We start from the raw sequence: 228931 nt of genomic DNA on the forward strand, positions 1-228931 counted from the left end.
GTCCGGCGGCGTGGACTCGAGCCTGATCGTCGGCCTGCTCGCCGAGGCGGGTCAACACGGGCTGTCGACCTTCTCGATCGGCTTCGAGTCGGTGGGCGACGTCCAGGGCGACGAATTCCAGTACTCGGACATCGTGGCCCAACGCTTCGGCACCGATCACCACCAGATCCGCATCGGAACAGATCGGATGCTGCCGGCGCTCGACGGGGCCATCGGCGCGATGAGTGAGCCGATGGTCAGCCACGACTGTGTTGCCTTCTACCTGCTGAGCCAGGAAGTGGCCAAGCACGTCAAGGTGGTGCAGTCGGGTCAGGGTGCCGACGAGGTGTTCGCCGGCTACCACTGGTACCCGCCGATGGGTTCGCCGGCCGCCGCGACCCTCGAGGGTGCCGTCGCTGAATACCGCGGTGCTTTCTTCGATCGCGACGCGGCGGGGGTTGCGGCCATGTTGGGGTCGGGCTACGTCGCGCCGGGAGATCCCAGCGAGCGATTCGTCAGCGAGCATTTCGCTCGCGCTGGGGCCGAAACCGGTATTGATCGCGCGCTGCGGCTCGATACGACGGTGATGCTGGTGGACGACCCGGTGAAACGGGTAGACAACATGACTATGGCGTGGGGGCTGGAGGGGCGGGTTCCTTTCCTCGATCACGAGCTGGTCGAGCTGGCCGCAACCTGTCCGCCGGAGCTGAAGATCGCCCACGAGGGCAAGGGCGTCCTCAAACAGGCTGCGCGACGGGTGATCCCGTCGGAGGTTATCGATCGGCCCAAGGGCTACTTCCCGGTTCCCGCTCTGACCCACCTCGAAGGCCCGTATCTCGATCTGGTCCGGGATGCGCTATACGCGCCAATCGCCAAGGAGCGCGGGCTGTTTGACGCCGAGGCGGTCGACGCGCTGTTGACCGACCCCAACGGCAGGCTGACGCCTTTGCGCGGCAATGAACTCTGGCAGATCGGCCTGCTCGAGTTGTGGTTGCAGCGCCACGGAGTGACAGGGCCTGTCGCATGACGGACCTCGATCCTTCAGACGACCATCCCGAGGCGATTACGCTCGGCTTACACGGTGCGTCGCCGCCCCACCTGGTGGACGCGATGGCCAAGGATGTCGAGCTCGAATTGGGTTGGGGCAGGCTCATCTTCGGCCAGACGTTTGCCGATCCCGACACGCTGGCCGAGGCGCTGCGACGAGAAGCGCCCGGTCGCCGCGACATCTGCATCTACGCCCGCGAGTCTCACGTCGTGGTCGCCCGGGCGCCAACCGAGCTCTTCATCGATCCCAGTCACACCTATCGACTGCGCTTTACCCCCGCGCACGAGGAAGACTTGGCGCCGTCACCGCTGGGCGTGACGGTGCGCACGCTGAACGACCCCGCCGATGCCGATGCGATGAATCGCGTCTTCGTGCGCTGCGGAATGGTTCCCGCGCCGGTGGAGACGATTTGGGACAACCACCTGCACGCGGATGCGGTGACCTACCTGGTCGCCGTCCGCGACGAGGACGACGCGGTGGTGGGCACCGTGACCGGCGTCGACCACGAGGTGTTGTTCTCCGACCCCGAGCACGGGTCGAGCCTGTGGACACTGGCGGTCGACCCGGCTGCTGGATTGCCCGGCATGGGCGAGGCCCTGACCCGCACGCTGGCTGAGCACTTCCGCAGCGCCGGGCGCGCCTATATGGATCTGTCGGTCGGCCATGACAACGTTGCCGCCATCGCGCTCTACGAAAAGCTGGGTTTCCGCCGCGTTCCGGTGCTGGCGATCAAGCGGAAGAACGCGATCAACGAGCCGCTGTTCAGCCCGCCCCCGGAAACCGTCGATGACCTCAACCCGTACGCGCGAATCATCGCCGATGAGGCGCTGCGACGTGGAATCCAGGTCGAGGTTCTCGATGCCGAAACCGGCGAGATGCGACTGTCTCTCGGCGGCCGCACCCTGATTACCCGCGAGTCGCTGTCGGAATTCACCTCGGCGATCGCTATGTGCCGGTGCGACGACAAGCGCCTGACCCGGCGCCTGGTCTCCGAGGCAGGCATCACCGTGCCGCGTGCCCGCCTGGCCACGTTTAACGATGACGACTACGCCTTCTTGCACGAGGTCGGAGAGGTCGTCGTCAAACCGACTCGGGGAGAACAGGGCAAGGGCATCACCGTCGGCGTCGTCGCCGAAGATGAGCTCACGACGGCCCTGACGCGGGCGCGCGAACAACACCCGGAGGTGCTGATTGAGCAGCGGGTAAAAGGCGATGACCTTCGGTTAGTGGTGATCGACGGCCGGGTGGTTGCGGCAGCACTGCGGGTGCCCCCGGAGATCATCGGCACGGGGGAGCACACCGTGCGGGACCTGATTGCGGCCGAGAGCCGACGGCGTTCCGCGGCCACCGGGGGTGAGTCCCGTATCCCGCTCGATGACCTCACCGAGTCGACGGTTCGTGATGCCGGTTGGGGGCTGGATGATGTGCTGCCCGAGGGAATTCGGCTCCGCGTTCGCCGCACCGCCAATCTCCATCAGGGCGCGACGATCCACGACGTCACGGCCCGGGTGCATGAAGATCTTTGTCGGGTAGGGGTCGCGGCGGCCGAGGCGATCGGCATTCCGGTGACGGGCATCGATTTGATGGTTCCCGACATCACCGGTGTTGACTACGCATTCATCGAAGCCAACGAACGGCCAGGGCTGGCCAACCACGAACCACAGCCCACGGCCTCAGCTTTCGTCGATTTCCTATTTCCTGGGCAGCCAGGTCAGGCGCCGGCGTGGACTCCCGAGGAGCCACCACCGCACCGCGATTGATGTTGCTGAACACTAACTTTCGAGTTCCTTGAATCGAGCGAGCGCGGCGTCGAGGTCTGCCTCGTCGAAAATCTCGCCGCGGCTGATCGTGTCGCCTTCGACCGTAGTGACGATGATCATCCGCCACTCGGCGACAAAACCGTCTTGTGATGTCCCCTTTGCCACGTGGGTGAAGACCGTGCCCAGGCCGGTCAGCCGGTGGACGGTCTCGGCGTAGATGCCGTTGTATGTTGTATCGCCGAACGAGGCATGGAGGTATTCGATCAGATCACCGGGCGCCATCGTTGCCCCGCGGCGATGGTCAATGTCGGCCAAGTTGGCGATCTGTGGCACTTCACCTCGATTGAGCGCGGCATAATTACGCGCAATCACCGACCAGGTCTGCGAGTGAGACGCCCCTTCGCCGGCAAGGTAGCGGGCATCGAGTTCTGCGACGCCGGTGACGATGTCGTCGGGATCGAGCATGATCTGCGCCGCGATTCTATCGTCGGTGTGGATCTCGACCACGATGAGCATCTCGACCCCGAATTCGCCATACTGCAGTTCGGGATTCAACGAGCAGATACGCGTGAGGGCCAGGCGCTCGCCGCGCGTCGCAAGCACGGTAGAGGTTAAATGGGCCCCGCCCACGGCCAGGGCGCGCATGTTTGCGATCACAACATCGCGGCCGTCCCAGAGCCCGGCGTTCACGACGCTGCGGCGATCGTGAATAAAACTCGCGTCAGTTAAGCACCCGGCGAGTGCCGCCCAGTCGTGGGCCGCGAAGTAGGCATAGAAGCAGTCTTGCACTCGGGTTGCAACGTTTTCGAGTCGCCCCGTCGACGGCTGAAGCTCCTCGAAACGGGCGAGCGCGGCGTCCAGATCTGCCTCGTCGAAGATCTCGAACCGGCGGACCACGTCGCCTTCAAATGCGAAAAGGGCGACCTCGCGCCACTCGGCATCGAAGCCCTCCTGTGAGGTCCCAGTGAGTATCGCTGTGACGACCACCCCAAGGTTGTTCAGCCGGTGCACAGCTTCGATGTGACCCTTGACGTTTGGCGCGACATCATAGGTAGCACGCAAGTAGGGGACCGTGTCGCCGGCCGTGAACGCTCTACCCCGCCGATGATCGATGTTCACCCAGTCCGCCGTCGTCGGGAGGACTTCGTGTCGGTTGTACGCGGCTTGGACGTGCATCACCAACGACCAGGTGTGCGCGTGAGCCGCTCCTTCGCCGGCGAGGTATCGCGCGTCGAGTTCGGCAAGGGCCGCGTCGAAGTCGTCGGGGTCGAATACAACGAATGCTGCGATTCGGTCTTCGGTATCGATCCCAACCACGCCCAGCGCCTCGATCTGAAACGCATCCGGACCTTGGCCGCGGACCGAGAAGCCGAGGCGAACGAGGGCAAGGCGCGCGGCGCGGGTCGCGATGACGGTCGACGTGACGTCTGTGGACAGAAGTTCGGCGATTGCCCGCATGTTCGCGATCTGGGCGTCTCGACCGTGTAGGACTCCAAAGCTCACGAGCGGACGGCGATCGTCATTGAAAAAGTTATCGGCCAGGATCTCTGCCATCGCATCCCAGTCGCTCACAGCGAAGTGTCGCAGGAAGCGTTCGGCCACTTGGCTTGCCGTGTTTTCCAGCCGCGGAGTCGGCGGACACAGTTCGTCGAAGCGGGCGAGCGCGTTGTCCAAGTCCTCCTCGTCGAAGACTTCGCAGCGAATGATCGAATCGCCGTCGACCATCAAGATGTCGACCGCCCGCCACTCAGCGTCGAAGCCCTCTTGCGATGTCCCGTGGCCCTCATGGGTGATGACCGCTCCAAAGTTGTTGAGCCGATGCACCGCCTCGATATGGGTGGTGAGGTTTGGCGTGAGGTCCCAGATGGTGCGGATGGACGGGGTCATGTTGCTGGGCTCGAACGGTGTAATTTGCCGGTGGTCGATGGTGACCCAGTCCGCCGCAGGGACTTCGTGCCGATTGAACGCGGCATAGGAGGACGCGACGACCGACCAAGTGCGCGCGTGGAGTGCCGCCGCGCCGGCCATGAATCGGGCATCGAGTTCCTCGAAGGCAGCGTCCATGTCGTCAGCGTCGAAACCGACGATCGCCGCCAACCGGTCGTCGCTGTCGATCTCGATAGCTGCGATCACCTCCACGAGGAACGACTGCGGCTGGGAATCGAGACCCGAGAAGCGGGCGCGAGTGAGAGCGAGGCGTTCTCCGCGGGTCGCTATGACGTCAATCGTCGGGTTGACTCCGATATCGGCGATCGCTTGCATGTCTTGGATCTGGGCATCCCGACCATGCCGAACCCCGGCACCCACCATCCGACGGCGATCGTCATGGCACGTGTCGTCGGCCAAGATCGCGTTCATCGTGTGCCAGTCGCGTGCGTTGAAGCATGCCCAAATGCGCTCGTTCACTCGGGTTGCCGCGTTTTCCAATCGCCTTGCCTGCGAATTCAATTCCTCAAAGCGAGCGAGCGCCGCGTCGAAGTCTTCCTCGTCGAACATCTCGCAGCGGCTATTCCGATCGCCCGCGGCCTGCAATACGGCGATCTCACGCCACTCGGCCTCGAAGCCTTCTGCCGTAGTCCCGTGTACCACGTGGGTGACGACGGCGCCGACGTCGTTCAGCCGGTGCACATCAGCGATATAGAGCGAGTTCTGTGGCATGAGCTTCCAAGAGGCTTCAAGGTATGCGGGCAGATCGCCAGGCGCGAACCCTCGCCCTCGTCGGTGGTCGACATTGACCGCATCTGGCGTGATGAGGGGTAGCTCGTTCCGGTTGAGTGCGGCGTAACCCTCCATGACCACTGACCACACGGCTGAGTGCTGTGCTGCCTCGCCTGCGAGGTATCGCGCGTCGAGTTCGGCAAGGGCCGCGTCGAATTCGTCGGGGTCGAAGGTGATTAGCGCCGCGATCCGCTCGTCGGTATCGAGCTCGGCGATACTGAGGACATCGGTGCGGAAGGCATCGGCTCGCGGATCGCGGCCCGAGGCGTGCGCACGACTGAGGACCAGGCGGCTGCCCCGGATCGCGATGGTGTCGAAAGTCATGCGCTTGACGCCGATCTCAGCGAGTGCTGAGAATTCGGCGACCGTTGCGTCGCGGCCCTTTCGGAGTTCCGCGCCCACCAGCCGCCGGCGGTCGTCGCGGAAAACGTCGTGAGCCAACGCTTCGGTCATGGCGTCCCAGTCGCGGGCCGCGAAGTGCGCCTGGATGCGCTCGTAGGCTTGGGTCGCCGTGTTGGCGAGGCGCGGCGTCTGCCGGTGTAGTTCGTCGAAGCGGGCGAGCGCGGCGTCAAGGTCGGCCTCGTCGAAGACCTCGGCGCGGTTGATCTCATCGCTGTCAATCGTGAAGATGTCGATTGACCGCCACTCGGCTTCGAAGCCTTGTCGCGAGATCAGATCTGCGGCGTGGGTGACGACGGCTCCGAAGTTATTCAGGCGATGGACAACCTCGACGTAGGTTCTCGTGCTTTGGTTGACTTCCCAGCCGGCACGCAGGTATTGCATCAATTCGCCCGGTGCAAAAGCTGCCCCTTGGCGGTGGTCGATGTCGACCAAGTCCGTTGTGGTCGAAGGCAGCTCGTGCCGGCTCAGCGTGGCAAAGCAATTGGATATGACCGACCATGTACGCGCGTAGGCGGCTGCTTCGCCGGCGAGGTAGCGAGCGTCGAGTTCGGCGATGGCGCCGTCGAAGTCCTCGAGGTCGAACACGACAACTCCCGCGATTCGCTCCTCGGCGTCGATCTCCATGATTTGAAGGGCATCGTTTTGAATCGCCTCGGGGTCACGGCCCGACACGCGAATTCCGGTGAGCGCGAGGCGCTCACCGCGGGTTGCCAGGACGCCCAACATCGTCATCGTGAAGCCGACACCAACGGTTGCCTGAGCATCTTTGATGTTGGCATCTCGACCATGCAGGATCCCGGCGTTCACTACCCGCCGGCGATCGTCGACAGAGACGTTCTCGGCCGCTATTTGTGCCACGGCGTGCCACTGGTCGGCAGCAACGTGCGAGTAAAGGCGCTCAAATACACGCGTTGCGGTGTTTTCCAGCCGCGGTGCCGGCCGGCTGAGTTGGTCGAACCTCGCGAGCGCGGCATCGAGGTCAGCCTCGTCGAATACCTCGGTGCGGTTGATCCTGTCGCGTTCAACCGTGAAAACTGCGATCCCGCGCCACTCGGCGTCAAAACCCCCTTGCGAGGTCTCGTGGGCTGCGTAAGTGACGACTGCTGCGGGGTCGGTCAGCCGATGCACGGCCTCGACGTAGGCCCTGTTGTCCGGGTCCGGGTCCGGCCCGGCGCCGAGATATGCGATCAGGTCGCAGGGCCCCATCGCGGTCTCCCGTCGGTGGTCGACCGTGATCCAGTCCGTCGTGGTCGCTGGCTGCTCGTGTCGGTTGATCGCCGCGTAGCTACCAGAGATCAGCGACCATATGCGCGCGTGGGCGGCCGCTTCGCCGGCGAGGTAGCGGGCGTCGAGCTCCGCGATGGCGGCGTCGAAGTCGTCGAGATCGAAGAAGACGCCCGCCGCTATCCGCTCGTCGCCGTCGACCTCAATGAGGTAGAGCAGCTCGCTGCCGAATTCTCCGTGGCGCAAATCGTGGTTCGCGGAACGAATACGACTAAGGGCGAGGCGTTCTCCGCGGGTCGCAATGCCGGCAGACGTTATCTTTGCCTGAATCTCAGCGAGGGCTCGCATGTTTTCGATGTGGACATCCCGACCGTGCAGGACCCCGGCGTTCACGACCCGACGGCGATCGTTCGTGGAAATGCTGTCGGAGAACAGCTCTGCCATGGCAAGCCAGTCGCGCGCTGCGAAGTAAGTCCAGAAGCGTTGGTCCGCTCGGCTCGCCGCGTTTTCCAGCCGTTGCGCCGGTCGGCTGAGCTGTTCGAACCGCGCGATCGCGGTGTCGAGATCTGCCTCGTCGAATAGCTCGCAGCGGCTGAGCTTATCGTCCTCGAATGTGAGGATGTCTACGGTTCGCCACTCCGCGTCGAATCCCGTTTCCGAGGTTGATTTTCCGACGCCGGTGATAACCCCTCCGAGAGCGTTTAGCCGATGCACCGTCTCGATGTAGAAACTCATCGTGTGTTCGAGATTCCACCCGGCGAGAAGGTATGCGTCGAAATCACCGGGCGCGAAGGCGGATCCCCGGCGGTGGTCGATACTTTCGCAGCCGGGTGTCATCGCAGGGAGTTGATGTTTGTTGAACGCGCCGTAGCCGCCTGTGATAGCCGACCAGGTGTTCGCGTAGGAGCTCGCTTCTCCTGCAACGTAGCGGGATTCGAGCTCGGCAATGGCGGAATCGAAGTCGTCGACGTCGAACGTGACGAGTGCCACCACGCGTTCGCCGGCGTCGATTTCGAGGATGCTGAGCACCTCGGTCGTAAACGCTTCGGGCCCGTCCTCGCGGCCCGTGAAGGCGAGACGGGTGAGGACCAGGTTCCACCCGCGGGTCGCGATAACGGTCGCTGTCACACTTGTGGCGAACAGGTCGGCGGTCGCCCGCGCGCTTGCGATCTCGGCGTCTCGACCGTGCCGGGCTCCCGCGCCGACCACTCGTCGGCGATCGTCATTGGAGAAGTTTTCGGCCAGCTTCTCCGCCATGGCGTCCCAGTCGCGGATCGCGTACTGCGCCAAGATTCTTTCGCCCACGTGGAAGGCTGAGTTTTCCAGCAGCCGTGGCGCCGACCGGCTGAGCTCTTCGAACCGCGCTAGCGCAGAGTCGAGATCTGCCTCGTCGTACAACTCGAAGTGTTTGATCGTGTTGCCCGCCAGCATGGACACGATGACGTCTTGGAATTCGGCGTCGAAGCCGTCGCGCGAGGTGACATGCGCCGTATGAGTGATGACCGCGCCGAGTTCAGTCAGTCGATGCACGACCATGGGGTGGATGTTCGTTCTTTGACTTTGATCGAACGCGGTGCTGAGGTATTGGAGCAGTTCACCGGGCGCGAACGCGGCCGCTCGACGGTGATCAATCGTCACGGCGTCGGCTGCCATCGTGGGTAGTTCGTGTCGGCTCAGCGCGGCGTAGTTCTCAGTGGTTTTCGTCCATGTGTGTGCGTACGGCGCCGCTTCGCCGCAGAGGTAGCGTGCGTCGAGATCGTTGAACGCCGCGTCGACGTCGTACAGATCGAAAACGACGATAGACGTTATTCGCTCATGGGTGTCGATCTCGACGAGGTTGAGGGCGTCGTTTTGTACTGTTTCGGGGTCGCGGCCGGCGGCGCGTACCCGGGTGAGGGCGAGGCGTTCGCCCCGGATCGCCACGACATCCACCATCCCTATCGTGAAGCCGAGGTCGGCCGCCACCTGCAGATCCTCGATGACGGTTTCGCGACTGCCTCGGTCCCCGGCATTTACGACTCGTCGATGATCGGCGCCGGAAAGGCTTTCGGAAACAATCGCTCCGGCGGCGTCCCAATCTCGTGCGGCGGAGTGCGACCAGAAACGTGCGTATACACGCGTTGCCGTGTTTTCGAGCCTCCGGGCTGGTGGCTGTGCCTCCTCGAACCGGGCTTGCGCGGCGTCGAGTTCTGCAGTCGCTCCGTCGATGTCGTCGATATCGAACCACACATCCAGCGCGAATCGACCGTCCTCGTCGATGCCGACTAGCTGCAACACCTCGTCGCGCGGCGCCCCGGGACTGACATCCGCATTGCTTAATTCCGTTTTGTAGAGAGCCAACCGCTCGCCTCGTACAGCGACAAGCGTGCGACGGAGTTGAACCGTTCCCTCCATCTCGAGAGAACGTCGTGCGTCGTGTGGCCATCGGCCAGACCGAAGATCGGCCCTGTCGAAACCAAGTATCTTGCGGCGACTCTCGAAGAAGATGTCGTCCGCGAAATATCCCTCGAACTCGTCAAAGGCCCCACGATGGAAAGCCGCATCTCCGCGGGCGACCGCTCGCACGCATGCATTGTCGAACTCGACGTGCGGCGCCTCGGGCTCAGCCGGGGCAGGCGGCTCGACGCGCCCGTCGAGGAGGCCGCGCGCCATTTCCGCCAGTGCCGCCGCACCTTTGCGTTCGTAGAGGATGACCGCTTGCTCGGCGGCGGCTCGTGCTCCCGAGACATTCCCGGCGGCGGCCAAAACCGTCGCCAGCGTGAAGCATGCGTCGCCGTGATCAACCAGAGCGTCCGTCCGCTCGGCCAACGACACCGCAGCTTCCGCAAACCGCCGGGCCTCCTCGTGGTCACCACTGCGGGCCAGCAGGTGTGCCCGAAGCGTGCGCCACCCCATCGACGCCTTCAGTGCATGGCCGGCGAGACGCTCACTTTCCGTGCATAATTCGTCTGCCTCGGCCTCCCGGTCGAGCGCAAGGCAGGTGCGACCCAGCAACGCAGCGGTCTCGGCGGTGTCGGCGTCGAGGCCCATGCGCCGAAAACCGTTGTAGGCCTTGCGTAGGTGCGATTCGGCCGCAGCGGGATCGTCGACGATCAGCTCGACGATGCCGGCGAACTGCTCAACTTCGAGCCGCGCATGGCGCAAGCCGAGCTCGGTGACCGCGCGCCGGGCCGAGTCGATCATCCGTCGGGCCGCGGCGGCGCGTCCACGGAAGGCCTCCAACACGGCTTGACAACGCGTCGAGGTGGCTTCGACGGCGGGGGAGTCGGTCGTGATCCGCAGCAACCGCACCACGTCGAGACACCGTCCGCCTGCGCGCGGAACCGGGTTCGGTCCCCACAACGCCGCGAGCGGCGCGCCCGCCAACACCGCGTTCACCCGGCGGTGTTCACGCGCCCGTCGCGCCGCGGTCAAGGCGTCGTCCAAAGCGATTTCGCAGTCGGCGATTCGCCCAAGGCGGGCGAGACATCCCGCCCGGACGGTGTGTGCCTTGGCTTCTCCGGCGGCATCATCCAATTGGGCGAGTTTGGCCGCGGCCGCGCCTAACGCAACCTCCGCCTCATCCAACCGCTCGGGGTGGATCAACATCGAGAGTTGACCGTCGAAGCACGTCGCCCAGGCCGCCAGCCGGGCCGAAGCGACTGTCGTTGCCTGCAATTGGGAGACCGCACCCGCTGCCGACGTCACGTCACCCGCGGCCAGCAGGGCCTCGCAGCGCGCAATCAATAGCTCGGCCGTCTGGTCGTCGCGGTCGGGCAGCTCGTCGTCGAGCTCCTCGAGCGAGTGCAGGGCGTGGCGGTACAGGTCGGCGGCTCCTTCGTAGGCGAGTCGCGCCATCGCTTGGTCCGCGGCACGCCGGCAGTAGAGGACCGCCTTGGCCGCGTTTCCCGCCCAAGCGCATTCGTAGTAGTGATGAGCCAGCTCGGCCAACAGCTCGTCGTCGGCGCCGGGCAGCGTCTCCAGCGTTGCGGCGATTTTCTGGTGCAATCGCATGCGTCGCACCGACGCCAACTCGGCCAGCAGCGACTGGCGGACGATCGCGTGGTTGAACCGGTAGTTGCCGCCGGGCTCTTCGATGACGATACCGGCTTGGCAGGCCTCGTCGAACGCGTCGATCAGTTCGTTTCCGACCACGCTCTCGACCAGTTCCAAAGCGAACCGGCTACCGACGACCGCGGCTGCGGCAAGGGCTTTGTTGGTTTCAGCCGGGAGCCGAGAAAGCCGGCGGCTCACGGCTTCTCGTACGCCTTGCGGCAGCGTGCTCTGATCCCACACGCCGCCACTCTCGTCGACATGGCGCAGCGCCTCGATCAGGAAGAAGGGGTTACCGCCTGTGACCGACGCCAATGCATGGGCGAGTTCCTCGTCGTCATATCCGGCCTCGGCGACGTATGTGGTCACGTCCTCTTCGTCGAGACCGCTAAGGCTGAGCCGGTTTGCCGTGCCGTCGCGGTGAAGATCGGCGAGCATCGCGGCCAGGGGATGGGAGCGGTCGAGGTCGGTGCTGCGGTAGGTGCCGACGATCTGCACTCGGGCGTGGTCGCCGAAGCGCAGCAGATGCCGCAAGAGCAGCAGTGTTGGCTTGGCCGCCCAGTGCAGGTCGTCGAGTATGAGTAGGACCGGCGCACTCTTGGACGCGGTTTCCAGCAGCGCAACCACGGCGTCGAAGAGTGCATAGCGCTCGGTGTCGGGATCCGGGTGCGACCGGGGAGCGAGATCGGGCACGACGTCGGTCAGCCCGGGCGCCAACAGCAGCAACGCTTCGACGCCGCGCAGTCCCCGCAGCCGGTCAGCGCCCATACACGGTACGAGCGAGCGAAGCGCTTCGGCGAACGGTTGATAGGGCGCACCGAGGTCCTCGTCGCAACGGCCATAGAGCACCACCGCTCCCTGCGCATAGGCCTGCTGCGACCATTCACCGGCCAGCCGGGTCTTGCCGACGCCCGGTTCGCCGGCGATCAGCACCGTGGGTACGCCACCCGCGAGCGCGGTCTGCCATAGCGACAACAGCCGTTCGAGTTCGCGGCCACGTCCGACGAATGGCCCGGGTCCGACGAGGACCGCGGGAAGGCCGGGACGCTCCATCGGGGGTTCGGTTGTCTGTGGTTGGGGCTGGGCCGCGGCGGTTTCCAGCCGCAGCTCGAAAACATGCTCGGGGCGCGCGAGGTTTTTCAGCTGACGCATTCCCAGGTCGTTGAGCATGACGTCGTCGGCCAGCGAGTCGATCACGAGCTCGGCGGTCGCGCCGGAGCACAGGATCTGGCCGCCCTCGGCGAGCGACCGCAGGCGCGCCACCCGGTTGACCGCCCGGCCGAAGTAGTCGCCGTCGCGCAGCTCGACCTCGCCGGTGTGTAGCGCCATCCGGACCCGGATGGGCTCCCGCGATGGCCACGGCTCGTGAATGATCGTGTCTTGCAACTCAATTGCCGCGGCGGCGGCCGCGGACGGTCGTTCGAAGACCGAGAACGTCGCATCGCCCTCGCCGCGTGTCTTGATCAGCCGTCCGCCGCGCGAGGTGACGACCTGCTCGACCAGCTCGTCATGACGGGCGAGTGCAACCGCCATGGCACCGGAGTCGGCCTCCCAGGCGGCAGTCGATCCCTCGATGTCGGTCAGCAGGAAGGTCACCGCACGCGTCACCGACGGAAGATGCTGTGTCACAGCAACATCCAGTGACGCATCCTGAGCAACGATCGCGGTCTCGAGCCGCCGAAGCTCCGGCCCGGGATCGACCCCCAGCTCGTCGGCAAGCAGCGACCGCACCCGTTGGTAAGCCCCAAGGGCTTCACCTTGCCGCCCGGCCCGGTAGAGGGCGAGCATCAGCTGGCTCCAGCGCCTTTCGCGTAGCGGAGCTTCGGCCACTGCCGCCTCAAGGTCGCCGATGACTTCGGCGGCCCGGCCGGTGGCGAGCAGCGCGTCTGCCCGATCCTCGACGAGCGCGGCGTGGCCTTCGATCCAGCGCGTCTTCTCGGACACCCCCCGCTGTCCGTCGGGGAGTTCGGGGCTGCCGCGCCATAGGACGAGCGCCTCCTCCAAGTGCGCCACCGCTTGGCTGGTGTCGCCGACGGCCGCCGCATCGCGGCCCGCCTTGGCCGCCAATGTGTAGCGCGACGCATCCACCCCCGCGCCGTGCAGCCTCCAGCCCGCTCCCTCGGTGAGCACGAGGCCGTCGCCAAGGGCGCGGCGCAGCGAGGAGATATGGGTTTGCAGGGCCTTGGCTGCGGTGCGCGGCGGATCGTCACCCCACAGCAACTTGATCAACGCGTCGGCGGGTACGACCGATCCGTCGTGCAATCCGAGCATCGTGAGGATGGCGCGCGGCTTGGCGCCCGGAATCGCGACGGGCGTTCCGTCCTGCCGGACCTGGAGAGGTCCCAAAACCCCCAGTTCCACCGATGAAACGGTACTCATGTCAGCCATCGTCGGTGGCGGAATTCAATACCTGGTCAAGAACGAGTAAAGGCGCCGCTGCCGCAATTCACGGTTGCCCTTGATTCCGGCGGCTAGCTAATGCCTCACTCCGGCGGCGCCGGGGTCATGGATGCGATGTAGTAAACCTCGTTGCCCTTGGGATATCCGCCGCCGCCGGTGGCGATATGGACGTGGTCGTAATGGTTGGCGGTTTCGTTTCCGAGGTCGGCGGTCCAGGCTCCCGAATTGGGGCCCGGATAGATCTTCTGGCGCCAGATCACGTGGTTGATGCCCCATCGTTTCGCATTCGCCAGCGCATATCCGGCGATCTGGTTGCCGAGCTCGATGCCTTCCGGGCTGCCATGATTCGGGATCATCACGTCGATCGCCAACCCGTTGGGATGCCACGGCAGGGGGTCCTGCCGATATCCGTAGATGGTCTTGATCTGCGGAAACAGCACACCGATGACACGGGCCGCCCAGATGGTCTTGACCTGCAACCGGTCCTCCGACGCGACGCCGGCCGGTAGCGGAAATTGGAAGCTCTGCGCCCCGGTGGGCGCGGTCGCGGCCAGCGCCGCCAATGATTCGGCCTCCGCGGGAGTGGCGACGTGCGGGCCCAATCCGGTCACCGGGTCTTTCGGGGGCGGCGCCGCGGTCACCGTCGGGGTTGCGGTTGGGGGCTCAACGGGGAGCGACGACTTCGTTCCCTGGGCGTAGATCATGCCGGCAGAAACGACGAGCGAGGCCGCGATCGCCATCCAGCGGCTCCGGCCGATGGCTAACACGTTGCTGCTCACGCAGAGCACTTTAGTGTCGCGTGCGTCGCAAGTGGCGATGTTTGTGGTTTCTCGTCGGTTCGCTACCTGCGGATCGTGCTGATGCGGTGCAAGTTAAGGTGGCTGATATCGAATTTCTGCTCTCGCGGGCCGGTTTCAGGATGGGGGTAGCGGTGTCATCGGATGGCGCAGCGCGTACCGAAGGCGACAGCTGGGACCTTGCCTCCAGTGTGGGAGCGACGGCAACCATGGTCGCGGCATCTCGCGCGCTGGCATCACGCGATCCGGATCCGCTGCTCGACGATCGGTTCGCCGAGCCGTTGGTCCGCGCGGTGGGCCACCCATTCTTCACACGCATGCTCGACGGCGAAATTCCTCTTGACGACGCGGATGTACCCCTGACCGCGCGGCAGCGCTGCGAGCAGATGGCAGTCCGCACAAGGTTTTTCGACAACTTCTTCCTCACCGCGACCGCGAGTGGGATCCGTCAGGTCGTCATCTTGGCGGCCGGGCTCGACGCGCGTGCGTACCGGTTGCCGTGGCCGGCGGGCACGGTGGTCTTCGAGGTGGACCAGCCCGAGGTGATCGTGTTCAAGGGCACCACGTTGGCCCAAATCGGCGCCGAAACGACCGCCGAACGCCGGGCGGTCGGCGTCGACCTGCGTGATGACTGGCCTACCGCCTTGCGCGACAACTTCTTTGACACCGCGGCCCCGACGGCGTGGATCGCTGAAGGCCTACTGCCGTACCTGCCGCCAGATGCCCAGGACCGGCTTCTGGACAACATCACCGCACTCAGCGCGCCGGGCAGCCGGTTGGCCACCGAAAACATCACCGACATGCGCGTGTTCACCGACGAACGTGCGCGGGCCTTACGCAGCGGTTGGCAAAAGCACGGACTCGATTTCGACGTCGCCGATCTGGTGTGGGTCGGTGAGCGTCGTCAAGCCGGCGAGCACCTGGCGGGTACCGGGTGGACGGTCAAGAAGTACGCCACCGAAGACCTGTACGCCGAAAACGGGTTTGCGCTGCCGGATCATGAACTGCTGGCCGAGTTTCGGCGCACCATCAGCTACCTGAGCGCAGAACTGGGCTGACGGCCGACCGTTTCGGCCTGGCAAGACCTTCGAGCAGGTCGGCGGCGCTGGCAACGCTCGCGTCGGGTTTGCTCATTCGAGTGGCGAATTCGCGGGCTCGGGTCACGTATTCCGGAGTGAGGATCCGGCGCAGATCGGCGACCAATGACTCGCGGGTGGTGTTCGCAAACCGCCGGGCGGCACCGACCTTCAGCCGGGTGATCTGAGCTCCCCAGATCGTCTGGACGAGGTCCATCGAGAGGACCAGCGTGGGAACTCCAGCGCGCAGGCCCGCCGCCGTGGTGCCGGTGCCGCCGTGGTGCACGACCGCGCGGCAGGCGGGAAAGATTGCGGCGTAGTTGACCTCGCCGACCACCTTGACGTTGTCAAAAGGTGGCACCTCGCCGAAGTCGCTCCACCCGGAGCATACCAACGCCCGCTCACCGAGTTGCGCGCAGGCCGCGCTGATCATTTTGACCGTATCGGCGGGAGACTCGACGCGCATGCTGCCGAAGCCGAAGCAAATCGGCGGCGTTCCCGCCGCAATCCACGACGCGACTTCCTCGTCGGCGTCCGTCATCAGTTCCAATGTCAGCGCGCCGACGAAGGGCCGCTGTCCCTTCCATTTCGCCCATTCGGCTTCCAGGCCGGGGAAGCAAGCCTCGTCATAGGCCTGGATTTCCAGTGATCCATGGTCGGCGATGCGTCGCGAGGCCGGACGCGTTGCCGCGGGCAGCCCCAGGGCGCGGCGCTGCGCGTCCTCGAGATGTTTCGTCATCCGCCATGTCAGCCAGTTGGACACGCTCATGGCCGAGCGGACCAACGGCGCGGGCACGATCGGGACGAGCTGGCCGTTGGCCCGGATCGGGACGTAGTGCAGGGTGGCCAGCGGTATGTCGTAGTACTCCGCGACGTTAGCCGCGGTTTCCATGAAGCTCTCGCCGGTGAAGAGCACATCGGCCCCGTCCGCCAGCGGCGTCAGCGTTTCGCTCATCTGCACCCAGCTCTGGATGACAGATTCGCGAAGTTCGCGCCACATCCTGATCAGCGAGGGGACTTTCCACGCGTTGTGGAAGGCAGACGCCCAGAAGTCGCGGTAGGTATCCAGCCATTCCTGTGTGTCGAGCCCGTAGGCGACCGCGCTGAGTCCGGCCGCTTCGGCGAAGCCAACCAGGTCGGGCGAGACGGCCATCTGCACGTCGTGCCCCCGGCGCAGCAGTTCACGGCCGACAGCGACTGACGGCTCTATATCCCCCCGAGTTCCATAGCTTGCGAGCACAAATCTCATTGCGGATCCCGGATCTTCAGTTGTGGCGCGCCTAGTCCGACCTCAGGGGGCATCGGTGGAAGTGGTGCCGGCCCAGCGTAGCGTGCCGGGTAGCTGGATGCAACGTAATGTGCTGTCTAACAGCTTGTTTGTGAAAACATTGGGGTTGCTGTTGCTCGCGATGCCTCTACCTGCATTTTTGGCTTCGAGCAGGTTTGGATGCATGCGGCGAAGCGACAGCTTAGTGCTGGACACCGCGCGAAACGCGGTCGGCGCGCCAGCACCACGCGCGCATTGGGATATCGATCATGTCGGCACCAGGAAAGCGTGCCTCCATGGCCGCGCGGGCTGCGTCGAGCGTCTGGGCGCGGTCCTCCGGGGAGGCGATGATCGCCCGACTGTAGGTCGCCAACATCGCAACGGCGTCCTCGAGCGTCATCCTCCGCACGAACCGGAAGATTTCGCGCTCGATGTTGTGGAAGATCTGCGGTTCGGGAAGGTCGAAGTGCAGGCGCGCCCGGAAGCGGTCGACCGATTGGACCTCTTCGAGGTCTTGGCCGGGCAGCCGGCCGAGGTCACGCACCCAGTCCACCTCACGGTCGCGGCTCGTCCAGATCAGGCCGAAGCGACCGCCGTCGCGCAGCACCCGACCGATCTCGGGAAGGGCTCGTTCATGGTCCATCCAGTGCCACGCCGACGAAACGAAGACGGCGTCCGCGGCGGCGTCCGGAAGCGGGATCGACTCGCCGCGCCCTTCGAGCGCACGGACTCCCGGGGAGCGGTCGGTCAGCACCTTGCGCATTCGCGCGTCGGGCTCCACCGCGATGACCTGTGCTGCCTTGTCGACCAGGATGCGGCTGAACAGTCCGGTGCCCGCCCCGACGTCGACGGCCACCTCGCAACCGGGCGGCACCAGCCAGTCCACCGCCTCCTGCGGGGCCTGGGGCCGCAGGCCGTCATAGTCTTCTGCAATCGATCCGAAGGACATTGCGCGTTCTTGGCGATCAGTCACACCGCCACGCTAATGCGCTTACCTGTGTCTGAACTTAGTGATTGCCATGCGCTGCAAGCGTTTCGTGCAATCGGCTGACGGATCCCCATAGATAGAACTCGGGCAGGCCCCGTTGCAAGCCCGATCGGTAGATTCCTACTCCCGACGCCGGCGACTCAGCGCCCAGGTGTGGGGCCTGGGCCGCCTGGGCTTTGCGGAACAGTTCCTCGGGTGAAAAGAAGGCGCCGTTATCGGCGACGACTCGCTGGCCTGTCTTGGTGCCGCCGCCGGGTCCGAACGGCGCCAGATAAATGTGGGGAGCGCTTAGCTCCGATCGATGCCCGGCCAGCCGCCCGGGATCCGATGACCACGTGATCGCCGCGTCTTGAACCGCGGCGAACGGTAGGTCGGGGCGGTGAACTGCCCGCTCGTCGTCCGTCAGGGGATCGGAACGTAGATGCGTCGCCTTCTCCAGAAGTGTGGCGACGGTGGTGATGTAGTAGGCGATCCGCTTGCGCTTGACCGTTGCGAGGTCCGCCAGGCCCCAGCCGTCTTGGTGCGGCCACCAGACGTCATACATGACGACGTCGCCGTCGTACAGCAGGACACGGTTGGGCCGGTCATCGTGCGGGAACCGGAACACGGCCCCGAGCTCGATCTTCGACGCTTCCATGCGCCGCAGCGTAGCGGCGATCGTCCGCCCTCGCCTTCGGGCGATGCCCGCCACGATACAGCCAAACGAATACGGACCGCGAACGGCTTGGCTGGCGCACAATGATGTTGCCTGCCACGGGCTGGGTGTTTGCGGGGGAGGAGAACCGACATGACCAAGGCGATGACAGCGTTAGCCGGGCCGCCATTGCTGCGGCGTTGCGCGGTAGGCGTGTTCGCTCTCGTGTTGGCAGGTGTGCCGATGGCGTGGACCGCCACGCCCGCGGTCAGCCGCGCCGACCCGTATTGCGCTCCAGGCTGGGCCTGGAGCGTCGAGTTGAATCAGTGCGTGTTCGTGCTTCCGGCCGCAAATGGGCCGGGCGGACCCGGCGGACCGGGTGGCCCGGGAGGACCTGGTGGGCCCGGCGGACCGGGTGGGCCTGCGGGCCCCGGTGGACCCGGAGCGCCCGGCCGGCACTAGACATGTCATATGACCGCACCGCGACGCCGGGGGTTCAACAGCGCCATTACCGGGGTGTGGAGTTTCCTAGCCCCCGCCTACGACCAGCCGATGTTGCAGCAGTGGGTGTACCGCCCGCCGCACGACGAGATGATCGCGCGGCTGCGTGACCACCAGTCGCGCAAGATTGCTGACATTGCCTGTGGGACAGGGATTCTCAGCGACCGCATCGAGCGTGAACTACACCCCGAGGCGATTTACGGGGTAGACATGTCCGACGGGATGCTCGCCCAGGCGCGCGCCCGATCCGATCGGGTGCAGTGGAGGCGCGGCCCGGCCGAGCAGCTGCCCTTCGACGACGGCTCCCTCGACGCGGTCGTGACGACCTCGGCGTTCCATTTCTTCGACCAGCCGGCAGCGCTGCGGGAGTTCCATCGCGTCCTGGCACCGGGTGGACTGGCGGCCGTCTCCGCGCTGAGCACCCGACAAACTCTGCTGCACGTGTCATCGGCCAATAGGTGGAAACCGCAACACAACGCGTCGCCCGACGAGCTGCGGTCGATCTTCGAGGGCGCCGGGTTCACCGTGACCGATCAGCACCGGATCCCCCGCCCATTCTGGATCCGGTTCGTATCCGACGTGATTACCGTCGGCGTCAAGAGCTAGAGCCGGGTCAGGAATTCAGCACGGCGGGGGATCGGCATCCCATTCGGTCAATGTCCAGCCGTCGGAAGGATTTCCGGTGAGCACCACGTGGCCGACATTGGGCAACGACTTGGTTTTCAACAATGACGGGTCGGCATTGCGCGCGTTCATCAGCACCCAGAACATGATCGCGGCGCTGTGTGAGAACGCGACCGGGTTCTGCTCTCCGCTGTCGTAGATGCGTTGGACGGCTTCAGTGAACCGCGCATTGAACTCGTTGCCATCCACCGACCCGGGGATTCGAGCGCTACGGTCGCCCTGCAGCCAGCGTGCCGGAGCGGCGAAATAGGTCTGCGGGATGTCGGCTTCGGGAGTGCCCTCGAACTTGCCGGCCTCGATCTCCCGCAGTCCGGGCAGCACGGTGATGGCTTCGCCCAGCGCCTGCGACGTCGGCGTGGCCGTCTCCTGGGCACGGATCATGGTCGAGGCGTAGACGCCGTCGTAATGGTTCGGCGCCAATTGCGGGACCACGAGGGTCGCCTGGCAGAAGCCCCTCTGCGACAGTTCGGGACCGGGGACCGTGGTGTCGATCAATCCCGACGCATTGGCCGCCGACTGGGCATGTCGCACCAGCGTCAACGTGATGGTGCGATTACCCGCGGCGTGTGCGGGCGCCCAGCTCGTGGCCAGCGCCGCGACGAGGGCGACGGCAACGAAACGTCGTATGTTCACGGCGATTTCACCAACGCGCGAAGACGCCGTTGTCATCCGCAGATTCACGCGAGAAGTGTAAAACGTTGCGGGCAAATGCGCTGCACGAGCCCCGCCGCGATCGCTGGAGAGTACGACGCCCGCCTCGCCGGGCGGCGAAACGGGCGTCGTGGTGGGGCGAGGTCAGCGGTTTACAGCGGGACCCAAACTCCGAAGAACCAGAAGCCCCAGGCGTTGAAACCGGGATCCCACACGGGGGTTTCCTGGTAGCCCCAGTAGTTGATCGGGCCGTAGTTCCACGGTCCCCCTGGCGGCGGCAGCGGCCGATCCCACGCCGGCCGAGGCGGTTCACCCGGTCCCCAAGGGCCAGGTCCGTCGCCCCACGGCGCGTTGTTGAAGTAGCCGCGGTGCGGATCCCCGTGCCACGGACCGCCAGGTCCGCCGGGGCCACCCGGACCGCCGGGACCATTGAAACCAGGGCCACCGGGGTGTCCGGGCCCGCCAGGGCCACCAGGGCCGCCGGGTCCGGGTCCGCCGGGCCCGCCTGGGCCGCCCGGTCCACCAGGAGGCCCACCGGGTCCGCCCGGGCCGTGTTCCCCAGGACCGCCCGGCCCACCTGGGCCGCCGGGCCCGCCGGGACCACCCGGACCGGGGCCACCTGGGCCGCCCGGGCCGCCGGGATCATTTGGCCCGGTCGGAGCGTGGATTCCGCCGGGCCCGGGAGCGCCATGGCCTCCCGGTGAACCCGGCGCGGCATTCGCCAAACCGGCGCCCACGCCCAGCGCTGCTGCACTAAAGGCGCCGGCGAGCGTGGCCGCCGCAATCAATTGCTTGAGTTTCATATTCCCCCCCACTTGTTAGTGGATATGTCGAACGTTGACGCCCAACTCGCTCGACGTTAGATAGCCTAGCTATGAGTCGGCTGTGACTTACCCCTGCGAAGGCTTTGGCAGATCCCTGCGCATTCGGGGCTCGACCGGGGGCGAGCGGGGCCAACCGCCATTTGTCAGAAAGTCAATACTCCTGTGCGCGTGGAGGTTTGACACAAACAGCAACCGCATATCGCCCGACCCGGAAGACGAACTGTAATATCTACTGTTGCTTATCTCAGAGGAGAAATTTTGATGAAAGCCCTGTTCGCGCGGAGATTCATGTGGTGACCGAGCCGAATATCCTGCCGGATGACGTCGATTCAACGACGCCGAGGCCGTACTTCACTCGCGACGAAAGTCGTTACGTGCCAACGGCAATGGCGCGCGGTGGGTGGGGCCCGTCAATGAGCGGACACGTGGTCGGTGGCATCTTGGCCGCTGCCCTCGAAGCTGGGGTGGACGACCCAGGGTTGCAGCCGGCGCGGCTGACGGTCGACCTGCCCGCACCCGCCGCGCTGGAGCCGTTCGAGGTGCACACCAAGGTGCAGCACGAACGGCGGCGATTGCGGCTGGTCGAGGCGCTTCTCATCCAGCGCGGCGAACCCGTCGCGCGGGCGAGCGCGCTGTTTCTGCGGCGCGGCTCGCAGCCCGACGGCAAAGTGTGGTCGCAACCCTTGCAGATGCCGCGGCTGCCCACCGAGCATGACGGCGAAACGCCGACGCTGTTCCTGCGGACCTACGGCTGGGGTGGTGAGCTGCAGAATCCCGATCCGGAGTGGGACATGACCGGACCGAAATTCACGTGGCTGCATGAAACGCGTGCCCTGATCGACGACGAACCTCTCACACCGTTCACCCGCGCGGCGTTGTGTGCCGACGTCACCGCCGCGATCGCCAACTGGGGCACCAACGCGCTGGAGTTCATCAACGTCGACTACACGCTCACCCTGAGCCGACTGCCCGAAGGACCTCATATCGGGCTGGCCGCACTGACTCATTACAGCGACGACGGAGTGGCCAACGGTTCAGCCGTGGTCGTCGACCACCTCGGTCCGGTCGGCAGCGCGGTGGCCGTGTCGATAGCGCACTCCGGATTCCGACCGCCCTCGGACTTGCCATCGGGCTGATGACGACCGGAACGGACGTCACCTACTGGACGTTGATCGCCGAAGCGGCTCAGCGCCAGCCGAATCGGCGGCTTTTCGCCGACGACTATGGCCGGAGTCTGAGCGCACGTGAGCTCCACGATGCCGCATGCGCGACGGCGGCCGCGTTCGCCGAATGTGGGATCGGCGCGGGAACCGTGGTGTCCTGGCAGCTGCCAACCACGCTCGAGACCGTGGTGGTCATGGGGGCGCTGGCTCGACTCGGCGCGGTGCAAAACCCCATCATCCCGATATTGCGGGAGCGTGAGGTTGGCTTCATTACCGGGCAGCTGTCGACCGAATTCCTTGTGGTTCCCGAAGTTTGGCGGGGATTCGATCACGGCGCGCTTGCTCGGACATTGGCCTCGGATCAGGGCTTCGAGGTCATCACCGTCGACCTGGCGACACCTCCGCTGGCCGGTGAGCTAAGGCTGCCGCATGCCAGTGCCGATGCGCTGGCGACGACACCCGGTGGCGACAACCAGTGGATCTACTACTCGTCGGGAACCACCGCGGCGCCCAAAGGGATCCGTCACACCGACAGCACCGTGATCGCCGGCTCGCGAGGGATGGTGGGCGCGATGGGTATCACCGCCAGCGATGTGGACCCGATCGCCTTTCCGATCGCTCATATCGGCGGGGCCGCGATGGTGGCCGCCGCACTGATGACCGGTATGCGCTTGGCCCTTTTCGAGGTATTCGATCCGGCCGCCACACCGCGGGCCATCGCGGCGCACAATCCGACCTTCCTGGGCACGGCCACACCGTTTTTCGTGGCTTTCCTGGAGGCGCAGCGGGCCCACGGTGATCAGCCCCTCTTCGGTGCGCTGCGGGGTTGCATAGCTGGAGGCGCGCCGATCACCGCCGAACTGGGACGACAGGTCCGCGAAACCTTCGGAATGGGCGGCATCGCCAACGCGTGGGGGATGACCGAGTTTCCCGTGGCGACCTCACCGCCGCTTGACGCCGCGCCCGAGGTGCTCGATTACACCGTCGGTGCACCGGTAGCGGGGGTGAGCGTCCGCGTGGTCGACAACCAGGAGAACGAACTGCCCGTCGGCCACGAAGGAGAGCTGCGGCTCAAAGGGCCGCAATGCTTCCTCGGCTATGCAGACGCCACCCTCGACGCCGACGCGTTTGACGACGACGGCTGGTTGCGCACCGGCGATCTCGGGCTGATCGACACCGACGGCAACGTCCGGGTCACCGGCCGAATCAAGGATGCGATCATCCGCAACGCGGAGAACATCTCGGCCCTCGAGATCGAAAACGTGCTCGCCGCCCATCCCGCCGTCGCCGATGTCGCGGTCATCGGAGTGCCCGACCGCAGCGCAGGGGAGCGGGTCTGCGCCGTCGTCGTGCCCACGTCGGCTGACAGTGTGTCATTGGAATCCCTGGTGCAGCACTGCCATTCGCTGGGTCTGAGCCGCTACAAACATCCCGAGCGCCTCGTCATCGTCGACACCTTGCCGCGCAACCAGTTCGGCAAGGTCATCAAGAAGGATTTGCGCGAGGCCTTCGGTCGACGGCGGCCGTGAGGGCCCCGGAACCTCGATCACGCCGGACACACCTGTACCAAAAGGGTTGGGCTATAACCGATTTGAAAGCGATACCGCATGCGCGGCTTTTTCAAGCGATGTCGACCGAAGCTTCGCGATGCTGATGTGGCGCGTGTGACCGCCGCGCCTACAAGCCCTTGGGCGCATCGCGGACGGTCTGCACCGCGGCCGCATCGCCGTCGAACTCGACCCGGGCCGCGCGGCCGACCGAGAACAGCAGCAGCTCTTCGGGCGCACCGGTCACCGTAACCGCCGGGCCGCTGCCCGCAATCAGCACGGTCTTGCCCTCCGGGATGCGCAATGCGACCCGGCCGGGAACTTTCGCAAGCGTCATCCGGGCCATCAGCGGAAGAGTGCGCCGCAGGCTTTTGGCCAGGGCCGGCTCCAGGACGCGCGGCGTCCAGCTGGGCTGCGCGCGGCGCACGTCTTCGTGGTGGATGAACATCTCGCCAATGTTGGCCACCGGGTCGAGCAGCTTCAGCGGCGAGTAGACCGGCGGACCCGACGCGACCTTGTCCAGCAGCGCGTCCCAATCGGTCCGCTCGGCCACGTCGTTTTGCACCTTGGCGGTGTGGCCGGCGAAGCGCGAGATCAGGATGCCGGGCGTGGCATCCGGACGATATTCGCGAATCACAAGGTGGGCGGCTAAATCTCGCGTGGTCCAGCCGTCGCACAAGGTGGGCGCATCCGGCCCGACGCTGCGCATGGTGTCGACGAGGGCGGCACGTTCGCGTTGAGCAACAGACACCTGAGTTCCCTTCACCGGGCGGGCTGACCTGTTCAGGGTAAAGCCCGCCCAGGCCCTCACGACATCGGCGATCGTCAGATCGGTAGATTCGGATCCCATGAATGCGGGTGTTGAGCAATTGGAATTCCAGGCCGAGGCGCGCCAACTCCTCGATCTGATGGTCCACTCGGTCTACTCCAACAAGGACTCGTTTCTGCGGGAGTTGATCTCGAATGCGTCGGACGCATTGGACAAGCTTCGGCTGGAGGCGTTCCGTAACAAGGACCTCGACGTCGACACGTCTGACCTCCACATCGAGATCGACGTGGACAAGGGCGCGCGCACTCTCACCATCCGCGACAACGGCATCGGCATGACGCGCGACGAGGTCATCGGTTTGATCGGCACCCTCGCCAAATCGGGCACGGCCGAGCTGCGCCAGCAGCTGCGGGAGGCCAAGAACGAGGCCGCGTCGGAGGAGCTGATCGGTCAGTTCGGTATCGGCTTCTACTCGTCGTTCATGGTGGCCGACAAGGTCGAGCTGCTGACGCGCAAGGCCGGCGAGAGCGAAGCCACCAGGTGGGAATCGTCCGGCGAGGGCACCTACACCATCGAATCCGTCGAAGACGCCCCGCAGGGGACCGCCGTCACCCTGCACCTCAAACCCGAAGACACCGAAGACGAGCTCCACGATTACACCTCGGAGTGGAAAATCAGGAGCCTCGTCAAGCAGTACTCCGATTTCATCGCGTGGCCCATCCGCATGGAGGTCGAACGGCGCACCCCCGCGGAAGAGGAGGGTGGCGACGAGGTCGTCACCATCGAGACCGAGACGTTGAACTCGATGAAGGCGCTGTGGGCCAGGCCTAAGGACGAAGTGTCCGACGAGGAGTACAAGGAGTTCTACAAGCACGTCGCGCACGCCTGGGATGACCCGCTCGAGGTCATAGTCATGAAGGCCGAGGGCACTTTTGAATACCAGGCCCTGCTTTTCATTCCGTCGCACGCGCCGTTCGACCTGTTCAACCGGGACGCCCAGATCGGGGTCCAGCTGTATGTCAAGCGGGTATTCATCATGGGCGACTGCGACCAGCTGATGCCGGAGTACCTGCGGTTCGTCAAGGGTGTGGTCGACGCACAAGACTTGTCGCTCAACGTTTCTCGCGAAATCTTGCAACAGGATCGGCAGATCAACGCGATTCGTCGCCGGCTGACCAAGAAGGTCTTGTCCACGATCAAGGATCTGCAGTCCGAGCGGCCAGAGGACTATCGCACCTTCTGGACCCAGTTCGGCCGGGTTCTCAAAGAGGGCCTGCTGTCTGACGCCGACAACCAGGACACGTTGCTGCAAATCTCGTCGTTCGCCTCGACGCACAGTGACGAGGACGCCACCACCCTCGCCGAATATGTCGAGCGGATGAAGGAGGGGCAAGAGCAGATCTTCTACGCCACCGGCGAGACACGGCAGCAAATCCTGAAGTCGCCGCATCTCGAGGCCTTCAAGGCCAAGGGTTACGAGGTGCTAATCCTCACCGACCCCGTCGACGAGGTCTGGGTGGGCACCGTGACCGAGTTCGACGGCAAACCGCTGCAGTCGGTGGCCAAGGGCGAGGTGGACCTCGATTCCGACGACGACTCGAGCGACGCCGAACGCGAGGAGCGGGAGAAAGAATTCGCCGACCTGCTGGCCTGGTTGACGGAGACGTTGACCGACCACGTCAAGGAGGTCCGGCTGTCCACTCGCCTGACGGAATCGCCGGCCTGCCTGATCACCGACGCGTTCGGGATTAGTCCGGCGCTGGCCCGCATCTACCAGGCGTCCGGGCAGAACATCCCGATCGGGAAGCGGATTCTGGAACTCAATCCGGATCATCCGCTGATCACCGGGCTGCGCCAAGCCCACGAAGAGCGCGCCGACGATCCCACCGTCGCCGAGACCGCGGAATTGTTGTACGGAACGGCGTTGCTGGCTGAGGGCGGCGCTCTCGAGGACCCGGCCAGATTCGCTGAGCTCCTCGCCAATCAACTGACTCGCACGCTGTAAGCAGGCAAAACGCGCCCTTCGGTCGACAGCGCCCGCGATTGAACCTTGACCGGAGGGGATAATCACATCGCATGGCCACGTTCCGCGCTATCGACCCCCACGGCGAGATAGTCGCAGCGAAGAGTTTCGACAGCGCAGAGGCTGCACACGCATGGTTTATCGACACCATCGCGGGCAGTTCTGAGCTGGGTTGGCGCATGGAAGTCGACGACAACGGATCCTGGGCATTCTTCGACGACACCGGAGGCTTCACCGCCCCGGCGAGCCGTCGTCGGCGCAGCTAGTCGGCGGTGGATAGCCGCTTCGCGGCATCGTGCGTCAGGTGCACGGGGAACTCGTCGCCGGGCTCGGGCCACGGCTGACGCGCCAGCATGTCCGCGACGGTGACGTAGCCCTCCTCGATCACGCCGGCCTTGGCGTCCGCGATCCGATACCACTGCCGTTGGGTCTGAATGGGTTGGCCTTCCAGAATGACCACCCGGACGTCGCCCTCGTCGAACTGACAGCGCCGCTGCAAGGCCTCCAACAGTTGCTCGTTGTGCAGGTGGCCTTCGCCGAAGTTCCAGCCGACCAGCGGACCGGCGACGGCTTCGCCCTCGCGCATCCGGTAAGCGGCTTCGTCGTCGACGGCGCGAGGCAGCAGCCCATTGAGCGCGCGACCATGAGTGTGCATCGAGCGAAAGGCGCCGGCCTTGTCGATCGTGATCTCGGCGGTCGCCTCGTCGTACAGCCTGGTCAGTTGTTTTGCAGTCAGCGCAGAGCTTTTCACGACGTTGGCTTCGATCTTCTCTTCGGCACCGGCACGGAAGCACCACACGCTGGTCGCCCAGTTGCCGGCGTAGTAGCGCATCGCGGGCAGGAACGAAAACTGCTGGGGGAAAAGGTTTCCCAGAACCGGCACCACGGCGAGGGCGACGATGAGGATGGCCAGCAATAGCGGTGATTGAAGGTCCGTCACGTGAATTGCGTTGTAGTGCCCGAACAAATAGAACAGCGAGAAGATCAGGAACACATTCCACTCCAACGGAACTCCCATCGGGAGGTTGGAAATGATGTTGAGGTGGAAGATCACCATGAAGGCGATCAGGAACCACGCCCAGCGATGGCCGTCCGCAAAGAAGACCAGAACCAGCGGCACCAGGAATTCGGCCGTGGTGCCGCCCACGTGTGCCATCACTTTCGGCACCCACGAGGGCCGTAGGTCATTGACCGGGTCGCGGTAGAGCCGGTGTTTGACCCAGTTGAACAGTTTGCTGCGCAATAGCGGGTGATTGCTCGTCATCACCGCGACGACGTACGGGAAATGATGGTTGAGCTTGGAGGTCGCCGCCCCCCACCAGAGTGCGAGCATGATGATTTTGTAGCCGGCGATCTGGTCGGTGAAACTGAAGAAGAACACGAACAGGGTCAGCCAGTAGTGTTCGCCGCGCGCCGCCAGGAACACTGTTTTGTCGCGCAGACCCAGCAGCGCCAGGGCGATAATCGCCGGCACCACCAGGGCCGGATTGAGCAGGCCGACATCGCCCGCCGCGGTGACCGGGCCGCCGCGTCCCGCCGATAGCAGTGCCCAGACGCCGGAGGCCAGCACGATCGCATAGAGGGCCACGTCGACGATCGAGCGACTGTCGCCGCGGGTGAACGGGACGGCACGCGGCCAGGGTGGCAGACGAATCGTGTTGGGCCGCAGCCAATAGAGGAACCCCCCGATCGGGGGCCAGAATCTGGCCGTGAGCGGCCCGGACCCGCAGCCCAGGCCGAGCACCTCGAACAGCAGGGTGAAGACGACGACCTTCTGGTACACGATCGGTTGCGTCCACCAGTCTTCGATGCGATCCAGACCGCCCAGGCCGGGGGTTAGCGAGATGACCGCCGCGGCACCACCGGCGTAGGCGGCCATCTTGAGCACATACAGCAGATAGATCGCATACGGGGTGCCGAAGCCGTGCTCCACCCAATGCCGCGTCACCACTTGCATTCGCGTGGCCCGCGGCAGCGTGGGCCACGCGTCGTGATCGACGTCTGGAAGGTCCGGCGTGATGAATCCCATGATGGCCTCGTTCCGCGTTGAACCCAGTAGGCGATTACTCAATGTAGCGCCACCATGCGATTTCGTCGTGAGCCTGGCTTCGAATGCCCCGATCGAAACTCGACAACCGAAAGACAACACGCATTGCCTTCTGGCTAAGCGCTCATTGCGAGCCTTCGCTCGCGCGTTGTTACGAAATACGCTGTCGTGACACGTTTGCCATCGCAACCGTGCTCGAAGCGCGGAACGCCAAAGCGAATTCAGCTCTACCACTTTTGCTTGCTCACGCGATGGTCGTTCATGTGGATGCTTGTTCAGTGAGAGGGCGAAATGAGTTCAACGACAGAACAGGTAGTGCCCGTTCGCCATCGGACGCCGCTCAATCGCTCACAAATCGTGGGTTTCTGGGGGGCATGGACCGGTTGGACGCTCGATGGGATGGATTCGTTCATCTACGCGCTGGTGCTCACGCCCGCGCTGACCGAACTGTTGCCGCGGTCGGGGATCGCCGCAACGTCGGCCAATGTCGGGCTCGTGGGATCGATCCTGTTCGCCCTATTCCTTGTGGGGTGGGGCCTCTCCTTCATCTGGGGGCCGATCGCCGACCGCTTCGGGCGGACCAAGGTGCTGGCGGCGACGATCTTCACCTTCGCGATCTTCACCGGGCTTTCGGCCATGGCGCAAAACGTCTGGGAGCTTGCCACCTTCCGTTTCATCGCAGGTGTCGGGATTGGCGGCGAATGGGCCCTCGCCGGGACTTATGTGGCCGAGGCGTGGCCAGAGGATCGACGCAAGATGGGCGCAGGCTATCTGCAGACCGGTTACTACGCCGGCTTCTTTTTGGCCGCAGCACTCAACTACACGATCGGTGTTCATTTCGGTTGGCGCGCAATGTTTCTGACCGGGGCGGTGCCGATCGTGATCGCGATCCTGATCTTGACGCGAGTGAAGGAGACCGAGAAGTGGCAGCGGGCCGAGTCGGGCAGCTCAGCCCGGGTGAATCCGTTGCGTGAAATCCTCAGCGTGCGCTACCGGCGTCGCACCTGGGTGGCGTCCGCGCTGGTGACGATTGCGATCGTGGGGTTATGGGCGGGCACGGTGTACGAACCGACCGCCGTGATTCAGCTGGCGCAGCATGCGGGTATGGGGAAGGGTGACGCGACCAGGACCGCATCCTGGGCGACGGGCTTGCTGTCCATCGGAACCATCCTGGGTTGTCTTGTCTTGCCGGCGATCGCGGAGCGCATCGGACGCAGGAAGACGGCTGCGATCTATTTTGCGGGAATGGCAGTCGCGATCACGGGTAGCTTCGGCTGGGCGTTCTATCTGCCCAACGGCCTTGCGCCGTTCATCGCGTGGCTGTTCGTGCTCGGCTTCTTCGGCGGCAACTTCGCGCTGTTCAGCCTGTGGCTGCCCGAACAGTTCGAAACACGGGTGCGTGCAACGGCGTTCGCGTTCTGCACATCGTTGGGCCGCTTTGTCGGCGCGGGCGTGAACTTCTTGCTGGGCGCTGCAGTGCTGCACACACATACCCTCGGCTTGCCCGTTGCCCTGACGGCGGTCGTGTTCGTCATTGGACTCTTCATCATTCCGCTGGCGCCGGAGACGCACGGCGAGATGCTGCCACAGTAGGGGAGTCGTCGACGTATGCCGCGGGCCAGCCGGGAGTAAATGCATGCGGTGGCACCGTGGCGCCGGTCGCCGGCGTGACGCCGGTCCATTCCGCAAGCGCGTCCTCGGCCCAGCGGGCCCAACGGATAACGGCCTCGTGTTGGCCCATCAGCAGCTTGCCGGTGATCGCCGCGACGGGCAGGCGGTCCGGGAATGGCCCGCCAGTGGTGGCGTACTCCGCTGATCTGTTCATGATCTCGGCTAGTCGCGCCTCGGCGTCGGCCCGGATTTCGGCCACCGTCGCGCGGAACTGACTTACGTCGCCGGCGTCGGCGAAGGCCACCTTGATCATCGCTTCGAATTCCATCCGCATCCCGGCGGCGGGTGCATCCAGCCAGTCGTGCAGCGCGGCGCGCCCGGCGTCGGTGATTTCGTAGACGGTACTGCGCCGTTTGCCCGTGAAGGTGACCCGCGCGTCGGCCAGGCCGGCGGACGCCAGCTTCTTCGGTTCCTCGTAGATCATGCTGGCCGCCCGGGGCCAAAACCAGCTCAGCGTGCGCTCCATCTGTTGTGCGAGTTCATAAGTCGTGAACGGCTGGATAGAAAGCAGCCCGAGGATCGCGAAGGATGTCGGGCTCAGCTGCTTGGGAGGCACGAGTTGACAATACTCCAGATCGGATTAAAGTAAAGATACTCCGATATGGAGTATTACGAAGGAGGGGCCATGCCTGACTTGACTAGTGGTTCGGCGATCGACGACGACCATCCGGGCGCGGTGGTCGTGCCACCGGAAGCGCCCGCCCTGCAGACCCGGTTGACCCGCGAATACGACGTCCGCTACCCGCTCGTGGGCGCGGGTATGGGATTCATCGCGCACGAGCAGCTCGCCGCGGCGGTTACCAACGCCGGCGGATTGGGTGTGCTCGGCGCATCCCCGGACCCCGCCGAAAGCCTGGCCGTGATGGTAGAACGATTGCGCGCCTTGACATCGGGGCCGTTTGGCGTCGACCTCATCTGTGCTGACACCGGGCTCGGGCCGGCCAGCACCGAAAGGCACATCGACGAATGCATCCGGCTGCGCGTACCGCTGGTCGTGTTTCACCACGATCCACCGCCGGCCCGCTGGGTCAGCGCACTGCGCGCGGTGGGAATACGAGTGTGGATGCAAGCCTCGTCGCCGGAGATCGCCGCAACCGCAATCGGATTCGGAGTCTGCGGAATCGTCGCCCAAGGTTGTGAAGCCGGTGGTCATGCCCGCGGACGCATACCGTTGCACGCGTTGCTGCGGACGATCCGTCGCAACTGGCCCGACATGCTTCTACTCGCGGCAGGTGGCATCTCCGACGGTACGGCCGTAGCCGCTGCTTTGCGGGCGGGTGCGGACGGAGTATGGGTGGGCACCGCCTTGGTCGCTGCCGTGGAAGCCAATGCCCATCCCGAGTACCAGCGTCGACTCATCGATTCGCCCGGCAAGACGTTGCGCACCAATGCTTTCGGACCCGAGTGGCCAGACCAGCCCTACCGGCTTCTCGCAACCCCCGCGGTGCATGAGGCAAGCGCCTGCAATGCCGCTCAGCAGGACGAGACCATCGGGCGCACGCGACTTTTCCCGCACTCTGCCGACATGCCCTACGACTTGCCGGTCCGGTCCGCGTTGCCCCCGACGCCCGAGACCAGCGGTGATTGGGAGTCGATGGTTTACCCGGCGGGGCAGGGAGTGAGCGCGGTTCGACGCATCGCACCGGCCGCCGAAATCATCGGGCAGATGATGAGGCAAGCGCGCGCATGTCACCCGCTGAGTGCGTGACCGCAAGAAATCCGCTGCGGTACTTGGGATGTTGGACTCCACACGCAATGATTGAGATTGCGCGGGTGCAGCCGACGCCGAGCCGTTGCCGTCCACATCGAATTCCAGAGGGTTCCCATGCCAACTTTCAGTAGGGTGTCGCACATTTCGTTCTCCGCCCGTGACGCCGAGGCCAGCGCCCGATGGTGGGCCGCGTTATTCGACCTGACTGAAATCGACCGAGCCACCGGTGACGGATGGCGAGGGATCTTGCTGATACATCCGAGTACGCGGACCATTATCGAGTTCCAGCAGCACGACGCGAATCAGGGTGAGACATTCGACCCACTGCGTACCGGGTTGGATCACATGGCGTTCAAGGTCGACACCCGTGGCGAACTCGATGAGTGGTTGGCACATTTCGAGCAGCTTGGCGTTCACCACACCCCGATCGCCGACCGTGAATACGGTGCGGTCCTGACCTTCAAGGACCCTGACGGCATTCAGTTCGAAATGTTCTTCAAGGCCGACCACCCATAGGCGATGAACACGTGACTACTGAGCGATCAACAAGTCGGCTTTCGTGTCGCTCGCCGATTGGTGAGAGCGACGCGGAGCTCACGGCTCGGTTTGAACGCGAGGCGATCCCGTTGATCGATCAGCTTTACGGTGGCGCAAGGCGATTGACCCGCAATCGCGCAGACGCCGAGGATCTGGTGCAGGACACCATGCTTAAAGCCTATGCGCGATTTCGCTCGTTCGAGCCGGGAACTCATCTTCAGGCCTGGCTGTTTCGCATCATGCATAACACGTGGATCAACAACTATCACAGGACCCGGTGCCGTCCGCTCGAGCACCTTCGTGCCGAGACCGACGACTGGCAGTTTGACACAGGCCGGCAACGCCTTTGGGTGAATCGCTCGGCCGAGGTCGAGGCGCTGGAGAAGCTGCCAGACCGCGAAATCACCGACGCGCTCGACTCGCTGGACGTGAGCTTTCGGCTGACCGTCTACTACGCCGATGTGTGTGGTTACCGCTATCGGGAGATCGCTGAGATCATGGATGTCCCGATCGGGACGGTGATGTCGCGCCTGCATAGTGCTCGCCGCCGGCTGCGTATCTTGTTGGCAGACTTGGCCTGTGAGCGCGAGGGGGGGTCACGCTGGGATGGCCGATCGCACGAGCGAATCGGATAGTTATGTGGTGACCACGTTTCGGTCGTTAGCCTGCACACTTGCCCTACTGTCCCTGCTCATCCTGGCAGTGCTGTCGGTTTATGGCTGACGTTTGTTGTGCGGCGCCGGCCAACTGTGAGCAGCGCGTATCGGAGCCCGGGTGCCGGGATTTCTTGATGAGGTCGGCACCCTTTTCGGCGATCATGACCGTCGCCGCGTTCGTGTTCCCACTGATGATCGCGGGCATCACCGATGCGTCGACGACCCGAAGTCCCTCGACACCACGAACTTTGAGCTCGGGATCGACGACCGCTCGTTCGTCGACACCCATCGCGCAGGTGCCGACCGCGTGGTATTCGGTCTGCGACCAATTCCTCGCATGAGCGGCCAGGGTGGCCTGGTCCAGACTCACCTCGGTGGGGAGGTTCATTCCCTTGAGGAACTTGCTCAGCGAGGGCTGCCGTGCGATCTCGATTGCCGCGCTCAGGCCGGCAATGACGTCGTTGACATCTGCCGGGTCGGAGAAGTAGGCGGGATGGATGCGGGGAGGAGCCAGTGGATCGGCGGAACCCAGCCAGAGCCGGCCGCGGCTGCGCGGGTGGGTTGGGGCGGCATTCATCGTGAAATTGGGCAGCGGCGGGCTGAAGTGACCGTGGTCAACGAACGACGTTGGTCCACCGATGAATTGGATATTCGGTATGCCGTCGCCGGCGGTGGACAGGAATCCGCCCACCTCACCGCCGTTGGAGGCGAAGGGACCACCGCGCCGGTCCTGCCAGAGCGCGAGGTTTTCCGGGCTGGCCATCTCGAGCAGATCCGTCGAACCCTGAGTCGCCCAGACAATGGGGGTCATCGTGTGATCGTGCAGGTTCTCCCCAACACCCGGCAGGTCGGCTTTGACATCGATGCCCAGTGCCCGCAGCTGCTCGGCCGGACCGATGCCCGACAGCAGCAGCAGTTGCGGCGAGTTGATGGTCCCGCCGGCGAGAATTACCTCCGCCCCGGCATGGGCGGTTGCCTCCGCGCCATCGTGCAGGTAGGACACGCCGGTCGCGCGGCCCCCATCCACCAGAATCCGGGTCGCCTGGGCATTGACCTGCACGGTGAGGTTGGGTCGTCCGAGTGCCGGTCGCAGGTAGCCATCGGCACCCGACCACCGCCAACCTTCATGGCAGCTGACTTGGTAAGCGCCCGAGCCGATTTGGGAGGCACCGTTGAAGTCATCGATGGTAGACAGGCCCCATTCACTCGCCGCGCTAATCCAGTTGTGCGAGAGCTCATGCGTGAACATCCTGTCCTCGACATGTAGCGGACCGCTCTGACCATGCAGCGGTTCGCCGAGGCGGCTGTTGTTCTCGGCCTTGATGAAGTAGGGCAGCACGCTCTCGTAATCCCAACCAGCGCAGCCGCGTTCGCTCCACGCATCGAAGTCGGCACGGTCGCCGCGGATGTAAACCATCAGGTTGATCGACGACGAACCGCCCAGGGTCTTACCGCGAGGGTAGGTCGTCGACCCCTGATAGTGCGTCTGCGGTTCGAGGCGATAATCCCAGTCGACTTCGGTCCCGAATAGGGAGCTGAAGATGGCGGGGACCCGAATCGCATCCTGGGTGTCCTCGGGTCCCGCCTCGAGCAGAAGCACTTGAACCGACGGGTCTTCAGACAGCCGATTGGCCAGCACGCATCCAGCGCTTCCGGCACCGACGATCACGTAGTCGAACGAATTGTGTGGTGAAACTTGCGGCGAAGATGTCATGCGCCGAACCTACCTCTATCTGAGGACGAGCGCAATCAGATGGTGACTGTCCTCACATATTGCGGACGGATGTGCGCAGGTTGGCCTACCCTTTACATCATGGGACGCGTGCAATCAGAAGGTGTGGAATGAGGGACTACGACGGAAAGACCGCGTCGGAACGGGTCGCCGAGCGGCGTGCCCGATTAGTCGACGCCGGCATCGAGTTGTTCGGCGAACATGGCTACGCCGGCACCTCCATCCGCGCGGTGCTGCGACAAGCGGGGCTGCGCGATCGTTATTTCGGCGAGAGCTTTGCCGATCTGGACGCGCTGCTGGCGGCCGCCTACGACCAACTCATCGACGAGGAAGCCAGTGCCTGCCGCGCCGCGATCGACGCCACCACCGGGGCTTCGGAAGGGGCGCGGGCGATGATCGACGCGATCAGCCGCGGGCTGGATGGCAACCCGGGCCACGCGCGGATCAAGCTTCGTGAGGTGTTTTCCGGTGGGCCGATGGTTGCGGTCCAACGCCAAGAAGGGCTTCGCAAGCTGGCCCAGCTCGTCGCCGACCTCTTGCCGGCGGTGGACGGCGTCGATGACCGTAAGCGGCTGTTGCTCGGCGTCGGCGTCGTGGCCGCCGCCGACGCATACTTGCTCACCTGGCTGGACGGTGAATTGAAGTTGACGCGCGAAGACGTGGTCGACCTCGTGACGCAATTGTTCGATTCGGTGGCGGCGGGGATGACGGTCAGCGCGTCGGGATAGCCGTCAGATGCCATCGACCTGGAGCAGGGCGTGGGCTTTGAGCGTCGACTGGGCGTGGCCCACGAATCGTTTCCGCGCTTCGCTCAGTGCTGTCAATTGGGCGTCGACGGCGGCGCGAGTCTGTTGAACGTGTTGCGCGGGAGCTGCGGATCGTATGGTTTCGCGGTGGGCGTTGGCGGGTTCGACCACCTGATCGGCGGCGTGGCGGATCTCCGCGCAGGTGGCCGCTAGTTCGGGAAATCCGATGAGGCTCAGGCTGTCCGCCGTGGCGGACAATCGCCGGATTTCACCCGCCAGGGTGAGCATGTTCTGGGTGAACACTTCGTCGTTAGTGGCAAATGAGCGCGCGTTATAGAGGCGGTCGATCTCGAAGGCGTGCCCAGCCGCGTGCGAGCCGAGCTGCAATAACGTTTCGCGTAGCCACTTGTGATGATCAAGGATGCGCGCGGATCGGATTGCGGCACGGCTGTTTTTGTTGTTGATCATGACGCCGAGGAATGCGGTCGCGGTGACGAGTATTGATCCCAGGAGGGGCAGCCAGGGTATCCACCAGTGCGTGTTGTCCATGGTGTGCCAGTATCCCTGGTCCGCGATTGCGGCAGGGCCGGTTGCAAGCGCTCGTCAATAGCCGATCGACGCCAAGGAGGAACCGCGTGGTTCTTGGTAGTACCCCAGCGCCATCAGGTTCAACATGTAGACAACGCGCAAGCCGTGGTCGAAACACCATCGCAAGAGTTCGGCGTTGCGCAGCGGAACAAGAAATCCATTCCACGAGAACACATCCGCGTCGGCGATCAACGCCATCAGATCTTCGTTGCTCACGGCCACAGAGTGTCCGGTGAACCCGACGTCGGTCGTGTACCCGGTGATTTGACCGTCGCGTTCGACAACCTTGGCCGATCCGTGCGCGATCGCATCGCGCAGCTCGCCGCTTCGGTCGTGGCCGTGCACCTGTAGACAGAGCTTGTCGCAGTCGGCCAAATCCGCCTCGTGAGCTGCGCGCACGTCGAATCCGCTGATTTGCATCGACAGAGGTTTGCCCTGGATGGCGGCGAGGGGTTCGCGGACTTGAAAGCCGAGCTTGGTGTAGAGGCTCATCGAACGGTTGTTGTACGCGACCTGTACCAGCCGCACTCCCAACGCCTGCTGCTCGGCGCTTCGGTCCAATACGGCCTGCATCAAGGCGCGACCCACGCGGCTGTCCTGGATATCGGTAGCCACGCTGACCGGGCCCACGCCGAAGATTGCCGAACGCTCGTCGAGAAAGTTGCTACCAACAATCCGACCGTCGGATTCGGCTACGACGCTGAGGTATCCGGGGTGAGGCTGCAACGCCGTCACGAGATCGTGAGCATGTTGCACCGAGGGAAAATCCGACGGAAAGTTGTGCCGGGCAGCGATCGCGTTGAAGGCCTTGTAGCAGATGCGCGCGCAGTCGTTGGTGTCTGCCTGCGTCATGGTGCGTATGCGGGTCATCTGGTGTTCCTCTATCCGTCGCCTGCACTAACGACGTAGCCTACCTAGTTGACCGGCAGCTAAACACCCTGCGGCTGAAAGGCTTACGCTTCCAGTAAGGAGCTCGTGTCTAACTTCCGATCACGAAACAGCGACCGTTGCTGGTAGCGAGCAGGACCTCTTGAACCGCGGACTTATCGATCGTCGGGAATTCGAAGCGATGGGTTTGTTGGCCGGCCTCGATGGCAGCATCCTGAGACTCGTTGGTGCCGTTCTTCTTCCGCACGATTGCCGTGACCTTGTCGGGCTTCGACAGGTTCTGCGGCTCGTGGAAATACCAGACCTCGATCCCCGCTCCAGCTGAATTCGCTTGCCAGCCATCGGAGTAGTAACACGCCGGATTGCCCTCGGCATCCGGCGGCGGCGGTGTGCAGATCGACAATCCGACGCAATCGGGCGGCGCGCTGGTCGTCCCCGCCGGCGCAACGGTCGTAGTAGGAGCCACGATCGTGCTGCTGCTCGCCACCGGCTTCGCTGAACTCGAGCTGGATGCGTTGGGTCCGGACGACGCCTGGTGCGCGCCACACGCCGCGACGGCAATCCCCAGCGCGATTGCTCCTGGGGCGAACAAGCTACGAAGCATCGTCTTGGGCCTTCTATTAGCGAAGCGGCATTGGTTGCTGACGAATACAGAGCTAACACCTCGACGCGCTCGCCTGGCAAGAGGCGGGCCTAGGAGTGGTCGGCGATCCAGCTGGTGGTGAAGCGCTGCAGCGCGGGGATGCTCTCATCCAAGCCGGCGCCCAGGGACTTCTCGAGTTTGCCGCCGACCAACGGGATTTTTACCTCCACTTTGCCGGCGAATCTCAGGTGTGTCCCGTTGCCGTTGGGTTTCAGGCTCGCTTCGGCGCGGCTCCCTCCCACCCTGGGCGAGGCCGTGACGTTGACCTGCCCGAGAACCTGCCCGTCATCGGCCGGTTTCCAGGTCTCCTCATGCACGAGTTTCAGCTCGCCGCGCGCGAATTTGGCGACCGGGCCGGGCAATAGCTGCCGACCGAGATGCTGAGTCACGCGCACTGTCACCCGGCCGTCGGGGTCTACGTTCAGCGAATCCAGGGTGGTGGTCGCGGTATCCCCGAGGGCGATTCGGGCGAGCCAATAGTCCTCGCGACTGAACGCCCAATAAATCTGTTCGACGCTGGCGGACGATTCGGTCGAGACATCGAATGAGCGCGGCATAGCAACCCATTCTTACCAAAGTCGCGGCTGTCGTGTCCGTCTTGCCCGAATCGCCCGCGCGCCAGGGGAATTGACGGGCGATGCCTACTGCTTGTCGACTTTAGCGGCGATCTGTTTGGCGACACTGATGCCCGCGTCTCCCGGATCCTTGCGGCACGCCTCGGCATCAATCACAACGTTGTTGCGTACCGTCAGCGCCCGTTGACAGGTCTGGGACATTGTGTCGGTGCCCTTGCCCAGGCTCACGCTCACGGTAGTGCTCAATATCCCGTTGGCGTTGGAAACCGGTCCGACCTTCCACTGGATGTCCGGGGCGTCTGGTCCGTCACCGGGAACGGTTTCCTGGTGGTTGGCGCAGGCAGGCCAGCGCTGGGACGACGTGTTGAAGAAGGCGCTCGCCTGGTCGGCGGACGGAAACAGCACCACGACCTGGGTGACGTCGGGGTTCGGATCATTTGAGCCGGAGGGAATCGGTGCAAGGTCACGCTCGCCGTGCACCGCGGTGTTGCCGCTGCCGGCGTATATGGGTGTCAATCCCTCGCCGGTGATGAACAGGCACTCGGCGGGGAACTTGTATCCCTTGGGAATACCTCGGCGCTTTTGTCCTCTTGGAGCGCGTCGTATGTTTTGTCGGTCTTCGTCCCCGTAGCCCCCAGGATGGTGTCGACTTCGGCGGGAGTGAGCAAGAGGTTCGCCAGCGCGGCTTGCGCGAGGGGAGCCTTCGACGACGTCGTGGTCGTCGACGATGACGATGACGCGGTGCCACCCCCGTGGCTACCGCCGCAGGCAGCGACCAATATCCCGGTGGTGGCGACGGCGACGGCGACTGCTAATTGACGCATCGTTGGCGCCCTTCCTGCTCGACTCGACAGCAGTCCGCGCACCCCGCGCGTCGGCTATTCAGAGGTTGTTTGCGGATGGAGCATACGACAGCGGCGAGGGTCGCGTGGTGTTTGCGGACTGTAGGACGCACCCAAAACGGCGAGCGAGATCGCAGTGCGAACCACCAGATTCGTGCAGACGGGCGAGATGCCTACTGTTTTTCGACTTTGCCAGCGATCAGATTGGCGATGTCGACGCCCACTTCTCCGGGGTTTTGCCGGCAGCCGTCAACGTCGATCGAGATGTTGTTGCGTACCGTCAGCGCCCGCTGACAGGTCTTGACGATGTTCTCGCCGTCCTTGGTGAGGCTTACGGACACGGTAGCGCTCAGAACGCCGTTGGCGTTGGAAACCGGTCCCACCTTCCACTGAAAGCCCGGAGACTTCCCGCCGTCGGGAACGGTGCCTTGGCGGTTGGCGCAGGCGGGCCAGCGTTGAGCGGAGGTGGTGAAGAAGGCGCTCGCCTGCTGGGCGGAAGGAAACATCACCAGAAACTGGTTCGCGTCAGGGTTCGACTCATTCGACCCCCCGGGCGAGGGCACGCTAATTCTCTCGCCGTGAACCGAGGTGTTTCCACTGTTGGCATAGACCGGCGCGAGGGCAGGACCGGTGATGTACAGGCATTCTTCGGGGAACCTAAATCCCTTGGGGCCCGAATCGGCGGTTTGGTTTTCTTGCAGAGAGTCGGACACTCGATCGGTCCTCGAGCCGGTAACTCCCAGGACACCGTCGATATCGGCCGGGCCGAGCAAGAGATCCGCGAGTGCTGCCGGCGGGAGCGCCTGCTTCGAGGAAGTGGCGGGGGTTATCGATGTGAACGTGGTGCCCGTGCCGCCCCCATTGCTATCGCAACCCGCGGCCAGCACAACGGCGGCGACTGCGACGAAGGCCGGTAGCTGACGCATGGTGGAGTGCCTTCCTGCTGGAGTCGTGCGGTGGAGCATACGACAGCGTTCGCCGGCACCGTCAGTAGGAGCGAGCTGACAGACTGTGGTGTGCCCGAAATCGGTTTCGCCTCGGTAGCCCCGATCGTTCCCGTTCGAGATCTCGACATCGCCTTGGATCGCTACCGCCGACTGGGGTTCGACGCCCGCAGCTACGAAGGTCCGCAGCGCTACGGCTATGTCGACCGCGGCTCGGTGTCGATGCACCTCAGCGAGTGGGCCGAGCACGATCCGCTGCGCACGGCAGCCAGCGTGTACCTCTATGTCAGCGACGCCGACGCCCTCTACGCGGAATGGGCGGCGCTCAAGGATCTCGACGGACGCTTGGTGGAACCGGTCGATACGCCTTACGGCTTAAGGGAATTCGCGTACGTCGATCCCGACGGGACCTTACACCGCATCGGTTCGCGGCGAAGCTGATCGCACGTCGATCGACGTATCGGTGGCCGGGGCTCCAGCGGCCTGGCTGTGCGCCAGTGCCACCGCCGCCGCGATCATCACCGCGACCGACACGCCGAGCGCAACCATGCCGACGTGGTTGGTGCTCAACGTCTCGCCCAGCACGGTGACGCCGAGCACCGAGCCGACGAGCGGCTCGGCGACCGTCACCGCAGGAAGCGACGCGGTCAGCGGGCCGGCGCCAAACGCCGACTGCTCCCACGCCGTCGCCGCGATCCCCAGCACCGCCCAGATATACAACTCGGGCGTTCGCAACAATTCCGGAATGCCACGGCCGAGTTGGTCGACCACGCCCTTCGTCAACACCGAAAAAAGGCCCCACAGCACGCCCGACATGAGCCCTAGCAGCAACGCGCTGAGCCAACCCGACGACAAGCGAGCACCGATCACACACACGATCAGGGCCGGGCCCAGGATCAAGGCCACGATCGTCCATGTCTTGATTGACCCGCGGGGAGTGCCGGCCTGCGGGTCGCCGACGGTCACCACCACTGCCACGGCGGCAACGAGAAGGATTGCCCAAATAGCTTGCCAGCGCGATATTTTGCGGTGATTCACCGTGCTGCTGATGAGTAGCGCGAACAGTAGCGAAGTCACCGACAGTGCCTGCACGAGAACCACCGAACCCAGGCCGAGCGCCGCAGCCTGCAGCCCGAACCCGGCGGCGGCCACGAGACTGCCTAGCCACCAACGGCGATCGCGCAGCAGCCGATGGAACAGCGCTGGGGTGCTGACCCGTTTGTCGGTGACCTGCCGAGCGGATCGCTGTTCTAGGACATCTCCGATGCCGATCATCAGCGCGGCCGCCAGCGCGAGCAGAACCGCGATCCCGGTCGTTCCCATCGAAAGCTCCGTTAGCTGTTGCGCATGATCTTAAGCGCCGTGGTGATCATCGGAATCTGAAGCGGCAGCCGGGCGAAGGCGGCGATGCGCATCGGCCACGGCTTGCTCCACCACAACCGGCACATGTTGACGTTGGCCGGGAAGACCCCGATGAACAGCAGGATTGCGGCCAGCGCGGCGAACCGCCGAGTCTGGCGCGGGACTAGCAAGGCGCCGGTGGCTATCTCGGCGACACCCGATGCGTAGGTGTAGAAGCGCGGATCTCCGGGCAGCTCGACGGGGACGATCGTGTCGAACGGTTTGGGGGCAAGGAAGTGCACGGTGCCGATGCCCATCAACATGGCCGCGACTCGGTATGCGGCGGTCTGGGTCTCGCGCTGGGCTGCGGGGGTGGTGGTCATGGACCCATTGTGCTCATGCCGGGCGGTGAGTTGTCACCGCTCCCCGACGGCGTGGGCGTCGAGCGGGTTGATCCGATTGACGATCAGCGGGTCGGCTTTGGTGAAGGGGAAGTCGGGCAGGTCGTCGATGTGGGTGTCGAACGTGGCCGCCAGCACCTCGCGTGAGTAGGCGCTGATCGACGTCCGGTAGCCGATGTCCGCGGGGGTGGGCTGGTCGAAGAAGATGCAGAAGTGCATCTCCGGGGCGTCGAACACCTCGATGTGGTGCGGGTAGGCGCGGGGGATGAAGTACACGTCGCCCTGCCGCAAGTACCAGGTGTCGAGTTCGCCGCCCGGGGCCATCACGGTCATGCGGGCCGCGCCCTTGTTGACGTAACCCATCTCCGCGGTAATCGGGTGCCAGTGCGGCTCGCGCATCCCGTCTTCGCGAATGCGCAACGAGTACATCGACAAATCCTTGAGTGCGGGCCAGTACTGCACGCGTGCGGTCCTCGCCGACCCGACCGCACTAGTGACGGGCGGCGTCATCGCGTCCACGGAGAACTTGTGCGGGTCGTCGAAATAGGCGGTCGCGGGCACATCGGGGTCGCCGTCGCGGCGGGCCAATGCGCGGTCGACGGTGCTGCGGCGCATCGCCGCGAAATCCGAGGCCGGCAGATCGTAGGTGTTTCCCAGCACGGCGTCGGTCATCGCTCCGAATGCGGCGCCCAGGCCGAAATCTTCGGGGCGTTCGTTGCGGAACGTGATCACGAATTCGCATTCGTCCGTGCCGATGTTCTCGATGTGGTGCAGCGAGCCGGAGTCGATGTGGAACATGTCGCCCGCCCGAACCACGAAAGAGGCGAACCGGCTGCCGGTGTCGAGCACCGAGACCAATGCGGTCCCCGAAACGCAGTAGGTCAACTCGTTGGCATTGGCGTGCCAGTGCGGGGTCCGCATGGCGCCGGGGCTGATCAACAGCCGCTTGATCGATAGCCCCTTGAGGATGGGAAAGACGTCGGCGGTGAGGCGCGTGATCGAGCCCAGCTCGGATTCTTCGACGACTTCACCTTCGGTTAACGATGCGACGTGTTTGCTTATTTGCCTTAGCATTTCAATCTCCTCAGCGGGCTCCGGGATGACTACCCTTATGATTCCGCCACGGGCTGCCGCCCGTCCAACACCGCTTTTCGATGTGTTGATCAGCGTTGGTTATTGAGCCGGCGGGGCGACAGGAAACGCCCAGCGTGAAGTTAGTTTCACGCTGGGCTCCGAACGTGAAGTTAGTTTCACGTTCGGGCTAGAGCGGACGGGGCTAGAGCGGACGGGGCTAGGAGCGGTCGGCGTCGGTGAATCGGATGACGCCGCGGATGTTGCGACCCTCGAGCATGTCGCGATAGCCGTCGTTGATCTGCTCGAGGCTGTATTCGCGGGTCACCATGTCGTCGAGGTTGATGTGGCCCAGCTTGTACAACTCGAGGATCGCGGGGATGTCGTATTGCGGGTTGCCCCCGCCAAAGATGCTGCCCTGCAAGCTCTTCTGTAACAGTGACAGCCCCGCGAGGTTCAGAGTGCACTCGTTGGACATGACGCTGGCCATGCCGGTGAGGACGCAGATGCCCCCTTTGGCGGTCAGCCCCATCCACGACTCGACGTCTTTACCCTCCACGTGGCCGACGGTGACGATCACCTTGTGGCACATCAGGCCTCGCGTCGCCTCGGCGATGCTGACGGCTGCCGCCGTGACGTCGGCGAACGCCTCGGTGGCGCCGAACTTGAGTGCCTGCTCGCGTTTCCATTCGTAGGGGTCCACGGCGAATATGCGTCGGGCACCGGCGATTCGGGCGCCCTGCAGCGCGGCGACACCGACGCCGCCGATCCCGACGACCGCCACGTCGTCACCCGGCGTGATCGCGGCGCTGCGCACCGCCGAGCCGTAGCCGGTCGTGACCCCGCAGCCCACCAGACAGGCGACGTCGAAGGGGATCGTGGGGTCGATCTTGACCACCGACGTGTGGTGCACCACCACATACGGCGCGAAGGTTCCCAGCAGCGACATCGGGATCACGTTGCGTCCCTGCGCCGTCACTCGAAAAGTTCCGTCGGATACCGATTGGCCAGATAGCAGACCCATGCCGAGGTCGCAGAGGTTGCGCAGCCCGGTCTGGCACGGCTTGCATGTCCCGCAGGACGGGATGAACGACATCACGACGTGATCGCCGACGGCCAGGTTCTCCACGCCCTCGCCGATCTCGGTGATGATGCCGGCGCCCTCGTGACCACCGAGCACCGGATAGCTCGGGATGGGGAAGTCGCCGGTCATCAGGTGATGGTCGGAGTGGCACAGGCCGGCCGTTTCCAGCTGGACGGTCACTTCACCGTGGCGGGGATCGCCGATCTCGATCTCCTCGACCGACCACGGCTCGTTCAATTCCCAGACCAGTGCACCTTTGGTCTTCAACGGCAGGCCTCCGTCTTTACCCGAACCGCTTAATTGTTAGCGCCGTCACACGCCCCCGGCGTACCGAACTTAGACCATTACTATTGCCAATACAGTATTTGATACGATTCGCGTCGTCTGACCGCCCACCGCAGCGAGGTTAAGAACATGGGTACACCTGTCATCGTCGGAGCTGTCCGGACGGCAATTGGCCGCTCGTTCAAAGGGACGCTGGTCAACACGCCGCCGGAGACCCTGATCACCGCGGTGCTCCCGGAGGTGGTCCGCAGGTCCGGCGTCGACCCGTCGGTCATCGATGACATCATCTTCGCCGAATCACATTACGGCGGAGGCGATTTGGCCCGCTATGCCGCCACCGCCACCGGTCTGGATCATGTTCCCGGCCAGTCGGTCAATCGCCACTGCGCGGGCAGCCTGACCGCCATCGGCAACGCCTCGGCGCAGATCGGCTCGGGGATGGAGCGGGTGCTGATCGCCGGCGGCGTGCAGTCGCTGTCGATGACGCCGCTGACGAACTGGCGCATCCCGGGACCTGAGCTGCAGTTCGAGGAGCGGTGGATGCCGCCGACGCACGTCGAGACGCCGGATGCGCCCGCCAAGGACATGTCGATCACCGTGGGCTGGAACACCGCCCAGAGTGTCGGCATCACCCGCGAGGAGATGGACGCCTGGGCGGCCCGCTCGCATCAGCGCGCCGTCGCGGCCCAGGACGCCGGCAAGTTCGCCGACGAGATCCTGCCGCTGAAGATCACCCAGTTCGACGGCTCGGTCACCGAGTTCGCCGTCGACGAGCACCCCCGCCGCGACACCACCGTCGAGAAGCTCGCCGGCCTCAAGGTGTTGCATCCGGAGATCGAGGGCTTCTCGATCACCGCGGGCAACAGCAGCGGCACCAACGACGCTGCGGCCGCGGTCGCGCTGGTGGACCGCGAGTACGCGCTGGCCGAGAAGCTCAACGTGATGGGCACCGTCAAGGCCTGGGCCGCCGCGGGCGTGCCGCCCAGGGACTGCGGTCTGGGCGCGGTGAAGGTCATCGGAAAGGTGCTGCAACGGGCCGGCTTGTCGCCGTCGGACGTGGCGCTGTGGGAGATCAACGAGGCGTTCGCCTCCGTGCCGATCGCGGCCTGCCGGGAGTACGGCCTCGACGAGGAGAAGGTGAACTTCTCCGGTAGCGGCTGCAGCCTCGGCCACCCCATCGCCGCCTCGGGCGCGCGCATGGTTACCACGCTGGTCTACGAGTTGGCCCGCCGCGGTGGCGGCATCGGTGTCGCGGCCATGTGCGCCGGCGGTGGCCAGGGCGGCGCTGTCGTCGTCGAGGTCTAAGCGCTCAGTTGCAGAACGTGTAGCCGATGAATTCGGTTTCGCGGGTGTTGCTCGGCGAGTAGTTGACGTAGTGCACCGCCGGCATCCCGTTGTACTGAGTGTCGATTTGTTGCGCGTTGGGCGGCGGGACCCCTTTGGGGAACGCCAGGATCATGTCGCTGAAGATCTTGAGGCCGAGCACGCAGATGGCATCCGAGCGCGGCTTCTGCGCATTCCACGCATGCACAACAACCGGTTCCGTCAGCTGGGTGCCGGTGGCGCAATTCGGATCGCACAACTTGAAAACGGCGGTGCCGGTCCCATCGGCGCCCTGTGGTCCCCACGAGCTCCATGACATGTCTTGCAGCGCAACGGCAACGCTCGCGCATCCCAGAACATTGAGCTTCTTCGGACGGGCGCTGGGCTGGACCGCCTGGTTGTAGCACCCCGGAATGGCGTAGCTGTCCGGCGGCGGCGGTGGTTGGCTGGTGGACTGTGCCGCCGTGCTGTCCTGGCCATGCGTCAGTTTCACTCCGGCGAAGGTCAGCACACCCACCAGTAGAAGGGCTACGACGATGCCGATCACCGTTAGCCGCCCCCGCGGAATGTGCCGCAACCCGCCCGATGGGGAGACGTTGCCGCTCACGTTCTCCAGGTTAAGGCAGATCTCGATGCCGGGGTGCCGGCTGCACCAAGCATCGTGGCACAGTAAATTTGGTCAACGCTACCAACATAGGGAAGTATCGAGGCTCTCGCGACGTGTTAGGAGTAACCGATGAACGACCACGCACTGGCCGCGCGCTTGGCCACCGAGGCGGGGCAGCTGCTGCTCGGGGTGCGGGAGGAATTCGCCGACGCCGACGGGAGCGAGCGGAAAGCCGCGGGGGACAAGCGATCCCACGATTTCCTGATGCAAGCGCTGGGCGCCGAGCGGCCCCAGGATGCGGTGCTTTCCGAGGAGGGCGCCGACGACCCGGTGCGGTTGCGCTCGGAGCGGGTGTGGATCGTCGACCCGCTGGACGGCACCCGGGAATTCTCCGAGCTCGGACGCGACGACTGGGCGGTGCACGTCGCGCTGTGGCAGGCCGGTGACCTGGTCGCCGGCGCCGTAGCGCTGCCGGCCCAGGGCGTCACGCTGGCAACCCCCGACGTCGCGGCGCCGCCCGCCGCGCCGGCCAAGCCGCGCATCGTCGTATCGCGCACCCGGCCACCGGCTATCGCGTTGGCGGTTCGCGACGCGTTGGACGGCACGCTGGTGGAAATGGGTTCTGCCGGAGCCAAAGTCGCGTCAATCGTGCAGGGCTTGTCGGATGTCTACGTCCATGCCGGCGGGCAATTTGAATGGGACTCGGCCGCCCCCGTGGCGGTAGCCCGTGCGGCCGGTTTGCACACCTCGCGCATCGACGGGTCGGCACTGCTATACAACCAGGCCGATCCGAAGTTGCCCGACGTGGTGGTGTGCCGCCCCGAGCTTGCGGCAGCGGTGCTGGCCGTCACGGGCTAACGCACGCGCGGTCCCGCCGAACTGATTAAACGCCAGGTGATCTCCGCCTGGTGGCTGATGATTGCGCCTCGTGAGGCCTTGACTCATCCTCACGAGGCCGCAACAATCAGATCTTACAGTGGATGTAACTCTGTATAATCAAGTTCCGCGGGAATGGACCAGTGACTGATCTCGAGGTACGACGGCCCAAGTTCGACTTCAGCGACGACGTGCCATGGGTTTGGCATCCCGAGAACCCCGCCTTTTCCTTCTTCATGAACGCCACATCGATCATCGCCATCTGTTTCGAGCAGATGATCGTGGCCGCGGTGCAGGAAGCCAAACCGCAGATGACCGACGCCGATGTGGCGGCAGAGGCGACCGCGTTCCTGCGTCAGGAGGCGCAGCACTCCAGCTCGCACCGCAAGCATGTCAACGCACTGATCAAGCGGTATCCGGGTCTGCAGCAGACCTTGGACGATGCGATAGCGTGCTTCGACATCCTCACCGCGACGAGATCACTGAAATTCCGGTTGGCCTACATCGCCGATCTGGAGGCCACCTTCACGCCCTCGTTCAAGCTGATGCTCGACAACGAGGCGACGCTGTTTCGTCCGGGAGACGATCGGGTGGCGTCACTTTTCTTGTGGCACTTCGTCGAAGAGGTCGAGCACCGCAGCTCGGCACTGCTGATCTATGACGCAGTGGTCGGCGACAACTGGTATCGCATCCGCGCTCTGCCCGGAGTGGTCAAGCATCTGCTGCAGGTCATGTCGGTCATCGCCGACGGTGTCAACGCGCACGTGCCGTCGAGCGATCGCAAGGTCGATGCGCGCACGCTGCTACCCGCCTATGGGGCATGGGAGAATCTCAAAAGCAAGCTGCCGTCGGGCGCGGGTGGCCCAGCGCTGCCATCGGCCTTCGCCACTGTGCCGCGCAAGCAGATACTCGTCGCGGCCGGGCGGGTGCTGTTGAGTCAAACCCCTTATCACAAACCGGAACACGAGCCGCTGCCGCAATTCGCCGATCAGTGGTTCGAGCGCTGGAAGCGCGGCGAGGACGTCGCCCGCTGGTACACCGCGGTCGGCTAGGGAGGGTCAGGCGATGTCTCAGTGCAATGCGCGATTCAACGAGATCGCGGCCACGCTAGGCCATTTCACGTGTACGGACGCGCCCGCGGTCGTCCACATCCGCAACCCGTTCGCGTTGTCCAGTCCGACGATGCCCGTGCTGGAACTGATGATGGTCGGTGGTGCGGTGCTCGCCCTGTGGTGGGCGATACGACGGCTGCGGCGTGACAACGACCCGACCAACCTGGTCCTGTGGTTCGGATCCATCGTCTATCTGCTGGTCACCGAGATTCCGCTGTACTTCCCCAACCTGTTTATGGTCCAGGATCAGATTGGCGTGGTGTTCGATCACAACGTGTTCACCGTTCAGTTCATGTATGAACGCCTACCGCTCTACATCGTCGCGCTGTATCCCGCCCTCACGACGCTGGCATTCGAAATCGTCCGCACCCTAGGGGTTTTCCGCGGCCGTGGCATTCTGGCCGGTTCGGTGTGCGTCGGCCTGGTGCATCAGTGCTGCTACGAAGTCTTCGATCAGTTGGGTCCACAGCTGCGGTGGTGGGCCTGGAACACCGAGAACCCCCTCAACCATCCGATGTTGGCCTCGGTGCCGATGACGAGCGTCTATATCTTCGCCACCCTCGGCCCGGCCGTGCTCACCCTGCTGGTGATGCTGCTTGTCGGCCGCAAGGTCGCAAACGGCATACCTCTGAGCGCGACAAGCCTGGTGTGGCGCACCGTCACCACGGGTGCGCTCGTCACGGTGGGAGTCGCGATCCTGAGCATCCCATCCTCGATTTTCGGTGGCAGCCAGCCGAACACGACCGCCCAGGCCATTGTCTTCGTTGTCGAGCTCGCGGCCTTCGCTGCGTTCGCGATTCCGGCCTTGATCGGGGCGCGCCGGCGCGGCGAAGCCGACGAGAAGCCAAACCAGTTCGTGCGGATATTCGGGCCGACCTATCTGGCTGTGCTTGGAATCCTTTGGCTCACAGCCCTTCCCGGCTACTTCGCCGCGAAGGGCGGCATTACCGACGACGGCACTCCGACCGGAAATCTGTACTACGCCGCGCTGTGCTTCGCGCTGGCTGTGCTGTGGGTCGCCCTCGCCGGCACCGCGACGGTGTCACGCGACGCGGCTACGCCGAGCTCGCGCCAGCCGGCTTGACGAACCGCTCGACATACGGCGCGAACCGCCGACGCAGATCGTCCTTGTCGAGTCCCAAGTCCTCGGGGTGGTACTCGACGCGGCCCAACCGGCCGCGCTCATGGCCGGCCATGTACTGCGCCACGGCCTTTCTCGAATCCTCGGACGGTGAGTAGCCGGCCGTATCCCAGACGCGCTGCGCCATCGCCAGGTCGTCGGCCATGAACTCGTCGAAGCGGACATCGATGGTGCGGTCGACCGGCAGCCGGTCATGGTCGCGCATGCACGCGCTGAGTAGCTCGTCGATCCGGGTGATCCAGTATTCAGCCACCGTGTTCACGTCGACCTCGTCCACGCTCATCCGCATGGTGTAAGTCATCATCGTGGCCATCGACACCGCGACGTCGACGGGGTCGCGGTGGGTGACGATGAACGTTGCGTCGGGAAATACGTTGAGGATTGGGATGAACTGCTCGAGATGCTGCGGCGACTTCAGCACCCAACGGCGCTGGTATCCGTCTTGATGTTGCAGCACCTGCAGCATCATTCGCAGAAACTGGTAGCCGGGGGTCTGATCGTGGTCGCTCAGATAGTCGGACCAGCGCGGTAGATGGGTGAGCGTGGTGAAGAAGCCGCTGGAAAAATCCTGGACCATCAGCCCGATGTCTTCGTGGATGTGATCGACCGTCATCTCGTGCATCAGCGTGAAGTACGGCATCAGCGTGTTGGAGATGTTGAGGGCGTCGCCGGTGCGCTGGCGGCGCGGCTCGACGGTGCCTTCCTCGCCGGGCCCGGGCAGTGGTTCCTGGGCTTCCCAGTACGGAAGTGACCGCAGCGCAGGGTCGGCCGCCAACAAACTGTGCAGATGCGTGGTCCCGGTGCGCGGCAGCCCGGCGATCACCAAGGGCGCCTCAATGCCGACGTCGAAGATCTCGGGGTGTCGCTTGAGGTGGTCGATGACCCGCAGCCTGCCCTTGAGGAAGGTGAGCATCAGCGAGAACGCATAGGTACGACCGAACGAGGTCAGCCGCGGCAACTCGTGGAACGCCTCGAGCAGTACCGCCATCCGTTCGCGATAGTCCTGCTCGCCGAAGTCGGTCAAACCGGTCTGCGCAGTGGCCTGTTCGTGCAGGGCGTCGGCAGTCAGGGGACAGTAGTCTGCCATCGCGGCCATGCCGTCGATGATCGCCTGGGCTTCGGGTGAAAATGTCGGCTTGGCGAGATCGGTGATGTGGATGGAGTCGCTCACATCCGGACCATACCTACGCCGTTACACATTTTACAAGAGACGTTGTGCTGTATTTTGATGCGCGCTTATGATGCTGCACATGGCCAATCCCCAAAGCTCAGATGCCTGGCGCGAACTGCTCACCGCCTTCGCGGATTTCGAGAATCTGTTCCTCGAAGGTCCCAAGGCGGTGCGCGGAGAGGTGGCCGTGGCCGAGGGCTATGAGTTCCTCGCCACGATGCTGGGTTTGTCGTTGGACGTGACGTTGTTCGCGGACCCGGTGGCACCCCGATTCCACGATGTGCTGACGCCGTTTCGCCGTGACCGTCGCTGGGGCGGGGACAACACCGACGCGTATTACAGCTACGTCGTGATCGACCCGCGGCGTACCTACCGCGTCAGCGGAACACCGAACGAGAGCGTGATGTACTCGGTCGCCGTGTACAACGAACCCGAACCCGGGGCCTGGCCCAATCGCACCATCGGCGTGCTCTACGACGAGGACATGCCACTCGACGAGGATGGGCGCTTCTCCTGCGTCTTGGGCCCCGAACGGCCGCGCGACTACGACGGGCCCTTTATCGCTCTCGACGAGGACGCGCATGGGGTGCTCACCCGGGATTACCACGAAGACCCCGCACACAGCCGACGCGTGGACTGGTCGATCGACGTCATCTACCACGGCGAGTTGCCCGTGCAGCCGCTGAAAACCGATGCGGGAGTGGCTCAGTCGTTGCGCGCGGCGCTGCGCTACACCCAGGACATGCTCGCGATCGTGCCGCTGGTGCTACAGGAGCGCAAGCTGACCGAACTCGCCGACGGGCAAAACCTCTCGCACAACGTTTTCTCCCCGCCCTACCGGGCCGGCGCCGCCACGCACGGCTACTCGATGCAAAACGCTGTCTACAGCTTGGGCGCATACGCCCTCGAGCCCGGCGAGGCGTTGGTGATCAGATCGCACCACCCGAAGTGCCGGTTCTGGAATCTGACGCTGTGGAACCAGTACATGGCAGCACCCGACCTCGAATATGGCCGTGGCGGTATCAATTCCGGCACCGCAGTCCCCAATAGGGACGGCAGCATCACCATAGTGATCAGCCGCGAGGAGCTCGACCACCCCAACGCCATCTCGACCAAGGATCACCCGGAAGGGTTGATGTCGTTCCGCTGGTTCCACGCCGACGATTTGCCCGAACAGCCGGCCACGGAGGTCGTCCCGGTCGGCGAGGCACCGCGCGTGCTGTCTTAGCGCTTCTTGCGGGCCGGGGGAGTCTTCACCACCGGCCCGATCCAATGCCGCAGCACGGTTCGCAACTCCGCTGCCGACCGTTGCGGGTCCGGCGGAACCAGGACCATCGACTGGATGATGCGGAGCAGGTACTCGACGAGATCGTCGAAATCCTTGCCGCGATAACCCAATGTGGCCCAGTCGATTTCGGTGCGCTCCAGGATCACACGCGATCGCCGGATGGATTCGCCTAAGACCATCTGCCGGCTCATCAGGCGGCTTTGATCGGTTTCCAGCAACATCATCAGCACTGGCTCTTTGGGCAATTGCTCGACGAGGTAGGCGACCGCCTCGACAAGTAGCTCGACCGGGTCACCATTGCCCGCGGTCAGATCGGCGATCCGGGCGGTCCAGCCTCCGAGGGCGACGTCGCTTGCCGCCGTCACCAGCTCGTCGAGGGAGGCGAAGTAGCGGTAGACGGTGGGACGGGTGACGCCGAGGTCGCCCGCGATCACGGACATGCTGGTGTGTTGCGGTCCCCGCCGCTCGATGCTGCGCAGCGCCGCATCGATGATGCGCTTGCGCGCTTCCTCATCGTCAGCGGGTGGTGCTCCGCCCCAACCTTTTCGACCCATAGCGGACGGTCCTAATGCAGTCCGGCACGGGGATAGCCGATCATACAGCGAGTCTAATGCTGTCAAATGAATCTGGCCAACTGCGGCGGTGCTATAGGTCGCGGTTTCGCCTACGGCGGCGAAGGCCCTTCGCCTCTTCGGTCCACTCCTTTTCGATCCGTCCGATCTCCAGCGAAAGCTGCATCAAAGTCGGATTGTCGCAGTGGACTTCGTGAGCGTTACGAAACTTGGCAGCTTCGCCGGTGGCGGCCAGGTGTGGCCGCAAACCTTCGAACCACTCGTCGCCGACGACGTTGGGCGGGTCATCGACACGAGGTCCGCAGGACCACTGCCGGTAGGCATCCCGCGCCTGGGCCAGGCCGGCTCGCCAGCACTGCAACGCCTCGCAGCGATGTGAATGTATTTGGCTCCTCATCTGATGTTTGTTGGTGCCATTTACCACGACCCCGGGGAGGAGGGTATCGGTGGCCGACTTTGCCATGCCCGCGATACCCATGGCCGATGCACCCACGACCGTGCCCATCAGGCCCATCGTCATCATGTCCATGCGCTGATCGTCGCACCCGAGGGCGGTGGTGACCAGGGAATGTCCCAATCGGTCGGCCTCAGCGTTAGCATCTGGTGTGACGCCGCTCCGAATCGACACCCACCACCACGCCATCCCCTCCTGCTATCGAGACGTGTTGCGGAAAATGGGCATTGACGAAGCCGGTGGTCGGGCTGTCCCCGAATGGAGTCCGCAGGCGTCATTGGAGACGATGGCCCAACTCAATGTTGCGACAGCGATCCTGTCCGTCTCCACGCCGGGGACCACGATGCTGTCAAGCCCCGCCGACGCCGCCGCGCTGGCCCGTGACCTCAACGACTACCTCGCCGATCTGGTTGCGGCAGAACGCGATCGGTTCGGATTCTTCGCGACCATCCCAATGCCCCACCTCGGGCAGTCCGTCGACGAGGTCGTCAGGTCCCTCGACGAACTACACGCGGATGGGGTTGTGCTGCTGGGCAATAACGCGGGGACCTACCTTGGCCAAGGCGGCCAGGACGATCTCTTCGCCGCACTGGATGCGCGTTCGGCGGTGGTCTTCATCCACCCCGGCGAATTGCCGGGCCCCGCTGTGGAAGGCGTTCCGCCGTTCGCTGCCGACTTCCTGCTCGATACGACCCGCGCGGCGTTTCTGCTGGTCCGCAATGAGATACGCCGCAAGTACCCCAACATTAAGTTCATCCTGAGCCATGCGGGCGGATTCGTGCCCTACGCCTCGCACCGAATGGCCGTCGCGATCATGGGCGACACCGGACGCGGCCTGACCGACATCCTGGATGACTTCGCCGGCTTCTACTTCGACACCGCGTTGTCCTCGACCGCCGCGGCGCTGCCGAGCCTGCTCGCATTCGCCAAGCCCGGACATGTGACCTTCGGTTCCGACTGGCCATTCGCCCCGCTGGTCGCCGGAAAATTGTTCGCCGCCGGCCTGGAAACCTACCCCGGCCTCGGCGCCGACGAACGTGGGGCGATCGAGCGCACCAATGCGCTCCGGTTGTTCCCCCGGCTCGGCACAGCGGCGCCGCCGGCCGCCGACTCGGCGGTCGATCAGGTCCGCCACGCGGTCAGCAGAGCCGTGATGCGCGGTGTCGCGCGACTAGCCAACGCCCGGTGACGGGCTCATAGCAGGGGCTTCTGCCAGGCGAGGACGCGTTCGGCCAGCTCCGGTCCGCTGTCTTCCTGGATGAAGTGACTGGCCCTGATGCGCGCGTGCGGCTGGCCCGCCGCACCGGGGACGTGCTTGATCAGCGGACGGTCGGCCTGACCCAGGATCGGGTCACGAGCTCCGAAGACGGCGAGGAAGGGTTTCTCCCATCGGCCCAGGGCGTCCCAGGCCGCTCGATTGGCCGGAACGGCCGGGTTGTCGGGGGAAGTAGGCACCAACTGCGGAAATGCCCGGGCCCCGGCCTGATACGTCTTGTCCGGAAAGGGGGCGTCATAGCCGGCCCGCACCTTCGGCGGAACCCTGCGGACGGTGCCGGCGGACACGATGCGCCCGGCGGGCAGCACGGGGGAGTAGCGGGCAAAGGCACGCCAGGCCAAGAACCCCGGGGAGGGTCGCCGTTGGGCAGCGGGCAGAAAGCCGTTTGCCACCACCACGCGCGCGATGCGTTCGCCTTGCTCGGCGGCGATGCGCAGTCCGATCAGCGATCCCCAGTCCTGGACGAACAGCGTCACTTCCTTCAGCCGGAGGCGCTCGAACCACGCCGTCACCCACTCGACGTGCCGCAAGTAGGTGTAATCCTCGACCCGGCTGGGCTTGTCGGAGCGGCCAAAGCCGATCAGGTCGGGCGCGAGCACCCGGTTTCCGGCGTCCACCAGCGGCGGAATCATCGTGCGGTACAGGTAGCTCCAGGTGGGCTCGCCGTGCAGCAGCACGATCGGCGGACCATCCGATGGTCCCTCATCCAGAAAGTGCATGCGCACCGGCGGAGAGTCGCTTGCCGCCACGTCGATGTAGTTCGCTACGAACGGATAGCCTTCCAAGTTTTCGAATCGGGAGTCCGGGGTTCGCAGCACATCCATATTCAGCTCCTCCGGTGAACGGGCACCCCTGCAAGCCTCTCTCCGCGACGTCACTTCGTCTAGTCCGAAATTTCATTGGGGAACAAGCCGGCAGGCCACTAAAATAGCGAAATCATGGCCATCCGTCGCGCCGTTCTGCTGATTGCCGATATCGGCGGCTACACGCAGTACATGAATTGGAACCGGATGCACCTCGCGCACGCCCAGCAGACGGTCGCGCAACTGCTCGAATCGGTCATCGACGCAGGCAAAGGCCTGAAGTTGGCGAAGTTGGAGGGCGACGCCGCATTCTTCTGGGCGCCGGACGGTAACGCCAATGTGCTGGTGCCCGATCGGCTCTGGCGCATGCACCAATCGTTCCTTGCCCGGCGGCAGCGGATCAAAGTCGACATCGCCTGCGAGTGTGCGAGCTGCGACCAGCTCGACAGCCTGTCGCTGAAGTTCGTCGCGCACGAAGGCGAGGTCGCTGAGCAAAAGGTCAAACGCCACGTCGAACTGGCCGGCGTCGACGTCATCCTCGTGCACCGGATGCTGAAAAACCAGGTACCAGTGCCGGAATACGTGCTGATGACCGATGCGGTGGCCGCGCGCCTCGATGAGTCGATACGTGGGCTTTCGATGCCGCTCACGCACGATTTCGAGGGCATCGGCGAAACGTCGACGTATTACATCGACCTCGCCACGGCGGAGGCGCCACCGGCGCCGCCACGACGCGGCTTCTTTGGCCGGCTGGGGCAGACGGCGAAGTTCGAGTTGGATTCGGTGCCGTTCCTGCTGGGTCTGAAGAAACCCGCCGAGGGCTTCCGCAACCTGGGCCGCGGCGCCGAGGAAATCCCCGCCTAGCGGAAACGCTTTGTTGCACAGCGTTACTCGGTTTTGGCGAGCGCACGACCCATGCGCGATACGGCCTCGGTGAGGATCGTTTGCGAGGTAGCGAAATTCAGCCGGACATGCCCCGCTCCGCCGGTGCCGAAGACGTGGCCGGAGCTGAGCGCGACGCGGGCGTGGTCGAGAAACCAGCGAGCCGGCCCGGACATATCGGCCACCACCGCGAGGCCGTCGGCGGCATCTTCGGTGAAACCGAGCCGCCGACAATCGAGCCAGGCGAGGTAGGTGCCCTGTGTCCCTTGATATTTCACCTGCGGAAGGTGTTCAGCGACGAGGTTGTTCAGTAACGTTCGATTGGCGTCCAGGCCCCCCAGCAGCGCGTCGAGCCAGTCGCCGCCGGTGCGGAACGCTTCGGCGTGCGCGATGATGCCCAGGTGACTCGGCCCGTGGCTGACCTCTTCCGGCATCCGCTGCAGATCCGCGGCCGCTTCGGGCCCGGCAATGGCCAGGGCCGCCTTGAGTCCGGAAAGGTTCCACGCCTTGGATGCGGAGGTCAGGGCGAACGCATCCTCGGCGCCGGGGACGCTCAGGTACGGCGTGAATCGCGATCCGGACAAGACCACCGGTGCGTGAATCTCGTCTGCGACCACCCGCACCCGCAACCGCCGCGCGCATTCGGCCACGGCGCACAATTCTTCGACGGTGTGCACCGTCGAAGTTGGATTGTGCGGATTGCACAGCAAGTACGCGACCTTTCGGCCCGACGCCCGCGCGCGCGTGAACGCTTCCTCCAACGCGTCCAACGCAATTCGTCCGTCGGCATCGAGTGGCGCCTCGATCACCCGTCGGCCCGAGTGTGCCACGAAAGCGTAGAACGGTGCGTACACCGGAGGATTCACGACGACCGCATCGCCCGGGTCGGTGATAAGCCGCAACGTCTCAACGATTCCGAGCATGACGTCCGGAACGATCGTCGTGCGGCTGACCTCGACGTCGTGCCATTCCCAACGCCGCGAAGCGAATTCGCCGACGGCCTCGGCGAGCGCGGTGCCCGACGGATAGCCGGTATCGCCGTTGTCGATCGCCGTGCGCAGCGCATCGGCGACGGTGGGTGCCAGGTTGACATCCATCTCGGCAACCCACAACGGCAAGACATCGGCGGGATACGCGCGCCACTTCATGCTGGTGCGCAGCCGCAGTTGCTCCAGCGTGAGTTCGTCGAGTGGATTAAGCGTCACTCCCGCAGACTAAGCCGCTTGCGGACTTAGCCGGTCACAAATGCGCCCTTGGGGATCGTCAACGGCAAGTCGACCGAACTCAGCAGTCCGGGCTCGGCGGCGACGACATAGGGCACGGCATTGACGACGCGCATCGCGGTGGCGACCATCGCGCCCGCCCCGGACGTCATACTTCCGACCCCGGCCTTGCGCGGGTCCTTCAGCGTTGCTGCCAAGCTGCAGTCGATATCGGGGTCGCCAAAAATTTGAACGCGGTAGGACAGATCGCCGATCCCGGTTGGCCATTCGGGCGCGACGTCATGGGCGAGCCGGGTGATGTGCTCGATGACAATGGCTTCGCGGCCGTCGACCACGCCCGTCGCCCGCATGCGCAGCGCCCCGGCCGTGCCGGCCTCGACGGTGCCCATCGCGACCTCGAGCGTCCGGTTGGTGACCGCGCGGTCGAAATGCTCACGGACCTCTTGGACTTCGACCCCGAGTGCGTCCCCGATCAATCGGATCTGCCCTGACCATTCGCCGGCGATGGCGCCGGCAAAGCCGATCCAGGGCTGGTAGTCGAGCGGCCGGCCGAAGCCCAGCGCGTCGCTCATGATGTCGGGAACGCCGTAGTCGTCGTAGAGGCCGATCTCCCACGAGTGGATTTTCTCGATGGACGCCGACTGGGTGCTCAGCACCAGCGGCAGGTAGTCCGCCGCAAAGCCCGGCTCGATCCCCGACGCGTAGAGCGACACCTGGCCTTGCTTGGCGGCGGCGACCAGTTGGTCGCGCCACTCTGCGGGTTCGTAGGCATGCGGGTTGACCAGCCTCGTGGTGCTGGTCGTGACGACGTTGATCCCGGCTTCGAGCAGCCTGACGTAGTCCGGGATGGCCAGGGCGTCGCGTTCCGGGCCGCTGGCCGCGTAGATCACGCAGTCGGGTTTCAGGGCGATTAGTGCGTCGGCGTCGTTGGTGGCCTTCAGGCCGATCGGCTCACCGTTGGCGAGTTCGCCGGCATCCTTGCCGTCCTTCTCGGGGGAGTGCACCCACACGCCGACCAGATCCAGATTGGGGCGCTGCTGGATGGCGCGGATGGCGATCGAGCCGATGCCGCCCGTCGCCCACACCACTACCCGCTGAGCCGTCATATTGTTCCTCCTCAGTTGCGTGCGCGATGAAAGCTGAGGCGGCCGTTGCCCTTACGCCGACAGTTACCCAACGTTCGATTCGCAAGCTACAGCCGCGAGCCCACACGGTCAAGGGTTTAAGAGAGCAAGTACTATCCTAAAGAACAAATCTTAGGTTAATCTGCGGGATGTGAGGGTCGACCGGCTTTTTGCCCGCCTCCGAGCGACAACTCGAGAAAGGGTTGTCGCTCAGAGGCGGGCACTTCGTCACATCCCCGGAACAGCTGCTGGCGGTCGCTGATGTTCACCCTGCGGTTCGACATGCGCGCTCCGGCGTGGGCCGGGCCGGCCGCCGATCTGTACGCGGCGGCCATCGACATGTGTGCGTGGGCAGAGACCCGCGGCGGCGTGCTGGCCGTACTGTCCGAACACCACGGTGCCGACGACGGCCACCTGCCGGTACCGCTCACGTTGGCCTCGGCGATCGCGGCCAGGACCACCAGTCTGGCGATGCTGCTGGCCGCCGTGCCGATTCCGCTGTGGGATCCGGTCCGGCTCGCCGAGGAGATGAGCGTGCTGGACCTGATCAGTCGCGGACGGGTGTCCTACGCGTTCGGCGTCGGACACCGAGGTGAGGAGTACGACCACTTCGGGATCGACATGAGCACCCGCGGTCGGGTCGCTGACGAGATGCTGGCCGTGCTGGGCCCGCTGGTACGGGGCGAATCCGTGGAATACCGGGGCCGCAAGGTCCGCGTTACCCCGCCGTGTACGTCGCCCAACGGGCCAATGATGCTGATCGCCGGTGGCAGCAAAGCGGCCGCCCGACGAGCGGGCGCCCACGGACTAGGTTTCATCTCCCAGACCGCGTCGCCCGGGCTGAAGGAGTACTACGAGGCACAGTGCCGTGCGCACGGACACGAACCCGGAATTATTCAATTCCCCCAACCAGGTTCTCCGACAGCAGTTTTCGTGGCTGACGACGTCGATGCGGCATGGGGTGAGCTGGGACCGCACCTGTTGCATGACGCGCAGACAGCGGCGTCCTACCGGCCGCACGACGACTCGGTAGCCAGCATCACCCGAGCCGACAGCGTGGCGGCACTGCGAGAAGACAACGGCCCGTACCGCATCTTCACGTCCGATCAGGCGGCCGACTACGTGCGCGAAGGGCAACTGCTGCCGCTGGCTCCGCTGTGCGGCGGCGTCGCACCGGAGGTGGCGTGGCCGTATCTCGAGCGTGCCGCGGCCGCCGCCAGTCGAGCCCACGACAAGTAAGGAGAACTGCTGATGCGTGTTGTCGTGTGGTCCACCGGGGGAGTCGGCTCGATCGCCATCGACGCGATTCGCCGCCGGCCGGATCTGGAACTTGTTGGTGTCTGGGTATATTCGCCCGACAAGGTCGGCAAGGACGCTGGCGAGTTGGCGGGCGGTGAACCGCTGGGACTGTTGGCCACCAATGATGCCGACGCGCTGATCGCGCTGGCGCCCGACTGCGTGGTGTATGCGGCCAGTGGCCCCGACCGCGATGGCGCGGCCGTGCCCGACTACGTGCGTCTGTTGGCGGCGGGCATCAACGTGGTGTCGACGTCGTCGACGAGCCTGGTGTACCCGCCGTCCTATTTTGCGCCCAACTGGCGCGACGACCTGGACGCGGCGGCCAAAGCCGGCCAGGCGTCGTTCTACGGGTCGGGCATATTTCCCGGCTTTGCTTCGGATCAGCTCGCGTTGCTGATGACGACCCAGTCCAAGAGCATCCGCCGGATCACAGCCAGCGAGGTCGCCCTCAACGACCACTATCCGGTGGCCGACGTGATGATGGACGGGATGGGCTTTGGCCGGCCGCTGGATTTCGAGCCGATGCTGAAGACGCCCGGGTTCATCGAAATGGCTTGGAAAGCACCGATTTACCTGATGGCAGAGGGCCTCGGTGTCGAGGTGGAAGAAATACGCGGTTCGCTCGATCGTGAGCTGACCGACCGCGACATCGAGGTCGCGTTCGGGACAATCAAGGCCGGTACCTGCGGTGCGGTGCGGACCCGGGCAGCAGGGGTCGTCAACGGTGCGGAAGCCATCGTGATCGAGCACGTCATCCGGATGGCGCGCGATGTCGCACCGGCCTGGCCGACTTCGGAGTGTGACGCCACGTATCGGGTCGACATCGAAGGCGATCCCGATATCCACTGCGAGATGACGCTCGGGGCGGCGCAGGGCCACGCCGCGGGCCATGCCGCGATGGCGTCCACGGCAATGCGCGTCGTCAATGCGATCCCGTACGTCGTCGACGCGCCCCCGGGGCTGCTGAGCTCGCTGGACATCCCGACGACGCTGCCGCTTTACGCCTTCGACTGAACGTGTAACGTGCATCACAAAGATTAGGCCACCTAGGAGGTTGCCGTGTTCACACTGCGCTTCGATATGCGTGCCCCGTCGTGGGGTGCGCCTCCTGCCGCGCTGTATGCCGCGGTCCCCGAAATGTGCTCCTGGGCCGAGGATCACGGCGGCCTGGCCGCCGTGCTGTGTGAGCATCATGGGTCCGAGGACGGCTACCTGCCGTCGCCGATGATCCTGGCGCCGGCGATCGCGGCGCGCACGCAACGGCTGGCGATGAACCTGATCCTGATTCTGCCGTTCTACGACCCGGTGCGGCTGGCCGAGGACATGTCGGTCCTCGACATCATCAGCGGTGGGCGGGCCATGTACACCATGGCTCTCGGCTACCGGCCCGAGGAGTTCGAACACTTCGGCTTGGCCATCAAGAAGCGTGGCCGCATCGCTGACGAGAAGCTCGGGCTGTTGCGCCGGCTGCTGACCGAAGGAGCCGTCGACGACGACGGACGCCGGATCAACGTGACGCCCGCTCCGCTGACCGCGGGCGGCCCGTCGATGATGTGGGGCGGCGGCACGCTGGCGGCCGCGCGTCGGGCCGGCAGGTATGGCCTGGGCATGCTGGGTAACGCCAACGAGCCCGGCATGCGGGAGGCTTACGAGGAGGCGTGCCGCGAGCACGGCCACGCGCCGGGAACGACGATGTTTCCCGACCGCAACACCCCGTCGGTCGTGTTCGTCGCCGACGACTTGGACCAGGCCTGGAAAGAGATCGGCGAGCATCTGCTGCACGACGTGCGGACTTATGCCGCGTGGAATCCCGGGGACGAGACGACGGCCGGTTTCAGTCACGTGAAGACCGTCGACGAGCTGCGTGCCGCACCCACGTCGCACATCATTATCGATGTGGCAGAGGCGATCTCGCGGGTGAAAGCCGGTCAGGTGCTCAACCTGTCGCCGTTGTGCGGCGGGCTGCCACCGGACATCGCGTGGCCGTACCTCAAACGTGTCGGCGAAGTGGTGTTGCCCCAGGCGCTTTCGTAGCGGCACTACTTGGGTTGGTTCGGTACGCCCGGGTATAGCTGCTCGGTCGGGCCCACCGTCACCAGACCGGCCAGTTTGGTGATGAGATGGGGCGCAAAGACCGCGCCGTACAACAGGTTTCCGAAGACGATGACGGTGACAACGGACAGCACCGACGATTGCACGCGACTCTTCGTCTTCGTGTCAGCCCACGCCTCGACGATATTGCGTCCCTCGGAATCGGTCCGCCCCAAGAGGTAGGTGAAGACCATCATCTGGATGCCCATGGCGAGCGAGTCGTAGAGCGGGTACTGGTGCTTGGTCCCCTCGAAGATGGCGAGACCCGGAATCACGTAGCCGTAGTAGAAGTTGCCGAGCTGGGCGCCGGTGAAGGCGTTGAAGAACAGAGCCCAGCAGAACCCGACGGCCAGGCCGACCACCAGGAGGGTGATTGGCCTGCGCCAGCCGAACTTTGCGCTCAGCCAACGTCCGAGTGCGGCACCGGTCAGCCCGGGAATCACGAAGTAGGAGACGTAGCCGATGGGTACCGCGGAGGGCAAGCCGCCCCAGGTGACGTTCATCGGCCACCAGGACGGCATTCGGGGCAGCGCCGGCGGGAATTGGGCATACATTGCCCAGTCGTACGGTGACTCGATCCAGGAGAACGAGATCGCCGAGAGGCTGAGAAGCAGCAGGGGGTGGATGCGCCGGCGACGGTAGCTCAGGTAGATCCCGGCGACCAGGAACACGGCGCTGCTGATGTACGAGAAGTACATCGCCCCCGCCATGATGGGCGTCATTTCGGTGTTCACTGGCGGCCCTCGTCACTCGGCGCGCGACGCGCCTCGGGATCGAAGCGAAGTACCAGCCCGAATATCAAGATGATCAGGCCGAACAGCGTGCCAAGCATGATGACAGCGCCCATGGTGTCACCCTTTCGATGGTGCGCGATTTAAGATAGTGGATACTATCCTATTTAGATAGTGGATACTATCCCCAAAGCGGTCGACCGCAAGGCCGTTCCAAGGAGTGGACATCGGTGCCCCAGCGAGCAATTAAGCAGCCAATACCGGCCACGGTGGCGCGTCGGCCCCGCGGCGAGCCGCGCCGGCTGCTGCTTGACGCCGCGCGGGAACTCTTCGCCGGCCAGGACTATCGCAGCACCACAACGCGGGAGATCGCCCAGGCCGCCGGCGTCACCGAACACTTGCTGTTCCGCAATTTCGGTTCGAAGGCGGCGCTGTTCCGCGAGGCGCTTGTCGTGCCCTTCGTCAGCTTCGTCGACGAGTTCGGCCAGACCTGGCAGTCGGTGAAAACCGAGGAGACCGACGAACAGGAGCTGACCCGGCTTTTCGTCTCGCAGCTCTACGACGTATTCGTCGAACACCAGGGTCTGCTGTTGACGCTGATGGCGGCCGACAGCCTCAGCGACGAGGAAAAGGCTGACGCCGGCATCGCCGAGATCCGCCGCGCCGTCACGGTGCTCGGCCAAATCAGCGTGGAAGGAATGCAATTGCGGGGGTTGCGGTCCGACCACCCGGACCTTCCGGCCCACTCAACGGTTTCGATGATCGCGGGAATGGCCGCGCTGCGGTCGACCTACTTTGGCGATAAGCCACCGCCGCGAGCGGTGATCGTTGAGGAACTTGTTCAAGCACTCTTGCACGGCTTCTTGCACCGCAACGACTGAGTTAGGGATCCGACAATGACAAGCCCCAGCGCCGTTGAGTTGTATTACGACCCATTTGATGTCGACATCGACTCGAACCCGTACCCGGTGTGGAAGCGCATGCGTGAGGAAGCGCCGCTGTACTACAACGAAAAGTACAACTTCTTCGCGCTGAGTCGATACGACGACGTGTCGCGTGAACTGCACAACTGGGAGACCTACCGGTCCGGCCGCGGGACCACCGCCGACATTCTGTTCGCGAATATCGAAGTGCCACCGGGCATTCTGCTGTTCGAGGACCCGCCGCTGCACGACCTGCACCGCAAACTGCTGTCCCGGGTTTTCACCCCCCGGCGCATGCTGGCGGTCGAGGAGATGGTGCGCGGCTTCTGCGTGCGCGAGCTTGACCCACTGGTCGGCGGCAGTGGCTTCGATTTCATCCGCGACCTGGGCGCGATGATGCCGATGCGGACCATTGGATATCTGTTGGGCATCCCCGAAGCGGATCAGGAGAAGATTCGGGACCGCAGTATCGCCAACATTGAGATGACCAAGGACAGCGACCCCGCCGCGGTCGATGCGAGTGTGTTCGCGAATACCATCGGCCTGTTCGCCGAGTACATCGAATGGCGGGCCGATAACCCTTCCGATGACCTGATGACCGAACTGCTGCGGGCCGAGGTCGACGAGGGCGACGGCAAGCGCCCCCTGACGCGCACCGAGGTGCTGTCCTACACCGCGATGATCGCCGGTGCCGGCAACGAAACCACCGCTCGCTTAATCGGTTTCATGGGTCAGCTGCTGTCCGACCACCCGGACGCGCGCCGTGAGCTTGCCTCGGACCACTCGCTGATCCCCGGTGCGATCGAGGAGACGCTGCGTTACGAACCGCCGTCGCCGGTGCAGGCGCGCTACGTCGCGCAGGATGCCGAGCTGTACGGTCGCGCGATTCCCGAGGGATCGTTCATGCTGCTGCTGAACGCGTCGGCCAACCGCGACGAGAGCCAGTTCGCCGATCCGGACCGCTACGACATACACCGCGGCGGAAGCCATCTCAGCTTCGGGCAGGGCCTGCACTTCTGCTTGGGCTCGGCGCTGGCGCGGTTGGAAGGGCGAGTGGCGTTCGAAGAGGTGCTCAAACGCTGGCCCGACTGGGAAGTCGACTACGCGAACGCCCAACGGGCGCATACTGCGAGCGTCCGCGGCTGGGCACGCTTGCCTGTTGTGGTGGGGTGATAACGACGTTGCTAGCGACTGGCCGGGCGCAACATGCCCGAGGCGACGACGGCGAAGGCCATCCACACGGCGGCATAGCTGAAGGCAACTGCCGGCGAAGCCACGGTATACAGCACGCCCGCGACGACGGTCGCCACCACGTCGCCTGCTGCCTGGACCGCGCCCAGCACACCGAACCCGCTGCCGCGCAGGCGATCCGGTAGCAGTTGCGACACGACGGCAGATTGGGTTGGCTCGGCAAGCCCGATGCCCGCCCCGGCCAGCGCGAAGCCTAAGGCGATGATCACCGGATTATGTGCCCCGGCGGCAAACACCAGGTAGCCAATCACGTAGACGGCAGCGCCGGTGGCGAATACAGCGCGAGGTCCGGCCTGGTCGTACCATCGGCCCGCGACCAGCGAGGCAACTGTGGCGACCACGTTGTGAAGGGCGTAGATCAGGATCGCCAGTGATGTCGCCGCGGTCACCGTGCGCTCCGGCGAGGTAAGCAACTGGGTGGAGCGCAGGATCAAGAGTGTCGTTGCGATATTGCCGAATTCGAACAGGGCCACCGGGAGCAGCGCCCTGAGCATGCCGGCATCGCGCAGCGCGCCGAACTCGAATCGCCGCTTGACCGCGGGGCTGCCGGCCTGCTTGTGGCGACGGGCTTCGCGGGCGGCGATCAGGATCGCGACGGCAGCGAACAGTCCGGGAATCACCGCCAGGCACAGCGTAGTCCGAATGCCCACCCAGGCCACCAGCCCGGCCGCCAGCAGCGGTCCCACCACTGCACCGAGGTTGTCACCGGCACGCTCGAGCCCGAATGTTCTGCCGCGCGCCCACTCTGGGCTCAGGGATGACAGCAGTGCATCGCGCGACGGCGACCGCACACCGCGCGACATCCACGCGAGGGCGCGAAAGAAGCCGGCCTGCCATACCGTCGCTGTCACGCCGATCGCTCCGGTCGCCAAAGCGGTAGCCAGGTAACCGCCGGACGCGATGCGTCCACGACGGTCGGGGTCATTCGCGAGTGGTCCGCCGACCAGTTTCATTACACCAATCAGTGCGTCGCTGACGCCGTCGACCACACCAAGGGCCGCGGCGGAGGCCCCCAGCGTCCCAGTCAGAAACGTGGGCAATACCGAGGTCGTCACTTCGTGGCTCGCATCGGAGAAAAAGCTCGTCGCTCCGACAGCCCCGACGCCGGGAGTGAGCCACTTTTGGTCGCCAGGTTGCTCGGTCATAGCAGCGACATAACCACGGTTCGTCAAAAACCGGCGAATGCAACGCTTAGAGAATGCTTTGATCCACCAGGACCGCGCCGTCGGGCTGGTTCCCGAGTGTGTGCAGCGCAATGTCCTCGTCTTGGACGGTCAGCAGGACGATCTGAGCCAATTGCCGGGGAGCGTCGCACTGCACGTAGTGGTCGGCGCCCGGCACCACCCAGTAGCGGTTTCGGCCTGGCTTGGTCTTGAGGTACGTCTGCCAAACGTGGTTCGGGACCCGCAGCGGCGCGACGTTGTCGTGCAATCCCCACACCACGGTGGTGTTCACATCGCTGGTGGAAAGTGCTTCAAGCCAATTGGTTTCGTCGGCGGCGCGCTCGTTCAGATACTGGATCGTGTCGGGTAGCACCCGGATGCCGTCGTTGTGGGCGAAGCATTTGGCCAGCGCGGCGATTTCGGGGTCGGTCAATTTCCTTCTCGGCATGAAGGTGCTGGCCCCCATGCCGGCCGCCAGGGTCTCCGGTGTCGTCGCGTCGGCGGTGGCGCGCCCCGTTTCAGGGTCGAGCAGCGCGGTTTGAAACAGCGTCAGATTCGCCAGCGGAAGGTAGATGTTGGCGTTGGTCAAGATGAGGTCGAGGGGGACCGCTGCTGGGTCCAGCGCCGCCAACATGCCCAGCGCGACCATGCCGACACTGCTGCCGCGATCATGGGTGAGCATGCGAAACTCGGCCAGCTTCCACACGTCGGTGATCGCGTGCACAAGCAGGCGTGCATCGTCGTACAACGAATACACGTACGGATGCGGCGGCTTGTCCGACAGTCCGTAACCCGGAAAGTCCAGCGCGTAGATATCGAAATCGGAGCTCAGCTCATGCGCCAAGTCGAAGAAATCGATGCTCGACGTCGGAAAGCCATGAACGAGCACGAGCGCCGGTGCCCCGGGTGTGCCGAAGCGGCGACTGAACACCCCGACTTCCTGACCCTCGTTGGCGGCGGTCGTCGACCGCCAGCGAAGTTCGGTACCGCCCTTTTGCCACTCCGCGAAGATGTCCAAGCTGCCAGCATCCCAGAGGCGATCGTGGTTAGACAACCGGTGTTTCGCCACACCGTCGTTCACGGGCAGGTCACATGTATCCCGAATGTGACCTGTCGCATACCGGTTTGGCCCGGCATGGTCCCCTGCCCGTTGCCGGTGATCGTATAGCTCTTGCCGTCTTTGGCGACGATTACCTGGTTCACGGATTGGGTCGGTTGATAGGGCAGTTGGTACTGACCGTTTCCGACTTTCAGTGAAATCGAAAAGCCGTCAACGCTTGGCGGCTTTTCGTCCGACAGCGCGAACGACAACGATGCCGAATCGTCATGAACGCTGATGCGTGTCGTCAGATCCCCCGACTCCGGAGGTGTTGCATGCGGTGCCGAAGCCGAACTGGAGCACTCGACTTTGGAGGTAATCGTGTGCGAGTGCTGGTCCAGCATGACGGTTGTGTTTGACGGAGCCGGACTCGAGCTGGCGGGCGACGCGGGCTTGCCGCCGTTGTTGGAACAGGCCGACAGGCCGGCGGCCAGCACGACCACGCCGAGCCCGGCAACACGACGGCTGATCCGCCGCCGAGCGTCCGGATTCTTCATCGCAAGTCCTCCTAGAGGTCTTTCTCCGAAGGCGCGCACCGCGCCGTGCCTACCGTAGCCGCATCGACGCAGTTCAGTGCGTGCTGGCCCACATCGGGCTACGGCCAGGCTTCCCAATGGATCATTGTGCGCAGCGGACCGGCGAATACGGGTCGCACCGCGCGCGATCGCCAACGCTCTTCGACGAGCGGCGCCAGGGCAGCCGTCGTGCTGAGCGGGTCGCCGTCAAGGTAGACGACGGTGATGTATTGATGGTCGGCGCGCCAGCCGCGGGGTAAATGGCTCCATCCGGTGCTCGAACCGAATGTCCAGGCGCCCGCGGTGCCGGGTGTGGCGAGCAGCGCGGGGATGTGTTCGGCGTGCAGCCATTGCAGCCATGCGTTCGAGCGGCCGTCGGTGGGCTCCTCGACGATCAGCAGGATTCCGCGGTGCGGCCGGAACGGCACCACCTCAGCGGAAATCAGAGCGTGCGGCGAGGAGTGCCACTGCAGCAGGCGTAGCCCCGCGATTTGCAGCAGCGGCCGCGCGACGGGAAAGCGACCGTTCTCCCGCAGTTCACGGCCGAGTGTCACAAAGTCATCGAAGGTTTCTTCAACGGGGTCGCTCACCAGATAGTGCACGACATTGCCGATCTCGCCCAACGGTCCGTCGGCCGCCAGGCGATGGTTGAGGTAATCGCCGTCTGCAATCCAGCGCAATCCGTGCACGATGCCCGGAAGCTGATATTGCTCCGGCATGTGATCGAGCAGGTGCCAACGCAGATAACCGCTTTCGTCGTCGGACGCAGCGGTGAGGCTGAATATGCCTGCCTTGACCCGGATCACGTGGGATGGACCTCGGCCAGTGCCTGCAGATTTTCCAGGTAATGCTGCAGCGATTTATGCCTGAACCACGCGCTGATGATGGTCGCGCCGTGCGCGGCCGTCTCGGCGAGTATCTCGCGGGTGCGTTCGGGATCATTGATCGGATCCAGCGGCTTCGGCGGCGGCAGCACCACCTCGAAGCCAGCCGGAAGCTCGAAGCGGCCCAACCATTCTCGGGCCTGCGGCAGCGACACATTGAAGGGCGCCCACCCGTCGGCCAGGGTTGCGGCGCGGCGCAGTGATCGCAGCGTGCGTCCACCAATCCAGATGGGGACGTGGGCCTGGACCGCGCACGGGTCGACGACCATGCCATCGAACGAATAGAACTCGCCGTGGTAGACGGGTTCGGGGACCGACAGCGATGCCCGCAGCGCCCGCAGCGCGTCGTCGCCGCGCGGTCCGCGGTCGTCGTAAGCAGCTCCGAGGAGGTCGAATTCCTCTTTCAGGCTGCCGACGCCGACGCCGAGAATGAGCCGGCCATTGCTAACTTTGTCCAACGTGCCGTAGCGCTTGGCGATTTCCAGCGGGTGGTGGTAGGCGAGGACTAACACGTTGGTAGCCAACCGTATTCGCTGGGTGCGTGCGGCCAGGTAGCCCAGCGTGGCCAGCGGATCCCAGTAACGCGTGCCCCGGTGTTGCTGTTCAAGCACGGCCGGCAGCGCGACGTGCTCGCTGCAGGTCAGGTGGTGATAGCCCAGCCGGTCCGCGGTTTCGGCGATCTGCGCCAGCTCCTCGATCGAAGCGTCCTGCTCCCAGGCGGCACTGGCCTGGGGCATCGTGATCACGACGGGTGTGGACACCGACAGCTTTGCCTGTGGGGTGCTCATCCCTGCATGTACCCTCCGGCGTCGACGGGGATCGATTGCCCTGTGATGGTTCGGCTCTCGTCACTGGCCAAGAACAACGCCAGGTTGGCCACGTCGTCCGGTGACGAAATATCGCGCAGCGCGACGTCTTTGAGGGACTTCGCGCGCACGGCCTCGACATCGAGACCTTTTTCATCGGCCGTGCGCTGCACCCAGTTGCGGAACAGGTCGGTGTCGATAGCGCCCGGCACGATGCAGTTGCAGCGGATGCCGTGCGGACCGACCTCGAGCGCAACGGTCTTGGTGAAGGCGCGCAGTGACGCCTTCGCGGTGACGTAATGGGTCTTGCGGACGATACCGTTGTAGCCCGCGGTGGAGGAGAAGTTCAGGATGACTCCGCTGCGGCGTTGCAGCATCGACTGGTTGAGCACTTCGCGGGTACACAGCATCGCCGCGGTGACATCGATCGCGATCGTGGCGTTCCAGTTGTCGAGCGTCTGTTCCCAGATCCAGCGGTCTTTTCCCGGGGAGGCGGCGTTGTTGCAGAGAATGTCGACTTGTCCGAATTCGTCCACCGCGCGGGCCACCATGGCGGCGACGTCCGCCTCGTTGGTGACATCGGCCCGCATCGCGATCGCGCCGGACCCGGCCGCGGCCGCGGCCTCGCGGACCAACTCCTCGCGTCGGGCGGCGAGCAGCACCCGCGCACCTTCCCGGACGAACACCGAACCCAGAACCGTTCCCAGGCCGGTGCTTGCCCCGGTGATAATCGCCACCTTGCCCTCTAGCCGGCCCGTCATTGCGCAAATATTACATAGCGGACTCATTGATTGGGGCGGCCCGATACCGGGTAGATTCTAACCGTGCTCGAATTGATTCGAACGACGATCGAATCTGATGGGAGAATGACGTAGTGGTAGCAACCGGGAATCAGGTCACGGCGGGTGTGCGCCGCGCTTATGGGGGACTCGATCGCGACGAGGTGGTGGTCGCCCTGCGTGACCTGGCGAAGCGGGTGGGCGTGCAGCGCGTGACAATGCGCGAACTCGCCGCTGAACTCGGTGCCGCCGTGCCCTCGGTGTACTACCACGTCCCCAGTAAGCAGACCGCTCTCGAGCTGGTTGCCGAGTCGGTCCTGGCCGAAATCCCGCTCCCGGACGACGGGGCGTGGGACACCAGGCTCATCGAACTCTATTGCGCTGCCAGGGAAATGATCCTCGGCGTGCCCGGCGTCGCGAGCATCTTGCAGACCAGCGTCGGTAGCGAACCCGCCCGCCGGCTCGATCGGCATAGCCGCGGCCTGCTCGCCGAGGCGGGGCTCGCGAAAGCCGCTGCCGCCGCTGCTCATACGGTTTTGTACACGTACCTGCTGGGCTCGATAGCTCTGGAGGAAACCCGCTCCGCTGCCGCCACGCCCCGCGCGAAACGCCAGTCCGCCACCCAATTTCGTGCCGGGCTGGATGTGATCGTCGCCGGAATCAGGTCGTCCTCGTAGGAGGGATGAGTAAGACGATGAGCATTCCAAAGCCGAATGTGTTGGGATCGCTGGTCATCGAGAACCAGCAGACTTCTTTCGATCGCGATGCGGCGGCGGTGCTCGACCCCGACACCTATGTCGGCGGCGCTCCGTTCGAGGCGCTGACCCGGTTGCGGGCCGGTTCACCGGTGCACCCGGTGCAGCTGCCGGGGCTGCCCAGGGCGTGGCTGCTGACGAAGCACGCCGACGTGCGGCTGGTCAGCCGCGACACCGACACCTTCACCAGCAGCAAGGGCAACACCCTGGTCGAGGTCGAGGCGGCACCGAATTCGGCACTGCTGCCCGGCATCGACCCGCCCCGGCACGTCCTCTACCGCAAGCTGATCAACCAGGGCTTCACGGTCCGCAATGTGCAGCGGCTGGAACCGCAGATGCGCAAAGTCGCCCGCGACATCGTCGCCGACATCACGGCCAAGGGCGAATTCGACGCCGTGACAGACATTTCCGCGGAGATGTCGTTGCAGGTGATCGCCGACGTGCTCGGCGTTCCCGCCGAAGACCGGATGGAGGTCTTCCGGTGGAGTAACGCGATCGGAAGCCTGGGCATCGAAGACCCCGACTATGCTCCGACGCCGGAAGCCCTTGGCCAGGCAGCCACCGAAATGTTCTCCTACTGTGCGGAATTGGTGGCACACCGACGCAAGCACGGGCTCACCGACGACATCTTGTCGGCATTGCTGGCCGCCGAGGTCGACGGCGAGAAGCTCAACCGCGACCAGCTGAACGAGTTCTTCCTGCTGCTGGCGATCGCCGGCAACGAAACCACTCGCAATACCCTGAGCCACGGGGTGTTGGCGCTATCCGAACACCCCGAGCAGCAGGCCCTGCTCGCCGGCGATCGAGAAGCCGTCAAACCGGCAGTGGAGGAACTACTGCGCTGGGCCACACCGGTGATGCATTTTCGTCGCACCGTCACCCGCGACGTCGAAATCCGTGGGCAGCAGATCCCCGCCGGCGATTGGGTGTTGCTGCACTACTTGTCGGCCAATCGCGACGAGGAGGTGTTCGATCGAGCCGACGAGTTCGACGTCACCCGACCGGATGCCGGTCATGCCGCATTCGGTGGCGGGGGAGTGCACTTCTGTCTCGGCGCTCAGCTCGCCCGTCTGGAACTGCACGTCATGCTCGAGGAGCTCTACCCGAACGTGCCGGGCCTGACGGTCACCGGCCCACCCGACCGGCTACGCTCGTCGTTCTTCCACGGCATCAAACGGCTGCCCTGCACCACCGGTTGATTTACGTTGCACGGCAATCGTTTCCAGCCAGGAATGAATTCTTTCGGCCACGGCGATCCAGCCGGGATCGAGCATCACGTCATGGCTCATGCCGGGGAAGAATTCCGCCTCGGTGCGGTATGCCGCTGCGGTTGAACGGACTTCCTTCTGCGTGAAACACACGTCGTCCTCGGCCCCGAGAACCAGGAGCGGGGCGGTGACGAGCTGAGGTTTGGCCAGGTTCAGCCACAACAGGTCGACCGCGATTCTCAGCGCATATTCTTCGCACAACAGCGAGGTGTAACGGGCCACGTCGGCGTGGGGAGTCGCGGCCGAGAAGAAGGTTTCGCGGGCCAACTCGGGCGTCCCGCCGACGCCACGCAATGACCTGGTTCTGGCCAACGCCGCTGCGGTATGCCACGGGTGCCGTTTGAACCTGCGCGCCAGGAAGCCGGCAATCCCGGTCGGGGGTGCGGAGGCCAACAACACCGCGGCCGGAGCATCGTGTGATTCCAGGTACTTTTGCACCACAAACCCACCCAGCGAGTGGCCCACCACGACCGGCGGTTCGGGAAGGGTTCGCGCCACCGAATCGACGTCGGCAACGAAATCCGCTATTGAACACAACCGCATGGACTTCGGTGCGGTGCTGTTTCCATGGCCGCGAAGGCTCAATGCCAGTGTTCGATAGCCCTTTTCGGCGAAGAAGTCCAAGAAATATTCGTCCCAGCACCAGGCTCCGTGCCAGGCGCCGTGCACGAAAAGCAAAGGCGGTTTGCCAGACTCGCGTTGGGGTGCTCTGTCGATCACTTCGAGCATGGGCTTACTCCTTAGTTGCGCCCTGAGACTAACTTCTGGTGATACTGCCTGTCACGACCAATGGCGATGTCATTCGTCGGGAAAAGGACGATACTGATGTGACGCCGCGGAACCCGAGAAAGTGCCCAACGTGACGGTGGATTCATCCGGACAGCGCACGCTGGTCCTGACGGCCTTTCCCGTCGAGGCCGAGGCGGTGCTGGCCCACACCACGCTCGACCTCGACCCGGTGGTGGTCGCCGACGGTCGGCATTTCTATCTCGGCTCGATCCGCGGCAAGAAGGTCATCGTGGCGATGACCGGCATCGGCTTGGTCAACGCCACCGATACCACCGAGACCGCGTTGACCCGCTTCTCCAGTGCTGTTGGCGCTGTGGTGTTTTCGGGTGTGGCGGGCGGTGCGGCGCGGACCGGCATCGCCGATGTCGCGATACCGGCGCGCTGGACGCTGGACAACGGCACGACATTTCGTCCGGTCGATGCCGGCATGTTGAGTGCTGCCGAGACCCTTTCCGTCGCACTGGAAAGCGCCAAACGGATGCGACGCGAGCCGATGCTGCTGGTCGGTGGCGACGGCTGCAGCTACGACAACAACAACGGGCAGGCGTTCCCAGGTATCCCGCACGGCGGCGGGGTGTTCGGCTGCCAACCCCGAACCGCACCCGATCGCTCATTCTTCTACACCGGCAACTTCTTTCGGGCGGCGTGGCCGTGGCTGAGGCACGGCCTGATCAGCAATGCGAAGGTGGTGTCGGCGGCGGACCCGGCCTTCGATGCGACGGACAGCGAGACCGCCGCGGCGCAGGCCGTTGCGGATGCGCATGGCGTGCCGTTCCTCGGCATCCGCGGAATGTCGGACGGACCGGGTGATCCACTTCGCTTGCCGGGCTTCCCGTTTCAGTTCTTCGTCTACAAGGGGGTCGCCGCGGTCAACGCCGCGCGAGTGACGGCCGCGTTTCTGCAGCGCTGGCCCGGCGCCTGAATGGGCTGGCTATTCGGTGCCGCGGGCGACGGGGTGGCTCGGATCCGAAGACCACTCCGACCACGAGCCCGGATACAGCGCCGCCTCGCAGCCCATCGCGGCGAGCGCCGCGACCGCGATGGCGGCGGTCACGCCCGAGCCGCAGTAGGCGCCCAACGGGCCGGCGCGGTCGATGCCGCGGTCGGACAGCTGCTGGGCGAGCGCGTAGTCGCCGAGAAAGGTGCCGTCGGCCGCCAGCACCGAGCCGCTTGGCAGGTTCCGCGCTCCGGGGATGTGACCCGCGACCGCGTCGACGGGTTCGGTGTCACCGCGATAGCGTTCCGGTGCGCGTGCATCGAGCAGCGTCACGGCGCCCGCGCCGGCTTGTTCGGCCGTCAGGGTGGGTCGAGCGCCGGCATACAAATCATCATGGGGCACAACCACATTCCCCGCCGCCGGGGTGACCGGGCCCGTCTCGAGGCTTCGCCCGGCCGCGCGCCACGCGCCCAGTCCGCCGTCCAGGATGCGGACATTCGCGAGCCCGGCCGCGGTCAACACCCACCACGCCCGCGCCGAACCCGCTCGATTCCAGTCGTCATAGACCACGACCGACGAATCCTGCCGGATACCCCAGCGGCGGGCGGTGGCCTCAAGGCTGTGTCCCGAGGGCAATGGGTGACGCCCGCGTCCGGAAACGGTGTGATCGCTGAGTTCGTCGTCGAGTGACACATAGACCGCACCGGGGAGGTGGCCCTCCAGGTAGGTCGCTCGCCCGTCGGGCTCGTCGAGTCGCCAACGGACATCCAATATGGTCAGCGGATCGCCGGCCTCGATCAGGTCGGCCAGCTCCGTGGCGGTGATCAGCACCCGGTCGCGCGCTTCCACGGTCCACCTCCTCGTTATCTGCCACGAGACTAGCCCCCGGATGAAAAGTGTCTCGGCTCAGCAAACAACGGCGTAGGGTCCGGGTCATCACCGAGCATCGATAGGAGCCGATATGGGCAACGTCTATCGGGTAGCACTCGCGGCGGGCCTCGCACTCGCTGTCGTGACGGCGATACCGGCCAATGCGATGCCAAATACCCAGTGCACGCTGGCGACACCCGTGACGGAAGTGCACAACCTGTCGCAATTGCCACCGGAGCTGGTGAAGCTCTTGCCGCCGATCGCCGATATCGGCGCGCCGTTCAACGCGACAGATTCGGTGAACGATCCGACGTTGCCGTTCCGGCGTCTGATCCGTGCTGGCAACCGAGGCGCCGACTGGTTCGTCTGGTATGAGCACGGCGGCGCGGGCTACTTCTGGCAAGCGGTGGTGGCCCGGGTCGTACCCGGGAGCCCGCCGACGGTGTCGGCGAACGCGGGAACCATTACCGACACCCTGTGCAGTCTCACCGATGGCGCGTTGGTCGGCCACGTCCCGCCCTACCCGCCGGGCTCATGGGGTGCGTCCGACTTTTAGGCGGCTTCGTCCGGCCCGCCGATCACGGGTCCCAACGTGGCGAGCATGCCGGCCGCCGCCCGCTGCCAGGTGAAGTTCTCCGCACGCCGCCGCGCGGAGGTCCGGCGGTGATATTCGGGCAGGCTGATGACCGTGCCGACCGCCCTGGCAATGGCCTCGGGGTGGTTGTCGGCCGATGCGCCACTGTCCGGGGTGATGATCTCGGTGAGCGCCGAAGTGCGGGAGACCACGGCCGGCGTCCCGCATGCCAGCGATTCGAGTGCGGCCAACCCGAAAGTCTCGTGCGGCCCCGGCGCCAGGGTGACGTCTGCCGAGGCCAGCAGCCCGGCGACGGTGTCCCGGCTACTGACGAACCCGGTGAAGTCGATCGGCAGCCCGGTGGCCTGGCGCTGCAACTTGGCCCGCATCGGCCCCTCGCCCATCACGACCAGTCGGGCGTCGACGCCGAAATCGCATAACGCGGCCAGCGCGTCGATGCTGCGGTCCACCCTCTTCTCCACCGACAACCGGCCGCAGTGCACCAGCAGCAGCTGCTGTGGCGTGGCCCATTGCCGGCGGACCAGGGGAGAGTGTCGACTCGGGTGGAAGGTCTTCAAGTCCACGCCCAGCGGCACGGTGACGACGTTCCTTGCGCCGATACGGTCGAATTCTTCGCGCGCGAATCCAGTGGTGCAGACCACGGTGTCGTAGTCGGCGGCGGTACGGCCGTTGGCGAAGTCGGCGAGGCTGCGCGCCGGACGAGGCGGAAGTATTTGTCCGGCAAGGCGATCCAGACGCTCATGCGAAATCATCACCGTCGTGGCGCCGTGTTCGCGGCCCCACCGCCCCAGCGATCTCAGCGTGAGCCGGTCCGAAACTTCCAGGGCGTCGGGTTGCAGCGCTTCCAGCAGTGCCTTGACCGGACCCGGCATCACCGCGCGGTAACCACCGGTGAAGGGAATCAACCAGGCGGGCATAGTGATTCGGACCACACCCGTCGGCAGCAGGGTACGTTCTGCGCGCGGACCGGGAACGATCAGAAACACCTCGTGGCCGTTGGCGCTGTATTCCGCGCCCAATCGATCCACCGCGGTACGAAGGCCGCCGGACCGCGGGCCGTAGAAGTTGGCGACCTGTACAACGCGCATAAGCTGAGGACACGTGGCGGTTGTGTGCACTCAACGATGCAGACCTGTCGTGTGCCTTAACAGTCCATGAATTCCGCTGATAAGCGGTGGTAATGCCGTTCTTCGAAGACCAGTGTGCGTTCAGGGCTTTGAGTGTGCGGCTAGGTCGGCATGGATGCACACTCAGCGGTTGCCCCAGTCCCAGCGCGGCGTGCTCAGCAAATCCTGGCCGGTGATACGGGTTTCGCCCCAGTCCTTATACAGTTCGATCACATCTGCTCCCTCGGCCTGTTCCAGCAGTGAGCGAGAGTGCGTCACGACCACCACTTGAGTCTGCCCGGCCGCGGCGCGGATCAGCGAGGCAAGCGGGCGCACCAGGTCGGGATGCAGCGAGGTCTCCGGCTCGTTGAGCACCATCAGCGATGGCGCTTCGGGGCTCAACAGTGCGGCCGCCCACAGCAGGAATCGTATTGTGCCGTCGGATAATTCGGCCGAGCGCAATGGGCGCAGCATGCCGCGCTGACGCAGCTGAAGGTCGAACAATCCGTCGTGAATGGCGACCGAGATCGTCGCGCCGTCGAATGCGTCTGCGACGACACGACTTAACTCGTCGGACCCCGACTCGAGGATCGTTTGAATCGCCGCGGCCAGGTCGCTGCCGTCGTCGGAGAGCACCGGGGTCCGAGTGCCCACCTGGGGGTGCCGGGCCGGCGCCCCGCCGTCGACCCGAAAGCCGTCGTAGAACCGCCACCCGCGCAGCCGCTCGCGTACGGCCGCGAGTTCGGGAAGCGCGTGCGGGTTCGCATACTCGGCAAGCACGCTGCGGTACAACGGCAGCGAGCGGGAGAGTTCGTCAAAACCGGTGTCCGAGTTGGCGGCTTCGGCGTACACCCGTGACCGGCGCACCAGTGTCGCGCTCGGCCGTAGCACCGGCCCGGCGAACAACAACTCCCGTTTGATCTCGGGATCACGGGCAAAGACGGACTTGCCCGCCGACTGCGGGAGGCCCAGGTCGACGAGATAGCCGAAATCATCTGCAGCAAAGCCCATTTCGAGTGATACGGGTCGGGTGCGGACCGTGCCCTCGGTCTTCTTCGTGCGCCGCGCACCACCCAGTTGCTCGGGCCCGGCCCACAGCACCGATTGCAGCCCGCCCTCGCGGGCCAGCGAGCCGATGACCTCGCCGCGGCCGCAATCCGCCAACAGCCGCAGCGCACGGTATACCGACGACTTTCCCGCGCCATTGGCCCCGGTGATGATCGACAGCCGGCCCAGCGGCAGGATGATCTCGCGCAGCGAGCGGTACCCGCGGATCGCGACCGTCTGCAACATGTCGCCGACTGTACGGTCAACGTCTGACGCGTTGTCAGTTGTCGGCGGGGTCGAGCAGCTGCACCTCTTCGAGGTCCATCTCCGACTGCAATTCGCGCAGCACGAGGTCGTCGATGACCCTTTGATTGCGGAGCGTGGTGATGGCCCGGCGCTTGTGCTGCAGCACCCCGAGACGCACCCGTCGGACCAGGTCGTCGCGCTCTGCCAAGTCGTTGGTCGAACCGTCGCCGTTCTCCGCGACGAGCGCGGCGTGCTCTTCGTATTCTTTTTGCAGGCGAGCCAACATCTTTGGGCTGGCACCGAGTTCGCCCGCCACCACGGGCAAGGCTTCGAGGGCGGCTTGAACACCTCGACAGCGGGCTAGTTGCAATTCCTCGGCGTAAGCGACATCTTCGGGCATTCGAGCCCATCGAACGACGGCGGGCAGCGAGGTTCCCTGGACCAGGACCGTCACCAGAATGACGAAGACAACGACGAAGATGAGCAGGCTGCGGTCAGGGAACGGCGCGCCGCTCAGCGTCGTCGTGGGGACGGCGATCGCTGCGGCAAGCGACACGGCGCCGCGAAATCCAGCCCAGGCGGTAACGAAGCGCTGACGCCAGGGCACCCGACGCTCGCGCTGCACCTCGCGGCGGTCGATCAGGCGTAGCAACGCCGTGGTGATTTCGCCCCAGAAGATCCGGGACACGACGACCACGCCGGTGACCGCGAGCGCAAGGAATACGGCGTGGCGAAGTCCGCCGTCGACATTGGAGATGCCACGTATCGCGCCCGGGATCTGGACGCCGACAAACACCCACAGCGTGCCGTTGATCAGGAACGTCGCCATGTCCCAGAATCCCCAGGCAAGCAGCCGGGAGCGAGCCCGGATCACCACCGGCCCCGAGTATGCGAGCACCAAAGCCGAAACCAGGACCGCGACCACGCCGCTGCAATCCAGCGCCTGGGCGAGCAGGAACGCCGCGAACGGCGTCAGCAGGCTCATGGCCCCTTCCTCTTGCGGTGCATCGATCCGTTTGCGCGCCAGGGTCACCAAGCCGCCGACCAGCAGTCCGGCGGCGATGCCGCCGAGGTAGGAGCCGACAAACCGGAGGGCAAGGTCGGGCGGGGTGATCTCGGCGCCACCGACCGCGACGTGGACGGTCACGAAGAACAGGACCAGCGCGGTCCCGTCGTTGATGAGGCTCTCGGCGCGCAGCACGGTGAGCGTGCGGCGGGGCAACCGTTTCGCCAGGCCGGCCACCGCGGCGGCGTCGGTGGGGGAAAGTACCGCACCCAGGACCGCCGCGGTGTGGGATTCCATGCCCAGCGCTCGCGCCGTCCACGACACCGCGACCGCGGTGACGATCACCAGGATGACGCTCAGGAAGATGACGATGCGCAGGTTTGCGCGCAGCTCGCGAATGCTGGTGCCCAGGCCCTCCCAGTAAAGGATTGCGGGCAGGAAGAGCAGCAGCACGACCTCGCCGTTGATGTGGATGTGGCCGAAGGCGGGAATCAGGCCCAGCAGCGTGCCGAGAAAAATGAGCAGCACCGGCGGGCCCACGCGATAGCGCCGGCCCAGCACCGTTCCGACGATGACGGCCGACACGAGCGCAACGATGACTTCGAGCCCAAACACGTGCCCATCCTGCCGTACGAGACGGTGTCTGGCCGCGCGGGCCGAAACACGTCACAAAGACGTAATGGCGCAACGACTTCGATGAGCTGCCCTATGAGCAGTCGCAGCAGTCTCCACAATCGCAGCAGCAGTCGCAGCCATCGCAGCAGCAGATGCAGCTGCCGCTGCCGCGGCCGCCTTTGCCCTTCGTGCCGGGGTCGGGTGTTTCGCCCTCAGGGTTTTCACCCATCGGGTAGCCGGCGCCGACGGGCTGGTTGCCGAAGTTGATCGGTTCCTGCTGGCCGTGCGGGGTGCCGCTGCAGGTGGGATGGCCGGACCGGCTGAAGGTGCGGGAGATCGCGCGACGCACCTCGCGGGTCAACAACCGCTGAGCCAGCCGGCCGTCGGTGAACTCCACTTCGGCCAGGGCCAGCTCGATGCCCAGCGCGGCGTCGTCACACAGGACGCGGGCCTGGTCCATCGGAGTTTCGGTGGCGGCCAACGGGTTCCACTTGCCGCGGGCCAGGTCGTCGTCGTAGTCCTCGACCGCGTCGAGCAGGTGTGCCACCCGCCCGAACAGCTGACCGATCTCGCGCAGCGGCGCCTGATTGCCCGGGCGCCCGGCCAGCACCGCGGTGTAGGCGAACGCTTCGGCGACCGCGGTCTCGGTCGGCTCGGTCACCAGCAGCAGCGAGCTGCCCGGTCCGGCCGCCGCCTCGAGTTCGGCCTGGCGGTCCATCGCGGCGACGAGTACACCGGTGTCGAATCCCAGGGTGTGACCGGTGTCGGCGCCCTGGCGCACCCAGCGCTCGGCGATCCGGCGCGCGGCCGGTCGCACACCGGCTGTTCCGACCATGCCGTCGTGGTCGTCGACGTGATCGCGGACCCGCGCGGCGGCCAGGGCCAGCGACACGACGGCGGCCAGTCGCGCGCAGTCGCCGGTGGCCACGTCGGCGCGCCGCATGCCACGCCCCGGGCAGGGCCCGGCCTTGCGGCGGGTGGGCTGCTCGGGTGACTGCGCCTCGACCAGAAGCGAGACCACGAGGCCGTCGTAGTTGGTGGCTATTCGCGCGGACTGGCCGTAGTCGTCACGCAGGGTCAGACACAATCCGCACAATTGGGCGGTCCAGGCTGCTGCGAGCTCGCTGCCGAGTCGATGACGACAGGGCCGAATGATGCCGAACATGCACAGAAGCTACCCGACCCACAGCAAACATGCGGCCAAAAACGCCGAGCTACGGATGCGGGCGAGGTTCAGCAGCACCAGCGCCGCGATCTGCCGGCTTGGCCAGCGCAGCAACGGCAAAGACTCCTGCGAGCAGCAGTCTCGCTGCCAACATGGTGATCATCACAATCCTCCGGTCCGGATGGCCGAACGGGAACATTCTGCGCCCAGCCATAATGGAGGAGATGACTTTCGTGAAGATCAGGATCCTCGTGACCGTCGCGATACTCGTCTCGTCGATGTTGGTGGGTTGCCACTTCGAGAGCAGAAACCCGCCGACGGCCAAGGCCCTCGCGGTTCCGATGGAACAGGTGCTGAAGCAGAACAACATCACCGAGAACATCAGTCTGACGGTGGGGAACACGCTCAAACTGCAGTTGGGCTCGAATTACAGCACCCCGTACCGGTGGCAGGCCGACACGAAGATCGGCGACACGTCGATCATCGAGCAAACCAGTCACCAGTACGTGCACGCGAGCACCGACGCGTTGGGGGCGCCCGGCAACGAGGTGTGGTTGTTCACGGCGCTGAAGCCGGGGACAACGACGATTTCCACCTATTACTCCAGCTTCGTGGGCAAGAACTCCACGCCGGTATGCCAGTACACGGCGATCGTGACCGTGCAGTAAAACGACGACAGACGAGCGGCGCCTCAGCTACCGTCTGGCTGTGCTTGGCTTTCTTCGTAACTTGTCGCAGTTGACCAATGTGCCCACCGAGCTGCACGACGAGCTCGAGGCCGAGGGGCTCATCTTCCTGGCCCACCGGGTCGGCGTCGTGCGGCATTTCAGTGGGCATGTCCCGGGTGTCTTTTCGGCCTCCGGTGTCTCGCGCTATAAGGGCGCGTTCGCGTTCAGTGCCGCGCGGGTCGTCGCCACCTTCCCCACGCGGGGGGATACCAATCTGCGGTCCATCGATTGCGCGTGGGATGTTGGCCGGGGCCCGGCCGCCGCGACGATCACCAAGAAGGGTCTGCTGATCGACATCGACCTGCGCGGCGTGGACCACGCCTTCAGCGGCTCGATGAAACTGCATTACAAGAGGCAGATCCCCGACGAGGTGCTGGATCGACTGCCCACCACCTCGCTGCGGTTTCCGGTAGACCCGGTGTTCGTGTATCGCGCCGCGGGAGTGCGTCCGAAGTAGTTGTGCAGACCCGGCTGGTCGGAGAATGCTGGGTGGGATGAACACCGTCGTGGATTTCCACTTCGACCCGATGTGCCCCTTCGCCTTTCAGACCTCGGCGTGGATCCGTGACGTCCGCGAACAACTGGGCATCACCGTCAACTGGCGGTTCTTCAGCCTGGAAGAGATCAACCGGGTCGACGGCAAGAAGCATCCGTGGGAGCGAGACTGGTCCTACGGCTGGTCGTTGATGCGGATCGGCGCACTGCTGCGTCGAACCGACATGTCGTTGCTCGACCGGTGGTATGCCGCGATCGGCCACGAATTGCACACGCTCGGCGGCAAACCGCACGAGCCGGCGGTGGCGCGAAAGTTGTTGGGCGACATCGGCGTCGACGGCGCAATTCTCGATGCGGCACTCGACGACCCGACCACCCACGACGACGTCCGTGCCGAGCATCAGCGGGTGGTGGATGCGGGTGGCTACGGTGTCCCGACGCTGTTCATCGACGGGCAATGCCTGTTCGGCCCGGTGTTGGTCGATCCGCCGACCGGGCCGGCGGCGCTGAAACTGTGGGACGTCGTGATCGGGATGGCCGAGTTGCCGCATGTCTACGAACTTCAGCGGCCCAAGTCGGCCGCCGATGCCGAGCTGATTGGTCAGAGTCTGCGCCCGTACCTCGATGGTCGTGATTGGGTCAGCATCAATCGCGGTGAAGTCATCGACGTCGACCGGCTTGCCGGCAGACGCGAGTGACGCGCCCCTAGGCTCCGCCGATGTTTCGCTGGACACACAAGAGCGCCTCGCGCTGTGTGAGTGGACCACCGGAGGCGGTTGCGGCGGTGCAGGGCACGCACTTCGGCATGTGACCGCAGGGGTAGGCACACGTTGTGCCCGCCTCTGAGCGACAATTCGCGGCAGGGTGCTACGGGCGCATCGCGGCGGCCTGCTACTTACGCAGCTGGCGCGCGACCTCTCCATACCGCTGGAAGCGCTCGTCGTCGCCCAGGGCGTTGTAAAGGGCTACGCGCGTGGCGATTCCGCCGTACTTCTGGGTCAGCGCGTCGGCCAGGCCGTCCCATGTCGACTCGGTGGCGAACGCCGCGATGTGCTCGTCGGTGATCTGGGCCGCCATGCCCGCGAAGTCGCCGGCCTTCTGCTTTTCGCGGATGCGGGCCGTCGTGCCCTCGAAACCGGCCTCGTCCCAGATGAACGCGTAGTTGGGGGTGCTGCCGTAGAAGGCCATGCTGGTGCGCACCGTCTCGCGTTGCGAGTCGCGCTCTTCGTCGCTGTCGCCGACGATCGTCATCGCCGGGATGATGATCGCGACCTCCGACGGCGAGCGCCCGGCCTTCTCCGCGCCGGCGGCGATGTTCGGCAGCACATGACGTTTGAGATAGCCCAGTTCGCCGAGCGGGTGGACGTGTACGCCGTCGGCAACTTCGCCGGCCATCCGCAGCATCCACGGATTGACCGCCGCGACATCGACTTTGGGATCGGGCGCGTCGATCGGGCCGGCGCTCCACTGCGGCGTGATGAAGTCGAGGTTGTAGAACTCGCCGTGGTGGTCCAGCTTTCCGGTGCGAAACGCCGAGAAGCAGGCCTTCACCGCCAGCACGTAGTCGCGCAGCCGGGGGCCGGGGCGTTCGAACGCAACACCGTAACGGCGCACGACGTGCGTGCGCACCTGCGTGCCCAGTCCCAGCCGGAACTTGCCGTCGGTCGCCTCCTGCAGCTCCCAGGCCTCGGCGGCGGTGACGAAAGGACTGCGCGGGAAGGCGACCGCGACGCCGGTGGATAACTCGAGTCCGGGTGCGGCTTGCGAGGCCACGGCGGCGTTGAGGTAGGCCGTGCGGCCGGTCTCGGTGAACAGCAGGCCAGAGAAACCCGCGGCCTCGGCGCGCTGCGCCACGCCGCCGATCTGAGTCAGCGGTTGCGGAACCGTCATCACGTCAATGTGCACGGCGCAACCCTATGCCTTGGCGTTCCTACTGAGTCGCGAGCGTGGCGTTCTGGGGGACAAGCGGAATCTCGGAGGCCGGCACCGGGGGACAGAAGAAGTTGCCTTGCACGGCGTCGCACCCGTATTCCTTGAGCCGCAGGGCGGTTTCGGCGTCTCCGACTCCCTCGGCGACCGTGGCGATGCCAAACGTGGTCGTCAACTCGATCACCGTTCGGGCAATCGTGGCGGCGCGCTCGTCGTGCAGAATCGGCGCGATGAAGAGGCGGTCGAGTTTGACGTCGTCGATGGGCAGTTCGCGCAGATACGTGAGCGAGGCGTAACCGCTGCCGAAGTCGTCGATCGCCACCCGGATGCCGGACTCGCGCAGGCGATTCAGCACCGTGCGGGCCTTCGCGAGGTCGGCGACCAACAGGTCCTCGGTGATCTCGATCGTGAGCGAGCTGGCGGACATGCCGCGTGCGTCGAGCACGGACATGATGCGGTCGGGCAGGGCGTCTTCGTCGAGCGAGGGTGCCCACAAGTTGATCGCCACGGGGATGTCAGCGCCGGCCGCGTACCACGCCGACGCGTCAGCGACCGCCCGTGACAGCACGAGATCGGTGACGGCGTCCATCAGCCCGTGGTCGCGGACCAACGGTAGAAACTCGCTGGGCTCCAGCGTGCCGAGTTCGGGGTGCTGCCATCGCACCAGCGCCTCGGCGCCACAGACGGAGCCGGTGATCATGTCGAATTTCGGCTGGTAGAGCAGCGTCAGCAGGCGATCATCGATGGCACGTCGCAGTTCACCCAGCAGTTGCAGACGGGCCATGCCGACGTCGTGTGTCGGCTGTTTTTCGAGCCGAGCGTGCATGCCGGGGGTGAACGTTTGCACATCGGTCGAGCTCGACTGTTGGGCCCAACTCCGGGCCGCGCAGGCTTGCTCGAGAAGCTCGCCCGGCATCATGGCCGAGCCACGTTCCAATCCAGCCGTGGCAACGCCAATGTTGAGGTGTACGTGCAGCCGGTGATTCTCGAGTTCGAGAGGCTCGTCGAAGGCATAGACGAGTTTCCTGGCAACTTGTGCCGCGGCCTCGGGGCGGTCTTCGACCAGGACGGCGAATTCGTCGCCGTTCATCCGCGCGACCGTGTCGACGGGGCGGACATTCCGTTGGATTCGCACGGCGACGCTGCGGAGTAGCTCGTCGCCGACGGCATATCCGAGCGTGTCATTAACCATCTTGAAGTCACTGATATTGAGTGCAATTACGCTGACCGGCACGGCGTGATGAATGTGCAATCGAGCCGCGTGCGCCAGCCGATCGTCGAATAGGCGCTGATTCGCCAACCCGGTCAACGGGTCCCGCAGGGCGGCATCGGACAGCGCGGCGGCCAGATGTTGTTTCCGGTCGAGCAGTAACAAGTGGCGCGCCACCGTGGTGACGAACAGCAACACGCAGACCGAGAAGATGAACGCCTCGCCGCGGCCGGTAGGCCAAAAGTGCACCGCACCGACGGCGATCGCCAACAGCACCGGCCCATACGGCAGCCACAGCGACGTTCTGGACAGCGGCTGAGAAAAACCGAGGTCGAGGTCCGGTCCGGGTCGAGACGAAATTCCGGACAGGGCAACGAAGTAGATTCCGGTGGCCCACCCGAAAATGACGAGATTGCCGGGCACCTGTTCGGGATGGTCTTCGTAGACGCGCACTAACCCGGCCACCGCGATGACGATCCATCCAATCGTCATCAGGGTCGGCGAGAGTCGGCGACCGGGCTCTGCTTTGCGCACGGTGATGAACGACATGACGACAAGCCCGACGTACACGGCGGTGGCGGTGGCCAACATCATCGTCGGGAGGCTGACTATTTGTGATGGCTGGCCGAAGTGCCCCAGCACCAGAATGGCCAGCACGATCAACAACGAGGCGGCGACGAGGAGGCCGTCGAGCAGCAGGCCAATCCCGAATCGGGAGTCGTCGCGGCTGGGGATGGTCACGGCGGTGGCAAACGCGCAGAGGGGCAACACCACGTAGCCCAGGTTGGCCGCCGAGATCTCGGCCATCGGCGGAAGGCCGCCAAGACTGACGTACCACCACACCGCTTGGCCGGCCGTCCAGCCGGCCAGCCCGATACTCAGCACGGTCCACGCGAGCCGCTGGCGACCCCGGGACGCCCGGGCGGCGACGACAGCGCAGCCGTTGGAAAACACGCTCAGAATCCAGAGCCCGACCGGGGCGGTGAGCGCTCGATCCGAAGCGCCACTTCGGGTGAACAACAACACGCCATACACGAGCAGACCGACAGTCGCCAACACGGTCACCACAGTTCGGCGTCGTGTCAGTGAGAACATTTCTCCTGCCCTGTCGGATTCGGTTGTCCGATGCAGGATAAGGCACAGCGCGGGCCAACGTGATCTCTATCGTGGCCCTTTTAGCAATTTCGCCGAAACGTCTTCGGGTCGTTACGAGGTGGGCTCTCGGCTATACCAGAACTGCTGGGGTGATGGCGATTAAAAAACGCATCCGAATTAGTGATGCGGTGTCCGCGCGGGTCAGTCGTGTTCTGCAGCAAAGACAACATCGGGGTTCAGAATCCCGGCCGGGTCGAAGCTCTGTTTGATCCGGTGCAGCAGGTCGACCTTGACCGGGTCTTCGAGCTCGCGCCAGTACGGGGCCTTGGCGCGGCCGAGGCCGTGTTCGCCCGAGATCGCGCCGCCCAATTCCATTGCCAGCGCGAAGATGTCGGTCAGGAGCTTCTTGCGGGTGTCGGGGTCCTGGCAAAAGATGGCCAGGTGCACATTGCCGTCGCCGGCATGACCGCAGCCCGCCGCGCCGCCGCCGGCCGCCGTCGCGAGACCGCGTACCGCCTCCAGGAACTTCGGCATGGCGCCGCGCGGCACCACGGTGTCGATCAGGTCGTCGGCGCCGATCGCCTTCAGCGTCCAGAACGCGTTCTCGCGCGCCTCGATCAGCTTGCGTGCCGAACCGCCTTCCAGCACATAGGCATCGGCGGCGCCCAGCTCGGCGAGCAGTTCGCCGGCCCGCTCGACATCCTCGTCCAATCGGTCCGCGGTCCGGTTCTCAAGTCCCACAACGAGATACGCCTGACAACTGTCACGGATCTTGTCGGGGATACCGAGTTCGAGGTTTTGGGTGTGGACCAGCGCGGCCATCGTCAGGTTGTCGATGTATTCCAGGATGTAGGGCCCCAGGCCGCTGGCGATGACCTGTGGCACCGCCTCCATGACTTGGTCGAAATCGGCAAACGGGGCGAGCACGGTGGCGCTGTGGTCAAGGCGCGGATGCAGCTTGACGATCACCTCGGTGGCCAGCGCCAGGGTGCCTTCGGAGCCGACGATGAGCTGGGTCAGGTCGTAGCCGGTGGACACCTTGGCGATCTTGCCTCCGGTGCGGATGATTTCACCGGTCGGCAGCACGGCCTGCAGCCCGAGCACGTTGTGGCGGGCGATGCCGTATTTGACGGCCCGCATGCCGCCGGCGTTGGTCCCGACATTGCCGCCGACGCTGGACGACAGTTCGCCGGGTTGCACCATGTAGCGCAGGCCGTCTGAAGCGGTCGCGGCGTCGAGCTCGATCAGCGTCACACCCGGTTGGACGACGGCGACCTGATTGGTGGTGTCGACCTCGAGGACTTTATTCATGTGTTCAAACGAGATGACCAGCCCGTCCTCGCGCGGCAGCGCCGCACCCGACAAGCCCGTCCCAGACCCACGGGCCGTTACCGGAACCTGGTGCTCGCTGGCCACTTTCAGCAGCTGCGCAACCTCTTCGGCGGTGGCGGGTTTCGCGACGTACGCCGGCCGCTGCGGCGGATGGTTCAATTCCTCGTCGTGCCAGTAGTCGTCGGGGATGGCGTCGCCCGCTAGGAGGTTGTGGCTCCCAACGATGTCCGCGAGTCGCGCCGTGATGTCGCTCATTACGGATTTTCTAGCAGTCGCAAGGGGTGCAAGCCGTCGACCGCGCCGACGAACGGCGGATGGATGCTGTAGCCGATCATGCGCTGAATGTCCTCGGAGACATCGCGGGCGACGTCGCGCGGGATCGAGAGGGTGAACGACTCCATCGGCCGCAGCCATGGCTGGCAGTACTGGGCGGTGACGGCAAGCCGCGCTTGGTCGGTGGTGTTGGCGCCGCCGCCGTGCCACAGCGTTCCGACGAAGAAGACGCACGAGCCGGCGGGCATGACGACGGGTATGGACGTGTCGTCGGGCCCGGGTGGCCGGGCGGGCCAGCGGTGGCTGCCGGGGAACAGCACGGTCGAGCCGTTGTCGGGCGTGAAGTCGTCGATCGCCCAGATCGTCGCGGCGGCCAGCGGCGGCCGGGGCCGCGGGATCGGGTAGAACCCGTCGTCGTGATGGGGCAACTGCGGTGACTCGCCCGGCTGAATGTTGATGGCCTGCAACGCCGATAGCAGGTAGTTGGGCATCAGCAGCCGATCGAGCACCGCCAGCACCCGCGGATGATCGACGAGCCGGTCGCATGCGCGCGTTCGGCTCAGCACGCTGTAGATGCGCTGGGTGCGCCGTCCTTCAAAGGCGTTGCGTCCGGTATGTCCGAGCCAGGGCGTTACGACGTCGCGAATCTGCTGACATTCGTCGGCGCTGAGCAGGTTTTCCCAGATGAGGTAGCCGTCGCGGTCGAGGGTCGCCATGTCGGCGTCGACCAGCGCGGGGTCGATGGAGGCGCCGCTGCTCGGCGTCCATTTGTGCCGGCCGGCCAGGTCGTTCTTGAGGTCGTCCAGCGTCGTGACGGGGTCGTCATCGATGCTCATGTTTCCGACACTGGACCTGCTTTGACCGCTGGTCAAGTGACGTGGCGGGGGACGGTGGCATGCTTCTTGCATGGCGGCCGTGCCCGAAACGGTCTATGCGCGAGACGGCGACGCTCATCTCGCTTATCAGGTCGTGTCCGACAACGGTCCGGATCTGTTATTCGTCCCGACCGGCACGTTCCCGATCGACTTGCTCTGGGAGGAGCCGACTGTCGCCGGGCACCTGCGTCGGCTGGCGTCGTTCAGCAGATTGATCATGACCGACCTGCTCGGGGTGGGTAGTTCGGATGCGGTGCCGATCAACGACCGTCCGGCGATGCAGGCGTGGACGGATGGGCTCGTCGCGGTGCTGGACGCCGTCGGCAGCGAGTGCGCGACCGTCTTCGGAATGTCCGAGTCGGCGCTTCCGGTCATGCTGCTGGCCGCGAGTCATCCGCATCGGGTGCGGTCGCTGGTGTTGTGCAGTGCGTACCCGCGCTTTCTGCGCGCCGACGACTATCCGCACGGGATGCCCGAACCGACCTTCAGCCGGTATGTCGACTCGTTCGGCGACACCGTCGGAAGGGGTGGGGTGGCGGATAACTTAGGGCCCAGTTTTGCTCGCGATGCCGGCAAGCGGCGCTGGTGGTCGCGCGGTGAGCGGTTGTCCGGCGGCCCCGGCTACTTCAAGGAGATCTTCGATCTCTTCCTGCGCACCGATGTTCGGCCCGCGGTGGAGAGCATCCAGGCGCCGACGCTGCTGCTGCACCGCGTCGGTGACCGGCATGTGATCGGCGGTCATGGTCGCTACCTCGCCGAGCGCATCCCGCAGGCGCGGCTGGTGGAGCTGGACGGGGAGGACGACGTCTGGTTCGCCGGCGACGCCGATCGGGTGCTCGACGAGATCGAATCGTTCGTCACCGGCGGGCGAGCCGCCGCGCAGACCAACCGGGTGCTGTCGACGGTGTTGTTCACCGACATCGTCGGCTCGACCGAACGCGCCGCGGCTGTAGGCGACAACGCGTGGGCAGCCGCCCTCGACGCGCACGACGAGATCGTGAAAAGGCATGTCGTCGGCGCGCGGGGTGAGGTGGTCAAGTTCACCGGCGATGGCGTGCTCGCGACCTTCGACGGTCCGGCGCGAGCTATCAACTGCGCGTGCGCGATTCGAGACTCGGTGCAAGGCCTCGGCCTCGATATCCGCGCCGGCCTGCATACCGGCGAGGTGGAGGTCGCCGACGGCGACGTACACGGGATCGCGGTTCACGTTGCGGCGCGCATCATGGCGATGGCGGGGCCGGGCGAGGTATTCGTGTCCGGCGTGGTTCCGCCGCTGGTGCTCGGGTCGAGGATCGCATTCGACAGCCGCGGGACCCACGAACTGCGGGGTGTGCGCGGTCGCTGGCCGGTGCTGGCGGTGGTCTAGTTTCGCTTGGCTCCGGGGGTGAAGGTGACCGGCAGTTTGCTCAGCCCCGTCATGCTCGGATTCCCCAGGTATTGGTGGGCGTTGTCGATGTCCACTTCGTAGTCAGGGATGCGGTCGAGGACGGCCTTGACCATCACCTCGGACATTAATCTTGCGAGATGGGAGCCAATGCATCTGTGGGGGCCCAGCCCAAAGGCTAAGTGGCGGTTGGGTGTTCGATCGAGGATGACTTCGTCGGGTCGCTCGAATTCTTTTTGGTCGTGGTTTGCGGAGACCCAGCTGATGATGAGTTTGTCGTTTTTCTTGAGATGTTGGCCGTTGAGCTCGACGTCTCTGGTGACCGTGCGGCTCAGCGACCGGTTGACCGAGAAGTAGCGCAGGAATTCGTCGGTGGCGGTGCGGTACAGCGCGGGTTTTTGGATGAGCTGTTGCCGTAGGTCGGGGTGGGTGCCGAGATGCCTTAGGGTTAGCGCGGTTTGGGAGGTGGTGGTGTCGACGCCGCCGGCGATCAGGTTCCAAAGGATGTTGAGGAGTTGTTCGTCTGTTAGGTGCTGTCCGCCGAATTCGAATTGGATCAGGAAGCTGGTCAGGTCTTCTTTCTTGTCGGCCCGTCGTGCGGCCGCGTGCTCGAGGACTTCCTCCATCATGGCCGGGACTTTGCCGATGGCGTCGGCGTATTCGGGGCTGTCTTGCGGCACGGCCATGACATTGTGAAAGAGGGTGGCGTAGAGGTGCCAGTTGTCGAGGGGCAGGCCCATCAGCTTCATGGTGAGGATGGCCGGGACCGGGCTGGCGTAGTCGAGGACGAGGTCCATCGCTCCGTTTTCGATGTGCTGGTCGAGGAACTCGTGGGCCTTTTCCTCCATGAACGGCTTGAGTTTGTCGACGGCGCCGGGGGAGAAGAACGGGGCCAGCGCGTGTCGTAGGGCCAGGTGGTAGTCGCCGTCGACCTCGCCGATGCCGAGTGCCGGCTGGCCCTCGGGGCGAGGGACGCCCATCTCACCTTGGTAGTTCACGCCATTGTCGGCGTCGGGTTCGTATTTGTGCGAAAACGTGGCGTCGTCGCGGGCGGTTTGGCTGACCGCGTCGTAGCTGCTGAGGTACCAAAATCCGTCATAGTTCGTGTTCCAGGCGACGGGGCATCGTTGCCGTACCTCGGCGTTGACCGTCTGTTGGTTGAGATTGAAAGCGTCGGAGTGGTGGTCGAAGTCGACGATCGCGTCGTGCGCGATGCCGGGGCGTGTCGTCATCGAAAGCCCTCCGGGTGTCTGCTTAGCGGCGGTGGCTATCTATTACGCTATCTTTGCAATTATTACGCGTGCGACTCCGCCGAGGCTATAGAGGTTGTAATGACTGATTACCGAACGGTTTTCAACCACGTCGGCTTGTGTGTTGCGGATCGCGAGCGATCCCGCCGGTTCTACGAGGAAGTGCTCGGCTTTCAGTTCTGGTGGGAACTCGAACCGCCGGACAATCTGACCGCCCAGGTGGTGCAGCTTCCCGAGCCGTTGGGGGTGCATGCGACGTACTTGGTACGGGATGGCTTTGTGCTGGAGTTAATCGACTACTCGAAGCGCGAGGTGCACGCCGGCGCGGTACGCGCCATGGATGAGGTGGGGCTGACGCATATCTCGTTGTCGGTGTCCGATATCGCTGCTGTACTGACGAAGGTCCCGCAATTCGGGGGCTCGGTCATCGATGCGGCAGTGTCGGAAGCGATGGCGATGATCCGGGACCCGGACGGGCAACTCATCGAGCTGGTCACGGATGGCTGGCTAGCGGCGCTGCCGCCACGGCCGTAGGCGGAGGTTATTGCGTCTGGCAGGCGCATTTTTGACAACGACCGAAGGCGGTTCGTCGAGCGTGGCGCGAAACTACCCCTAATTTTCGGCGTCTTTGGCTACGAACTCGTAGTCCGTTGGTCGCGGGTTCGGGCCCCGAAGGGTTGTCAGTACGCCAGCGTAACGCCCATGTGCGGGCGCTCCGTCGGAGGTCAGTCTTAGCAATAGGAGCCTTGTCGAATCAGCTTAACTCCCCTAAAAGGAGATCGAGCGCAGCGACAGCTGCATCTGCAGCAGCTTTCCTCACCTCGTCTCCCGATCGAAGAGCAAGGCCAGGGTGCACGTAATTTCGCCAGTTCCTAAAAACTCCGTCAAGAAGTTGAGCAGTATCGGGTTTTATTAAACGCGACGCGTTTTGCGTATTTTGCGGATCATTGGCGAACCCCGGACATGCCCTCTCAATCAGTGCTTTAAATCCGAGTTTTAACGCCTGCGCTCTGGTCAAAGTCGAGGATTGGATAACTGCATCTAGGAGGACAGCCTCGATGGCTACACCGGCCATCACTACCGAAGCTCGGTAGTTCCCGGTTATGCGACAGCGCACCGACTCAAGGCGGTCAGCCATGATAAATTCCCGAAGCGAGTTGTCTTTTATGCACTTGGTGCTACTATCTTCTGGTTCGGATTGGGTTTCGAGAAGCTGTGGAAACTCTCTGTCCAACCACCATTCTGGCGGAGCTGCCCTGTATCTATTTGTCGCTTCGCGAAATTCATCTGAATTTAACGATGCTAGCCAATGATCAAGGTGGCCTTTGAGTGCCAGTGAATGCGATAGGGATTCCCAAGTTAGTTTATTGGATTCGCTCGATTTGAATACCAATCTAGGGGCTTCTATCCAGTGATCCAACTTTTCGCCAATAAATTGATTATAAACCGGATTTAGACCGCCATGGGCAATGTTCTGAAAAAATGTTGCAGAAAACATAGCCAAGCACGCCAGGTCCATAGTCCGATTAAATCGGTCGGTGTGGGGTCCCTTGTAGATTCCCTCGGGTAACAAATACAGTGCGCCCTGTCGATTCAAAATCAAGTACTCTACGCGGGACTTTTTGTTCATCGCTTCGCTTTCCGCGGCCACGGCCGTCACCACCTCATCGCCCAAAGTGCGAGGATCGGGAGTGCCAGTTAGAAGCGCGACTATTGGCGTAGCGACCTGCTGTATCGATTTTTCAAACTTGCTCGGAGCGGCGGCCAATTTGAACTGAAGACCAAAATAATGACTACGGTAACGAGTGCTCTCGAAACTACTGTCTTGATCGCCCTCGGCCAGATAATGAACCATTCGCAGGGCTCGGTCTACCAGCGGGATTTTACGAGGGTGACGCAGAGTATAAAGATTTTCGAAGTTAGTTTTTTCTAAATCGGATATCTCCAAATGAATCGTTGCTTTCACCCGCGCGACTAAAACTCCAGGAAAGAGTTCGCCAGATATCGATTTGAGGGTGGCCGCGGCACCGGCCAGATTCATCGGAGAGGTCGGTAGCCTGGCAATCTCCTTGTCAAATAACCCCAGATCTCTAGAGAAGAGTCTATAGAATCCATCAGTTGGCCTTAATCTGTATGGCACAACGAGATATGGCTCGGGAATATCGAACTGGGTTACCATGCTCGGATGAGCTTTCACATCGAAATATCTGCTTACCCGGGGTTCAGTCCACGAAAGCTTGGGGACAGGCGTGGTGGCGATCCATTGCGCCTCCAACTGCAATTTATTTCCCTCGATTGCGTGGAGCATCGAGGACTCGAACCTCGTCCGCGGCAAACCGCGTCCGCCCCACGGCGGCTGCTCCCAGAGCTGGCGGAAGTGCGCTAACCAACGCATGGCAACCTAGCATCAACGTTCATCGGGTTCTGGTCAACGAGGAAACGCCCGGACTGGCGAGCGGGACCGCACTGCCGTGACCGAACCCGTCCATGCGACCCGACGCGTTGACGCGACGGCCTTGCGCCAGGGCGCCTTCATTTCGCATCCGTTCCAAACCGATGCGTGTTGGAGGACTCTAGTGCACACCGCGGTGGCGGCGACAGAGCAACCAAGAGAGCCGCCTACCTACGAAAGGCGGTGCCGCCGGTGCGCCGGGGGGCGGCCGCACGCCCTACGCACATCCGCCAAGTGCCAGTGAGATTCCTTTGCAGGTGCCGAAATGGCTGGGGCACAGCACTTTACCCCGACGCTATCCCCTTTGGGACTACGTCCCCGAAGGGGATGGGGCCCGGCGAACAACCCAGTGGAGGCACCCGTCTGGGCGGAGCAAACTGAACTACCGCACAACGTGGTGAGTCTGTTTGGACGGAAGGCGAATTAGTGGCCGTCCACGGCTATTCGGCCTAGGACGGCATGCGCGCGCTCGATAGCCTCGGCTTCTGTCGCCGTATCGTGTGCATCGGCAGGTTTCCCCCGCCAGGATTTACCGATCAGGCGACGCTCGACGGTGAATCGGTAGCCTGTTCTTAGCTTCGGCTCAACGGCGGCGCGCCATGTCGTGCCGTCTGCGGCGATTCCTTCCCAGCCGAGGCCGGTCGCCGGGCTCGTGGGCCACCAGGAGACATGTGGCCGTACTTTTTCCAGAGCGCTTCTGAACTTCTTTGCGTTGGCGTAACGCCGGCTTGGGTCTACATGCATCGCCTTCTTGACGACTTTTCGTAACTGATCGTGGATGTGCGGGAGCCAGTAGCTTCTGTCTGGATACTTGCCTTTGACGATCAGTTGGAGTGGGTCCGGTCCAGGCGTAGCAATTTTGCTTAGTGCATCGTCTCCATTGAGGAGTCGGTACGCAGTGACGCCAGCCGCATAGATATCCCCCGCAGGAGTGGTGATGCCGGTTCCCTGGCGTACCGCTTCTGGCGGCAGGTGAGGTTGATACGCGATCTGCGGCGCTCCGCTCACGTCTGTGATCCGGCACGACAATCCGAAGTCGCTCACCTTTACGCTGCCCGTTGGCGTTAGCAGAAGATTTCCAGGCTTTATATCGCGATGAAGAATTTCGTGGACGTGCAGTTGCTCGATGCCACGGCAAGCATCCTCCATTATCCGGACTACTTGCAGTACGGGTGCCGGAGCCCCACCGTATCTGCGTTCTACGCTTCCATCCGGCAGATATTCCATCCGGATGACGGGTTCACCGCCCTCAAGCTCCGCTGAGTAGATGAGTACGACATTGTCGTGTTTTGCCTCAACCATAGTTTGGGCTTCGGCAAACGCTTCAGCGCCTGGAGCTAAGAAGCTGGCATCGAGATACTTTGCGGCGCAAGGACGTTTTAGGCCGGTGTCCTGTTCTAACCACACTTTACCGAAGTGGCCTCCACCGAGATACTTTTGCTGTTGGTATGGCAACGGTCCGCGCTCAGCTCGGCAAGATGGCTGCGGCTACGGTGAGTAGTTCCCGCTGAGCCTTTGTGGTTTTGTCAGTGACGGCGGGCAGTTCTGAGACGGCCGCTTCAAGGGCATCGTTGTTACGCGCCTTGTATTTTGACCGAATCGTGACAGCCTTGAGGCGACTGACTGGGATATCTGAGTTGTGAAGCGTGGCCTGTACGACGCCGTCCATCTCTGCTCGTTCGAAGCTCCCGTTCTGACCCTCCGTAGCTCGCAGTGCCGCAGTGTCGGGATGGTGCTTCTCAATAACTTCCAACAGTTCCTTACGTCCCCATGCCAGGATCTCGTCGCGCTCGGCTTTGGGTGGCGCGGTCGCCTGGTCGCAAATAACTACCGCGGCGTCACTACGGTTGGTGCCCTCTAGAACAACCCATCCCAGCCCCGTCTTGGAGCACTTGATGCCGAGGACCTTCATTGGTAACCCCCACAAGCCGAATCTGTTGTCGCCATTTTCGTCGTTGGTCGGGGTTTGGCCGCTACGCGACACGCGGTAGCTTCCACGGCCCCCAATCTTCGCGTTTTACCGGCGACCGAGGACGGTCGTAGTCGCACCGGACCCTACCGCGCGCGTACGCGCAACGCCGGATTTGCCGCGCCAGCAGGCAACATTGTGCGAAGCAGTGCAGGTACGCAGGCGTCCGTTTGAGTGTGACGTCTTGGTGAGGGGGCGCATGACTGTCGCCGGTGATCCTGCACCTGAGATAGCTGTCGTTCCTGGGGCTTACCCTCATGGCGCGCCGCTCAGTCCGATTTACGTCATTGTCGCGATCAAGCTGGCTACGGTGCCAGCATGACGGAGAGCTTGAGCCTCGAGACCTGGCTTCGTGAGCAGTGTGCTGAGTACGCCTTCGACGTCGGCGGTGTCTACCAGGTGGATGGACACCACGCCTATCCGTTGGTCGCGAACGATGCTGCCGATCTGAGAGGCCAACTCGATGCGGGCGGGCATCTCCTTCCGTTACCAAAGGAGTCTGCTGCGTTGGCGAACGTACTTGAAGTCAGCATCGTTGCGTTCCTGATTTCCCGCATCGCGATAGTTGCGGGCGCCGACGTGGTGCAGGGTACCGAGCGCGGTTACCCGGACTTGGAGATCAGCGGCGAAGCCTTCGGTGGTGGATTCCACGCTATCGACATCAAGGCCGCGAGACGTGCGATGAGCACGAGTGCAAATAAGAGGGGGCAGCCCCGCAACGCGACGCAGAGTGCGATCACGCTGTACACCGGCAACACTTACTTCCGGCATCCGACTCGGAAGTTTGCAGGCACGTTCCGGCCATTCGCGGAGTATCAGTCGCACCTCGACGTGATCGCGATCTACACCCTCGACGTGGACACCTCGGAGCGTGTGAAGGACCTAGAGCTGATCGTGCAGCAGCCGTGGAAGATCGCCAGCAAGCAACGGTCCTCGACCACTCGTGAATACATCGGCGCCGTCAAGAACATCGACGCGATCCGCGACGGCAACGGTGCCTTCGCGACGCCTGAGGAGTTCTACACGTTCTGGCGGGCATACAGATTCAAGACAGCCCGGGTGGTGGAGCAAATGTTTCAGAAGTTAGCCGACGAAGAGACATGATTGGCAATACAGGTTCCTGTGGGTGGGTCGTGGGAAGCTGAGGGCATGGTAGGCACGAACGGTGTAGCGATCTCCCTATTCTCGGGCGCAGGCGGACTGGACCTCGGAGCCGAAGACGCCGGATTCCAGGTGCGCGCCGCCGTCGAGCGTGATGGGGATGCCGCTCTGACGATGGAGAAGAACTTCGACACCCTCGCGTCCCCCGTCATCCAGAAGGACATCCTCGAAACGCCAACCAGCGACCTCCTCAAGGCAGCAGGCCTACGGAAGGGGCAGCGCCCGGACCTACTGCTCGGTGGGCCTCCGTGCACTCCGTTCTCTAAGAGCGGTTTCTGGTTGGAGTGGAAGCGATTGGGCCTCGACCCCGACGCATCTTTGCTGCAGGCGTATACGCGCGTGCTGAGCGAGGCTCGTCCTCGAGCGTTCGTGCTGGAGAACGTGTACGCACTGACGTACAACAATCAGGCCAGCCGACCCGCGCTCACCCGATTGCTGCAGGAGATAGACAACGCAGGCTACGAATGCAATATCAAGGTGCTCAACGCCGCCGACTTCGGCGTCCCGCAGGCACGGCCGCGGCTCTTCATCATCGGCGCTCCCAAGGGCAAGCCCACTCCCGTGCATCCTGTTCCGACTCACGGCGGGCGGTGGGAGCGGCGGGATTCCGGCAACGCGGACCGACCCTATGTCACCGCCGGGCAGGCGCTGGAAGGCCTCACAAGCGATCCAGAGCGCGAGGAAAGGCTGGGAGGCCAGTATGGGAAGCTAGTTCCTGGAATTCCCCCGGGTGAAAACTACCTGCACTACACAGCAGAGCGGGGCCACCCCGATCCGGTTTTCACCTGGAGGAGCCGCTACTGGTCGTTCCTGCTCAAGCTGGACCCGAGCAAGCCTTCCCCCACGATCCAGGCGCACCCCGGTCCGAACGTAGGACCGTTCCATTGGGAGAACCGGCGACTCCGCGTGGCCGAGGTCAAGCGGTTGTTCACCTTCCCCGACGAGTTCGAGTTAGTTGGAAACCGCGCGAGCGTGCAGGCTCAGCTCGGCAACTCGGTGCCTCCACTGTTGGCCAAGCGAGTTGTCGCGGCAGTCAAGCCATACATTGTCTGATGAAGGTCAAAAGCGATGATCGGACAATCGGTGAAGTCCTCCAAGGTCACTTCCTCAAAGTTCCACGGTTTCAACGACCGTATGAATGGACCAAGGAAGAGGTTGACGACTTCTGGGATGACATACATGGCGCCAATAACGATTACTTCATCGGCTCGATGGTCCTCTTTCAATCAACGCATGGTCTACAAGGAATCGTCGATGGCCAACAGCGGCTAACAACTATCACGTTGCTGCTATGCATCCTCCGCGATGAATTAGAGCGGGTGGGATTGACCGACGAGGGCGCGGGCCTCCACAATCTCATCGAACGTCGAAGCGTGCTCGATAACAAGAGTCATTTTGTCTTGCAGACCGATGAAAGCAGTCCCTACCTACGCTATATGCAGTCGTTCCCCCGGCAGGGTGACGCGCTCGTCTCCGATGCCGAGAAGCTTCTTAGGCTTGCGGCAGATTTATTGCGCACGCGTGTACGCCGTGTGATGAGCCAGGATCCGGCGAAGGCACAGGAGCACCTTCTCAAGCTGCGGCAAACGATACTCGGCCTGCGTCTGATTACCGTCGAGGTCGACAACGAGGACGACGCGACAGTAATCTTCCAGACGCTGAATAGTCGTGGTCGGGACCTCGCGACCGCTGACCTTGTCAAGAGTCACCTTTTTTCACATCTACGCGCAGAGAATCCTGCGAATGATGCGGCACGTGAAAAATGGACGCAGATACGTGCGGGTTTCTCCGCATCACGGGCCGACTTGCCTATAGATAGATTCCTGCTGCACAGTTGGTTGTCGCGCCGCGATTACTTGGCACAGGCCGATCTCGGCAAGACAGTCCGAAAGTCAATACGTCGCACCGAGGCAATGAGTTACCTCGACGGCCTAGTGCTCGATGCAAGGCTGTATCGCGAGATCAATGAACCCGATTTCCGAGACACATGGCAGCGGGAAGAAAGACCCTGCAAAGCGGCATTTTCTGCACTGCAGACATTTAGAGTCCGGCAACCGCTTCCTTGGCTGCTCGCGGTCTGGCGTGATTACGACGGCGGCAATTTGAAGTTAAAGCATGCGAACGCCGCTGCGACGGCAATCGAGCGATTTCACTTCCTGTCCACGGCGGTAGCAAGTCAACCATCTTCAGGCGGCATATCGAAGATGTATGCGACCCACGCACGGCAACTTTTCGCAGCTTCGTCTGGTCAAGCCAAGGTAGAGATCATTCGCGATCTTCATAAGAAGATTTCTGCGGGGCAGCGGCTACCGACACTCGACCAATTCGCAGCGGCGTTTGCGCAGGTCAAATACTCCAGGGTTTTTACTCAGCAGAGCAGACTCGTCGCCTACACGCTAAGCCGCTTGCACGCTCACTTCGTCGCAGCGCCCATTGACTTCAGCCAGATGACTATCGAGCACATCGCGCCACAGACTCGGAGGGTAGGACCGACAGCTGTCTCTGTACTTGACGTAGCAAGACTGGGCAATCTCATCCTGGTCCCCAAAGAGTTGAATGAGAAACTCGGGACGAAGTCCTTCAAAGACAAACAGGCCCTGCTGCAGGCGGCGGCTGACGACGGACTGTATGTCGACCCCTATGTGTTGTCTGCCAGCAGGTGGACCGAAGACCAGATTCACGAACGCACCCGCACATTGGCTGAGGCCGCGTACGGAAGGGTCTGGTCGCTTGCTGAGGTGCGGCCATAAAAGTCACAGGTCTTCGAGATCGCTGCGCACTGCGCTCCGTGGGCGATGAGGCGAGCAAGACAAGAGCCTGATCTATATTGCCGTCGGATATCGCGTCAAGATGGTCGGCCGACCCAGTGGGGCTTTGGCGCACCTGCGCGATCACCAGCGGGTGCGGGCGACGGAACTTTTCGAGCGCGGCCGTCGGATTCAAACCTCCCCAGGAGATCAGGGCGCCCAGCGTTACGGTGCCGATCGGCCGTTGTTGGTAGTCGGCCGCCGACAGATGACCTCGCAGGCATGGTGCAGGAAGACTTCACCGGGCGGGATGACCCATTGACAACGTGAGATCAGCTAGTCCATCTCAGCGAACTTAATGCGCCGATGAGTACCAGGTGGTGAGAGCCGCATTGCTCGCCCGCTCGATCCCGCATTGTGTGCTCTGATGTACCCGAGCCCAATCACGTGGGGAGCATCCGGTGGCGCTATCTGAGTACGAGCAAGCACAGCTCAAGAAGGTCGCCGCGCACAAGGAGCGCATCCTCAGTCGTAAGTCGCGTCGACTATTTCCCGTCACCGTAGGCGGGATGGGTTCAGGGCTGTTCGGCAAGCTTGTGAAGCTGCCAGGCCTTCGCCAGGCGAAAGACCAGGGCGCGGCGCTGTTGGACGCAACGGCGGCGGGTGCGGGCAAGTTCATGGCCAGAACGGCTCAACTGACGACGTCTGACACTCACGTCATCGATGGCTACGCGCGGAAAGGTCATTCGGTCGAGCATCTCGAAGACATCAGGAAGCTCGACCTGAGGGCGATCGACGATGTGGCTTCATTCGCTCTGCTGCATCACGCCTACTCGCTATCGGCAGCAGCGGAAGGTGCGGCAGCCGGTCTCGCCATCAACGGCGGCGAGGTAGTGGCAACTGCTGGTTCGGTGGCAACCGGCGGAGTTGCGGCCGCGCCAGGACTAAGCACCGTCGTCGCGGCGATGGGAGTCGACGCCGCAGCGCTTTTGACCGCTTGCACCGGTGTTGTCGCTCGGGACGCTCTCTATTACGGCTACGACCCGCGCGATCCCGCCGAAGAGATCTTCATGATGCAAGTCATCGGGTTAGCGTTGGCAACCACGGCATCGGCGAAAGCCGCTGCCTACCAACAGCTTGCGACCTTGGCGGAGAGCCTGGCTCGAGATGCGACTTGGCAAGAGCTCGATCAGCAGACGTTCGACAAGGTGGCTCAGAGGTTTGCCGTGAAGTTCAGCCGTAAGCTGATGGAGAAGAGGGCTTTTCAACTTATTCCCGTCGTCGGAGTCGGGATTGGCGCAGCCTTGAACTGGAAGACGGTTGCCGAGATCGCCGATGCGGCCTACTGGGTCTACCGCGAGCGATTCTTGTACGACAAGGGCGGCAGCGTCGAGCCCATCGATGTCGATGTCACCGACGGTGATTCCGACGACGGTGCGATTGATGTCGTCGACATCCTGAAGTCGGAAGGCGTCGACATCGACGGCCTCCATCCCGAAGATGACTGACTAAGCGAACTAAGGACGGCACGCACATGGACCTCATTGCGACGGCGGACGCAATTGCGGCCGAGGCGCATGCCGGCCAGGTCGACAAGGCCGGCATGCCCTACGTGGGACACGTCCGCCGGGTGGCGTCCTACGTGGACCCCACTAACACCGAGGCCGTGGTGGCGGCGCTGCTGCACGACGTCATTGAGGACACCGGCATCAACGCGGCGGAACTGAGCGACCGCGGGATCCCGCAGGCGGCGATCGACGCGATCGAGCTGCTCACCCGCCGCGACGACCAGCCGTCCGCCAGTTACTACCAGCGCATCAGCGAGCACCCGACCGCCCGGGAAGTGAAGCTCGCGGATCTGGCCGACAACACCGATCCCGATCGCCTGGCCACGCTGAGTGAGTCCGACCGTCAACGGCTGACGCAGAAGTACTCGGGCGCCTACGCGGCACTCGGCGCCGACTTCGACGACGGTTCCCGGCGCAGATCTCGTGCAGCGCAATGAATTTAGTTGTCGACGTATCGCGCGATCGTGTCGACGAGCGCCTTGAGGGCGCCGGTTTGGGACTCCGCGGAGGCCAGATACAGCGTCCACGTCAGCGGCGGGCTGAGCGGCATGACCTGACTTGGCTGAGCACCTGTTGGTAGTTGATGACGGTCGCTTCCGGCGCGGTTTGGGCGGCCGAGTCTTGTCGTACCCGGCTGCGATGATGGGGTCATGTCTTCGACCGCACCGTCACTAGCGGTGGTGAGTCCTGCCGAGCGAGTTGAGGTGTTGTTTGACGAGTTGGCGGAGTTGACCGGTCAGCGTAATGCGATTGATGGGCGCATTGTGGAGATCGCCGCTGAGATAGATCGCGACGAGCTGTGCGGGGTCACCGGCGCGCGGTCGGTGGCGGCGTTGATGGGCTGGAAGACCGGCTCATCATCGGCGAACGCCCACACGATCGCCACGGTGGCGCGCCGGCTAGCGGAGTTTCCCCGCTGCGCGGCGGGCCTGCGGGAGGGTCGGCTGTCACTCGATCAGGTCGGGGTGATCGCGGCGCGGGCGGGCGGGGGATCTGATGAGCATTATGCGGCGCTGGCCGCGGTGGCGACGGTCGGCCAGTTGCGTACCGCGGTCAAGCTGGAACCGCGACCCGAACCCGATTCTGCCCGGCCAGGCCCGCAGGCCTCGATCACCAAGACCTCCGACGAGGAGTTCACGTGGTGGCGGATCCGGCTTCCGCACCTGGACGCGGCGACGTTCGACGCGGCGTTGGCCGCGCATCGGGAGGCGCTGATCGCCGAGTGGAAGCACGATCACGACACTGGCGACGGCGCCTGCGATCAGGTGCCGCCGTTGCCGGGCACTGTCGAGGCGTTTATGCGCCTGGTGGAGACGGGGTGGGACGCCGAGGCGGCCCGCCGACCCCACGGGCAGCACACCACCGTGGTGGTGCACGTCGATGTTGCCCAGCGCGCCGCCGCGCTGCATCTGGGTCCGCTGCTCACCGACGCCGAACGCCGATACCTGAGCTGTGATGCCACTTGTGAAGTCTGGTTCGAACGTGACGGCGAGGTCATCGGCGCCGGGCGCGCGACGCGGGTGATCAACCGGCGGCTTCGCCGCGCCCTCGAGCACCGCCACCGAACGTGCGCGGTTGCCGGCTGTGGTGCCACCCGCGGACTGCACGCACACCACATCCGGCACTGGGAAGACGGCGGACTGACCGAGTTGGCCAACCTGGTGCTGGTGTGCCCGTATCACCACCGGTTGCACCACCGCGGCGTGATCACCATCACCGGAACCGCAGACGACCTCACCATCACCGACAGCTCCGGTGGACCGCTGCGCGCGGGATCGCTCGCGCGTCCACCCAACCTTGCCCCGCCCGATGTCCCACCGTGTCCCGGGCCCACCGGCGAGCGCGCCGACTGGTGGTGGTATGAACCCTTCCAGCCACAACCACCACCACCAACCAACTAGGTAGCCCACCGCCGGCGGTCATGACCAGCACCGGATCAAAGCCCAAACGGGTGGGGGATCAAGAAATTCGTTCGCGATACGCGCAGCCGGCCCGCCACGCCGACGACCTGACCCGCACCGCCGGCCCGCCACCCCGACGACCTCGGCAACACCGCACCGCGATCCGCGCCGACGTGCGCACTAACGTGAGCCAACTCGGGCCGACTTCGACAGCGGGACTCGCGGCGCAGATCTATTGCGGCACAGTGAAGTTCATACCTCGACGTAGCGGGTGATGGTGTCGACGAGTGCGCGCACGGCGCCGCCGGTTTGAGACTCCGCGGAAGCCAGATACAGCGTCCAGGTCAGCGGCGGGCTCAGCGGAATGACGCGTAGGTCGGGGAACCGCTCGGCCGCACTGATCGGCAGCACGGTCGCCGCCAGCCGATGCCGCACCAGCTCGGCGGCGATCGCGTAGTCGGCGACTTCGTAGGCGCTCGTCGGGTGCACGTCGGCCGCGGCGAAACCCGCATCGAGACGTTGGCGGATTCCCCACCCGCGCGGGAAGTTGATGAAGTCCTGCCCGGCGAGGTCGCCGAGCCGTACGTGGCGGCGACGGGCCAGCGCATGGCTGGATTCGCAGACGAACACCATCGGCTCGTGCATCAGTTCCCGCACCGCGACCAGCCGTGACGGCGACGAGGAGAGCGACACCAGGGCGAGGTCCATCTTGCCGTCGGCTATCGCGTCGAGATGGCCGGCTGAGCCGGTGAGGCTTTGGCGCAACTGAACCGTCACCAGTGGATGCAGACGACGGAACTCTTCGAGCACGGCCGCCAGGTTCAGCCCGCCCCACGACATCAGCGTGCCCAGCGTGACGGTGCCGGTCAGCTGATCGCGGTAATCCGCCACCGACGCCTGCGCGCGCTGCGCGGTGTGGATCACGTCGCGGGCGTGCTGCAAGAAGACCTCGCCGGGCGGAGTGAGGACAATCTGGCGCTTGGACCGGTCGAACAGCTCGACACCGAGTTCCTTTTCCAGCCTGGCCACCGACGCGGACAGCGCGGACTGTACGACGTGGATCCGCTGGGCCGCCCGGGAGAAGTTCAGCTCCGCGGCCACCGCGACGAAGTACTCCAACTGCCGCAACTCCATCCCAATAATCTATCGCGAACAGCGATCCTTTCGATCAATTTTCAGCGTTAGACTCGATGAGTGATCGGGTGTTGTCTTGAGTCAGTTGATGGGAGGACATGATGACTCGGACGAACCTGGCCAGGCTGGTCGTCTTGTCGCTGGTTTGCACACTGTTTTGTTTGGCACCGGCGTCGGCCAAGGCCGGCGTCATCGAAAGCGACCGCGTTGCCATTGAGCAGACGGCCCCAACCCATCCACATTGGGACCCACACCGACGCCCCGCGTCTCGCGACGACGCGAATGCCCCCACCCGACGCCCCGCAAATCGTGAGCCGCGCAGCGGTCAGGGCAAAGGACCCATCCCGGGCCGGACCCGTAGCGGGCGAGCCCGGTACGGCAGTCAACTCGACAGCTAAAGTGACCATCACCTCACTGGAGGAACAGCCATGCGAGCCTTGCGCTTCAACACGTTCGGTGACGCCACCGTCCTGCACATCGCCGATCTGCCCGACCCGACGGCGACGGCGCGCGAAGCGGTGATCCGCGTGGAGGCCGCCTCGATCAACCCCTCCGACGTGAAAAACGTTGCCGGCCAGATGGACTGGACCGTGCTGCCGCGCACCCCCGGACGCGACTTCGCCGGGGTGGTCGTTAGCGGGCCGGCCGAATGGGAAGGTGCCGAGGTATGGGGCACCGGCGGCGACGTCGGATTCACCCGCGACGGCTCCCACGCGGAGCTGATCAAGGTGCCGGTCGAAGCGCTGGCCCGTAAGCCCGAAAAGCTCACCTTTGACGAAGCCTCGACCGTCGGGGTCAACTTCGTCGTCGGCTGGTACGGCGCGGTCGAGATCGCGCAGCTAGACGCGGGCGAAACGATTGCGATCTTCGGCGTCTCCGGGGGAGTGGGCGGTGCCGTCGCGCAGATCGCGCACGCGCTCGGCGCCACGGTGATCGGGGTGGACCGACGCAAGCCCGACCCGGCAACGCCCGCCGCGCATGTCCTCGACGAGTTCGTCGTCTTCGATCCCGACGCCGACGTCGCCGCCGAAATCAAACGACTCACCAAAGGCAACGGTGTCGAGGTCGTGTACGACGCGGTCGGCGGCGTGACCACAAAGGCCGCGCTTGCATCGCTCGCGCACCGCGGCCGGCTGGTCGTCATCAGCGCCATCGGTACCGACACGGTCGATATCAATCTAAAAGACCTGTACCGCAACGAAACCCGAATCCTGGGCGTCGACAGCGGCAAACTCAGCGTCGTCGACTCCGCGCGCCTGCTGCAAAAGATGTTGCCCTACTTCGAATCTGGCGAGTTCAAACCACTACCGATCTCCGCTCGTTACACCCTTAATGAGAGCACAGCCGCCTATGAAGCGGTCGCCGGCCACGTCGCCGGCCGCGTGATAATCAACCCCTGAAAGGCACACCCATGTCATTAAACCTAACCGAAGACACGATTACCGAGGCCGTGCAAAAGACGTTCGATACGTCCACCGACGAGCGGTTCCGTCAACTGATGGTCAGCCTGGTGCAGCACCTCCACGACTTCGCCCGCGAGGTCCGGCTGACCGGCGACGAATGGTTCACCGCAATGGACTTCATCGAACGGCTCGGCAAAATCTCGAGCCCAACCCGTCAAGAGGTGGTGCTGGCCTCCGACATCCTCGGCCTGTCGATGCTGTTGGACACGATGAACGAGAACCCCGGCGGATCGGCCACCGACTCGGCACTGCTGGGCCCGTTCTACGTCGAGGGCCGACCGACCGCCCCCAACGGCGCCGACATCTCCAATGGCGTTGCGGGCACACCGATGTTCGTCACCGGCCGCCTCGTCAACGAAAACGGCGAACCCATCAAAGGCGCGCACGTCGATACCTGGCACAGCGACGGCACCGGGTACTACGACGTTCAGCTGACCGAGCAGCTGCACGGCGAGTTCGCCATGCGCGCGCTGCTGACCACCGACGAGGACGGCCGATTCTGGTTCCGCTCGATCACGCCGCGCTACTACCCGGTGCCCACCGACGGCCCGTGCGGGGAGATCATGCGCGCCGCAAACCGACCCATCATGCGGCCCCAACACGTCCACTTCTGGTTTCACGCCGACGGCTACCACTCACTGATCACGCAACTCTTTCTCAAAGACGACCCCTACATCGACTGCGACGCGGTGTTCTCCGCGCAGGACTCGCTGAAGGCCGACTTCGTGCACCACGAACCCGGCATCGCGCCGGACGGAACAAACGTCGACGAACCCTTCGTCACCTTGGACTGGACGTTCACACTCGCGGCCGAGTGAAAGGATTGCGACCATGACACGCATCGCGCTCGCCGACCTCGATCGGCAACCCGAACCCATTCGTGAGTGGGCCGACCGTCGCGGCAACCTCAATGTCTTTCGGCTCCTTGCCAACGCGCCCAACGTTTTTCCCGGATGGACTCAGATGGTCGACGAGCTCTTCGCCAGCCCGACCTTCAGCGCGCGGATGCGGGAAGTGATCGTGCTGCGAGTGGCGCATCTGCAGGGCTCGGCCTATGAGCTTGCCCAGCATGTGCGGCTGGGCCGCGCCGCCGGGCTCACCGAACAACAGCTCGATGCCCTGGCGACCGGCGATCTCGACGGCACGGGCTTCAGCGCAGACGAACGCGCGGCCCTCGATGTCGTCACCGAGTTGTGCACCACCCACCACCTCAGCGACGACTCCTTCGCCGCCGCGCGGGCCGTCTTCGGAGACGCGGCGCTCACCGAATTGCTGATGATCGTCAGCTGCTATTACGGGCTGGCGCTGGTGCTCAACGCGGCCGATCTGGAGATCGACGCCACGGCGCGGTTCAAAACATGACTCGCATCCCGTACCGCCGGCCCGAAGACATGACCGAGCGTGCCCGCGAATTGACCACGGAGCGCGGCAATCTCAACGTCTACCGCACGCTGGCGAACGCCGAGAACGTCTACACCGGCTGGATGCTGGCCGGCCGCGGCGCCCTGACCAGTCCGGTACTGACCAGGCGGCTGCGCGAACTGGTGACCCTGCGCACCGCCTTCCTGATGGACAGTGCCTACGAGCTCGGCCAGCACCGCGACATCGCGCAAACCGCCGGTGTCAGCGTGTCCGAGATCAATGCCGTCACCACCGAGTCCGATTGGCAGACAAGCGGGTTCGACGCCACCGAGCTCGCGGTTTTGTGGCTGACAACCGAGCTTGTCTCCACCAGCAACGTCGCGGCCCCAGTCTTCGCCGAGGTGCTCGAGGCGCTGGGGCCGGAGGCCACCGTGGAGATACTGATGGTCATCGCCCGCTACGCCGGCTTGGCGCTGATGCTCAACGCGCTTGACGTCGACCTCGACGAAACCGCACGGCTGCCGACGCTGCCAATTGACACGCGCGGCTAATTTCGCACAAGTCTAACGACTTGGCGCCGAATGCCCGTAACGTTGCACGACGTGGCCGCGCGTAAGCCCTCGACGCGCCTGTCAGCCGACGATTGGCTGCAGGCCGGCTACACCTTGCTCGCCGAGGAGGGGGCACGCGCCCTCAAGATCGAACGGCTCTGCCAACAGGTCGGGGCCACCCGCGGTAGCTTCTACTGGCACTTCGAGGACATGGACGGCTACCGCGCCGCACTCGTCGAATCGTGGAATGCGTTCCGGGAGCAGGATCGACAATCCCTGGCCGAGATCGACACGCTTCCGCCCCGGGAACGGCTGTCCGCCATGATGATTGCCTTGGTCAGGCCGCAACACTGGATGCTCGAACGCGCGATGCGGGAGTGGGCTCGCACCGACGCGGCCGCGGCCGCCAACATCCGCGACGCGGATCGACGCCTGCTTCGCTCCGTCGCAAAGGCGTATAGCGACTGCGGTTTCAGCCGCGAGGATGCCAGGCTGCGCGCGGAGCTGACCTTCGCCGCGGGCATCGGACTGCTACACCTGACCGCGTCGGCCGGCCAAGCGCAAAAGTTGGCGAAACACGAGCGCTTCCTGGACCTGATGCTGGCCGAGCCCAAACAGTCACACCATCGCGATCGGTGAGATCTTGGCGCCAATCGCCAACGCGCCGGCCAACTCCCGGCTCACGTCGTAGTCGAACACGACATGGCCCGCCGCAATGTCCACGTCGCGCTTGGCGCGCTGCAACGGGCTCGACAAGAAGTGGGCGCTGGCGCCCGCGGCCTCCAGCAGATCGGCGATGATCGCCCGGCACTTGTGCACCGTGTACGCGGCGGCGAGCCGGGCGTCGGCCCGAACCGATCGACGAACGCGTTGACCGCCGACCACGAGGTCGTCGATCCCCTGCGCGGTCTCGGTGATCAGCGCACGCAGCGCCCGCAGCCGCACGGTCGCATCGCCGAGCCTGATCTGCGCGGCGGGCTGATCCTTTTGCGCCACACCGCTATACGCCAGCACGCGGCCGCCGAGCCGCTCCGCGAAGAGCTCGGTCACCCGTTCGGCGGCGCCGAGCACCGGCATCGACGCCGTCAGCGCGAGAGCGGGCACCAGCGGCCACCGGTAGGTGGACACTGGGTGCGCATGTGCTCCCGGCGCGGTGCCGCCATAGATGTCGGCCACGCTGGCGATGCGGTGTTCGGGGACGAAGACGTCGGTGGCGATCAGATCGTGCGAGCCGGTTCCGCGCATGCCCGCGGTGTGCCACACGTCGTCGACCTCGACCTGATCGGCGGGTAGCACCACGAGCGCCGCAACGATGCCGTCGTCTCGTTCGATCAGCGCGCCGACGATCACCCAGTCGGCGTCCATCGCGCCCGTCGCCCAGGACCACCTGCCGGTCAATCGGACGCCGCCATCGGCCCGGGTGCCGCGGCCGGTCGGGGCCAGCGGCGCCGGCGCCAGCACCGGGCCCGAGGCGAACACTTCTTCCTGCAGTTGCGGGTCGAACAGCGACAGCATCCAGTTGTGCAGCGCATAGAACCCCAGCGTCCACGCGCTGGATGTGCAGCCGTGCGCCATCTGCCGAATCGGTTCCAGCAGTTCGGGAAACGACGCTTGGATGCCGCCGAATCGGGCCGGGAGCAGCAGCCGGAACAGGTCCGTCTGCCTGAACTCGCTGACCGTCGCCGGCGGCAGCCGGCGCAGTTGTTCGGCTTCCTCGGCGCGCTCGGCCAACCGCGCGACGAAATCGTCGGTGATTCCGTGCAGCGAGCCGCTGGCGACCGCGGACATGCGGGTCACCATAACATACTTTTTAGTATGGCCTCGCTGGACGGCGGGCAGCTTGAGGCCCGGGGCGGAAAATTGTTCTGCTACACCGCAAGACACCGGAATAAGCCGGGCCACGGCGAAGGGGGACTTCGCCGTGGCCCGTTGAGGGGTTCTAGTTGCCGAAGCCGCCGGTGGGCGCGTGCGTCACCGGTGCCGGTGCGCCGGGGGCGGCAGGGGCGGCGTCGAGTCGGCTGGCGGCGAAGGATGCGCCCTTGTCGATCCAGGCGGCGTCGTCCGCGTAGGTGTTGTGCGCGGCGAAGTCTATGCCGTCCGAACACACCGGGTCGTCGGTGGCGCAGACCTTGATCGTCTTGGCCTGATAGGTCGGTCCGATGACGACCTGCGGTTGGCCGAGGAAGTTCATGGCCCGGGTGTTGGGTGTTCCGAAGAGCACCACCGCGGCGACGTGGTCGGCGATCTCGGGGGCCAGTGGCTTGGGCACGGTCGCGGGGTCGTACCCGTCGGGCACTGTCGCCGAGGTGACGAAGCCCATCACGGCTGCGCCCTGCGAGAAGCCGCTGAGCACCATCTTGGTCTTGGGGCAGCTGCCCGCCATCGACACGACGTGCGCGCCCGCATCCCGAATGCCATCCATGCCGGTGGACCACTCATCGCTGGCGGGGTAGTTGACCGCATAGACGTCGACCGACTTGCCACCCTCGCGCCCGCGCAGATTGTCGACGAACGCTTGCCCGGTCGGGCCGATCCCTGGCGGCTCGCCGGTGCCACGCGCGTACACCACCTGAACGTCGGGGCACGGCTCGGCCGACGCCGACGGAGTAGGGGAGACAAGGAAACTAGTGCCAAGGCCCACGGCTGCTATTGCCGTGGGTTTGACGAATCGATTGATGTGAGCGGCGATCATGCCGAAATAAGTGCCCATCGGTGCCCATCCCAAAACTTTGAGTTCCAAAACCAGTTCACCACCGTTGCCTAAGACCACAAAAGCGACACGCAGAACTTTGGTAGTGGTCTTATATGGCCTGATATCCCCGGTCGAATACCGAAGGACTGCTGGCCTGTCCCGATGTCGTGCCTTTACAAATCAATCGGCTTGATCTCGAGGATAGCAGGCAGATTGTTACCATCGCGCGGTGAGCGATCCGCCTGTGCCACGCGGGTTAGGCCGGCTGAAAGCTGTTTCTAGACGCGAAGTCTTGAAACTTGCCGGTGTGACGCCGGTGCTTCTCGGAGTGACAACGCTTGATGTCCCGCGCGCATCCGCCGGCCTTGCGGGTGCATCCGTCTTCCTCGACGCGGGCCACAACGCCGTGAATGACGCCTCGATAAATCAGCAAGTTCCGAATGGCCGGGGCGGCACCAAGCCGTGCCAAACTTCGGGCGCCGCGACCAACGACGGCTACCCGGAGCACGCGTTCAATTGGGCCGTCGTCGGGCTCATCAATGAATCGCTGCGGCAACTGGGCGTGAATACTGCGCTGTCTCGCGACAACGACAGCTCCGTTGGTCCGTGTGTCGACGCACGCGCGGCCCAGGCCAACGCGATACACCCCGACGCGATCGTGAGCGTTCACGCCGACGGTGGTCCGCCGTCCGGGAGCGGATTTCACGTCAACTACTCCAGCCCGCCGCTCAACGACGTCCAGGCCGGCCCGGCCGTGCAGTTGGCGCGCACGATGCGCGATGCCCTGGTCCAGGCGGGTTTTCACCCGTCCACCTACGTCGGCTCGGACGGCCTCTACGGACGTGCCGATCTCGCCGGCCTGAACCTGGCCCAGTACCCGGCGGTGCTCGTCGAACTCGGCAATATGAATAACGCGGACGAGGCGGCGCGGATGGAAAGCGCGGACGGCCGGGCGAAGTACGCCGCCGCCGTCACGCAGGGGATCGTCGCCTTTCTGAACGGCCGCTGAAACTTAGCCTGGGACAGCCTCTTTGGGAATGTCCGTCGGCCAATCGGCCAGCGTGTCCAGATAGCGCTGACGCACCTCGGCAATGCGATCCGGCAACGTGTCCAGTGTCCAGTCGTCGACCGGGATCGGCGGCAGCACGGCGACATCGACTGTGCCCGGAGTGATCTTGAGCGACGCGTCGCGGGAGGCGATGACCTCCGCGTTGCGGATCACAATCGGCACGATCGGTATGCCCACGGCCATCGCGATCCGGAACGCGCCTTTCTTGAACGGCCCGACCCCGTCGCCGTCTCGCGAGGTGCCCTCCGGGGCGATCAGGATCGACAGGCCGTCCTTCGCGCGTTCTTCCACTTCACGCAGGCTTTCCACCGCCGCGGCGGGGTCGTCTCGGTCGAGGAACACTCCGTCGTTGAACCTGAGTAGCGTGCCGATGATCGGGTCGCTCGCGAGTTCCTTCTTGGCAATCTTGATCCAGTCTTCACGCAGCAATGCGGCGGCGATGAACGGGTCGACTCCGTTGCGGTGGTTGTAGAGAAACACGGCCGGGCGCTGCGCCGTCAGGTTCTCGGTGCCGCTGACGGTGAAGCGGATGCCGTTGGTATCGAGCAAGAGCTTGGGCCAGATGGACCTGAAGAAGTTCAGCCCGCGGCGACGGCTGCCGGTCAGCAGGCCAACGCCCAGCGCGCCCACCCCCACCGGGATGGCCGAACCAAAGCCCGCGACCAGGTTTGCGTTCCTGCGGATGCGGACGCCGCGCGGCGTCTCGGGCAAACCTGTTGTCGTCATTTCAAGCCTCCCGAGATGTCCCACTGGATCCAAGCGGCACGCCGATTGTAAGGAGCTATTCAGCGCGTCGCATCCGCAGCGTTGCAGCGAAAAGGTTTGGTAAACAGCAGGGTTGGCGATAGTGAACGCGAAGGCTCGATTACATCAGCTGTGCGGCGGTCGCCATCGCGATGAGCAACAAGGTGGCCACCCCGATGATGTAGACGGGGCGACGAGGACTGATGTGCGTCGGGAGTGGGCGCTGCTGCAGTATTGACTGCCGCCGGAACGCGATCACGTAGGTACCCAACGCCGCGAGCAGTGCCACGCCCGCCGGGATCAGCGGTAGCCACCCGCGTGCGCCGTGAATTTCCTTGATGGCCAGCAGCACGCCGTTGGCCAGGAACGCGAACGATGTCCGGCTCCAGGCGAGCGTGGTGCGTTCGGCCGTCAAGGTGTTGGCCGACGGATTGCGGGCCGCGGCGTGGGTCAACCCGAGACCGCCTTGAGAACGACCAACCCGAGTGCGACGAGCCCGACCACGCAGAGGCCTACCGCGAGGTAGGCCGGTGAGGGGTGCCGGGGCAACGGGTCGCCGCGGCGCATGGCGTGATCGGCCTGTTGCCAGCGCAGCAGCCCCATCCCGCTGGTGAGGATCGCCAACACCACGAGACCGATACCGAGCAGCCGCCGGGCGCCGGGAACCGTCATCTCGGGGACGAGCTGTACCAGGGCGACCGCCGCCGCAAGCAGTCCCAGCGCGGTCCGCTGCCAGGATAGGAAGGTCCGCTCGTTGGCCATCGTGAACCGATAGTCGGGTTCGCACTCTTCGGTGCTGGCGGCGTGATGTTTGTCGGTGGGCGCGATCGTGTTGTCGGGCACTGGCACCTCACAAGACATATAGAAAAAGAATTTAGATACCTGTGATTTTAACTCACGACGTGGCACCGCCATGCCGCAGTTCGGAACCTGACGGCATCATGAAGGTTGTGGTTAAGGCGTTGTTGTTCGACGTGCAAGGCACCGCGACGGATTTCTTTTCGACGGTCTGCGACGAGGCCCAACGGATCAGCGCGGGACGTCACCCGGATGCCGATTGGCCCGATCTGGTCCGGCGCTGGCGGGCGGGCTACTTCGACGCGCTGGAGGCCGCGCGCAGTCGCCAGAGCGGATGGGTTTCGGTGCACTCGGTGTACCGCGCCGCGTTGGAGACCTTGCTCGAAGAGTGCGGCATCGGCGACTTCACGGATGCCGAACGCGAGGAGCTGACGCTGGCCTGGCAACGACTCGAGCCCTGGCCGGATGTGGCGCCCGGACTCTCTTGGCTGAAGAGCGAGTTCACCTTGGCCACGCTGTCGAACGCCGACGTGTCCGCGGTCATCAACATCTCCAAGCGGGCGCGATTGCCCTGGGATGCGATCTTCGCCGCGGAGATGGCCGGGGTTTTCAAGCCGGACCCGGCGATCTATCGGATGGCCGCGACCTACCTGGGTCTGGATCCCGCCGAGATCATGATGGTGGCTAGCCACAAATACGACATCCGCGCGGCGGCGGAGCTCGGTTTTCGCACCGCGTTCGTCGCGCGTCCGCTGGAGTTCGGGGCCGACGGCGATCCCGATGTGGAGTATTCGGACGAGTTCGACATCAACGCGTCGGACTTCCTCGACCTTGCCGATCAGCTCGGCGTCTGGTGGCCGTCTTAAAGCGCCTGGGGTGCGCGGCGACGGCCGGCAATCGGCTGCACGCCAACGCAATTAGCTCGCTTCGGTGAAGGCCGGCGGCACGGTGTCGGTCAGCGCCGGGTCCGGCTTCTCCGAGGCCATCGACAACAGCCCGCGCACCGCGCGCGCGGCCAGCAGCCAGTTCGACGGCTTCTTCATGTCCAGCCCGCCGAGGAGCTGTTTGATCATCGTCAGCGTGTCGAAGTAAATGCGTTCGCAGACAAGGGTTTCGGCCTCGTCGAAAACGAAGTACGCGTTCATGCGCACCCGAAAGCGGCTGCCGGTGGGCGGAACCTTGCCGAGGACCCCCGATGCGTGCCCATCAACCAGAACTCGACGATCACCGCGTCGGCGCTGTGCCGCAGCGCGATGATCTCGTGGTCCTGATCGGGAAATGCGGTGCGCGTGTAGTTGTAGTAGCCACGCACCGCGTCGTTTCCGTCGTGGATGACCATCTGCGGGATCAGCTCGTAGTGCGGGTGCGGGAACGTCGCCAGCACGTCGTCCCAGTCCTGGCGGACCTCGTCGTGAAAGTGGTCGAGCACGAGTTTCTGGCGCGCGGCCAGCACCTCCGGAGCGGGAAACGCGGGGGCTGTCATTTGGTGAGAATAAACCGGCGCCGTGGCTTCGAGAATTTGATAGCGCATTGGCTATCAAGCAGTCATGCGTCAGGCCGGGGGAGTCCAGGCCACCGGCAGGGCTTTGATGCCGTGGATGAATTGCGACAGCAATCGTGCCGGTTTGCCGGTCACGGTCAGGTCCGGGATTTCGCGGCGCAATTCGTCGAAGACGACCCGGATCTCGCGACGGGCCAGGTTGGCCCCCAAACAGAAATGCGCGCCGCCGCCGCCGAAACCCAAGTGCGGATTGGGGTTTCGCGCGACGTCGAACGACCACGGATTGTCGAACCGTGACTCGTCGCGGTTGGCCGAGTTGTAGTACAGCGAAACCTTGTCGCCGGCCGCCATCTTGACGCCGCTCAACTCGAAGTCGCGGGTCAGGGTGCGGCGCATGTAGATCACCGGGGAGGCCCACCGCACGATCTCCTCGACCGCCGTGGGGGTCAGCTCGTCGAAGTTGGACCACCACTTTTCCCGTTGCTCTCCGAAGCGGGACAACGCGAGCACGCCGTGGCTGATCGCATTGCGCGTGGTTTCGTTGCCGGCCACCACCAGCAGGATGAAGAACGACGCGATCTCCTGGGAGGAAAGGCGATCGCCGTCGACCTCGGCTTCGACCAGGGCGGTGGTCAGATCGTCGTGATGGTTGGACCGGCGGTCCTCGGCGAGCGCGGTGGCGTAGGCGCCGATGTCCATCGAAACCTGCATGAACTCTTCGAAATCCAGCGTCAAATCGGGGTCGCCGAACCCGAGAATCACGTTGGTCCAGTGGAAGACTCGCTGATGGTCCTCCTCGGGAATGCCCATCATGTCGCAGATCACCTGCAGCGGCAGCGGCCCGGCGAGCTCGGTGACCAGGTCCGCCTCGCCGTCGGGATGGTTGGCGGCCAACGAGGTGACCAGCCGATGGGCCCGCTCTCGCACCGAAGTCTCAATGCGGGCAACCACTTTCGGGGTAAAGGCCCTACTGACGATCGAGCGCAGCCGCTGGTGTCGCGGGTCGTCGAGCACGATCATCGAGCCGAAATACTCGGCCAATTCCGGTGTCTGGTCGTTGATCGTGATGCCGCCGGCGGAGCTGAAGATGTCGGGATGGCGGCTGGCGAAGTGCACGTCGTCGAGCTTGGTCAGCGCCCAATACCCGGTGCCCGATTCAAACCCCTCCATCTGAATCGCGGGCCAGAACGAGATCGGCGCTTCCCGGCGCAAGGTGGCGAACGCCGCGTCGCGGATGTCGTCGTTGTGCACCCAGAAGTCGAGCGAATCGAGATGGACATCGGTAAGCGGGAGTTCGGGCGGCGGCGTCCCATTCGGTCGCGTCGAGATACGGGTCTCAAGGCTCACGTAGCCCTCCTTCGCCATTGAAGAGGTGACACTGGCGAGCCTAAACCCGGATCAGTGCGTACAGACGGTTCTCGCGGGAGCGCCTGTCGTCGCCGTCGCGGCGCTGACCACGTTGCCGTCCATCAAAATTTTGCAGGAGATGGGACCCGGCCCCTGGGCGCTGATCGTGAACACCTGCCCGCCGAACGAGGTGAACTCGGTCGACCACGGCAGCGGCGCATTCACCTGGTGCAGCTGCCCGGTGTCGGTCTGGTAGTAGATGAACTGCGCGACCGCGGGCCCGTTGACCTCGTAACGGACCTGGGGCATCTGGGGTACGGCGTGGGCGACGCCGCAGGCGTTCGCGAACCCGAAACCGATGGCCAGCAGCATCGACGGTGCGGCGAGGTGCTTTCTCATGAAATGCATCGTGTCACCTAGCGGGACGGGGTGCTAGAGGTCACAGTGTGCGCGCTTAATGTGAAGCCGAGTGGGGCCGGTGCGAACGGAAGGTTGGTTATGTCGATAAGCGGCTCAAAGCGTGTGGTGGTGTTTGGTACCGGCTTCGTGGGCAGGATGGTGATCCCGGAGATCGTCAAGCACCCGCTGTTTGAGTTGGTGGGCGTCGGCGTCAGCAATCCGGACAAGGTCGGCCGCGACGTCGGCGATATCTGCGGGATGCCCGAGAAGGTCGGCGTGCTCGCCACCGACGACATCGACGCGCTGATCGCGTTGAAGCCCGACGCGCTGGTGCACTACGGCCCGACGGCGATGCACGCCAAAGAGAACATCAAGCTGATCACCGCCTTCCTGCGGGCCGGCATCGACGTGTGTTCGACGGCGATGACGCCGTGGGTGTGGCCGACGATGCACCTGAACCCGCCGAACTGGATCGAGCCGATCACCGAGGCGTGCGAGCTGGGTCAGTCGTCCTGCTTCACCACCGGCATCGACCCCGGATTCGCCAACGACATGTTCCCGATGACGCTGATGGGCCTGACCTCGGAGGTGCGCAAGGTCCGGGCGTCCGAGCTGCTCGACTACACCAACTACGAAGGCGACTACGAGTTCGAGATGGGCATCGGCCGCGAGCCCGAATTCAAGCCCATGCTCGAGGACCGCGACATGCTGATCTTCGCCTGGGGGGCGACCGTCCCGATGATCGCGCACGCCGCCGGGATCATGCTCGACGAGATGACCACCACCTGGGACAAGTGGGTGACCCCGACCGAGCGCAACTCCGCGCGGGGCGTCATCAAGCCCGGGCACGTCGCCGCCGTGCGGTTCACCATCAACGGCGTCTATAAGGGTGAGACCCGCATCCAGCTCGAGCACGTCAACCGCATCGGGCTCGACGCCGCCCCCGACTGGCCGACGGGTCACGACAACGACGTCTACCGGGTGGACATCGAGGGGACCCCGAGCATCTTCCAGGAGACCGCGTTCCGGTTCACCGACGGCTCCGGCCGGGACGCGGCGGCGGCCGGGTGCCTGGCCACCGGGCTGCGGGCGCTGAACGCGGTGCCGGCGGTCAACGATCTGCGGCCGGGCTGGGTGACCCCGCTGGATCTTCCGCTGATCGCTGGAGCCGGCAATATACGGTGACCAGCGCATATACTGTGGCCGATTCGTTATACAGCTCACGCATAGCCAGCGCAGAGATTGGCTATAGGTATAACCGACAAAATCGGGGATAGGCGGATGCGGGGGCATTCCGCTGGATAACGGGGATTGGGGCCATGTCAGACGGAGCTACGCCCGCGCTGGGTCTCTCGATAGGTGCCACCAACTTCGCCGCGGTCACCGCCGACCACGGCATCACTCGTAAGCCCGTCATGACGCTCTTTCGCGAGCGTCTGCCCGAGATCGGGGTGCCGGCCGAGAACCCCCGGCTGGACCAGCCGGGCCTGGTGATCACCGACTTCGTGGATCGTGTCGGCGACCCGATCGGCATCGTGGCGGCCGACGGCTCGGTGCACCGCAGCGAGGTCCTGGCCGCCGATGGGTTGCGTGCCCTGGCCTACGCCGCCACCAACGGGGCCGGCCTGCCCGACAACGTCGCGGTGACCCACCCGGCGCACTGGGGACCGACCGCGGTCGACGCGCTGGGTTCCGCGCTGAGCCGGGTGCCCGAATGGGCCAACCGCGACCGGCCGCTGACGTTGATCCCGGATGCCGCCGCGACGCTGTTCGCCGCGCGGGCCAACCCGGGCATCCCGGCGCGCGGGACCGTCGCGGTGTGCGACTTCGGCGGCAGCGGCAGCAGCATCACGCTGATGGACGCCGCCGGTGACTATCAGCCCCTGGCCCCGACCGTGCGGCATCTGGATTTCTCCGGCGACCTGATCGATCAGGCGCTGTTGACGGCCGTCCTGGCCAACCTGCCCAGCGCCGATTCCTTCGATCCGTCCGGCACCTCGGCGATCGGACCGCTGAGCCGGCTGCGGACCGGATGCCGAAACGCCAAGGAGCAGCTCTCGTCGAGCACGGTTGCCACGCTGGCCGAGGGATTGCCGGGGATACCGGGCGAAATCCGGCTCACCAGAAACGAACTCGACGACGCGATCCGCACGTCGCTGACCAACTTCGTCGCGGTCCTGGATGAGACGCTGGCGCGCAACGGGATTCGCGATCTGGTCGCGGTGGTTTCGGTCGGCGGAGGCGCGAACATCCCGGCGGTCACCACGATGCTGTCCGGACACCTGAGGGTTCCGGTCGTGACGACGCCGCGTCCGCACCTGGCCCCTGCGATCGGCGGGGCGTTGCGTGCGACGCGTGGACCGGGGGAGACCAGCGCGACGCTGCTGACCCCGGCCGCATCGCGAGCGACCGCCGCGGCCGTGGCGGCAGCAGCAGCACCGGTGGCGGTCGAAGAGCGAAAGCCCGTGCTGACCCATGCGTCGGAGCCGATGTCGAGCATGATGCCCGCGCTGGCGTGGTCGGAAGCCGGCGACGATTCGCGCGTGTTGCCCGTCGCCGCTGGGCCGGTCGCGAATCATGGTGGCGGGTCAGGCTATACGTCGGCGCGTCCGGCGTTGAGCTTCGATCAGCCCGCGCAGCCGCGTCGCAGTCGGGAGAAAAAGAATTCGGCCGTTCCGTGGTCTCGGGTGCCGGGGATGGTCGTCATCGGGACGGCCGTGGCGGTGCTGCTGGTCGGCATCGCCTTGGCGATAGGCCTCTCCGACGACAAACCGGCGACGACGCCGAGTCCCGGGGTGAACACGACCCCGGCTTCCGCTCCGCCCGCCAACGGCGCTGCTCCGCAACCCGCGCCGCCGACTCAGGCGCCGATCACGGGTCAGGCCGCGACTCCTGCCGAGCCGGCCGCGCCGCCGCCAACGGCCGACGCTCCCGCTCCCGCGGCGGTAGATCCACCCCCGCCCGCGGCGGTGGATACGCCGGTCCCGGCGGCGCCCCCGCCACCCGTCGAGGCTCCGGCTCCGCCGCCGGTGCCTCAGATTCCGGCACCCGCACCGCGGGTCCCGCCGATACCGGCGATTCCACCCATCCCGCGCATTCCCGGAATCGGCTTGCCAATTCCCGGATTTGGTGGGTAGTTACTTGGAGCTGGGGCGTTTTTCGCCCTTGTTTTCCTCGGCCGCGAGCTTCTTGAGTTCGACGTTCAAGGCCTTGTCTTTTTCGACTTGTTCTTGGTCGACTCCGCTGTCCGCCCCGTCGGCGTACTTGGGATTGCCGTCCTCGTCCAGCCAATCGTTGACCGCCGTACCGGAGATTGCTCCGCCCGAACCCGGCAGCACCAGCGTGGGCCGGTCCTCGTAGGCCACCATCATGTCGGCGGCTTTTTCTTTTTGCTCGTCGCCTGGTTCCGGCTTTTCCGTTAGCGGCTGTTCGCCTTCTTGGCCTGCTGTTCTGTCGTCCTGCACGCTCATGCGTGTCCCCCTTTGAGTTGCATTTCGACGCAACTCGGTTTCGGTTACCCGTTGCTGCTGTGTCGAAACTCTCATTACCGCAATCTTTTTTGCCTGACCAGCGGTCACAGGGAGGAGTGGGACGGGAAAAGCTTTGTGCCGGTTGTTAGTTGGTTGCCGGATAGCTGACGCCGGTGAGTTGCTCAGAAATCTCCCAGAGTCGCCGGCAGTCGTCGTCGTTGCGGGCACGCGCGGGAGTGTTGGCTACTTTCACGCCGCCGCCGGCCAGCTCCATGAATCCGCGCGGTCCGTAGAATTCGCCGCCCTCGGCCTGCGGCGTGGCCGCCGCGTACAGGGCGGGCAGGATCCCCTCGTCGATCTCCTGCCACAGGAACGGCGTGAAACGCCACGACGCCTTGTACAACCGCTCCATCAGTGCGGGCTTTTCGCGGCCGTACGAAGGTCCGCTGATTTGCAGGTTGGTCTTGGTCAGTCCGGGATGGGCGGCGGTGGAGACGATGCCCCAGCCGCCGGCCCGGCTGCGCTTGTCCAGCTCGCGGGCGAACATCAGCACCGCGATCTTCGACTGCCCGTAGGCCGACATCGCCGCGTAGGACTTCTCGAACTGCAGGTCGTCGAAGTGGATCTTGCCGCTTTGGCTGGCCGCGAGGCTGCTCAGCGAGACGACGCGGGATCGCTGCGCGGCGCGCAGCAGCGGCAGCACATGTCCGGTCAGCGCGAAGTGCCCGAGATGGTTACTGCCGAACTGCAATTCGAAGCCGTCGGCGGTGGTGTCGCGTTCCGGCGGCGTCATCACCCCGGCGTTGTTGATCAGAATGTCGATCGGGCGGCCCTCGGCGTTGAGTTGTTCGCCCAGCGCGGTGACCGAGGCCAGCGACGACAGGTCGAGGGATTTGATGGTCAGCTTCGCGTCGGGCACGCTGTGGCGGATCTCTTCGATCGCGGCCTCACCCTTTTCCCGATTGCGGATCGCCATGACCACATCGGCGCCGGCCGCGGAGAGCCGCCTGGCCAACCCGAAGCCCAGACCGCTGTTGGCTCCGGTGATGACGACCAGCTTCCCCGACAGGTCCGGCACGGTGGCGACGAGATCGTTGGACATGGGTATCAGTGTGCTCTTTCGCTGGCCTTGGGTCACTACCAATGACACACTCCGGGAATGTGGAGCAAACTGCCCGCCAGGATCACATTTGCCTCAGCCGTCGTCGTGACCATCATGTCGCTGGTGGGCATCGTCGTCGCCATCGTGCTCAACGTGTTTTTCCTGGACGATTACAACGCCTACGGCGAGGTTCCGATCCCGGGGTCGGCCAGTTTGCATCTGCCCCAAGGTGAAGTAACCGTCAGCCTGCACACCGTTGTGATCGGCAGCCCCAACGGCGGCTTGCCGGTGCCGCCGCTTGGCGTCACGATCAGTCCGCCCGACGGTGTGGCACAACCGTCGATGACCGAAAACATCGGCAGCACAACAACAGTCAACAATGACGCACACGTGCGGGTGTGGGTGGCGCAGATTCCCGCGGACGGCACCTACAACATCACGACCGACGGCCAGGTCAACGGATTCATCCAGCCGAGGTTGGCCTTCGGCCACTCGAGCTCCTATGGATTCCTGATCTGGCTGTTCGTCGGCACATTCGTGGTGGGTCTGATTGCTTCGATTCTGGCCGGGCGGTGGTTGCGCGGCACTCGACGCAAGGCGGCGGCGGCCGTCGTGCAGGGGACCTCGCCGATCTTTTCGTATGAGCAGCCGACCGTCACGCCTCAGCCGCCGCCGACCGCGGCCTACGAACCCAGTGACGATGGCGTCCGCGTCGAGAGACTCAAAACGCTGGCGGCGCTACGGGATTCCGGAGCGTTAACCGAGGAGGAGTTTCAGACCGAGAAGCGGCGGATCCTCGAAGGGCACTGACGGATGTGGCTTTTTGCCCGCCTCTGAGCGACAACTGGGGTGATGGGGAAGGACGGCCGGACGCGACCAGACCTGACGGCCGGTGGCGACCAGACGATTTGTCGCTGTGAGGCGGGCACAACGTGCCCCGCCAATGCGGGTGGGGCGCCTGTGATTAGTGCCCCCGGGCGACCCACTCCTCGTAATGGACGATCTCGTCGCCGATCGTGGTGCTGTCGCCGTGGCCGGTGTGCACGACGGTCTCGCCGGGCAACGCACCCAAGCGCTCCTTGATTGACTTCAGGATCGTCGGGAAGTCGGAGTACGAACGGCCCGTCGCGCCCGGGCCGCCGGAGAACAGGGTGTCGCCGCTGAACACCACTCCGAGTTCGGGGGCGTACCAGCACACCGATCCGGGCGAGTGACCCGGGGTGTGTAGCGCCTGCAGCTTCGTGTCGGCGACGCTCAGCGTGTCGCCGTCGGCGTACCCGCGAAAATCCTTGTCCGGGTGGGTCATTCGCCACAGCACCTCGTCGCCGGGATGCAGCAGCACCGGCGCCTCCAGCGTCGCGCCCAGCTCGGGAGCCACCGTCACGTGATCGTTGTGGCCGTGGGTACACACCACCGCAACGACCTTGCGGCCGCGGACGGCGTCCAGGATCGGTTGCGCGAAGTGCGCGGCGTCGAAGACCACGACCTCGGAGTCGTTGCCGACGATCCAGATGTTGTTGTCGACTTCCCAACTGCCGCCGTCGAGTTCGAAGGTTCCGTGCGTGACGAGGTGCTCGATGGCGGCCACTACAACACCACCACCGAGCGCAGCACCTTACCTCCGTGCATCTTCTCGAACGCCTCCTCGATGTCGGTCAACCCGATGCGCTCCGAAACGAACTTTTCCAGCGGAAGCCGGCCCTGCAGGTACAGATCGATCAGGGTGGGGAAGTCCCGCTCGGGCAGGCAGTCGCCGTACCACGACGACTTCAGCGAGCCGCCGCGGGAGAAGAAGTCGACCAACGGCATCTCCAGCTTCATATCCGGCGTCGGGACACCCACCAGCACCACGGTTCCGGCGAGGTCGCGGCCGTAGAAGGCCTGCTTCCACGTTTCCGGCCGCCCCACCGCGTCGATGATGACGTCGACGCCGAAGCCGTCGGTGAGGTCCTGGATGGTTTCGACGACGTCGAACTCGCGGGCATTGACGGTGTGGGTGGCACCGAACTTGCGGGCCCAGTCCAGCTTCGTGTTGTCGGTGTCGACCGCGATGATCTTCTTCGCGCCGACCAGCGCGGCGCCGGCGACCGCCGCGTCGCCCACACCGCCGCAGCCGATTACCGCCACGGTGTCGTCGCGGTTGACGGCGCCGGTGTTGATCGCGGCGCCGATCCCGGCCATCACCCCGCAGCCCAGCAGTCCGGCGACCGCGGGATCGGCCTCGGGATTGACCTTGGTGCATTGACCGGCCGCCACCAGCGTCTTGTCGGCGAACGCCCCGATGCCCAGCGCGGGCGTCAGCTCGGTGCCGTCGGTCAGCGTCATCTTCTGCTCGGCGTTGAACGTGTCGAAGCACAGGTGGGGCTTGCCGCGTTTACACGCCCGGCATTGGCCGCAGACCGCGCGCCAGTTCAGGATCACGAAGTCGCCGGGCGCCACCGAGGTCACGCCGGGCCCGACGGCTTCGACCGTGCCCGCGGCCTCGTGGCCGAGCAGGAACGGGTACTCGTCGTTGATGCCGCCCTCCCGATAAGTCAGGTCGGTATGGCACACCCCACAGGCGATGACATCGACCAGGACCTCTCCGGGGCCGGGGTCCGGGACGACGATGTCGACCAATTCGACGGGCTGGCCCTTCTTGCGTGAAATCACTCCGCGCACTGTCTGACTCATGGGCTCCAACCTACTGTCGGAGGCCATACACTGCGCGGCCGGGCGTCCACCCATAAAGCTGGGTGTAGCGTCCGTGGACGTGACGGCTTTGGAGACCACCGAAGAATTCACCGGCAGGATCGTCTCGTCAATCGACGGCGCGAGCCTCGCAATACTGCTGAGCATTGGGCACCAGACCGGGCTGCTGGACACGATGGCCGGACTCGGGCCGGCCACCAGCGCGCAGATCGCCGACGCCGCGGGCCTCAACGAGCGCTACGTCCGGGAATGGTTGGGCGGCATGACGACCGGACACGTCGTCGACTACGACGCCGGCGCCGGAACCTACTCGCTGCCCGCCCACCGCGCGGCGGTGCTGACCCGCGCGGCCGGGCCCGACAACCTGGCCGTGGTGACGATGTTCCTGCCGCAGCTCGGCGAGGTCGAGCAGAAAATCATCGGCTGCTTCCGCGAGGGCGGCGGGCTGCCCTATAGCGAATTCCCGCGCTTCCACGCGCTGATGGCCGAGCAGAGCGCGGCGGTGTTCGACGCGGCACTGGTCGACGTCGTGCTGCCGTTGGTCGACGGCCTGCCGGAACGGCTGCGCTCGGGCGCCGACGTGGCCGATTTCGGGTGCGGCAGCGGTCACGCGATCAACGTGATGGCACAGGCGTTTCCGGCGAGCCGCTTCACCGGAATCGACTTCTCCGATGAGGCCATCGCGACCGGCATCGCGGAGGCGGCTCGCCTCGGCCTGACCAATGCGACCTTCGAGAGCCACAATCTGACCGAGCTGAACAAGACGGACGCCTACGACGTCATCACCGTGTTCGACGCGATCCACGATCAGGCGCAGCCGGCGCGAGTGCTGGAGAACATCCAACGCGCCCTGCGACCCGGCGGTGTCTTCTTGATGGCCGACATCAAGGCATCCAGCCGGCTCGAGGAGAACGTCGACGTCCCGATGAGCACCTACCTGTACACCGTCTCGCTGATGCACTGCATGACGGTGTCGCTGGCGCTGGGCGGCGCCGGACTCGGCACGGCCTGGGGCACGCAGCTGGCCACCTCGATGCTCGTCGACGCCGGTTTCGACGACGTCCGGGTGCTCGAGGTCGAATCCGACCCGATCAACAATTACTACATCGCGACGAAGTGACTCGCCCGACCTGATGGCCGCTCTCGATGCTCTCGATGACTGGCCGGTTTCGGCCGCCGCCGCCGCGGTGATCGGGCCGGCCGGCGTGTTGGCCACCCACGGCGACACCGAGCGGGTGTTCGCGCTGGCGTCGGTCACCAAGCCGCTGGTGGCGCGGGCCGCGCAGGTCGCGATCGAAGAGGGCGTCGTCGAGCTGGACACCCCGGCCGGTCCGCCCGGCTCGACGGTCCGGCATCTGCTGGCGCACGCCTCCGGATTGGCGATGCTGGACGGTCGGGTGCTGGCCAAGCCGGGCACCCGGCGGATGTATTCCAACTACGGCTTCGCCGTGCTGGCCGAGACGGTGGAGCGCGAGTCGGGCATCGACTTCAGCCGCTACCTGGCCGAGGCGGTGTGCGAGCCGTTGAACATGGGCGCCACCCGGCTGGACGGCGGCGCGTCGGAGGCCGGGTATGGCGCGACCTCGACGGTTGCCGACCTGGCGGCGTTCGCCGGTGACCTGTTGCGCCCGTCGACCGTCTCGGCCGAGCTGCACGCCGAGGCGACGAGCGTGCAGTTTCCCGGCCTGGACGGCGTGCTGCCCGGCTACGGCGTGCAGCGGCCCAACGATTGGGGCCTGGGATTCGAGATCCGGGATGCCAAATCGCCGCATTGGACGGGGGCGCGCAACTCGGCGCGAACGTACGGCCATTTCGGCCAAGCAGGCGGTTTCATCTGGGCAGATCCCGACGCGGAGCTGGTGCTGGTGGCCCTGACGGACCGCGATTTCGGCGACTGGGCGCTCGGCTTGTGGCCGGAAATTTCGGACCGAGTGCTTGGTGAGTGTTTTTAAGGAAAATGCACACTAGCGCAACACAGGCATCACAGGGCACAATAGACACGCAAGACACAAAATTTGATGCGAGCATGCCGCTCGTCGGGTTCACCAGGTCGTTGGGGAAGACGTCCCTCGTGGAACCGAAGGAGCAACAAATATGCGTGCGTCGAATCAATTCGCCGACGTGACGGCTGGTGTGGTGTACGTCCATGCCTCGCCCGCGGCGGTATGCCCGCATGTTGAGTGGGCGCTGTCGTCGACCTTGCAGTCGAAAGCCAATTTGGTCTGGACACCGCAGCCGGCGATGCCCGGACAGCTGCGTGCGGTCACCAACTGGGTCGGTCCGGTGGGTACCGGTGCCCGGTTGGCCAACGCGCTGCGGTCCTGGACGGTGCTGCGGTTCGAGGTCACCGAGGACCCGAGCCCCGGAATCGACGGCCACCGGTTCAGCCACACCCCGCAACTGGGCTTGTGGACCGGGGCGATGAGTGCCAACGGCGACATCGTGGTCGGCGAGATGCGGCTGCGGTCGATGATGGCGCAAGGCGCCGACACGCTGGCCGCCGAGCTGGACTCCGTGCTGGGAACCGCGTGGGACGACGCGCTCGAGTCCTACCGCGACGGCGGCGACGCCGGCGAAATGACCTGGCTCAACCGGGGCACCGGCTAGCTAAACGACTGGCGGCACGGTTGGCGGGTTCGCCGGGGCGGCGGACACCGGCATGTCGACGTTGCCCTGACACGCACCGCTCTTGATGTCGGTGTGAAAGACGCCGGTCAGCACTCCGTTCGGCCCGGGGGTGTAGGCCGTGATGGATTTCGCGGGGTCGGATTCGGTTGTCCCGTCGGGCAATAGGCAGTCCCATTGCCAGGTCATCTCACGCACCCACTGGGAACCGTTCCAAGTGAATTCGATCGTCTTCGGCATGGAGTCGTTTTTGGGTGGCGGTGGGTCGTTCACCGTGGCCGTGCAGACACCGGCCGCGCATTTCGAGCTGATCGAGACGCTGGCCCGGTGGGCGTATTCGGGTTGTCTGGCCGCGATGCTGGTGCCGTTCTTCGCGTTGGCGGACAGCGTCAGGATGTACTGCCCGTTCCACAGCGGGTCAGCCGCGGACGTCGCGGGCGCCGCCGCGAGCGTGCCGCCCAGCGCGATGGCCGCCACGGCGACAAGCGTGGTTGTGCGGTGTCCCGACATCGTTCCTCCCAGGGCAGCGCTCCCACGGCGCACGTCTGCCCTGATGTCGCGTTTGTCGCGCGAGTTGTTACACGGCCGGGCGCAGAATCTGCAGCGCGCCAGGTACTGCGGAGAGCTCGGCGGGCAGCGGACAAGCGAAGTCGCCGTCGGCGTAGACGTTGATGCCGGGGCATTCGACGTGGATCGTTTTGGCGCGCGCCGTGCTGACCTCGTCGAGTTGGACGTGCGTGCCCTTCATCACGGTGGGGAAGAGTCGGACAAACTTTGTCCGGGATGCGGTGTGCGCCATCGTGATGTCGAGCAGGCCGTCGGTGTAGTCGGCGTTCGGACAGATCAGCAGCCCGCCGCCGTAGCTTCGGGTATTTCCGAAGGCAGCCAGCGTGATATCGGCGTCGATCTCCTTGGTGCCGTCGAGCACCAAGCGGAACGGCAGCATCCGCAGTTGCGTGAGTTCGGCGAGCATCGCGACGTAGTAGCGCAGCCGCCCGTGCGGCCAGCTCATCCGGTTGGCGCGATCGGTCACCAGGGAATCGAATCCGGTGGCCGCCACGGTGCCGAACCACTTGTCGACACCTTTGGTGTCCCGGATGCGGCCCAGGTCGATGGTCTGGGTCCAGCCGTCGGCGACGATGTCCGCGGCGGCCTCGGGATCCTTTGTGGGAATACCGAATTCACGAGCGTGATCGTTGCCGGTGCCCGCGGGGATGATGCCCAGCGGAATGTCGGTGCCCGCCAACACTTGTAGCGCGTTGGAGATGACGCCGTCGCCGCCGGTGGCCACCAGCGCGTCGGTGCCGCGTTCGATGGCCGCGGCGGCGAGATGGCGGGCGTCTTCGGCGTCGTCGCCGATGATCTCGACGACCTCGACCCCGCGCGCGTGCAGCCGCGCGATCGCGGCCTGCGCCGCCTGCACGGCGGTGCCGTGCCCGGACAGCGGATTGGTCAGCGCGGTCACCTTGCTGATCTCGCGCTGGCGCAGCTGGTTCACGGAATTAGCTTGCCGGGATTGAGGATTCCCGCCGGATCCAGTGTCGTCTTGACCGCGCGCAACACCTGCACACCCAGGTCGCCGACCTCATCGCGCATCCAGGGCCGGTGATCGGCACCGACCGCGTGGTGGTGGGTGATGGTGCCGCCGGTGGCGATGATCGCGTCCGCCGCGGCCTTCTTGGCGGCCTGCCACTGCTCGATCGGATTGCCCCGCTGCCCGGCGACGACGGTGAAATACAACGATGCGCCGGTGGGGTACACGTGCGAAATGTGGCACATCACCAGCGCCGGTGTCCCGGTTTCGGCCAACGCGGTGGTCAGTGCTTCGGTGACGGCGGCCTTGAGGGCCGCGAGGTTGGACCAGTCGGTGGCGGTCTCCAGCGTCTCGCAGAGCGCGCCCGCGGCGAGCAGCGAGTCGCGCAGATACGGCGCACCGAAGCGGCCGCGCTCCCAGGCCTGGGCGGGACCGTCACCCAACGACGTGCCGCCCTGGGCCGCCAGCAGTGCGCTGGTCTCGGCGTGCCGGCTCTCGACGTGTTCCTTGGTGCCCTCGAAGACGGTGATGCCCAGGCAGCCGCCGGTGATCTGGTTTTCGCCGATCGCCTCGGTGGTGGCCAGGTTGACTCCGGTCTCGGCCTCGTCGGAAAGCCGAATGACGGTGGGGCCGGACGCATTCTGGGTGACCGCGCGCAGCGCCGCCGCCCCGGTCGCGAAATCGGGGAACGACCAGGCTTCGTAGCTGACGGCCTCCGGGGCCCGGTGCACCCGCAGCCGCACCTGGGTGATCACGCCGAAGGTGCCCTCCGACCCGATCAGCAGCTGACGCAGATCGGGGCCGGCGGCCGATTCGGGTCCGCGACCCAGATCCAGCGTTCCCGCCGGGGTGATCATCCGCAGCCCGCGCACCATGTCGTTGAACCGGCCGTAGCCCGCCGAACCCTGACCGGAGGAGCGGGTCGCGGCGAAGCCGCCGATGGTGGCGTATTGGAAGCTCTGCGGGAAATGCCCGAGCGAGAAGCCGTGCTCGCCGAGCAACCGTTCGGCGTCCGGACCCGTGAGGCCCGCCCCCAGCACGGCCTGCCCGGACACCTCGTCGAGCGAGATGAGTTGGTCGAAGCGGCGCAGGTCGAGCGCCACGACCGCGCCGAAATCGCCGCGGATGGGGTCGAGGCCGCCGACCACGCTGGTGCCGCCGCCGAACGGGACCACGGCGATGCCGTGCTCGGAGCAGTAACGCAGGATCTTGCGGACGGCATCGTCATCGCCGGGCAGCAGGATCGCGTCGGGCGCATCTTGGACGCCGGTGTCCTTGCGGCGCAGCAGGTCGAGGGTGGACTTGCCGCCGGCGTGTAGCAACCGCTCGCGGTCGTCGACGCGGCAATACTCGGCGCCGACGATCCCGGCGAGCGCATCCCGATCCGCCTGCGGCAGCGACGACGGACGCAGCTGTACCTGGTCGGGGGTGAGTTCGGTCTCCTGCGAATCCTGCAGGCCAACGGCCTGTTTCAGCAGCGACCGGATGCCGTCGGAGAGCGGTTTGGCGCTAGCGGGATCTCCCCACGCGTTCCATTTCATCGGCGGAAGGAGTTGCTCGGGATGCGTCATGCGTTACAGTATTACATATGCTGTCAATCAGTAACGCAGGTTTGGATGTGGGCGAGCGGATCCTCGAGGCGGCCGCCAGCTGTGTGGTCGATTTCGGGGTAGACCGGGTGACCCTCGCCGAGATCGCCCGCCGCGCGGGCGTGAGCCGGCCGACCGTGTACCGCCGCTGGCCGGACACGCCGTCGATCGTGGCGGCGCTGCTGACCCAACGGATCACCGATGTGATGCAGGCCGCGCCGTTGCTGGGCGAAGACCGCGAATCGCTTGTGCGCCAAATTGTTTCGGTGGCCAATCTGCTGCGCCGCGACGAGCTGATCATGTCGGTGATGCACTCGCACCTGGCGCCGATCTACATCACCGAACGCCTCGGCGAAAGCCAGCAGATGCTGATCGGCGCGCTCGCCGACCGGTTGCGGGTGGCCCAGCGCCACGGCAGCGTGCGCGCGGGCGATCCGCTGCGGATGGCCACCATGGTGTTGCTGACCGCGCAGTCGACGATTCAGTCCGAGCGGATCGTGCGCCCGATCCTCGATGCCGATGCGCTGGCCACCGAACTCGCCCACTCGCTGAACGGATACCTGTCCCGATGACCGCCCTGAACGCCGCCCGCCGCACCGCCGACCTGAACGCGCTGGCCGACGGCGCACCGCTGGACGTGCTGGTGATCGGCGGCGGCATCACCGGGGCCGGGATCGCGCTGGACGCCGCGTCGCGCGGGCTGCGCGTGGCGCTGGTGGAGAAGCACGACCTGGCGTTCGGCACCAGCCGCTGGAGTTCCAAACTGGTCCACGGCGGTCTGCGCTACCTGGCGACCGGCAACGTGGGAATCGCCCGGCGCAGCGCCATCGAGCGCGGAATCCTGATGACGCACAACGCCCCTCACCTCGTGCACGCGATGCCGCAACTGGTTCCGCTGCTGCCGTCGATGAGTCACCCCAAGCGCGCGATGGTGCGCGCGGGATTCCTCGCCGGTGACGCCCTGCGGATGCTGGCGGGAACCCCGTCGTCGACGCTGCCCCGCTCGCGCCGGGTGCCCGCTCAACGGGTGGTGGAGATGGCGCCCACGGTGCGCCGCGACGGCCTCGACGGCGGCCTGCTGGCCTACGACGGGCAATTGATCGACGACGCTCGCCTGGTCACCGCGGTCGCACGCACCGCCGCGCAGCACGGCGCCCGGATCCTCACCTACGTCGCGGCATCCGAGGCCACCGGCGGCGCGGTGCGGCTGACCGATCAGCGCACGGGTCAGTCTTTCGACGTGTCCGCGGGCGCGGTGATCAACGCCGCCGGGGTATGGGCGGGCGAGATCGACCGCTCGTTGCGGCTGCGGCCCAGCCGCGGGACCCACCTGGTCTTCGATGCCAGTTCCTTCGGCAATCCGACTGCGGCACTGACGATTCCGATTCCCGGCGAGCTCAACCGTTTCGTGTTCGCGATGCCCGAACAACTGGGCCGGGTCTATCTCGGGCTCACCGACGAAGCCGCGCCCGGCCCGATTCCCGATGTGCCGGAGCCGTCTTCGGACGAAGTTGCGTTCCTGTTGGACACCGTCAACACCGCGCTGGGAATAGCGCTGGGGGCCACCGATGTGATCGGCTCCTACGCCGGCCTGCGGCCGCTGATCGACACCGGGGAGGGCCGCACCGCCGACGTGTCACGCGAGCACGCCGTGGTCGAGTCACCGTCCGGGATGATCAGCGTGATCGGCGGCAAGCTGACCGAATACCGCTTCATGGCGGAGGACGTGCTCAACCAGGCCGTCAGCCTGCGTGGGCTGCGGGCCGCGCGCTGCCGGACCCGCAATCTGCCGCTGATTGGGGCGCCGGGCAACCCCGGGCCGGTCACGGGTCCGACGGCCGGGCTGCCCGCGTCACTGGTGGCCCGTTACGGTGCCGAGTCGCCCAACGTCGTCGCGGTTGCCACCTGCGGGCGCCCGACCGAGCCGGTCGCCGAGGGCATCGACGTGACCCGGGCGGAATTCGAATACGCCGTCACGCACGAGGGCGCGCTCGACATCGACGACATCCTCGACCGCCGGACCCGAATCGGCCTGGTGCCCCGCGACCGCGAACGGGTGGTCAGCGTCGCCGAAGAGTTCCTCGCCGGGGTGGGCTAACCGGGTCTCGGGTTCGACTCGACCAAGTTGGGGTAACAAGGGTGTCGATGGACACCGATGGCGCCCAGCGCAAGTGGGCACGCGACGAGATCACGGTCACCGATCCGAGCGTGATGTCGCGGGCCATTACCGGCACCGCGATCGGCAATGTCATGGAGTGGTACGACTTCGGGGTCTACGGCTACATCGCCACCACCATCGCGCAGGTGTTTTATCCCGGCAACAGCGTGAGCGCCGTCCATCTGATTGCCACCTTCGGCACCCTGGCGGCGGCGTTTGTGGTGCGACCCATCGGTGGCATGATCTTCGGGCCGCTCGGTGACCGCATCGGTCGCAAGCGGGTGCTGGTGATCACGATCCTGATGATGACGGCCGGTACGACGATGAGCGGCCTGCTGCCCGGTTACAGCGCAATCGGCATCTGGGCGCCCATCCTGCTCGTGGTCGCCCGAGTCTTTCAGGGTTTGTCGACCGGCGGCGAATTCGTCGGCGCGATGACCTATCTCGTGGAGCAGTCACCGGATCGCAAGCGCGGCATGCTGGTCGGGTTCCTGCCGTTGGGCAATCTGATCGGCTTCGTGGTCGCCGGGTTCTTGGTGACTGGGCTGCAGGCGTGGCTGCCGCGGCACGACTGGTTGGCCTGGGGCTGGCGGGTGCCGTTGCTATTGGCCGCGCCCCTGGGTTTGATCGCGCTCTACATGCGGCTGCGCCTCGAGGAGTCACCGGCCTTCACGCAGCTGAGTCAGCATTCCGACGATGGGGACCGCCACCAGTTCCGGCGCACCGTCGTGGAGCAGTGGCGGCCGATGCTGATCTGCGCGGCCCTGGTGCTGACCTCCCAGGTCGCCGATTTCATGGTCACTGGGTATCTGCCGACCTACCTGAAAACGGTTGTGCACCTTGGGGAAAACCCGGCGCTGGTGCTGATCGTGGTGACGCTGGCCATCCTGATGGCCTCGATCGTGTTCGTCGCGAAGTTGTCCGACCGGATCGGCGTAAAGCCGATCATGCGGACGGGTTGCATCCTGCTCATCGTGGCGTCAATCCCGGCGTTTCTGCTGATGCGCCATGGCGGCGCCTATCCGGTGATCTTCCTCGGGGTGCTGCTGATCGGGCTGATGGAACTCTGCTTCGACAGCACGACACCCTCGGCGCTGCCGGCGCTGTTTCCCACCAGGGTGCGTTACGGGGCGTTGGCCATTTCCTACAACCTGTCGATCTCCACAGTCGGTGGCATCACCCCGTTGATTGCCCAAGCGCTGGTGTCGAGCACCGGCAACGACATGGTGCCGGCCTACATGCTGATGGTCGCGGGCCTGGTCGGCGTGGTGACGCTGTTGTTCACGCCGGAGGTCGCCGGCAAGCCATTGCCCGGGTCCGGTCCCGCGGTCGAGACCGAAGAGGAGGCTCGCGAATTGGCGAGCGGCTCGCGAGCCTAACCGCAGGTTCGCGCGAGGATTACAGCGGGATGTTCTTGTGGCGACCGCGACGTGCGGGTGCCTCCGCCAGTGCCTCGCAGAGCTTGCTGCGGGTGTGCGCCGGGTCGATCTTCTCGTCGACCACACCGATCTCGATGGCGCTGTCCACGCCGCCGGCGATCCGCTCGTGTTCGGCGGCCAACTCGTCGTGCAGCGCTTCGCGCTCGTCGTCCGGTGCGGCGGCCAGCTTGCGCTTGTGCAGGATGCCGACCGCGGCCTTGGCGCCCATCACGGCCACTTCTGCCTCGGGCCACGCGAACACCTTGGTCGCGTTCAGCGAGCGGGAGTTCATCGCAATGTAGGCCCCGCCGTAGATCTTTCGGGTCACCAGCGTGACGCGGGGGACGGTGCACTCGCCGAACGCGTGCAGCAGCTTCGCACCGCGGCGCACCACGCCGCCCCACTCCTGGTCGACGCCGGGCAGGTAGCCGGGCACGTCGACGATCACAACCAGCGGAATACCGAACGCGTCACACAGCCGCACGAAACGTGCTGCCTTCTCGGCGCTTTCGGAGTTCAGGCAGCCACCCAGGCGCAGCGGGTTGTTGGCCAGCACGCCGACGGTGCGGCCCGACAACCGGCCCAGCCCGACCACCATCGACGGAGCCCACTTCTCCTGGAACTCTTCGAACGGCGTGTCCTGGTCGAGGATCGCGGTGACGATCGGGTGCACGTCATAGGCCCGCCGAGACGACTCGGGCAGCAGCGCCTTGATGTCGGTGTCACCGGCCTCGGCCTTGGTGCGGTCGAAAAGTCCTTGCTGGCAGAACAATCCGACCAGCCGACGGCCGCGCGCGTAGGCGTCGAGCTCGTCGTCGGCGACAATGTGGCAGACACCCGACTTCTTGTGGTGGGTCTCCGGGCCGCCGAGCGAGGCCATGTCCACGTCCTCGCCGGTGACACTGCGCACCACGTCGGGACCGGTGACGAAGACCCGGCCCTCCGGCGCCATGATGATCACGTCGGTCAGCGCCGGCCCGTAGGCGGCACCGCCGGCGGCGAAGCCGACGACCACCGAGATCTGCGGGATATAACCCGACGCGCGGATCATCGCCTCGAAAACCGTTCCAACAGCGTGCAATGCCTTGACGCCCTCGGCCAGCCGGGCGCCGCCCGAGTGCCAGATGCCGACGATCGGGCTCTGCTCTTCGATGGCGGTGTCGTAGGCGTTGACGATGTGCTGGCATCCCTCGATGCCCATCGCGCCGCCCATCACGGTTCCGTCCGTGCAGAACGCGATGGTGCGTACACCATTCACGGTGCCGGCCGCGGACAGCACGCCCGAGCGGTCACGCTCGTGCAGCAGTGCGACGGTGCCGTCGTCGAAGAAGTTGCTCAGACGCAGCAACGGGTCTCGGGGGTCGAGCGACTCGCCGACCGCCTCGGGGGCCATGAGTGTCATCGCAGATCTCCTGTTTCCGGTGAGCTCGGGGTTCAATACCGCTGGGTTCTAATACCGTCCAAAGGTGATCGCCACGTTGTGACCGCCGAATCCGAACGAGTTGTTAATCGCGAACCGGTAGTTACCCGGCCGCGGCTTACCCGCCACCACGTCCAAATCGATTTCTGGATCGAGGTTTACCAAATTCAGTGTCGGCGGGATGACCTGCTCCCGCAACGCGAGGACCGTCAAGATCGATTCCAACGCACCGACCGCGCCGACCGAGTGGCCGAGCGCCCCCTTGGGTGCGTAGACCGCGGGGTGGTTGCTGCCCAAGGCCCGGTTGATGGCCTTACCTTCGGCAAGGTCGCCGACCTGGGTGCCGGTGGCGTGGGCGTTGACGTGGTCGATTTCGGCAGGGGTGATGCCCGCGAGCTGGATCGCCCGCGTCATCGCATGCCCGGCACGCTCCCCGTTGGGATCCGGTGCCACCATGTGGAACCCGTCCGACGTCACGCTGGCCCCCATGATCCGGGCCAGAATGTTGGCGCCGCGGGCCTTCGCGTGCTCTTCGGTCTCGATGACCATCAGCGCACCGGCCTCACCGAACACGAAACCGTTGCGGTCCTTGTCGAACGGGCGGCAAGCACCGGCGGGGTTGTCGTTGGTGGTCGACATCACGACGCGCATCGCGGCGAACGCCGCGATCGGCACCGCCTCGATCTGGGTCTCGACGCCGCCGCAGATCGCGATGTCGGCCTCACCGAGCACGATCTGCTGCCAGGCCCGGGCGATGCCTTCGCAACCGGACGCGCACGCCGAAATCGGCGTCATCACACCGGCCTTGGCATGCCGTTCCAGACCGACCGCCGCGGCGGCACCGTTGGGCATGTACTTCTGCACGCCCAGCGGGGAGACCGCTTTCATGCCGCGCTCGCGCATGCCGTCGTAACTGAAGACCAGTTCCTCGGACGAGCCGAGGCCGGTGCCGATCGACACCGCCAACCGGTTGGTGTCGACTTCCGGCGAACCGGCGTTCTCCCATACCCGGCGGCCCAAAATGGTGGACATTCTCTGCAGGTAGCCGGTGCGGCGCAGCTCGATACGCGTGAGCTGGCTGTCGAACTCCTCCACGAGATGCCCGCCGATGCGAACCGGCAGGTTGTACTCCTCAACGAACGGGTCGGTGAGGGTGCGGATCCCACTCTGGCTGTCCAGCAACAACTTCCAGGTGTTTTCCACATCGGGTGCCAAGGCGGTCGTCGCGGCGATGCCGGTGACGACCACATTGGGGAAGGCTTTCCCAGTTACGAGCTCTGTCATGGGAGTGGCGAACGTTCCTCTCGTGCTCAGTAACGCCCGAAGGCGAGGGCCACGTTGTGGCCGCCGAACCCGAATGAGTTGTTGATCGCGTATTGGAAATCGCCGGTGCGAGGTTCGCCCGCGACGACATCCAGCGCGATCTCGGGATCGGGTGTTTCGTAGTTGAGGGTTGGCGGAATGACGCCATCCCGCAGTGACAGCACCGTGAGCACCGACTCGAGCGCCCCGACTGCGCCGATAGAGTGCCCCAGCGCCGACTTGGGCGCATACACGGCGGCCTGATCGCATCCGGCGACCCGGATGGCGTTGGCCTCTGCGGTGTCGCCGATCGGCGTCGCCGTCCCGTGTGCGTTCACGTGGTCGATGTCCTTGGCGGACACGCCCGCCAGTTCCAGCGCGCGGGTCATCGCGCGACCGGCGCGCACGCCGTCCGCCGCGGGCGCCACCATGTGGAACGCGTCCGAGGTGATACCGGCACCCAACAACCGGGCTAACGGCTTGGCGCCGCGGGCCTTGGCGTGCTCTTCGGTCTCGATGAGCATCAGGGCTCCGGCCTCGCCGAAGACGAAGCCGTCGCGGTCCTTGTCGAACGGCCGCGACGCACGCTCGGGCTCGTCGTTGCGAGTCGACATGGCCCGCATCATCGAGAACGCCGCGATGGGCAGCGCCTCGATCGGACCCTCGACACCGCCGCAGACGGCGACCTCCGCGTCACCCATGACGATCTGGCGCCACGCGTGAGCGATGGCCTCGGAGCCCGACGAACACGCCGACACCGGGGTGATGACCCCGGCCCGCGCTCCGAGCTCCAGACCGACCACGGCAGCGGCGCCGTTGGGCATGATCATCTGAACGGCGAGCGGCGACACCTTGCGGGGACCGCCCTCGTTCATCAGGTCATAGCTCTCGACGATCCGCTCGGCGCCACCCAGACCGGTGCCAACGACGACGCTGAACCGGTCCGGATCGAGCTCCGGGGCGCCGGCCGACTCCCACAGCTGGCCGCAGAGATATTTGGCCAGGCGCTGGACATACGACATGCGCCGCAAGTCCAGCCTGCTCATGTGGTCATCGATCGGTTCTTTGAGGTGCCCACCGATCTTGACCTGCAGGTCCCACTTGGTGACGAAGTCGTCTTCGAGGACGCGGATGCCGCTCTCGCCGGCCAACAAGCCCTTCCACGTGCTCTCGATGTCCGGCGCGATCGATGTCGTCGCCGCGACAGCGGTTACCACAACATTGGGGTAACCGCCGTTAGCAGTGGAAGGCTTGGTCACTTGCTGTCCGCTTCCAGCCTCGCCTGGACGTTGGCAGCAGCGTCGGGGTTCTCGGCGACGAGCTTGGAGCGCAGTGCCTCGGCAGCCTCGGGGTTCTCTTCCTCGAGCTTCTGGATGTAGGAGACGACGTCACCGACGGTACGCAGACCGGCGAGGTCCTCGTCCGGGATCTTCACGCCGTACTTGTCCTCGGTCTGGACGGCAATTTCCACCATCGACAGCGAGTCGATGTCCAGGTCGTCGACGAAGGACTTCTCCGGGGTGACCTCGGAAGGCTCGATACCGGTGACCTCTTCGATGATCTCGGCGATACCGGCGATGATTTCTTCCTGGCTAACAGACACAGCCTTGATTCCCTTCGTAATGTGTTGAGTGCAAATCGGATTGATGTGCGCTTATGCGGTTGTACTGGCCTTACAAACTGGCCGAGCTGGCGTCAAATGTCGGCCAGCGCGTCCAGGTCTGCGGGCGTCTTGACGGCACGTACCGTCACCCCCCGAAGTTCTCGTTTGGCGATGCCGGCGAGGGTGCCCGCGGGCGGGAACTCCACAATCGCCTTGACATCGTGGGAAGCCAGCGTTGCGGTGCACAGGTCCCACCGCACCGGCTGGATCAGCTGAGCGACCAGCGCTTCCATCGCCGCCGCCGCCGTAGTGACCGGCTTTCCGTCGCGGTTGGACAGCAGCGTCGCAGTGGGCTCGGCGGTCGCGATGGCGGCAGCCGCGGCGGCATAGCCGTCCATCGCGGACGCCATGTACTTGGTGTGGAACGCACCGGCCACGCCGAGAGCGCGCACCCGGGCCTTGGCCGGCGGGTCTTCGGCGAGCTTTTCCAGCGCGGTCAGCGGGCCGGCGGCGACGATCTGCCCGGCCGCATTGCGGTTGGCAGGGAACAGGTCGAGCTGCTCGAGGCGGGCCAGGACTTCGGTCTCGTCCCCGCCCAGCACCGCGGACATGCCGGTCGGCTCGGCGGCACACGCCTTGGCCATCTCGGCGCCACGGGTGGCGGCCAGGGCGACGGCGTCATCGGCGCCCATCACACCGGCGATCGCGTACGCGGCGATCTCGCCGACCGAGTGGCCGGCCACGATGAAGTCTTCGCCGCCGAGCACGCCGCGCTTGGTCAGCTCCTGGTGTGCGAGCAGAGTGGCCGCGACGACCAGTGGCTGAGTGACCGCCGTGTCGGTGATCTCTTCGTTCGATGCGGTGGTGCCCAGTCGGACCAGATCGAGGCCGCTGGCCTTCGACCACAGAGTCAGCTGCTCGCTCGCCCCTGGCAATTCCAGCCACGGCGAGAGCATCCCCTCGGTCTGCGAACCCTGTCCGGGCGCAAGTAACGCAATCACGTGTCTAAGAGAACACTGTGGAAACGGTTTTGGCGGGTGTAACAGATTATGAACCTCGTCTTAGGTTTTTGTAGGTAATCCACAAAACCGCTCGACAAGCTACGTATTTGATACCTCGCCGCGATCTGTTGGCTGGATCACTATCGCACGGATGACGCCGCGGAACCCCCTCTGACCGGCAATGGAACCGCAGTTATCGCGCTGTTACCAACACTGGAGGGGTTGGTGGGGTAGTTGAGTTGGCCGACCGTCGCGGCCACTCGCAACACGTATGCGTCGCGTGGTTGGGTCGGATCGCGCCCGGTGAAGTCGGTGATGCGCTTGAGTCGATATCGCACGGTGTTTGGATGAACGAACAACTTGCGGGCGCAGGCCTCAATTGCGCCGCCGCAATCTAAGTAAGCATCAAGAGTTTCGATCAGCGTGGGCCCGGCGTCGGCCAGAGGTCCCATCACGTCGGTGTGCAACGCGACAATGGCTGAGGCGTCTCCCATTAGGGCACGCTCCGGCAGGAGCTCTCGGGCGTGTACAGGCCGCGGCGCGCCGGCCCAGCCGGCGGCGGCGTTCATCCCGGAGATGGCCTCGCTGGCGCTGTGATAGGCCGCGGTCAGCATCGGGGCGGTGGGCCCGATGACCACGGGGCCCGCAGAGAATGCGCTCAACAGATCGCCCAGAAACTTGTCGGTCGGCGACAAGTGCCCCGACACGATGGCCACCAGCCAGGTGCCGTGCACGTCGGTGAGGGCCGCCCGTCCGTGATGAGCGGCGGTGTCGCGGACGATTTGGCTGGCCCGCTCGCTGGCAATCTCGCCGTTGGTGTTGTCGCGGCTGGAGACCGGGGTGCCGACCACGACCGTCGCCGGCGCGGTGGTGTCCCAGTTCAGCGCCGCCGCGCGGGACAGCAGCTCGGGGCCGGTGTCGCCGCGCACCACCGCGTCGACGACGCTGGCCTCCATCCGGCTGTCCCAGCTGCCCCGGGCCTCGGCCGCGTCCGCGTAGGCCGACGCGAAGCTGAACGCCAGGTCCCGGCTGTATTTCAAGATGCCCACGGTCAGCGCGGTCAGCTGCTCCTCGGAGCGGGCCAGCAGCGGCACGACTTCTTCGAAGAACTCCATGGTCACCCGCACCATGTCCACGCTGTGGCGCAACGCGATCCGGCGGGTGAGCTCCTGGGGCACCAGCTCGAAGGCCTGCGCGGTGTAGCTGACGTTGCTATGTGGGTCCTGCATCCACTCGACGAAGTTCACCACGGCCGTCTGCACCACCAGCGCCACGCTGGCCCGCTGGGACGCTTCCAGTTCGGCGAAGAACGGCAATCGCTCGCCCATGGCCGTGACCGCCTCGGTCGCCAGCCGGCCGGAATACTGCTTCAGCCGCCGCAGGACCGATTCGGGGACCGTGTCCAAGGTCTCGAGTGGCGACCTCGGATGCTTGGCGAACGGGCCGGCGAAGGGGTTGTCATTCACCCCTAAAATCTACGCCCGGTTTCTGGAACTTTCCGCCAAAGCAGGCCCCGCGTCTTAGTGGTGTCTCAAGACGACGATTGTCGAGAGTGAAGTTAGTTTCACGTTCGGACACGAGCGTGAAGTTAGTTTCACGCTCGGGATTGGTCAGGCCGCTAGGACACGCCGGGGTCGGACGTCTGCTTGGGAGCGGCCTGCACGTCGTCGATCTTGTACTGACGGGCCGCCGCGACCGGCACCGACGGATCGATCTCGCCGTCGCGGGCCAGCGCCTCGAGCACCGCCACCACCTGCGACTCGGCGTCGGTGTTGAAGTACCGCCGGGCCGCCGGGCGGGTGTCGGAGAAGCCGAACCCGTCGGTGCCCAGCGTGACGTAGGTGCCGGGCACCCACGGCCGGATCTGCTCGGGCACCCCGCGCATCCAGTCCGATACGGCGATCACCGGCCCGGTGGTCCCTTCCAGCGTCTTCGTGATGTACGGGACGCCGGCCTGCTTGTCGGGATGCCGCAGCTGAGCCTGCTGGATCGCCAGCCCGTCGCGGTTCAGCTCACCCCAGCTGGTCACCGACCACACGTCGGCGGCGACGTCCCACTCGGCGGCCAGCATTTCGGCGGCCTTCACCGCCGACGGCATCGCGACGCCGGAGGCCAGGATCTGCGCGGTGTTGGTGCGTCGCTCGCTGGCCGCTTGGTAGCGGTAGATCCCGCGCAGCACGCCCTCGGGATCCAGGTTGTGCGGCTCCGGCGGTTGGACATACGGCTCGTTGTAGATGGTGATGTAGAAGTAGATGTTCTCCGGGTTGGGGCCGAACATCCGGGCCAGCCCGCTCTCGACGATGTAGGCGATTTCGTAGGCGAACGCGGGGTCGTAGGAGACCACCGCCGGGTTGGTGGCGGCCAACAGCAGCGAGTGACCGTCGGCGTGCTGCAAGCCCTCACCGGTCAGGGTGGTGCGCCCCGCGGTGGCCCCCAGCACGAACCCGCGCGCCATCTGGTCGGCCGCGGCCCAGAGGCCGTCGCCGGTGCGCTGGAACCCGAACATCGAATAGAAGATGTAGAGCGGGATCATCGGCTCGTTGTGCGTCGCGTACGACGTGCCGGCCGCGGTGAACGACGCCGTCGAGCCGGCCTCGTTGATGCCCTCGTGCAGGATCTGGCCGATTTCACTTTCCTTGTACGCCAACATCAACTCGGCGTCCACGGCCGTGTAGAGCTGGCCGAGGCGGTTGTAGATCTTCAGCGACGGGAACCACGAGTCCATGCCGAACGTGCGGGCCTCGTCGGGAATGATCGGCACGATCCGCGGGCCAATCTCCTTGTCCCGCATCACTTCTTTGAATGTGCGCACCAGCGCCATCGTGGTGGCGACCTCTTGGTGCCCCGAGCCCTTCTTCAGCGGGGCGTAGATGTCGCGGCTCGGAAGCTTGAGCACCTTGGCCTTCGTCAGGCGCTCGGGCAGGAAGCCGCCCAGCTGGCGACGCCGGTCCAGCATGTAGCGGATCTCGGGGGCGTCGGGTCCGGGGTGGTAGTAGGGCGGGAGGTAGGGGTCTTCCTCCAGCTGAGCGTCGCTGATCGGAATCCGGATGGCGTCGCGGAAATACTTAAGGTCTTCTATCGCAAGCTTTTTCATCTGATGCGTGGCATTGCGGCCCTGGAAGTGCGCGCCCAGCGAGTAGCCCTTGATCGTCTTGGCCAGGATCACCGTCGGCTGTCCCTTGTGGTCGACGGCGGCCCGGTAGGCGGCGTAGACCTTGCGGTAGTCGTGCCCACCGCGCTTGAGGTTCCAGATCTCCGAATCGGTCATCGCCTCGACGAGCGCCTTGGTGCGCGGATCGCGGCCGAAGAAGTGGTCGCGGACGTACGCGCCGTCGTTGGCCTTGTAGGTTTGGTAGTCGCCGTCGGGCGTGGTGTTCATCAGATTCACCAGCGCGCCGTCGCGGTCGGCGTGCAGCAGGGCGTCCCACTCGCGGCCCCAGACCACCTTGATGACGTTCCAGCCGGCGCCGCGGAAGAACGACTCGAGCTCCTGGATGATCTTGCCGTTGCCGCGCACCGGGCCGTCGAGGCGTTGCAGGTTGCAGTTGATGACGAACGTCAGATTGTCCAGCGCCTCGTTGGCGGCGACCTGGATCAGGCCGCGGCTTTCCGGTTCGTCCATCTCACCGTCGCCGAGGAACGCCCACACGTGCTGATCCGAGGTGTCCTTGATGCCGCGGTCGTGCAGGTAGTGGTTGAAGCGGGCCTGGTAGATGGCGTTCATCGGGCCCAGGCCCATCGACACCGTCGGGAACTCCCAGAAGTCGGGCATCAGCCGCGGGTGCGGGTAGGACGGCAGCCCGCCGCCCGGGTGGCTGTGCTCCTGCCGGAAGCCGTCGAGCCGGTCGGCGGTCAGCCGGCCTTCCAGGAACGCGCGCGCGTAAATCCCCGGGGACGCGTGGCCTTGGATGAAGATCTGATCCCCGCCGCCGGGATGCGTCTTGCCGCGGAAGAAGTGGTTGAAGCCGACCTCGTACAGCGCCGCCGACGAGGCGTACGTCGAAATGTGGCCCCCCACGCCGATTCCCGGACGCTGGGCGCGGTGCACCATGATCGCGGCGTTCCACCGGATCCAGGCCCGGAAGCGACGTTCGACGTCCTCATCGCCGGGGAACCACGGCTCCAGCTCGGTCGGGATGGTGTTGACGTAGTCGGTCGACGTGAGCGCCGGGATGGCCACCCGCTGTTCACCCGCTCGTTCCAGCAACCGCAACATCAGGTAGCGCGCCCGCGCCGGGCCCGAGCGCTCCAGCAGCGCGTCGAACGACTCCAGCCACTCCGACGTTTCCTCGGGATCGATGTCGGGCAGATATGACGCGACGCCGTCTCGGATCACCCGGACGCGATCGGGTTCGCTTCCGTTGCTTGGGGTTTTGGCCAAATCGTGGCGCGCGAACTCGGTCGTCAACTTCCGCTCCTGCTGTTGGAGGTTTCCTGCATGCGTGTTCGTCTCCCTATCGTGCCGTAAAGGCGCCTCGGGCGGGTAGCCGCAATCGGATCGCTGGCGAACTTCACCCGCCGACACGAAACCTCGGTGCGTTGAGGGCGCGGGCAATCGCCACCCGGTAACGTCAGAAACCGTGCTCACCGGATGGAAAGTCGTCCCTCGCACGCACGGGGGAGAGTTCCCCAAGCGTGGCGTGCTGGCGCTCGGCTGCATCGCCACCGCGCTGATGGGCATCGTGGGGTGTACCACCGTGACCAACGGCACGGCTGGGCCCGATACAAAGGTGGCTCCGGCCTATCGGCAGTCGGTCTCGTCGTCGGTGTCGGCCTCGATCGCGACGTCGAGCGTCCGCGAGTCCCAGCGGCAACAATCGCTGACCACCAAGGCGGTGCGCAGCTCGTGCGACTCGCTGGCCACCACCAGCAAGGACGCCATCGACAAGGTGAATGCCTATGTCGGGGCGTTCAACGGGGGCAAGGGCACCGGCCCGTTCGAAGGCCCGGCCGTCGAAGCGCTCAACAACAGCGCCTCGACGGTGAGCAACAATTTCAACGATGCGCTGTCGTCGCAGCTGAAGGATGCGTTCAACGCGTACATCGACGCGGCGCATGGGGTGGCGAACGCGATCGGCACCCACGCGGGGACCGGCGAATTCAACCGTCGGGTCGATCAACTCAACGACACCAAGACCAAGGCGCTGAAACTCTGCCTGGCGTCCTTCTGAGGCGGAGTGTGAACGAGCTTCTGGCTGTGCGACGATAATCCCCAATCGCATGGCGCGCAGGGTTGTGTTGTCGAAGGAGGTCCACGGTGGTCGCGGCGGATGACGCCTCGAACTACGCTCGCAAACTGGGCGTCCAACGAGATCAGGTTGTCCAGGAGTTTGGCTGGGACGAGGACACCGACGACGACATCCGCGCCGCGGTCGAGGAAGCCTGTGGATCGGAGCTGCTCGACGAAGACACCGACGAGGTGGTTGACGTCGTGCTGCTCTGGTGGCGAGACGGCGACGGCGACCTGGTGGACACCCTGATGGACGCCATCAGCCCGTTGGCCGAGGACGGCGTGATCTGGGTGCTGACGCCCAAGACCGGCAAGCCCGGCCATGTGCTGCCCGCCGAGATCGCCGAGGCGGCTCCGACGGCCGGCCTGATGCCGACGTCGTCGGTCAACCTGGGGGACTGGAGCGCCAGCCGGCTGGTGCAACCGAAGTCGCGCGCCGGGAAGCGGTAATGCTGACCGTCGGGACGACGGCCCCCGATTTCACTCTGCGCGACCAGAACCAGCAGCGCGTCACCCTGAGCGCCTATCGCGGCGCCAAGAACGTTCTGCTGGTGTTCTTTCCGCTGGCCTTCACCGGGATCTGCCAGGGCGAGCTGGACCTGCTGCGCGATCACCTGCCCGAATTCGAAAACGACGACAGCGTGACGCTGGCGATCTCGGTGGGTCCGCCGCCGACGCACAAGATCTGGTCCATCGAAAGCGGGTTCACGTTTCCGGTGCTGTCGGATTTCTGGCCGCACGGCGAGGTCTGCCAGGCCTATGGCGTGTTCAACGACCAGGCCGGCTATTCGAACCGCGGCACCTTCGTCGTCGACCGGTCCGGGATCATCCAGTTTGCCGAGATGAAAGAGCCCGGTGAGGCTCGCGATCAGCGATTGTGGACCGATGCGCTGGAGGCGTTGCGGGCCTGAGGGTTTCGACTGCTACTCGGCAGCGGCTGCCAGAGCGTCCATGAGTGCGTCGACATTGAGTTGGGGTTGGATCGCGGCGGTTCCCGCCAGGCCCGGTGCGCTGGTTGCCATGGCCGCCGGTGCCGCAGCCAACGCGCTCGACGAGCTGGGCACAACGGGAGTGAAGACGGAGCCGGTAGTGATAGTGCCGCTGTTGATGGCGGTGACGAGGCCGGTGCTGGCGTCGATGGTGACTTCGACACCGGCGCCGGCGGTGACGGAGCCGCTGGGGATGGTGAACCCGGCGCCTCCTACCCAGGGCGGGTATGCGGTAAAGGTGCCACTCAGGAACGTGAAGCCGTAGGACTCCCTGAGCAACGGAGTTGCGTAGCTGCCGAAGATCTGTCCTTGGTACGACCAGGTGACGTAGCTGTCGGCTGTGAACGCGGCGCCAACACTGGCGTTGACGGGGTTGCCGGGGGTGACGGTGAAGGTCACGCCGGGTTCGATGGTGGCGCCGCCGGGTGCGATGTTGGCGGTGCTGCCGGGGGGCAGGGGCGGGTCGACGAGGTTGGCCTGCTGAGTGGCGAGGCTCTGGGTCATTTGGGTCAGGGATTGGGTGCGGGCGCTGGTGGTGTCGGCGGTGGTCTGGGCCACCGAGGTGGCCTGGTCGGTCTGACCATTCGGGTTGGTGGTCTGCGGCGGTTCGTCGAACGACTGCAGCGTGCTGGCCGTTTCGGCTTCGGTGGCGTAGCCGTACATGGCGGCGGCGTCTTGGACCCACATCGCCATGTATTCGGCTTCGGTGGCCGCGATCGCGGCGGTGTTTTGCCCGAAGAAGTTGGTGGCGATCAGCGCCAGCAACTGGGCGCGGTTCGACGCGATCAGCGGTGGGGGCACCGTCATCGCAAACGCGGCCTCATACGCCGCGGCCGCCGCATAGGCCTGGGCGGCGGTGATGCCGGCTTGGGCGCCCGCGGCTTGTAGCCACGCCACGTAGGGTGCGGCCGCGCCGGACATGGCCATCGACGACGGCCCGAGCCAGGTCAGACCGGTCAGGTCCGACACCGACGCGGAGTAGCCGGCCGCCGAGGATTCGAGCTCGGCAGCCACCTCATCCCAGGCCACCGCGGCGGCCAGCAGCGGCCCTGATCCCGGACCGGCATACATCAGCCCCGAATTGACCTCCGGGGGCAACAACCCAAAATCCTTCACATCTTGCTTCCGTCACAACATCGCCAACGCGTTCGCCGACCATCGTTTACCGAAACGACGACGGTTCGTTCCGGGACGGACTACTGCACTTTTCGCCCGTATCAGCGAAGGACTACTGCATTCATGAACGGCCGCAGGCTGGACGTTTTGGGTGGCGGGCCCGCGCCAGGTAACCTGCTGCGGGCGTAGAGGGCGCGTAGCTCAGTGGTAGAGCTCTGGTTTTACACACCAGCGGTCGGCGGTTCGATACCGTCCGCGCCCACCATTGATGAGGTGACGGCACACCTCGCCGGGTAACCCACGTATCCCCAGCCAGAGAGCCGGAAATCTGTGCAAAGCTGCTGCCGCCATTCGACGGTTAGCATGGGTTTTTAAGCGGCCATCGCGGCGGGAAGCGGAAGGGCGCCGTCACGACGAAGGTGCAAATATGCCATCTGAACATGCGCCGCCCCCGCCCAAATCGGCGCCGGGATGGTACCCCGATCCCGCCGGGGTAGGCCACGGGTTGCAACGGTACTTCGACGGCCGCAACTGGACCAGCGAGTGGGCTTTCGCGACAGACTCCACGGAGCCGCAGAAGAAAGGTATATCGGGAAAGGCGACCCTGGCCCTGGCGGCACTCAGCACGCTCGTTCTTCTCATCATCGTCGGCAAGAGCTGGGGTTTCGACGCAAAGAATGACAGCCAATCGACGTCGGGAAGCAGTCCGACCACGGCGGGACCCTCGACACTGACCGAGGCGGCGCCACCGACACCGACCGGCCCCAAGAAGCCGGACGGCGTAGCCTTCGCCACTGCTCCAGGCCCCAACGGCGACGTCGTCAACGCGCGATTCGCGATTCGTGACAACTACACCGAGACGATGATCAAAGACGGTGCGCGGCTCGACACCATCGACATTCTCAGGTACGCAAGAGCGACCTACCCCGACGCTTCCGCGGTGAACGTTCAGGGCACCTTCCCGATGACCGACCCGTACGGCAATACCTCGACTCAGGTTGCCATCGACCTCACGTATTCACGAGAAACGTTGAACAAGATCAACTTCGATGGCGTGAGCAAAATCAGCATCTGGGAGATCCGCGATTCCGGCTCCGTTCTTGCGGCCTTTGAGCCCTAGCCGATGAAGGTCGCGCTTGGTGCGCTCGTCGGATGTCTGCTCGCGACAACGCTCGTCGGGTGTTCGTCCACGCGACCGTGGTGGACCGGGCTCAAGCCGGCCGAGTCTGGCTCCTGCCCGACGGTGGCGCCGCCGGCGGGCGCCGCGGGCAGGGTCACTTTCGACCCATCCCAGCTCGTCGCCGGGGACGCCGCTAACCCGGACGTTCGGGGCGTGATGGGCGCCATCGTGGCATTGCACCAGTCCTGGATCGGCGCCGATGCGGACGCATACGTCGATCGCGTCACGTCGGACGTGACGCGTCTGACCTCGTGGTCCGGCGGTATCCAGTCCGGCCCGCAAGAGGTGGCGCGGGGGCTGCCCGACGAGTGGGGCTTCCTCGAGCTCGCCCCCGACGGTCACACGCGCTCGGCGAATATCACCATCCGTCGCGCCGAGGTGGCCGTCCGCGGCGAAACCGCCACGGCGCTCTATTGGGCCGATTTGGTTTCCGGCGAGACGACGAGCATCCACCACCATGTCAGCGATTGGGCCTATGGCAACCGCGGTCTGATCCTCCAGGCGTTCGTGAAAGAGGGCGGTTGCTGGAAGCTTTCGCACGAGTCGGACTCGTGGTGGCTCGCCTACGATCCGGTGGCCAAGATGCCGGCGACGTCGGGCACGGCGAGCTTCCGCTACGACTTCACTTATCCGGTCAATGATCTCGCGCGCGCCGTCCGGTTCTATTCGACATTCGTTGGGGAACCGGAGGTTCAGACCCCGACCTACGCCGCATTCGACATGGGCGGCCCGCGTCTGGTCCTCGACAGCACCGGCCTCGACGGGTTCGCGCCGGTCCGGCCGGGCCTGCCGAACGGATACAACACGATCTATGTGGACGACCTCGCGAAAACCGTTGTGCGCCTTGAGGCCGCCGGCACCAAGTTCCTCACCGGCATACGCAACCGGGGCTCCGACCTCTCCGCGGTCGGAAGTGACACCGCCGGAAACGTTTTCGTGCTCATGCAACGGGTCTACCCCGTCGGGGACTATCCCGCGCCGGGCCCACCCTCCGTCGAAGCGGAGAACGGCACGCCGGCGGGCGTCGTCTCCGCGGTCCGACAGCTGGCGGGCGCCTGGCTGCAAACCGACGAGCACGGCGTCATGGCCGCGGGCATCGGGAACGACAGCCGGTGGTTCGACAGCAGCCGGCTCAATAACCGCGGCATCGATCACGGCCCAAGCGGCATCCGCGACGGTCTTGCCGCGAACTGGAATCAGTACGACCGCTCGAAATCCGGACTGGCCGCACGCATGAGCATCCGATCGCTGCGCGCCAAACGCTTCGGCACGGGCGCGATTGTCACCTACGAGCGAGAGCTTTCGGGTCAGGGTGAGCATCCGTTCAAGCAAGTCGCCTTCGTGACGCACGTCTTCGACACTGGCGCCGACGGCGGCATGCAACTCTCCGACACGTTCATCACGAAGATGCACCACCCCACGGGCGAGGTAGGAAACTTGGACTACGTCGAGACACCGGAGCCCGATCTGCAAGCCGCGCGGAACTTCTACGGCGACACGATGAGCTTCGGAAAGCCGTACTCTGACGAATCTTGGTATGGCTTTTGGAGTATCAAGTCCGTATTCGGGATCTATACCGCCGATCGCGCGGAGGGCGTTGCGGCCGGGCGCGCCAACAGCTCCGCCAGCCTGGTTATCAATTCGGTCGCGGATACGCGCGCCCAGCTCGAGGCGATGGGATCGACTTTTCCGGTGATCCCGTCCATCAATTCGAGGGGCGGAACCGACGACGAGGGAAACTACTTGACGTTGCTCGCGACCGATAGCGAGGGCAACGCGGTTGTCTTCTCGGAATACAACAACTACTAGTCGGATTGTTACCCCGGACTGCGTCGCGCGGGCCCGCGAGGCAGCCGTCGCGATGACCGAACCCGCGCGGTAGGCGTTCGGATGAACGCGAGGTGTTCCATTGTCGCTAATGACCTGGGTATGGCATTGTCTGGGGGCGTGACCGAGCTACCCGGTTTCGAGAGCGCGAGCGCTGCCCACGCGGCAGCTGCCGTCGGACCGCTGTCTGCCGCGAATCAACCGGCGACCAAGGCAGATCTGTATGCCGCCGTCGATGCCCTGCGCGCCGATATGCGCGAGCTGATGAACGAGGTCCGCAAACTGGTTGCCGAAGCGGATCGTCGGGTGACCGAGGCCGAGGGGGCCAAAGGGGTCGATCGCCCCGACCTCGACGACGCGTGGTGATGGGTCTCACTCGGCGAGATCGTCGGACTGTGCGGGTGTTGTAGCACCCCAACCAGCCACCCCGCGACATCGAAAGACGCTCGTTCAGTTGCTGTTTCCCAATCCGGAAAACATCTTTCGCAGCTCGGACTACAGCCAGCCAACGCCGAGCGCCGGCGGTACGATCTTGCTATGCCGTTGGCCAGCGGCAGTGCGATTGCTGGGCGCATCGTCCTGCGGCTGCTGGGATTTATCGAGATGGACGAAGTTCACTTCGCCCGTCATCTCAGGTTGTCCGGCGGCACATCGCTCAGAGTATTGAGCACCGGCGTCTTCGCCGGACGACGCCTACCACCGATGTCTCCTGAGAGACGGATCCGGCGCGCGTCAACGACGACACCCGCACACGATCACACCTGCGGCCCAGGTGATTATCCGAAGTCCGTCGGGACGGGCTCTTGCAGAACGGAAGTCCTCTCATGTTGACCGGCACCTCCAGATTCGGTGGCATCACCACCCATGTCGGCATTCCGATAGCCGCCATTGCGTTGCTGAGCGGCGTTGCAATATTGCGCGGCGCTGCAGCATCGGCTGACCCAAACGACGACCAATTTCTGGCGCTTCTTGATGACGAAGGCGTCCCCGCCGTGTCAGGCGTGCCAAGCCTCGTCGAGACGGCTCACAAGGTTTGTCACGCACTGGATAACGGCACGCCGGCCAACCGCGTCGTGGACGATCTGGTCGACAATGCGGTGAGCGCTGATCCGACCCAGAGCCAAATCCGCGGCCCTCTCGCACGCACCGAGGGGCGCTTCATCATTGCGGCAGTGGGGGCCTACTGCCCTTACGACAAGAGCAAGCTCGCGGTCCTGATCACCCGTCCCAAAGCGGGATGGAATGGGCCGACACACCGGGCCGCCGACGGCATTCGCCAGACGGGTTTTCAGGCGCATGGCAGCGCACCCGTCTCGCTGATCGGAATTGTTCCCCCCGCAGGGATCGCCGATCCGAACCCGCCGACGATTCCGGAACCACCGGCGTCGGCGCACCTCCAGGCACCACCGCCGCCAATCGCGGCACCGCCTCGACCACAGCAGCCGTTACCTCAACGTTTGCCTGCGCCTCCGCAACAGGAGCCGCCGCCTCCGCAACAGTTGCCTGCGCCTCCGCAGCAGTTGCCGCCCGCGCCGCAGGAGCCGCCGCCTCCCCCGCAGCAGTTGGCGCCGCCACCGCAGGAGCCGCCGCCTCCTCCGCAGCAGTTGGCGCCGCCACCGCAGGAGCCGCCGCCTTCTCCGCCACAACAGTTGCCGTCGCCGCCCCCACCCTCGCCGCCCGCGCCACCGCCCCCGCCGACTTCGCCGCCGAAGGCGCCGGGGTACATCAGGCTCGCACCTTGAGACTGGGCAGTGCCAAACCCGACAGAGCGGCGCGCGGTGCGACCGACGATGGGGCGGCTGTCGGCGGGTTCGCGCGCGGCGGCACTATGAATGCGTGAAGCCGTTTCGAATCGACGTTCCCGACGACGTACTCGATGATCTGCGGTCGCGCCTAGCGCGCACCCGATGGCCGGAAGCCGAATGTGTGGACGACTGGAGTCAAGGCATTCCGCTGGCCTACACCCGCGAGTTGGCCGACTACTGGGCCAACGAATACGACTGGCGGCCCCGTGAGGCCGCGCTCAACCGCTTCGACCAGTTCGTCACCGACATCGACGGGTTGGACATTCATTTCATTCACCAGAGGTCCCCGCATGAGGGCGCGTTCCCGCTGGTGATCACGCATGGCTGGCCGGGCTCAATTGTGGAGTTCCACAAGGTGATTGAGCCGCTGACCAATCCGGCGTCCGGGCGCGCCGAGGACGCTTTTCACGTCGTGTGTCCGTCGCTGCCGGGATACGGCTTCTCCGGCAAGCCCACCCGCACCGGGTGGGGAGTGGAAAAGATCGCGGAGGCCTGGGAGCAGCTGATGGTCGGTCTCGGCTACGACCGCTACGGCGCCCAGGGCGGTGACTGGGGTGCAGCGGTCACCACGCAGATCGGCCGAAACGGCGGGCACTGCGCGGGCATTCATCTCAACATGCCGATCGGTCGGCCGGGGAATCTGGACAATCCGACCGAGGAGGAGAAGGCGGCCCTGGCCACCCTGTCCGAGCATCAAAAGTGGGGCATGGGGTACTCCACGCAGCAATCCACCCGGCCCCAGACGCTGGGCTACGGCTTGGCCGACTCCCCGGTGGGACAACTCGCCTGGATCGTCGAAAAGTTCTGGGCGTGGGCGGATTGCGACGGGAACCCCGAGAATGCGGTCAGCCGAGACGAACTCCTGGACAACGTGATGGTGTACTGGGTGACCAACACCGCCGCGTCGTCGGCTCGCCTGTATTGGGAGAGCTTCCGGGTCTGGCGGGGCGGGGACCGCGTCGAATTGCCCACCGGCGTAGCCGCTTTCCCCGGTGAGCTATTGAAGCCGCCGCGGAATTGGTGCGAGACGGGCTACAACATCACGCACTGGACCAAGATGCCGCGTGGCGGTCACTTCGCCGCGTTCGAACAACCGGAGCTGTTCGTCGACGACGTCCGCGCGTTCTTTGCGACGGTGCGCTGACGGGTTATCCCGGCAGCGCGAAGAACTCCAAGGCGATGCCATCGGGGTCGCGGAAACTCAGGCCCGAGCCGTAGTCCGCGTCCACGACGCCGCCGTGCTCGATGCCCAGCTCGTTCAGCCGTGTCACCCAGTTCTCCAGTTCGGCGCGGTTGGCGCAACCGAAGCCGACGTGGTCCAGGCCGACGCGGTGCTCGCTGAATTTCTCGTCGGGGGCCGCGTGGTCGTGCTGGTGGATGCCGAACAGTGTGCCGCCGTCCAGCAACCACACCTGATGCCGGTACCCGGCCGCATCGTCGTGCTCGTCGGTGAGGGGGTCGGTGCCGAAAAGGCGGCGGTACCACGCCCCGCTGACCTCGACATCGCGCACCGTGACCGCAACGTGGTTGAGCGTCGGGAAAGTCATGATTTGACTCTACGTGCCGTGCCCAGCATCGGGCCGCTGGCCGAGTAGCCGCCGTCGACGGCCAGCGCGGCGCCCGTGACGAACGAGGCTTCGTCGCTGGCGAGAAACAATGCGGCGGAGGCTAATTCGGCGGGTTCGCCCCAGCGGGCCATCGGCGTCGGCAGATAACCACCCGGCGGCACTTCGTCGTCGGGCTTCGCCCCGGCCAGCCCGGTGTAGGTCATGCCGGGGCAGATCGCGTTGATGCGCACGTTCGTCTTGGCGTAGTCCAGCGCCGCGGATTTCGTCATCTGCACCACCGCGGCTTTGGCCGCGGCGTAGCACGACAATCCCTTCCAGCCGACCAGCCCGGACGCCGACGCGGTGTTGACGATCGCGCCGCCACCGGCCTCGAGCATCGCCGGAATCGCGTATTTCATGCCGAGGAAGACGCCCTTGAGGTTGATCGCCAGGATCTTGTCGAACAATGCTTCGTCGGTGTCGGCCAGGGCTACGTGTGGCCCGCCGAATCCGGCGTTGTTCAGCAGCACGTCGACCCGACCGAATCGGTCGACGGCGGTCGCAACCATGCGCTCCACATCGGCGGCGACCGTGACGTCGACGTGCACGGGCACCCCGGCATCACCGAGCCGATCCGCGATGTCGTTCTCGTGTCCGCTGATGTCGGCACAGACGACGCGGGCTCCTTCGTCGGCGAATCGGCTGGCCGCCGCCCACCCGATACCGGAGCCGGCGCCGGTGATGATGGCGACCTTGCCTTCAAGACGGCCCATCTAGACGATCCGCCAGCCGCGGCGCGCCCGAAATCGCATGTCCCACAAGTAAAGCTGATAGCCGAAGATCCACACGCGGTGCGGAATGAACAGATCGGCCAGCCGCAGGGCCGACACCAGCCAGTCGAATCGGCGCTGCTGTCGCTGCGACCAGTCCAGCTGCATCATCGCCCGAAACTCTGGGGCCAAGAACCCCGTCGTCGCGAACAGGTTGAGCGGACCGGCCAGCACTCGTAACGGCCACGGCAGAAACGCCATTGCGGCCACGCCGCGCAGATGCTCGCGCACCGGCGGGTCGATGTGCAGCTCGTCGAGCGAACGCTTCCAGTACTCGTCGAACGCGACCAGGTCCGGCGGCCACAAGCGCTCGGGCACCTGCAACGTCGTACCCAACCGTTTGGCGTCGCGATAGACCGCCTCGGCGCTGGCCTCGTCGAGTGGGCCATTGAGGAACTCGTGCTGGTCGACGAAGTAGCGGTACAGGCAGGCGGCCACCCACAGCTGCAGCTTGGGGTCGAAGGCGTTGTAGGAAACCGGGCTGGCCGACGTGGACCGCACCTGGCGGTGTGCGACGTCGACGGCTTCGCGGATCAGTGCCCGGTCGGACTCGGTTCCGATTGTCGCCACCGCGAGGTAAGTACCGGTGGTGCGGGCCCGCTTGAACGGGTGCTTGTAGACGTTGCCGCTATCCACCGGGCTTTCCAGCACGCCGTAGCCGACGCCCGGCAAGGACAGCTGCATGATCACGTTCGCGGCGGGCAGTAGCGGCGCCGCCGCGTTGAGCAGGTCGGCGACCCGGGTCGCGGGCTTCATGTAACCGAGTAGACCACGTAACGGGCTGACGGCACAGGCGTTAGTCAGCGCGGATGTGAGACGCTGCCGAGGTGCTTGCGATGCGGACCCGGATCGTCGGCGTGCTGGTCGGCTGCCTGGCTGACCTCGCGCTGGGCGACCCCAAGAGGGGCCATCCCGTCGCGGCTTTCGGTCAGGCGGCCGCCGAGCTGGAGCAGTTCACCTACCGCGACACGAAGATCGCCGGTGCGCTGCACGTGAGCCTTGCGGTCGGCACGGTGGGGCTGATCGGCACGGCCGTGCAGCAGGCCACCGCACGCCGCAGCCCAATCTGGTCGATCGCCGCGACCGCCACGGCCAGCTGGATCGCGCTGGGTGGAACGTCGTTGGCGCGCACCGGCCTGCAGATGGCGCAGCTGGTCGACCGCAATGACATCGAGGCCGCGCGGCGACTGCTGCCCTCGCTGTGCGGACGCGATCCGGCGCGGCTGGACGGCTCGGGGTTGACTCGCGCGGCGCTGGAATCGGTGGCCGAGAACACTTCCGACGCTCAGGTGGCGCCGCTGCTGTGGGCGGCCGCGGGCGGAGTGCCCGCCGTGCTGGGGTACCGCGCCGTCAATACCCTGGACGCGATGATCGGCCACCGCTCGCCCCGCTACATCCGATTCGGTTGGGCCGCAGCACGATTGGACGACGTGGCCAACTATCTCCCGGCCCGGGTGACGGCGGCGCTGGTGGTGTTGTGCGCACCGCTGGTCGGCGGGTCGCCGTCGGGTGCGGCCGCAGCGTGGCGCCGTGACGCGACTCGGCATCCCAGTCCCAACGCGGGCGTCGTCGAGGCGGCCTTCGCCGGGGCGCTGGGTGTGCGGCTGGGCGGGCCCACGCAGTATCACCACGAGCTGCAGATTCGTCCCACCCTCGGCGACGGGCGAGCGCCCACCGCGGCCGATCTGCGCCGCGCCGTGGCGCTGTCGCGGATAGTGCAGCTGGGTGCCGCGGCGTTGCTGGCCGCGCTATCGAGTGTGCATTGGCGACGCTGAATGTGCTTCTAGGGCGACCTCAGCGCACACTGAACGGCTCTAGCGGCGACGGCCGTAGCGGTCGGCGAGTTTCTCCTCGACGGTCATCGGGGATTCGGGCGCCTTCGCTTGCTTTTCTTGGCGTCTGATCCGGATCTCGGAGTAGGCGAAATAGCCCAGCCCGATCGGGGCCACGATCCCGAACGAAATCCATTGGATGCCATAGGACAGGAACGGCCCGGCGTCGAGGTGCGGCACGCCGATCACGCCGAGTCCGCCGGGCTGATCTTCGACCAATTGCAGATATGACCCGGCCAGCGGGACCTTGGTCAGCACCGAGACCTGGTTGGTGTTGATCGAATACACCTGCTGCACACCATCTCTGGTGAACGGATCCTTGTCCCGAACGGCCGGTTCGGAGTCACGCAGCCGCGCCGTGATGGTCACCGTTTCCTGCGGCGGGCGGGGGATCGGCGGGACGTGCGAGCCGGGCTCGGGGCGCACGTAACCACGGTCGACGAGTACGGTCGGCCCGTCGTCGACGACGAACGGGGCGAGCACCTCAAAGGCCTGATCTCCCTCGACGACCCGCAATCGAGCCAGCACCTCGACGTCGGGCAGGTAATGCCCGGTTGCGGTCACCCTGCGCCATTGCGCATTGGGCGCCGACGAATCCTGCTGCGGCAACAAGGTTTTCAACGGCACCGGCGCGGTATTGAGGGAGTTCTCGATCTGGTGGTTCTCCCGTGACGTGCGGGAATTCTTTCCCAGCTGCCACGGCGCGAGCACCATGAAACACAGGTAGGTGAAGGCGATGACCACCAGGATCAGCGCTATCCAGCCCGGTCGTAGCAGGAATGCCAGCCGCACCCTGTTTTTAGGCATCAACCGTGCCCGTTTTGCGCTAGTTGCTCGTCGACCCAGTCGTGCAGGCCGGGCAATGCGGCCTCGATGACGGCCAGCACCTCTTCGAAGTCGGCATGATTGCCGTAGTAGGGGTCCTCGACGTCGAGGGCATGGGCACCCGAGCGCGGGTCGAACGAGCGCAGCATCCTGACCCGGTCGTGGTCGACACCGAGCTGCTGCAACATCCGAAGATGGTTGCGGCCCAGGGCCACCACCAGGTCGGCCCCCAGGTGGTCGTCGTCGACCTGCGCGGCGCGGTGGTCGGTGGAATAGCCGTGGGCACGCAGCACCTTGGCCGCCCGCTCGTCGGCGCCACTGCCGACATGCCAGTTGCCGGTGCCCGCACTGGTCACCCGCACCGCATCGGCGAGGCCACGCTGGCGCAGCTGGTCGGCGAACATTTTCTCGGCCATCGGCGAGCGGCAGATGTTGCCGCTGCAGACGAAGGTCACGTGCAATGGATCAGACACCCAGCGCCCTCCGCAGCTCGGAGATCGTCGCGGCATGCGTCACGCCGGTCACGTGGTAGCCGTCGGCGAAATCGGCCTTGCCGTAGCCCCAGCCGACCACCACGGTGTCGATGCCGTGCGCGGCCGCCCCGTCGACGTCGTGGCTGCGGTCGCCGACCATCAGCACTCGCTCGGGCAGCGGCTGCAGCTGGGCCAGTGCGTGCGCCAGCACCTCCTCCTTGCTCCGGCGGGTGCCGTCCGGGCAGGCGCCGGCGATCACCTCGAAATGCTGGTCGAGCGCGAAGTGGGCAAGGACGCGGCGTGCCGTCGGCTCCAGCTTGGAGGTGGCCACGGCCAGCCGCACCCCGGCGGCGCGCAGGTCGGCCAGCAGCGGCTCGATCCCGTCGAACAGGCTGTTGTTCGACCAGCCCCGAGCGCCGTACTCGGCCCGGAACGCCGCGAATGCCGCGTCGGCGTCCTCGCCGAGCATTAATTGGAATGTTTCATCCATCGGCGGGCCGACGATCTGCGCGGCCAGGTCACCCTCGGGCACGGGGGCACCGATGTGCTCGAGGGCATGGGTGAAGCTGGCGACGATCCCCGCCGCGGAATCGGTCAGGGTGCCGTCCAGATCGAAGATCACCAGCTGAGGCGCCTGCCCCTGGGCCGAATCTGCTCCTGTCACCTCACCATTGTCGTTGATCGCGTGTTGCGCGGCAGTGAGGGCCTCGCTGGAGATGCGCTCAGTTCGCTTCTGGGGGATTCTTACTCTGGCTGGCAACAGGTTTCGTTGCCTACCGTTTTTGCCAGCGCCTGCGATCCGGAAGGAAGCACCATGACCGCCAGCACCGTCACGGACTGGGAAAAAGCCGAGATCGACAAGGCCAACGCTTCCGGGCTGACTCCGGTGGTGTTCGTGCATGGTCTCTGGCTGCTGTCCAGCAGCTGGCAGCGCTGGCGTGAGTTGTTCGAAGCCAACGGCTACACGACCATCGCCCCGGGCTGGCCCGACGATCCGGCCACCGTGGCCGAGGCGTTCGAGCACCCAGAAGTGTTCGCGCACAAGAAGGTTCAAGCCGTCACCGATCACTATTTGGATGCCATCGGGCAGCTGACGAAGAAACCCGCGGTCGTCGGTCACTCCTTCGGTGGCTTGATAGCGCAGAAAATCGCGGGCTCCGGTGCGTCCGTGGTGACCGTATCGATCGACAACGCGCCGTTCAGAGGGATTCTGCCGCTGCCGATCTCGGCGCTGCGCTCGTCGTTCCCGGTCCTGGGCAATCCCGCCAACTACGGTAAGGCCGTTGTCCTGACCTTCGACCAGTTCAAGTACGGCTGGGCGAACAACCTCGACGAGGCCGAAGCCAGGGAGCTGTACGAGACCTATCACGTCCCCGCGCCGGGCCTGCCGCTGTTTCAGGAGGCGATTTCGAATTTCAACCCGGTCAGCGAGACCCGGGTGGACTCCAAGAATCCCGACCGCGGTCCGCTGCTGATCATCGCGGGGGAAAACGATCACACGATACCGCTGGCGATCACCGAGGCCACCTACAAACTTCAGTCCAAGCACAACCCGGGCGTGACCGAGATCGAGCGGATTCCCGCCCGCGGCCACTCCCTGGTCATCGACAGCGGCTGGAAAGAAGTCGCGGACGTCTCCGTGAAGTTCATTCAGCGCTTCACCTGATTTCGCGCGGCGGCAAAGCTTGCCTGCGGCTCGCTGCCGGCGCAGCGCATCCGGGCTATGCTCCGTTGACCAGGGGACCCTGAAGGTGAGCAACGCATGCGCCGGTTAACAGTCGGAGTCGCCGTCGCTGCTGTCACGTTGGTTGCCGCCTGTGGCGACAACAGCGGGAGCGGCCCCGCCTCGTCGAGTACGACCACCACCACGACCGCCACGTCGGCGACGAAGCCGCCGATCGCGCAGGCCGCGCTGTCGAGTCTGTTGCTGACTCCGGCCGAGTTCGACAGCGTGCTGGGCGTCACCGGGTCGGCGAGCAAGGAAAAGATCGACAAGCTGCAGGACGACGTGACTAAACAGCCGCCGGGACCGCCGGGTTGGAAGTTTCCCGACGAGTGCATTTACACCCAAGGGCCCGCGGAGGCCCCCGTCTACGCGGGCAGCGGCAGCACCGCGGTCAGCGGTGACGCCGATGTCACCTCACTGGGAAACGACCAGGACGTCATGGTGGGCCAAGTGGTGGTGTTGTTCCCCTCTGCCAAGGAGGCGAATGACTTCTTCGCCACCTCCGCCCAGCGCTGGCCTGCCTGCGCAGACCGTCAAATCAACCCGCCCCCCGGAGGCGACGGCACCCAGACGACATTCAAGATCGGCCCGTTCTCCAACGCCAACGGAATCTTGAGCGTTACGCAGACGACGACCATGACCATGAGCGGCCAGCCCGATGCGATGACCGTCACCGTTCAGCGGGCGCTGACGGCGCGCAACAACGTGGTCGTCGATGTCGTCCTGATGCGCAAGGACCCGGCGGACTTTGGTGTCAAGGTCGCGGCTCAGATCGCCGGAAAAATCGACAAGCAGCAGTAGCCTCGTCCGGGCCTGCGAGCGGGCGCACTAGTGTTTCACGGATGGCGAGTCCGGAATCTATGGCGCGCTATCACGGTGATCAGGCCGCCGCGCCGGGAATGCTGGACTTCGCGGTCAACGTCCGTCATGCGCACCCACCGCAATGGCTGATCGAGCGGCTGACGGCGCGGCTGCCGGACCTGGCGCGCTACCCCGGCGCCGAGGACGTGCACCGGGCGCACGACGCGATCGCGCGGCGGCACGGCCGGGCCCGCGACGAGGTGCTGGCGCTGGCCGGGGGCGCCGAAGGGTTCGCGTTGTTGCCCAACCTGCGGCCGGCGCTGGCGGCGATCGTCGCGCCGTCGTTCACCGAGCCGGCCGTGGCGCTGAGCGCGGCCGGAGTGCCGGTGCACCACGTCGTCGTCGACCCGCCGTTCGGCCTGGACGGCGCGGACATTCCGGAGGACGCCGACCTCGTCGTGGTGGGCAATCCGACCAACCCCACCTCGGTGCTGCACCGTCGCGAACAGCTGCTGGCGTTGCGCCGGCCCGGACGGATCGTGGTGGTCGACGAGGCGTTCGCCGATTCGATTCCGGGCGAGCCGGAGTCGCTCGCCGCTGATGCGCTGGCCGATGTGTTGGTGCTGCGCAGTCTGACCAAGACATGGGCGCTGGCCGGACTGCGGGTGGGCTACGCCCTGGGCGCCCCAGAGGTGTTGGCGCGGTTGACGGCCCAGCGCCCGCACTGGCCGGTGGGCACGTTGCAGCTGACGGCCATCGAGGCCTGTTGTGCCGCCGACGCGGTTGCCGACGCGGAGGCCGGCGCCGCACGGCTGGCCCAGTTGCGCGCCGAGATGGTGGTCGGTCTGACGTCGGTGGGCGCCGACGTGGTCGACGGTCAGGCCCCGTTTGTGCTGTTCCGCATTCCCGACGCCGTTCGGATACGAAACAGTCTGCACGACAACGGGATTGCCGTGCGCCGCTGCGACACGTTCGTCGGCCTGGACGAGAACTATCTACGGGCCGCAGTGCGCCACGAGTGGCCGCTGCTGGTCCAGGCGATCTCGGCGGCCATGCTCGTCTCGAACAGCGGGAGGCGCCGGTGAGTGCACGGCTATCCGAGGTGATCGAAGTCCTGGACCAGGCCTACCCGCCGCGGCTTGCCCAATCGTGGGATTCGGTTGGCCTGGTGTGCGGTGACCCCGGGGACATGCTGGACTCGGTCACGATTGCCGTCGATGCCACGCCGGAGGTCGTCGACGAAGTCCCCGAGGCCGGCCTGCTGCTGGCTCATCACCCCTTGCTGTTGCGCGGGGTCGACACGGTCGCGGCCAGCACGCCCAAGGGTGCGCTGGTGCATCGGCTGATCCGAAGTGGGCGTTCGCTATTCACCGCACACACCAACGCCGATTCGGCGTCGCCCGGTGTCTCCGACGCGCTGGCGGCCGCTCTTGGCCTCACGGTCGAGGCCGTGCTCGAACCGCTGTCGGAGCCGGCCGATCTCGACAAGTGGGTGGTCTATGTGCCGCGCGCGAACGCAGAAGCGGTGCAGGCGGCCGTGTTTGAGGCCGGTGCCGGCCACATTGGCGACTACTCGCACTGCAGCTGGAGCGTCAGCGGTATCGGGCAGTTCCTGCCGCATGACGGTGCCACCCCCGCGGTGGGCAGCGTCGGGACCGTCGAGCGGGTGGACGAAGACCGGTTCGAGGTCGTCGCACCCGCGCGGGCCCGGGCGGCGGTGTTGGCGGCGATGCGGGCCGCCCACCCGTACGAAGAGCCCGCATTCGACATCTTCGCCCTGGTGCCCGCGCCCGGCGACGCCGGATTGGGCCGCATCGGCACCCTGGCGCAACCCGAATCGTTGCGCGCCTTCGTCTCCCGCGTCGGTGCCGCGTTGCCGCAGACGTCCTGGGGTGTGCGCGCCGCCGGCGACCCGGACCGGGTCGTCTCGCGGGTCGCGGTGTGCGGCGGCGCCGGGGATTCGCTGTTGAGCATCGCTGCGCGCGCCGACGTGCAGGCCTATGTGACCGCCGACCTGCGCCACCATCCGGCCGACGAGCATCGCCGGGCCTCGGAGGTGGCGCTGATCGACGTCGCGCACTGGGCCAGCGAATTCCCCTGGTGCATACAAGCCGCCGAGGTGCTGCGGTCCCGATTCGGTGCGGACCTGCCGGTGCACGTGTCGGCCACTCGTACCGACCCGTGGAATCTCGGCCACGAGACATGTGGAGATCAATCATGAAAGCCGAAGTAGCACAGCAGCGTTCGCTCTTGGAGTTGTCTGAGCTGGATGCGGAGCTGTCCCGGATCGCGCATCGGGCCACCCGGCTGCCGCAGCGGGAGGCGATTGAGCGGATGCGGAGCGAACACGATGCTGCCAATGACCGGCTGGGCGCCATACGAATAGCGTTGGAGGACTTGGACACTCAGGTGTCGCGGTATGAGTCGGAGATCGCGGCGGTGCGCCAGCGCGAAGACCGCGACCGCTCGTTGCTCGCTTCGGGGGCCACCGACGCCAAGCAGTTGACGGACCTGCAGCACGAACTGGAAACCCTGACGCGCCGCCAGAGCAGCCTGGAAGATTCGCTGCTGGAAGTCATGGAGCGCCGTGAGGAGTTACAGGCCCAGGTGACCGCCGAGCAGGATGCGATGGAGACGCTGCAGATGGACCTGGCGGAGGCGCAGCAGGGCCTCGACGACGCACTGGCCGAAATCGACGAGACCCGCCAGGCGCACGCGTCGCAACGCGACCGGCTGACCGCTGCCCTGAATCCCGATTTGTCCGCGCTCTACGAGCGGCAGCGTGCCGGGGGAGGGCCCGGCGCCGGACCGCTGCTCGGGCATCGCTGTGGCGCGTGCCGGATCGAGATCGACCGGGGAGAGCTGGCCCGCATCTCGGCGGCGGCCGACGACGACGTGGTGCGCTGCCCGGAATGCGGCGCGATCCTGTTGCGGGTCAGGGGGATCGGACAGTGAAGGTCGTCATCGAAGCCGACGGCGGGTCCCGCGGCAATCCCGGGCCGGCCGGATACGGCGCGGTGGTGCACACCGCGGACCGCGCGACCGTGCTGGCCGAAAGCAAGCAGGCCATCGGCCGGGCTACCAACAATGTCGCCGAATACCGCGGGCTGATAGCCGGTTTGGAAGATGCCGTGAAGCTGGGGGCCAGCGAGGCCGACGTCTTCATGGATTCCAAGCTGGTGGTGGAGCAGATGTCGGGGCGGTGGAAAGTCAAGCACCCCGACCTGATTGAGTTGCACGCGCAGGCCCGAAAGCTCGCGGTGCGCTTCGACCGGATCAGCTACACGTGGATCCCGCGCGAACGTAACAAGCATGCCGATCGGCTGGCCAACGAAGCGATGGACGCCGCGGCCGAGGTCAGCCCGCAGAGCTCCGAACCGGCGGTTGCCGAACCCGCGACCACCCCGGCGGTGAAATCTATTGCGACGCAATCTTCGTCGCCGCCCGGCTGGACCGGTGCGCGTGGCACCCCGACCAGGCTGCTGTTGCTGCGCCACGGGCAGACCGCGCTGTCGGTGCAGCGCCGCTATTCCGGACGCGGTAACCCGGAACTCACCGACCTGGGACGCCAGCAGGCACAAGCGGCGGCGCGATATCTGGCCGAGCGTGGCGGCATCGCCGCAGTGGTTTCCTCGCCGCTGCAACGCGCCTACGACACCGCGACCGCGGCGGCCAAAGCGCTGGGCCTGGACGTGACCGTGGACGACGACCTGATCGAGACCGACTTCGGCGGCTGGGAGGGGCTGACGTTCACCGAGGCCGCCGAACGCGATCCCGACCTACACACCCGCTGGCTGCGCGACACCAGCACGGAGCCGCCGGGCGGCGAGAGCTTCGATGCCGCGCTCGAGCGGGTGTGCCAGGCGCGGGAACGACTCATCGCCAGCTATCCGGGCGCCACGGTGCTGGTCGTGTCGCATGTCACGCCGATCAAGATGCTGTTGCGCCTGGCGCTGGATGCCGGCCCCGGCATCCTGTACAGATTGCACCTTGACCTGGCATCCTTGAGCATCGCCGAGTTCTATTCGGATGGGGCATCTTCGGTGCGACTCGTGAATCAGACCGGCTATCTCTAGCCGCTAGGAGCAGTGGATGCCGCCGGATCAACCACCCGACGAATCGACGATCGCCGTTCCGGCAGATATCCGGGCGCAGGTGATGCCGGCGGTGCTCGACGAGTTGGCCCGCTGGGGCGTCGAGCGGTTCAGTGTCGAGGCCCTGGCCGAGCGTCATCGCATCGATGCGGGGCTGATTTACCAGCACTGGGGCGATCGTCAACGGCTGATCGTCGATGCGGCGCTGGCTGATCTCGAGTCCTGGGATATGTCAACCGACACCGGCTCGTTGCGCGGGGACCTAGAGGCGTTGGCCCGCAATGTGGGCGCGCGAGTCAACACCGAGGTCGGCCGTACCTTCCTGCGCGCGTTGGTGATGGGGCATGGTGGACGTCACGACGAAGAGACCCGGATGATGTTCTGGCGAGCGCGATTTACCCTGGTACGCGGGCTCATCGACCGGGCACGGGCGCGCGGCGAAGTGCGCGACGGGATCAACACCGTGGCCGCTGTGCAGGTGGTCATGGCGCCGATCAACATTCGCGCGCTGTACTCGGATGCTGCCGTCGACGAGGAGTACTGCTTGGCCATCGCCGATATGGCATGGCGTGCGCTTGCCCGCGAATAGGCGGTCAGCGCTCACCCAAGGATGGCCGCCGACTTAGACGGACGGAAGGACGCGCCCGCCGCCTGCTGGGCCGTCGGGCGACATCGTCACGCTTTGCTGACTGATGACCAACCGGTAGGGCAGGCGGCGCAGCACGGTGCCGTCAATGCTGACCGCGAACGTGTACGACCCGAGCTTGTCGAACGGAAGAATCGGCACGTTGACGGCCAAGGCGACATTCTGGCTTGTGCCGGCTTCGAGTTGGGGTGGACGGCCGAGGTTGAACCGGAGATCGATGCCGAACGCCTGACGATCGGTCGAATTCGTCTTCACCTCAACCGGATTGCCATCAGCGTCCAGCAGAGCGATGCGAACCGCGTGGTCTTTGTTCGTCTCGGCCCAAGGCACCTCAATGCTCAGTGCCACGGACAGTGACACCGACCAAGGGCCCGGGTGGCCCGCCGGAATGACGGATTGATCGATCCCGCCTCCCAGCACGTAGAGCCGGTTGTTTTGAACCTCCGCGTGGTTGCACAGCAGGGCAGCCAATTCCATGGTGATCGCCTACTTCGAAGGAACCCGAGGTGATGTCCAGTACGCTAGCAGGATTCAGCGCGACAATGCGATTGCCTGCTCCGGGCAGTTTCGCTCCCCGACGACGGCCTGCTCTTCCAGCTCATTCGAGACGTCTTCGACAAGCACCACACAGTGGCCGACGTCGTCGGCATCGAAGACCTCGGGTGCCAGGCTGTAACAGCGACCGTGGCCGGTGCACAGGTCTGGGTCGACGGCGACCTTGGTCATGACAGCGGGAATATCAGCGGCAGCGATTCCACCGATCTCAGCGCGGCCGTATAGATCAGCTCGGTGCCGGGCTTGATCTCGTAATCCGGTATGCGCCGGTGGAATTCACGCAGCGCCACCCGCAGCTCCATCCGGGCGAGGTGAGATCCGAGGCAGCGGTGCGGCCCGCCACCAAACGCGCGGTGCCGGTTCGGGTTGCGGTTGAAGTCCACCACATCGGGGTCGGGGAACTCGGCCGGGTCGGTGTTGGCCGCGCCGAGCAGCGGGCTGACGCGCTCGCCCTTGCTGATCGGGCACCCGCCCACCTCGACGTCTTGCATGGCGACCCGAACTACACCGGGAACCGGTGTCTCCCAACGTAATAACTCCTCGATGGCATGCGGCAGGACATCGGGCTCGGAGACCAGCTGATGACGATGGTCGGGGTGTCGGGCCAGGTAGACGAAGAAGCAGTCGAGTGAGTCGGTGACCGTGTCCAATCCTGCGATCAGGAACAGGAAACAAATGTCGAGCAGCTCTTCGCGCGACAGCGGTTGTCCGGCAACCTCGGCCGCGATCATCGACGACAGCACGTCGTCGCGTGGGCTGGCGATGTGGTCGTCGATGGCGCGGTCGAAGTAGTCGTAGATCTGTTGCGCGACGGGTGCCGAGCTCTCGTGGCGGCGGTCGAACCCGGAGTCGCCCTCCGGGCGGATCACGCCGTCCTTCCACTCCAGGAATTGGTCAAGGTCTTCGAGTGGTAGGCCGAGCAATTGGAGGAAAACGGTGCACGGCAGCGGCACCGCGAACTCCTCGTGGAAATCGCATTCACCGCGCCCGGCGAAGCGATCGATCATCTCGTTCACCAGTACGGCGACGCCGGGCTCACGCCGGGCCATCTCACGCGGGGTGAACAGCGGGTCGAGGATCCGGCGGTACTTCGCATGCTCGGGCGGATCGATTTGCAGCGGAATGAGCGGCCGGATGTTGCCCAGGTCGACCGCGTCCGTCGACGAGAACAGTTCGGTGTGCTTGAGCGCCATCTCGATATCGGCCAGGCGGCTGAGCACCACGACCGACTGTGGTGACCGGAACACCGGTGTCGATTCGCGCAGCGCCTTGTACATCGGCTGGGGCTCCGCGACGCCCGTTACCGCCTGGTCGACGTAAGCATCGGCTTCTGTCATGCGGTCAGCGTGGCACCAACTTCTTATTTAGGCAATGATGCGAAAAATTGAGCAATAGCCAGGCGTGGGTGATCGGGCGCCGACACCCCCGTCGTGCCGCTGGCCAGGAGATTGACCAGCGAGTACCGTGTTCGTGCGGACGAGTTGGCTGGGCGGCCGCGGCTCGTGCTCACGTGGCACCGAGTCGAGGAAAGTCCGGACTTCACAGAGCAGGGTGATTGCTAACAGCAATCCGAGGCGACTCGCGGGAAAGTGCCACAGAAAACAAACCGCCACCCTCGTGGTGGTAAGGGTGAAACGGTGCGGTAAGAGCGCACCAGCATCCCGGGTGACCGGGGTGGCTTGGCAAACCCCACCCGAAGCAAGGTCAAGAAGGCCGCACCGAAAGGTGCGGCCGCGCAGGCGATTGAGGGCTGCTCGCCGAGCCTGCGGGTAGGCCGCTTGAGGCACCCGGCAACGGTGTGTCCAGATGGATGGTCGCCGCCGTGCCGCCGTTGCTTACGCCGCGGCGGTGGGGAACAGAATCCGGCTTACAGGCCAACTCGCCCGCCCCTACGTCAGCGAGTTTTTTTGACCGACTTGTCGAGCTTGCGCAGCGCTTCGTCGAGCTGCTGACGGCAGCTCTCGGCCAGGTCGGACTCCTGTTGGTAGAGCAGACCGTAGGTGAAGGTGTCTTCGCCCGCGACGTGCGCGGCGTCGGCCTGCGCAACCAAGTGGTCCCGGCTGACCACGCTGTCTTGATGATCGCCGAGCAACGTCTGGATGACCTTGGCCTGCTTGGAGACGTCGTCGGCGCCGGTCGCCGCCGCGGTGTAGCGAAGTCGCTTGGCGCGCTTACGAATTACGTGAAGCGCCTCATCGCGATCGTGCTCTTCCTCGTCGTCATGCTGGTCCTCGTCGGCGGCGGACTCGACGTGCCCCTCGTGGGCGGCCTGGGCGGCCTCGTCTGCTTCGGCGGCGGCCTTGGCGGCCTTGCGCACCTTCTTGTAGGCGGCGTCGATGGTGACCGGTGGCGGTTGCTCGCCGGTCGCGGTGACCGGGCTTTCGGCCACGATCGAATCGAGCGCGTCGAGCAGCCGGAAGTAGCGCTGCGACCGCATCGCGATCAACGACCGCCGCAGACCCGACTGGTAGCGGCGTTTGGCGCCCTCGACCAGGCGTTCGCGCACCGGTCCACGCACCAGCTCCGGTGACAGCCGGTCCAGCTCTTGTTCGTAGCGCTGCGCGAGCACCTCGGCGTCGCGTGCCACACCCAAGACGGCGGCCAGCTCGCGCAGTTCGTCGAGGACCCAGGCGTGGGTGTCGTCGGACAATCCCGCCTGGGAGTCCTTCAGCAGGCTGCGGATCTTGCGGGTGGTGACCCGCATCTGGTGCACCGAGTCGAAGACGTCGGCGCGCACCGCGCGATCCCACTCCACCAGCTCGCCGACCTGCTCGGCGACCGCCCGCTGTACCGGATCCTCGGGTGGCTTGGTCCCGTTGGACGGCACCGTCGTCCCGAGCACCCGGGCAAGCTTGGACGCGTGACCTGCGGGTTCGCCGCCGGCGTCCAGCAGCCGGTTGCTCAACCGGCTCAGCAGCTCGGTATCGGAGGCTCCGCGTGATTCGTCGAGCTCGAGTTCCCACTCGCGCCACTCTTGGACGACGGGCTCCGCGTCCGGGTTATCGGTCGCATTCGCCGACCACGCGCGGACGTGGTCGTTGCTGAACTCCGCGAAAGGAGCGCCCTCGATGCCGTACAGCACCTGGCTTTCGCGTTGTGTCGTGATCCGGGCGACGGGTTTGATGGGCCGGTCGCGAACAATCGCCAGCACCACGTCCAGCAATTGGCTGGGCACGGTGTCGTCGTCCGCGGAGCCCAGGGGCGTGCGGATCTCGGTGCGGGCGTCGGGCCCGGCCGGCAACTTGAGGTGCCAGCCGGCGTCGTGGCCACCGGTGCGGCGACGCAGCGTGATCTTGTTGCGGGCAAGGTCCTGCGTCTGCGTGTCGAAGTACATCGCGTCCAGCGATTGCGTCGGCAACTTCTCCACCCGGGCCACCGTCGCGATGCCTTCGAACGACGGTGTGACCGTCGAGTCGGGGACGTCGAACTTGCGCTCCACCTCCAGATGGCGCGAGGGTTCTGGCATTTCTTTTCGGCTCCGTAAGGGGCGCGCCGACGCGGCATTACACGGTCATCGACGCTCGTAAATGGTTACCCATAGGGTGCCACACCTCGGTTGCCCGGCCGGCAGTGATCGTTGCTGCGGCGTGTCCGCCACCGCTGGCCTTGGAGAACCGATTTGGCCCGCGATCGACTACGGGGGCGGGGGAGGCGGCGGCGGAGGGTCTTCGGGCATCGGCGCGTATTCCGCCGGCGGCGGCACGTAGCGCTGGATGGCGTCGGCGACGTTGGCGCAACCGCTGACCGACACGCGCCGGCCGGCATTGACACAGACGGTGGCCTCGGCCTGCCCGGCCGATCCCGTCGCGACAACGATTCCGGGAATTGGGCTCATCGCCAACACTGCCAGCAGTGCCCCGATCCAGCGGCGCCGATTCATTTCGCAAGCATATCGACCCCGGTGGCCAACGCGGCGGGGTTTAGCTTCTTTGCCACATAAATCAATTTGGTCCATGGGATCGCCGAAACCGCTTATGGTTTGCGTGCCGGTACGTTTCGGAAACCTGATGGAGGAGCTACCGATGGTGTTTTTCGCACTCGCCACTTCTCGCGCGGTCGTCGGCGGAATTGCTGCCGGCGCCGTCAGCGGCGCAATGCTTTTCGCCGCCGTCGGCTCGGCTCAGGCCGACCCCGAGCCGGCGCCGAACTGCACGGCAGCCGATCTTGCCCAGGTTTCGTCGGGTGTCGCGGCGGCGACGTCGGTGTACCTGTTCAGCCATCCGGACGTCAATGCTTACTTCACTAGCTTAAAAGGCCAGCCGCGCAACGAGATTGGTGATCAGATCAAGCAGTACATGGACGCCAACCCGCAGGCGCACGCCGACCTCGAAGCAATTCGGCAGCCGCTCACCGATTTCAAGAATCGATGCCAAATGCAGTAGCTCAGAAGCAGTGTTCGTCGGCGGGGAAAACTCCGCCGGCCACTTCTTCCGCGTATTGGGTAGCGGCCCGGCGCAATTCATCGCCGACGTTCGCGAATCGCTTGACGAACCGCGCCGACTTGCCGCTGCTCATCCCGGCCATGTCCTGCCAGACCAACACCTGTGCGTCGCAGTTCGGGCCGGCGCCGATCCCGACGGTCGGGATGGTCAGCTTGCCGGTGATCTGGGTGGCCAGTTCGGCGGGCACCATCTCCATCACGACGGAGAACGCGCCGGCTTCGGCCACGGCGATCGCGTCGTGCACCGTTTGCTCCGCCGCGTCGCCGCGGCCTTGCACCTTGAAACCGCCCAGGCTGTTGACGCTTTGCGGTGTGAAGCCGATGTGGGCCATCACCGGGATGCCCGCCGCGCTCAGGCAGGCGATCTGCTCGGCCACCCGCTCACCGCCCTCGAGCTTGACCGCGTGGGCGCCGCCTTCCTTCATGAACCGGGTGGCGGTGGCCAGCGCGGCGGTGGGGCCGGCCTCGTAGCTGCCGAACGGCAGGTCGGCGACGACCAGGGCATGTGGCGCACCCCGCACGACGCCACGAACCAAGGGGATCAGCTCGTCGATCGAGATCGGCACCGTGGTGTCGTAGCCGTACACGACGTTGGCCGCCGAATCACCGACCAGCAGCACCGGGATACCGGCCTCGTCGAACACGCGGGCGGTCGAATAGTCGTAGGCCGTGAGCATGGCCCACTTGTGGCCTTCGGCCTTCATTTTCTGGAGATGATGCGTGCGGATTTTGGTCCGGGGCGCGCCAGACGCCGCGTTTGCACCGTAAATGTTCTGCTCAGACATCATTGTCCCTAAAGGGTGGTCGGGTCGATCCTCGTGGCCGCATAGGGTCCCCGGGTTCGTCTGACTTTTGCCATTCTGCCATCTCTGCCGCGCAGTTGGAACGTCGCACGAGTGTGAGACGTGCCATTGTGCGAATCGGTCTACCCGGAATAACCACTGGTAGCCGACCGGCGGTGGCCGCTCACGAAAGTCTCAGGTTGTCTCTGGCAGCATGTGTTGGCATGGGTCTGACTCGCCGCGACACGTTCGCGCGCACGCTTCTGGTCTCGACAGCGATTGCTGCCGTGGCGCTGGTACTGGGGGGCTGCGTGCGCGTTGTCGCCGGACACCCGCTGATGGCGGGGCCCAAATTGGGGCAGCCGGTGGAGTGGACGCCGTGTCGGGTCGCCAGTGGATCGGTGAAGCTGCCCGGCGGCGCCATGTGCGGCAAGCTCGCCGTGCCCGTCGACTACGACCACCCCGGCGGTGACGTCGCGACGCTGGGGATGATTCGTTTCCCGGCGACGGGGGACAAGCTCGGCTCGCTGCTGATCAACCCCGGCGGGCCCGGCGAATCCGGTATCGAGGCCGCGCTCGGCGTCGTTCAGACGCTGCCCAAGCGGGTCCGGGAGCGGTTCGACCTGGTCGGGTTCGACCCGCGCGGTGTGGGGTCGTCGCGCCCGGCTATCTGGTGTAACTCCGATGCAGACAACGACCGGCTGCGCACCGAGCCGAACGTCGACTACAGCCCGGCCGGCGTCGCGCACATGGAGGACGAGACCAAGCAGTTCATCGGTCGCTGCGTTGACAAGATGGGCAAGGATTTTCTGGCCAATGTCGGAACGGTCAACGTTGCCAGGGATTTGGACGCCATCCGTGCGGCCCTCGGTGACGACAAGCTGACCTACCTGGGCTACTCGTATGGCACCCGGATCGGGGCGGCCTACGCCGAGGCCTTCCCGCACAACGTGCGGGCGATGATCCTCGACGGCGCCGTCGACCCGAACGCCGATCCGATCGAAGCAGACCTGCGTCAGGCCAAGGGATTCCAAGACGCGTTCAACGGCTACGCCACCGATTGCGCCAAGCAGTCGAGCTGCCCGCTGGGCACCGATCCGTCCAAGGCCGTCGACGTCTATCACAGCCTGATCGACCCGATGGTCGACCCGAACAACCAAATGATCGGCAGGCCGATACCGACCAAGGACCCGCGCGGGTTGAGCTATAGCGATGCCGTCGTGGGCACGATCATGGCGCTGTATTCGCCGACGCTGTGGCATCACCTCACCGACGGGCTGAAGGAACTGACCGACAACCACGGCGACACCCTGCTTGCCCTGGCCGACATGTACATGCGCCGCGACCCGCACGGCCACTACACCAACGCCACTGACGCACGGGTTGCGATCAACTGCGTCGACCAGCCGCCAGTTACCGACCGCGCCAAGGTAATTGACGAAGATCGCCGCTCCCGCGAGATCGCCCCGTTCATGAGCTACGGCAAGTTCACCGGTGACGCGCCGCTGGGCACCTGCGCGTTCTGGCCGGTGCCGCCCACCAGCAAGCCGCACGCCGTCTCGGCGCCCGGCCTGGCCCCGACGGTCGTGGTGTCGACCACCCACGATCCGGCGACGCCGTACAAGGCCGGCGTCGATCTGGCGGGCCAGCTGCACGGCTCGCTGCTCACCTTCGACGGCACCCAGCACACGGTCGTCTTCCAGGGCGACAGCTGCATCGACGACTATGTGACGGCGTATCTGATCGGCGGCACCACGCCGCCGAGCGGCGCGAAGTGCTAGTCCAGCCGAACGCCGATTCGCCGCGGCGACGCACCGGGCCCGAGACCAAGGCGTGACCGAATCGCGCTGTCACGGGTACCGGAGGCTGCGACGATTGACAGCCATGTCGCGCCTGAGATCGCTGAGCTCGGCGCTGCTGTCGTTAGGCCTGCTGGTTGCCGTACAACCGGCACTGCCCATGGCCGGCGCAACGCCGGAACCCGGTGCCGGACAGACCCCGAACCCGGCCGCGCCGGCCGCGGTGTCGACGCCGACCTGGGGTAGTTGCAGCCAAGTTCTCACCGACAGCAGCGATGTTCCCACCGCACAGTGCACCACCGTGTCGGTCCCGATTGATTACAACAATCCCACTGGGGCACAAGCGAAGTTGGCGGTGATTCGGGTGCCGGCCACCGGCCAGCGGATCGGGTCGCTGTTGATCAATCCGGGCGGTCCCGGAGGGTCGGCCGTCGACATGGTGGCCGGGATGGCGCCCGATCTGCAGAACACCGACATCACCCGCCATTTCGACCTGGTCGGGTTCGACCCGCGCGGTGTGGGCCACTCCACCCCGTCGCTGCGCTGCCGCACCGATGCCGAGTTCGACGCGTACCGCACCGAACCGATGGTCGACTACAGCCCGGCGGGTGTGGCGCACATCGAGCAGATCTATCGGCAATTGGCGCAGGAATGCGTGAGCCGGATGGGCAAAGATTTCTTGGCCAACGCCGGTACCGCGTCCGTCGCGCGCGATATGGACACGGTGCGGCAGGCGCTGGGCGAGGAGCAGATCAATTACCTCGGCTATAGCTATGGCACCGAGCTGGGCACCGCGTACCTGGAACACTTCGCCGACCACGTGCGGGCGATGGTGCTCGACGGCGCCATCGACCCGACCGTCGACCCGATTCAGGAAAACATCAGCCAGACCGCGGGATTCCAAACCGCTTTCAACGACTACGCCGCGGACTGCGCGCGCTCGCCGGCGTGTCCGCTGGGCACCGACCCGACCCAGTTCGTCAACCGCTACCACGCACTGATCGACCCGCTCGTCGCCAAGCCGGGCCGTACCTCGGACCCGCGCGGCCTGAGTTACGCCGACGCGACCACCGGCACGATCAATGCGCTCTACACCCCGCAGCATTGGAAGTACCTGACCAGCGGTCTGCTCGGGTTGCAGCGCGGCTCCGACGCGGGCGACCTGCTGCTGCTCGCCGACGACTACCAGGGCCGCGACAAGCAGGGGCACTACGACAACGACCAGGATGCGTTCAACGGCGTCCGGTGTGTCGATGCGCCGGCCCCGACGGACCCGACGACCTGGATATCCGCCGATCAGCAGATTCGCCAGGCCGCGCCGTTCCTGAGCTACGGGCAGTTCACCGGGAACGCGCCCCGCGATCTGTGCGCGCTGTGGCCGGTGCCGGCGACGTCCGCGCCGCACACCGCTCCGGCGATGGCCCCCGGCAAGGTCGTAGTGGTCTCCACGACGCACGACCCGGCAACCCCGTATCAGGCGGGAGTGAGCTTGGCTCGCCAGCTAGGCGCCCCGTTGATCACCTTCGACGGGACCCAGCACACCGCGGTGTTCGGTGGGAACCAGTGCGTGGATGGCGCCGTCATGCGCTATTTCGTGACGGGCACCCCGCCGCCGGCGTTGCACTGCCAGCCCTGAGCCGACCTACGGCTCAGCGGACGTGAGCGTCTTGAATGCCCCGATTGATGCGATCTTCGAGAGTGAGGCCGTGCTCCGGGCCGAGCACCTGGCAGCTGCAGGTGAGCTGACTGAACGCCGGGTCGGCGCCGGCCGGCGCGGCCAGCCCCATAGCGACGCCGATCATGATGGCGCCACCCGCCAAGACTTTGCTGATCATTCCTAGCCTCTCTGATTCCGGGCGTACCTGCCCTGGTTAGCCAAGTTGACAGCTGCTGGCGCGGCGGACAAGCGCGACTTCCCGGCGCAGGCCGGATTCATACGAATCGGCCCGCGCTGACAGATACCCGGCCCCGGAGTTTCACCGGGTGAAAGCGTCGTGCAGACCCTGGTTGATCCGGTCGTCGGTCGTCTGACCGGGGGCCGGGGGCGGGGTCTGGCAGCTGCAGCTGAGGACGTTGAACGCGGGGTCGGCCATGACGGGTGCGGCTTGGCTTGCGGTTTGCCCCATGGCGACACCGAGGCCGATAGCTCCGACGGCGAGAAGTTTGGCGATCACTTTCAGTACCTCCTGGTAATGCGTCTTACCTGTGTAACCACTTTAACAGGTTACTTATTGCAGACCGAGAACGGTAACCGTACGAGTCGGTTACGGGGTTTGGTGCGGCTACGCGGCGAGGACGGGTAGCCCGTTGTTGCTCACTGCGCACGACGGTACGGATCGGTCGCTGAACCAGCGCTGAGAAAACATCGGAATTCGGCCTGTAGCAGCCTTTGTGCGTACCGCATCGATCCTCACCACTAGTTCTGGGGCTGTTGACGGCATTTGCTGCGCGGGGTCGGCAACGTTCCTGGCCCCGCTCGCCCGATCCCGGCACGAACGATTGCCGGGCGGATGCACCGACACACCGAGGCGTCCCAGAACGGCGCGCACCGGCAGGGCGGCGAACGGGGCTGTTTGCGCTGGTGGCTGTAACAGGAGTGCCGAGCACTAAGCACCCGTGTAACACCGAATTAACAGCAATTGCCTACTGTTCGTCCTATGGATCGACAGAAGGAATTCGTCCTCCGCACCCTGGAGGAACGGGACATTCGCTTCGTCCGGCTCTGGTTCACGGACGTGCTCGGTTACCTCAAGTCGGTCGCCATCGCCCCGGCCGAACTCGAGGGCGCTTTCGAGGAGGGCATCGGCTTCGACGGATCCTCGATCGAGGGCTTCTCCCGGGTCTCGGAATCCGACACCGTGGCCAACCCCGACCCGTCGACCTTCCAAGTGCTGCCCTGGGCCACGCCCAGCGGCCACCACCATTCGGCGCGAATGTTCTGCGACATCACCATGCCCGACGGCTCGCCGTCCTGGGCCGATCCGCGGCACGTGCTGCGCCGTCAGCTGCAGAAGGCCAACGACCTCGGTTTCTCCTGCTACGTGCACCCCGAAATCGAATTCTTCCTGCTCAAGCCCGGCCCCAACGACGGAACGCCGCCGATACCCGTCGACAACGCCGGCTATTTCGACCAGGCGATCCACGACTCCGCGTCCAACTTCCGCCGGCACGCCATCGAGGCGCTCGAATTCATGGGCATCTCGGTGGAGTTCAGCCACCACGAGGGCGCGCCCGGCCAGCAAGAGATCGACCTGCGTTTCGCCGACGCGCTGTCGATGGCCGACAACGTGATGACGTTCCGCTACGTCATTAAAGAAGTCGCGATTGAAAATGGTGCGCGGGCGTCGTTCATGCCCAAGCCATTCGGCGAACACCCGGGCTCGGCTATGCACACCCACATGAGCCTGTTCGAGGGCGACGTCAATGCCTTCCACAGCCCCGACGACCCGCTGCAGCTCTCCGATGTGGGCAAGTCGTTCATCGCCGGGATCCTCGAGCATGCGTCCGAGATCAGCGCGGTCACCAACCAATGGGTCAACTCCTACAAGCGCCTGGTGCACGGTGGCGAGGCGCCCACCGCGGCGTCGTGGGGTGCGGCCAACCGGTCCGCCCTGGTGCGGGTGCCGATGTACACCCCGCACAAGACGTCGTCGCGGCGCATCGAGGTCCGCAGTCCCGACTCGGCGTGCAACCCCTATCTGGCGTTTGCCGTGCTGCTGGCCGCCGGCCTGCGCGGGGTGGAAAAAGGCTACGTGCTGGGGCCGCAGGCCGAGGACAACGTATGGGACCTCACTCCCGAAGAGCGCCGCACGATGGGCTACCGCGAGCTGCCCACCAGCCTCGACAGTGCGCTGCACGCGATGGAAGCCTCCGAGCTCGTCGCGGAAACGTTGGGGGAGCACGTCTTTGACTTCTTCCTGCGCAACAAGCGCACGGAGTGGGCGAACTACCGCAGCCATGTCACCCCCTTCGAGCTGAGCACCTACCTGTCGCTCTGACTCACATGGGCCGCCGGTTGGTCTGCTAGATCGGCGGGTTGCGCTACCGTTTTGGTCGTGACCCGACCCACGACTGAGCGCCCCAAGCTGCCCAGCGTCGGCCGGCTCGGATTGATCGACCCGCCCGCGAGTCAGCGTCTGGCGCAACTGGGCTGGACAGCCCACGACGACAAGGCGCACGTCGACCTGTTGTGGGCGTTGTCGCGTGCACCTGATCCGGACGCCGCGCTGCGGGCCCTGGTCCGGCTCGCCGAGAACCCGGACACCGGGTGGGACGAGCTCAACGCCGCGCTGCTCAACGAACATGCCTTGCGCGGGCGACTGTTCTCGGTGCTGGGTTCGTCGCTGACCCTCGGCGACCATCTGGTGGCCAACCCGCGGTCGTGGAAGCTGCTGCGGGGCAAGGTCAAACTGCCGACGCGCGACGAGCTGCACGAAGCATTCACCGAGTGCGTCAACGACGCGCTGGCCGAGCCGAATTCGGTGGTGCCCCGACTGTGCACCCTGTATCGCGACCACCTGCTGGTGCTGGCCGCGCTCGACCTGGCCGCGACGGTCGAGGACGAGCCGGTGGTGCCTTTCACCGTGGTCGGCGCCCAGCTGTCCGATACCGCCGACGCCGTGCTGGCGGCCTCGCTGCGGGCGGCCGAGGCAACCGTGTGTGGCGACCGGACGCCGCCGCGGCTGGCGGTCATCGCGATGGGCAAATGCGGTGCCCGCGAATTGAACTACGTCAGCGACGTCGACATCATCTTCGTCGCCGAGCAGGCCGACTCGCTGTCCACCCGGGTGGCCACCGAGATGATGCGGGTGGCTTCGACGGCGTGCTTCCAAGTGGATGCCGGGCTGCGGCCGGAGGGACGCAGCGGCGAGTTGGTCCGCACGGTCGAATCGCACGTCGCCTACTACAAGCGCTGGGCGAAAACGTGGGAGTTCCAGGCGTTGCTGAAAGCCCGCGCCGCGGTCGGCGATGCGGAACTCGGCAAGCGCTATCTCGACGAGTTGATGCCCATGGTCTGGATCGCCTGCGAGCGTGAGGACTTCGTGGGCGAAGTGCAGGCCATGCGGCGCCGCGTGGAGCAGCTGGTGCCTTCCGAGGTTCGCGCGCGCGAGCTCAAGCTCGGCAGCGGCGGTTTGCGTGATGTTGAGTTCGCCGTGCAGCTGCTGCAGTTGGTGCACGGCCGCGGCGACGAATCCCTGCACGTGGCCTCCACGGTCGATGCGCTGGCCGCCCTGGGCGAGGGCGGCTACGTCGGCCGCGAGGACGCCGCGAACCTGACCGCCTCGTATGAGTTTCTGCGATTGCTCGAGCACCGGCTGCAGCTGCAGCGGCTCAAGCGCACCCATCTGTTGCCGGAGGTCGACGACGAGGAGGCGGTGCGCTGGCTGGCGCGCGCGGCCCACATCCGTCCGGACGGCCGCCACGATGCGGCCGGGGTGCTGCGCGAGGAGCTCAAGCACCAGAACGTGCGGGTGTCTCAGCTGCACGCCAAGCTCTTCTACCAGCCGCTGCTGGAGTCGATCGGGCCGTCGGGCCTGGAGATCTCGCACGGCATGACGTCGGAAGCCGCGGAGCGGCAGTTGGCCGCGCTGGGCTACGAAGGGCCGCAGACCGCGCTGAATCACATGTCGGCGTTGGTCAACCAGAGCGGCCGCCGCGGCCGGGTGCAGTCCGTGCTGCTGCCCCGGCTGCTGAACTGGATGTCGTACACGCCGGATCCGGACGCCGGGTTGCTGTACTACCGCCGCCTGTCCGAGGCGCTGGCCTCGGAAACCTGGTACCTGTCCACGCTGCGCGACAAGCCCGCGGTGGCCAGGCGGCTGATGAACGTGCTGGGTACCTCCGCGTACGTGCCGGACCTGTTGATGCGCGCACCCAGGGTGATTCAGGACTACGGCGACGGCCCGGCGGGCCCGAAACTGCTCGAGACCGAGCCCGCCGTGGTGGCTCGCGCGCTGGTCGCGTCGGCGGCCCGGCATGCCGACCCGGTGCGGGCCATCGCCGGTGCCCGGACGCTGCGCCGCCGCGAGCTGGCCCGGATCGGTTCCGCCGATCTGCTCGGCATGCTCGAGGTGCGCGACGTGTGCAAGGCGCTCACGTCGGTGTGGGTGGCCGTGCTGCAGTCGGCGCTGGACGCGCTGACCCGGGCCAACCTCCCCGAAGACGGAAAAGCGCCCGCGGTCATCGCGGTAATCGGCATGGGCAGGTTGGGCGGCGCCGAACTGGGCTACGGGTCCGACGCCGACGTGATGTTCGTCTGCGAACCGGCCGTTGGTGTTGAAGATTCGGCCGCGGTCAAATGGGCGACGACGATCGCGGAGCAGGTTCGCACCCTGTTGGGAACGCCCAGTGTCGACCCGCCACTGGAAGTCGACGCGAACCTGCGACCCGAGGGCCGCAGCGGCGCGCTGGTCCGCACCTTGGGCTCCTATACCGCCTACTACGAGCAGTGGGCACAGCCCTGGGAGATCCAGGCACTGCTGCGTGCGCACGCGGTCGCCGGTGACGCGGAATTGGGTCAGCGGTTCTTGCTGATGGCCGACAAGACGCGCTACCCGGCCGACGGTGTGTCCGCCGAGGCGGTGCACGAGATCCGCCGGATGAAGGCCCGGGTCGAGTCCGAACGGTTGCCACGCGGCGCCGACCCCAACACCCATACCAAGCTGGGGCGCGGGGGACTGGCCGACATCGAATGGACGGTGCAGCTGTTGCAACTGCAGCATGCGCACGAGATCCCCGCGTTGCACAACACCTCGACGCTGGAATCGCTCGACGTGATCGCCGATACGGGGCTGGTCCCCGCGGACGAGGTGGACTTGCTGCGCCTGGCCTGGCTGACCGCTACGCGGGCACGCAACGCGCTAGTGCTGGTCCGCGGCAAGCCGACCGACCAGCTACCGGGTCCTGGACGTCAGCTCAATGCGGTCGCGGTTGCCGCGGGCTGGCACAACGACGATGGAAGTGAGTTCTTGGACAACTATCTGCGGGTAACGCGGCGTGCAAAAGCAGTGGTGCGCAAGGTGTTCGGGAGTTGAGTCAGGGAGCCGGCGCGTTCGATGCGATGTTCGAGGTGCTCAGCACCGCAGAGGCCGATCGGGTGACGGGTCTCTACGCTCCGTTGGCCGACGCGGTGCGCGGACTCATCGATGCCACCATCCGGACCGAGGTCGACGACGACGTCGTCGCTCACGCGCGCGCCGAGATCGAGGCAGCCACCCAGCTGCTGCGCCAACGGACCCGGCCGGTCGGCGTGAGCTTTCGCGTCGATGGCCGTCCATTGCCGTTGGGTAATGCCGTCGTCGGGGTGAGCAATCCGATCGCCCCACCGCTCGTTGTCCAGCACGATGGCGACGGGCGCTGCCACAGCGATTTTGTCCTGGGATGCGCCTACGAGGGCCCGCCCGGGCTGGTGCACGGTGGCGTCAGCGCACTGGTGCTCGACCATATGCTCGGCGAGGCGGCCAGCGACGGATTGTCCAAGGCGCGTTTCACCGGAACCATCAGCGTGAAGTACCTGCGCGGCACACCGTTGGGCCCGCTACGTTGCGATGCCTGGATCGACCGCTCGGAGGGCGTCAAAGTCTTTGCGCGGGGCACTATTTCGGATGCGGAAGGGGTGACGGTGGAGGCAGAAGGCATCTTCATCGAACCGGCATGGGCGCGGGACGGCCAATGAAGTTCTACATCAGCAGCGCGTTCCTGAACACCAGGGAGATCATCGAGATCGCCAAGGCCGCCGACGAACTCGGCTACGACGGCATCGGCATCCCCGATCATGTGGTGAACTTGGAGACTCTCGATACGCCGTACCCGTACACCAAAGACGGGGAACGACGCTGGCAGCCATTCACCGACTGGCCCGACCCCTGGGTGCTGGCCGGCGCCCTGGCCCAGGTCACCACCCGGCTGCGCTTCGTCACCACGGTCTACATTCCCGCGATGCGCAATCCCTACTCGGCGGCCAAAGCCATTGGCACTGCGGCGGTTTTGGCGTCCGGACGCATCGAGCTCGGTATCGGCGTCGGCTGGTGCCGCGAGGAATTCGCGCTGATGACCGAACAGTTCGACGCCCGCGGCAAGCGCACCGACGAGATGATCGAGTTGATGCGGGCGCTGTGGGCGCCCGGCTGGACGGAGTTCGACGGCGACTTCTACACGACGCCGCGGCTGGAGATGCAACCGACGCCGCCGCCGATACCCGTCTACGCCGGCGGGCTCAGTGACGCTGCGTTGCGCCGCGCTGCGCGTAACGACGGCTGGATCGGCGACCTGATCAAGTCCGAACACGCCATCGAGGCGGTGGGCAAGCTGCGTGAACTCCGCGCTCAAAAGGGTTTGACCATGGACGATTTCACCATCCTGACACCGCTGACCGATGCCTTCACCACCGCCGACTACCAACGCGTCGCCGATGCCGGCATCACCGGCATCATCACGATGCCGTGGATGTTCTACTCCGGGCCCGACGCCACGCTCGACGACAAGATCGACGGCATGCAGCGCTTCCGCAAGGATCTCGCGCTAGACGGCTAGACGGGTCGCGGCCATACTCGAACGCATGCCCTTCACGGTTGTGTTCAGCAGTGGCGAACCGCGCGACTATGGCGCATTCGACAAGTACGAAGTCACGGATGCGGGCGTGTTGATCATCGACATGCATCGCGAGGACGTCAACCGGCACTACATCGCTCCAGGGAGTTGGCTGGAGGTTGTCGATATGGCCGACGCGCAGCCCGCCGGCGCCTCGCGCGGGATCCTGGGCGTCAGACCGACACGCTAAGCGGCCTCGCAGGTCGTGCCCAGGGAGGGAACATGAGACATCACACGTATGTCGCGGCGGCCGTCGCGATGACCATCGGTGTGGTCGCCGCGGCCTGCAGCAGTTCGCCGAATCCGAGCAGCGCGTCGGGCACCGGTACGACGAGTGCCAAGGCGGTGACGACCACAGTGTCGCAGGCCACGACGACGTCGAGCGCTAGTACGGACCTGCGCTCGCTGATTCCCACGCCGTCCGGCACGCAGCGGACCGACGGTCCCGATTCCATCGCGGACAACGGCATCCACTTGCACTTCCTTGTCAACGGATCGCCGGGCGATGTGATGTCCGGCTACAAGACCGCGCTGGAAGGCGCGAGCTGGGTAGTGACCGTCGAGAGCTCGGGCGGCGGTCGCGGAGGCGGCGGCTCGACCTTTACCGGAACCAACGGCAGCACCTACGGTGTGTTCTCCGGCGGAGGCTACGGCGCCACGACCGACGTCGACGCGTGCGCGTGGCCGGCTAAGCCGGCCAACCCGGACTGCGGTCACCACCAATAACGAACTAAGTGCAGGAGAATCGTGACACAACGAGGCCGGGGCTTTGCTCTGATCCCGATCAGCTTGGCGCTGGCTTTGCTGTTCGCGCCGTCCGCCGTGGCCGACACCTACACGGATCAGGTGGTGGCGCGCTTCGACGCCCAGACGCATGTGGTGGCGGACTCGGCGGGCAGGCCGCCGCTGCAGAATGCCGGCCAGGTCAACCAGCAGATCCTGACCACCCGTTGGGCGTGGAGCAGTGCACCACCGCTTTGGGTGGCGGCGGTTGCGCCCGACCAGACCGGTGTGACCACACCGGACGCCATCCACGACGTCATCCTGGGTCGCAATCCCGAGTTCAGTGGCGTCATCTTGGTGATCGACGCCAAGGGCTACCACGTGCGCGCCTATAACGTGCCGAAGCCCGTTGCCGACAACGTCGACCCCCTGCTGAGTCAGTCGGCCAGAGATCACCGCAATGATCCCTTCGCTGCGACCAGAGAGTTCGTCGGGAAGCTTGCCAACCTCAATGCGGCATCCGGTTCAAGCGTCACCACTTCTCCCGTTTCGAGCCAAAAGCACACCAGCTGGGCGTGGCTGTGGACGATGCTGATCGTCATCGGCGTTGTGCTGGCGTTGGTGGGTCTGATCGTGTTCGCCGTGAGCCGAAATAGTAAGCGCCGCAGGGACGCCGAGGCTAAAGACCAAATAAAGCAGGAGTTGATCAACGCTGAATCCGGCGTCACCGATATCAACAATGCGGTGGTCACCGGCAGCGATGTCGACGTCAGTGCCGAGGCGACGAAGGCGAATTCCAGCCTCTACGAGGCGCGTAACGCTTACCAGTCCGGTGACTACTCCGCGGCGCGGGCGCACCTGCGGGTCGTGCAGGCGACGGTGGCCAGGGCCTACCAGAAGCTGTACCCGGATGCCAAACCCGATGTGAATGCCGTGAATTCGGTCCCCGTGGCGGACCGCAAGCAGGCGAGCGTGCAGACGACCGACCCGGAAACCGGTCAGAGCGTGACGATCAACAACAACAACTACAGCACCTCGCCGCAGCCGGGATACCAGCACTACTACGGCGGCGGCTACTACAACGGGATGTTCTTCTATCCGGGCTTTTATCCTTACGCGTTCTGGGGGCCGGGCTGGGGTTGGGGGCTCACCGATGTGCTCCTGATGGATGCGCTGCTGGACGACCATTGGGGCGGCAGCTACGAGCGAGGCTTCGAGGCGGGTCGCGACTCGGCATGGACCGATACCGGCTACGGCGGCGGCCAGAACGTTGACTACGACAGCCAGCAGGGAAACGTCGGGTTCGACGGAAGCTACCAAGGCTCGGGCGATTCCTACTCCGGCGGCGACGTCAGTTTCGCCGGTGGTAGTGACAGCGGGGGTTACGACTCCGGTGGCAGCTTTGACTTCGGCGGCGGATTCGATTCGGGTGGTGGCGGATTCGACTCTGGCGGCGGAGGAGACTCCGGATTCTGAGCGTTGACGTGTATGCACGCGGGGCTCGATACTCCTTCTGGGACAGCCAGTGTCAAAGCCCGTATCATTGCTTGACGTTGTTGGCCATCTGATCGGCGATCTGGACGCCTCGGTTCTGGACGGCGGGGGCGCAGGCCACCACGTCGAGGACAACACTGGACACCGCGCTGAGCACGCGCTGGCATCGACTGGTGCCATCTTTACGGGTGCGCTCCAGCGTAATCTTGGGGGCGGCCCCGGCAGGGTTCCCGAAATTCCAGTGAGCCGTGCCGGCGGAGGCGGTCACCGTCACGGCTGAGCCGGCGCACGCCTTCCAATTGTCCGCCGATGCCGCCACAAAGGCGTTGGCCGCGTCAGCGGTCGGGAAACTCACCGCGGCCTCGTAGACTCGATAATCGCTGCCGGCATGCAACAACTGGCCGCGCACCCCGGTGAAGCCGCTGCCCGCGTAGGCCGGATCCTGGGTGGGATAAAACGCGTTGAGGCAGTTCGGGTTTGACAGTTGCCATTCCGGGGCCATTTGCTGCGTCTGATTGTCGATGTCCAGACTTGGTACCCCCACGATCGTGGCGACTTCCGGCGCGCCGAGGAGGACAGAGTCCAGGGGGTTGGGCTGTGTCGGCGCGGGGACCACGCCGCCCGGCACGGCGGAGCCGGGCTGTGTCGGTGCCGGTTGCGCGGCTCTCGGCGTCGCCGACGGCTTCCTTCCAGAGCCCTGGGTAACGAGCACAATTGCCACGACGATCGCGACGACGACCGCGGCTGCGGCCCCGCCGATGATGACCAGTCGCTTGCGGGAATCCTGGGTGGCGCTTGCGCTGCGGGGCGGTGTCGATGAAACTCCCTGTGCTGCAGGCAAAGTAGCCCCATTCGGACTGCTGTCGCGTGGGCCGGTCGTATTGGGTTGGGTAGCGATCATCGACGCTTCGACGGTCGCCGATGCATCCGCCGGGGAGTCGGAAGGCTCGATCGAAGCCAGCACGTTGTCGATGTCGTTACGCGTACGGTAAGTAACGTCGTGCCGCATACGCATCATGCGCAGCAGTTGGGCGATATCGCTGCGGGCGCTGGGGTCGTCGCCGTCCTCGTCGAGTCCGGATCTCAGTTCGACCAAGAGTTGCAGCTGCTGCTGCGGGCTCAGCTCCTTTTCGGTGAGCTGGTTGCCCAACCGCGTGATGTAGCCGAACGGCACCGGCGGCTCGTCGGGCAGCGGGTCGGGCAGCGGTTGGGGTTTATTGACGAGCGAGTGGACGGCGGTGACCAATTGAATGCTGGCGTCGACCGTCGGGTCCCGGTAGTCGATGATCTGCAGCGCGGCAAGGGGATTGACACGCATGCTGCCGATGTCACCAATCCGAACGGGAAGGATCGGCCGGTTCAAGGCCTGCGCGTAACGCAGCTCGGACTGGCTGGGCTTGGACTGTAACCAGTTACTGGACAGTGCCACAACGAACACCTCGCAGGCGCGGATCTGTTCCAGGATCTGGGCCCACCAGGAATCGCCGCCGCCGAGCTCTTGGTCTAACCAAACCTGTTGATGGGCCCGCCGAAGAGTTGCCGCCAGTTCGTCGACTGGTGACCGATCCTGGCTCGAGTAGCTCATGAACAAAGTCATTGCGGTTTCCTCAAGATACGACTGAATTCGGTGTTGTTGGTGAAAGTCAGTGGATCATTGATATTGGGCAGCCCACCATTGGTATACGTTGTCGAGGCTGGCATTTGGTGGCTGCCCTCGTGCGTCACCGGTGACCAGTTGGGATTGAATCGTCCAGATCACTTCGAACCCGTCACTGACGAGGCACCCCACCTGACCCTCTGTGTGCTGGGCCGAAGGACGTTGCCAGGGTTGGGGCGACGAGGCCGCTCCCGGGCACGGCACAAAGTTGAGGTTATTGAAGGCGCTGTTCTGCGTGGCTTGGTCCGGAAATAGGTGATACACCAACTCCAGATAGCCGTTGCCACTTATCGCCGTCGGGCAATGTACAGCCGCCAGCGACCCGGGGTGGGCCGGCGCAACGGGTACGCAACCTTCGCTGTTGGGCACCATAGCCAGCAATCGCGATACGGGGTTGCCGGCGGGCGCTGTCCCCGTACCGCGGGCCGGCGAAACTCGCGATGACGACGCGACTCCACCGCCCGACGATGACGTCGTTCCGATGACGATGACCACGACGACGGCCGCGACGGCGAGCAGGCCGACCGCTGTGAGGACGAGCTTGGATCCGGCGTCTGCGGAAGTCTGCGGCGAGGCAGCCTCGCGTGGACCCGAGGTGGTCAGCGCGGCGCGCGCGGCGTGGGCGAGGTCTTTGGCTGTCGCATACCGCTGGTCGGGATCTTTGGCCATGCCGGTGGCGACGACGGCGTCCATCGCTTCCGGCACTCCCGGTTGCAGCGCGGATGGCCGAGGCGGAGGTGAGGTCAGGTGCCCGACGAGCTGTTGTTCGAGGCTTTCACCCGGGTAGGGGCGTTGGCCGGTCAGCGCTTCATGCAGTACGCAGGCCAGGGCGTAGATATCAGCGCGGGCGTCGGCATGCCCTGCGTTGAGCCGCTCAGGGGACATGTAAGCCGCCGTACCCATCGTCGCGCCGGTGACGGTCATGCTGGATTCCCCAGCGGCTCGGGCAATTCCGAAGTCGATCAGATAGGCGAAGTCGTCTTCGGCAACCAAGATGTTGGACGGTTTGACGTCGCGGTGCACAAGCCCAATTTCGTGCGCGGCGTGCAGCGCTGAGGCGATCTGTTCGATGATCCCGACTGCGCGGGCTGGCGGTAACGGACCGTCGTTAAGGAGGTCGCGTAGGTCGCGGCCACGGATCAGCCGCATGGTCACATAGAGGCGGCCGTCGACCTCACCAAAGTCGTATATCGGGACCACATGGGGTTCATCGAGCCGGGCGGCTGACCGCGCTTCGCGGCGGAACCGCTCTTGGAACGCCTGATCGTTGGCAAAGCTCGGCACCAACACTTTCAGTGCCACAACGCGGTTCATCTCCGGGTCGTAGGCGCGCCACACCTCGCCCATGCCGCCGCGGCCCAGTAACTCGGTCAGCCTGTAGCGGCCGAACGGCGTTCCGTCCACTGCTCCCCTTCCGACGTCATCGACGATCAGGGATAACGCGACCTTAAGCTCTGTTCTCCGCGCTCGCTGCATTTCGGCAGAGTCGGTGCGAGCGCGGCGATCACAAATCGGTATAGTAATACCGTATATACATACCGGTACTGAGAGTGGGAGGGACTGGCGATGGAATCGTGGCGTGACAATCTATCGGAGCTTCGGAGCGTTGTGCACGGCCCCGTCCTCACGGCTGACGACCCGGGTTACGACGGCGAGGTGGCGGTGTTCAATATGGCGGTGCGGCACCGGCCCGCGCTTGTGGTCGGCGCTGCCGGCGCCGCGGACGTATCCGAGGCGGTGAGGTTCGCCGCACGCAACGGCCTGAACATCGCCGTTCTGAATACCGGTCACGGGCCGACCGCGTCGGCCGAGGCGGACACGTTGATGATCACGATGGGACGGATGTCAGGAATCACCATTGACGCTGAAAAGCATTGGGCACGAATCGATGCCGGAGTTCGTTTCGGTCAGCTGGTCGACGCCGCCGCGCCGTACGGGCTGGCTCCGCTGCCCGGTTCCTCACCCGGGGTTGGCGTCGTCGGCTATACGCTGGCCGGCGGGGCAAGTTCGACGATGGGGCGTAAGTACGGCTGGGCCGCCGATCATGTCACCGCCATCGACGTGGTGACCGCGGATGGTGAATTACGTTGTGTGTCAGCCGAATCAGAATCGGATTTGTTCAGCGCCTTGCTGGGCGGGAAGAGCAACTTCGGTGTCGTCGTTGCGATGGAGTTCACACTCTTCCCGGTGACGTCGTTGTATGCCGGTGCGCTCTTTTACTCCGGTCGGCACACCCGGCAAGTGCTGGAGGCCTACCGAGACCTCACCGCGTCCGCGCCCGACGAGTTGACGACCGGATTCGCGCTGCTGAATCTGCCACCGCTGCCCGGGCTTCCGCCATTCATGAAGGGGCAGTTGACTGTATCGGTCCGGGTCTCGTATGTCGGTGACGCGCAGGTCGGCTCCGGTCTGATCGATCCGCTGCGCCAAGCGGCCCCCGTGCTGGCCGACAGCGTGGCCAGCATCCCGTACACCCAGTTCGCCTCCATCAGCAACGATCCGACCGATCCCGCGCCCGCCGTCGAGCATTTCGGGCTGCTTCGCGAACTGACCGATGACACCATTGACACAATCGTCGACGTGGTCGGGCCCGATTCCGGTAGCGCGATCAACATCGTCGACATCCGGCATCTGCAAGGAGCTTTCAGCAAGCCGCCGCCCTTCCCTAACGCGGTCGGCGCGCGCGACGCGGCGTATGCCATGTTCGGTCTGACGGTCGTGCCGCCCGGCCAAGAGGTGGCCGACTACCGCGACTCCGGCCGGGAACTCCTTGGGGCACTGCGTCCGTGGCTGCACGACATGACCAACCCAAGCTTCGTGGGTCCCGCCGACACGCTCGACGATCGCATCAGGCGGGTCTATCACCCCGAGGTCTACGACAAATTGCAGACGGTCAAGGAGCACTACGACCCGCACAACAGATTCCGGCTCAACCACAACATCCCGCCGCGGTTCGCCGCATGACGCGCGGCGGCGCGCCCGGCTTGTGTGGGAGCGGTATTTCCGTACCATATTCCTGTGGCTGTTGAACGTCGAACGCGGCGGGCCGGGGGTGCGCGCCGGGCCGCCGCGGTCGAAGCTGCCGCCGGCGTGCTGGCCGAGCGGGGGTACGAAAACGCCCGCTTTGCCGATGTCGCGCAGGCAAGCGGCACGGCCATCAGCACGCTGCAGAACTACTTCGGCTCGCGCGAAGACATGCTGATTGAGGCGATGCGGCACACGACCGAGGCCGAAGTGGCCGCCCTCGAGGCCGTCGCCGACGCCGAACGCGACCCGTGGAATTGCCTGGTCACGATGATCGACCGCAACCTGAACACGCCGATCCGCAATCACCAACTGCTGATCGAGTTCTGGCGCTCGGGCGCCCGCGACGGGGAGTTGCGTGACTACGGCGAGGAGGGCTGGTCGCGCTACCGCGCGCCGTTTCTGCGTACCGTGATCGCGGGTCGCGACTCCGGCGTCTTCAAGCCGGTGGTCGCTGCCGAGGAGGTCGTCGATCTGCTGTTCGCCACCTTGGTCGGCGCCATGATTCCTCGGGTGCTGCGCTTTCCCGACTGGTCGTCGGACGGATTCCGGACCGCGTTGCTGCGGCAGCTCGCCGGGACGCTGGGGCGCCCCGGGTACGCCTAGGCCGGCGGCTCGGGCCCGGACGACCGACGTGCCGCGAAATCGGGATTAAACGGGGGATTACCAGCGGCCGAAAACTCCGCGAAGTCGCTGTCTGGTTTCGTTGTGCGAGCTAGTTTTTCGCCGTCGGAACTTCGCAATAAGGATTGCCCATGCGTCACACGTCGCGTCGTCGCGCTGTTGAGGCCGGCCTCGGGTTGGCAGCTTGCTCCGCGTTGGCCGCGGGTCTGATCGCGGTGGCCGCAATACCCATCGCGTCTGCCGACCCGACGACAGCGCCCACCAAGGAACCGCCTCCGGCGGCCGGGGCTACGCCGGCACCGGCCACCGCGGCTCCGGCCGCCGAGCCGACTCCAAAAAGCGGAGAAATCAGCGGGCAGGCAACCCAACAGCAGGCGACGACGCAGCCCCAGCAGCCGTCCGGGCAACCGCAACAGCAGCAAGCGACACAGCAGCAGGCCCCGCCTCCCACTCAGACTCCGAAGGGCGCTCCTCCTCCCGCCGAGGCAGCTGAGGCTTCACCTCAACCGGCGGCTCCGGCGCGGCAGGCTCCCGATGGCTCCGGTCCGCTGCAAGGTAATGGCCCCGGCCAAGGCAACGGTCCATTCCAAGGCAACGGTCCATTCCAAGGCAACGGGCCTGGCCAAGGTCCCGGCGGCGGTGTGGGCCCGGGCGGCGGTGGTCCCGGTCCCGGCGGTGGCATCGGCCCGGGTCGCCGAGGAGGACCCGGCCGCTAAAGACGAAACCACCCGCGCGGGAAATCCGCACGGGTGGTGTTCGGCTATTGCGTGGTTACACGTCGTAGTACAGCGCGAACTATCTCCTGCGCGTTTGTCGGTGTTTGCTGGTCTCTGCACCGATGGCCGTATAGCTCGTGAACTGCGCAAACGCTTTAGTGCAGGGTTGGTTGAAATCGGCATCGCACGGAGATCCTGCGGGCGGCCTGCGGGCGGACGTAAATTTTGAATGCGACGAACACCCAGTGCTCACAGAGCCGCGAGGGACAGGGGATTGCGGTGAGCGGTTGGTACTACACGCCCGGCTGGGGTGCGCTCGGTACGGTGTCGGTAGCGGCCTTGGCCGTGGGGGTAAACATCCTCACGAACAGGAGGACGCTTCGTGCATCGCAGAAAAGTTTGAACACCTCCGTCGCCCAGTTTCGGCAGGTGCGCGAAGACGCTCGCGTTGACAAACTTCGCATCGAAGTAATCGGGCTGATCAATGCACTCGCCGAGCGCAAGACTCGGCTCGACGTTGCCATCAACCGCATAGATCAGGCCATTGGCACAATCGATCGCACCGATAACCTCGCGTCCGACCTTGTCCGGGTTGACCGGAGCATGCGGGCAATCATGGCATCCGAATATTGGGATGTATACGGAAGGTGCAGCGCACACGCAACCGCGATCCGCCTGCTCACAAATGACGACGCAATCCTGAAGCTAGTAAACGAGATTCAGACAATTGTCGCGCGTGAGCGGGAGCACTACGAACTTGCAGTGATCGGGCGTGACATCCACAACCGGCCCAAGGCGGACCTCGAACTCGAAGGGGCCCTCGATGACCGGATCCGTGCTGCCACTAAGTCGCTTGTTTCGTACTGCCTCGCGAATCTGGCCATGCGCCCCTTGGATTAAGGACGGCGCAACCCGAGAGCATCGGAGTGTAATGGGATGGGACCAGTTCGCAGAACGCCGACACCACGGCATCGTCGGACGCTGACCAGACAGCCGCCACTGCGGTGTCACCTAGTGCCCGCGCTACGCGCTGAAGACGATGTGCGAGGGCAGCGGCATGGACACGCCGCGTCATTGAGTGGCTCGGCTAATCGCACTCAGGCCCCGTGGCCTTCGTGGTCGGCCACGGGGACCCGATGTTTTGCTCAGCTCCGATGCCCGGAAGGGAGAGCAGGTCGGAGTCACCGAGTTGATGGACCCATTGGCGTGTCGCCTGCGTGCCTACGAAGACCGCTGCGCCAATTTGTGTGCGATCTCACGAAAGCTGTCGAGTACCTCGTTGGGTACGGCTGACAAGTGCTCGCCCTTCACGTCGTCACCATAGATGGGGGTCGCGAAAACGTTGCGCCCCAATTCTAGGATCAGCTTGTCTCGATTAGCCGGAGTAGACAGCTGCTTCGAAAACGCCTCAACGGTATTGATCTGAACTGATGCGGTTTTCGCCCATCTTGCGAGTAATCGGTGGTGGCGGGCGATCTTTGATGCGTATGTGGCAGCACCGACGATCGGCAGTGCCACGATTAGATGAATAAGAGTCTCGACCGCCTGCGCCGAAATGGTCTTGGAGATAATCCAGACGCTGACACCTATGACGGAGATTACGAGGCCGAATGTCGTCAATGTCCACCACCATGCTTTCTTTGCCTCGTCTTGTGCGATCTGCCAGAAATGGCTCCCCATGACCAGTGCGCCCGTTTTAGCTGCAGCGCGATTGGCAGCATCTCGTGCTACAGCGGCCTCGGCAGCGGACAGCTGCGCAGATGCCGCAAACTCAGCACCCGCTAGAGCACTTTCGAACGAGTTGCCAATGTCGAGCAGTTCGCGCTCCCAACGAACGAGCGCTGAGGTGTGGGATGGGGTTGACGGTCTGCGGATATTGGGGGAGGCGGCGGCATGTAGGTTTCCCTTCCAGGCTGCGAGGAAGTCGGTCAGGATGTGGTAGTCGGGAGGTTCGCCCGCGTGGTCCGCAATTTGGAAGAAGTATGCGACCGTTTCGTTTAAGTCGCGCAGCATCTCATCATCGAGGTATTGAATGAGGTATCTGCGCTTTTCTCCGCCGCTCAATAACGGAGAATCCAGCGGAGCCTCGAACAGAACGTGTTTCAAGTCGCTGGAGATATTGAGAACTGCTCGAAGCTGACCGAGGTGAAAGATGCCCCTCAGTTTCCGGACACTGCGCATGGCGTTAGGGTCAGGATCTTCGTCCCCGACCGCCCAACCAAACGCCCTGATTAGCCAATCGAACGTCTCATGAGCTTGCTGTCGCAGGGTAGCTGTCTCCGAGTCCGCGTCATCGGAGTTGAACCACGGCGAGATGTTGCCATTCGGATCGCGCATATGGGGATCATATGTTCGGTGAGCACCGACCTTGGATGAGTGGGCGTCGCGCTATCCCGGATAACTGCTCCCCTAGCGGGTAGACGATAGGGACGCCATCGATGGATTTGCGAACTCTACGTCTCCTCGGCGCTCGGACCTGACAGTGTGCCTGTGGCTGGTCCAACTCCCAGTAGCGTCATCTCGACACCACGGTCCACGGGTTCTCGATATCGAAGGAGCCGTAGTGCTGCTAGCGCAAGGCTAAACAGGGACACTGGCCGTTCAGACGCAACGATCGAACTATCGAAGTTGACTTCAACGGGCGCATTTGCTCCATCTTCATCAGCAGCTGGGAACGCAAGGCCGAGTCTGCCTACGTAGTAGGTATCGTCAACAGAGTTGGTCACTGCATCGATGTCTTCCGAAACGTCATCACTTTCTTCCGCATTGATCTGTATCGAGCGGGCAATGCCTTTCAGATTTACGGCAGAAACTTTGAAGCTCGACAGGGCCACAGACAAGTCAGGCCACAGAACTGCTGACTTTCCATCGCGTCCGCGAATTGCGGTACCCGAAGGTGCCAAATGCAACCGGGAACCTTGAAAATTCACGCCGAGTGTTGGCCCGATTATTGACCAAACACCATCCTCTCGTACTTTCAGTTCTTCCTCACTCGGGTTGTCGGCTGCGAGGCTTTCCAAGCCTATATAGGCGCGCTTGCCTGACCACCTCGAAAGATTCGCTCTCACTAAACGAGACAAATCGCGCCCTTCGATCGAGTCTCTCATTTGCAAGAGATGGGCGAATCCAACAATCGAACCTAGATACTCCCAGAAGTCGGGCTCGTCTGTTACGCCAGGATTCTCAAGGACCCATGGCAGCACGTTGCCAATTTCCGTCACGGTAAGGTTGGCCGCCGCAGAGCGGTTGTCAGCCAACTTCGATACATCACCGCTCAGAGACACCTGCACTAATAGTGCGGTTTGAGAGATTCGCGCCACCGACTCGGGTGAAAAATTCTTTTCTAGGCGCTTAAGGTAGGATTCAGCCGATTGGCTGGGGTCGGGCGGCTGGACATCTAGCAGGTCAGAAACGCGGTCTACTGTAAGTAGGCCACGACCACCTCGGGCGAGGTTGGACCGGATCAGTTCAGCTACGGGATTCTGATTCCTGGCCGATCGATCGCCTTTCGTACGATCTCTATCAGCACCTTCGGTGATTGCATCGAGCGCTGTGGCATTGGAAATCAGGGTTTCAGGGGCGGCTTGCGATTGCTGGGCGATCCCTTCAACCAACCCTTGGTGGTCGTCACTTGAGAGAGCCAATACTACAGGCTTAGATGGGTTGAACCGGACTGCGTCGCCGCTCGCCACAATTGATTCGTAAGAATTGCGGAGATAGAGCCGCCGTTTACTCCGATCTGGCCACTCAATTATAAAGTCTGGCACCGCTGAATGGTTGAAATAATTGGTATCGTCTAACACTGCACTGTCGTCAATGCGTGCGAACTCGTTCCTAACTGCTGTCTTTACTTGACTAATATAAGAATCCGGATCAATCGTCGCCCGAGCGGCAACGATCTCCTCTTCGAAGGTGCTCACAGCGTTGGCTCTTTCCGTTTCAATGTAACCAACACCTGCATCAACTCCTCGTGTGTTAGTGAAATGCCCTCTTGTTTCTGATGTATCACTAGAACCCATACCCGGTCAGAAACTTTGCGAAGTACCTTTTGATCTATATCCTTACCGTCCAAGTACTCTGGATTTTCATCGAGTCCCTCAACAATCTTCTCCTCGGTAGCAAGAATAGGCCAATCCTTCAAGATAAATGGATGAAAGGTTACCCATAGGAATTCTCTGCCGATGTCAGAACCCTTTTCTTCCATCTCATAGAGCGTCGAACTGTATGCAATCGCCAGAAATTCTTTGAAATATTTATGCTGTTTACCTGCAGTTGAATACTTCTTGCTTTCGACCACAACCGGGCTCCGCTTTAGCCCGATGAACGCTCCTGCCAGGTCAAACTTCTTCCTTTTGTCACCGAGGCACGGCACGATGCAAAGTTCTGGGTTCTCATAGACGTTCCAATTTAGCTCGATAAAAGTGGTAGCTTCCAGCCAGCGTTTGACCGTTGCCACACCCGTTCGCCCGAGCTCTTGGACTTCCTCAGCGTCGACGGTCATCCACGCATAATAAGTCGCCAATCGATTGTTTCGGTGGTGACGAACGAAACCAGCCTGCGTGTGCGCGATCGAGTCGTCGGTTAGTCGGGCTGGCCTAGGCCGACGTTCCGCTCGGCCAAGACCCGATATACAGTTGCGCGGCTAACTCCTAGCGCGTCCGCGACGGAGCTCGCGGGCTCGCCACTTGCGTGCATCCGTTGCGCGAGCGCGGCCTTCGAAGCATTCAACGCTTTCGGTCTACCAATGGACTGCCCGCGCGCCCGACGCGCCTCACGAGCCGCTGAGCGACGCTCGCGACCCAGCTCCAACTCAAGCTCGGCAAGGCTCGCCAGCACGCCTGCCACCATGCGGCCCGTCGCGTTGGAGGTGTCAATACCCTCGCGCAGCGATCGCAGCACGATCTTGCGCTTGCCGAGGTCGCGGATCGTCGACATCACCTCAGCGGCGTTGCGACCAAGCCGGTCGATACCGACTACAACGATTGCGTCGCCCTCACGGGCGTAGTTCAAGAGCGCGGCCAGGCCGGGACGCTGCTCGCGGGTCGATGTTCCCGAGAGCTTGTCGGAGTAGACGCGGACGGAATCAACACCGGCAGCGATGAGCGCATCGACTTGTTGATCCAGCGATTGATGACCGGTGCTGACGCGGGCGTATCCAAGCTTGGTTCCGGTCGCACTCGTAGTGATCGATGCCATGCGCAGAGCGTCTCAAAAGTATCAAAACCTGTCAATATGAGACAGTAATTCTGAGTCATCTTTTGAGACACCACACGCTCGCACTATCAGCAGTGCAACCTGACTCGATTGATCTGTCTCAAAACTTTAGTTTTGCGACCACGGAGTGAACAATCGCACGCTACGCTTCAATGTCGACGAAAGGACGGGCAAGTGGCGTTGACGGGCAACCCTGCGTTCGCGTTACGAAACATCCTTCAGCACGTAGCGGGTTCCGGTGCTCAAACCGTATTGGAGGGGTGGGAGACGACGCTGCATGCCAAAGGCGCGACGCTGCAGTTCGCCCAGCGGCATGGCGAAGTTGTCGGCCTGTTCAATCGAGTTTACGAACGGTTGCTCGCGCTGCCGCCGGAGGCCGACGGGCGTGGGCAGTACATGGAGTATCTACCGCATTGGTACCAGGCAATCGTCTTTCGCCACAACTGGGGCAACACCGGTCAACCGGCGTCAAATGTCTGCGACGCCCAGGTGATCAGTCAGCTCACAGGTCTGGGTTATGCATTTGATCTGCATTCAGTTACGGCACCTGCCCCGTCGAACGACGCGATCGCACGCTTGAAGGAATCTCTGGTTGAGTGGGAAGAGATTCTCGCTGACGCGGAGATTGATCAGAGACTGGCCAATGAGCTTCGCGCGCACGTAAATCGCCTGAAGTTCCTGCTTGACGACGAAGTGCTGCAGACTTTCGGCACCGAGCCCGTTGTCGATGGCGGCAGGAACCTGTTGGGTGCTGCGCTCCCCGCCATCAGCCGCGTACCAGTGAGAATCGCCAAGAAGATGACCGTCGCAATGGTTGCTGTGGCGGGCATCTTGCACGGCGCACACACTGCACTTGATGACGCGAACGCGCTTCTGCAAGGTGCTGAGACATTGCGGGAACACGTAATCGAGTTGACGGGCCCCGCTGGTCAGCTCGAACAGAAAAAGCCACCCGCACTTGGGCCAGGCGAGCAGCCACAAGAGGGCAATGCGGAACAAAACACAATTGACGGTGAGATTGTCGACGACAAGCCCAAGCCGGGGGAGAAACCGAAAGGCTAACCGGGACGTTGATCTGTTCGTTTGCCGTGTTGAGCTGACTCGTTATCTCGTCGCTTTCGCTTGCAGATTGGCCAGCGCGAGGGTGGGAGTAGCCATGCTGGTTAAGAGTACTTGCCACCGCCCAGGCCCAACTCGGCCAAGAGTGCGTACTCAGCCGCGAAAGGCCTCTCACGCTTGCCTCTAACGGTCTTCCGTGTCACTGCCTCACCAGGTCCATCTGAACCCGCTTCCAGCCGCACGTAGCACCTGATCGGTGCGTCCATCGGCTGCCCGGATCGCCAGCGACGGTAGTGCGTCGTGCACCATCCGCGAGAGTGCGCACGCCTGGTGCAGCCTTCCTGCCTGCAGCTCATTGCTTTTCCAATCTCGTTGATGCTCTTGGTATTGGGTTTGCCTGGGGGGGACCCCCAATCCGCCCGACACCGGACACTTCCTGCAAGTCAACGCGTCTCTCTCCGGCAACAAACGCTCTAGTCATGCAAATGCAATTGCTGCAATCAAGAACGAACGACTACCTGGCCGCGCAACGTGTGCTCACGCTCGTGAGCCAGAAATGCCTCGACGTCGCCTCGCTTGAACACCAGACGCTTGCCGCGCCGCCAGCCGACTGGTCCGTTGCCTCGGTGGCGCATGCTGTACACGGTGTCGACCGCCACGTTCATCAGCTCGGCGACTTCGCGTGGTCCGATCAGTTCGTCTTGCTGTGCCATAGTCTTGCTCCAAATTGGTTGTTGTTGGTTAGGGCTTAACGGGCCTGAGAGAAGTGGTTGGGGTGAGCCCCTTTCGGTGCGGGCTGCACTCGCAAGTGACGTACCCGGCCCGCGCAAGGCGTTGCTTCCGGACGCGACCAACTAGATAAGATCTCGGAACTTGTTTATGGAGAATGATTCTCGTAGATATTTCCTGTCCTGGCGTGTGCCAGGGCGAGTGGGCACGGTAGTCTCCGTACATAAGTGTTGCGGTGTCGCCGTCCAATCACATTGACTTGCAACGGTCTTGGCGACAGAAGATATACCCCTCTCATAGGCGAGGTATCGCAACAGCTCAGCGCCGCACTGACGTCCCAGGATGGTTGAATCGCGTACCCTCATACGGCCTGGGGGATGTGTGCGGAGGCATCCACTGCCCCTCTGCGACTTGCAAGAGTCGCGGTTTGTTACCTGTTATGCGCATCTACACGGGTTTCCTGGTCGCGCACAGCAATCAAAGGCTATTCGCTCATAGCTTCTCTGACTTATATTTTCATTATATCAGCAAACTTGCTTAGCGTCGTTGGCTGGTCGTTGCTTGCGTTACCATGCCCAGTGTTTCATACGTTCAGGACCGTAAAACGGGTGAATCTGCCACCGCACGGACGGCGAAAATTTCCGTCAGACCGTAAACCGGGTTGACGCAAGATGACCACATGCAACCAACACGAATCCGTCTCAGCACAAAGCAAGCAGCCGAACACCTTGGAATACCCGAAGCGACCCTCCGGTGGTGGCGGCACAGGGGGGACCTGGGGCCGCGCTCCTACGCACTGTCCGCACGGCATGTCGTTTACGACCTAGCCGACCTCGACGCGTGGGCTGAGCAGCGAAAGGCTGAGACCCAACGTTGTGGGGCATGACGATAGCCGTACGATCCGCCCATGACGACCTACAAACGTGCACACCGGAGCGGCGTCGAGGACCGCTGGCACCGTCGCGGCGACGGACCTGCCTGCGCTAATGCTAAGCACGGCAAACTGGGCACTCTGGTTCAGAGCGCCGGTCACGGCATCGGAAAGCGTTGGCGAGCAAGGTATATCGACCCATCGGGTAAAGAGGTTCAGAGGTCGTTCGATGTGAAAGCTGAAGCCGCAGCATGGATTACGGCTCAGACCGCCGACATCGCCAAGGGCTCGTACGTGGCCCCGAAGGATGCGGCGATGACGTTCGACGACTGGGCGGAGAAGTGGCTGGCGTCTTATAGCAAGTCACGGCGGCAATCTTCGGCCCGACAAGCCAAGACGCATCTGAAGACGATCCGCGAAACGTTCGGCCCGATGACACTCGCTGAGATCAAGCCGTCGATGGTGGTTGCCTGGAATGGCAGCCTCCAGGCCGACTACGAGGCGTCGACCATCTATGCCATGTACCGACGACTGACGCATGTGCTCGATGACGCAGTCCACGATGGTCTCTTAGCCCGCAATCCATGCTCACGTAGGACCGCGCCGCCCACAGGCGATGTCGAACAGTTCTGCCCGACAACCGAACAGGTATGGCAACTCCACGATGAAATGCCCGAACACCTACAGGTTGCCGTACTGCTCGGGGCGTTCGCGGGACTGCGCGTATCCGAGGCCGTGGCGCTGCGGATCGAAGACGTGGACTTCACACGCGGCATCGTGCACCCGAAAGTGCAGTGGTCCCAAGACAAAGGTTGGTCTGCTCCACTGAAGACCAAGGGCAGCAACAAGCCCGTACCGATTCCGCGAGAGTTGACATTGATGCTGTCTGCGTCGGTTCAGAAGTTCCCCGGCCCGACGTTGGTAACCAACGGCGGGGGCCAGCGGGTCGGCCCGTGGATAGTTGACCGGGCCGTGGATAAGGCCCGTCAGGTTGACGAGCTGCACTTCCATTGCCTGCGACACCATCTGGCAACGCTGTTGATCGACAGCGGCTGCGATGTGAAGACGGTCCAGGCTCGGCTTCGGCATGCTTCGGCGAAGACAACGTTGGACGTGTACGGGCACCTGTGGCCGGACAAAGACGAAACCACCCGCGCAGCAATCGGTGGTGTGATCGCGGCGCGGGTGGCGTCGTCTAGCAAGGATCCTGCGGGCGCTCTGCGGGCGAAGCCGTCCTAGTTCGACTGAAACACCTGGTCAGAGCGGGTTGCTGATCTACACGTCGTAGTACAGCGCGAACTCGTACGGGTGCGGCCGGATCTGGACCGGCAGGATCTCGTTCTCGCGCTTGAAGCTGATCCACGTCTCGATCAGGTCGGGCGTGAAAACGCCTCCCTCAGTGAGGTATTCGTGGTCCTCTTCCAGCCGGTCGATCACCGCGGACAGCTGAGTGGGTGCCTGCGGGATGTTGGCGGCCTCTTCCGGCGGCAGCTCGTAGAGGTCCTTGTCGACCGGAGACTGCGGCTCGATCTTGTTCTTGATGCCGTCCAGGCCGGCCATCAGCATGGCCGCGAACGCCAGGTACGGGTTGCCCGACGAGTCGGGGCAACGGAACTCCAGCCGCTTGGCCTTCGGGTTGCTACCGGTGATCGGGATACGCACACACGCCGAGCGGTTGCGCTGGCTGTAGACCAGGTTGATCGGCGCCTCGAAGCCGGGCACCAGCCGCTTGTAGGAGTTGACCGTCGGGTTGGTGAAGGCCAGCAGCGACGGGGCGTGGTGCAGCAGGCCGCCGATGTAGTGGCGGGCGGTGTCCGACAGGCCGGCATATCCGGTCTCGTCGTACATCAACGGGTTGCCGTCTTTCCACAGCGACTGGTGGGTGTGCATGCCGGAGCCGTTGTCACCGAACAGTGGCTTGGGCATGAACGTGACCGTCTTGCCGGCCTGCCACGCGGTGTTCTTGACGATGTACTTGTACAGCTGCATGTCGTCGGCCGCGTGAAGGAGCGTGTTGAACTTGTAGTTGATCTCGGCCTGACCGCCGGTGCCCACCTCGTGGTGGCCCTTCTCCAGGCTGAAGCCGGCCTTGATCAGGTTTTGCAGCATCCTGCCGCGCAGGTCGACGTAGTGGTCGACCGGGGCGACCGGGAAGTAGCCCCCCTTGGGGCGCACCTTGTATCCGCGGTTGGGGCTGCCGTCGTTCTCGGTCGGCTCGCCGGTGTTCCACCAGCCCGAGATCGCGTCCACCTCGTAGAACGAGCCGTTGGTTCGGGAGTCGAAGGACACCGAGTCGAAGATGTAGAACTCGGCCTCGGCACCGAAGTAGGCGGTGTCGGCGACGCCGGTGCTCTTCAGGTAGTTCTCCGCCTTGCGGGCGACGTTGCGCGGGTCGCGCGAGTACGCCTCGAGGGTGAAGGGGTCGTGCACGAAGAAGTTGAGGTTCAGCGTCTTGGCTTCAGTGAACAGGTCGATCTGCGCGGTCGCCGGGTCGGGGAGCAGCAACATGTCCGACTCGTGGATCGACTGGAATCCGCGAATCGACGAGCCGTCGAAGGCCAAGCCATCGTCGAAGACGCTTTGGTCGAAGAACGAAATCGGAATCGTGAAGTGCTGCATGATGCCGGGCAGGTCACAGAACCTAACGTCGACAAACTCGACGCCTTCGTCCTTGGCGAGCTTGAAGACGTCGTCGGGCGTCTTTTCCGTCACTGAATGCTCCTTTGCTTGATAATCCGCGGCCTGACGCTATGGAGATGATGTTGCCCGCCCATCAACCCCGTGTTGCGCGGAGGTTACTTGACCACGCGTCCCACAGATCGGAGTGGAGCAACGGCGGGTTCTATTGTGAGGCCCATGGACGGCAAAAGCGTATCTGGTCGGCCCCACGGGCGCAGTAGCCTGTCCCGGCCAAACCCGCCGAAGGGGCGATGATGTCGGAGTCGCGCCCGGCATACCCCGGCGAGACGCTCGGTCTACCGAAGGACGGGTCGGGATCGCTGGCGTCGATGGGACGCCGCCTGGCGGCGTTGGCGGTCGACTGGCTGATTGCTTACGGTCTGGCAGCGCTGGCCATGGCGTTCGGCATGTTCTCCGAACGCATGCTGTCGACGGCAGTGCTGGTGATCTGGTTTCTGCTCGGCGTGGTGGCGGTGCGGCTGTACGGGTTCACCCCCGGTCAGCTGGCACTCGGACTCGAGGTAGTCGCGCTGGACGGGCGGCTCGGCGTGGGCCGGGTGGCGGCGCGCGGACTGCTGGTCGCCCTGGTGGTCCCGGCGTTGTTCACCGACTGGGACGGGCGGGGCATCCAGGACCGGGTGACCAACACGGCCGTGGTCCGGCGCTAGGGGTTCCTACTTGCGGCGCACGGTGCGCTGCACGCCCTTCATCTTGCCGGCGTTGGGCATCGGTCCCTTCGGCATCACGGCCGCACCGGCCCGCGATCCCAGCGCGGCCAACCGCGACTCCAGGGTGTCCATCTGCTTGACGCTGATATTGGCCGGAAGCCGGGTCAGGTGCCGCTCCAGCTTGGACAGCGGAACCTCACCGTCGCCGGTGCCGACGACGATGTCGTAGATCGGTATGTCGCCGATCAGCCGCGCGGTGCGCTTCTTCTCTTGGGCCAGCAGCGGTTTGACGCGGGTCGTCGAGCCCTCGCCGACAAAGATGACGCCCGGCCGGCCGATCACCCGGTGCACCGCGTCGAAGTGGCCGGTGGCCGCTACCCCCGGGGTGACCCGCCACTTGCCGCGCAGGTTGTCCAGCACCCAGGCCGCCGCACCGGTTTGCCCCTCGGCTTGGCGGTAGATCGACTTCTGGGCCCGGCGGCCGAAGATGATGAACGCCACCAGCGCGCCCAGCACCACGCCGAGCGGGATCAGGGTGAACATGGCGAACCCGCCGACCAGCACACCCACCGTCACCGAGACGGCCACGATCGCGATGAAGGCGCCGATCATGTAGGGGAGCAGGCGCTTGTCCTGTTTGCGCTGCACGTTGAACGCCTGCCACAGCTGGCCGCGGCGTTCCTTGGATGCCGCCTTGCGTTCCTTGGCCGCCGCTGCCCGGGCGGCCTTGTTCTCGGCGGTACTGCGGGACTTAGCCATAATCACCAAGGATACGAGGCGGCGGCCCCGAGTTACCCCAGGGCGTCCGAGGTGCGGCTGCGCACGGCCTGCTCGTAGAGCCGGCCGGCCCGGTACGACGAGCGCACCAGCGGCCCGGCCAGCACGCCCGCGAAGCCCAGCCCCTCGGCGTAGCGCGCGAACTCGTCGAACTCCTCGGGCTTCACCCAGCGCTGCACCGGGTGGTGGCGCGCCGACGGGCGCAGGTACTGAGTGACGGTGACGATGTCGCAGCCGGCGTCGTGCAGGTCGGCCAGGGCGGTGCGGACCTCGTCGGGCGTCTCGCCCAGGCCGAGGATCAGGTTGCTCTTGGTGACCAGCCCGACCTCGCGCGCGGCGGTGAGCACACCCAGGCTGCGCTGGTAGGTGAACGCGGGCCGGATCCGCTTGAAGATGCGCGGGACCGTTTCGACGTTGTGCGCGAACACTTCCGGGCGCGACTCGAAGACCTCCGCCAGGCGCGCGGGCTCGCCGTTGAAGTCGGGGGCCAGCAGCTCGACACCGGTCGACGGGTTGAGCTCCTTGATGGCGCGCACGGTTTCGGCGTACAGCCAAGCGCCGCCGTCGGGCAGGTCATCGCGGGCGACGCCGGTGACGGTGGCATAGCGCAGCCCCATCGCCTGCACGCTCTCGGCGACCCGGCGGGGCTCGTCGCGGTCCAGCTCGGCGGGCTTGCCGGTGTCGATCTGGCAGAAGTCGCAGCGGCGGGTGCACTGGTCGCCGCCGATCAGGAAGGTGGCCTCGCGGTCTTCCCAGCACTCGAAGATGTTGGGGCAGCCGGCCTCTTCGCAGACGGTGTGCAGGCCTTCCCGCTTCACCAGGCTTTTGAGCGCCGTGTACTCCGGTCCCATCCGGACCCGGGTCTTGATCCACGGTGGCTTGCGCTCGATCGGGGTCTGCGCGTTGCGCACTTCCAGCCGCAGCAATTTGCGGCCTTCGGGAGCGACAGTCACATCGCTGATGCTACGCGGGCGGCGTCGTGTGCCTGCACCGGTAAGACGCCGTCGAGGGCATCGCAGACGGCCGTGGCGACGGCCGCGCGGACCTCGTCGACGGTCACCGTGCGCCCGAGTTCGGCGGACAGCGACGTCACCCCGGCGTCGGTCAGGCCGCACGGCACGATGGCCGCGTATGCGTCCAGATCGCAGTCGCAGTTGAGCGCGAACCCGTGCAGCGCGGTCGCCCGCGAGACCCGGACGCCGATCGCGGCGATCTTGCGCGCGGGGCGGCCCGGCAGCCACACGCCGGAGCGGCCGTCGATCCGGCCGGCGTCCAGCCCTAGATCGCAACACACCTTGATCAGCGATTCTTCAAGGCGCCGAACGTAATTCACCACATCGAGGGGTTCGGCGAGGCCGATGATCGGGTAGCCGACCAACTGGCCCGGCCCGTGCCAGGTGATCTTGCCGCCGCGATCGGTGTCGACGACGGGCGTGCCGTCCACCGGTCGCTCGTGCGGCTCGGTGCGCCGTCCGGCGGTGTAGACCGCGGGGTGATCCAGCAGGAGCAGGGTGTCGTTGCCGCCGGCGAGCCTCGTGTCGGCCAGGTCGCGCTGCAGCCGCCAGGCGGTGCGATATTCGACCGTCCCCAGTTGGCGGACCTCGATCGCTGCCGTGCTGGACCGGATGGAACCCATCACGCTGGCCAACGCTACGCGAACAGCTGTGGGTTCGCCGCGACGTACTGCTCGACGCTCAGTGCGGGTTGGCCGGTGATCCGCTCGACGTCGTCGGTGGAGCGGTCGTAGCGGCCCGCGCGGTGCAGCTTCGCCATCGTGGCGAGGTGTTGCGCGACGTGTGCGGGCAGGCCCAGCGGCTGCAGAACCTCGGTGACCCAGGTGTCGTACGCGATGTCGGCGCCGGTGATCGGACGCTGCAATGCGCGCGCGTACGCCGCGGCCAGCCCGTCGACGTCCAGGCTTTCCGGGCCGGTCAACTCGTAGACGGCCCCGATGTGATCGGCCGGGTCCAACAGCACCGTGCTGACCACCCGGGCCACGTCACTGGCCGCGATCGGCGAGGTCCGGCCGGTCCCGAACGGCAGCACCAACAGATTCCGCTCGCGCAACGAGGGTGCGGCCAGCGAGGTGAAGATCGGATTGTCCAAAAACGCCGTCGGCCGGATGTGCACGGCCGGTACGCCCGACCAGTTCACCACGTGCTCGGCGAGCCAGTGCAGGCGATGCTGGCGCGACTCGTCGGTGCTTGTCAGCGTCATCTCCGACACCGTCATCTGCGACATGTTCACCAGCACGTCGAGGCGGCCCGACTCCAGCGCCGCCGCACATACCACCGCCGTCGCCTGCAGGTAGTCGGGCGAGACGCTCATCGAGAAGAACATCCGGTCGGCGCCGGCCATCGCGTCGACGACGTCGCGCGGCTCGGTCAGGTCGCCGACCACCACCTCGGCGCCCAACGCGCGCAGCGAGTCGGCTCGTGCGTCGTCGCGGTGCACCATCGCGCGCACCGGCTCGCCGCGGGACCGCAACTCCTCGACCACCGACCGGCTGACGCCGCCGATACCCCCACCCGCACCGGTAATCAAATACATGATCAGTCCTGATCGCGTCGGGCGGTGGCGTAGGCCAGCGCCTCGCCAATGGTGTTGTGGTGAAACTGAAAACCCGCGCGTTCCAGCGCGGACGGAATGGCGCGCTGGCCGGTCAGCAGCCCCTCGTCGGCGAACTCTCCGAGCGCGGCCCGCACCGCGAACGCCGGCAGCATCATCGGGGTCGGACGGTTGACCGCGCTGCCGAAGGCGGTGGTGAACTCGGCGTTGGTGACGGGCGCGGGCCCGGTCATGTTCACCGGGCCGGACAGCGACGGGTGGGCGATCGCGAACAGCAAGGCCCGCACCTCGTCTTCCAGGCTGATCCACGACATGTACTGACGGCCGCTGCCCAGCCGGGCGCCCAGGCCCACCGCGAATAGCGGGCGCATCCGGCGCAATGCTCCGCCCGCCGCGGCCATCACCAGGCCGGTGCGGGCCAGCACCACGCGGGCACCGCCATATTGGGCCGGCAGCGTCGCCGCCTCCCAGTCTTCGCAGAGGCGGGCAAGGAAACCCGCTCCCGCCCGGTCGTTTTCGTCGACCACGCGGTCTTTGGAGTTGCCGTAGTAGCCCACGGCGCTCGCGTTGATCAGGGTCTCGACGCCGGCGTCGGCGACCGCGGTGGCCAGCACCTCGGTCGGAGTGATCCGGCTATCGCGCAGGCTCTGTTTGAACGCGCCCGACCACCGGCGCCGGCCGACGTTGACTCCACACAGGTTGACGACGGCGTCGACTTCGGTGAGCGCGTCGGGATCGAATTCGCCGCTCTCCGGATTCCAGTGCAGCTCATCGGGATTCGCCGGTGTCCGGCGGACGATGCGCAACACCCGATGGTCGGCGGCGCGCAGAGCCGCAGCCAAGGCTGAGCCGATCAGGCCGGAGGAACCCGCGATCGCGACGACGGGCTTGGCCAACGTGCTAAAGCCCTAGGTCAGCCTCGAACGCTCCCTCTTCAAGCCGGTGCTTGATCGTGGTGAGGAATCGTCCGGCATCGGCCCCGTCGATCAGCCGATGGTCATAGGTCAGCGGCAGGTAGCAGATCGAGCGGACCCCGATCGATTCGTTGCCGCTCTCGTCGACCACCACCCGCGGGCGCTTCACGATCGCCCCGGTGCCAAGCATCGCGGCCTGCGGCGGAACCAGGATCGGGGTGTCGAACAACGCGCCCTGGCTGCCGATGTTGGTGATGGTGAAGGTGCCGCCGGACAACTCGTCCGGTTTCAGGTTGCCCGTCCGGGCACGCTCGGCGATGTCGGCGATCGCGCGGGCCAGCCCGGCCAGCGACAGGTCGCCGGCGTTGTGAACCACGGGGGAGAGCAGGCCCTGTTCGGTGTCGACGGCGAAACCGAGGTGCTCGGCGTCGTAGTAGGTGATCTCCTTGGAGTCCTCGTTGTAGCTCGCGTTGATGTTGGGGTGAATCTTCAGCGCGTCGATCACCGCCTTGGCGATGAACGGCAGGTAGGTCAGATTCACGCCCTCACGCTCGGCGAACGACGTCTTGGCCTTGGCCCGCAGCCCAACGATCTTGGTCATGTCGACCTCGTGGGTCTGGGTGAGCTGCGCGGTGGCCTGCAGGGATTCGCGGGTCTTCTTGGCGGTGATCTGCCGGATCCGGTTGGCCTTTTGCGTGGTGCCGCGCAGGTGGGCCAGCGCGGGCGCCGGAGTCGCCGCGGGCGCCTTGGCGGCCGGTGCGGCGGCAGCCGGCGCGGCCGCAGCGGGTGCCTTCGCGGCTTCTTTTTTCTTCTCGGCGGCGGCCAGCACGTCCTGCTTGCGGATGCGGCCACCGACGCCGGTGCCCTTGACCGCGGCAAGGTCGATGTTGTTTTCGGTGGCCAGTTTCCGCACCAGCGGGGTCACGTACGGACTGCCGTCACCCTGGGCCTCGGCCGCCGGCTGGGCCGGTGCGGCTTGCGGCGCCGGTGTCGGCTCGGGCTTGGGAGCGGGCGGGGCCTCCGGCGCGGGAGCGGGCTTGGGGGCCGGGGGCGCCTCGGCCTTGGGCTGCGGCGCCGGTTCGGGCTTGGGTTCGGGCTTGGGGGCCGGCGGCGGTGGGGCGGCCGCAGCGGAGCCGGTGCCGATCCGGGCCAGCTCGCCGCCGACCGCCACGGTGTCGTCCTCTTCGGCGGTGATGCTGACCAGGACTCCGGCCACCGGTGACGGAATCTCGGTGTCCACCTTGTCGGTGGAGACTTCCACCAGCGCCTCGTCTACCTGAACCGAATCGCCGACCTTCTTCAGCCAGCGAGTGACCGTGCCCTCGGTGACCGACTCGCCGAGCTCGGGCATCAGGACCGGGGTCGCGCTGCCGTTGCTGGAGCTCGGTGCGGCGGCCTGGGGTGCGGGCTCGGGCTGACGCTCGGGCTCCGGTTGGGCCTCGGACTCCGGTTGGGCCGCGGGCTCGGGCTCCGGCTCGGGGGCCGGTGCGGATTCGGCCGCCGGTTGGCTGGGCGCTTCGGCGGGCGCCGCTGAGGCGCCGTTTTCCGAGGCGTCACCGATGACGGCCAGCTCACCGCCGACCTCGACGGTGTCGTCCTCCTGGGCGACGATCTTGGTGAGCACTCCCGCGGCGGGCGACGGGATTTCGGTATCAACCTTGTCGGTCGACACCTCGACAAGCGGTTCGTCGAGCTCGACCGTGTCGCCCTCCTGCTTGAGCCAGCGGGTGACCGTCCCCTCGGTGACGCTCTCACCGAGTGCCGGCATTTGGACGGAGAAGGCCATGTCTTTTGACTCCTCGATTGCTCGTGGGTCGGCGCTGGTCGACATCTGACTTACCACACCGCGGTGTACTGCAAGTTGACGTCGAAACTATCCTGTCATTGCCTCTGCGTCGGCACGCATCCAGGGCTGACCCGATTGCTACGGTGTGCCGAATTGCCAGGGGGCGATCATCGCTAGATCGCGGGGAGGCGGAAGTTCGATGCCGGCAACACAGGAGTTCGTCGACAGCGCGGACGGTGTCCGCATCGCCGTCTACCAAGAAGGCAACCCCGACGGTCCCCCCGTCGTGCTGGTGCACGGGTGGCCCGATTCGCACGCGCTGTGGGACGGCGTCGTGCCGCTGTTGGCCGAGCGGTTCCGGATCATCCGCTACGACAACCGCGGAGTCGGGCTGTCGGGGACGCCCAAGAAGGTCTCCGCGTACACGATGGCGCATTTCGCCGACGACTTCGCGGCGGTGACAAGCGAACTGAGCCCCGGCCAGCCGGTGCACGTGCTGGCCCATGACTGGGGCTCGGTGGGTATCTGGGAGTACCTGAAGCGGCCCGGCGCCGGTGACCGGGTTGCCTCGTTCACGTCGGTGTCCGGCCCGAGCCACGAGCAACTCGTCGAATACATCTTCAGCGGTCTGCGCCAACCGTGGCGCCCGCGCAGGTTCGCCCGCTCGATCAGTCAGGCGCTGCGCCTGACCTACATGGTCTTCTTCTCGATCCCGGTGCTGGCGCCGCTGTTGATTCGGGCGGCGTTCTCGGTACGGGCGCTGCGGCGCAACGTCGTAGATAACATTCCCGATGAGCAGATCCATCACTCCGCCAACATTGCCACGGATGCTGCCAGCTCGGTTAAAACCTACCCCGCCAACTACTTTCGCTCGTTCTCCGTGCGCGGCCAGCCCATCCACATCGTCGATGTGCCGGTGCAGTTGATCGTCAACACGCGCGACAAGTACGTCCGGCCCTATGGCTACGACGAGACCGCGCGGTGGGTGCCGCGGCTGTGGCGGCGCGACATCCGGGCCGGGCACTTTTCGCCGATGTCGCACCCGCAGGTGATGGCGGCCGCGGTGCACGAATTCGCGGACCTGACCGACGGCAAAACGCCTTGCCGCGCGCTGCTGCGTGCGCAAGTGGGCCGTCCCCGCGGGGCGTTCGGCGACACGCTGGTGTCGGTCACCGGCGCCGGCAGCGGCATTGGGCGCGAGACCGCGTACGCCTTCGCGCGGGAAGGCGCCGAACTCGTCGTCAGCGACATCGACGAAGCCGCCGTCAAGCAGACCGCGGCCGAGATCACCGCACGCGGCGGCGTCGCGCACGCCTACGTGCTCGACGTGTCCGACACCGACGCGGTCGAGGCGTTCGCCGAACGGGTCAGCACCGAACACGGCGTGCCCGACATCGTGGTCAACAACGCGGGTATCGGGCAGGCCGGCCAGTTCCTGGACACCCCCGCCGAACAGTTCGACCGCGTCCTCGACGTCAACCTCGGCGGCGTGGTGAACGGCAGCCGGGCGTTCGGGCGGCTCCTGGTCGAGCGCGGCACCGGCGGGCACATCGTCAACGTGTCGTCGATGGCCGCCTACGCCCCGCTGCAGTCGCTGAACGCCTATTGCACCTCCAAAGCGGCGACCTACATGTTCTCCGACTGCCTGCGTGCCGAACTCGACGCCGCCAACGTCGGGCTGACCACGATCTGCCCGGGTGTCATCGACACGAACATCATCAACACCACCCGGTTCGACGCGCCCGCGGGCAAGCAGGGCGAGCAGGTCGACGGCCGGCGTGGTCAGCTGGGCAAGATGTTCGCGCTGCGCCGGTACGGCCCCGACAAGGTCGCCGACGCGATCTTGTCCTCGGTCCAGAAGAACAAGCCGATCCTCCCGGTGGCGCCGGAAGCCTATGCGCTGTATGGACTTTCGCGGCTGCTGCCGCAGGCCTTGCGCAGCACCGCGCGATTCCGGGTGATCTAGGCCGGCTCGCCCGCACGCCGCGTGCCGAGCGTGAAATTAGTTGCACGTTCGACGTCGAGCGTGAAGGTAGCGTCACACTCGAGCCGGCGTCGGGTCCGGCTCAGCCGTTCTCGGCGATGTCTTCCAGCACCGCGAACATGGTCCGGGTCGGCACGCCGGTGGAGCCCTTCGGCGAGTAGCCCCACGGGCTGCCGGTGTTGAAGGCCGGGCCCGCCACATCGATGTGCGCCCAACCCACGCCGTCGGCGACGAACTCGCGCAGGAACACCCCGGCCACCAGCATGCCGGCGAAGCGCTGCCCGCTGATGTTGGAAAGGTCGGCGACCGTGGACTTCAGGTCGTCCTTCAGCTCGTCCGGCAGTGGCATCGGCCAGCCGTTTTCGCCCACCCGCTGCGAGATCGCGGCGACCCGGTCGCGGAACTCGTCGCTGCCCATCACCCCGGGGATGCGGGCGCCCAGCGCCACCGTCTGCGCGCCGGTCAGCGTGGACGTCTCGATCAGATAGTCCGGGTCGTCCTCGCACGCACGCACGATCGCGTCGGCCAGGATGAGCCGGCCCTCGGCGTCGGTGTTCTGCACCTCGACGGTGATTCCGCCGTACTGGGTGAGCACGTCGCCGGGGCGCTGCGCCGTTGCCGACGGCATGTTCTCGGCCATCGGCACGGTCGCGATCACGTCGATCGGCAGCTCGAGCTGCGCGGCCAGCGTGACGGTCGCGATCACCGCGGCGGCACCGCCCATGTCCGAGGTCATGTAATGCATTGAGGCAGCGGGCTTGATCGAGATGCCGCCGGTGTCGAACGTGACGCCCTTGCCGACCAGCGCGACCTTTTTGGCCTGCTTCGCTTTCTTGGCCAGCTTCGAACCGCGGTGGATCAGCCGCACCAGCCGCGGGGGCCGCGACGAGCCCTGCCCGACGCCGACAATGCCGCCGTAGCCACCTTTTTGCAGCGCCTTGTCGTCGAGCACCTCGACTTCAAGGCCGACGGATTCCCCCAAAGCCTTTGCGCGCTTGGCGAATTCGGCGGGGAACAGGTGGCTCGGCGGAGTGTTGACGAAGTCGCGCGCGGTGGCGACCGCGGTCGCGACGGCAGCACCGTGCGCGGCCTGCTTCTTGGCCTCTTTCGCGGTGGCGAGCACGGTGATCTTGCTCAGGCCTTTGTCTTTGGGCGCCGTCTTGCCGCTGCGGAACGCGGTGAACCGGTAGCTGCCCAGGATCAGCCCCTCGACCGCGGCGGATGCGACGTCCTCGCCGGGCAGCTCGGCCAGCGTGGTGATCACGGCTTCGGCCGTGCCCAGCGAGCGCGCGGCCACACCGGCGGCGCGCCGGATGGTGTCGGCGGGCCATTCGGATCGCTCCTTACCCAGCCCGATCGTCAGCACGCTGGCCACCGGCAGCGCCGGCACCACCAGCCGATGGACCTGTTCGCTGCCGCCGGTGGCGTCCAGCGCAGCCAAGTCGGCCTCGATTTCGCCGATGGCGTCGTCGGACAGGAACGGCGTGGCCGACAGAACGACCGCGCCCGGGCGATCTTCGTCGCCGGTCGAGACGACCGGTATGACCAATACCGACGAACCCGCACCACGTTTCGGCAGCGTGGTGGTGACAGTGACAGCAGGAGCCTGGTAACCCGGTTCGGTACTCACGCGTAAACACCCTAGTCACCGGGGTGGGGATTAGCTCGGCAGCGTCCCCGCGTGCAGATCGAAGGCGGTGACCGGTTCCTCAAAACCCTTGAGCGTCAACGGGCCCTGGGCGACCGCGGGACAGTCCGGCAACTTGTCATGCAGCTCGGAGGTGGCCAGGATCTGCTCGGGCGCAGCTGCGGCCACAAGCCGGGCGGCCAGGTTGACCGGGTTGCCGAAGTAGTCGCCGTTGATGGCCACGACCGTGCCCCACGCCAGGCCGGCGCGGACCTGCAGTCCCTCCTCGCGCGCCGAAGGATGCTCGACGAGATCAACGGCCGCCCGCAGCAGCGCCTCGGGCGCCGAACTCACCCACATCACCTCGTCGCCGATGAACTTCACCACCCGCCCGCCGTCGGCGTGCACCACGTCGGAGACGGTGCCGGCGAACTCGTTGAGCATGTGCGACAACTCCGCCGGCGTCAGCGCCTGCGTCAACGCGGTGAAGCCGGACAGATCCGCGAAACCCACGCCGCACACCACCGCCGACGACGTGTCGCGCAGGACACCCTCGAAGTGCGTTCGAGCGCTGATCAGATGGTGGCGGTGCACGATGTCGATCAATGCACCGAGCCGCGGGATGAACTCGGCGACCGAGCGGTACGCCTGCGCGGTGGCGAGCTCGTCATGGGTGTGGGTCATTTGGATGTCCGGCGTCCCGGCGCGGATCATCGTCGCCTCGGCTTCAGCCAGCCGGGCCATTGCGGCGCCCAGCACCCGCAGCAGGCCGAAGGCGCCTTCCTGGCCGACTACCGTCTGGAGCGCGAGCCAGGTTGCCAGGGCGTCGACGTCGGCCTGGCTCAGCACCGGAATATCGGGACCGGCGACGGTCAGGCCGAGCAAGGTCCAGGCGCGCGCGACATCGTCGGCGGCGACCCCGAGTTCGGAGGCCGCGGTCTGCAACGTGTAGATCGGGCGGCCTGACCAGGACAGAACATCACCGGCGAGGCCGAACAGCCGGCCGCGGAGTTCGGCTTCCACCATCTCATCGACCGAGAAGCCAAGGTCGTCCAGATACTTGATCAGGTCGGCCCGTTCGCGCGCGTTCGCGACGCCGCCGGCCTCCAGCGCGTCGAAGTCCAGGGAATCGGACACCCACCCAAGTGTGCCAGGCAGGGGTGACGATTAGGGTCGGATGGCGTGAGCGATGCGCCGGAGCTACTCAAGGGACCACTGGAAGACCGCCATCGTGAATTGGGGGCCAGCTTCGCCGAGTTCGGTGGCTGGCTGATGCCGGTGTCGTATGCGGGCACCGTCAGCGAGCACAATGCGACGCGTAATGCGGTGGGCCTGTTCGACGTCAGCCACCTCGGCAAGGCGTTGATCCGTGGTCCGGGTGCCGCGCAGTTCGTCAACGCCGCACTGACCAACGACCTGGGCCGCATCGAGCCGGGCAAGGCGCAATACACGTTGTGCTGCACCGAATCCGGTGGCGTCATCGACGACCTGATCGCCTATTACGTCGACGACGACGAGATCTTTCTGGTGCCCAATGCCGCCAACACGGCCGCGGTGGTCGACGCGTTGCAAGCCGCCGCGCCCGTCGGCCTGACGATCACCAACGAGCACCGCTCCTATGCGGTGCTGGCGGTGCAGGGACCGCGATCAACCGACGTACTGGCCGAATTGGGGCTGCCGGCCGACATGGATTACATGGCCTACGCCGACGCCTCCTTCTCGGGAGTGCCGGTGCGGGTCTGCCGCACCGGCTACACCGGCGAACACGGCTACGAACTGCTGCCGCCCTGGGACACCGCGGGGGTGGTGTTCGACGCGCTGGTGACCGCGGTGTCCAATGCGGGCGGCGAACCTGCCGGTCTGGGCGCCCGTGACACCTTGCGCACCGAGATGGGCTACCCACTGCACGGGCACGAGCTGTCGCTCGACATCTCGCCGCTGCAGGCCCGATGCGGCTGGGCGATCGGCTGGAAGAAGGACGCGTTCTTCGGTCGTGACGCACTGCTGGCAGAGAAGTCGGCCGGACCGCGCCGGCTGCTGCGGGGTCTGCGGATGGTGGGCCGCGGTGTGCTGCGGCCCGAGCTGACGGTGCTGGCCGGGGATAAACCGGTCGGGCTCACCACATCCGGGACGTTTTCACCGACGTTGCAGGCCGGTATCGCGCTAGCGTTGATCGACACCGACGCCGGGGTCGAAGACGGCCAGCAAGTCACCGTCGACGTGCGCGGCCGCGCCGCGGAGTGCGAAGTAGTACGCCCGCCGTTCGTCGAGCTGAAAACCCGCTAGCCGCCGCAGCTTCACGCGGGAAAAACCCGTTGGTACGCGCATATACAATCGGCGCATGACGAGCGGCCTTCTCGAGTTCACCGTTCAACGCGCGTCTAATCCCGCTAGTGGTGCCGAACGCGACTCCATCCTGGCCGACCCCGGTTTCGGCAAGTTCTTCACCGACCACATGGTCTCGGTCGACTACGACGAGGGTCAGGGCTGGCACAACGCTCAGGTCATTCCGTACGGCCCGATCCAGCTGGATCCGTCGGCGATCGTGCTGCACTACGCGCAAGAAGTGTTCGAGGGGCTCAAGGCATACCGCTGGGCCGACGGGTCGGTCGTGTCATTTCGCCCGGACGCCAACGCCGCCCGGATGCGCGCGTCGGCCAAGCGGATCGCGATCCCCGAGCTGCCCGACGAGCTCTTCCTCGCGTCCCTGCGCCAGCTGATCGCTGTCGACAACGAATGGGTGCCCAAGGCGGGCGGCGAAGAGGCGCTGTATCTGCGGCCGTTCATCTTTGCGACGGAGCCGGGACTGGGAGTACGGCCGGCCAAGCACTACCGGTACCTGCTGATCGGTTCACCGGCCGGCGCGTATTTCAAAAACGGCATCAACCCCGTCGACGTCTGGGTGTCAACGGATTACGTGCGGGCCTGCCCCGGCGGTACCGGTGCGGCCAAGTTCGGCGGCAACTATGCCGCTTCGCTGGTGGCTCAGGCCGAGGCCGCGGAAAACGGTTGCGACCAAGTGGTTTGGCTCGATGCCGTCGAACGGCGCTTCGTCGAAGAGATGGGCGGCATGAACCTCTTCTTCGTGTTCGGCAGCGGCGGCACCTCGCGGCTGGTCACCCCGGAGCTGTCCGGCTCGCTGTTGCCCGGCATAACGCGGGATTCGTTGCTGCAGTTGGCAATTGATGCCGGATTCACGGTCGAAGAGCGCAAGATCGATATCGACGAATGGCAGAAGAAGGCGGCCGCGGGGGAGATCACCGAGGTATTCGCCTGCGGCACTGCGGCTGTCATCACGCCGGTCGGGCGGGTGAAGTACGCCGACAGCGAATTCACCATAGGCGACGGCGAGCCGGGTGAAGTGACGATGGCGCTGCGCGACACGCTGACCCGCATTCAGCGGGGGAGCTTCGCCGACACGCACGGCTGGATGTACCGGCTCGGCTAGCAGCGGACCAATGCCGCGAGTGTGACGGCGCTGACCGTCGTGGTCAGTTCGATTGCGGCGCCCAGCACGTCGCCGCTGATGCCGCCGAAGCGGCGCACGCAATGTCCGACCAGCAGCGCGCCGCAGCACAACGCCAACACCACCGCGGCCGGTCCCTGCCACGGTCGCGGACCCGCCAGCAGCGAAACCCCGAGCAGCACCACAACCCAGCCGGCCACGACGCCGACGGGTTGACTGCCGGCGACCTGGACGCCCAGGGCGCTACCGTCGGCCGCCGGCACCGAGCGGCGGCAGGCCAGCACGGCGCTCACCCGGCCGGCAGCGACCGCGACGACGATCGCGGCTAGCCCGTGCTGCCAGGTGGTGGCAAGCGCCGAAAATGCCAAGCCCTGCAACACGATCACCAGCACGACGGCCGCGACGCCGAAGGGTCCGGTCGACCCGTCGCGCATCACCGCCAGTGCGCGCGGCGGTGACCCGTAGCAGCCCAGCCCGTCGGCGGTATCGGCGACGCCGTCGATGTGCAGCCCGCGGGTGGCGAGCAAGAGTGCTGCCACCGCGAGCAATCCCGGCAGCGGGCTGGACGCACCGAAGGCCAGCGAGCCGCCCCAGGTGATACCCGCGGCCAGTGCTCCCAGGGCGGCGCCGACCACCGGCAGCGCGGTCATGGCGCCGCGGCCCATCGGGGCGCCGCTCGGTACGGGTAACACCGTTGTGAACACGAAAGCTGTTGCCAGCGAACGAATCACGGCGAAGGCAAGGTGCCGTCGGGCCGGGAGACACCGGCCTCGCTGAATGTCGCCATCGACGACAGGGTGGCCACCGCGGCGCGTAGCACCGGCAGAGCCAGCGTCGCGCCGCTGCCCTCGCCCAGCCGCATCCGCAGGTCCAGGATCGGGTCCAGCTCGAGCGCGGTCAGGGCCAGCGCATGACCCGGCTCGGTGGATCGGTGGCCGGCCTGCCACCACTGCCGCGCGCCCGGTGCCAGGCGTTCGGCGACCAGGGCGGCGGCCGTCACGGCCATGCCGTCGAGCAGCAGCGGGGTGCGCCGCACCGCGGCTTGTGCGCAAAAGCCGGCGATTGCGGCCAGATCCGCGCCGCCACAGCTGCGCAGCAATGCGACCGGGTCGGGCAACACCGGTCGCGTCCGGAACAACGCATCGCGGACCGCGGCCGTCTTGCGGGCCCATCCGGCATCGTCGATGCCGGATCCGAAGCCGACCACCGCGACCGGCTCGGCGTTCGTCAGCGCCGCGACCAGAACCGCCGCCGCGGTGGTGTTTCCGATGCCCAGGTCGCCGGCGATCAGCAGGTCGGCGCCCGCGTCGACCTCTTCGTCGGCGATGCGCTGGCCCGCCGCGATCGCGCCGGCCGTTTCCTCGTCGGTCAGCGCGTCCTGCACGGCGATGTCGCCGCTGGCGCGGCGCACCTTGTGGGCGCCGATCTGCTCCGAGAGCGGCTCGGCGTCCACCGCCAAGTCGGCGATGCGCACCGTCGCGTCCGCGATCGCGGCCAGCGTGTTGATCGCCGCGCCACCGGCGTCGATGTTGGCGACCATCTGGGCGGTCACTTCCGGTGGGTACGCGGATACCCCGGATTTGGCGACGCCGTGGTCGCCGGCGAAGACCACCACCCGGGCACGCTCGAATTGGCTTGGCGGGCAATGCCCCTGGCACGACGCGATCCAGACGGACAGGTCCTCGAGACGGCCCAGCGCGCCGCGCGGCTTGGTCAGGGTGTCCTGGCGCGCGCGGGCGGCCGCGGCGGCGGCCGCGTCGGGCGACGAGATCGGCGCGAATTCCATTATTTCCCTGACGGTTTGATCGATACCGGCTGGCCGGCCACCACCAACACCACCCGCTCGCACAGTGCCGCGACGCGTTGGTTGAGGGTGCCCAGTTCGTCGGCGAACCGGCGGCCGGATGCGGTCGCGGGCACCACCGTCAACCCGACCTCGGGACTGACGAGCACCAGCGTGGATTCAAACGCGCCGACGGCGCCGACCAGCTCGTCGACCGGGGCGGCCACCGATCCGTTCTCCCATGCCTGGTGGCGATCTAGCGTGCCGGTCAGCCAGGTGCCCAGGTCGTCGACGAGGGTCGGGGTATCCGGGGATTGGCGCAATTCGGTTGTGATGTCCTGGGTTTCGACTGTAGACCAGTGCGCGGGCCGACGATCGCGGTGTTTCGCGATTCGGTGTGCCCAGTCCGCGTCGTCCTGGCCGCCCGGCCCGGAGGCCAGGTATCGGACCGGCCGCCCGGGTGGCAGCGACGTGGTGATGGCCTCCTCGGCCCACTCGGATTTGCCCGACCTGATCCCGCCGAGCACCAGGGTGCGCACTGGGGTCAGGAAGCTTTCCGGCAACGGTTAGTCGACACTGGCGCCGCGCTCGACTTGGGGCCGGGGCGCCCGCATCCGGCGCATCTGGGTAGCCCGGCCTGCAGCGTAAAGGCCTATTTTCCAATGGCTTTCGGTGTTGGTCGGGAACTTGGCGTCGACCAGTTTGGCGACCTTGCGGCCCAGGATCAGGCCGTCGATGCCCATGATCGTGGTGATCACCAGCATCGCGGGAGAAATGTAGAGCTGCAGCTGCGGAACGCCGAACATGACGAACAGCAGCAACAGCGTCGACGGCATGAACAAGCCGAGCACGTTGCGTCGGGAATCGACCACGTCGCGCACGTAGCGGCGGATCGGACCCTGGTCGCGCGGCAGCAGGTACGCCTCGTCGCCGGCCATCATGCGTTCCCGGCGATCCGTCATCCGGGCCCGGCCCGCGGTGCGCTCGGCCTTGCGCTCCTCGCGGCTGAGCTTGGGGCCCGCCAGCGATTTGCGGCGGGCCCGAGCCTCTGCGGCGGTCATGGGTGCTGGGGCGACGGGACCCTTCTTCGCGTTGCGCCGGGCAGCTTCGCGCTTGGGGGTGGGCCGGCCCTTGGGGTCGGTTCTGCGTGCCGCGCGAGACGCCGCGTCCAAGGCCGCGTCGGACGCAGCCGGTGTCACGAGGTCCCCATCCGGGACTTCCGCATGGGTTTTCTTACGGCCCAACAACTTCACAACCGCCAGGTTACTTCGCGACCGGCCGGGTTCGGTGCATGGCCCCGCCAGGCATCGCGATAGCTCTGCGGTTGCACGTTACTTAGACCTACCCTTAACAGTGATGAACGGCTACGGGTGATGGATAACGGCTCGATGGCCTCGGACGATGTTGCCACTGGTCTTTCTCCGGGTCGTTTGCAATTGCCGGCTATGCGGGTGTTGGTGGCCCCGGATTGTTACGGCGACAGTCTTTCGGCGCTAGAGGCTGCCGCCGCCATCGCGACCGGCTGGGGTCGGTCCCGCCCGGGCGACCAGTTCATCGTCGCCCCGCAGTCCGATGGCGGCCCGGGTTTCATCGAGGTGCTGGCCAATCGGTTCGGAGAGAAGCGGCGCGTGGAAGTCGCCGGGCCGCTGGACACGGTGGTTTGTGCGGAGTGGGTCTGGGATCCGGAGACGGCGACCGCCTACCTGGAAATTGCCCAGGCCTGCGGCCTGGGACTGCTCGGCCGGCCGGCCGACCCGGAGACCGCGCTGGCGGCGCACAGCAGGGGAGTCGGACAGCTGATCGCCGAAGCGCTGCGGGCCGGGTCGAGGCGAATCGTGGTGGGGCTGGGCGGCAGCGCGTGCACCGACGGTGGGCAAGGCATGATCGCCGAGCTGGGCGGCCTGGAAGTCGCCCGGCACCAACTGGCCGACGTCGAGCTGATCGCCGCCTCGGACACCGAATATCCGCTGGTGGGACCCTGGGGCGCGGCCCGGGTGTTCGGGCCGCAGAAGGGCGCGGACACGGTGACCGTCGCGGCGCTGGAAGTTCGCCTCGAGGCGTGGGCGCTGCAACTGGAAGCGGTGGCCGGGCGCGACGTCAGCTCCGAGCCCGGGGCGGCCGCGGCCGGTGGTATCGGCGCGGGCCTGCTCGCGCTCGGGGGCCGCTGCGAGTCCGGTGCGGCGATCATCGCCGAGCACACCCATTTGGCCGATGACCTCGACATCGCCGAGCTGATCGTCACCGGTGAGGGCAAGTTCGACGAGCAGTCCCTGCACGGGAAGGTGGTCGGGCAGCTCGCGGCCGCGGCCGGCCCGCTGGGAATTCCGGTGATCGTGCTGGCCGGGCAGGTCGGCCTGGAGAAAACCGCGGTGCGCACGGCGGGCATCATGTCCGCGCTGTCCATGGCCGAGTACGCCGGTTCGGTGGGATTGGCGCTGGCCGACGCGGCAAATCAGCTGATGGGATTAGCGTCACAGGTGGCGGCACGACTCGGGAATAGCGGTCCTGCAAGGTACCGTTGAGGCAGTGGGTTTACCCCGCGTGGTTCGGGTGCCCGGGCACCCACCCAACAACAGGCATGTAGGAGAACTAATGACGGTGGAAAACGAGACGACCGCCAAGACTCACGGCGCCATCCTCACCGAGGCCGCCGCGATCAAGGCGAAGTCCCTGCTGGACCAGGAAGGCCGCGACGACCTGGCGCTGCGGATCGCGGTCCAGCCCGGCGGGTGCGCGGGGCTGCGTTACAACCTGTTCTTCGACGACCGGACGCTGGACGGTGACCTGGTCGCCGACTTCGGCGGCGTGAAGCTGACGGTGGACCGGATGAGCGCGCCCTACATCGAAGGCGCGTCGATCGACTTCGTCGACACCATCGAGAAGCAGGGCTTCACGATCGACAACCCCAACGCCACCGGCTCCTGCGCCTGCGGGGACTCCTTCAACTGACCCGCGAGGGCTAGTACGAGCCGCCGGTACGCAGCACGTACGAGCACACCAAGATGTCGCCGCGCTGGAATAGCAGCTGCGCGACGCCCTGGACCTGACCGCGCATCGGGCCGCCCACGGCAGGCGATACCTGCATCGTGAACAGCACCTGAGCCTGGTACTGCGACAGATACACGATCTTGTCGATCGAGGTCAGCTGAACCTGCGAAAACTGCTTGCGGAACGCGTCGCTGCTCAACTTGGCCAGCGCCTGGTCGGACCTACGGTCCTTCACGCCGTCGTAGAGGCCGCATAGCGCGTTGCGGGCGATCTCGTCGGTGTTGCGGTTCTCCAGCGCGTCCAGGTAGCCCTGAATCGCGGTTTTGGCCGAGGCTTCGGAGAATGCGGCCCCGGTGTTCGCACCGTTGGTACGGACGCCGTACACGATCGCTGCCGTCATCGCGGCGACGAGTGCGACGGCCGCCAGCACCCCGATGATCATGCGTCGCGGCGAGCGCCGCTTCGGATAGCCCGGTGGCGGCGTCGGGCCGAGGTAGGCGCCCGGCGGAGGTTCGTTGCCCGGCCTGGGCGCGAAGGCCGTGTCGCCGACCGGCAGGTCGTGCGGGAAGTCGACCGGCTCGGTGTAGGGCACGGGTCCGTCGCCGCCGACACCGTGGTTCGGCGAGTGCGGACCGCCCATGGTGGTTCTCCTACGGTGGTAGACACCGACCTCGAGCGGGTACCGCCCGAGTATTCGGTCCCGGCGACTTGAGTGAGTTCCCTAGGGAGGCTAGCGCACGCCCTTTCGCGGACTGCGGACGCTGGCGGTGTCTGCCGGGCGGTCGAAACGCGTGGGTAGGCTGGACGCGCTTACCAATGAAGGATGGAGATTTCGTGACGATCGCGGTGACCGGTTCGATTGCGACCGATAATCTGATGCGTTTTCCCGGCCGGTTTTCCGAGCACCTGCTGGCCGAGCATCTGCAGAAGGTTTCGCTCAGCTTCCTGGTCGACGACCTGGTGATTCATCGTGGCGGCGTGGCGGGCAACATCGCCTTCGCCATCGGCGTGCTCGGCGGTGACGTCGCGCTAATCGGCGCGGCCGGCGACGACTTCGGCGAATACCGCGAATGGCTGGAGCGCCACGGCGTCAACTGCGAAAACGTGCTGATCTCCAAGACCGCGCACACCGCCCGGTTCACCTGCACCACCGACGAGGACATGGCCCAGATCGCGTCGTTCTACCCGGGCGCCATGTCGGAGGCCCGCAACATCAAGCTCGCCGACCTGGTGTCCTCGCTCGGCAAGCCCGACCTGGTGATCATCGGGGCGAACGACCCCGAGGCGATGGTCGTGCACACCGAAGAGGCCCGCAAGCTCGGCCTGCCCTTCGCCGCCGACCCGTCCCAGCAGTTGCCCCGTCTGTCCGGTGAGGAGATCGACAAGCTCGTCGACGGCGCGGAGTACCTGTTCAGCAACGACTACGAGTGGGAACTGATCCAGTCAAAGACCGGCTGGTCGGAAGCCGACGTGCAGCAGAAGGTCGGCCTGCGGGTGACGACGCTGGGCGCCAAGGGTGTCGACATCGTCGACCGTGACGGCACCACCGTCCACGTCGACGTGGTGCCCGAGCTCAGCCAGACCGACCCCACCGGTGTCGGCGACGCGTTCCGGGCCGGCTTCCTCACCGGGCGAAGCGCCGGGCTGAGCCTGGAGCGTGCGGCCCAGCTGGGCTCGCTGGTGGCGGTGCTGGTGCTGGAGTCGACCGGGACCCAGGAGTGGACCTGGGACAGCGATGTCGCCAAGACCCGGCTGGCGGATGCCTACGGCGACGAGGCCGCCGCCGAGATCGCCGCGGTGCTCGCCTAGCCGGGCAAATGCCTAGCCGGCGCCTTGAGTGTGAACCCACGGCGGCGAGTGTGCACCTATGGCGCCCACGTTTCACACTCGACCGAACCACACGCTAGAGCTGCACGGGGTACACCGGTTCGCTGATCTGGGGCACCACAGTGTGCTCGACGAAGATCGCGTGCCACAGCATGAAGATCAGCACCGTCCATAGCCGGCGGCTGTGATCGCTGACGCCGCTTCGGTGTTCGTCGAGCATCCGGCGGACGGCGGCGGTGTCGACGAGGTGGCCGGCCTGCGAGGCGTCCACCATCGCGTAGGCCCATTCCAGCAATTCGCCGGCGCGCAGCCAATGCCGGATGGGCACCGGGAATCCGAGCTTGGGCCGGTGCAGCACGTGGGCGGGGACGATGGGTTCCAACGCCCGGCGCAGCGCGTATTTCGTGGTCGTGCGGGTGATCTTCGCCTCGACGGGTAGCCGGGACGCGACGGCGAACACCTCCGGATCCAGGAACGGCACCCGAAGCTCCAGCGAGTTGGCCATCGTCATCTTGTCGGCCTTGACCAGAATGTCGCCGCGCAGCCAGGTGAACAGGTCGACATGCTGCATCCGGGCCACCGGATCCCAGCCCGTCGATTCGGCGTACACCGGAGCCGTCACATCGGTATGCGTCCACTCCGCGCGGAACCCGGCCAGCACGTCGCGCAGCTGCGCATCCGAGAAGCTGCGGGCGTTGCCGTAGTAGCGCTCCTCAAGGGTCAGCGAACCACGATGCAGCAGGCTCTTGCCCCGCATGCCCTCCGGAAGTGGCTTGGAGACCTTGCCCATGGAACGTCGTAGCGGCCGCGGCAAATAGCCAAAGGGCTTCAGCGACAACGGCTCTCGGTAGATCGTGTAGCCGCCGAAGAGCTCGTCGGCACCCTCGCCGGAGAGCACCACCTTGACGTGCTTGCGGGCCTCGCGGGCGACGAAGAACAGCGGGACCAGCGCGGGGTCGGCAACCGGCTCGTCGAGGTACCAGACGATCTCGGGCAGGGCGGCGACGAACTCGCCCGCGCTGACCACCTTGGCGATGTGGCGGGCACCGATCGCCTCGGCCGAGGCCACCGCGACGTCGATCTCGGAGAATCCCTCGCGCTCGAATCCGGTGGTGAACGTGATCAGCCGGGGGTTGTGCCGGATCGCCAGCGCCGCGATCGCGGTGGAGTCGATGCCGCCGGACAGGAACGCGCCGACGGTCACGTCGGCCCGCATGTGCTTGGCCACCGAGTCCTCGAGCACCGCGGTGATCTCGTCATAGCGGGCCTGCTCGGTGTCGCGGGTCAACGGCACCGCGGCGAACCGCGGCACGAAATACCGGGTGACCTGCGGCGGTGACCCGGGCCGGATGCGGGCGTAGCAGCCCGATTCAAGCCGGCGCACCCCGCGGTGCAGCGTCTCGGGCTCGGGCACGTACTGCAGCACCGTGTAGTGCTGGATGGCCCGGGTGTCGATCGCGGTGTCGAACCCCACCAGATCGACGAGATCGAGCAGGCATTTCTTCTCGCTGGCCACCGCCGTGCCGCCGGCGCCGGTCGCCATGAACAGCGGCTTGATACCGAAAGGGTCACGGGCGCAGAACAATTCGCGGGTGACGGTGTCCCACAGTGCGAAGGCGAACATGCCGCGCAGCCGCGTCAACACCTCGGCGCCCCAGTGGTGGTAGCCGGCGACGATGGCCTCGCCGTCACCGTCGGTGGCGAACGCGGCGCCGTGCTGGGCGGTCAGTTCGTCGCGCAGCTCGAGGTAGTTGTAGATCTCGCCGTTGAACACCAGGACGTAGCGGTCCGGCGCCTCGGGCGGACCCCAGCGCAGCGGCTGATGCGAATGCGCGATGTCGATGAAGGACAGCCGGTTGAAGCCGAACACCACCGCGCCGTCGGCGTCCGGGTCGAACAACCCGCCGGGCTCGTCGGGCCCGCGGTGCCGCATCAGGCGCAACGAGCGGGCGATCGCGCCGTCCGCCCGGGCCGCGTCCGTCTCGACGCCGCCCGGGTCGGCGACAAAGGCCAGCAGTCCACACACGGCGCCCCAGTATGCCGCACTTCGGCGATGCTTGGGGGCGCCGCACCGGGCCGGTCGCGACGACGCGGCGGCCGACCCGTCGGGGTTTAGTCGCCGGGCTGAGCGGCGTGGTCTACGCTGCGTAGTATTCGACATTCGAGCAGGAGGCGCCAACGTGACACCCGGCGGGCAGTTCCGTTCGCAGCGTTTGTCGCAGGCCATATTTCAGCGCCGTTCGCCAGACGCACCCAGGGGTCTTTCCCGTCGTCTTCGACCGCTGGCGCTGGCGGGGACGCTGGGACTACTGGCGGTCACCCTCAGCGGATGTAGCTGGCAGACGGTGTTTGCTCTGGGCTGGCCCGAGGGCATCACGCCGCAGGCCCACCTGAACCGGGAGCTGTGGATCGGCGCGGTGATCGCTTCGCTGGTCGTCGGGGTCATCGTGTGGGGCCTGATCTTCTGGTCGGCGGCGTTCCACCGGAAGAAGGCAACGGACACCGAACTGCCCCGCCAGTTCGGCTACAACATGCCGCTCGAGCTGGTGCTGACGGTGACGCCATTCCTGATCATCTCGGTGCTCTTCTACTTCACCGTCGTGGTGCAGGAGCGGATGCTGCACCTGGACAAGAACCCCGAGGTTGTGATCGACGTCACGGCCTTCCAGTGGAATTGGAAGTTCGGCTATCAGCGCGTCAACTTCAAGGACGGCACGCTGAGCTACGACGGCGCGGATGAGGCCCGCAAGAAGGCGATGGTCTCCAAGCCCGAGGGCAAGGACGAGCACGGCGAGGAGCGCGTCGGGCCGGTGCACGGGATCAACACCGAGGACCGGACCTACCTGAACTTCGACAAGGTCGAAACCCTTGGCACCCCCCAAGAAATTCCGGTGCTGGTGCTGCCGGCTGGCAAGCGCATCGAATTCGTACTGAATTCAGCCGATGTCATCCACGCTTTCTGGGTGCCGGAATTCCTCTTCAAGCGCGACGTGATGGCGTATCCCAAGCAAAACAACTCGGTCAACGTGTTCCAGGTCGAAGAGATCACCAAGACCGGGGCGTTTGTCGGCCACTGCGCGGAGATGTGCGGCACGTATCACTCGATGATGAACTTCGAGGTCCGAGTCGTTGAGCCCAACGACTTCAAGGCTTATTTGCAGCAACGGGTCGACGGAAAGACGAACGCCCAAGCGTTGCAGGCGATCGCCCAGTCTCCGTTAGCGGTGACCACTCATCCGTTTGACACTCGCCGCGGCGAACTGACCCAACCAGTAGGTTAGGAGACGCAATGCACATCGAAGCGAGGCTGTTCGAATTCTGCGCCGCGTTCTTCGTCTTCTGCGCGGTGCTCTACGGCGTGCTGACCGCGCTGTACGCCACCGGCGGCGAGGAGTGGGCCGGCACCACCGCGTTGGCGCTGACCGGCGGTTTGGCGTTGATCACCGCCACCTTCTTCCGGTTCGTGGCCCGTCGCCTCGACACCCGGCCCGAGGACTACGAGGGCGCTGAAATCAGCGACGGTGCAGGGGAATTGGGATTCTTCGCCCCGCACAGCTGGTGGCCCCTGCTGCTCGCGTTGTCGGGCTCGGTGGCCGCGGTCGGTATCGCGCTGTGGTTGCCCTGGCTGATCGTTGCCGGTGTTGTGTTCATCCTTTCTTCGGCCGCCGGATTGGTCTTTGAGTACTACGTGGGCCCCGAGAAGCACTGATTTGCGTCTCAAAGGTAACAATCCGGGCATCAGTTGAGCCGTCGCCCGTTTGCCAAGACTTCTTTGCGCTACTCGGTTCGGTAGGGTTTGCGCAGGCACATGAGAATCTCTCGAGCGAGCGCGACACGAGGTACCCCTGAAGCCCCGTGCGCAGGTGATGCAGTTGGGCAGGGCAGGTAGACATGAGCGGGCCGAAACCCCCGGGATGGGAACCCGACGAATCCGATTCCGCCAGTGAGCTCGAGCACGAACCGAATTCCGGCAGCGAGCCCGGCGACGAATTCGACGAGCACGACGACGAATTGCAGGCCGGTCGGGAACTCGAACCCTTCGGCGACAGCGGCGCAATACCGGCGGCAGACCGGACCGGCGAGACGGACGCATATTCGCGTGCGTACTCGGCCCCGGAGTCCGAGCATTTCCTCAGCGGCCCGTATGTGCCGGCCGATCTGGGGCTCTACGACTACGAGAGCTACGACGACTCATCCGACGACGACGATGACGACGACGGCACCCCACGCTGGCCGTGGGTGGTCGGCGTGGCCGCCATCGTGGCCGCGATCGCGCTGGTGGTCTCGGTGTCACTGCTGTTCGCGCGCACCGATACCAATCAACTTGCCAACCCGGGCACCAGCACCTCGTCCACCGCGCCGGTGCAGGACGAAATCACCACGACCAAGCCGCCACCCCCGCCGCCCACCACCGAACCGCCGCCGCCGCCCCCGACAGCTACGGAGACCCAGACTGTGACGGTGACGCCACCGCCTCCTCCGCCGCCGCCGCCACCCGCACCGACCACCGCGCCGCCGGCCAGCACGTCGGCAACCGCGGCCCCGCCTCCGCCGCCACCGCCGCCGACGACACCGGCCGGTCCACGCCAGGTCACCTATTCGGTGACCGGCACCAAAGCGCCGGGCGACATCATCTCGGTGACCTACGTCGACGCATCCGGCCGCTCACGCACCCAGCACAACGTGTACATCCCCTGGTCGATGACGGTCACTCCGATCTCGCAATCCGACGTCGGCTCCGTCCAGGCGTCCAGTCTTTTCCGGGTCAGCAGGCTCAATTGCTCGATCACCACCAGCGACGGGACGGTGCTGTCGTCGAACAACACCGACCAACCGCAGACGAGTTGCTGATGGTCAGCAGATACTCCGCGTATCGACGCGGGTCCGACACCGTGCCGCCGGATGTCATCGATCGACTCCTGCTGGGCGCGTGCGCCGCGATCTGGCTGCTGCTGCTGGGCGTCAGCGTCGCCGCTGCCGTCGCGCTGGCCGACCTGGGCCGGGGCTTCCACAGCGCGGCCACCAACACGCACAGCACGCCGTGGGTGTTGTACGCCGTCATCATCGTGTCCGCGTTGATCATCGCCGGGGCCGTCCCGGTGCTGCTGCGGGCCCGCCGGATGACCAAGGCCGAACCTCCGGTGGTCCGCTCGACGGCCCTGCAGGGACGTGCACCGACCCGGCAGTCCGCCACCCGCACCGTGGTCGAGCGGGTGCGTCCGCAGCGTGCCCAGGCAGCCGGGGCGGCCGGGGAGTGGTCCGGTGAGGCCGTGGACCGAATCTGGCTGCGCGGCACCGTCGTCTTGACCGGCACGATGGGCATCGCGCTGATCGCCGTTGCCGCCGCGACCTACTCGATGGCCGTCGGGCATGACGGCCCGTCCTGGGTCGGCTACGGGCTGGCCGGGGCCGTCACCGCGGCGATGCCGGCGGTCGAATGGCTCTTTGTGCGGCAGCTACGCCGCGAGGTCGCCGCGAGCTGAGCCAGGGCCCGCTGGCGCCCGCCGCCGTCACGACGCCTTGGCGTACCTGCGGACCAACTCGTGCTCCCGGAACGTGCTGGTGTGCTGCAGGCCGCCGTCGTCACGGCAGAAAAAGGTCCATCTGCCCGGGCTTTTCTGCGGGGCGCCGATCATTTTGACCGTGTAGCGCTGAGTGGTGGGGAGCATCGTGCCGATGATGTCACCGACCCGAATCTTGGAGGGATGAATCTCGGGTGCGTCGGTCCAGTCTTGTATCGCCATCATTTGGCCATCCCCACTTCCGTTGCCCTAAGACTACGTGGAATACCGCGATCCGCGTGCGTTACCGACGTGCGTTACCGATAGGCGGCTCGTACCGGCCTACCGGTGGCGTAGCGTCACGCGTGAGTTTTGTTTTCGTTGTCAGCGGGTGCACACCCCCATCGGCGCGGATGACACCTACTCCGCCGCCCCGCAGCCGTGCGGGCGATGCCGATAGCGAAGGGAACCGCCCGTGAGTCGGGTAGCCGTCACCATCGCGGGCCAGCGACATCCGCGATGACCCGTCCGTTCGGCGGTCGGGGCCGACCCAATCCCGTCCGGGTGTCGTTGGCTCGTGAGCTTGGCCGCGTCATCGACGGCGCGTGGTGGCCCCGCGCGGACCGCATCACCAACGAGTTGCCGGACCTGGTCGCAGCCCTGACTCCCAGGCTGGGAGACATCACGTCGATCAACGTCAATTGGCAACCGCTCCAACGACCGCCCGACATCAATTGGCCGGGATGGGAACAGAAGCGCCACCACATAATGACCATCAGCGGCGGAGATGCTCACGTCAACCTGCTGGTCATCCCGTACGCGACCTACAGTCCGCTCGCGATGATGGTGCTGCGCTGCGCGGCCAACCTGCCGGTGGCTCCCGCCGACCGCGAGAAGTCCACGTTTACGACCGCGGGCTCGATCCTGCGGGCCGCCGAACAGCAGCGCACCGCCAGCTGACGCCGGCTAGTGCTCGCCGTTCGTCGAGCCGTTGGTGTCCTGGCGTTCCCGCAGCGCGGTCAGCGCGCGTTGCTCGGAGGCGTGGGCCGCCTCGCGCAACGCCGCATCCTCGGACGGCGGATCGGCGAACAAGAAGCTGCCGCTGCCCGGCGTACCGGCCGAGCCCAGCTTGTTCATCTTGTTGGGCACCGGCGCCCCCTGGTACTCCAGCGGGAGCGGGTGGCCGTGATCGTCGACCGGGCCGAGCGGCTGGTGCAGCTCGATGTAGGCACCGTGCGGCAGCCGCTTGATGATGCCGGTCTCGACGCCGTGCTCGAGCAGCGCGCGGTCGCTGCGTTGCAGCCCAACGCACCACCGATAGGTGATGAAGAAGATGAACGGCGGCAGGATCACCATGCCGATGCGCCCGATCCACGTCGTCGCGTTCAGCGAGATGTGGAACGTGAACGCGATGATGTCGTTCATCGCGCACAGCGTCAGCAGCATGTAGAAGGCGATCGCCATCGCCCCGATCGAGGTGCGCACCGGGACGTCGCGCGGCCGCTGCAGCAGGTTGTGGTGGGCCTTGTCGCCGCTGAACCGCTTCTCCAGGAACGGGTAGACGACCAGCAGGCCGAAAACCACGCCCATGAGAATTGCGACCCAGACCACGGCGGGAATGGTGTGGTGCCAGAAGTAGAACTCCCACGGCGGCCAGATACGGGCCAAGCCCTCCGTCCACATCATGTAGAAGTCGGGCTGCGAGCCCGCCGACACCTGAGATGGCTTGTAGGGACCCAGGTTCCAGATCGGGTTGATCTGCAGCAGGCCGCCCATCAGGCCCAGCACACCGACGATGGCGGCGAAGAATGCGCCGGACTTGACCGCGAAGATCGGCATCACGCGCACGCCGACGACGTTGTGCTCGGTGCGTCCCGGGCCGGGGAACTGGGTGTGCTTCTGGAACCACACCATGGCCAGGTGCATCCCGATCAGCGCCAGGATGATGCCCGGAATCAACAGAATGTGTAGTGCATACATCCGGGGAATCAGGATGGTTCCGGGGAAGTCACCGCCGAATAGTGCCCAGTGCAGCCAGGTCCCGATCACCGGCATGCCCAGCGTGATCGACGAGAGCGCGGCCCGCAGGCCGATACCGGACAGCAGGTCGTCGGGCAGCGAGTAGCCGAAGTAGCCCTCGAACATGGACAGGATCAGCAGCAGCGAGCCGATCACCCAGTTCGCCTCGCGCGGCCGCCGGAACGCGCCCGTGAAGAAGATGCGCGCCAGGTGCACCATGATCGACGCGGAGAACATCAACGCCGCCCAGTGGTGGATCTGGCGGACGAACAGGCCGCCGCGGACCTCGAAGGAGATATCGAGGGCCGACTGGTAGGCCCGCGACATCTCGACGCCGCGCAGCGGCTGGTAGACGCCGTTGTAGGTGACGTCGACCATCGACGGGTCGAAGAACAGCGTCAGGTACACGCCGGTGATCAGCAGCACGAAGAAGCTGTACATCGCGATCTCACCGAGCAGGAACGACCAATGCGTCGGGAAGACCTTGTTGAGCTGTCTGCGGACCGCCGCCGACGGGTGATACCGGCTGTCGATGTCCTCGCCCTGGCTGGCCAGGACGTCACCGATCTTCGGGGGACTCAGTTTCGGACTCATGTTGTCGTCCTCTCCCAGAATGCCGGACCGACGGGTTCGATGAAGTCACCGTTGGCAACCAGATACCCGTTGGAGTCGATGGTGATCGGCAGTTGCGCCAGCGCACGCGCGGCCGGCCCGAAAATCGGCTTCGCGAAATGCAATGCGTCGAACTGCGACTGGTGGCAGGGGCACAGGATTCGGTACGACTGCTGCTCGTACAGCGACGACGGGCAGCCCAGGTGCGAGCAGACCTTGGTATAGGCGAAGAACTCGCCGAAGTTGAAGCTCTCCTGGCCCTGGCGTTTGACCATCCGAGGCATGTCGGTGGGCCGAATACGGATGAGCATCACCGGATTACGGACACCCATCTTGATTTCGTTCAGCTTCTCGTGGGACTCCACGGTGGTGCCGTCGCCGTCGGACTCCCGCCACGGGAACACGGTCTCCATGCCGCCGGCGTCCATGTCCTCGGGGCGCATCTTGACGAACGGCGCCCCGCTGGTGGCTCCGGTCGAGCGCGCCAGATAGATGGTCTCGCCGTGGAAGCGCGGGGTCCAGCCCGACGTCCACAGCACCGCCTTCAGCCCGTCGGCGGTGGGCACGACCGGCTTCCAGGGGTTCTTGATCAGGCCGCCGGCAAACGCCACCAGGGTGCCCAGGCCGAACGCGCCCATGCCCAGGCCGAACGACGCCCCGATCAGCTTGCGGCGCCCGATCGTCGACGTCTGGTATGCGTCGGTCAGGTTGGCCACTACCGTCTTGCGGTCGATGTCGCGCGACGCGCCGTCATGGCGGTCCTGAATCGAAATCTCTTCCGGGATAAAGCGTTTCTGGTAGAGGATGGCACCCACTGCGATCGACAGAACGGACATCCCGAAGGTGAAGCCATACAGCGGCGTGGCCAGCGAGTACGCGAAGTTACCCGCCTGTTCGTTCGACTTGTACTCCCACGGCCAGAACAAGAAGATCAGCAGCAGGGCCAGCCCGAAGCCACCGCCCAGCAAAAGCCACAGGGCCACGCCGCGCTCGGCACGCTTCTCGGCCTTGGTGCCCTCGACCGGCCAGCGCGGCTCCTTGAAGACGGTCTCGACGCCGTCAATCTCGCCGCCCAGCTCGAGCAGTTCCTGGTTGGACATCGCGGCCAGTGCGGCCTCGTCCGGCTCTGGCCCTTTACCGGCTTCGCTCATGCTCGCGCCCCAATCCACAGTGCCAACGCGATGGCCGCGACCATCCCGATGATCCACGCCGCCATGCCCTCGGGCGCGGGTCCGAAGCCGCCGAGGCCGTAGCCGCCCGGCGAACGCTCCTCGGTGACGCTCTTGACGTAGCCGATGATGTCCTTCTTGGCCTCGAAGGACAGCTGGCGGTCGGCGAATTTCGGCATGTTCTGCGGGCCGGTCAGCATCGCGGTCAGGATCTGCTGTTCATTGGCCTCACCCAGGTCGGGCGCGAACTTGCCCGACGACAGCGCGCCGCCCTTACCGGTGAAGTTGTGGCACGAGGCGCAGTTGAGCCGGAACAGGTCCCCGCCGCGGCCCAGGTCGTCGCCGCGCAGCGATCGCATCGAGATGCTGCCGTCGGGGTTGCGCACCACGGTCGGGCCGCCACCGTTGGCCTGCACGTATGCCCCGAGCGCGTCGGTCTGGGCCTCGTCGAAGATCGGCTCCTTGCGCGGGGCCTGGGCCTCGCCGCGCATCGCCGGCATGCGGCCGCTGGACACCTGGAAGTAGACGGCGGCCTCGCCGACGCCGATCAGGCTGGGCCCGTGGTCGGGCACGCCCTGCAGGTTGGCGCCGTGGCAGGACACGCAGGAGGTGTCGAACAGCTGCTTGCCGTTGCGCAGCAGCGCCGAGTTGGACTCGTCGGCGACGGCGACCTGGGGAGTTGGGGTCAGCACCGCGGCCAGTCCGCCGGCGATGGTCAGCGCGATCATCAGCAGCAGGCCGCCGGACAGCCGACGGCGAAGACGCCGCCGCGACTGCTCTTTCCCGGCCTTGTTTCTAGGCTGGCTCTGCGGCTTGCGGCCGCGGGATCGGGTCAATCCCAGTTTCTTCAACCGAGCACTCCTGTTCGTCTAGCGCCGGCTCAACGGATGAAATAGATCACGGTGAACAGCGCGATCCACACGATGTCGACGAAATGCCAGTAATAGGAGACGACGATGCTGGCCGTCGCCTGCGCCGGGGTGAACTTGCTCATCCCGGTGCGGGCCAACAGGAATATGAAGGCGATCAGTCCGCCGGTGACGTGCAGGCCGTGGAAGCCGGTCGCCAGATAGAAGACGCTGCCGTAGGCGCTGCCGTGGATGGTCGTCCCGTGGGTGCCCAGGTGGAAGTACTCGTAGGCCTGCCCGAGGACGAAGAACAGTCCCATGAAGAAGGTGATCACGTACCAGCGGCGCAGGCCGAAGACGTCGCCGCGCTCGGCGGCGAAGACGCCCATCTGGCAGGTGAACGACGACGCGATCAACACCAATGTCACCGGCACGGCTTGGTACAGATTCAGCTCGGTGGGCGGCGGTGGCCAGTTCCCGCCGGCCTGCGCCCGCGCCGTGAAATAGAACGCGAACAGGCCAGCAAAGAACATAAGCTCGCTGGACAGCCACACTATGGTGCCGACACTGACCATGTTGGGCCGATTCAGCGAATGAACTCGCGACGTGATCGCAGTCCCCGAGGTCCCTACAGCACTCGTCACATCCGCAAGTATGACGCTTTGTAGTTGTTGAACTCTACCCGGGGCGGAAATTCGCCTCCGCGCGTCGTTTTGGGGGGAACTTTTCCAGGCCCGGAAACGACGGTTGGGCCGCGGTTGGTCCGCGTGGGACCATCGGCGCGTGGCTGCATCATCTGAGGCTCCCTCCCACCGGGCGTTTTCCGCGACGGCTCCCGGGGCCACGCCGACCTGGCCGCAGCTGCTGGGCCGCTTGACCGACGGGCAGAATCTCGCCCGTGGTCAGGCCGCGTGGGCGATGGACCAGATCATGACCGGCAACGCGCGCCCGGCCCAGATCGCCGCCTTCGCGGTCGCGATGAAGATGAAGGTGCCCACCGCGGCCGAAGTCAGTGAGCTGGCCGACGTGATGCTCAGCCACGCGCGCCGCATCCCCGCCGAGTCGATCCGCGACGACGCCGTCGACATCGTCGGCACCGGCGGCGACGGCGTCAACACCGTCAACCTGTCCACG

At 65.3% G+C, this 228931-nt stretch carries 217 protein-coding genes, 1 tRNA gene, 1 other RNA gene and 2 pseudogenes (2 of these 221 cut by a window edge); 107 read left to right on the plus strand and 114 right to left on the minus strand.

Annotated features, from left to right (window positions below; translation table 11 throughout):
* Window positions 1–1006 carry the 3' portion of an N-acetylglutaminylglutamine amidotransferase gene (locus tag LMQ14_RS09870; RefSeq protein ID WP_267734561.1) on the plus strand. It extends 800 nt beyond the left edge of the window, so only the last 1006 of its 1806 coding nucleotides appear in the window; its start codon lies off the left edge, out of view; the stop codon is at window positions 1004–1006.
* Window positions 1003–2787: an N-acetylglutaminylglutamine synthetase gene (ngg, locus tag LMQ14_RS09875; protein WP_267734562.1), complete on the plus strand. Its 1785-nt coding sequence runs from the start codon at window positions 1003–1005 to the stop codon at window positions 2785–2787. Before LMQ14_RS09870 ends, ngg begins: the two co-directional genes overlap by 4 nt.
* Before the next feature lie 12 nt (window positions 2788–2799).
* Here ngg and LMQ14_RS09880 read toward each other — a convergent pair whose 3' ends face one another.
* Complete coding sequence (locus LMQ14_RS09880) at window positions 2800–13542, minus strand: BTAD domain-containing putative transcriptional regulator (RefSeq protein WP_420714633.1); 10743 nt, start codon at window positions 13540–13542, stop codon at window positions 2800–2802.
* Between the two features lie 104 nt (window positions 13543–13646).
* On the minus strand, window positions 13647–14303 hold the full coding sequence (locus LMQ14_RS09885) for a glycoside hydrolase (RefSeq protein ID WP_267735432.1): 657 nt from the start codon (window positions 14301–14303) through the stop codon (window positions 13647–13649).
* 191 nt (window positions 14304–14494) lie between these two features.
* Here LMQ14_RS09885 and LMQ14_RS09890 point away from each other — a divergent pair, with 191 nt between their 5' ends.
* Window positions 14495–15418, plus strand: coding sequence for a class I SAM-dependent methyltransferase (locus LMQ14_RS09890; RefSeq protein ID WP_267735433.1), 924 nt, complete (start codon window positions 14495–14497; stop codon window positions 15416–15418).
* On the opposite strand, the gene LMQ14_RS09895 is transcribed toward LMQ14_RS09890, so the two are convergent.
* The 3 genes from LMQ14_RS09895 to LMQ14_RS09905 all read right to left on the minus strand — a co-directional run bounded on the left by LMQ14_RS09895 (window position 15390) and on the right by LMQ14_RS09905 (window position 18328).
* Window positions 15390–16685, minus strand: a complete 1296-nt coding sequence (locus tag LMQ14_RS09895) for a glycosyltransferase (RefSeq protein WP_267734563.1) — start codon at window positions 16683–16685, stop codon at window positions 15390–15392. The two genes, LMQ14_RS09890 and LMQ14_RS09895, sit on opposite strands and share 29 nt — an antisense overlap.
* A gap of 220 nt (window positions 16686–16905) precedes the next feature.
* Window positions 16906–17676, minus strand: a complete 771-nt coding sequence (locus LMQ14_RS09900; protein ID WP_267734564.1) for a class I SAM-dependent methyltransferase — start codon at window positions 17674–17676, stop codon at window positions 16906–16908.
* A 34-nt stretch (window positions 17677–17710) separates the two neighbouring features.
* Window positions 17711–18328 carry a hypothetical protein gene (locus tag LMQ14_RS09905; protein ID WP_267734565.1) on the minus strand — a complete coding sequence of 206 codons (618 nt, stop codon included), beginning with the start codon at window positions 18326–18328 and terminating at the stop codon, window positions 17711–17713.
* A gap of 150 nt (window positions 18329–18478) precedes the next feature.
* On the opposite strand from LMQ14_RS09905, the gene LMQ14_RS09910 reads away from it, so the two are divergent.
* Both LMQ14_RS09910 and LMQ14_RS09915 read left to right on the plus strand, forming a co-directional pair.
* Window positions 18479–18787 (plus strand): hypothetical protein, encoded by a 309-nt coding sequence (locus LMQ14_RS09910; protein ID WP_267734566.1) that lies wholly within the window; start codon window positions 18479–18481, stop codon window positions 18785–18787.
* Window positions 18788–18796: 9 nt separating this feature from the next.
* A complete protein-coding gene (locus LMQ14_RS09915; protein ID WP_267734567.1) occupies window positions 18797–19432 on the plus strand; it encodes a class I SAM-dependent methyltransferase in 636 nt (211 codons plus the stop codon).
* 15 nt (window positions 19433–19447) lie between these two features.
* Here LMQ14_RS09915 and LMQ14_RS09920 read toward each other — a convergent pair whose 3' ends face one another.
* Complete coding sequence (locus LMQ14_RS09920; protein WP_267735434.1) at window positions 19448–20179, minus strand: histidine phosphatase family protein; 732 nt, start codon at window positions 20177–20179, stop codon at window positions 19448–19450.
* A 134-nt stretch (window positions 20180–20313) separates the two neighbouring features.
* The gene (locus LMQ14_RS09925) at window positions 20314–20964 is read right to left on the minus strand and encodes a chitin-binding protein (RefSeq protein ID WP_267734568.1); all 651 of its coding nucleotides are present in this window, start codon (window positions 20962–20964) and stop codon (window positions 20314–20316) included.
* Window positions 20965–21278: 314 nt separating this feature from the next.
* Between LMQ14_RS09925 and LMQ14_RS09930 the strand changes: the two genes are divergently transcribed.
* The gene (locus LMQ14_RS09930; RefSeq protein WP_267734569.1) at window positions 21279–22121 is read left to right on the plus strand and encodes an acyl-CoA thioesterase domain-containing protein; all 843 of its coding nucleotides are present in this window, start codon (window positions 21279–21281) and stop codon (window positions 22119–22121) included.
* Window positions 22121–23677 carry a class I adenylate-forming enzyme family protein gene (locus LMQ14_RS09935; protein WP_267734570.1) on the plus strand — a complete coding sequence of 519 codons (1557 nt, stop codon included), beginning with the start codon at window positions 22121–22123 and terminating at the stop codon, window positions 23675–23677. Before LMQ14_RS09930 ends, LMQ14_RS09935 begins: the two co-directional genes overlap by 1 nt.
* Before the next feature lie 148 nt (window positions 23678–23825).
* Here the strand turns inward: LMQ14_RS09935 and LMQ14_RS09940 are convergent, their stop codons facing one another.
* Entirely contained in the window at window positions 23826–24446 is a 621-nt protein-coding gene (locus tag LMQ14_RS09940; RefSeq protein WP_267734571.1) for a TIGR03085 family metal-binding protein, read from the minus strand.
* A gap of 97 nt (window positions 24447–24543) precedes the next feature.
* Between LMQ14_RS09940 and htpG the strand changes: the two genes are divergently transcribed.
* Both htpG and LMQ14_RS09950 read left to right on the plus strand, forming a co-directional pair.
* Window positions 24544–26469 carry a molecular chaperone HtpG gene (gene htpG, locus LMQ14_RS09945; RefSeq protein ID WP_267734572.1) on the plus strand — a complete coding sequence of 642 codons (1926 nt, stop codon included), beginning with the start codon at window positions 24544–24546 and terminating at the stop codon, window positions 26467–26469.
* 71 nt (window positions 26470–26540) lie between these two features.
* Entirely contained in the window at window positions 26541–26753 is a 213-nt protein-coding gene (locus tag LMQ14_RS09950; RefSeq protein WP_267734573.1) for a hypothetical protein, read from the plus strand.
* Here the strand turns inward: LMQ14_RS09950 and LMQ14_RS09955 are convergent.
* Window positions 26750–28516, minus strand: coding sequence for a DUF3556 domain-containing protein (locus LMQ14_RS09955; protein WP_267734574.1), 1767 nt, complete (start codon window positions 28514–28516; stop codon window positions 26750–26752). The genes LMQ14_RS09950 and LMQ14_RS09955 overlap by 4 nt on opposite strands.
* A gap of 417 nt (window positions 28517–28933) precedes the next feature.
* Here LMQ14_RS09955 and LMQ14_RS09960 point away from each other — a divergent pair, with 417 nt between their 5' ends.
* On the plus strand, window positions 28934–30127 hold the full coding sequence (locus LMQ14_RS09960) for an MFS transporter (RefSeq protein ID WP_267734575.1): 1194 nt from the start codon (window positions 28934–28936) through the stop codon (window positions 30125–30127).
* Here the strand turns inward: LMQ14_RS09960 and LMQ14_RS09965 are convergent.
* Window positions 30081–30761, minus strand: a complete 681-nt coding sequence (locus tag LMQ14_RS09965; RefSeq protein ID WP_267734576.1) for a PadR family transcriptional regulator — start codon at window positions 30759–30761, stop codon at window positions 30081–30083. The two genes, LMQ14_RS09960 and LMQ14_RS09965, sit on opposite strands and share 47 nt — an antisense overlap.
* Window positions 30762–30830: 69 nt before the next feature.
* Here LMQ14_RS09965 and LMQ14_RS09970 point away from each other — a divergent pair, with 69 nt between their 5' ends.
* From LMQ14_RS09970 to LMQ14_RS09980, 3 genes are all read left to right on the plus strand, one after another.
* On the plus strand, window positions 30831–31913 hold the full coding sequence (locus LMQ14_RS09970) for an NAD(P)H-dependent flavin oxidoreductase (RefSeq protein WP_267734577.1): 1083 nt from the start codon (window positions 30831–30833) through the stop codon (window positions 31911–31913).
* A 117-nt stretch (window positions 31914–32030) separates the two neighbouring features.
* Entirely contained in the window at window positions 32031–32432 is a 402-nt protein-coding gene (locus LMQ14_RS09975; protein WP_267734578.1) for a VOC family protein, read from the plus strand.
* An 11-nt stretch (window positions 32433–32443) separates the two neighbouring features.
* Window positions 32444–33088 carry a sigma-70 family RNA polymerase sigma factor gene (locus tag LMQ14_RS09980; protein ID WP_267734579.1) on the plus strand — a complete coding sequence of 215 codons (645 nt, stop codon included), beginning with the start codon at window positions 32444–32446 and terminating at the stop codon, window positions 33086–33088.
* Between the two features lie 43 nt (window positions 33089–33131).
* On the opposite strand, the gene LMQ14_RS09985 is transcribed toward LMQ14_RS09980, so the two are convergent.
* Window positions 33132–34823, minus strand: coding sequence for a GMC family oxidoreductase (locus LMQ14_RS09985; RefSeq protein WP_267734580.1), 1692 nt, complete (start codon window positions 34821–34823; stop codon window positions 33132–33134).
* Between the two features lie 128 nt (window positions 34824–34951).
* On the opposite strand from LMQ14_RS09985, the gene LMQ14_RS09990 reads away from it, so the two are divergent.
* Window positions 34952–35569, plus strand: a complete 618-nt coding sequence (locus LMQ14_RS09990; protein ID WP_267734581.1) for a TetR/AcrR family transcriptional regulator — start codon at window positions 34952–34954, stop codon at window positions 35567–35569.
* Window positions 35570–35572: 3 nt separating this feature from the next.
* Here the strand turns inward: LMQ14_RS09990 and LMQ14_RS09995 are convergent, their stop codons facing one another.
* The 5 genes from LMQ14_RS09995 to LMQ14_RS10015 form a co-directional block, all read right to left on the minus strand.
* Complete coding sequence (locus LMQ14_RS09995) at window positions 35573–36136, minus strand: hypothetical protein (RefSeq protein ID WP_267734582.1); 564 nt, start codon at window positions 36134–36136, stop codon at window positions 35573–35575.
* Between the two features lie 54 nt (window positions 36137–36190).
* Window positions 36191–37045, minus strand: coding sequence for a GNAT family N-acetyltransferase (locus LMQ14_RS10000; protein WP_267734583.1), 855 nt, complete (start codon window positions 37043–37045; stop codon window positions 36191–36193).
* Between the two features lie 109 nt (window positions 37046–37154).
* Window positions 37155–37667: a hypothetical protein gene (locus LMQ14_RS10005; RefSeq protein ID WP_267734584.1), complete on the minus strand. Its 513-nt coding sequence runs from the start codon at window positions 37665–37667 to the stop codon at window positions 37155–37157.
* 89 nt (window positions 37668–37756) lie between these two features.
* Window positions 37757–38263, minus strand: a complete 507-nt coding sequence (locus LMQ14_RS10010) for a DUF2505 domain-containing protein (protein WP_267734585.1) — start codon at window positions 38261–38263, stop codon at window positions 37757–37759.
* Between the two features lie 84 nt (window positions 38264–38347).
* A complete protein-coding gene (locus LMQ14_RS10015; RefSeq protein WP_267734586.1) occupies window positions 38348–38797 on the minus strand; it encodes a sensor domain-containing protein in 450 nt (149 codons plus the stop codon).
* A 126-nt stretch (window positions 38798–38923) separates the two neighbouring features.
* Here LMQ14_RS10015 and LMQ14_RS10020 point away from each other — a divergent pair, with 126 nt between their 5' ends.
* Window positions 38924–39100 carry a hypothetical protein gene (locus LMQ14_RS10020; protein ID WP_267734587.1) on the plus strand — a complete coding sequence of 59 codons (177 nt, stop codon included), beginning with the start codon at window positions 38924–38926 and terminating at the stop codon, window positions 39098–39100.
* Window positions 39101–39296: 196 nt separating this feature from the next.
* Here the strand turns inward: LMQ14_RS10020 and LMQ14_RS10025 are convergent, their stop codons facing one another.
* The gene (locus LMQ14_RS10025; RefSeq protein ID WP_267734588.1) at window positions 39297–40049 is read right to left on the minus strand and encodes a sensor domain-containing protein; all 753 of its coding nucleotides are present in this window, start codon (window positions 40047–40049) and stop codon (window positions 39297–39299) included.
* A gap of 99 nt (window positions 40050–40148) precedes the next feature.
* Between LMQ14_RS10025 and LMQ14_RS10030 the strand changes: the two genes are divergently transcribed.
* Window positions 40149–40508 (plus strand): bleomycin resistance protein, encoded by a 360-nt coding sequence (locus LMQ14_RS10030; RefSeq protein ID WP_267735435.1) that lies wholly within the window; start codon window positions 40149–40151, stop codon window positions 40506–40508.
* Here LMQ14_RS10030 and LMQ14_RS10035 read toward each other — a convergent pair.
* The 4 genes from LMQ14_RS10035 to LMQ14_RS10050 form a co-directional block, all read right to left on the minus strand.
* Window positions 40479–41390 (minus strand): DMT family transporter, encoded by a 912-nt coding sequence (locus LMQ14_RS10035; protein ID WP_267734589.1) that lies wholly within the window; start codon window positions 41388–41390, stop codon window positions 40479–40481. The two genes, LMQ14_RS10030 and LMQ14_RS10035, sit on opposite strands and share 30 nt — an antisense overlap.
* A gap of 11 nt (window positions 41391–41401) precedes the next feature.
* Entirely contained in the window at window positions 41402–41791 is a 390-nt protein-coding gene (locus LMQ14_RS10040; RefSeq protein ID WP_267734590.1) for a hypothetical protein, read from the minus strand.
* Window positions 41792–41824: 33 nt separating this feature from the next.
* Window positions 41825–42883, minus strand: a complete 1059-nt coding sequence (locus LMQ14_RS10045) for a cupin domain-containing protein (RefSeq protein WP_267734591.1) — start codon at window positions 42881–42883, stop codon at window positions 41825–41827.
* Between the two features lie 217 nt (window positions 42884–43100).
* Window positions 43101–44231, minus strand: coding sequence for an NDMA-dependent alcohol dehydrogenase (locus LMQ14_RS10050; RefSeq protein ID WP_267734592.1), 1131 nt, complete (start codon window positions 44229–44231; stop codon window positions 43101–43103).
* Between the two features lie 147 nt (window positions 44232–44378).
* On the opposite strand from LMQ14_RS10050, the gene LMQ14_RS10055 reads away from it, so the two are divergent.
* Window positions 44379–45554 carry a thiolase family protein gene (locus tag LMQ14_RS10055; RefSeq protein WP_267734593.1) on the plus strand — a complete coding sequence of 392 codons (1176 nt, stop codon included), beginning with the start codon at window positions 44379–44381 and terminating at the stop codon, window positions 45552–45554.
* Window positions 45555–45558: 4 nt separating this feature from the next.
* Here LMQ14_RS10055 and LMQ14_RS10060 read toward each other — a convergent pair whose 3' ends face one another.
* Window positions 45559–46119, minus strand: a complete 561-nt coding sequence (locus tag LMQ14_RS10060) for a hypothetical protein (RefSeq protein ID WP_267735436.1) — start codon at window positions 46117–46119, stop codon at window positions 45559–45561.
* 189 nt (window positions 46120–46308) lie between these two features.
* Between LMQ14_RS10060 and LMQ14_RS10065 the strand changes: the two genes are divergently transcribed.
* The 3 genes from LMQ14_RS10065 to LMQ14_RS10075 all read left to right on the plus strand — a co-directional run bounded on the left by LMQ14_RS10065 (window position 46309) and on the right by LMQ14_RS10075 (window position 49251).
* Entirely contained in the window at window positions 46309–47037 is a 729-nt protein-coding gene (locus LMQ14_RS10065) for a 3'(2'),5'-bisphosphate nucleotidase CysQ (RefSeq protein ID WP_267734594.1), read from the plus strand.
* A 161-nt stretch (window positions 47038–47198) separates the two neighbouring features.
* Window positions 47199–48107, plus strand: a complete 909-nt coding sequence (locus LMQ14_RS10070; protein ID WP_267734595.1) for a metal-dependent hydrolase — start codon at window positions 47199–47201, stop codon at window positions 48105–48107.
* 13 nt (window positions 48108–48120) lie between these two features.
* Window positions 48121–49251 (plus strand): hypothetical protein, encoded by a 1131-nt coding sequence (locus LMQ14_RS10075; protein ID WP_267734596.1) that lies wholly within the window; start codon window positions 48121–48123, stop codon window positions 49249–49251.
* Here the strand turns inward: LMQ14_RS10075 and LMQ14_RS10080 are convergent.
* Window positions 49223–50467 (minus strand): sulfotransferase family protein, encoded by a 1245-nt coding sequence (locus LMQ14_RS10080; RefSeq protein ID WP_267735437.1) that lies wholly within the window; start codon window positions 50465–50467, stop codon window positions 49223–49225. The genes LMQ14_RS10075 and LMQ14_RS10080 overlap by 29 nt on opposite strands.
* Before the next feature lie 91 nt (window positions 50468–50558).
* Here LMQ14_RS10080 and LMQ14_RS10085 point away from each other — a divergent pair, with 91 nt between their 5' ends.
* Window positions 50559–51707 (plus strand): DUF1214 domain-containing protein, encoded by a 1149-nt coding sequence (locus LMQ14_RS10085; RefSeq protein WP_267734597.1) that lies wholly within the window; start codon window positions 50559–50561, stop codon window positions 51705–51707.
* Here LMQ14_RS10085 and LMQ14_RS10090 read toward each other — a convergent pair.
* On the minus strand, window positions 51704–52321 hold the full coding sequence (locus tag LMQ14_RS10090; protein ID WP_267734598.1) for a TetR/AcrR family transcriptional regulator: 618 nt from the start codon (window positions 52319–52321) through the stop codon (window positions 51704–51706). The genes LMQ14_RS10085 and LMQ14_RS10090 overlap by 4 nt on opposite strands.
* Before the next feature lie 91 nt (window positions 52322–52412).
* Window positions 52413–52868, minus strand: coding sequence for a hypothetical protein (locus LMQ14_RS10095; protein WP_267734599.1), 456 nt, complete (start codon window positions 52866–52868; stop codon window positions 52413–52415).
* Window positions 52869–53013: 145 nt separating this feature from the next.
* Here LMQ14_RS10095 and LMQ14_RS10100 point away from each other — a divergent pair, with 145 nt between their 5' ends.
* A complete protein-coding gene (locus tag LMQ14_RS10100) occupies window positions 53014–53982 on the plus strand; it encodes an amidohydrolase family protein (RefSeq protein WP_420714672.1) in 969 nt (322 codons plus the stop codon).
* 5 nt (window positions 53983–53987) lie between these two features.
* On the opposite strand, the gene LMQ14_RS10105 is transcribed toward LMQ14_RS10100, so the two are convergent.
* Window positions 53988–54893: a haloalkane dehalogenase gene (locus LMQ14_RS10105; RefSeq protein WP_267734601.1), complete on the minus strand. Its 906-nt coding sequence runs from the start codon at window positions 54891–54893 to the stop codon at window positions 53988–53990.
* Between the two features lie 114 nt (window positions 54894–55007).
* Here LMQ14_RS10105 and LMQ14_RS10110 point away from each other — a divergent pair, with 114 nt between their 5' ends.
* Window positions 55008–55736 (plus strand): DUF2652 domain-containing protein, encoded by a 729-nt coding sequence (locus LMQ14_RS10110; RefSeq protein WP_267734602.1) that lies wholly within the window; start codon window positions 55008–55010, stop codon window positions 55734–55736.
* A gap of 23 nt (window positions 55737–55759) precedes the next feature.
* On the opposite strand, the gene LMQ14_RS10115 is transcribed toward LMQ14_RS10110, so the two are convergent.
* Window positions 55760–56902: a MalY/PatB family protein gene (locus tag LMQ14_RS10115; protein WP_420714673.1), complete on the minus strand. Its 1143-nt coding sequence runs from the start codon at window positions 56900–56902 to the stop codon at window positions 55760–55762.
* An 83-nt stretch (window positions 56903–56985) separates the two neighbouring features.
* Window positions 56986–58083 (minus strand): dihydrodipicolinate reductase, encoded by a 1098-nt coding sequence (locus LMQ14_RS10120; RefSeq protein ID WP_267734604.1) that lies wholly within the window; start codon window positions 58081–58083, stop codon window positions 56986–56988.
* A 279-nt stretch (window positions 58084–58362) separates the two neighbouring features.
* Between LMQ14_RS10120 and LMQ14_RS10125 the strand changes: the two genes are divergently transcribed.
* The 3 genes from LMQ14_RS10125 to LMQ14_RS10135 are packed head-to-tail and all read left to right on the plus strand — an operon-like array spanning window position 58363 to window position 61434.
* Window positions 58363–59340: an LLM class flavin-dependent oxidoreductase gene (locus tag LMQ14_RS10125; protein ID WP_267734605.1), complete on the plus strand. Its 978-nt coding sequence runs from the start codon at window positions 58363–58365 to the stop codon at window positions 59338–59340.
* Between the two features lie 12 nt (window positions 59341–59352).
* Window positions 59353–60414, plus strand: coding sequence for a dihydrodipicolinate reductase (locus LMQ14_RS10130; protein ID WP_267734606.1), 1062 nt, complete (start codon window positions 59353–59355; stop codon window positions 60412–60414).
* 45 nt (window positions 60415–60459) lie between these two features.
* Window positions 60460–61434 carry an LLM class flavin-dependent oxidoreductase gene (locus tag LMQ14_RS10135; RefSeq protein WP_267734607.1) on the plus strand — a complete coding sequence of 325 codons (975 nt, stop codon included), beginning with the start codon at window positions 60460–60462 and terminating at the stop codon, window positions 61432–61434.
* Window positions 61435–61439: 5 nt separating this feature from the next.
* On the opposite strand, the gene LMQ14_RS10140 is transcribed toward LMQ14_RS10135, so the two are convergent.
* The gene (locus tag LMQ14_RS10140) at window positions 61440–62225 is read right to left on the minus strand and encodes a spirocyclase AveC family protein (RefSeq protein ID WP_267734608.1); all 786 of its coding nucleotides are present in this window, start codon (window positions 62223–62225) and stop codon (window positions 61440–61442) included.
* Between the two features lie 227 nt (window positions 62226–62452).
* Between LMQ14_RS10140 and LMQ14_RS10145 the strand changes: the two genes are divergently transcribed.
* Window positions 62453–63103, plus strand: coding sequence for a TetR/AcrR family transcriptional regulator (locus LMQ14_RS10145; protein ID WP_267734609.1), 651 nt, complete (start codon window positions 62453–62455; stop codon window positions 63101–63103).
* A 15-nt stretch (window positions 63104–63118) separates the two neighbouring features.
* A complete protein-coding gene (locus LMQ14_RS10150; protein WP_267734610.1) occupies window positions 63119–64318 on the plus strand; it encodes a cytochrome P450 in 1200 nt (399 codons plus the stop codon).
* Window positions 64319–64329: 11 nt separating this feature from the next.
* Here the strand turns inward: LMQ14_RS10150 and LMQ14_RS10155 are convergent, their stop codons facing one another.
* The 6 genes from LMQ14_RS10155 to LMQ14_RS10180 form a co-directional block, all read right to left on the minus strand.
* On the minus strand, window positions 64330–65541 hold the full coding sequence (locus LMQ14_RS10155; RefSeq protein ID WP_267734611.1) for an MFS transporter: 1212 nt from the start codon (window positions 65539–65541) through the stop codon (window positions 64330–64332).
* A gap of 46 nt (window positions 65542–65587) precedes the next feature.
* Complete coding sequence (locus tag LMQ14_RS10160; RefSeq protein ID WP_267734612.1) at window positions 65588–66577, minus strand: alpha/beta fold hydrolase; 990 nt, start codon at window positions 66575–66577, stop codon at window positions 65588–65590.
* A 59-nt stretch (window positions 66578–66636) separates the two neighbouring features.
* Window positions 66637–67155, minus strand: coding sequence for a lipoprotein LpqH (locus LMQ14_RS10165; RefSeq protein WP_267734613.1), 519 nt, complete (start codon window positions 67153–67155; stop codon window positions 66637–66639).
* 98 nt (window positions 67156–67253) lie between these two features.
* Window positions 67254–67976 (minus strand): hypothetical protein, encoded by a 723-nt coding sequence (locus tag LMQ14_RS10170; protein WP_324291135.1) that lies wholly within the window; start codon window positions 67974–67976, stop codon window positions 67254–67256.
* Window positions 67976–68845, minus strand: a complete 870-nt coding sequence (locus tag LMQ14_RS10175; RefSeq protein WP_267734615.1) for an LLM class F420-dependent oxidoreductase — start codon at window positions 68843–68845, stop codon at window positions 67976–67978. Before LMQ14_RS10175 ends, LMQ14_RS10170 begins: the two co-directional genes overlap by 1 nt.
* Window positions 68842–69624: an SDR family NAD(P)-dependent oxidoreductase gene (locus LMQ14_RS10180; RefSeq protein WP_267734616.1), complete on the minus strand. Its 783-nt coding sequence runs from the start codon at window positions 69622–69624 to the stop codon at window positions 68842–68844. Before LMQ14_RS10180 ends, LMQ14_RS10175 begins: the two co-directional genes overlap by 4 nt.
* A 113-nt stretch (window positions 69625–69737) precedes the next feature.
* Between LMQ14_RS10180 and LMQ14_RS10185 the strand changes: the two genes are divergently transcribed.
* The gene (locus tag LMQ14_RS10185) at window positions 69738–70319 is read left to right on the plus strand and encodes a TetR/AcrR family transcriptional regulator (protein WP_267734617.1); all 582 of its coding nucleotides are present in this window, start codon (window positions 69738–69740) and stop codon (window positions 70317–70319) included.
* A gap of 17 nt (window positions 70320–70336) precedes the next feature.
* Window positions 70337–71596, plus strand: a complete 1260-nt coding sequence (locus LMQ14_RS10190) for a cytochrome P450 (RefSeq protein ID WP_267734618.1) — start codon at window positions 70337–70339, stop codon at window positions 71594–71596.
* Here LMQ14_RS10190 and LMQ14_RS10195 read toward each other — a convergent pair.
* Window positions 71543–72394 (minus strand): alpha/beta hydrolase, encoded by an 852-nt coding sequence (locus LMQ14_RS10195; RefSeq protein ID WP_267734619.1) that lies wholly within the window; start codon window positions 72392–72394, stop codon window positions 71543–71545. The genes LMQ14_RS10190 and LMQ14_RS10195 overlap by 54 nt on opposite strands.
* 130 nt (window positions 72395–72524) lie before the next feature.
* Here LMQ14_RS10195 and LMQ14_RS10200 point away from each other — a divergent pair, with 130 nt between their 5' ends.
* Window positions 72525–73376: a hypothetical protein gene (locus LMQ14_RS10200; protein ID WP_267734620.1), complete on the plus strand. Its 852-nt coding sequence runs from the start codon at window positions 72525–72527 to the stop codon at window positions 73374–73376.
* Window positions 73377–73385: 9 nt separating this feature from the next.
* On the opposite strand, the gene LMQ14_RS10205 is transcribed toward LMQ14_RS10200, so the two are convergent.
* Window positions 73386–74240 (minus strand): sulfurtransferase, encoded by an 855-nt coding sequence (locus LMQ14_RS10205; RefSeq protein WP_267734621.1) that lies wholly within the window; start codon window positions 74238–74240, stop codon window positions 73386–73388.
* Between the two features lie 112 nt (window positions 74241–74352).
* Between LMQ14_RS10205 and LMQ14_RS10210 the strand changes: the two genes are divergently transcribed.
* Entirely contained in the window at window positions 74353–74817 is a 465-nt protein-coding gene (locus LMQ14_RS10210; protein ID WP_267734622.1) for a hypothetical protein, read from the plus strand.
* Here LMQ14_RS10210 and LMQ14_RS10215 read toward each other — a convergent pair.
* The 4 genes from LMQ14_RS10215 to LMQ14_RS10230 all read right to left on the minus strand — a co-directional run bounded on the left by LMQ14_RS10215 (window position 74814) and on the right by LMQ14_RS10230 (window position 80041).
* Entirely contained in the window at window positions 74814–75944 is a 1131-nt protein-coding gene (locus LMQ14_RS10215; protein ID WP_267734624.1) for a glycosyltransferase, read from the minus strand. The genes LMQ14_RS10210 and LMQ14_RS10215 overlap by 4 nt on opposite strands.
* 162 nt (window positions 75945–76106) lie before the next feature.
* Window positions 76107–77255 (minus strand): AAA family ATPase, encoded by a 1149-nt coding sequence (locus tag LMQ14_RS10220; protein ID WP_267734626.1) that lies wholly within the window; start codon window positions 77253–77255, stop codon window positions 76107–76109.
* A gap of 34 nt (window positions 77256–77289) precedes the next feature.
* Window positions 77290–78876: a Na+/H+ antiporter gene (locus LMQ14_RS10225; RefSeq protein WP_267734627.1), complete on the minus strand. Its 1587-nt coding sequence runs from the start codon at window positions 78874–78876 to the stop codon at window positions 77290–77292.
* Window positions 78877–78967: 91 nt separating this feature from the next.
* On the minus strand, window positions 78968–80041 hold the full coding sequence (locus LMQ14_RS10230) for a DUF5685 family protein (protein ID WP_267734628.1): 1074 nt from the start codon (window positions 80039–80041) through the stop codon (window positions 78968–78970).
* A 233-nt stretch (window positions 80042–80274) separates the two neighbouring features.
* On the opposite strand from LMQ14_RS10230, the gene LMQ14_RS10235 reads away from it, so the two are divergent.
* Genes LMQ14_RS10235 through LMQ14_RS10245 form a run of 3 tightly spaced genes read left to right on the plus strand, consistent with a single transcriptional unit; the run spans window position 80275 to window position 81962 of the window.
* Complete coding sequence (locus LMQ14_RS10235) at window positions 80275–80709, plus strand: protease inhibitor I42 family protein (protein ID WP_267735438.1); 435 nt, start codon at window positions 80275–80277, stop codon at window positions 80707–80709.
* Between the two features lie 40 nt (window positions 80710–80749).
* Window positions 80750–81226 (plus strand): hypothetical protein, encoded by a 477-nt coding sequence (locus tag LMQ14_RS10240; protein WP_267734629.1) that lies wholly within the window; start codon window positions 80750–80752, stop codon window positions 81224–81226.
* Window positions 81227–81263: 37 nt separating this feature from the next.
* On the plus strand, window positions 81264–81962 hold the full coding sequence (locus LMQ14_RS10245; protein ID WP_267734630.1) for a DsbA family protein: 699 nt from the start codon (window positions 81264–81266) through the stop codon (window positions 81960–81962).
* A gap of 193 nt (window positions 81963–82155) precedes the next feature.
* Here the strand turns inward: LMQ14_RS10245 and LMQ14_RS10250 are convergent, their stop codons facing one another.
* The 4 genes from LMQ14_RS10250 to LMQ14_RS10265 all read right to left on the minus strand — a co-directional run bounded on the left by LMQ14_RS10250 (window position 82156) and on the right by LMQ14_RS10265 (window position 87939).
* The gene (locus tag LMQ14_RS10250; protein WP_267734631.1) at window positions 82156–83169 is read right to left on the minus strand and encodes a TIGR03617 family F420-dependent LLM class oxidoreductase; all 1014 of its coding nucleotides are present in this window, start codon (window positions 83167–83169) and stop codon (window positions 82156–82158) included.
* Between the two features lie 25 nt (window positions 83170–83194).
* On the minus strand, window positions 83195–85462 hold the full coding sequence (locus LMQ14_RS10255) for a putative bifunctional diguanylate cyclase/phosphodiesterase (protein ID WP_267734632.1): 2268 nt from the start codon (window positions 85460–85462) through the stop codon (window positions 83195–83197).
* Between the two features lie 237 nt (window positions 85463–85699).
* Complete coding sequence (locus LMQ14_RS10260) at window positions 85700–87085, minus strand: FAD-binding oxidoreductase (RefSeq protein ID WP_267734633.1); 1386 nt, start codon at window positions 87083–87085, stop codon at window positions 85700–85702.
* A complete protein-coding gene (locus LMQ14_RS10265; protein WP_267734634.1) occupies window positions 87085–87939 on the minus strand; it encodes a phytanoyl-CoA dioxygenase family protein in 855 nt (284 codons plus the stop codon). Before LMQ14_RS10265 ends, LMQ14_RS10260 begins: the two co-directional genes overlap by 1 nt.
* A gap of 70 nt (window positions 87940–88009) precedes the next feature.
* Here LMQ14_RS10265 and LMQ14_RS10270 point away from each other — a divergent pair, with 70 nt between their 5' ends.
* Window positions 88010–89344, plus strand: coding sequence for an adenylate/guanylate cyclase domain-containing protein (locus LMQ14_RS10270; protein ID WP_267734635.1), 1335 nt, complete (start codon window positions 88010–88012; stop codon window positions 89342–89344).
* Here the strand turns inward: LMQ14_RS10270 and LMQ14_RS10275 are convergent.
* Entirely contained in the window at window positions 89341–90594 is a 1254-nt protein-coding gene (locus LMQ14_RS10275) for a cytochrome P450 (protein WP_267734636.1), read from the minus strand. The genes LMQ14_RS10270 and LMQ14_RS10275 overlap by 4 nt on opposite strands.
* Window positions 90595–90693: 99 nt before the next feature.
* Here LMQ14_RS10275 and LMQ14_RS10280 point away from each other — a divergent pair, with 99 nt between their 5' ends.
* Window positions 90694–91146, plus strand: coding sequence for a VOC family protein (locus LMQ14_RS10280; RefSeq protein WP_267734637.1), 453 nt, complete (start codon window positions 90694–90696; stop codon window positions 91144–91146).
* 220 nt (window positions 91147–91366) lie between these two features.
* Here the strand turns inward: LMQ14_RS10280 and LMQ14_RS10285 are convergent, their stop codons facing one another.
* The 3 genes from LMQ14_RS10285 to LMQ14_RS10295 all read right to left on the minus strand — a co-directional run bounded on the left by LMQ14_RS10285 (window position 91367) and on the right by LMQ14_RS10295 (window position 94976).
* A complete protein-coding gene (locus LMQ14_RS10285; protein ID WP_267734638.1) occupies window positions 91367–92920 on the minus strand; it encodes a hypothetical protein in 1554 nt (517 codons plus the stop codon).
* A 567-nt stretch (window positions 92921–93487) separates the two neighbouring features.
* Entirely contained in the window at window positions 93488–94471 is a 984-nt protein-coding gene (locus tag LMQ14_RS10290) for a serine/threonine-protein kinase (RefSeq protein ID WP_267734639.1), read from the minus strand.
* 58 nt (window positions 94472–94529) lie between these two features.
* Window positions 94530–94976: a hypothetical protein gene (locus tag LMQ14_RS10295; protein ID WP_267734640.1), complete on the minus strand. Its 447-nt coding sequence runs from the start codon at window positions 94974–94976 to the stop codon at window positions 94530–94532.
* Between the two features lie 375 nt (window positions 94977–95351).
* Between LMQ14_RS10295 and LMQ14_RS10300 the strand changes: the two genes are divergently transcribed.
* The 6 genes from LMQ14_RS10300 to LMQ14_RS10325 all read left to right on the plus strand — a co-directional run bounded on the left by LMQ14_RS10300 (window position 95352) and on the right by LMQ14_RS10325 (window position 102410).
* Window positions 95352–96137, plus strand: coding sequence for a type II restriction endonuclease (locus LMQ14_RS10300; RefSeq protein WP_267734641.1), 786 nt, complete (start codon window positions 95352–95354; stop codon window positions 96135–96137).
* A gap of 45 nt (window positions 96138–96182) precedes the next feature.
* A complete protein-coding gene (locus LMQ14_RS10305) occupies window positions 96183–97247 on the plus strand; it encodes a DNA cytosine methyltransferase (protein WP_267734642.1) in 1065 nt (354 codons plus the stop codon).
* Window positions 97247–98944 (plus strand): DUF262 domain-containing protein, encoded by a 1698-nt coding sequence (locus LMQ14_RS10310; protein WP_267734643.1) that lies wholly within the window; start codon window positions 97247–97249, stop codon window positions 98942–98944. Before LMQ14_RS10305 ends, LMQ14_RS10310 begins: the two co-directional genes overlap by 1 nt.
* A 458-nt stretch (window positions 98945–99402) precedes the next feature.
* Complete coding sequence (locus tag LMQ14_RS10315; protein ID WP_267734644.1) at window positions 99403–100449, plus strand: EcsC family protein; 1047 nt, start codon at window positions 99403–99405, stop codon at window positions 100447–100449.
* Window positions 100450–100475: 26 nt separating this feature from the next.
* The gene (locus LMQ14_RS10320) at window positions 100476–100946 is read left to right on the plus strand and encodes an HD domain-containing protein (RefSeq protein WP_267734645.1); all 471 of its coding nucleotides are present in this window, start codon (window positions 100476–100478) and stop codon (window positions 100944–100946) included.
* 213 nt (window positions 100947–101159) lie between these two features.
* A complete protein-coding gene (locus LMQ14_RS10325) occupies window positions 101160–102410 on the plus strand; it encodes an HNH endonuclease signature motif containing protein (protein ID WP_267734646.1) in 1251 nt (416 codons plus the stop codon).
* 252 nt (window positions 102411–102662) lie between these two features.
* On the opposite strand, the gene LMQ14_RS10330 is transcribed toward LMQ14_RS10325, so the two are convergent.
* Window positions 102663–103544, minus strand: a complete 882-nt coding sequence (locus LMQ14_RS10330) for a LysR family transcriptional regulator (protein WP_267734647.1) — start codon at window positions 103542–103544, stop codon at window positions 102663–102665.
* A 428-nt stretch (window positions 103545–103972) separates the two neighbouring features.
* On the opposite strand from LMQ14_RS10330, the gene LMQ14_RS10335 reads away from it, so the two are divergent.
* Genes LMQ14_RS10335 through LMQ14_RS10355 form a run of 5 tightly spaced genes read left to right on the plus strand, consistent with a single transcriptional unit; the run spans window position 103973 to window position 107559 of the window.
* A complete protein-coding gene (locus tag LMQ14_RS10335) occupies window positions 103973–104944 on the plus strand; it encodes a quinone oxidoreductase family protein (protein WP_267734648.1) in 972 nt (323 codons plus the stop codon).
* An 11-nt stretch (window positions 104945–104955) separates the two neighbouring features.
* Window positions 104956–105825, plus strand: coding sequence for a dioxygenase (locus LMQ14_RS10340; RefSeq protein ID WP_267734649.1), 870 nt, complete (start codon window positions 104956–104958; stop codon window positions 105823–105825).
* A gap of 13 nt (window positions 105826–105838) precedes the next feature.
* Window positions 105839–106369: a carboxymuconolactone decarboxylase family protein gene (locus LMQ14_RS10345; protein WP_267734650.1), complete on the plus strand. Its 531-nt coding sequence runs from the start codon at window positions 105839–105841 to the stop codon at window positions 106367–106369.
* Window positions 106366–106920, plus strand: a complete 555-nt coding sequence (locus LMQ14_RS10350) for a carboxymuconolactone decarboxylase family protein (RefSeq protein ID WP_267734651.1) — start codon at window positions 106366–106368, stop codon at window positions 106918–106920. Before LMQ14_RS10345 ends, LMQ14_RS10350 begins: the two co-directional genes overlap by 4 nt.
* 30 nt (window positions 106921–106950) lie before the next feature.
* A complete protein-coding gene (locus LMQ14_RS10355; RefSeq protein ID WP_267734652.1) occupies window positions 106951–107559 on the plus strand; it encodes a TetR/AcrR family transcriptional regulator in 609 nt (202 codons plus the stop codon).
* Here LMQ14_RS10355 and LMQ14_RS10360 read toward each other — a convergent pair.
* Window positions 107539–108708 carry an acyl-CoA dehydrogenase gene (locus LMQ14_RS10360; RefSeq protein ID WP_267734653.1) on the minus strand — a complete coding sequence of 390 codons (1170 nt, stop codon included), beginning with the start codon at window positions 108706–108708 and terminating at the stop codon, window positions 107539–107541. The two genes, LMQ14_RS10355 and LMQ14_RS10360, sit on opposite strands and share 21 nt — an antisense overlap.
* Before the next feature lie 151 nt (window positions 108709–108859).
* Window positions 108860–109630 carry a cutinase family protein gene (locus LMQ14_RS10365; protein ID WP_267734654.1) on the minus strand — a complete coding sequence of 257 codons (771 nt, stop codon included), beginning with the start codon at window positions 109628–109630 and terminating at the stop codon, window positions 108860–108862.
* 247 nt (window positions 109631–109877) lie between these two features.
* Here LMQ14_RS10365 and LMQ14_RS10370 point away from each other — a divergent pair, with 247 nt between their 5' ends.
* Window positions 109878–110621 (plus strand): Rv3717 family N-acetylmuramoyl-L-alanine amidase, encoded by a 744-nt coding sequence (locus tag LMQ14_RS10370; RefSeq protein ID WP_267735439.1) that lies wholly within the window; start codon window positions 109878–109880, stop codon window positions 110619–110621.
* 30 nt (window positions 110622–110651) lie between these two features.
* Here the strand turns inward: LMQ14_RS10370 and LMQ14_RS10375 are convergent.
* From LMQ14_RS10375 to LMQ14_RS10385, 3 genes and pseudogenes are all read right to left on the minus strand, one after another.
* Window positions 110652–111374 (minus strand): annotated as a pseudogene (locus LMQ14_RS10375) (lysophospholipid acyltransferase family protein); the annotation flags it as partial.
* A gap of 172 nt (window positions 111375–111546) precedes the next feature.
* A complete protein-coding gene (locus LMQ14_RS10380; protein WP_267734655.1) occupies window positions 111547–111879 on the minus strand; it encodes a DUF202 domain-containing protein in 333 nt (110 codons plus the stop codon).
* Window positions 111876–112187, minus strand: a complete 312-nt coding sequence (locus tag LMQ14_RS10385) for a YidH family protein (RefSeq protein WP_267735440.1) — start codon at window positions 112185–112187, stop codon at window positions 111876–111878. The genes LMQ14_RS10380 and LMQ14_RS10385 overlap by 4 nt, the downstream gene beginning before the upstream one ends.
* A 179-nt stretch (window positions 112188–112366) precedes the next feature.
* Here LMQ14_RS10385 and LMQ14_RS10390 point away from each other — a divergent pair, with 179 nt between their 5' ends.
* Entirely contained in the window at window positions 112367–113089 is a 723-nt protein-coding gene (locus LMQ14_RS10390) for a haloacid dehalogenase type II (protein ID WP_267734656.1), read from the plus strand.
* A gap of 51 nt (window positions 113090–113140) precedes the next feature.
* Here the strand turns inward: LMQ14_RS10390 and LMQ14_RS10395 are convergent.
* The 3 genes and pseudogenes from LMQ14_RS10395 to LMQ14_RS10405 form a co-directional block, all read right to left on the minus strand.
* A pseudogene (locus tag LMQ14_RS10395) lies at window positions 113141–113706 on the minus strand (ester cyclase).
* 69 nt (window positions 113707–113775) lie between these two features.
* Window positions 113776–115071: a cytochrome P450 gene (locus tag LMQ14_RS10400; RefSeq protein WP_267734657.1), complete on the minus strand. Its 1296-nt coding sequence runs from the start codon at window positions 115069–115071 to the stop codon at window positions 113776–113778.
* A gap of 51 nt (window positions 115072–115122) precedes the next feature.
* Window positions 115123–115470, minus strand: a complete 348-nt coding sequence (locus tag LMQ14_RS10405) for an MmpS family transport accessory protein (RefSeq protein WP_267734658.1) — start codon at window positions 115468–115470, stop codon at window positions 115123–115125.
* Window positions 115471–115569: 99 nt separating this feature from the next.
* Between LMQ14_RS10405 and LMQ14_RS10410 the strand changes: the two genes are divergently transcribed.
* Both LMQ14_RS10410 and LMQ14_RS10415 read left to right on the plus strand, forming a co-directional pair.
* Complete coding sequence (locus LMQ14_RS10410; protein ID WP_267734659.1) at window positions 115570–116655, plus strand: dihydrodipicolinate reductase; 1086 nt, start codon at window positions 115570–115572, stop codon at window positions 116653–116655.
* Between the two features lie 134 nt (window positions 116656–116789).
* Window positions 116790–118607, plus strand: coding sequence for an Hsp70 family protein (locus tag LMQ14_RS10415; RefSeq protein ID WP_267734660.1), 1818 nt, complete (start codon window positions 116790–116792; stop codon window positions 118605–118607).
* Here the strand turns inward: LMQ14_RS10415 and LMQ14_RS10420 are convergent, their stop codons facing one another.
* Both LMQ14_RS10420 and LMQ14_RS10425 read right to left on the minus strand, forming a co-directional pair.
* The gene (locus LMQ14_RS10420) at window positions 118608–118940 is read right to left on the minus strand and encodes a hypothetical protein (protein WP_267734661.1); all 333 of its coding nucleotides are present in this window, start codon (window positions 118938–118940) and stop codon (window positions 118608–118610) included.
* Window positions 118941–119085: 145 nt separating this feature from the next.
* The gene (locus LMQ14_RS10425) at window positions 119086–120042 is read right to left on the minus strand and encodes an SDR family oxidoreductase (protein WP_267734662.1); all 957 of its coding nucleotides are present in this window, start codon (window positions 120040–120042) and stop codon (window positions 119086–119088) included.
* Window positions 120043–120099: 57 nt separating this feature from the next.
* Here LMQ14_RS10425 and LMQ14_RS10430 point away from each other — a divergent pair, with 57 nt between their 5' ends.
* The gene (locus LMQ14_RS10430) at window positions 120100–120852 is read left to right on the plus strand and encodes an SHOCT domain-containing protein (protein ID WP_267734663.1); all 753 of its coding nucleotides are present in this window, start codon (window positions 120100–120102) and stop codon (window positions 120850–120852) included.
* A gap of 154 nt (window positions 120853–121006) precedes the next feature.
* Here the strand turns inward: LMQ14_RS10430 and LMQ14_RS10435 are convergent, their stop codons facing one another.
* Window positions 121007–121630: an MBL fold metallo-hydrolase gene (locus LMQ14_RS10435; protein ID WP_267734664.1), complete on the minus strand. Its 624-nt coding sequence runs from the start codon at window positions 121628–121630 to the stop codon at window positions 121007–121009.
* A complete protein-coding gene (locus LMQ14_RS10440; RefSeq protein WP_267734665.1) occupies window positions 121630–122715 on the minus strand; it encodes an S-(hydroxymethyl)mycothiol dehydrogenase in 1086 nt (361 codons plus the stop codon). The genes LMQ14_RS10435 and LMQ14_RS10440 overlap by 1 nt, the downstream gene beginning before the upstream one ends.
* 79 nt (window positions 122716–122794) lie before the next feature.
* Between LMQ14_RS10440 and LMQ14_RS10445 the strand changes: the two genes are divergently transcribed.
* The 3 genes from LMQ14_RS10445 to LMQ14_RS10455 all read left to right on the plus strand — a co-directional run bounded on the left by LMQ14_RS10445 (window position 122795) and on the right by LMQ14_RS10455 (window position 125340).
* Window positions 122795–123853: a class I SAM-dependent methyltransferase gene (locus LMQ14_RS10445; RefSeq protein WP_267734666.1), complete on the plus strand. Its 1059-nt coding sequence runs from the start codon at window positions 122795–122797 to the stop codon at window positions 123851–123853.
* A 13-nt stretch (window positions 123854–123866) separates the two neighbouring features.
* The gene (locus tag LMQ14_RS10450; protein ID WP_267734667.1) at window positions 123867–124685 is read left to right on the plus strand and encodes a serine hydrolase domain-containing protein; all 819 of its coding nucleotides are present in this window, start codon (window positions 123867–123869) and stop codon (window positions 124683–124685) included.
* Between the two features lie 142 nt (window positions 124686–124827).
* Complete coding sequence (locus tag LMQ14_RS10455) at window positions 124828–125340, plus strand: DUF3145 domain-containing protein (RefSeq protein WP_267734668.1); 513 nt, start codon at window positions 124828–124830, stop codon at window positions 125338–125340.
* Here LMQ14_RS10455 and LMQ14_RS10460 read toward each other — a convergent pair whose 3' ends face one another.
* The 3 genes from LMQ14_RS10460 to LMQ14_RS10470 form a co-directional block, all read right to left on the minus strand.
* On the minus strand, window positions 125341–125868 hold the full coding sequence (locus tag LMQ14_RS10460) for a hypothetical protein (protein WP_267734669.1): 528 nt from the start codon (window positions 125866–125868) through the stop codon (window positions 125341–125343).
* A 67-nt stretch (window positions 125869–125935) separates the two neighbouring features.
* A complete protein-coding gene (locus LMQ14_RS10465) occupies window positions 125936–126856 on the minus strand; it encodes a diacylglycerol kinase (protein ID WP_267734670.1) in 921 nt (306 codons plus the stop codon).
* Window positions 126853–128433 carry an FAD-binding oxidoreductase gene (locus LMQ14_RS10470; RefSeq protein WP_267735441.1) on the minus strand — a complete coding sequence of 527 codons (1581 nt, stop codon included), beginning with the start codon at window positions 128431–128433 and terminating at the stop codon, window positions 126853–126855. The genes LMQ14_RS10465 and LMQ14_RS10470 overlap by 4 nt, the downstream gene beginning before the upstream one ends.
* Before the next feature lie 47 nt (window positions 128434–128480).
* Here LMQ14_RS10470 and LMQ14_RS10475 point away from each other — a divergent pair, with 47 nt between their 5' ends.
* The 3 genes from LMQ14_RS10475 to LMQ14_RS10485 all read left to right on the plus strand — a co-directional run bounded on the left by LMQ14_RS10475 (window position 128481) and on the right by LMQ14_RS10485 (window position 132018).
* On the plus strand, window positions 128481–129053 hold the full coding sequence (locus LMQ14_RS10475; RefSeq protein ID WP_267734671.1) for a TetR/AcrR family transcriptional regulator: 573 nt from the start codon (window positions 128481–128483) through the stop codon (window positions 129051–129053).
* Window positions 129050–130579, plus strand: a complete 1530-nt coding sequence (locus LMQ14_RS10480) for a glycerol-3-phosphate dehydrogenase/oxidase (protein WP_267734672.1) — start codon at window positions 129050–129052, stop codon at window positions 130577–130579. Before LMQ14_RS10475 ends, LMQ14_RS10480 begins: the two co-directional genes overlap by 4 nt.
* A 113-nt stretch (window positions 130580–130692) precedes the next feature.
* A complete protein-coding gene (locus tag LMQ14_RS10485) occupies window positions 130693–132018 on the plus strand; it encodes an MFS transporter (protein WP_267735442.1) in 1326 nt (441 codons plus the stop codon).
* Between the two features lie 19 nt (window positions 132019–132037).
* Here the strand turns inward: LMQ14_RS10485 and LMQ14_RS10490 are convergent, their stop codons facing one another.
* From LMQ14_RS10490 to aceE, 7 genes are all read right to left on the minus strand, one after another.
* On the minus strand, window positions 132038–133459 hold the full coding sequence (locus tag LMQ14_RS10490; RefSeq protein WP_267734673.1) for an acyl-CoA carboxylase subunit beta: 1422 nt from the start codon (window positions 133457–133459) through the stop codon (window positions 132038–132040).
* A gap of 48 nt (window positions 133460–133507) precedes the next feature.
* Entirely contained in the window at window positions 133508–134761 is a 1254-nt protein-coding gene (gene kasB / locus LMQ14_RS10495) for a 3-oxoacyl-ACP synthase KasB (protein WP_267734674.1), read from the minus strand.
* 26 nt (window positions 134762–134787) lie between these two features.
* Complete coding sequence (kasA, locus tag LMQ14_RS10500; protein ID WP_267734675.1) at window positions 134788–136038, minus strand: 3-oxoacyl-ACP synthase KasA; 1251 nt, start codon at window positions 136036–136038, stop codon at window positions 134788–134790.
* Window positions 136035–136382, minus strand: coding sequence for a meromycolate extension acyl carrier protein AcpM (acpM, locus tag LMQ14_RS10505; protein ID WP_267734676.1), 348 nt, complete (start codon window positions 136380–136382; stop codon window positions 136035–136037). Before acpM ends, kasA begins: the two co-directional genes overlap by 4 nt.
* Window positions 136383–136474: 92 nt before the next feature.
* Window positions 136475–137383 (minus strand): ACP S-malonyltransferase, encoded by a 909-nt coding sequence (locus LMQ14_RS10510; protein WP_267734677.1) that lies wholly within the window; start codon window positions 137381–137383, stop codon window positions 136475–136477.
* Between the two features lie 140 nt (window positions 137384–137523).
* Window positions 137524–138849: a PucR family transcriptional regulator gene (locus tag LMQ14_RS10515; protein ID WP_267734678.1), complete on the minus strand. Its 1326-nt coding sequence runs from the start codon at window positions 138847–138849 to the stop codon at window positions 137524–137526.
* A gap of 152 nt (window positions 138850–139001) precedes the next feature.
* On the minus strand, window positions 139002–141791 hold the full coding sequence (gene aceE, locus LMQ14_RS10520; protein ID WP_267734679.1) for a pyruvate dehydrogenase (acetyl-transferring), homodimeric type: 2790 nt from the start codon (window positions 141789–141791) through the stop codon (window positions 139002–139004).
* 172 nt (window positions 141792–141963) lie between these two features.
* Here aceE and LMQ14_RS10525 point away from each other — a divergent pair, with 172 nt between their 5' ends.
* The 3 genes from LMQ14_RS10525 (at window position 141964) to LMQ14_RS10535 (ending at window position 143524) form a co-directional block, all read left to right on the plus strand.
* Window positions 141964–142554, plus strand: a complete 591-nt coding sequence (locus LMQ14_RS10525) for a hypothetical protein (RefSeq protein WP_267734680.1) — start codon at window positions 141964–141966, stop codon at window positions 142552–142554.
* An 86-nt stretch (window positions 142555–142640) separates the two neighbouring features.
* Entirely contained in the window at window positions 142641–143063 is a 423-nt protein-coding gene (locus LMQ14_RS10530) for a DUF3052 domain-containing protein (protein ID WP_036469938.1), read from the plus strand.
* Entirely contained in the window at window positions 143063–143524 is a 462-nt protein-coding gene (locus tag LMQ14_RS10535) for a peroxiredoxin (protein ID WP_267734681.1), read from the plus strand. Before LMQ14_RS10530 ends, LMQ14_RS10535 begins: the two co-directional genes overlap by 1 nt.
* A gap of 12 nt (window positions 143525–143536) precedes the next feature.
* On the opposite strand, the gene LMQ14_RS28275 is transcribed toward LMQ14_RS10535, so the two are convergent.
* Window positions 143537–144673 (minus strand): PPE family protein, encoded by a 1137-nt coding sequence (locus LMQ14_RS28275; protein WP_420714674.1) that lies wholly within the window; start codon window positions 144671–144673, stop codon window positions 143537–143539.
* A gap of 235 nt (window positions 144674–144908) precedes the next feature.
* On the opposite strand from LMQ14_RS28275, the gene LMQ14_RS10545 reads away from it, so the two are divergent.
* The 6 genes from LMQ14_RS10545 to LMQ14_RS10570 all read left to right on the plus strand — a co-directional run bounded on the left by LMQ14_RS10545 (window position 144909) and on the right by LMQ14_RS10570 (window position 150674).
* Window positions 144909–144983 (plus strand) — tRNA-Val (locus LMQ14_RS10545).
* Window positions 144984–145145: 162 nt separating this feature from the next.
* On the plus strand, window positions 145146–145838 hold the full coding sequence (locus LMQ14_RS10550; RefSeq protein ID WP_267734682.1) for a DUF2510 domain-containing protein: 693 nt from the start codon (window positions 145146–145148) through the stop codon (window positions 145836–145838).
* 3 nt (window positions 145839–145841) lie between these two features.
* Window positions 145842–147707 (plus strand): VOC family protein, encoded by a 1866-nt coding sequence (locus LMQ14_RS10555; protein WP_267734683.1) that lies wholly within the window; start codon window positions 145842–145844, stop codon window positions 147705–147707.
* 138 nt (window positions 147708–147845) lie between these two features.
* A complete protein-coding gene (locus tag LMQ14_RS10560; RefSeq protein ID WP_267734684.1) occupies window positions 147846–148091 on the plus strand; it encodes a hypothetical protein in 246 nt (81 codons plus the stop codon).
* Window positions 148092–148717: 626 nt separating this feature from the next.
* Window positions 148718–149467, plus strand: a complete 750-nt coding sequence (locus LMQ14_RS10565) for a DUF732 domain-containing protein (protein ID WP_267734685.1) — start codon at window positions 148718–148720, stop codon at window positions 149465–149467.
* A gap of 94 nt (window positions 149468–149561) precedes the next feature.
* A complete protein-coding gene (locus tag LMQ14_RS10570; RefSeq protein WP_267734686.1) occupies window positions 149562–150674 on the plus strand; it encodes an epoxide hydrolase family protein in 1113 nt (370 codons plus the stop codon).
* Window positions 150675–150678: 4 nt separating this feature from the next.
* Here the strand turns inward: LMQ14_RS10570 and LMQ14_RS10575 are convergent, their stop codons facing one another.
* The 3 genes from LMQ14_RS10575 to LMQ14_RS10585 are packed head-to-tail and all read right to left on the minus strand — an operon-like array spanning window position 150679 to window position 152663.
* A complete protein-coding gene (locus tag LMQ14_RS10575; protein WP_267734687.1) occupies window positions 150679–151077 on the minus strand; it encodes a VOC family protein in 399 nt (132 codons plus the stop codon).
* Entirely contained in the window at window positions 151074–151850 is a 777-nt protein-coding gene (locus tag LMQ14_RS10580) for an SDR family NAD(P)-dependent oxidoreductase (RefSeq protein ID WP_267734688.1), read from the minus strand. Before LMQ14_RS10580 ends, LMQ14_RS10575 begins: the two co-directional genes overlap by 4 nt.
* The gene (locus LMQ14_RS10585; protein ID WP_267734689.1) at window positions 151851–152663 is read right to left on the minus strand and encodes an oxygenase MpaB family protein; all 813 of its coding nucleotides are present in this window, start codon (window positions 152661–152663) and stop codon (window positions 151851–151853) included.
* An 80-nt stretch (window positions 152664–152743) separates the two neighbouring features.
* On the opposite strand from LMQ14_RS10585, the gene LMQ14_RS10590 reads away from it, so the two are divergent.
* Complete coding sequence (locus LMQ14_RS10590; protein WP_267734690.1) at window positions 152744–153682, plus strand: cobalamin biosynthesis protein; 939 nt, start codon at window positions 152744–152746, stop codon at window positions 153680–153682.
* Between the two features lie 39 nt (window positions 153683–153721).
* Here the strand turns inward: LMQ14_RS10590 and LMQ14_RS10595 are convergent, their stop codons facing one another.
* Genes LMQ14_RS10595 through LMQ14_RS10605 form a run of 3 tightly spaced genes read right to left on the minus strand, consistent with a single transcriptional unit; the run spans window position 153722 to window position 155701 of the window.
* On the minus strand, window positions 153722–154546 hold the full coding sequence (locus LMQ14_RS10595; protein WP_267734691.1) for an SURF1 family protein: 825 nt from the start codon (window positions 154544–154546) through the stop codon (window positions 153722–153724).
* Complete coding sequence (locus LMQ14_RS10600; RefSeq protein WP_267734692.1) at window positions 154546–155037, minus strand: low molecular weight protein-tyrosine-phosphatase; 492 nt, start codon at window positions 155035–155037, stop codon at window positions 154546–154548. The genes LMQ14_RS10595 and LMQ14_RS10600 overlap by 1 nt, the downstream gene beginning before the upstream one ends.
* The gene (locus LMQ14_RS10605) at window positions 155030–155701 is read right to left on the minus strand and encodes an HAD-IA family hydrolase (RefSeq protein WP_267734693.1); all 672 of its coding nucleotides are present in this window, start codon (window positions 155699–155701) and stop codon (window positions 155030–155032) included. Before LMQ14_RS10605 ends, LMQ14_RS10600 begins: the two co-directional genes overlap by 8 nt.
* Before the next feature lie 150 nt (window positions 155702–155851).
* On the opposite strand from LMQ14_RS10605, the gene LMQ14_RS10610 reads away from it, so the two are divergent.
* The 7 genes from LMQ14_RS10610 to LMQ14_RS10640 all read left to right on the plus strand — a co-directional run bounded on the left by LMQ14_RS10610 (window position 155852) and on the right by LMQ14_RS10640 (window position 162247).
* Entirely contained in the window at window positions 155852–156703 is an 852-nt protein-coding gene (locus LMQ14_RS10610) for an alpha/beta hydrolase (protein ID WP_267734694.1), read from the plus strand.
* 96 nt (window positions 156704–156799) lie between these two features.
* A complete protein-coding gene (locus tag LMQ14_RS10615) occupies window positions 156800–157564 on the plus strand; it encodes a sensor domain-containing protein (RefSeq protein WP_267734695.1) in 765 nt (254 codons plus the stop codon).
* Window positions 157565–157605: 41 nt separating this feature from the next.
* Window positions 157606–158649: an Rv2231c family pyridoxal phosphate-dependent protein CobC gene (cobC, locus tag LMQ14_RS10620; RefSeq protein WP_267734696.1), complete on the plus strand. Its 1044-nt coding sequence runs from the start codon at window positions 157606–157608 to the stop codon at window positions 158647–158649.
* The gene (locus LMQ14_RS10625; RefSeq protein WP_267734697.1) at window positions 158646–159785 is read left to right on the plus strand and encodes a Nif3-like dinuclear metal center hexameric protein; all 1140 of its coding nucleotides are present in this window, start codon (window positions 158646–158648) and stop codon (window positions 159783–159785) included. The genes cobC and LMQ14_RS10625 overlap by 4 nt, the downstream gene beginning before the upstream one ends.
* Entirely contained in the window at window positions 159782–160519 is a 738-nt protein-coding gene (locus LMQ14_RS10630; RefSeq protein ID WP_267734698.1) for a zinc ribbon domain-containing protein, read from the plus strand. Before LMQ14_RS10625 ends, LMQ14_RS10630 begins: the two co-directional genes overlap by 4 nt.
* On the plus strand, window positions 160516–161640 hold the full coding sequence (locus LMQ14_RS10635) for a bifunctional RNase H/acid phosphatase (protein WP_267734699.1): 1125 nt from the start codon (window positions 160516–160518) through the stop codon (window positions 161638–161640). The genes LMQ14_RS10630 and LMQ14_RS10635 overlap by 4 nt, the downstream gene beginning before the upstream one ends.
* A 16-nt stretch (window positions 161641–161656) precedes the next feature.
* Window positions 161657–162247, plus strand: a complete 591-nt coding sequence (locus tag LMQ14_RS10640; RefSeq protein ID WP_267734700.1) for a TetR-like C-terminal domain-containing protein — start codon at window positions 161657–161659, stop codon at window positions 162245–162247.
* Window positions 162248–162280: 33 nt separating this feature from the next.
* On the opposite strand, the gene LMQ14_RS10645 is transcribed toward LMQ14_RS10640, so the two are convergent.
* Genes LMQ14_RS10645 through LMQ14_RS10655 form a run of 3 tightly spaced genes read right to left on the minus strand, consistent with a single transcriptional unit; the run spans window position 162281 to window position 164196 of the window.
* Window positions 162281–162781: a DUF6941 family protein gene (locus tag LMQ14_RS10645; protein WP_267734701.1), complete on the minus strand. Its 501-nt coding sequence runs from the start codon at window positions 162779–162781 to the stop codon at window positions 162281–162283.
* A 54-nt stretch (window positions 162782–162835) separates the two neighbouring features.
* Window positions 162836–163030 (minus strand): ferredoxin, encoded by a 195-nt coding sequence (locus LMQ14_RS10650; protein ID WP_267734702.1) that lies wholly within the window; start codon window positions 163028–163030, stop codon window positions 162836–162838.
* Complete coding sequence (locus tag LMQ14_RS10655) at window positions 163027–164196, minus strand: cytochrome P450 (protein ID WP_267734703.1); 1170 nt, start codon at window positions 164194–164196, stop codon at window positions 163027–163029. Before LMQ14_RS10655 ends, LMQ14_RS10650 begins: the two co-directional genes overlap by 4 nt.
* A gap of 140 nt (window positions 164197–164336) precedes the next feature.
* On the opposite strand from LMQ14_RS10655, the gene rnpB reads away from it, so the two are divergent.
* An RNA gene (gene rnpB, locus LMQ14_RS10660) (RNase P RNA component class A) lies at window positions 164337–164745 on the plus strand.
* A gap of 8 nt (window positions 164746–164753) precedes the next feature.
* On the opposite strand, the gene LMQ14_RS10665 is transcribed toward rnpB, so the two are convergent.
* Both LMQ14_RS10665 and LMQ14_RS10670 read right to left on the minus strand, forming a co-directional pair.
* On the minus strand, window positions 164754–166325 hold the full coding sequence (locus LMQ14_RS10665) for a CYTH and CHAD domain-containing protein (RefSeq protein ID WP_267734704.1): 1572 nt from the start codon (window positions 166323–166325) through the stop codon (window positions 164754–164756).
* Window positions 166326–166493: 168 nt separating this feature from the next.
* On the minus strand, window positions 166494–166739 hold the full coding sequence (locus LMQ14_RS10670) for a hypothetical protein (RefSeq protein WP_267734705.1): 246 nt from the start codon (window positions 166737–166739) through the stop codon (window positions 166494–166496).
* A 142-nt stretch (window positions 166740–166881) separates the two neighbouring features.
* Between LMQ14_RS10670 and LMQ14_RS10675 the strand changes: the two genes are divergently transcribed.
* Entirely contained in the window at window positions 166882–167241 is a 360-nt protein-coding gene (locus tag LMQ14_RS10675; protein WP_267734706.1) for a heme-binding protein, read from the plus strand.
* Between the two features lies 1 nt (window position 167242).
* Here LMQ14_RS10675 and panB read toward each other — a convergent pair whose 3' ends face one another.
* Window positions 167243–168085: a 3-methyl-2-oxobutanoate hydroxymethyltransferase gene (panB, locus tag LMQ14_RS10680; RefSeq protein ID WP_267734707.1), complete on the minus strand. Its 843-nt coding sequence runs from the start codon at window positions 168083–168085 to the stop codon at window positions 167243–167245.
* Window positions 168086–168306: 221 nt separating this feature from the next.
* Here panB and LMQ14_RS10685 point away from each other — a divergent pair, with 221 nt between their 5' ends.
* Both LMQ14_RS10685 and LMQ14_RS10690 read left to right on the plus strand, forming a co-directional pair.
* A complete protein-coding gene (locus LMQ14_RS10685) occupies window positions 168307–169863 on the plus strand; it encodes an alpha/beta hydrolase (protein ID WP_267734708.1) in 1557 nt (518 codons plus the stop codon).
* Between the two features lie 94 nt (window positions 169864–169957).
* Window positions 169958–171517, plus strand: a complete 1560-nt coding sequence (locus LMQ14_RS10690) for an alpha/beta hydrolase (RefSeq protein ID WP_267734709.1) — start codon at window positions 169958–169960, stop codon at window positions 171515–171517.
* A 13-nt stretch (window positions 171518–171530) separates the two neighbouring features.
* Here the strand turns inward: LMQ14_RS10690 and LMQ14_RS10695 are convergent, their stop codons facing one another.
* Both LMQ14_RS10695 and LMQ14_RS10700 read right to left on the minus strand, forming a co-directional pair.
* Window positions 171531–171716: a hypothetical protein gene (locus LMQ14_RS10695; RefSeq protein ID WP_267734710.1), complete on the minus strand. Its 186-nt coding sequence runs from the start codon at window positions 171714–171716 to the stop codon at window positions 171531–171533.
* Window positions 171717–171857: 141 nt separating this feature from the next.
* Complete coding sequence (locus LMQ14_RS10700) at window positions 171858–172055, minus strand: hypothetical protein (RefSeq protein ID WP_267734711.1); 198 nt, start codon at window positions 172053–172055, stop codon at window positions 171858–171860.
* Window positions 172056–172538: 483 nt separating this feature from the next.
* Between LMQ14_RS10700 and glnA (LMQ14_RS10705) the strand changes: the two genes are divergently transcribed.
* Genes glnA (LMQ14_RS10705) through LMQ14_RS10735 form a run of 7 tightly spaced genes read left to right on the plus strand, consistent with a single transcriptional unit; the run spans window position 172539 to window position 180669 of the window.
* On the plus strand, window positions 172539–173879 hold the full coding sequence (glnA, locus tag LMQ14_RS10705) for a type I glutamate--ammonia ligase (protein WP_267734712.1): 1341 nt from the start codon (window positions 172539–172541) through the stop codon (window positions 173877–173879).
* Between the two features lie 51 nt (window positions 173880–173930).
* Entirely contained in the window at window positions 173931–176915 is a 2985-nt protein-coding gene (locus LMQ14_RS10710; RefSeq protein ID WP_267734713.1) for a bifunctional [glutamine synthetase] adenylyltransferase/[glutamine synthetase]-adenylyl-L-tyrosine phosphorylase, read from the plus strand.
* Window positions 176912–177556, plus strand: coding sequence for a PaaI family thioesterase (locus tag LMQ14_RS10715; RefSeq protein ID WP_267734714.1), 645 nt, complete (start codon window positions 176912–176914; stop codon window positions 177554–177556). The genes LMQ14_RS10710 and LMQ14_RS10715 overlap by 4 nt, the downstream gene beginning before the upstream one ends.
* On the plus strand, window positions 177553–178413 hold the full coding sequence (locus tag LMQ14_RS10720) for a TIGR03619 family F420-dependent LLM class oxidoreductase (RefSeq protein WP_267734715.1): 861 nt from the start codon (window positions 177553–177555) through the stop codon (window positions 178411–178413). The genes LMQ14_RS10715 and LMQ14_RS10720 overlap by 4 nt, the downstream gene beginning before the upstream one ends.
* 25 nt (window positions 178414–178438) lie before the next feature.
* A complete protein-coding gene (locus LMQ14_RS10725) occupies window positions 178439–178660 on the plus strand; it encodes a hypothetical protein (protein ID WP_267734716.1) in 222 nt (73 codons plus the stop codon).
* 32 nt (window positions 178661–178692) lie between these two features.
* On the plus strand, window positions 178693–179196 hold the full coding sequence (locus tag LMQ14_RS10730) for a hypothetical protein (protein WP_267734717.1): 504 nt from the start codon (window positions 178693–178695) through the stop codon (window positions 179194–179196).
* Between the two features lie 21 nt (window positions 179197–179217).
* The gene (locus LMQ14_RS10735) at window positions 179218–180669 is read left to right on the plus strand and encodes a hypothetical protein (RefSeq protein ID WP_267734718.1); all 1452 of its coding nucleotides are present in this window, start codon (window positions 179218–179220) and stop codon (window positions 180667–180669) included.
* A 64-nt stretch (window positions 180670–180733) separates the two neighbouring features.
* Here the strand turns inward: LMQ14_RS10735 and LMQ14_RS10740 are convergent, their stop codons facing one another.
* Entirely contained in the window at window positions 180734–182284 is a 1551-nt protein-coding gene (locus LMQ14_RS10740) for a sensor domain-containing protein (protein WP_267734719.1), read from the minus strand.
* Between the two features lie 54 nt (window positions 182285–182338).
* Entirely contained in the window at window positions 182339–183748 is a 1410-nt protein-coding gene (locus LMQ14_RS10745) for a serine/threonine-protein kinase (RefSeq protein WP_267734720.1), read from the minus strand.
* Window positions 183749–183910: 162 nt separating this feature from the next.
* Between LMQ14_RS10745 and LMQ14_RS10750 the strand changes: the two genes are divergently transcribed.
* The 4 genes from LMQ14_RS10750 to LMQ14_RS10765 all read left to right on the plus strand — a co-directional run bounded on the left by LMQ14_RS10750 (window position 183911) and on the right by LMQ14_RS10765 (window position 187608).
* Window positions 183911–185308 carry an FAD-binding oxidoreductase gene (locus tag LMQ14_RS10750; protein WP_267734721.1) on the plus strand — a complete coding sequence of 466 codons (1398 nt, stop codon included), beginning with the start codon at window positions 183911–183913 and terminating at the stop codon, window positions 185306–185308.
* Between the two features lie 54 nt (window positions 185309–185362).
* Complete coding sequence (locus LMQ14_RS10755) at window positions 185363–185974, plus strand: TetR/AcrR family transcriptional regulator (RefSeq protein WP_267734722.1); 612 nt, start codon at window positions 185363–185365, stop codon at window positions 185972–185974.
* Window positions 185975–186123: 149 nt separating this feature from the next.
* On the plus strand, window positions 186124–186708 hold the full coding sequence (locus tag LMQ14_RS10760; protein ID WP_267734723.1) for a hypothetical protein: 585 nt from the start codon (window positions 186124–186126) through the stop codon (window positions 186706–186708).
* Window positions 186709–186987: 279 nt separating this feature from the next.
* A complete protein-coding gene (locus LMQ14_RS10765; protein ID WP_267734724.1) occupies window positions 186988–187608 on the plus strand; it encodes a hypothetical protein in 621 nt (206 codons plus the stop codon).
* Window positions 187609–187929: 321 nt separating this feature from the next.
* Here the strand turns inward: LMQ14_RS10765 and LMQ14_RS10770 are convergent, their stop codons facing one another.
* The 4 genes from LMQ14_RS10770 to LMQ14_RS10785 all read right to left on the minus strand — a co-directional run bounded on the left by LMQ14_RS10770 (window position 187930) and on the right by LMQ14_RS10785 (window position 191904).
* Entirely contained in the window at window positions 187930–189045 is a 1116-nt protein-coding gene (locus tag LMQ14_RS10770; RefSeq protein ID WP_267734725.1) for a hypothetical protein, read from the minus strand.
* Between the two features lie 116 nt (window positions 189046–189161).
* A complete protein-coding gene (locus tag LMQ14_RS10775; protein WP_267734726.1) occupies window positions 189162–190628 on the minus strand; it encodes a hypothetical protein in 1467 nt (488 codons plus the stop codon).
* A complete protein-coding gene (locus LMQ14_RS10780; RefSeq protein WP_267734727.1) occupies window positions 190625–191209 on the minus strand; it encodes a hypothetical protein in 585 nt (194 codons plus the stop codon). The genes LMQ14_RS10775 and LMQ14_RS10780 overlap by 4 nt, the downstream gene beginning before the upstream one ends.
* Window positions 191210–191289: 80 nt before the next feature.
* Entirely contained in the window at window positions 191290–191904 is a 615-nt protein-coding gene (locus LMQ14_RS10785; protein WP_267734728.1) for a recombinase family protein, read from the minus strand.
* Between the two features lie 192 nt (window positions 191905–192096).
* Between LMQ14_RS10785 and LMQ14_RS10790 the strand changes: the two genes are divergently transcribed.
* Window positions 192097–192984 carry a hypothetical protein gene (locus LMQ14_RS10790; RefSeq protein ID WP_267734729.1) on the plus strand — a complete coding sequence of 296 codons (888 nt, stop codon included), beginning with the start codon at window positions 192097–192099 and terminating at the stop codon, window positions 192982–192984.
* A 497-nt stretch (window positions 192985–193481) separates the two neighbouring features.
* Here the strand turns inward: LMQ14_RS10790 and LMQ14_RS10795 are convergent, their stop codons facing one another.
* Complete coding sequence (locus LMQ14_RS10795) at window positions 193482–193694, minus strand: helix-turn-helix transcriptional regulator (protein WP_267734730.1); 213 nt, start codon at window positions 193692–193694, stop codon at window positions 193482–193484.
* A gap of 695 nt (window positions 193695–194389) precedes the next feature.
* Here LMQ14_RS10795 and LMQ14_RS10800 point away from each other — a divergent pair.
* Both LMQ14_RS10800 and LMQ14_RS10805 read left to right on the plus strand, forming a co-directional pair.
* Complete coding sequence (locus LMQ14_RS10800) at window positions 194390–194596, plus strand: helix-turn-helix transcriptional regulator (RefSeq protein WP_267734731.1); 207 nt, start codon at window positions 194390–194392, stop codon at window positions 194594–194596.
* Between the two features lie 21 nt (window positions 194597–194617).
* Entirely contained in the window at window positions 194618–195820 is a 1203-nt protein-coding gene (locus LMQ14_RS10805; RefSeq protein WP_267734732.1) for a tyrosine-type recombinase/integrase, read from the plus strand.
* Window positions 195821–195856: 36 nt separating this feature from the next.
* On the opposite strand, the gene glnA (LMQ14_RS10810) is transcribed toward LMQ14_RS10805, so the two are convergent.
* A complete protein-coding gene (gene glnA, locus LMQ14_RS10810; protein WP_267734733.1) occupies window positions 195857–197293 on the minus strand; it encodes a type I glutamate--ammonia ligase in 1437 nt (478 codons plus the stop codon).
* Between the two features lie 218 nt (window positions 197294–197511).
* On the opposite strand from glnA (LMQ14_RS10810), the gene LMQ14_RS10815 reads away from it, so the two are divergent.
* Window positions 197512–197928, plus strand: a complete 417-nt coding sequence (locus LMQ14_RS10815) for an RDD family protein (RefSeq protein WP_267734734.1) — start codon at window positions 197512–197514, stop codon at window positions 197926–197928.
* Window positions 197929–197934: 6 nt separating this feature from the next.
* Here LMQ14_RS10815 and LMQ14_RS10820 read toward each other — a convergent pair whose 3' ends face one another.
* Genes LMQ14_RS10820 through sucB form a run of 6 tightly spaced genes read right to left on the minus strand, consistent with a single transcriptional unit; the run spans window position 197935 to window position 203973 of the window.
* Window positions 197935–198687: a DUF4191 domain-containing protein gene (locus tag LMQ14_RS10820; protein ID WP_267734735.1), complete on the minus strand. Its 753-nt coding sequence runs from the start codon at window positions 198685–198687 to the stop codon at window positions 197935–197937.
* A 32-nt stretch (window positions 198688–198719) separates the two neighbouring features.
* Entirely contained in the window at window positions 198720–199658 is a 939-nt protein-coding gene (gene lipA / locus LMQ14_RS10825) for a lipoyl synthase (protein WP_267734736.1), read from the minus strand.
* Window positions 199655–200344 (minus strand): lipoyl(octanoyl) transferase LipB, encoded by a 690-nt coding sequence (gene lipB, locus LMQ14_RS10830; RefSeq protein WP_267734737.1) that lies wholly within the window; start codon window positions 200342–200344, stop codon window positions 199655–199657. The genes lipA and lipB overlap by 4 nt, the downstream gene beginning before the upstream one ends.
* A gap of 11 nt (window positions 200345–200355) precedes the next feature.
* A complete protein-coding gene (locus tag LMQ14_RS10835) occupies window positions 200356–201255 on the minus strand; it encodes an NAD(P)H-binding protein (RefSeq protein ID WP_267734738.1) in 900 nt (299 codons plus the stop codon).
* Window positions 201256–201257: 2 nt separating this feature from the next.
* Entirely contained in the window at window positions 201258–202169 is a 912-nt protein-coding gene (locus LMQ14_RS10840; protein WP_267734739.1) for a TIGR01777 family oxidoreductase, read from the minus strand.
* A gap of 4 nt (window positions 202170–202173) precedes the next feature.
* The gene (gene sucB / locus LMQ14_RS10845) at window positions 202174–203973 is read right to left on the minus strand and encodes a 2-oxoglutarate dehydrogenase, E2 component, dihydrolipoamide succinyltransferase (protein ID WP_267735443.1); all 1800 of its coding nucleotides are present in this window, start codon (window positions 203971–203973) and stop codon (window positions 202174–202176) included.
* A 199-nt stretch (window positions 203974–204172) separates the two neighbouring features.
* Between sucB and LMQ14_RS10850 the strand changes: the two genes are divergently transcribed.
* Window positions 204173–205939 carry an SDR family oxidoreductase gene (locus tag LMQ14_RS10850; protein WP_267734740.1) on the plus strand — a complete coding sequence of 589 codons (1767 nt, stop codon included), beginning with the start codon at window positions 204173–204175 and terminating at the stop codon, window positions 205937–205939.
* Window positions 205940–206039: 100 nt separating this feature from the next.
* Here the strand turns inward: LMQ14_RS10850 and LMQ14_RS10855 are convergent, their stop codons facing one another.
* A complete protein-coding gene (locus tag LMQ14_RS10855; protein WP_267734741.1) occupies window positions 206040–207587 on the minus strand; it encodes a leucyl aminopeptidase in 1548 nt (515 codons plus the stop codon).
* A gap of 30 nt (window positions 207588–207617) precedes the next feature.
* Window positions 207618–208721 (minus strand): adenylate/guanylate cyclase domain-containing protein, encoded by a 1104-nt coding sequence (locus LMQ14_RS10860; protein WP_267734742.1) that lies wholly within the window; start codon window positions 208719–208721, stop codon window positions 207618–207620.
* 45 nt (window positions 208722–208766) lie between these two features.
* On the opposite strand from LMQ14_RS10860, the gene gcvT reads away from it, so the two are divergent.
* Both gcvT and LMQ14_RS10870 read left to right on the plus strand, forming a co-directional pair.
* Window positions 208767–209870 (plus strand): glycine cleavage system aminomethyltransferase GcvT, encoded by a 1104-nt coding sequence (gene gcvT, locus LMQ14_RS10865; RefSeq protein WP_267734743.1) that lies wholly within the window; start codon window positions 208767–208769, stop codon window positions 209868–209870.
* A gap of 55 nt (window positions 209871–209925) precedes the next feature.
* The gene (locus LMQ14_RS10870) at window positions 209926–211032 is read left to right on the plus strand and encodes a branched-chain amino acid aminotransferase (protein WP_267734744.1); all 1107 of its coding nucleotides are present in this window, start codon (window positions 209926–209928) and stop codon (window positions 211030–211032) included.
* Here the strand turns inward: LMQ14_RS10870 and LMQ14_RS10875 are convergent.
* From LMQ14_RS10875 to LMQ14_RS10890, 4 genes are read right to left on the minus strand one after another with little or no spacing between them, the layout of a single operon-like run.
* Window positions 211029–211781 carry an adenosylcobinamide-GDP ribazoletransferase gene (locus tag LMQ14_RS10875; protein ID WP_267734745.1) on the minus strand — a complete coding sequence of 251 codons (753 nt, stop codon included), beginning with the start codon at window positions 211779–211781 and terminating at the stop codon, window positions 211029–211031. The two genes, LMQ14_RS10870 and LMQ14_RS10875, sit on opposite strands and share 4 nt — an antisense overlap.
* The gene (gene cobT, locus LMQ14_RS10880) at window positions 211778–212839 is read right to left on the minus strand and encodes a nicotinate-nucleotide--dimethylbenzimidazole phosphoribosyltransferase (protein ID WP_267735444.1); all 1062 of its coding nucleotides are present in this window, start codon (window positions 212837–212839) and stop codon (window positions 211778–211780) included. The genes LMQ14_RS10875 and cobT overlap by 4 nt, the downstream gene beginning before the upstream one ends.
* Window positions 212836–213372 carry a bifunctional adenosylcobinamide kinase/adenosylcobinamide-phosphate guanylyltransferase gene (locus LMQ14_RS10885; RefSeq protein ID WP_267734746.1) on the minus strand — a complete coding sequence of 179 codons (537 nt, stop codon included), beginning with the start codon at window positions 213370–213372 and terminating at the stop codon, window positions 212836–212838. The genes cobT and LMQ14_RS10885 overlap by 4 nt, the downstream gene beginning before the upstream one ends.
* A 27-nt stretch (window positions 213373–213399) precedes the next feature.
* Entirely contained in the window at window positions 213400–214032 is a 633-nt protein-coding gene (locus LMQ14_RS10890) for a DUF3043 domain-containing protein (protein WP_267734747.1), read from the minus strand.
* A gap of 246 nt (window positions 214033–214278) precedes the next feature.
* Here LMQ14_RS10890 and LMQ14_RS10895 point away from each other — a divergent pair, with 246 nt between their 5' ends.
* A complete protein-coding gene (locus LMQ14_RS10895) occupies window positions 214279–215355 on the plus strand; it encodes a glycerate kinase (protein ID WP_267734748.1) in 1077 nt (358 codons plus the stop codon).
* Window positions 215356–215425: 70 nt separating this feature from the next.
* Complete coding sequence (locus LMQ14_RS10900) at window positions 215426–215782, plus strand: iron-sulfur cluster assembly accessory protein (RefSeq protein ID WP_267734749.1); 357 nt, start codon at window positions 215426–215428, stop codon at window positions 215780–215782.
* 10 nt (window positions 215783–215792) lie between these two features.
* Here the strand turns inward: LMQ14_RS10900 and LMQ14_RS10905 are convergent, their stop codons facing one another.
* A complete protein-coding gene (locus LMQ14_RS10905; RefSeq protein ID WP_267734750.1) occupies window positions 215793–216461 on the minus strand; it encodes a hypothetical protein in 669 nt (222 codons plus the stop codon).
* 194 nt (window positions 216462–216655) lie between these two features.
* Here LMQ14_RS10905 and LMQ14_RS10910 point away from each other — a divergent pair, with 194 nt between their 5' ends.
* Window positions 216656–217630, plus strand: coding sequence for a carbohydrate kinase family protein (locus LMQ14_RS10910; RefSeq protein ID WP_267734751.1), 975 nt, complete (start codon window positions 216656–216658; stop codon window positions 217628–217630).
* A gap of 94 nt (window positions 217631–217724) precedes the next feature.
* Here LMQ14_RS10910 and asnB read toward each other — a convergent pair whose 3' ends face one another.
* Window positions 217725–219674, minus strand: coding sequence for an asparagine synthase (glutamine-hydrolyzing) (gene asnB, locus LMQ14_RS10915; protein WP_267734752.1), 1950 nt, complete (start codon window positions 219672–219674; stop codon window positions 217725–217727).
* Between the two features lie 154 nt (window positions 219675–219828).
* On the opposite strand from asnB, the gene LMQ14_RS10920 reads away from it, so the two are divergent.
* The 4 genes from LMQ14_RS10920 (at window position 219829) to LMQ14_RS10935 (ending at window position 223131) form a co-directional block, all read left to right on the plus strand.
* Window positions 219829–220929: a cytochrome c oxidase subunit II gene (locus LMQ14_RS10920; RefSeq protein ID WP_267734753.1), complete on the plus strand. Its 1101-nt coding sequence runs from the start codon at window positions 219829–219831 to the stop codon at window positions 220927–220929.
* A gap of 8 nt (window positions 220930–220937) precedes the next feature.
* Window positions 220938–221357: a cytochrome c oxidase subunit 4 gene (locus LMQ14_RS10925; protein WP_267734754.1), complete on the plus strand. Its 420-nt coding sequence runs from the start codon at window positions 220938–220940 to the stop codon at window positions 221355–221357.
* Between the two features lie 182 nt (window positions 221358–221539).
* Entirely contained in the window at window positions 221540–222499 is a 960-nt protein-coding gene (locus LMQ14_RS10930; RefSeq protein WP_267734755.1) for an MmpS family transport accessory protein, read from the plus strand.
* On the plus strand, window positions 222499–223131 hold the full coding sequence (locus LMQ14_RS10935) for a DUF2561 family protein (protein WP_267734756.1): 633 nt from the start codon (window positions 222499–222501) through the stop codon (window positions 223129–223131). Before LMQ14_RS10930 ends, LMQ14_RS10935 begins: the two co-directional genes overlap by 1 nt.
* 27 nt (window positions 223132–223158) lie before the next feature.
* On the opposite strand, the gene LMQ14_RS10940 is transcribed toward LMQ14_RS10935, so the two are convergent.
* Window positions 223159–223392 carry a hypothetical protein gene (locus LMQ14_RS10940; RefSeq protein ID WP_267735445.1) on the minus strand — a complete coding sequence of 78 codons (234 nt, stop codon included), beginning with the start codon at window positions 223390–223392 and terminating at the stop codon, window positions 223159–223161.
* Window positions 223393–223668: 276 nt separating this feature from the next.
* Between LMQ14_RS10940 and LMQ14_RS10945 the strand changes: the two genes are divergently transcribed.
* Window positions 223669–224109: a DUF5994 family protein gene (locus LMQ14_RS10945; protein WP_267734757.1), complete on the plus strand. Its 441-nt coding sequence runs from the start codon at window positions 223669–223671 to the stop codon at window positions 224107–224109.
* Window positions 224110–224115: 6 nt separating this feature from the next.
* On the opposite strand, the gene LMQ14_RS10950 is transcribed toward LMQ14_RS10945, so the two are convergent.
* From LMQ14_RS10950 to LMQ14_RS10965, 4 genes are read right to left on the minus strand one after another with little or no spacing between them, the layout of a single operon-like run.
* Window positions 224116–225762: a cytochrome b gene (locus tag LMQ14_RS10950; RefSeq protein WP_267734758.1), complete on the minus strand. Its 1647-nt coding sequence runs from the start codon at window positions 225760–225762 to the stop codon at window positions 224116–224118.
* The gene (locus LMQ14_RS10955) at window positions 225759–226931 is read right to left on the minus strand and encodes a ubiquinol-cytochrome c reductase iron-sulfur subunit (RefSeq protein WP_267734759.1); all 1173 of its coding nucleotides are present in this window, start codon (window positions 226929–226931) and stop codon (window positions 225759–225761) included. The genes LMQ14_RS10950 and LMQ14_RS10955 overlap by 4 nt, the downstream gene beginning before the upstream one ends.
* Window positions 226928–227800: a cytochrome c gene (locus tag LMQ14_RS10960; protein ID WP_267734760.1), complete on the minus strand. Its 873-nt coding sequence runs from the start codon at window positions 227798–227800 to the stop codon at window positions 226928–226930. The genes LMQ14_RS10955 and LMQ14_RS10960 overlap by 4 nt, the downstream gene beginning before the upstream one ends.
* A 29-nt stretch (window positions 227801–227829) precedes the next feature.
* Window positions 227830–228441: a cytochrome c oxidase subunit 3 gene (locus tag LMQ14_RS10965; protein ID WP_267734761.1), complete on the minus strand. Its 612-nt coding sequence runs from the start codon at window positions 228439–228441 to the stop codon at window positions 227830–227832.
* 139 nt (window positions 228442–228580) lie between these two features.
* Between LMQ14_RS10965 and trpD the strand changes: the two genes are divergently transcribed.
* Window positions 228581–228931: the 5' end (the start) of an anthranilate phosphoribosyltransferase gene (gene trpD / locus LMQ14_RS10970; RefSeq protein WP_267734762.1), read on the plus strand. The gene runs 753 nt beyond the window's last position; the window shows 351 of its 1104 coding nt (coding positions 1–351); the start codon lies at window positions 228581–228583; its stop codon lies off the right edge, out of view.

This window comes from Mycobacterium sp. Aquia_213, from assembly GCF_026625985.1.
In the GTDB taxonomy this organism is placed as follows: domain Bacteria; phylum Actinomycetota; class Actinomycetes; order Mycobacteriales; family Mycobacteriaceae; genus Mycobacterium.

Bases quoted from the DNA above. Each gene is read 5' to 3' on its own strand.
- LMQ14_RS10155 (WP_267734611.1), bottom strand. From the start codon at position 65,541: ATGACCGAGCAACCTGGCGACCAAAAGTGGCTCACTCCCGGCGTCGGG.
- LMQ14_RS10595 (WP_267734691.1), bottom strand. From the start codon at position 154,546: ATGCCTAAAAACAGGGTGCGGCTGGCATTCCTGCTACGACCGGGCTGG.
- LMQ14_RS10485 (WP_267735442.1), top strand. From the start codon at position 130,693: ATGTCGCGGGCCATTACCGGCACCGCGATCGGCAATGTCATGGAGTGG.
- LMQ14_RS10815 (WP_267734734.1), top strand. From the start codon at position 197,512: ATGATGTCGGAGTCGCGCCCGGCATACCCCGGCGAGACGCTCGGTCTA.
- LMQ14_RS10820 (WP_267734735.1), bottom strand. From the start codon at position 198,687: ATGGCTAAGTCCCGCAGTACCGCCGAGAACAAGGCCGCCCGGGCAGCG.
- LMQ14_RS10555 (WP_267734683.1), top strand. From the start codon at position 145,842: ATGAAGGTCGCGCTTGGTGCGCTCGTCGGATGTCTGCTCGCGACAACG.
- LMQ14_RS09920 (WP_267735434.1), bottom strand. From the start codon at position 20,179: ATGACAACGGCGTCTTCGCGCGTTGGTGAAATCGCCGTGAACATACGA.
- LMQ14_RS10365 (WP_267734654.1), bottom strand. From the start codon at position 109,630: ATGGGCACTTATTTCGGCATGATCGCCGCTCACATCAATCGATTCGTC.
- LMQ14_RS10895 (WP_267734748.1), top strand. From the start codon at position 214,279: ATGCGGGTGTTGGTGGCCCCGGATTGTTACGGCGACAGTCTTTCGGCG.
- LMQ14_RS10425 (WP_267734662.1), bottom strand. From the start codon at position 120,042: ATGTCCAACGATCTCGTCGCCACCGTGCCGGACCTGTCGGGGAAGCTG.
- panB (WP_267734707.1), bottom strand. From the start codon at position 168,085: ATGTCTGAGCAGAACATTTACGGTGCAAACGCGGCGTCTGGCGCGCCC.
- LMQ14_RS10490 (WP_267734673.1), bottom strand. From the start codon at position 133,459: ATGACACTCATGGCCCCCGAGGCGGTCGGCGAGTCGCTCGACCCCCGA.
- LMQ14_RS10300 (WP_267734641.1), top strand. From the start codon at position 95,352: ATGACGGAGAGCTTGAGCCTCGAGACCTGGCTTCGTGAGCAGTGTGCT.
- LMQ14_RS10210 (WP_267734622.1), top strand. From the start codon at position 74,353: ATGGGCAACGTCTATCGGGTAGCACTCGCGGCGGGCCTCGCACTCGCT.
- LMQ14_RS10930 (WP_267734755.1), top strand. From the start codon at position 221,540: ATGAGCGGGCCGAAACCCCCGGGATGGGAACCCGACGAATCCGATTCC.
- LMQ14_RS10440 (WP_267734665.1), bottom strand. From the start codon at position 122,715: ATGAGTCAGACAGTGCGCGGAGTGATTTCACGCAAGAAGGGCCAGCCC.
- LMQ14_RS10650 (WP_267734702.1), bottom strand. From the start codon at position 163,030: ATGACCAAGGTCGCCGTCGACCCAGACCTGTGCACCGGCCACGGTCGC.
- LMQ14_RS10615 (WP_267734695.1), top strand. From the start codon at position 156,800: ATGCGCCGGTTAACAGTCGGAGTCGCCGTCGCTGCTGTCACGTTGGTT.
- LMQ14_RS10260 (WP_267734633.1), bottom strand. From the start codon at position 87,085: ATGAGCGACATCACGGCGCGACTCGCGGACATCGTTGGGAGCCACAAC.
- LMQ14_RS09915 (WP_267734567.1), top strand. From the start codon at position 18,797: ATGACCGCACCGCGACGCCGGGGGTTCAACAGCGCCATTACCGGGGTG.
- LMQ14_RS10455 (WP_267734668.1), top strand. From the start codon at position 124,828: ATGCGTGCGTCGAATCAATTCGCCGACGTGACGGCTGGTGTGGTGTAC.
- LMQ14_RS09975 (WP_267734578.1), top strand. From the start codon at position 32,031: ATGCCAACTTTCAGTAGGGTGTCGCACATTTCGTTCTCCGCCCGTGAC.
- LMQ14_RS10285 (WP_267734638.1), bottom strand. From the start codon at position 92,920: ATGCTCCACGCAATCGAGGGAAATAAATTGCAGTTGGAGGCGCAATGG.
- htpG (WP_267734572.1), top strand. From the start codon at position 24,544: ATGAATGCGGGTGTTGAGCAATTGGAATTCCAGGCCGAGGCGCGCCAA.
- LMQ14_RS10000 (WP_267734583.1), bottom strand. From the start codon at position 37,045: ATGACCCGCATACGCACCATGACGCAGGCAGACACCAACGACTGCGCG.
- LMQ14_RS10850 (WP_267734740.1), top strand. From the start codon at position 204,173: ATGCCGGCAACACAGGAGTTCGTCGACAGCGCGGACGGTGTCCGCATC.
- LMQ14_RS10390 (WP_267734656.1), top strand. From the start codon at position 112,367: ATGAAGGTTGTGGTTAAGGCGTTGTTGTTCGACGTGCAAGGCACCGCG.
- LMQ14_RS10040 (WP_267734590.1), bottom strand. From the start codon at position 41,791: ATGACCACCACCCCCGCAGCCCAGCGCGAGACCCAGACCGCCGCATAC.
- LMQ14_RS10900 (WP_267734749.1), top strand. From the start codon at position 215,426: ATGACGGTGGAAAACGAGACGACCGCCAAGACTCACGGCGCCATCCTC.
- LMQ14_RS10665 (WP_267734704.1), bottom strand. From the start codon at position 166,325: ATGCCAGAACCCTCGCGCCATCTGGAGGTGGAGCGCAAGTTCGACGTC.
- LMQ14_RS09925 (WP_267734568.1), bottom strand. From the start codon at position 20,964: ATGAAACTCAAGCAATTGATTGCGGCGGCCACGCTCGCCGGCGCCTTT.
- LMQ14_RS10580 (WP_267734688.1), bottom strand. From the start codon at position 151,850: ATGGGCCGTCTTGAAGGCAAGGTCGCCATCATCACCGGCGCCGGCTCC.
- LMQ14_RS10175 (WP_267734615.1), bottom strand. From the start codon at position 68,845: ATGAGCACCCCACAGGCAAAGCTGTCGGTGTCCACACCCGTCGTGATC.
- LMQ14_RS09905 (WP_267734565.1), bottom strand. From the start codon at position 18,328: ATGGAAGCGTCGAAGATCGAGCTCGGGGCCGTGTTCCGGTTCCCGCAC.
- LMQ14_RS09885 (WP_267735432.1), bottom strand. From the start codon at position 14,303: ATGGCGATCGCGGCCTCGCTCGTCGTTTCTGCCGGCATGATCTACGCC.
- LMQ14_RS10675 (WP_267734706.1), top strand. From the start codon at position 166,882: ATGGTGTTTTTCGCACTCGCCACTTCTCGCGCGGTCGTCGGCGGAATT.
- LMQ14_RS10305 (WP_267734642.1), top strand. From the start codon at position 96,183: ATGGTAGGCACGAACGGTGTAGCGATCTCCCTATTCTCGGGCGCAGGC.
- LMQ14_RS09880 (WP_420714633.1), bottom strand. From the start codon at position 13,542: ATGAGTACCGTTTCATCGGTGGAACTGGGGGTTTTGGGACCTCTCCAG.
- LMQ14_RS10725 (WP_267734716.1), top strand. From the start codon at position 178,439: ATGCCCTTCACGGTTGTGTTCAGCAGTGGCGAACCGCGCGACTATGGC.
- LMQ14_RS10385 (WP_267735440.1), bottom strand. From the start codon at position 112,187: ATGGCCAACGAGCGGACCTTCCTATCCTGGCAGCGGACCGCGCTGGGA.
- LMQ14_RS10360 (WP_267734653.1), bottom strand. From the start codon at position 108,708: ATGTCCGCGGTCGCCAGCGGCTCGCTGCACGGAATCACCGACGATTTC.
- LMQ14_RS10130 (WP_267734606.1), top strand. From the start codon at position 59,353: ATGCGTGTTGTCGTGTGGTCCACCGGGGGAGTCGGCTCGATCGCCATC.
- LMQ14_RS10110 (WP_267734602.1), top strand. From the start codon at position 55,008: ATGGCCATCCGTCGCGCCGTTCTGCTGATTGCCGATATCGGCGGCTAC.
- LMQ14_RS10165 (WP_267734613.1), bottom strand. From the start codon at position 67,155: ATGAAGAATCCGGACGCTCGGCGGCGGATCAGCCGTCGTGTTGCCGGG.
- LMQ14_RS10045 (WP_267734591.1), bottom strand. From the start codon at position 42,883: ATGCTAAGGCAAATAAGCAAACACGTCGCATCGTTAACCGAAGGTGAA.
- LMQ14_RS10220 (WP_267734626.1), bottom strand. From the start codon at position 77,255: ATGTTGCAGACGGTCGCGATCCGCGGGTACCGCTCGCTGCGCGAGATC.
- LMQ14_RS10025 (WP_267734588.1), bottom strand. From the start codon at position 40,049: ATGCGTCAGCTACCGGCCTTCGTCGCAGTCGCCGCCGTTGTGCTGGCC.
- LMQ14_RS10730 (WP_267734717.1), top strand. From the start codon at position 178,693: ATGAGACATCACACGTATGTCGCGGCGGCCGTCGCGATGACCATCGGT.
- LMQ14_RS10475 (WP_267734671.1), top strand. From the start codon at position 128,481: ATGCTGTCAATCAGTAACGCAGGTTTGGATGTGGGCGAGCGGATCCTC.
- LMQ14_RS10010 (WP_267734585.1), bottom strand. From the start codon at position 38,263: ATGCCGCGCTCATTCGATGTCTCGACCGAATCGTCCGCCAGCGTCGAA.
- LMQ14_RS10785 (WP_267734728.1), bottom strand. From the start codon at position 191,904: ATGGCATCGATCACTACGAGTGCGACCGGAACCAAGCTTGGATACGCC.
- LMQ14_RS10265 (WP_267734634.1), bottom strand. From the start codon at position 87,939: ATGAGCATCGATGACGACCCCGTCACGACGCTGGACGACCTCAAGAAC.
- LMQ14_RS09935 (WP_267734570.1), top strand. From the start codon at position 22,121: ATGACGACCGGAACGGACGTCACCTACTGGACGTTGATCGCCGAAGCG.
- LMQ14_RS10590 (WP_267734690.1), top strand. From the start codon at position 152,744: ATGCGGACCCGGATCGTCGGCGTGCTGGTCGGCTGCCTGGCTGACCTC.
- LMQ14_RS10420 (WP_267734661.1), bottom strand. From the start codon at position 118,940: ATGAGCGTGCAGGACGACAGAACAGCAGGCCAAGAAGGCGAACAGCCG.
- LMQ14_RS10945 (WP_267734757.1), top strand. From the start codon at position 223,669: ATGACCCGTCCGTTCGGCGGTCGGGGCCGACCCAATCCCGTCCGGGTG.
- LMQ14_RS10935 (WP_267734756.1), top strand. From the start codon at position 222,499: ATGGTCAGCAGATACTCCGCGTATCGACGCGGGTCCGACACCGTGCCG.
- LMQ14_RS10320 (WP_267734645.1), top strand. From the start codon at position 100,476: ATGGACCTCATTGCGACGGCGGACGCAATTGCGGCCGAGGCGCATGCC.
- LMQ14_RS10720 (WP_267734715.1), top strand. From the start codon at position 177,553: ATGAAGTTCTACATCAGCAGCGCGTTCCTGAACACCAGGGAGATCATC.
- LMQ14_RS10685 (WP_267734708.1), top strand. From the start codon at position 168,307: ATGGGTCTGACTCGCCGCGACACGTTCGCGCGCACGCTTCTGGTCTCG.
- LMQ14_RS09910 (WP_267734566.1), top strand. From the start codon at position 18,479: ATGACCAAGGCGATGACAGCGTTAGCCGGGCCGCCATTGCTGCGGCGT.
- LMQ14_RS10670 (WP_267734705.1), bottom strand. From the start codon at position 166,739: ATGAATCGGCGCCGCTGGATCGGGGCACTGCTGGCAGTGTTGGCGATG.
- LMQ14_RS10270 (WP_267734635.1), top strand. From the start codon at position 88,010: ATGGCGGCCGTGCCCGAAACGGTCTATGCGCGAGACGGCGACGCTCAT.
- LMQ14_RS10950 (WP_267734758.1), bottom strand. From the start codon at position 225,762: ATGAGTCCGAAACTGAGTCCCCCGAAGATCGGTGACGTCCTGGCCAGC.
- LMQ14_RS10740 (WP_267734719.1), bottom strand. From the start codon at position 182,284: ATGACTTTGTTCATGAGCTACTCGAGCCAGGATCGGTCACCAGTCGAC.
- cobC (WP_267734696.1), top strand. From the start codon at position 157,606: ATGGCGAGTCCGGAATCTATGGCGCGCTATCACGGTGATCAGGCCGCC.
- LMQ14_RS10550 (WP_267734682.1), top strand. From the start codon at position 145,146: ATGCCATCTGAACATGCGCCGCCCCCGCCCAAATCGGCGCCGGGATGG.
- LMQ14_RS10905 (WP_267734750.1), bottom strand. From the start codon at position 216,461: ATGGGCGGTCCGCACTCGCCGAACCACGGTGTCGGCGGCGACGGACCC.
- LMQ14_RS10780 (WP_267734727.1), bottom strand. From the start codon at position 191,209: ATGACCGTCGACGCTGAGGAAGTCCAAGAGCTCGGGCGAACGGGTGTG.
- kasB (WP_267734674.1), bottom strand. From the start codon at position 134,761: ATGACAGAGCTCGTAACTGGGAAAGCCTTCCCCAATGTGGTCGTCACC.
- LMQ14_RS10090 (WP_267734598.1), bottom strand. From the start codon at position 52,321: ATGGGTCGAAAAGGTTGGGGCGGAGCACCACCCGCTGACGATGAGGAA.
- LMQ14_RS10940 (WP_267735445.1), bottom strand. From the start codon at position 223,392: ATGGCGATACAAGACTGGACCGACGCACCCGAGATTCATCCCTCCAAG.
- LMQ14_RS10340 (WP_267734649.1), top strand. From the start codon at position 104,956: ATGTCATTAAACCTAACCGAAGACACGATTACCGAGGCCGTGCAAAAG.
- LMQ14_RS10835 (WP_267734738.1), bottom strand. From the start codon at position 201,255: ATGTATTTGATTACCGGTGCGGGTGGGGGTATCGGCGGCGTCAGCCGG.
- LMQ14_RS10125 (WP_267734605.1), top strand. From the start codon at position 58,363: ATGTTCACCCTGCGGTTCGACATGCGCGCTCCGGCGTGGGCCGGGCCG.
- LMQ14_RS10925 (WP_267734754.1), top strand. From the start codon at position 220,938: ATGCACATCGAAGCGAGGCTGTTCGAATTCTGCGCCGCGTTCTTCGTC.
- LMQ14_RS09895 (WP_267734563.1), bottom strand. From the start codon at position 16,685: ATGAGATTTGTGCTCGCAAGCTATGGAACTCGGGGGGATATAGAGCCG.
- LMQ14_RS10190 (WP_267734618.1), top strand. From the start codon at position 70,337: ATGAGCATTCCAAAGCCGAATGTGTTGGGATCGCTGGTCATCGAGAAC.
- LMQ14_RS10065 (WP_267734594.1), top strand. From the start codon at position 46,309: ATGAACGACCACGCACTGGCCGCGCGCTTGGCCACCGAGGCGGGGCAG.
- LMQ14_RS09955 (WP_267734574.1), bottom strand. From the start codon at position 28,516: ATGGGATTCATCACGCCGGACCTTCCAGACGTCGATCACGACGCGTGG.
- LMQ14_RS09990 (WP_267734581.1), top strand. From the start codon at position 34,952: ATGAGGGACTACGACGGAAAGACCGCGTCGGAACGGGTCGCCGAGCGG.
- LMQ14_RS10055 (WP_267734593.1), top strand. From the start codon at position 44,379: ATGGGTACACCTGTCATCGTCGGAGCTGTCCGGACGGCAATTGGCCGC.
- LMQ14_RS10405 (WP_267734658.1), bottom strand. From the start codon at position 115,470: ATGAGAAAGCACCTCGCCGCACCGTCGATGCTGCTGGCCATCGGTTTC.
- LMQ14_RS10795 (WP_267734730.1), bottom strand. From the start codon at position 193,694: ATGGCACAGCAAGACGAACTGATCGGACCACGCGAAGTCGCCGAGCTG.
- LMQ14_RS10415 (WP_267734660.1), top strand. From the start codon at position 116,790: ATGTCAGACGGAGCTACGCCCGCGCTGGGTCTCTCGATAGGTGCCACC.
- LMQ14_RS10470 (WP_267735441.1), bottom strand. From the start codon at position 128,433: ATGAAATGGAACGCGTGGGGAGATCCCGCTAGCGCCAAACCGCTCTCC.
- sucB (WP_267735443.1), bottom strand. From the start codon at position 203,973: ATGGCCTTCTCCGTCCAAATGCCGGCACTCGGTGAGAGCGTCACCGAG.
- LMQ14_RS09950 (WP_267734573.1), top strand. From the start codon at position 26,541: ATGGCCACGTTCCGCGCTATCGACCCCCACGGCGAGATAGTCGCAGCG.
- LMQ14_RS10075 (WP_267734596.1), top strand. From the start codon at position 48,121: ATGTCTCAGTGCAATGCGCGATTCAACGAGATCGCGGCCACGCTAGGC.
- LMQ14_RS28275 (WP_420714674.1), bottom strand. From the start codon at position 144,673: ATGTATGCCGGTCCGGGATCAGGGCCGCTGCTGGCCGCCGCGGTGGCC.
- ngg (WP_267734562.1), top strand. From the start codon at position 1,003: ATGACGGACCTCGATCCTTCAGACGACCATCCCGAGGCGATTACGCTC.
- LMQ14_RS10105 (WP_267734601.1), bottom strand. From the start codon at position 54,893: ATGGATGTGCTGCGAACCCCGGACTCCCGATTCGAAAACTTGGAAGGC.
- LMQ14_RS10655 (WP_267734703.1), bottom strand. From the start codon at position 164,196: ATGACAGAAGCCGATGCTTACGTCGACCAGGCGGTAACGGGCGTCGCG.
- LMQ14_RS10870 (WP_267734744.1), top strand. From the start codon at position 209,926: ATGACGAGCGGCCTTCTCGAGTTCACCGTTCAACGCGCGTCTAATCCC.
- LMQ14_RS10805 (WP_267734732.1), top strand. From the start codon at position 194,618: ATGACGACCTACAAACGTGCACACCGGAGCGGCGTCGAGGACCGCTGG.
- LMQ14_RS09960 (WP_267734575.1), top strand. From the start codon at position 28,934: ATGGATTCGTTCATCTACGCGCTGGTGCTCACGCCCGCGCTGACCGAA.
- LMQ14_RS10115 (WP_420714673.1), bottom strand. From the start codon at position 56,902: ATGAAGTGGCGCGCGTATCCCGCCGATGTCTTGCCGTTGTGGGTTGCC.
- LMQ14_RS10275 (WP_267734636.1), bottom strand. From the start codon at position 90,594: ATGACGACACGCCCCGGCATCGCGCACGACGCGATCGTCGACTTCGAC.
- LMQ14_RS10335 (WP_267734648.1), top strand. From the start codon at position 103,973: ATGCGAGCCTTGCGCTTCAACACGTTCGGTGACGCCACCGTCCTGCAC.
- LMQ14_RS09985 (WP_267734580.1), bottom strand. From the start codon at position 34,823: ATGACATCTTCGCCGCAAGTTTCACCACACAATTCGTTCGACTACGTG.
- LMQ14_RS10230 (WP_267734628.1), bottom strand. From the start codon at position 80,041: ATGTTCGGCATCATTCGGCCCTGTCGTCATCGACTCGGCAGCGAGCTC.
- LMQ14_RS10095 (WP_267734599.1), bottom strand. From the start codon at position 52,868: ATGGACATGATGACGATGGGCCTGATGGGCACGGTCGTGGGTGCATCG.
- LMQ14_RS10085 (WP_267734597.1), top strand. From the start codon at position 50,559: ATGGCCAATCCCCAAAGCTCAGATGCCTGGCGCGAACTGCTCACCGCC.
- LMQ14_RS10410 (WP_267734659.1), top strand. From the start codon at position 115,570: ATGTCGATAAGCGGCTCAAAGCGTGTGGTGGTGTTTGGTACCGGCTTC.
- LMQ14_RS10955 (WP_267734759.1), bottom strand. From the start codon at position 226,931: ATGAGCGAAGCCGGTAAAGGGCCAGAGCCGGACGAGGCCGCACTGGCC.
- LMQ14_RS10610 (WP_267734694.1), top strand. From the start codon at position 155,852: ATGACCGCCAGCACCGTCACGGACTGGGAAAAAGCCGAGATCGACAAG.
- LMQ14_RS10535 (WP_267734681.1), top strand. From the start codon at position 143,063: ATGCTGACCGTCGGGACGACGGCCCCCGATTTCACTCTGCGCGACCAG.
- LMQ14_RS10330 (WP_267734647.1), bottom strand. From the start codon at position 103,544: ATGGAGTTGCGGCAGTTGGAGTACTTCGTCGCGGTGGCCGCGGAGCTG.
- LMQ14_RS10450 (WP_267734667.1), top strand. From the start codon at position 123,867: ATGGCCGCTCTCGATGCTCTCGATGACTGGCCGGTTTCGGCCGCCGCC.
- LMQ14_RS10695 (WP_267734710.1), bottom strand. From the start codon at position 171,716: ATGATCAGCAAAGTCTTGGCGGGTGGCGCCATCATGATCGGCGTCGCT.
- LMQ14_RS09995 (WP_267734582.1), bottom strand. From the start codon at position 36,136: ATGGACAACACGCACTGGTGGATACCCTGGCTGCCCCTCCTGGGATCA.
- LMQ14_RS10460 (WP_267734669.1), bottom strand. From the start codon at position 125,868: ATGTCGGGACACCGCACAACCACGCTTGTCGCCGTGGCGGCCATCGCG.
- LMQ14_RS10280 (WP_267734637.1), top strand. From the start codon at position 90,694: ATGACTGATTACCGAACGGTTTTCAACCACGTCGGCTTGTGTGTTGCG.
- LMQ14_RS10120 (WP_267734604.1), bottom strand. From the start codon at position 58,083: ATGACGGCTCAGCGGGTAGTGGTGTGGGCGACGGGCGGCATCGGCTCG.
- LMQ14_RS10575 (WP_267734687.1), bottom strand. From the start codon at position 151,077: ATGACTTTCCCGACGCTCAACCACGTTGCGGTCACGGTGCGCGATGTC.
- LMQ14_RS10150 (WP_267734610.1), top strand. From the start codon at position 63,119: ATGACAAGCCCCAGCGCCGTTGAGTTGTATTACGACCCATTTGATGTC.
- LMQ14_RS10350 (WP_267734651.1), top strand. From the start codon at position 106,366: ATGACTCGCATCCCGTACCGCCGGCCCGAAGACATGACCGAGCGTGCC.
- LMQ14_RS10245 (WP_267734630.1), top strand. From the start codon at position 81,264: ATGAACACCGTCGTGGATTTCCACTTCGACCCGATGTGCCCCTTCGCC.
- LMQ14_RS10035 (WP_267734589.1), bottom strand. From the start codon at position 41,390: ATGGGAACGACCGGGATCGCGGTTCTGCTCGCGCTGGCGGCCGCGCTG.
- LMQ14_RS10345 (WP_267734650.1), top strand. From the start codon at position 105,839: ATGACACGCATCGCGCTCGCCGACCTCGATCGGCAACCCGAACCCATT.
- glnA (WP_267734712.1), top strand. From the start codon at position 172,539: ATGGATCGACAGAAGGAATTCGTCCTCCGCACCCTGGAGGAACGGGAC.
- LMQ14_RS10645 (WP_267734701.1), bottom strand. From the start codon at position 162,781: ATGGAATTGGCTGCCCTGCTGTGCAACCACGCGGAGGTTCAAAACAAC.
- LMQ14_RS10760 (WP_267734723.1), top strand. From the start codon at position 186,124: ATGCGTCACACGTCGCGTCGTCGCGCTGTTGAGGCCGGCCTCGGGTTG.
- LMQ14_RS10310 (WP_267734643.1), top strand. From the start codon at position 97,247: ATGAAGGTCAAAAGCGATGATCGGACAATCGGTGAAGTCCTCCAAGGT.
- LMQ14_RS10325 (WP_267734646.1), top strand. From the start codon at position 101,160: ATGTCTTCGACCGCACCGTCACTAGCGGTGGTGAGTCCTGCCGAGCGA.
- LMQ14_RS10640 (WP_267734700.1), top strand. From the start codon at position 161,657: ATGCCGCCGGATCAACCACCCGACGAATCGACGATCGCCGTTCCGGCA.
- LMQ14_RS10005 (WP_267734584.1), bottom strand. From the start codon at position 37,667: ATGCTTCGTAGCTTGTTCGCCCCAGGAGCAATCGCGCTGGGGATTGCC.
- LMQ14_RS09970 (WP_267734577.1), top strand. From the start codon at position 30,831: ATGCCTGACTTGACTAGTGGTTCGGCGATCGACGACGACCATCCGGGC.
- LMQ14_RS10480 (WP_267734672.1), top strand. From the start codon at position 129,050: ATGACCGCCCTGAACGCCGCCCGCCGCACCGCCGACCTGAACGCGCTG.
- LMQ14_RS10215 (WP_267734624.1), bottom strand. From the start codon at position 75,944: ATGCGCGTTGTACAGGTCGCCAACTTCTACGGCCCGCGGTCCGGCGGC.
- LMQ14_RS10430 (WP_267734663.1), top strand. From the start codon at position 120,100: ATGTGGAGCAAACTGCCCGCCAGGATCACATTTGCCTCAGCCGTCGTC.
- LMQ14_RS10770 (WP_267734725.1), bottom strand. From the start codon at position 189,045: ATGCGCGATCCGAATGGCAACATCTCGCCGTGGTTCAACTCCGATGAC.
- LMQ14_RS10180 (WP_267734616.1), bottom strand. From the start codon at position 69,624: ATGACGGGCCGGCTAGAGGGCAAGGTGGCGATTATCACCGGGGCAAGC.
- LMQ14_RS10295 (WP_267734640.1), bottom strand. From the start codon at position 94,976: ATGAAGGTCCTCGGCATCAAGTGCTCCAAGACGGGGCTGGGATGGGTT.
- LMQ14_RS10800 (WP_267734731.1), top strand. From the start codon at position 194,390: ATGCAACCAACACGAATCCGTCTCAGCACAAAGCAAGCAGCCGAACAC.
- LMQ14_RS10630 (WP_267734698.1), top strand. From the start codon at position 159,782: ATGAAAGCCGAAGTAGCACAGCAGCGTTCGCTCTTGGAGTTGTCTGAG.
- LMQ14_RS10750 (WP_267734721.1), top strand. From the start codon at position 183,911: ATGGAATCGTGGCGTGACAATCTATCGGAGCTTCGGAGCGTTGTGCAC.
- LMQ14_RS10585 (WP_267734689.1), bottom strand. From the start codon at position 152,663: ATGAAGCCCGCGACCCGGGTCGCCGACCTGCTCAACGCGGCGGCGCCG.
- LMQ14_RS10195 (WP_267734619.1), bottom strand. From the start codon at position 72,394: ATGCTCGAAGTGATCGACAGAGCACCCCAACGCGAGTCTGGCAAACCG.
- LMQ14_RS10100 (WP_420714672.1), top strand. From the start codon at position 53,014: ATGGGCATTGACGAAGCCGGTGGTCGGGCTGTCCCCGAATGGAGTCCG.
- LMQ14_RS10355 (WP_267734652.1), top strand. From the start codon at position 106,951: ATGCCCGTAACGTTGCACGACGTGGCCGCGCGTAAGCCCTCGACGCGC.